Annotated in this window: 217 protein-coding genes and 2 riboswitches (2 of these 219 running past the window's edge); of the genes, 124 read left to right on the top strand and 93 right to left on the bottom strand. The window is 62.4% G+C overall.

The genetic code is table 11. The features are described 5' to 3' along the window. The 5 genes from CQ012_RS11365 to CQ012_RS11385 form a co-directional block, all read left to right on the top strand. On the top strand, positions 1 to 562 hold the 3' portion of the coding sequence (locus CQ012_RS11365; protein WP_105656598.1) for a YdcF family protein. The gene continues 464 nt to the left of window position 1, outside the view; the window shows 562 of its 1,026 coding nt (coding positions 465–1,026); its start codon lies off the left edge, out of view; it ends in the stop codon at positions 560 to 562. Positions 563 to 700: 138 nt separating this feature from the next. Further along, positions 701 to 1,627: an ABC transporter ATP-binding protein gene (locus CQ012_RS11370; protein ID WP_105656597.1), complete on the top strand. Its 927-nt coding sequence runs from the start codon at positions 701 to 703 to the stop codon at positions 1,625 to 1,627. A 4-nt stretch (positions 1,628 to 1,631) separates the two neighbouring features. Next, a complete protein-coding gene (locus CQ012_RS11375; RefSeq protein ID WP_105662211.1) occupies positions 1,632 to 2,474 on the top strand; it encodes an ABC transporter in 843 nt (280 codons plus the stop codon). Positions 2,475 to 2,508: 34 nt separating this feature from the next. Beyond that, positions 2,509 to 3,804 carry a sensor histidine kinase gene (locus CQ012_RS11380; protein ID WP_105656595.1) on the top strand — a complete coding sequence of 432 codons (1,296 nt, stop codon included), beginning with the start codon at positions 2,509 to 2,511 and terminating at the stop codon, positions 3,802 to 3,804. After that, positions 3,762 to 4,505 carry a response regulator gene (locus CQ012_RS11385; protein WP_105656594.1) on the top strand — a complete coding sequence of 248 codons (744 nt, stop codon included), beginning with the start codon at positions 3,762 to 3,764 and terminating at the stop codon, positions 4,503 to 4,505. The genes CQ012_RS11380 and CQ012_RS11385 overlap by 43 nt, the downstream gene beginning before the upstream one ends. Positions 4,506 to 4,576: 71 nt before the next feature. Here CQ012_RS11385 and CQ012_RS11390 read toward each other — a convergent pair whose 3' ends face one another. Continuing rightward, positions 4,577 to 4,963, bottom strand: a complete 387-nt coding sequence (locus CQ012_RS11390) for a LapA family protein (protein WP_133833776.1) — start codon at positions 4,961 to 4,963, stop codon at positions 4,577 to 4,579. A gap of 240 nt (positions 4,964 to 5,203) precedes the next feature. Between CQ012_RS11390 and CQ012_RS11395 the strand changes: the two genes are divergently transcribed. The 8 genes from CQ012_RS11395 (at position 5,204) to rplI (ending at position 11,838) form a co-directional block, all read left to right on the top strand. Further along, a complete protein-coding gene (locus CQ012_RS11395; protein ID WP_105656592.1) occupies positions 5,204 to 6,484 on the top strand; it encodes a M18 family aminopeptidase in 1,281 nt (426 codons plus the stop codon). 94 nt (positions 6,485 to 6,578) lie between these two features. Beyond that, a complete protein-coding gene (locus CQ012_RS11400; protein WP_181149064.1) occupies positions 6,579 to 7,130 on the top strand; it encodes an LURP-one-related/scramblase family protein in 552 nt (183 codons plus the stop codon). A gap of 140 nt (positions 7,131 to 7,270) precedes the next feature. Continuing rightward, a complete protein-coding gene (locus CQ012_RS11405; RefSeq protein ID WP_105662213.1) occupies positions 7,271 to 7,762 on the top strand; it encodes a helix-turn-helix domain-containing protein in 492 nt (163 codons plus the stop codon). A 116-nt stretch (positions 7,763 to 7,878) separates the two neighbouring features. After that, complete coding sequence (locus CQ012_RS11410; RefSeq protein ID WP_105662214.1) at positions 7,879 to 9,969, top strand: acyltransferase family protein; 2,091 nt, start codon at positions 7,879 to 7,881, stop codon at positions 9,967 to 9,969. Positions 9,970 to 10,139: 170 nt separating this feature from the next. Then, positions 10,140 to 10,436, top strand: a complete 297-nt coding sequence (gene rpsF, locus CQ012_RS11415; RefSeq protein WP_060703203.1) for a 30S ribosomal protein S6 — start codon at positions 10,140 to 10,142, stop codon at positions 10,434 to 10,436. A 55-nt stretch (positions 10,437 to 10,491) separates the two neighbouring features. Continuing rightward, positions 10,492 to 11,061 (top strand): single-stranded DNA-binding protein, encoded by a 570-nt coding sequence (locus CQ012_RS11420; RefSeq protein ID WP_013350684.1) that lies wholly within the window; start codon positions 10,492 to 10,494, stop codon positions 11,059 to 11,061. A gap of 61 nt (positions 11,062 to 11,122) precedes the next feature. After that, positions 11,123 to 11,362: a 30S ribosomal protein S18 gene (gene rpsR / locus CQ012_RS11425; RefSeq protein WP_013350683.1), complete on the top strand. Its 240-nt coding sequence runs from the start codon at positions 11,123 to 11,125 to the stop codon at positions 11,360 to 11,362. Positions 11,363 to 11,379: 17 nt separating this feature from the next. Beyond that, entirely contained in the window at positions 11,380 to 11,838 is a 459-nt protein-coding gene (gene rplI, locus CQ012_RS11430; RefSeq protein ID WP_105656588.1) for a 50S ribosomal protein L9, read from the top strand. 175 nt (positions 11,839 to 12,013) lie between these two features. On the opposite strand, the gene CQ012_RS11435 is transcribed toward rplI, so the two are convergent. Continuing rightward, positions 12,014 to 12,400, bottom strand: coding sequence for a hypothetical protein (locus tag CQ012_RS11435; RefSeq protein ID WP_105662215.1), 387 nt, complete (start codon positions 12,398 to 12,400; stop codon positions 12,014 to 12,016). Positions 12,401 to 12,409: 9 nt separating this feature from the next. After that, positions 12,410 to 12,712 carry a PadR family transcriptional regulator gene (locus CQ012_RS11440; RefSeq protein WP_105656586.1) on the bottom strand — a complete coding sequence of 101 codons (303 nt, stop codon included), beginning with the start codon at positions 12,710 to 12,712 and terminating at the stop codon, positions 12,410 to 12,412. A 241-nt stretch (positions 12,713 to 12,953) separates the two neighbouring features. Here CQ012_RS11440 and CQ012_RS11445 point away from each other — a divergent pair, with 241 nt between their 5' ends. Then, positions 12,954 to 13,259 carry a helix-turn-helix domain-containing protein gene (locus CQ012_RS11445; protein WP_105662216.1) on the top strand — a complete coding sequence of 102 codons (306 nt, stop codon included), beginning with the start codon at positions 12,954 to 12,956 and terminating at the stop codon, positions 13,257 to 13,259. A 203-nt stretch (positions 13,260 to 13,462) separates the two neighbouring features. After that, positions 13,463 to 14,980 carry a succinyl-CoA:acetate CoA-transferase ScpC gene (gene scpC / locus CQ012_RS11450; protein WP_181149065.1) on the top strand — a complete coding sequence of 506 codons (1,518 nt, stop codon included), beginning with the start codon at positions 13,463 to 13,465 and terminating at the stop codon, positions 14,978 to 14,980. On the opposite strand, the gene CQ012_RS11455 is transcribed toward scpC, so the two are convergent. From CQ012_RS11455 to CQ012_RS11470, 4 genes are all read right to left on the bottom strand, one after another. Beyond that, positions 14,977 to 16,041: a PQQ-dependent sugar dehydrogenase gene (locus CQ012_RS11455; protein WP_105662217.1), complete on the bottom strand. Its 1,065-nt coding sequence runs from the start codon at positions 16,039 to 16,041 to the stop codon at positions 14,977 to 14,979. The genes scpC and CQ012_RS11455 overlap by 4 nt on opposite strands. After that, positions 16,038 to 16,640 (bottom strand): dihydrofolate reductase family protein, encoded by a 603-nt coding sequence (locus tag CQ012_RS11460; protein WP_105662218.1) that lies wholly within the window; start codon positions 16,638 to 16,640, stop codon positions 16,038 to 16,040. Before CQ012_RS11460 ends, CQ012_RS11455 begins: the two co-directional genes overlap by 4 nt. Positions 16,641 to 16,710: 70 nt before the next feature. Beyond that, entirely contained in the window at positions 16,711 to 17,133 is a 423-nt protein-coding gene (locus CQ012_RS11465) for a PaaI family thioesterase (protein ID WP_105656583.1), read from the bottom strand. 15 nt (positions 17,134 to 17,148) lie between these two features. After that, positions 17,149 to 18,756: an AMP-binding protein gene (locus CQ012_RS11470; RefSeq protein WP_105662219.1), complete on the bottom strand. Its 1,608-nt coding sequence runs from the start codon at positions 18,754 to 18,756 to the stop codon at positions 17,149 to 17,151. Positions 18,757 to 19,133: 377 nt separating this feature from the next. Beyond that, a riboswitch (SAM riboswitch) is annotated at positions 19,134 to 19,250 on the top strand. Positions 19,251 to 19,344: 94 nt separating this feature from the next. Between CQ012_RS11470 and CQ012_RS11475 the strand changes: the two genes are divergently transcribed. The 5 genes from CQ012_RS11475 to CQ012_RS11495 all read left to right on the top strand — a co-directional run bounded on the left by CQ012_RS11475 (position 19,345) and on the right by CQ012_RS11495 (position 24,676). Beyond that, complete coding sequence (locus tag CQ012_RS11475; RefSeq protein ID WP_105656581.1) at positions 19,345 to 19,845, top strand: flavin reductase family protein; 501 nt, start codon at positions 19,345 to 19,347, stop codon at positions 19,843 to 19,845. 1,068 nt (positions 19,846 to 20,913) lie between these two features. Continuing rightward, positions 20,914 to 22,269: a replicative DNA helicase gene (gene dnaB / locus CQ012_RS11480; protein ID WP_105656572.1), complete on the top strand. Its 1,356-nt coding sequence runs from the start codon at positions 20,914 to 20,916 to the stop codon at positions 22,267 to 22,269. A 61-nt stretch (positions 22,270 to 22,330) separates the two neighbouring features. Further along, complete coding sequence (locus tag CQ012_RS11485) at positions 22,331 to 23,068, top strand: ZIP family metal transporter (RefSeq protein WP_105662220.1); 738 nt, start codon at positions 22,331 to 22,333, stop codon at positions 23,066 to 23,068. Between the two features lie 23 nt (positions 23,069 to 23,091). Beyond that, on the top strand, positions 23,092 to 24,474 hold the full coding sequence (locus tag CQ012_RS11490) for an MFS transporter (protein WP_105662221.1): 1,383 nt from the start codon (positions 23,092 to 23,094) through the stop codon (positions 24,472 to 24,474). 13 nt (positions 24,475 to 24,487) lie between these two features. Then, the gene (locus tag CQ012_RS11495) at positions 24,488 to 24,676 is read left to right on the top strand and encodes a helix-hairpin-helix domain-containing protein (RefSeq protein WP_105656632.1); all 189 of its coding nucleotides are present in this window, start codon (positions 24,488 to 24,490) and stop codon (positions 24,674 to 24,676) included. A gap of 10 nt (positions 24,677 to 24,686) precedes the next feature. Here the strand turns inward: CQ012_RS11495 and CQ012_RS11500 are convergent, their stop codons facing one another. After that, positions 24,687 to 25,019: a GNAT family N-acetyltransferase gene (locus CQ012_RS11500; protein ID WP_105662222.1), complete on the bottom strand. Its 333-nt coding sequence runs from the start codon at positions 25,017 to 25,019 to the stop codon at positions 24,687 to 24,689. Between the two features lie 17 nt (positions 25,020 to 25,036). After that, the gene (locus CQ012_RS11505; RefSeq protein WP_105662223.1) at positions 25,037 to 26,038 is read right to left on the bottom strand and encodes a pirin family protein; all 1,002 of its coding nucleotides are present in this window, start codon (positions 26,036 to 26,038) and stop codon (positions 25,037 to 25,039) included. 181 nt (positions 26,039 to 26,219) lie between these two features. On the opposite strand from CQ012_RS11505, the gene CQ012_RS11510 reads away from it, so the two are divergent. From CQ012_RS11510 to CQ012_RS11520, 3 genes are all read left to right on the top strand, one after another. Continuing rightward, positions 26,220 to 26,681: a MarR family winged helix-turn-helix transcriptional regulator gene (locus CQ012_RS11510; RefSeq protein ID WP_105656568.1), complete on the top strand. Its 462-nt coding sequence runs from the start codon at positions 26,220 to 26,222 to the stop codon at positions 26,679 to 26,681. 86 nt (positions 26,682 to 26,767) lie between these two features. Further along, entirely contained in the window at positions 26,768 to 27,025 is a 258-nt protein-coding gene (locus CQ012_RS11515; protein ID WP_286134083.1) for a hypothetical protein, read from the top strand. A 57-nt stretch (positions 27,026 to 27,082) separates the two neighbouring features. Continuing rightward, entirely contained in the window at positions 27,083 to 27,523 is a 441-nt protein-coding gene (locus CQ012_RS11520) for an SRPBCC family protein (protein WP_166650752.1), read from the top strand. A 46-nt stretch (positions 27,524 to 27,569) separates the two neighbouring features. On the opposite strand, the gene CQ012_RS18010 is transcribed toward CQ012_RS11520, so the two are convergent. Then, on the bottom strand, positions 27,570 to 27,788 hold the full coding sequence (locus tag CQ012_RS18010; protein ID WP_353616150.1) for a hypothetical protein: 219 nt from the start codon (positions 27,786 to 27,788) through the stop codon (positions 27,570 to 27,572). On the opposite strand from CQ012_RS18010, the gene CQ012_RS17905 reads away from it, so the two are divergent. After that, complete coding sequence (locus CQ012_RS17905; protein ID WP_286134654.1) at positions 27,723 to 27,941, top strand: hypothetical protein; 219 nt, start codon at positions 27,723 to 27,725, stop codon at positions 27,939 to 27,941. The genes CQ012_RS18010 and CQ012_RS17905 overlap by 66 nt on opposite strands. On the opposite strand, the gene CQ012_RS11530 is transcribed toward CQ012_RS17905, so the two are convergent. After that, positions 27,938 to 28,702: an SDR family oxidoreductase gene (locus CQ012_RS11530; RefSeq protein WP_105662226.1), complete on the bottom strand. Its 765-nt coding sequence runs from the start codon at positions 28,700 to 28,702 to the stop codon at positions 27,938 to 27,940. The genes CQ012_RS17905 and CQ012_RS11530 overlap by 4 nt on opposite strands. Positions 28,703 to 28,901: 199 nt before the next feature. On the opposite strand from CQ012_RS11530, the gene CQ012_RS11535 reads away from it, so the two are divergent. Both CQ012_RS11535 and CQ012_RS11540 read left to right on the top strand, forming a co-directional pair. Continuing rightward, entirely contained in the window at positions 28,902 to 29,918 is a 1,017-nt protein-coding gene (locus CQ012_RS11535; RefSeq protein WP_105662227.1) for an AEC family transporter, read from the top strand. Between the two features lie 106 nt (positions 29,919 to 30,024). Further along, positions 30,025 to 30,360 carry a cupin domain-containing protein gene (locus tag CQ012_RS11540; RefSeq protein ID WP_105662228.1) on the top strand — a complete coding sequence of 112 codons (336 nt, stop codon included), beginning with the start codon at positions 30,025 to 30,027 and terminating at the stop codon, positions 30,358 to 30,360. A 67-nt stretch (positions 30,361 to 30,427) separates the two neighbouring features. On the opposite strand, the gene CQ012_RS11545 is transcribed toward CQ012_RS11540, so the two are convergent. Further along, positions 30,428 to 32,701 (bottom strand): ABC transporter permease, encoded by a 2,274-nt coding sequence (locus tag CQ012_RS11545; RefSeq protein WP_105662229.1) that lies wholly within the window; start codon positions 32,699 to 32,701, stop codon positions 30,428 to 30,430. 170 nt (positions 32,702 to 32,871) lie between these two features. On the opposite strand from CQ012_RS11545, the gene CQ012_RS11550 reads away from it, so the two are divergent. Beyond that, entirely contained in the window at positions 32,872 to 33,528 is a 657-nt protein-coding gene (locus CQ012_RS11550; RefSeq protein ID WP_181149066.1) for a TetR/AcrR family transcriptional regulator, read from the top strand. A gap of 98 nt (positions 33,529 to 33,626) precedes the next feature. Here the strand turns inward: CQ012_RS11550 and CQ012_RS11555 are convergent, their stop codons facing one another. Further along, complete coding sequence (locus CQ012_RS11555) at positions 33,627 to 33,821, bottom strand: hypothetical protein (protein WP_105656560.1); 195 nt, start codon at positions 33,819 to 33,821, stop codon at positions 33,627 to 33,629. A gap of 322 nt (positions 33,822 to 34,143) precedes the next feature. Here CQ012_RS11555 and uraD point away from each other — a divergent pair, with 322 nt between their 5' ends. The 7 genes from uraD (at position 34,144) to CQ012_RS11590 (ending at position 40,930) form a co-directional block, all read left to right on the top strand. Continuing rightward, complete coding sequence (uraD, locus tag CQ012_RS11560) at positions 34,144 to 34,638, top strand: 2-oxo-4-hydroxy-4-carboxy-5-ureidoimidazoline decarboxylase (RefSeq protein WP_105662231.1); 495 nt, start codon at positions 34,144 to 34,146, stop codon at positions 34,636 to 34,638. 67 nt (positions 34,639 to 34,705) lie between these two features. Next, a complete protein-coding gene (gene uraH, locus CQ012_RS11565) occupies positions 34,706 to 35,062 on the top strand; it encodes a hydroxyisourate hydrolase (protein ID WP_105656558.1) in 357 nt (118 codons plus the stop codon). Between the two features lie 4 nt (positions 35,063 to 35,066). Further along, on the top strand, positions 35,067 to 35,990 hold the full coding sequence (gene pucL / locus CQ012_RS11570) for a factor-independent urate hydroxylase (RefSeq protein WP_105656557.1): 924 nt from the start codon (positions 35,067 to 35,069) through the stop codon (positions 35,988 to 35,990). Between the two features lie 75 nt (positions 35,991 to 36,065). Continuing rightward, on the top strand, positions 36,066 to 37,601 hold the full coding sequence (locus CQ012_RS11575; protein WP_105656556.1) for a nucleobase:cation symporter-2 family protein: 1,536 nt from the start codon (positions 36,066 to 36,068) through the stop codon (positions 37,599 to 37,601). A gap of 295 nt (positions 37,602 to 37,896) precedes the next feature. After that, positions 37,897 to 38,859, top strand: coding sequence for an ROK family protein (locus CQ012_RS11580; protein WP_286134656.1), 963 nt, complete (start codon positions 37,897 to 37,899; stop codon positions 38,857 to 38,859). A 67-nt stretch (positions 38,860 to 38,926) separates the two neighbouring features. Further along, on the top strand, positions 38,927 to 40,138 hold the full coding sequence (locus CQ012_RS11585; protein WP_105662233.1) for an MFS transporter: 1,212 nt from the start codon (positions 38,927 to 38,929) through the stop codon (positions 40,136 to 40,138). 186 nt (positions 40,139 to 40,324) lie between these two features. Continuing rightward, on the top strand, positions 40,325 to 40,930 hold the full coding sequence (locus CQ012_RS11590) for a malonic semialdehyde reductase (RefSeq protein ID WP_105662234.1): 606 nt from the start codon (positions 40,325 to 40,327) through the stop codon (positions 40,928 to 40,930). An 88-nt stretch (positions 40,931 to 41,018) separates the two neighbouring features. Here CQ012_RS11590 and CQ012_RS11595 read toward each other — a convergent pair whose 3' ends face one another. The 3 genes from CQ012_RS11595 to CQ012_RS11605 all read right to left on the bottom strand — a co-directional run bounded on the left by CQ012_RS11595 (position 41,019) and on the right by CQ012_RS11605 (position 44,330). Beyond that, positions 41,019 to 42,035, bottom strand: a complete 1,017-nt coding sequence (locus tag CQ012_RS11595; RefSeq protein ID WP_105662235.1) for a sugar phosphate isomerase/epimerase family protein — start codon at positions 42,033 to 42,035, stop codon at positions 41,019 to 41,021. Then, positions 42,032 to 43,204, bottom strand: coding sequence for a Gfo/Idh/MocA family protein (locus CQ012_RS11600; protein ID WP_105662236.1), 1,173 nt, complete (start codon positions 43,202 to 43,204; stop codon positions 42,032 to 42,034). The genes CQ012_RS11595 and CQ012_RS11600 overlap by 4 nt, the downstream gene beginning before the upstream one ends. A gap of 118 nt (positions 43,205 to 43,322) precedes the next feature. Beyond that, entirely contained in the window at positions 43,323 to 44,330 is a 1,008-nt protein-coding gene (locus tag CQ012_RS11605) for a LacI family DNA-binding transcriptional regulator (RefSeq protein WP_105662237.1), read from the bottom strand. Between the two features lie 338 nt (positions 44,331 to 44,668). Here CQ012_RS11605 and iolC point away from each other — a divergent pair, with 338 nt between their 5' ends. From iolC to CQ012_RS11645, 8 genes are all read left to right on the top strand, one after another. Further along, complete coding sequence (iolC, locus tag CQ012_RS11610) at positions 44,669 to 45,661, top strand: 5-dehydro-2-deoxygluconokinase (RefSeq protein WP_105656549.1); 993 nt, start codon at positions 44,669 to 44,671, stop codon at positions 45,659 to 45,661. Between the two features lie 2 nt (positions 45,662 to 45,663). Further along, positions 45,664 to 46,593: a Cgl0159 family (beta/alpha)8-fold protein gene (locus CQ012_RS11615; RefSeq protein ID WP_105656548.1), complete on the top strand. Its 930-nt coding sequence runs from the start codon at positions 45,664 to 45,666 to the stop codon at positions 46,591 to 46,593. Positions 46,594 to 46,623: 30 nt separating this feature from the next. Then, a complete protein-coding gene (gene iolD / locus CQ012_RS11620; protein WP_105662238.1) occupies positions 46,624 to 48,555 on the top strand; it encodes a 3D-(3,5/4)-trihydroxycyclohexane-1,2-dione acylhydrolase (decyclizing) in 1,932 nt (643 codons plus the stop codon). Between the two features lie 44 nt (positions 48,556 to 48,599). Continuing rightward, entirely contained in the window at positions 48,600 to 50,114 is a 1,515-nt protein-coding gene (locus CQ012_RS11625) for a CoA-acylating methylmalonate-semialdehyde dehydrogenase (protein WP_105662239.1), read from the top strand. 30 nt (positions 50,115 to 50,144) lie between these two features. Beyond that, positions 50,145 to 51,065: a sugar phosphate isomerase/epimerase family protein gene (locus CQ012_RS11630; protein ID WP_105662240.1), complete on the top strand. Its 921-nt coding sequence runs from the start codon at positions 50,145 to 50,147 to the stop codon at positions 51,063 to 51,065. A gap of 40 nt (positions 51,066 to 51,105) precedes the next feature. After that, positions 51,106 to 52,119, top strand: coding sequence for a Gfo/Idh/MocA family protein (locus CQ012_RS11635; protein ID WP_105656544.1), 1,014 nt, complete (start codon positions 51,106 to 51,108; stop codon positions 52,117 to 52,119). A 7-nt stretch (positions 52,120 to 52,126) separates the two neighbouring features. After that, positions 52,127 to 53,011, top strand: coding sequence for a sugar phosphate isomerase/epimerase family protein (locus CQ012_RS11640; protein ID WP_105656543.1), 885 nt, complete (start codon positions 52,127 to 52,129; stop codon positions 53,009 to 53,011). A gap of 415 nt (positions 53,012 to 53,426) precedes the next feature. Further along, positions 53,427 to 54,917, top strand: coding sequence for a sugar porter family MFS transporter (locus CQ012_RS11645; RefSeq protein WP_105656542.1), 1,491 nt, complete (start codon positions 53,427 to 53,429; stop codon positions 54,915 to 54,917). Positions 54,918 to 54,982: 65 nt separating this feature from the next. On the opposite strand, the gene CQ012_RS11650 is transcribed toward CQ012_RS11645, so the two are convergent. After that, positions 54,983 to 55,972, bottom strand: a complete 990-nt coding sequence (locus CQ012_RS11650; RefSeq protein ID WP_105662241.1) for a LacI family DNA-binding transcriptional regulator — start codon at positions 55,970 to 55,972, stop codon at positions 54,983 to 54,985. Between the two features lie 96 nt (positions 55,973 to 56,068). Here CQ012_RS11650 and CQ012_RS11655 point away from each other — a divergent pair, with 96 nt between their 5' ends. Together CQ012_RS11655 and CQ012_RS11660 are read left to right on the top strand one after the other, a co-directional pair. Beyond that, complete coding sequence (locus CQ012_RS11655) at positions 56,069 to 57,160, top strand: Gfo/Idh/MocA family oxidoreductase (protein WP_105662242.1); 1,092 nt, start codon at positions 56,069 to 56,071, stop codon at positions 57,158 to 57,160. Then, on the top strand, positions 57,157 to 57,951 hold the full coding sequence (locus CQ012_RS11660; RefSeq protein ID WP_105656539.1) for a TIM barrel protein: 795 nt from the start codon (positions 57,157 to 57,159) through the stop codon (positions 57,949 to 57,951). Before CQ012_RS11655 ends, CQ012_RS11660 begins: the two co-directional genes overlap by 4 nt. 91 nt (positions 57,952 to 58,042) lie before the next feature. Here the strand turns inward: CQ012_RS11660 and iolB are convergent, their stop codons facing one another. Beyond that, positions 58,043 to 58,945 carry a 5-deoxy-glucuronate isomerase gene (gene iolB / locus CQ012_RS11665; RefSeq protein ID WP_105656538.1) on the bottom strand — a complete coding sequence of 301 codons (903 nt, stop codon included), beginning with the start codon at positions 58,943 to 58,945 and terminating at the stop codon, positions 58,043 to 58,045. Positions 58,946 to 58,978: 33 nt separating this feature from the next. Further along, positions 58,979 to 59,719 (bottom strand): GntR family transcriptional regulator, encoded by a 741-nt coding sequence (locus CQ012_RS11670; RefSeq protein ID WP_105662243.1) that lies wholly within the window; start codon positions 59,717 to 59,719, stop codon positions 58,979 to 58,981. A 360-nt stretch (positions 59,720 to 60,079) separates the two neighbouring features. Between CQ012_RS11670 and CQ012_RS11675 the strand changes: the two genes are divergently transcribed. The 5 genes from CQ012_RS11675 (at position 60,080) to CQ012_RS11695 (ending at position 65,565) form a co-directional block, all read left to right on the top strand. Next, positions 60,080 to 61,288, top strand: a complete 1,209-nt coding sequence (locus CQ012_RS11675) for a Gfo/Idh/MocA family protein (RefSeq protein ID WP_105662244.1) — start codon at positions 60,080 to 60,082, stop codon at positions 61,286 to 61,288. Positions 61,289 to 61,293: 5 nt separating this feature from the next. Beyond that, on the top strand, positions 61,294 to 62,307 hold the full coding sequence (locus CQ012_RS11680) for a LacI family DNA-binding transcriptional regulator (protein WP_105662245.1): 1,014 nt from the start codon (positions 61,294 to 61,296) through the stop codon (positions 62,305 to 62,307). 209 nt (positions 62,308 to 62,516) lie between these two features. Then, a complete protein-coding gene (locus CQ012_RS11685) occupies positions 62,517 to 63,512 on the top strand; it encodes a substrate-binding domain-containing protein (protein WP_105662246.1) in 996 nt (331 codons plus the stop codon). 75 nt (positions 63,513 to 63,587) lie between these two features. Beyond that, positions 63,588 to 64,652 carry an ABC transporter permease gene (locus CQ012_RS11690; protein WP_105656533.1) on the top strand — a complete coding sequence of 355 codons (1,065 nt, stop codon included), beginning with the start codon at positions 63,588 to 63,590 and terminating at the stop codon, positions 64,650 to 64,652. 19 nt (positions 64,653 to 64,671) lie between these two features. Continuing rightward, positions 64,672 to 65,565, top strand: coding sequence for an ATP-binding cassette domain-containing protein (locus tag CQ012_RS11695; protein ID WP_105662247.1), 894 nt, complete (start codon positions 64,672 to 64,674; stop codon positions 65,563 to 65,565). Between the two features lie 69 nt (positions 65,566 to 65,634). Here the strand turns inward: CQ012_RS11695 and CQ012_RS11700 are convergent, their stop codons facing one another. Further along, positions 65,635 to 66,636, bottom strand: a complete 1,002-nt coding sequence (locus CQ012_RS11700) for a Gfo/Idh/MocA family protein (RefSeq protein WP_105662248.1) — start codon at positions 66,634 to 66,636, stop codon at positions 65,635 to 65,637. A 28-nt stretch (positions 66,637 to 66,664) separates the two neighbouring features. Further along, entirely contained in the window at positions 66,665 to 67,549 is an 885-nt protein-coding gene (locus CQ012_RS11705) for a sugar phosphate isomerase/epimerase family protein (protein ID WP_105662249.1), read from the bottom strand. A gap of 307 nt (positions 67,550 to 67,856) precedes the next feature. On the opposite strand from CQ012_RS11705, the gene CQ012_RS11710 reads away from it, so the two are divergent. From CQ012_RS11710 to galE, 11 genes are all read left to right on the top strand, one after another. Beyond that, on the top strand, positions 67,857 to 68,918 hold the full coding sequence (locus CQ012_RS11710) for a LacI family DNA-binding transcriptional regulator (RefSeq protein WP_105656529.1): 1,062 nt from the start codon (positions 67,857 to 67,859) through the stop codon (positions 68,916 to 68,918). Positions 68,919 to 69,079: 161 nt separating this feature from the next. Beyond that, positions 69,080 to 70,693 (top strand): xylulokinase, encoded by a 1,614-nt coding sequence (locus tag CQ012_RS11715; RefSeq protein ID WP_105662250.1) that lies wholly within the window; start codon positions 69,080 to 69,082, stop codon positions 70,691 to 70,693. 35 nt (positions 70,694 to 70,728) lie between these two features. Then, a complete protein-coding gene (locus tag CQ012_RS11720) occupies positions 70,729 to 71,445 on the top strand; it encodes an L-ribulose-5-phosphate 4-epimerase (RefSeq protein ID WP_105662251.1) in 717 nt (238 codons plus the stop codon). A gap of 7 nt (positions 71,446 to 71,452) precedes the next feature. Continuing rightward, positions 71,453 to 72,964, top strand: a complete 1,512-nt coding sequence (gene araA / locus CQ012_RS11725) for an L-arabinose isomerase (RefSeq protein ID WP_105662252.1) — start codon at positions 71,453 to 71,455, stop codon at positions 72,962 to 72,964. A 175-nt stretch (positions 72,965 to 73,139) separates the two neighbouring features. Continuing rightward, a complete protein-coding gene (gene chvE / locus CQ012_RS11730; protein ID WP_105656525.1) occupies positions 73,140 to 74,309 on the top strand; it encodes a multiple monosaccharide ABC transporter substrate-binding protein in 1,170 nt (389 codons plus the stop codon). 93 nt (positions 74,310 to 74,402) lie between these two features. Continuing rightward, entirely contained in the window at positions 74,403 to 75,941 is a 1,539-nt protein-coding gene (gene mmsA / locus CQ012_RS11735; RefSeq protein WP_105656524.1) for a multiple monosaccharide ABC transporter ATP-binding protein, read from the top strand. Next, positions 75,938 to 77,119: a multiple monosaccharide ABC transporter permease gene (gene mmsB, locus CQ012_RS11740; protein ID WP_105656523.1), complete on the top strand. Its 1,182-nt coding sequence runs from the start codon at positions 75,938 to 75,940 to the stop codon at positions 77,117 to 77,119. Before mmsA ends, mmsB begins: the two co-directional genes overlap by 4 nt. A 94-nt stretch (positions 77,120 to 77,213) precedes the next feature. Continuing rightward, positions 77,214 to 78,158 (top strand): aldose 1-epimerase family protein, encoded by a 945-nt coding sequence (locus CQ012_RS11745; protein ID WP_105662253.1) that lies wholly within the window; start codon positions 77,214 to 77,216, stop codon positions 78,156 to 78,158. Positions 78,159 to 78,213: 55 nt separating this feature from the next. Further along, entirely contained in the window at positions 78,214 to 79,323 is a 1,110-nt protein-coding gene (gene galT, locus CQ012_RS11750) for a galactose-1-phosphate uridylyltransferase (RefSeq protein WP_105662254.1), read from the top strand. Continuing rightward, the gene (gene galK / locus CQ012_RS11755; protein WP_105656520.1) at positions 79,320 to 80,516 is read left to right on the top strand and encodes a galactokinase; all 1,197 of its coding nucleotides are present in this window, start codon (positions 79,320 to 79,322) and stop codon (positions 80,514 to 80,516) included. The genes galT and galK overlap by 4 nt, the downstream gene beginning before the upstream one ends. Next, positions 80,513 to 81,475 carry a UDP-glucose 4-epimerase GalE gene (gene galE / locus CQ012_RS11760; protein ID WP_105656519.1) on the top strand — a complete coding sequence of 321 codons (963 nt, stop codon included), beginning with the start codon at positions 80,513 to 80,515 and terminating at the stop codon, positions 81,473 to 81,475. The genes galK and galE overlap by 4 nt, the downstream gene beginning before the upstream one ends. 33 nt (positions 81,476 to 81,508) lie before the next feature. Here the strand turns inward: galE and CQ012_RS11765 are convergent, their stop codons facing one another. The 3 genes from CQ012_RS11765 to CQ012_RS11775 all read right to left on the bottom strand — a co-directional run bounded on the left by CQ012_RS11765 (position 81,509) and on the right by CQ012_RS11775 (position 84,968). Continuing rightward, complete coding sequence (locus CQ012_RS11765) at positions 81,509 to 82,537, bottom strand: Gfo/Idh/MocA family protein (protein WP_181148785.1); 1,029 nt, start codon at positions 82,535 to 82,537, stop codon at positions 81,509 to 81,511. 532 nt (positions 82,538 to 83,069) lie between these two features. Continuing rightward, positions 83,070 to 83,864 (bottom strand): carbon-nitrogen hydrolase family protein, encoded by a 795-nt coding sequence (locus CQ012_RS11770; RefSeq protein ID WP_105656517.1) that lies wholly within the window; start codon positions 83,862 to 83,864, stop codon positions 83,070 to 83,072. A gap of 75 nt (positions 83,865 to 83,939) precedes the next feature. Beyond that, entirely contained in the window at positions 83,940 to 84,968 is a 1,029-nt protein-coding gene (locus tag CQ012_RS11775) for an aldo/keto reductase (protein ID WP_105656516.1), read from the bottom strand. A 193-nt stretch (positions 84,969 to 85,161) separates the two neighbouring features. Here CQ012_RS11775 and CQ012_RS11780 point away from each other — a divergent pair, with 193 nt between their 5' ends. Next, positions 85,162 to 85,758, top strand: coding sequence for a TetR family transcriptional regulator (locus CQ012_RS11780; RefSeq protein ID WP_181149067.1), 597 nt, complete (start codon positions 85,162 to 85,164; stop codon positions 85,756 to 85,758). Positions 85,759 to 85,771: 13 nt separating this feature from the next. Here the strand turns inward: CQ012_RS11780 and CQ012_RS11785 are convergent, their stop codons facing one another. Further along, the gene (locus CQ012_RS11785; RefSeq protein WP_105656514.1) at positions 85,772 to 86,359 is read right to left on the bottom strand and encodes a TetR family transcriptional regulator; all 588 of its coding nucleotides are present in this window, start codon (positions 86,357 to 86,359) and stop codon (positions 85,772 to 85,774) included. Positions 86,360 to 86,448: 89 nt separating this feature from the next. Here CQ012_RS11785 and CQ012_RS11790 point away from each other — a divergent pair, with 89 nt between their 5' ends. Further along, positions 86,449 to 87,219 carry an SDR family NAD(P)-dependent oxidoreductase gene (locus CQ012_RS11790; protein ID WP_353616148.1) on the top strand — a complete coding sequence of 257 codons (771 nt, stop codon included), beginning with the start codon at positions 86,449 to 86,451 and terminating at the stop codon, positions 87,217 to 87,219. 136 nt (positions 87,220 to 87,355) lie between these two features. Here CQ012_RS11790 and CQ012_RS11795 read toward each other — a convergent pair whose 3' ends face one another. Then, on the bottom strand, positions 87,356 to 88,873 hold the full coding sequence (locus tag CQ012_RS11795) for a cation:dicarboxylate symporter family transporter (protein ID WP_105656512.1): 1,518 nt from the start codon (positions 88,871 to 88,873) through the stop codon (positions 87,356 to 87,358). Between the two features lie 444 nt (positions 88,874 to 89,317). Here CQ012_RS11795 and CQ012_RS11800 point away from each other — a divergent pair, with 444 nt between their 5' ends. Further along, positions 89,318 to 91,171, top strand: coding sequence for an ABC transporter ATP-binding protein (locus CQ012_RS11800; protein WP_105662257.1), 1,854 nt, complete (start codon positions 89,318 to 89,320; stop codon positions 91,169 to 91,171). A gap of 127 nt (positions 91,172 to 91,298) precedes the next feature. Here the strand turns inward: CQ012_RS11800 and CQ012_RS11805 are convergent, their stop codons facing one another. After that, on the bottom strand, positions 91,299 to 92,072 hold the full coding sequence (locus tag CQ012_RS11805; protein ID WP_105656510.1) for an IclR family transcriptional regulator: 774 nt from the start codon (positions 92,070 to 92,072) through the stop codon (positions 91,299 to 91,301). Positions 92,073 to 92,287: 215 nt separating this feature from the next. On the opposite strand from CQ012_RS11805, the gene CQ012_RS11810 reads away from it, so the two are divergent. From CQ012_RS11810 to CQ012_RS11825, 4 genes are all read left to right on the top strand, one after another. Further along, positions 92,288 to 93,673, top strand: a complete 1,386-nt coding sequence (locus tag CQ012_RS11810) for an NAD-dependent malic enzyme (protein ID WP_105656509.1) — start codon at positions 92,288 to 92,290, stop codon at positions 93,671 to 93,673. A 79-nt stretch (positions 93,674 to 93,752) separates the two neighbouring features. Beyond that, a complete protein-coding gene (gene aceB / locus CQ012_RS11815) occupies positions 93,753 to 95,384 on the top strand; it encodes a malate synthase A (RefSeq protein WP_105656508.1) in 1,632 nt (543 codons plus the stop codon). Beyond that, on the top strand, positions 95,381 to 96,634 hold the full coding sequence (locus CQ012_RS11820) for a DUF6986 family protein (protein WP_105656507.1): 1,254 nt from the start codon (positions 95,381 to 95,383) through the stop codon (positions 96,632 to 96,634). Before aceB ends, CQ012_RS11820 begins: the two co-directional genes overlap by 4 nt. A 10-nt stretch (positions 96,635 to 96,644) precedes the next feature. Beyond that, positions 96,645 to 97,481, top strand: a complete 837-nt coding sequence (locus tag CQ012_RS11825) for a bifunctional allantoicase/(S)-ureidoglycine aminohydrolase (RefSeq protein ID WP_105656506.1) — start codon at positions 96,645 to 96,647, stop codon at positions 97,479 to 97,481. 459 nt (positions 97,482 to 97,940) lie between these two features. Here the strand turns inward: CQ012_RS11825 and CQ012_RS11830 are convergent, their stop codons facing one another. Further along, positions 97,941 to 98,996 carry a CobW family GTP-binding protein gene (locus CQ012_RS11830; protein WP_105656505.1) on the bottom strand — a complete coding sequence of 352 codons (1,056 nt, stop codon included), beginning with the start codon at positions 98,994 to 98,996 and terminating at the stop codon, positions 97,941 to 97,943. 93 nt (positions 98,997 to 99,089) lie between these two features. After that, positions 99,090 to 99,788: a maleylpyruvate isomerase family mycothiol-dependent enzyme gene (locus CQ012_RS11835; protein WP_105656504.1), complete on the bottom strand. Its 699-nt coding sequence runs from the start codon at positions 99,786 to 99,788 to the stop codon at positions 99,090 to 99,092. 214 nt (positions 99,789 to 100,002) lie between these two features. Here CQ012_RS11835 and CQ012_RS11840 point away from each other — a divergent pair, with 214 nt between their 5' ends. Continuing rightward, positions 100,003 to 101,787 (top strand): plasmid pRiA4b ORF-3 family protein, encoded by a 1,785-nt coding sequence (locus tag CQ012_RS11840; protein ID WP_105662258.1) that lies wholly within the window; start codon positions 100,003 to 100,005, stop codon positions 101,785 to 101,787. Between the two features lie 99 nt (positions 101,788 to 101,886). Here CQ012_RS11840 and CQ012_RS17625 read toward each other — a convergent pair whose 3' ends face one another. Together CQ012_RS17625 and CQ012_RS11845 are read right to left on the bottom strand one after the other, a co-directional pair. After that, a complete protein-coding gene (locus tag CQ012_RS17625; protein WP_166650735.1) occupies positions 101,887 to 102,039 on the bottom strand; it encodes a hypothetical protein in 153 nt (50 codons plus the stop codon). A 98-nt stretch (positions 102,040 to 102,137) separates the two neighbouring features. Continuing rightward, the gene (locus CQ012_RS11845) at positions 102,138 to 103,160 is read right to left on the bottom strand and encodes a LacI family DNA-binding transcriptional regulator (RefSeq protein ID WP_208294242.1); all 1,023 of its coding nucleotides are present in this window, start codon (positions 103,158 to 103,160) and stop codon (positions 102,138 to 102,140) included. Between the two features lie 252 nt (positions 103,161 to 103,412). Between CQ012_RS11845 and CQ012_RS11850 the strand changes: the two genes are divergently transcribed. The 5 genes from CQ012_RS11850 to CQ012_RS11870 are packed head-to-tail and all read left to right on the top strand — an operon-like array spanning position 103,413 to position 109,856. Continuing rightward, the gene (locus CQ012_RS11850; RefSeq protein WP_105656501.1) at positions 103,413 to 103,760 is read left to right on the top strand and encodes an L-rhamnose mutarotase; all 348 of its coding nucleotides are present in this window, start codon (positions 103,413 to 103,415) and stop codon (positions 103,758 to 103,760) included. A 33-nt stretch (positions 103,761 to 103,793) separates the two neighbouring features. Beyond that, positions 103,794 to 104,966: an L-rhamnose isomerase gene (gene rhaI, locus CQ012_RS11855; RefSeq protein WP_105662259.1), complete on the top strand. Its 1,173-nt coding sequence runs from the start codon at positions 103,794 to 103,796 to the stop codon at positions 104,964 to 104,966. Between the two features lie 2 nt (positions 104,967 to 104,968). After that, positions 104,969 to 106,276: an MFS transporter gene (locus CQ012_RS11860; RefSeq protein WP_208294243.1), complete on the top strand. Its 1,308-nt coding sequence runs from the start codon at positions 104,969 to 104,971 to the stop codon at positions 106,274 to 106,276. 47 nt (positions 106,277 to 106,323) lie between these two features. Beyond that, positions 106,324 to 108,375, top strand: coding sequence for a bifunctional aldolase/short-chain dehydrogenase (locus tag CQ012_RS11865; protein ID WP_105662370.1), 2,052 nt, complete (start codon positions 106,324 to 106,326; stop codon positions 108,373 to 108,375). Continuing rightward, on the top strand, positions 108,372 to 109,856 hold the full coding sequence (locus CQ012_RS11870) for a rhamnulokinase (protein ID WP_105662260.1): 1,485 nt from the start codon (positions 108,372 to 108,374) through the stop codon (positions 109,854 to 109,856). The genes CQ012_RS11865 and CQ012_RS11870 overlap by 4 nt, the downstream gene beginning before the upstream one ends. A 65-nt stretch (positions 109,857 to 109,921) precedes the next feature. Here the strand turns inward: CQ012_RS11870 and CQ012_RS11875 are convergent, their stop codons facing one another. From CQ012_RS11875 to CQ012_RS11890, 4 genes are all read right to left on the bottom strand, one after another. Continuing rightward, complete coding sequence (locus CQ012_RS11875; protein ID WP_105656498.1) at positions 109,922 to 110,578, bottom strand: class I SAM-dependent methyltransferase; 657 nt, start codon at positions 110,576 to 110,578, stop codon at positions 109,922 to 109,924. A gap of 102 nt (positions 110,579 to 110,680) precedes the next feature. After that, a complete protein-coding gene (locus tag CQ012_RS11880; RefSeq protein WP_105662261.1) occupies positions 110,681 to 112,498 on the bottom strand; it encodes a cytochrome b/b6 domain-containing protein in 1,818 nt (605 codons plus the stop codon). A gap of 5 nt (positions 112,499 to 112,503) precedes the next feature. Further along, positions 112,504 to 113,484: an electron transfer flavoprotein subunit alpha/FixB family protein gene (locus CQ012_RS11885; protein WP_105662262.1), complete on the bottom strand. Its 981-nt coding sequence runs from the start codon at positions 113,482 to 113,484 to the stop codon at positions 112,504 to 112,506. 14 nt (positions 113,485 to 113,498) lie between these two features. After that, complete coding sequence (locus tag CQ012_RS11890) at positions 113,499 to 114,275, bottom strand: electron transfer flavoprotein subunit beta/FixA family protein (protein WP_105656495.1); 777 nt, start codon at positions 114,273 to 114,275, stop codon at positions 113,499 to 113,501. 402 nt (positions 114,276 to 114,677) lie between these two features. Between CQ012_RS11890 and CQ012_RS11895 the strand changes: the two genes are divergently transcribed. Together CQ012_RS11895 and CQ012_RS11900 are read left to right on the top strand one after the other, a co-directional pair. Beyond that, positions 114,678 to 115,787 (top strand): hypothetical protein, encoded by a 1,110-nt coding sequence (locus CQ012_RS11895; protein WP_105662263.1) that lies wholly within the window; start codon positions 114,678 to 114,680, stop codon positions 115,785 to 115,787. Between the two features lie 88 nt (positions 115,788 to 115,875). After that, entirely contained in the window at positions 115,876 to 116,313 is a 438-nt protein-coding gene (locus CQ012_RS11900) for a hypothetical protein (RefSeq protein WP_105662264.1), read from the top strand. Positions 116,314 to 116,337: 24 nt separating this feature from the next. On the opposite strand, the gene CQ012_RS11905 is transcribed toward CQ012_RS11900, so the two are convergent. Beyond that, the gene (locus CQ012_RS11905; protein WP_105656492.1) at positions 116,338 to 116,763 is read right to left on the bottom strand and encodes a DUF1801 domain-containing protein; all 426 of its coding nucleotides are present in this window, start codon (positions 116,761 to 116,763) and stop codon (positions 116,338 to 116,340) included. Further along, positions 116,732 to 118,150, bottom strand: a complete 1,419-nt coding sequence (locus CQ012_RS11910; protein ID WP_105662265.1) for an MFS transporter — start codon at positions 118,148 to 118,150, stop codon at positions 116,732 to 116,734. The genes CQ012_RS11905 and CQ012_RS11910 overlap by 32 nt, the downstream gene beginning before the upstream one ends. A 237-nt stretch (positions 118,151 to 118,387) precedes the next feature. Between CQ012_RS11910 and benA the strand changes: the two genes are divergently transcribed. The 6 genes from benA to CQ012_RS11940 all read left to right on the top strand — a co-directional run bounded on the left by benA (position 118,388) and on the right by CQ012_RS11940 (position 126,959). Next, positions 118,388 to 119,746 carry a benzoate 1,2-dioxygenase large subunit gene (gene benA, locus CQ012_RS11915; RefSeq protein WP_105662266.1) on the top strand — a complete coding sequence of 453 codons (1,359 nt, stop codon included), beginning with the start codon at positions 118,388 to 118,390 and terminating at the stop codon, positions 119,744 to 119,746. Positions 119,747 to 119,765: 19 nt separating this feature from the next. After that, positions 119,766 to 120,296, top strand: a complete 531-nt coding sequence (benB, locus tag CQ012_RS11920; RefSeq protein ID WP_105656489.1) for a benzoate 1,2-dioxygenase small subunit — start codon at positions 119,766 to 119,768, stop codon at positions 120,294 to 120,296. A 78-nt stretch (positions 120,297 to 120,374) separates the two neighbouring features. Further along, entirely contained in the window at positions 120,375 to 121,910 is a 1,536-nt protein-coding gene (gene benC, locus CQ012_RS11925) for a benzoate 1,2-dioxygenase electron transfer component BenC (RefSeq protein ID WP_105662267.1), read from the top strand. Beyond that, entirely contained in the window at positions 121,907 to 122,713 is an 807-nt protein-coding gene (locus CQ012_RS11930; protein WP_286134658.1) for a 1,6-dihydroxycyclohexa-2,4-diene-1-carboxylate dehydrogenase, read from the top strand. The genes benC and CQ012_RS11930 overlap by 4 nt, the downstream gene beginning before the upstream one ends. A gap of 178 nt (positions 122,714 to 122,891) precedes the next feature. Continuing rightward, positions 122,892 to 124,226, top strand: a complete 1,335-nt coding sequence (locus CQ012_RS11935) for an MFS transporter (RefSeq protein WP_105662268.1) — start codon at positions 122,892 to 122,894, stop codon at positions 124,224 to 124,226. A gap of 48 nt (positions 124,227 to 124,274) precedes the next feature. Beyond that, positions 124,275 to 126,959 carry a LuxR C-terminal-related transcriptional regulator gene (locus CQ012_RS11940; RefSeq protein WP_286134676.1) on the top strand — a complete coding sequence of 895 codons (2,685 nt, stop codon included), beginning with the start codon at positions 124,275 to 124,277 and terminating at the stop codon, positions 126,957 to 126,959. A gap of 258 nt (positions 126,960 to 127,217) precedes the next feature. Here the strand turns inward: CQ012_RS11940 and CQ012_RS11945 are convergent, their stop codons facing one another. Both CQ012_RS11945 and CQ012_RS11950 read right to left on the bottom strand, forming a co-directional pair. Next, positions 127,218 to 128,777 (bottom strand): HNH endonuclease signature motif containing protein, encoded by a 1,560-nt coding sequence (locus tag CQ012_RS11945; protein ID WP_105662270.1) that lies wholly within the window; start codon positions 128,775 to 128,777, stop codon positions 127,218 to 127,220. 144 nt (positions 128,778 to 128,921) lie between these two features. Next, a complete protein-coding gene (locus tag CQ012_RS11950) occupies positions 128,922 to 129,422 on the bottom strand; it encodes a hypothetical protein (RefSeq protein ID WP_105662271.1) in 501 nt (166 codons plus the stop codon). Positions 129,423 to 129,676: 254 nt separating this feature from the next. Here CQ012_RS11950 and CQ012_RS11955 point away from each other — a divergent pair, with 254 nt between their 5' ends. Beyond that, the gene (locus CQ012_RS11955) at positions 129,677 to 130,018 is read left to right on the top strand and encodes a DUF1801 domain-containing protein (protein ID WP_286134659.1); all 342 of its coding nucleotides are present in this window, start codon (positions 129,677 to 129,679) and stop codon (positions 130,016 to 130,018) included. Between the two features lie 153 nt (positions 130,019 to 130,171). Here the strand turns inward: CQ012_RS11955 and CQ012_RS17630 are convergent, their stop codons facing one another. The 5 genes from CQ012_RS17630 to CQ012_RS11975 all read right to left on the bottom strand — a co-directional run bounded on the left by CQ012_RS17630 (position 130,172) and on the right by CQ012_RS11975 (position 133,796). Further along, complete coding sequence (locus CQ012_RS17630; protein WP_166650756.1) at positions 130,172 to 130,324, bottom strand: hypothetical protein; 153 nt, start codon at positions 130,322 to 130,324, stop codon at positions 130,172 to 130,174. Between the two features lie 117 nt (positions 130,325 to 130,441). After that, positions 130,442 to 131,299, bottom strand: a complete 858-nt coding sequence (gene catA, locus CQ012_RS11960) for a catechol 1,2-dioxygenase (RefSeq protein WP_105656483.1) — start codon at positions 131,297 to 131,299, stop codon at positions 130,442 to 130,444. 193 nt (positions 131,300 to 131,492) lie between these two features. Then, the gene (gene catC / locus CQ012_RS11965; protein ID WP_105662272.1) at positions 131,493 to 131,771 is read right to left on the bottom strand and encodes a muconolactone Delta-isomerase; all 279 of its coding nucleotides are present in this window, start codon (positions 131,769 to 131,771) and stop codon (positions 131,493 to 131,495) included. 11 nt (positions 131,772 to 131,782) lie between these two features. Continuing rightward, complete coding sequence (locus CQ012_RS11970) at positions 131,783 to 132,904, bottom strand: mandelate racemase/muconate lactonizing enzyme family protein (protein ID WP_105662273.1); 1,122 nt, start codon at positions 132,902 to 132,904, stop codon at positions 131,783 to 131,785. Beyond that, positions 132,885 to 133,796 carry a LysR substrate-binding domain-containing protein gene (locus tag CQ012_RS11975; protein WP_105662373.1) on the bottom strand — a complete coding sequence of 304 codons (912 nt, stop codon included), beginning with the start codon at positions 133,794 to 133,796 and terminating at the stop codon, positions 132,885 to 132,887. Before CQ012_RS11975 ends, CQ012_RS11970 begins: the two co-directional genes overlap by 20 nt. Positions 133,797 to 134,147: 351 nt before the next feature. On the opposite strand from CQ012_RS11975, the gene CQ012_RS11980 reads away from it, so the two are divergent. From CQ012_RS11980 to CQ012_RS11990, 3 genes are all read left to right on the top strand, one after another. Continuing rightward, positions 134,148 to 135,761, top strand: coding sequence for an AMP-binding protein (locus CQ012_RS11980; RefSeq protein WP_105662274.1), 1,614 nt, complete (start codon positions 134,148 to 134,150; stop codon positions 135,759 to 135,761). 287 nt (positions 135,762 to 136,048) lie between these two features. Beyond that, a complete protein-coding gene (locus CQ012_RS11985) occupies positions 136,049 to 137,401 on the top strand; it encodes a glycosyltransferase family 2 protein (RefSeq protein ID WP_105662374.1) in 1,353 nt (450 codons plus the stop codon). Next, positions 137,398 to 137,619, top strand: a complete 222-nt coding sequence (locus CQ012_RS11990; protein WP_286134077.1) for a hypothetical protein — start codon at positions 137,398 to 137,400, stop codon at positions 137,617 to 137,619. Before CQ012_RS11985 ends, CQ012_RS11990 begins: the two co-directional genes overlap by 4 nt. On the opposite strand, the gene CQ012_RS11995 is transcribed toward CQ012_RS11990, so the two are convergent. Continuing rightward, positions 137,581 to 138,276 carry an EAL domain-containing protein gene (locus CQ012_RS11995; RefSeq protein ID WP_105662275.1) on the bottom strand — a complete coding sequence of 232 codons (696 nt, stop codon included), beginning with the start codon at positions 138,274 to 138,276 and terminating at the stop codon, positions 137,581 to 137,583. The genes CQ012_RS11990 and CQ012_RS11995 overlap by 39 nt on opposite strands. 224 nt (positions 138,277 to 138,500) lie before the next feature. Here CQ012_RS11995 and CQ012_RS12000 point away from each other — a divergent pair, with 224 nt between their 5' ends. Next, positions 138,501 to 139,448: a GGDEF domain-containing protein gene (locus CQ012_RS12000; RefSeq protein WP_166650757.1), complete on the top strand. Its 948-nt coding sequence runs from the start codon at positions 138,501 to 138,503 to the stop codon at positions 139,446 to 139,448. Between the two features lie 10 nt (positions 139,449 to 139,458). Here the strand turns inward: CQ012_RS12000 and CQ012_RS12005 are convergent, their stop codons facing one another. The 4 genes from CQ012_RS12005 to CQ012_RS12030 all read right to left on the bottom strand — a co-directional run bounded on the left by CQ012_RS12005 (position 139,459) and on the right by CQ012_RS12030 (position 145,508). After that, a complete protein-coding gene (locus CQ012_RS12005) occupies positions 139,459 to 140,949 on the bottom strand; it encodes a SulP family inorganic anion transporter (RefSeq protein WP_105656477.1) in 1,491 nt (496 codons plus the stop codon). A 798-nt stretch (positions 140,950 to 141,747) separates the two neighbouring features. Then, the gene (locus CQ012_RS12010; RefSeq protein ID WP_286134660.1) at positions 141,748 to 142,137 is read right to left on the bottom strand and encodes a hypothetical protein; all 390 of its coding nucleotides are present in this window, start codon (positions 142,135 to 142,137) and stop codon (positions 141,748 to 141,750) included. A 22-nt stretch (positions 142,138 to 142,159) separates the two neighbouring features. After that, positions 142,160 to 142,855, bottom strand: a complete 696-nt coding sequence (locus CQ012_RS17465; RefSeq protein WP_181149068.1) for a hypothetical protein — start codon at positions 142,853 to 142,855, stop codon at positions 142,160 to 142,162. 1,234 nt (positions 142,856 to 144,089) lie between these two features. After that, positions 144,090 to 145,508, bottom strand: a complete 1,419-nt coding sequence (locus CQ012_RS12030) for an MFS transporter (protein WP_286134661.1) — start codon at positions 145,506 to 145,508, stop codon at positions 144,090 to 144,092. Positions 145,509 to 145,575: 67 nt separating this feature from the next. Here CQ012_RS12030 and CQ012_RS12035 point away from each other — a divergent pair, with 67 nt between their 5' ends. Together CQ012_RS12035 and CQ012_RS12040 are read left to right on the top strand one after the other, a co-directional pair. Beyond that, positions 145,576 to 146,013: a MarR family winged helix-turn-helix transcriptional regulator gene (locus CQ012_RS12035; RefSeq protein ID WP_105656474.1), complete on the top strand. Its 438-nt coding sequence runs from the start codon at positions 145,576 to 145,578 to the stop codon at positions 146,011 to 146,013. A 259-nt stretch (positions 146,014 to 146,272) separates the two neighbouring features. After that, entirely contained in the window at positions 146,273 to 147,436 is a 1,164-nt protein-coding gene (locus CQ012_RS12040) for a glycerate kinase (protein WP_181148782.1), read from the top strand. Between the two features lie 3 nt (positions 147,437 to 147,439). Here the strand turns inward: CQ012_RS12040 and CQ012_RS12045 are convergent, their stop codons facing one another. The 6 genes from CQ012_RS12045 to CQ012_RS12070 all read right to left on the bottom strand — a co-directional run bounded on the left by CQ012_RS12045 (position 147,440) and on the right by CQ012_RS12070 (position 155,081). After that, positions 147,440 to 148,111, bottom strand: coding sequence for a GntR family transcriptional regulator (locus tag CQ012_RS12045; RefSeq protein ID WP_105662279.1), 672 nt, complete (start codon positions 148,109 to 148,111; stop codon positions 147,440 to 147,442). After that, on the bottom strand, positions 148,104 to 149,732 hold the full coding sequence (locus CQ012_RS12050) for an FAD-dependent monooxygenase (protein ID WP_105662280.1): 1,629 nt from the start codon (positions 149,730 to 149,732) through the stop codon (positions 148,104 to 148,106). Before CQ012_RS12050 ends, CQ012_RS12045 begins: the two co-directional genes overlap by 8 nt. A gap of 50 nt (positions 149,733 to 149,782) precedes the next feature. Further along, positions 149,783 to 150,673 (bottom strand): fumarylacetoacetate hydrolase family protein, encoded by an 891-nt coding sequence (locus CQ012_RS12055; RefSeq protein WP_105656470.1) that lies wholly within the window; start codon positions 150,671 to 150,673, stop codon positions 149,783 to 149,785. A 20-nt stretch (positions 150,674 to 150,693) separates the two neighbouring features. After that, positions 150,694 to 151,578, bottom strand: a complete 885-nt coding sequence (locus CQ012_RS12060; protein ID WP_105656469.1) for a VOC family protein — start codon at positions 151,576 to 151,578, stop codon at positions 150,694 to 150,696. Positions 151,579 to 151,725: 147 nt separating this feature from the next. Further along, positions 151,726 to 153,096 carry a carboxylesterase family protein gene (locus CQ012_RS12065; protein ID WP_105662281.1) on the bottom strand — a complete coding sequence of 457 codons (1,371 nt, stop codon included), beginning with the start codon at positions 153,094 to 153,096 and terminating at the stop codon, positions 151,726 to 151,728. Between the two features lie 2 nt (positions 153,097 to 153,098). After that, complete coding sequence (locus CQ012_RS12070) at positions 153,099 to 155,081, bottom strand: flavin-containing monooxygenase (RefSeq protein ID WP_105662282.1); 1,983 nt, start codon at positions 155,079 to 155,081, stop codon at positions 153,099 to 153,101. A gap of 136 nt (positions 155,082 to 155,217) precedes the next feature. On the opposite strand from CQ012_RS12070, the gene CQ012_RS12075 reads away from it, so the two are divergent. Both CQ012_RS12075 and CQ012_RS12080 read left to right on the top strand, forming a co-directional pair. Next, a complete protein-coding gene (locus tag CQ012_RS12075; RefSeq protein WP_166650759.1) occupies positions 155,218 to 155,928 on the top strand; it encodes a GntR family transcriptional regulator in 711 nt (236 codons plus the stop codon). A gap of 280 nt (positions 155,929 to 156,208) precedes the next feature. After that, positions 156,209 to 156,484 carry an SDR family oxidoreductase gene (locus CQ012_RS12080; protein WP_208294246.1) on the top strand — a complete coding sequence of 92 codons (276 nt, stop codon included), beginning with the start codon at positions 156,209 to 156,211 and terminating at the stop codon, positions 156,482 to 156,484. A 52-nt stretch (positions 156,485 to 156,536) separates the two neighbouring features. On the opposite strand, the gene CQ012_RS12085 is transcribed toward CQ012_RS12080, so the two are convergent. Further along, a complete protein-coding gene (locus CQ012_RS12085) occupies positions 156,537 to 156,800 on the bottom strand; it encodes a hypothetical protein (RefSeq protein ID WP_105662284.1) in 264 nt (87 codons plus the stop codon). A 292-nt stretch (positions 156,801 to 157,092) separates the two neighbouring features. Then, complete coding sequence (locus tag CQ012_RS12090; RefSeq protein WP_105662285.1) at positions 157,093 to 158,652, bottom strand: FAD-binding oxidoreductase; 1,560 nt, start codon at positions 158,650 to 158,652, stop codon at positions 157,093 to 157,095. 99 nt (positions 158,653 to 158,751) lie between these two features. Between CQ012_RS12090 and CQ012_RS12095 the strand changes: the two genes are divergently transcribed. Then, on the top strand, positions 158,752 to 159,690 hold the full coding sequence (locus CQ012_RS12095) for a LysR substrate-binding domain-containing protein (protein ID WP_181149069.1): 939 nt from the start codon (positions 158,752 to 158,754) through the stop codon (positions 159,688 to 159,690). A gap of 3 nt (positions 159,691 to 159,693) precedes the next feature. On the opposite strand, the gene CQ012_RS12100 is transcribed toward CQ012_RS12095, so the two are convergent. Then, positions 159,694 to 161,022, bottom strand: a complete 1,329-nt coding sequence (locus CQ012_RS12100) for an NtaA/DmoA family FMN-dependent monooxygenase (protein ID WP_105662287.1) — start codon at positions 161,020 to 161,022, stop codon at positions 159,694 to 159,696. A 168-nt stretch (positions 161,023 to 161,190) separates the two neighbouring features. Then, positions 161,191 to 162,561 (bottom strand): MFS transporter, encoded by a 1,371-nt coding sequence (locus tag CQ012_RS12105; RefSeq protein ID WP_286134662.1) that lies wholly within the window; start codon positions 162,559 to 162,561, stop codon positions 161,191 to 161,193. 247 nt (positions 162,562 to 162,808) lie between these two features. On the opposite strand from CQ012_RS12105, the gene CQ012_RS12110 reads away from it, so the two are divergent. Genes CQ012_RS12110 through CQ012_RS17635 form a run of 3 tightly spaced genes read left to right on the top strand, consistent with a single transcriptional unit; the run spans position 162,809 to position 166,893 of the window. Continuing rightward, complete coding sequence (locus CQ012_RS12110; protein WP_105662288.1) at positions 162,809 to 164,305, top strand: 4-hydroxyphenylacetate 3-hydroxylase family protein; 1,497 nt, start codon at positions 162,809 to 162,811, stop codon at positions 164,303 to 164,305. Positions 164,306 to 164,320: 15 nt separating this feature from the next. Next, positions 164,321 to 165,751 carry an MmgE/PrpD family protein gene (locus tag CQ012_RS12115; RefSeq protein ID WP_105662289.1) on the top strand — a complete coding sequence of 477 codons (1,431 nt, stop codon included), beginning with the start codon at positions 164,321 to 164,323 and terminating at the stop codon, positions 165,749 to 165,751. After that, positions 165,748 to 166,893: a flavin reductase gene (locus tag CQ012_RS17635; RefSeq protein WP_105656459.1), complete on the top strand. Its 1,146-nt coding sequence runs from the start codon at positions 165,748 to 165,750 to the stop codon at positions 166,891 to 166,893. Before CQ012_RS12115 ends, CQ012_RS17635 begins: the two co-directional genes overlap by 4 nt. Positions 166,894 to 166,979: 86 nt before the next feature. On the opposite strand, the gene CQ012_RS12125 is transcribed toward CQ012_RS17635, so the two are convergent. Next, positions 166,980 to 167,366: a nuclear transport factor 2 family protein gene (locus CQ012_RS12125; protein ID WP_105662290.1), complete on the bottom strand. Its 387-nt coding sequence runs from the start codon at positions 167,364 to 167,366 to the stop codon at positions 166,980 to 166,982. Between the two features lie 213 nt (positions 167,367 to 167,579). Here CQ012_RS12125 and CQ012_RS12130 point away from each other — a divergent pair, with 213 nt between their 5' ends. Next, positions 167,580 to 168,125: a hypothetical protein gene (locus tag CQ012_RS12130; protein WP_105656457.1), complete on the top strand. Its 546-nt coding sequence runs from the start codon at positions 167,580 to 167,582 to the stop codon at positions 168,123 to 168,125. A gap of 79 nt (positions 168,126 to 168,204) precedes the next feature. On the opposite strand, the gene CQ012_RS12135 is transcribed toward CQ012_RS12130, so the two are convergent. Next, positions 168,205 to 169,287: a zinc-binding dehydrogenase gene (locus tag CQ012_RS12135; protein WP_105662291.1), complete on the bottom strand. Its 1,083-nt coding sequence runs from the start codon at positions 169,285 to 169,287 to the stop codon at positions 168,205 to 168,207. Positions 169,288 to 169,395: 108 nt separating this feature from the next. Between CQ012_RS12135 and CQ012_RS12140 the strand changes: the two genes are divergently transcribed. Further along, entirely contained in the window at positions 169,396 to 170,484 is a 1,089-nt protein-coding gene (locus tag CQ012_RS12140) for an alcohol dehydrogenase catalytic domain-containing protein (RefSeq protein WP_105656455.1), read from the top strand. An 83-nt stretch (positions 170,485 to 170,567) separates the two neighbouring features. Here the strand turns inward: CQ012_RS12140 and CQ012_RS17640 are convergent, their stop codons facing one another. The 7 genes from CQ012_RS17640 to CQ012_RS12175 all read right to left on the bottom strand — a co-directional run bounded on the left by CQ012_RS17640 (position 170,568) and on the right by CQ012_RS12175 (position 176,535). Next, the gene (locus CQ012_RS17640; RefSeq protein WP_166650762.1) at positions 170,568 to 170,717 is read right to left on the bottom strand and encodes a hypothetical protein; all 150 of its coding nucleotides are present in this window, start codon (positions 170,715 to 170,717) and stop codon (positions 170,568 to 170,570) included. Between the two features lie 119 nt (positions 170,718 to 170,836). Then, a complete protein-coding gene (locus CQ012_RS12150) occupies positions 170,837 to 171,826 on the bottom strand; it encodes an ABC transporter substrate-binding protein (protein ID WP_105662292.1) in 990 nt (329 codons plus the stop codon). Between the two features lie 43 nt (positions 171,827 to 171,869). Next, entirely contained in the window at positions 171,870 to 172,979 is a 1,110-nt protein-coding gene (locus tag CQ012_RS12155; RefSeq protein ID WP_105656452.1) for a zinc-binding dehydrogenase, read from the bottom strand. A gap of 5 nt (positions 172,980 to 172,984) precedes the next feature. Continuing rightward, positions 172,985 to 173,791, bottom strand: coding sequence for an ABC transporter ATP-binding protein (locus CQ012_RS12160; protein WP_105656451.1), 807 nt, complete (start codon positions 173,789 to 173,791; stop codon positions 172,985 to 172,987). A gap of 46 nt (positions 173,792 to 173,837) precedes the next feature. Beyond that, entirely contained in the window at positions 173,838 to 174,671 is an 834-nt protein-coding gene (locus CQ012_RS12165; protein ID WP_105656450.1) for an ABC transporter permease, read from the bottom strand. Next, on the bottom strand, positions 174,664 to 175,440 hold the full coding sequence (locus CQ012_RS12170; protein ID WP_105662293.1) for an ABC transporter permease: 777 nt from the start codon (positions 175,438 to 175,440) through the stop codon (positions 174,664 to 174,666). Before CQ012_RS12170 ends, CQ012_RS12165 begins: the two co-directional genes overlap by 8 nt. A gap of 90 nt (positions 175,441 to 175,530) precedes the next feature. Next, positions 175,531 to 176,535, bottom strand: a complete 1,005-nt coding sequence (locus CQ012_RS12175; RefSeq protein ID WP_181149070.1) for an ABC transporter substrate-binding protein — start codon at positions 176,533 to 176,535, stop codon at positions 175,531 to 175,533. Between the two features lie 200 nt (positions 176,536 to 176,735). Here CQ012_RS12175 and CQ012_RS12180 point away from each other — a divergent pair, with 200 nt between their 5' ends. The 3 genes from CQ012_RS12180 (at position 176,736) to CQ012_RS12190 (ending at position 181,017) form a co-directional block, all read left to right on the top strand. Further along, positions 176,736 to 178,244, top strand: coding sequence for an aldehyde dehydrogenase family protein (locus CQ012_RS12180; protein WP_105656447.1), 1,509 nt, complete (start codon positions 176,736 to 176,738; stop codon positions 178,242 to 178,244). Between the two features lie 57 nt (positions 178,245 to 178,301). Continuing rightward, positions 178,302 to 179,363 carry a CdaR family transcriptional regulator gene (locus tag CQ012_RS12185; protein ID WP_105656446.1) on the top strand — a complete coding sequence of 354 codons (1,062 nt, stop codon included), beginning with the start codon at positions 178,302 to 178,304 and terminating at the stop codon, positions 179,361 to 179,363. A gap of 292 nt (positions 179,364 to 179,655) precedes the next feature. Continuing rightward, on the top strand, positions 179,656 to 181,017 hold the full coding sequence (locus tag CQ012_RS12190; protein ID WP_105662295.1) for a GntP family permease: 1,362 nt from the start codon (positions 179,656 to 179,658) through the stop codon (positions 181,015 to 181,017). 75 nt (positions 181,018 to 181,092) lie between these two features. Here the strand turns inward: CQ012_RS12190 and CQ012_RS12195 are convergent, their stop codons facing one another. Next, the gene (locus tag CQ012_RS12195; RefSeq protein ID WP_181148779.1) at positions 181,093 to 181,467 is read right to left on the bottom strand and encodes an SdpI family protein; all 375 of its coding nucleotides are present in this window, start codon (positions 181,465 to 181,467) and stop codon (positions 181,093 to 181,095) included. Between the two features lie 274 nt (positions 181,468 to 181,741). After that, a riboswitch (SAM riboswitch) is annotated at positions 181,742 to 181,831 on the top strand. Between the two features lie 67 nt (positions 181,832 to 181,898). Between CQ012_RS12195 and CQ012_RS12200 the strand changes: the two genes are divergently transcribed. From CQ012_RS12200 to CQ012_RS12230, 7 genes are all read left to right on the top strand, one after another. Next, complete coding sequence (locus CQ012_RS12200) at positions 181,899 to 182,939, top strand: substrate-binding domain-containing protein (RefSeq protein ID WP_105656443.1); 1,041 nt, start codon at positions 181,899 to 181,901, stop codon at positions 182,937 to 182,939. Then, the gene (locus tag CQ012_RS12205) at positions 182,923 to 184,461 is read left to right on the top strand and encodes a sugar ABC transporter ATP-binding protein (RefSeq protein WP_105662296.1); all 1,539 of its coding nucleotides are present in this window, start codon (positions 182,923 to 182,925) and stop codon (positions 184,459 to 184,461) included. The genes CQ012_RS12200 and CQ012_RS12205 overlap by 17 nt, the downstream gene beginning before the upstream one ends. Further along, positions 184,458 to 185,459, top strand: a complete 1,002-nt coding sequence (locus tag CQ012_RS12210) for an ABC transporter permease (protein WP_105656441.1) — start codon at positions 184,458 to 184,460, stop codon at positions 185,457 to 185,459. The genes CQ012_RS12205 and CQ012_RS12210 overlap by 4 nt, the downstream gene beginning before the upstream one ends. After that, positions 185,456 to 186,559 carry an ABC transporter permease gene (locus tag CQ012_RS12215; RefSeq protein ID WP_105662297.1) on the top strand — a complete coding sequence of 368 codons (1,104 nt, stop codon included), beginning with the start codon at positions 185,456 to 185,458 and terminating at the stop codon, positions 186,557 to 186,559. Before CQ012_RS12210 ends, CQ012_RS12215 begins: the two co-directional genes overlap by 4 nt. Then, positions 186,559 to 187,995, top strand: a complete 1,437-nt coding sequence (locus CQ012_RS12220; protein ID WP_105662298.1) for an LLM class flavin-dependent oxidoreductase — start codon at positions 186,559 to 186,561, stop codon at positions 187,993 to 187,995. Before CQ012_RS12215 ends, CQ012_RS12220 begins: the two co-directional genes overlap by 1 nt. Positions 187,996 to 188,265: 270 nt before the next feature. After that, positions 188,266 to 189,492, top strand: a complete 1,227-nt coding sequence (locus tag CQ012_RS12225) for an acyl-CoA dehydrogenase family protein (protein WP_181149071.1) — start codon at positions 188,266 to 188,268, stop codon at positions 189,490 to 189,492. 28 nt (positions 189,493 to 189,520) lie between these two features. After that, positions 189,521 to 190,759 carry an acyl-CoA dehydrogenase family protein gene (locus tag CQ012_RS12230; RefSeq protein WP_105662299.1) on the top strand — a complete coding sequence of 413 codons (1,239 nt, stop codon included), beginning with the start codon at positions 189,521 to 189,523 and terminating at the stop codon, positions 190,757 to 190,759. Between the two features lie 109 nt (positions 190,760 to 190,868). On the opposite strand, the gene CQ012_RS12235 is transcribed toward CQ012_RS12230, so the two are convergent. Further along, positions 190,869 to 191,909 (bottom strand): MBL fold metallo-hydrolase, encoded by a 1,041-nt coding sequence (locus CQ012_RS12235; RefSeq protein WP_105662300.1) that lies wholly within the window; start codon positions 191,907 to 191,909, stop codon positions 190,869 to 190,871. Between the two features lie 145 nt (positions 191,910 to 192,054). Between CQ012_RS12235 and CQ012_RS12240 the strand changes: the two genes are divergently transcribed. Further along, positions 192,055 to 192,972: a LysR substrate-binding domain-containing protein gene (locus tag CQ012_RS12240; protein ID WP_105656436.1), complete on the top strand. Its 918-nt coding sequence runs from the start codon at positions 192,055 to 192,057 to the stop codon at positions 192,970 to 192,972. Between the two features lie 44 nt (positions 192,973 to 193,016). Here the strand turns inward: CQ012_RS12240 and CQ012_RS12245 are convergent, their stop codons facing one another. Continuing rightward, positions 193,017 to 194,366, bottom strand: coding sequence for an MFS transporter (locus CQ012_RS12245; protein WP_105662301.1), 1,350 nt, complete (start codon positions 194,364 to 194,366; stop codon positions 193,017 to 193,019). Beyond that, on the bottom strand, positions 194,363 to 195,409 hold the full coding sequence (locus tag CQ012_RS12250; protein ID WP_105662302.1) for an MBL fold metallo-hydrolase: 1,047 nt from the start codon (positions 195,407 to 195,409) through the stop codon (positions 194,363 to 194,365). The genes CQ012_RS12245 and CQ012_RS12250 overlap by 4 nt, the downstream gene beginning before the upstream one ends. 149 nt (positions 195,410 to 195,558) lie before the next feature. Between CQ012_RS12250 and CQ012_RS12255 the strand changes: the two genes are divergently transcribed. Both CQ012_RS12255 and CQ012_RS12260 read left to right on the top strand, forming a co-directional pair. Beyond that, positions 195,559 to 195,942 (top strand): YidH family protein, encoded by a 384-nt coding sequence (locus tag CQ012_RS12255; protein ID WP_105656433.1) that lies wholly within the window; start codon positions 195,559 to 195,561, stop codon positions 195,940 to 195,942. Next, positions 195,942 to 196,268, top strand: coding sequence for a DUF202 domain-containing protein (locus tag CQ012_RS12260; protein ID WP_105656432.1), 327 nt, complete (start codon positions 195,942 to 195,944; stop codon positions 196,266 to 196,268). The genes CQ012_RS12255 and CQ012_RS12260 overlap by 1 nt, the downstream gene beginning before the upstream one ends. A 169-nt stretch (positions 196,269 to 196,437) precedes the next feature. Here CQ012_RS12260 and CQ012_RS12265 read toward each other — a convergent pair whose 3' ends face one another. Both CQ012_RS12265 and CQ012_RS12270 read right to left on the bottom strand, forming a co-directional pair. Continuing rightward, on the bottom strand, positions 196,438 to 196,908 hold the full coding sequence (locus CQ012_RS12265; protein ID WP_105662303.1) for a hypothetical protein: 471 nt from the start codon (positions 196,906 to 196,908) through the stop codon (positions 196,438 to 196,440). Positions 196,909 to 196,987: 79 nt separating this feature from the next. Further along, a complete protein-coding gene (locus CQ012_RS12270; RefSeq protein WP_105656430.1) occupies positions 196,988 to 197,233 on the bottom strand; it encodes a hypothetical protein in 246 nt (81 codons plus the stop codon). A 786-nt stretch (positions 197,234 to 198,019) separates the two neighbouring features. Here CQ012_RS12270 and CQ012_RS12275 point away from each other — a divergent pair. Together CQ012_RS12275 and CQ012_RS12280 are read left to right on the top strand one after the other, a co-directional pair. Beyond that, positions 198,020 to 198,430: a DUF6069 family protein gene (locus tag CQ012_RS12275; protein WP_286134073.1), complete on the top strand. Its 411-nt coding sequence runs from the start codon at positions 198,020 to 198,022 to the stop codon at positions 198,428 to 198,430. A 98-nt stretch (positions 198,431 to 198,528) separates the two neighbouring features. After that, positions 198,529 to 198,966: a DUF6069 family protein gene (locus CQ012_RS12280; protein WP_105656428.1), complete on the top strand. Its 438-nt coding sequence runs from the start codon at positions 198,529 to 198,531 to the stop codon at positions 198,964 to 198,966. 92 nt (positions 198,967 to 199,058) lie between these two features. On the opposite strand, the gene CQ012_RS12285 is transcribed toward CQ012_RS12280, so the two are convergent. The 7 genes from CQ012_RS12285 to CQ012_RS12315 form a co-directional block, all read right to left on the bottom strand. Then, positions 199,059 to 200,360, bottom strand: a complete 1,302-nt coding sequence (locus CQ012_RS12285; protein WP_105662304.1) for an MFS transporter — start codon at positions 200,358 to 200,360, stop codon at positions 199,059 to 199,061. Between the two features lie 180 nt (positions 200,361 to 200,540). Then, the gene (locus tag CQ012_RS12290) at positions 200,541 to 201,044 is read right to left on the bottom strand and encodes a hypothetical protein (protein WP_105662305.1); all 504 of its coding nucleotides are present in this window, start codon (positions 201,042 to 201,044) and stop codon (positions 200,541 to 200,543) included. 66 nt (positions 201,045 to 201,110) lie between these two features. Further along, positions 201,111 to 201,911 carry an HpcH/HpaI aldolase/citrate lyase family protein gene (locus tag CQ012_RS12295; protein WP_181149072.1) on the bottom strand — a complete coding sequence of 267 codons (801 nt, stop codon included), beginning with the start codon at positions 201,909 to 201,911 and terminating at the stop codon, positions 201,111 to 201,113. Continuing rightward, positions 201,904 to 202,428, bottom strand: coding sequence for a MaoC family dehydratase (locus tag CQ012_RS12300; RefSeq protein ID WP_105662306.1), 525 nt, complete (start codon positions 202,426 to 202,428; stop codon positions 201,904 to 201,906). Before CQ012_RS12300 ends, CQ012_RS12295 begins: the two co-directional genes overlap by 8 nt. Continuing rightward, positions 202,425 to 204,473, bottom strand: a complete 2,049-nt coding sequence (locus CQ012_RS12305; RefSeq protein WP_105662307.1) for an ATP-binding protein — start codon at positions 204,471 to 204,473, stop codon at positions 202,425 to 202,427. The genes CQ012_RS12300 and CQ012_RS12305 overlap by 4 nt, the downstream gene beginning before the upstream one ends. Positions 204,474 to 204,488: 15 nt before the next feature. Then, a complete protein-coding gene (locus tag CQ012_RS12310) occupies positions 204,489 to 206,093 on the bottom strand; it encodes a carboxyl transferase domain-containing protein (protein ID WP_105662308.1) in 1,605 nt (534 codons plus the stop codon). Between the two features lie 4 nt (positions 206,094 to 206,097). Then, positions 206,098 to 206,733, bottom strand: a complete 636-nt coding sequence (locus tag CQ012_RS12315; RefSeq protein WP_105662381.1) for a TetR/AcrR family transcriptional regulator — start codon at positions 206,731 to 206,733, stop codon at positions 206,098 to 206,100. Positions 206,734 to 207,003: 270 nt separating this feature from the next. Here CQ012_RS12315 and CQ012_RS12320 point away from each other — a divergent pair, with 270 nt between their 5' ends. Together CQ012_RS12320 and CQ012_RS12330 are read left to right on the top strand one after the other, a co-directional pair. Then, on the top strand, positions 207,004 to 207,786 hold the full coding sequence (locus CQ012_RS12320) for a carbonic anhydrase (RefSeq protein WP_105662309.1): 783 nt from the start codon (positions 207,004 to 207,006) through the stop codon (positions 207,784 to 207,786). Positions 207,787 to 208,150: 364 nt separating this feature from the next. Next, positions 208,151 to 209,422, top strand: a complete 1,272-nt coding sequence (locus tag CQ012_RS12330) for an MFS transporter (protein WP_105662311.1) — start codon at positions 208,151 to 208,153, stop codon at positions 209,420 to 209,422. On the opposite strand, the gene CQ012_RS12335 is transcribed toward CQ012_RS12330, so the two are convergent. Together CQ012_RS12335 and CQ012_RS12340 are read right to left on the bottom strand one after the other, a co-directional pair. Further along, positions 209,419 to 209,994: a hypothetical protein gene (locus CQ012_RS12335; protein ID WP_105662312.1), complete on the bottom strand. Its 576-nt coding sequence runs from the start codon at positions 209,992 to 209,994 to the stop codon at positions 209,419 to 209,421. The two genes, CQ012_RS12330 and CQ012_RS12335, sit on opposite strands and share 4 nt — an antisense overlap. After that, on the bottom strand, positions 209,991 to 210,533 hold the full coding sequence (locus CQ012_RS12340; protein ID WP_133833920.1) for an RNA polymerase sigma factor: 543 nt from the start codon (positions 210,531 to 210,533) through the stop codon (positions 209,991 to 209,993). The genes CQ012_RS12335 and CQ012_RS12340 overlap by 4 nt, the downstream gene beginning before the upstream one ends. A gap of 98 nt (positions 210,534 to 210,631) precedes the next feature. Here CQ012_RS12340 and CQ012_RS12345 point away from each other — a divergent pair, with 98 nt between their 5' ends. From CQ012_RS12345 to CQ012_RS12365, 6 genes are all read left to right on the top strand, one after another. Next, positions 210,632 to 211,162, top strand: a complete 531-nt coding sequence (locus CQ012_RS12345; RefSeq protein ID WP_286134072.1) for an Asp23/Gls24 family envelope stress response protein — start codon at positions 210,632 to 210,634, stop codon at positions 211,160 to 211,162. A 24-nt stretch (positions 211,163 to 211,186) separates the two neighbouring features. Continuing rightward, the gene (locus tag CQ012_RS17645) at positions 211,187 to 211,363 is read left to right on the top strand and encodes a hypothetical protein (RefSeq protein WP_166650766.1); all 177 of its coding nucleotides are present in this window, start codon (positions 211,187 to 211,189) and stop codon (positions 211,361 to 211,363) included. 5 nt (positions 211,364 to 211,368) lie between these two features. Beyond that, entirely contained in the window at positions 211,369 to 211,740 is a 372-nt protein-coding gene (locus tag CQ012_RS12350; RefSeq protein ID WP_146112224.1) for an Asp23/Gls24 family envelope stress response protein, read from the top strand. Next, on the top strand, positions 211,737 to 212,288 hold the full coding sequence (locus tag CQ012_RS12355; RefSeq protein WP_105662313.1) for a DUF6286 domain-containing protein: 552 nt from the start codon (positions 211,737 to 211,739) through the stop codon (positions 212,286 to 212,288). Before CQ012_RS12350 ends, CQ012_RS12355 begins: the two co-directional genes overlap by 4 nt. 2 nt (positions 212,289 to 212,290) lie before the next feature. Further along, positions 212,291 to 212,875, top strand: a complete 585-nt coding sequence (locus tag CQ012_RS12360) for an Asp23/Gls24 family envelope stress response protein (protein WP_105656415.1) — start codon at positions 212,291 to 212,293, stop codon at positions 212,873 to 212,875. A 75-nt stretch (positions 212,876 to 212,950) separates the two neighbouring features. Further along, positions 212,951 to 213,211, top strand: a complete 261-nt coding sequence (locus CQ012_RS12365; protein WP_105656414.1) for a GlsB/YeaQ/YmgE family stress response membrane protein — start codon at positions 212,951 to 212,953, stop codon at positions 213,209 to 213,211. 38 nt (positions 213,212 to 213,249) lie between these two features. Here CQ012_RS12365 and CQ012_RS17910 read toward each other — a convergent pair whose 3' ends face one another. Next, positions 213,250 to 213,384 carry a hypothetical protein gene (locus tag CQ012_RS17910; RefSeq protein WP_286134664.1) on the bottom strand — a complete coding sequence of 45 codons (135 nt, stop codon included), beginning with the start codon at positions 213,382 to 213,384 and terminating at the stop codon, positions 213,250 to 213,252. A gap of 134 nt (positions 213,385 to 213,518) precedes the next feature. Between CQ012_RS17910 and CQ012_RS12370 the strand changes: the two genes are divergently transcribed. Together CQ012_RS12370 and CQ012_RS12375 are read left to right on the top strand one after the other, a co-directional pair. Beyond that, the gene (locus CQ012_RS12370) at positions 213,519 to 214,112 is read left to right on the top strand and encodes a GNAT family N-acetyltransferase (RefSeq protein ID WP_105662314.1); all 594 of its coding nucleotides are present in this window, start codon (positions 213,519 to 213,521) and stop codon (positions 214,110 to 214,112) included. A gap of 86 nt (positions 214,113 to 214,198) precedes the next feature. Continuing rightward, on the top strand, positions 214,199 to 214,465 hold the full coding sequence (locus CQ012_RS12375) for a hypothetical protein (protein ID WP_105656412.1): 267 nt from the start codon (positions 214,199 to 214,201) through the stop codon (positions 214,463 to 214,465). A gap of 97 nt (positions 214,466 to 214,562) precedes the next feature. Here CQ012_RS12375 and CQ012_RS12380 read toward each other — a convergent pair whose 3' ends face one another. The 6 genes from CQ012_RS12380 to CQ012_RS12405 form a co-directional block, all read right to left on the bottom strand. After that, positions 214,563 to 215,318, bottom strand: coding sequence for an iron ABC transporter ATP-binding protein (locus tag CQ012_RS12380; protein WP_105662315.1), 756 nt, complete (start codon positions 215,316 to 215,318; stop codon positions 214,563 to 214,565). Continuing rightward, entirely contained in the window at positions 215,315 to 216,349 is a 1,035-nt protein-coding gene (locus CQ012_RS12385) for an iron chelate uptake ABC transporter family permease subunit (protein WP_105656410.1), read from the bottom strand. The genes CQ012_RS12380 and CQ012_RS12385 overlap by 4 nt, the downstream gene beginning before the upstream one ends. A gap of 4 nt (positions 216,350 to 216,353) precedes the next feature. Then, positions 216,354 to 217,334: an ABC transporter permease gene (locus CQ012_RS12390; protein ID WP_181148775.1), complete on the bottom strand. Its 981-nt coding sequence runs from the start codon at positions 217,332 to 217,334 to the stop codon at positions 216,354 to 216,356. A gap of 92 nt (positions 217,335 to 217,426) precedes the next feature. Further along, positions 217,427 to 218,413 carry a siderophore ABC transporter substrate-binding protein gene (locus CQ012_RS12395; protein ID WP_105656408.1) on the bottom strand — a complete coding sequence of 329 codons (987 nt, stop codon included), beginning with the start codon at positions 218,411 to 218,413 and terminating at the stop codon, positions 217,427 to 217,429. 348 nt (positions 218,414 to 218,761) lie between these two features. Further along, positions 218,762 to 219,295, bottom strand: a complete 534-nt coding sequence (locus CQ012_RS12400) for a DUF488 domain-containing protein (RefSeq protein ID WP_105656407.1) — start codon at positions 219,293 to 219,295, stop codon at positions 218,762 to 218,764. Positions 219,296 to 219,328: 33 nt separating this feature from the next. Continuing rightward, positions 219,329 to 219,541: a hypothetical protein gene (locus tag CQ012_RS12405; RefSeq protein ID WP_105656406.1), complete on the bottom strand. Its 213-nt coding sequence runs from the start codon at positions 219,539 to 219,541 to the stop codon at positions 219,329 to 219,331. A 174-nt stretch (positions 219,542 to 219,715) separates the two neighbouring features. Between CQ012_RS12405 and CQ012_RS12410 the strand changes: the two genes are divergently transcribed. Together CQ012_RS12410 and CQ012_RS17780 are read left to right on the top strand one after the other, a co-directional pair. After that, positions 219,716 to 220,402 carry an SDR family oxidoreductase gene (locus CQ012_RS12410; RefSeq protein ID WP_105656618.1) on the top strand — a complete coding sequence of 229 codons (687 nt, stop codon included), beginning with the start codon at positions 219,716 to 219,718 and terminating at the stop codon, positions 220,400 to 220,402. A 132-nt stretch (positions 220,403 to 220,534) separates the two neighbouring features. Continuing rightward, positions 220,535 to 221,068 carry a hypothetical protein gene (locus CQ012_RS17780; RefSeq protein WP_219844111.1) on the top strand — a complete coding sequence of 178 codons (534 nt, stop codon included), beginning with the start codon at positions 220,535 to 220,537 and terminating at the stop codon, positions 221,066 to 221,068. Between the two features lie 160 nt (positions 221,069 to 221,228). Here the strand turns inward: CQ012_RS17780 and CQ012_RS12420 are convergent, their stop codons facing one another. From CQ012_RS12420 to CQ012_RS17915, 3 genes are all read right to left on the bottom strand, one after another. After that, positions 221,229 to 221,975 (bottom strand): aspartate/glutamate racemase family protein, encoded by a 747-nt coding sequence (locus CQ012_RS12420; RefSeq protein WP_105656405.1) that lies wholly within the window; start codon positions 221,973 to 221,975, stop codon positions 221,229 to 221,231. 8 nt (positions 221,976 to 221,983) lie between these two features. Then, positions 221,984 to 223,507: an NCS1 family nucleobase:cation symporter-1 gene (locus tag CQ012_RS12425; protein WP_286134071.1), complete on the bottom strand. Its 1,524-nt coding sequence runs from the start codon at positions 223,505 to 223,507 to the stop codon at positions 221,984 to 221,986. 150 nt (positions 223,508 to 223,657) lie between these two features. Then, positions 223,658 to 223,783, bottom strand: a complete 126-nt coding sequence (locus tag CQ012_RS17915; RefSeq protein ID WP_286134665.1) for a hypothetical protein — start codon at positions 223,781 to 223,783, stop codon at positions 223,658 to 223,660. A 365-nt stretch (positions 223,784 to 224,148) separates the two neighbouring features. On the opposite strand from CQ012_RS17915, the gene CQ012_RS12430 reads away from it, so the two are divergent. After that, a protein-coding gene (locus tag CQ012_RS12430; RefSeq protein WP_105656616.1) for a hydroxypyruvate isomerase family protein crosses the window boundary here: on the top strand, positions 224,149 to 224,278 show its beginning. Its footprint extends 674 nt past the window's final position; only the first 130 of its 804 coding nucleotides appear in the window; the start codon lies at positions 224,149 to 224,151; its stop codon lies beyond the right edge, outside the window.

Consider the following 224,278-nt stretch of genomic DNA (forward strand, 5'->3'; position numbering starts at 1 on the left):
CGCCAGATACCCATCCAAGGGCGAAGCCGCCGCCGTGGTGGTCCTTGGTGCCCGCACAATCAACGGCAAGGTCACCCCGTTGCTGCGTGGCCGCTTGGACAAGGGCATAGACCTGCATCAACTGCAGGCATCTGCTCGCCCCTTCATGGTTCCGACCGGGGGACAGGGCCATGATGAGGAAGAACCAGAGGGCGTAAGCATGGCCCGCTACCTGCGTGAGCAGGGCATTGCCGATGAACAGATTCTGGTTGAAGACCGGGCCAGGGACACCCTTGAGAACCTGGAGTTCTCCGACGCCTTGGTCCGTGCCCAGCGTCCGGATGGCCAGCTGTGGTTGGTCACCAGCGACTATCATGCGCTGCGTGCAGCAATGGCGTCACGCAAGCTCGGCTTGGATGCCCGTGCCTTCGGCGGGAAAACGGCGGCCTACTACCGTCCGAGTGCCTTCCTCAGGGAATGCGTTGCGATCGTGCGGGATCAAAAGAAGCTGATGGTTTTGCTGGCCCTGCCCTTCGCATTAGCCGTCGCAGGGATGATGTTCGTGCTCACGACGACCTTCTAACTTCCTTGGCACCCTGGGACCATGCACCATCTGGTGCATGGGCCCAGTTTTCGCTTCCCTGCCATCACCCTTTTGGTTGAGCCATAAATCAGCACTGGGGGCGGTGAGAGCTGGGCTCGAATTCCCTAGGCTGGAAATATGATCCAGGCAGAGCAGTTGACGAAGAAATACGGTGGAAAAACCGTGGTCGATAATGCGTCGTTCACGGTCCAAGAAGGCATGGTGACTGGGTTCCTCGGCCCGAATGGTGCCGGCAAGTCCACCACCATGCGCATGATCGTGGGATTGGCCAAACCTACCAGCGGTGAAGTGCTGGTCAACGGGCACGATTTCAAAAAATCACGTCACCCGCTGACCGAAGTCGGCACCCTGCTGGAAGCTAAGTCGGTGCACAAATCCCTGACTCCGCTGGCGCATTTGCGTGCCATGGCGGCTACCGCGGGGATCCCGAAGTCCCGAGTGCACGAAGTGCTCGATCTGACTGGCTTGTCTAGCGTGCAGCGCAAGAAGGTCGGCGGCTTTTCGCTGGGCATGGGGCAGCGGCTGGGCATTGCCACGGCCCTGCTTGGAGATCCGCAGGTGCTGATCCTCGATGAGCCGGTCAACGGCCTGGATCCCGAAGGCGTGGCTTGGGTCCGCAATCTGGCCCGCCAGCAGGCGGCCGATGGCAAAACCGTTTTCATCTCCTCCCACCTGATGAGTGAAATGGCCCAGACGGCGGATCACCTGATCGTGATTGGCCGTGGCCGCATCATGGCCGATGCGCCGATCACTGAATTCATCGACAACGGTCTTGACCAGACCATTGTGCGTTCAGCCGACATTGAGATCTTGATGAATGCGTTGAACGGCGAAGGTATTCAGCTACGCCGGATTGATGAGCATGGCCTGGAAGTTACCGGCCCCGATTCAGAAACCATTGGCCGCCGTGCCTTGGAATACGGGGTGGTGCTCAGCGAATTGCGTCCGCTGCAACGCACCTTGGAAGACGCCTACATGGAATTGACCCGCGATGCCGTCGAATACCACTCGAACACAGTTGCCGAGACTGGCGGCGGGAAGTAAGGACATGTCTAACCATCTAGCAACCGCACCGCATGGCAAGGTCACCCTCTTCGGCGTGCTGCGCAGTGAGTCCATCCGTTTCTTCTCCCTGAACTCCACCCGCATCCTGGTTCTCTTGGCCATCGTGTTCTATGTGGGCATTGCAGCCGTGGCCACGTGGGGCATTGGTTCGCTCAGTGCCAGCATGGGCGACACGGATCAGATGCCGGGCATGGAAGGCCTATCGGCCCCGGGATTCGCCGCTGAGCTCATCGGCTCGGGTCTGGTCTTCAGCCAGCTGATTCTTGGCGTGCTTGGTGTCCTGCTCTTCAGCGGTGAATTCACCACCGGCTCAGCGGTAAGCACGTTCCTGGCCAGCCCGCGGCGACTGCGTGTCCTGGCCGCCAAGGGCATCTTGATCATCCTGCTCACTGCCGTCGTCCAGATCATCAGCTCGCTCTTGGCCTTCGCGATCAGCAAGCCGATTGCCGAGAACTACCAGATGAATCTGGAATTCAGCAGCGATGCCTTCCAACGGGTGCTCTGGTACGGGACGCTGGCGGTGACCATGGCGGCGTTGATCGGTTTGGCGTTGGGGATGCTGCTGCGCAACTCGGCCGGAGGCATCACCAGCCTCGCTGCCCTGTTCTTCGTGCTGCCGATCATCCTTTCCATCCTGACCACCTTGACCGACTGGGCGCAGGATATCGCGAAGTTCACCCCTGACCAGCTGGGCATGGGGTTGGCGACGCCCGCAAGTGTTGTCACCGACTTGGAGACCTGGCAGCAACTGCTGGGCGTGGCGGGTTGGATCGTGCTTCCACTGGTGTTGGGTGCAATCCTGCTGACCAAGCGGGACATCAAGTAGCACAGGGATTGATCGAGAAAACTAGACTGGAAACATGAGCCAACCGACGCTGCAGGAAACTGTGGTTTCCTTCGATGAACTGGCCGCCAAGCGCATGGGCCGGATACGCCGTTATTTGCGTACCCACCCGCGTTTGGTGGTCATCGGTGCGGTAGTCATCTATCTGCTGCTCACACTGCCCGGTGTCCTAGTCATGGCAGCGATGCCAGAAGCCAACGCCACCGGCCTGCTGGTCGTCACCCTCGCCGTCAGCGCTGCCTTGTTGTACCGGCGCCGGGCGCCGATGACGGTGATCATCCTGGTGTTCATTTTCGAATGCCTGGCCCTGGTGATTGCTGGTCCGCAAGGTGGACTGGGCGGGGTAGGCATGATTATCGCCCTGTACACGGTCGCCACCAGCTATTCGGCCAAACGCACCATCCCGCTGGCCATCTTGGCCGGCAGCTTCCAGACGGTCCTGATGGTGCTGATGGGCTTCCCCGACATGGCCGGAATGGAATTCGACCCGCAAGATGGAATCGACGAAACCATCTTCACGCGCGTCATCATCGCCGTCTCGGGCAGCTTCGTCATCGGTTTCTACATTGCCGCAGCCGCGGTGGGCATGAATGTGCGCAACGCGCGCATCCACGAAGCTGAACTGAATCACTGGGCCTCGCAGGTCTCCGGACTGGCCCAGGTGCAAGAGCGCAACCGCATCGCCCGCGAAATGCACGACGTTGTCGCCCATTCGCTTTCGGTGATGATTGCCTTGTCAGAGGGGGCACGAGTGGTGGCCAAGCGCGATCAGGTCCGTGCCGACGAAGTGCTCAATGAGCTCTCTGGAACCGGTCGCGCCGCCCTGGCGGATATGCGCCGCATGCTGGGTGTGCTTCGCCAAGAAGAATCCGGAGAGCTGGCCCCGCAGCCTACCGGCGGGAACGTGGAGCAATTGCTCGAAGGATTCCGTACCGCAGGTCTGCCGGTCTCATTTACCCATACGGGCGATCCGTTGCCGGAGGACACCACCTTCCAGCTGACCGTCTTCCGTATCATTCAAGAGTCCCTGACTAATTCCTTGCGCTATGCCCGTAACGTAAGTGATGTGCAGGTTCGCCTGGAACGGCGCCGCGAAGAACTGCGCATGGAAATCATGGACAACGGAGATGCAACGAGAGTTCCGAGTATCGGCAGCGGACGCGGGCTGCGCGGCATGCGCGAACGAGCCGCGCTTTTTGGCGGAACGGTTGATGCCGGGCCGGTAGCCAGTGGCGGATGGATTGTGAAAGCAGTCCTCAAGCTGCCCGAATGCAGCTTGCAGAACGAAAACCAGAAGGCAGTGAAGGAATAAGCGTGGAAGACAAAATCAAGGTACTGCTGGTCGATGACCAGCCCCTCTTACGCATGGGATTCCGCCTCATCCTCGAAGGTGAAGACGACATCGTCATCGCCGGCGAAGCTGTCGATGGACTCGATGCCCTTGCCCAGACGGCCGCACTGAAACCCGATGTGGTCCTGATGGATGTGCGCATGCCCAAGATGGACGGCTTGGAAGCGACCGAACGCATCGCCAAGGACCATCCGGAAACCAAGATCATCATCCTGACGACCTTTGACCTGGACGAGTACGCCTTCTCAGGGCTGCAGGCAGGAGCCAGCGCGTTCCTGCTCAAGGACGTGGCCCCGGAAGAACTGGTCCAAGCGGTGCGCCTGGTAGCTTCCGGCGACGCTGTGGTGGCACCCCGGGTGACTGCCCGCCTGCTGGAAACCTATGTGCGCAACGCTGGCGCCGGGAACCGGAACCAGCCGGCCGAAACTCCGCATGACCCGCTGCTCGATGATCTTACCCCGCGTGAGCAGGAAGTGCTGCGTGCGCTTTCCGAGGGACTATCCAACGCCGAGATTGCACACCGTTTCTTCCTTTCCGAAGCAACGGTGAAAACCCACGTGCGGCGCATCCTGACCAAATTGCATCTGCGCGACCGTGTTCAAGCGGTGGTGTACGCCTACGAGACTGGGCTGGTCATTCCATCCCAAGGCCTGGACTACTAGGCATCGCTGAGGCAGCAAAATGGCCGCCGGGTGAAACCCCATGGGGTTCCGCCCGGCGGCCATGGAGCTTTCTAGCGCTTATTGGCCTTGCGCTGCTTCTTCGCCGTAGAGCGCAGCTGTATCACGCGGGCCACCCCGGCGATCGCGACCACTAGGGCGCCACCAATAGCGGCAAAGAACAATGCCAGCCCGAGGTTGACCTGTCCCTGATACGCGAAGTAGTTCAGGGTCACCTGCTCCTGGTTCTGGGCAATGAAGATGATCAGCAGGATCAGCACGAGCAAGCCGAAGATCGTAGCGGTCCAGATACGACCCAACTTGGTCGCTGGGAGCTTATCTGCACCGGCAGGTTTGGCCCGTTGGACCTTGGAATCCATCGGTACGGTGGTCTCCACTTCGACCTCGCGTGATTCTGCTGGAATGTTCTCTTGCTCTGGTGTTCGATCAGCCGTAGCCATGATGAACTCGCTTTCCTTGTCTCCGGGACTGCTTTCAGCTTCGTCGAGAGCGAGGTGCCAAGTCAAGACCCGGATAGGGGTGTCTGCCAGGTTGCCAGGGCGGAGGCAGGCCCAGCAGGACATCAGCAAATGTGGTTCAGGCTACTAAGCTGGGAGGCAACTCGACTTTTCAGGCGGGAACCAAAACCTGAAGAACCGTCTGACAAACATCTCTTGACAGAAAGAAGTGAGTAACCAGCCATGGCACAAGCCGCAGCAATGGCCCACATTGCAGATCTGGCCGAATACGTCGCAACCTCGCCATCGAGCTACCACGCCGCGGCCTCGGCCGCGCAGCGCTTGGACGCAGTTGGATTCACCGGTCTGGACGAAAAGCAGGCTTGGAACCTGGTCCCGGGTTCCTACTACGTGGTCCGCGACGGTGCGATCATCGCTTGGGTGCAGCCAGAAGCTGCCACTGCGACCAGCGGATTCCATATCCTCGGCGCCCACACCGACTCGCCGGGCTTCAAGCTCAAGCCGAAGCCAACCACCGGTTCCAACGGCTGGTGGCAGGCAGGGGTCGAAGTCTACGGCGGACCGCTGCTGAACTCCTGGCTGGACCGCGAACTGGTGCTCGCCGGCCGATTGGTACTCAAGGACGGTTCCGAGCACCTGGCGAAGACCGAACCAATCCTGCGCATCCCGCAACTAGCGATCCATCTGGACCGCCAGGTCAATGAGGGCCTGACCCTGGACAAGCAGACCCACACCAATCCAATCTTTGGCGCCGGCGATCTGGCGGATGCCGACATCCTGGCGATCCTGGCGAAGTCTGCAGGTGTCGACCCGGCCCAGGTAGCCGGCTACGACATCCTGACCGCGCCCGCGCAGCGCGGCGAGGTCTTTGGCGAGGGCAAGAACTTCTTCGCCAGCGCCCGGCTGGATAACCTCACTTCGGTGCACGCAGGCCTGATTGCGCTGACGGGCCATTCCCGCAAGCCAGCAGGCAACCGCATTGCCATGCTTGCTGCCTTCGACCACGAAGAACTGGGTTCCTCCTCGCGCTCGGGCGCTTGCGGCCCATTCCTGGAAGAGCTGATCAACCGCATCCAGGCATCCATGGATGCCTCAGTTGAAGACACCGCTCGCGCCCTGTCGAATTCTGTATGCCTGTCTGCCGATGCTGGCCACGCGGTTCACCCGAACTACCCAGAGCGCCACGACCCAGCCAACCGTCCGCAGCTGAATGCCGGCCCGCTGCTGAAGATCAATGCGAACCAGCGTTATGCCACCGATGCGGTGGGTGCTGCCGCATTCGCCAACTGGTGCGAGTCGGCGGGAGTTCCCTACCAGGAGTTCGTGTCCAATAACCGCGTACCGTGCGGATCCACCATTGGACCATTGACCGCGACCCGACTGGGGATTCGCACCCTGGATGTGGGAGTCGCGCTGCTGTCCATGCACTCGGCCCGCGAGATGTGCGGCGTTGACGACCCTTGGTATCTGTCCAAGGTCTCTCGCGAGTTCTTCGGAGCCTAGCAAGTCCAACCTGAAAAGCCGGCCTGCGGGCTGGCTTTTCGCCTCCCCGGGGGATCTTCGCCCGATACGGTTTACTGGTGGCATAATCGGCACCATGACGATCCTCAACCAGAACACGTTGATCTTCCAGCAGACGAAGAGCATCTCGAAGAACGACTTCGCGATCCTTGATTCGTCCGGGATGCAGATTGCCCACGTGGATACCGGCGGAAGCGCGCTGGGCCGCATGTTCGTCGGGGCTCGCGAACTGACCGTCTTTGACGGACCAGGCAATCCGGTTGTCATGGTCAAGGACACGATGACCATGGGCCGCGATCGTTTTGAAATCCTTGATGGCAACGCTGCCCCGCTGGCCAGCCTGGTCAAGAGGATCACTTTCTTCAAAACCAGGGTCTCCATCTCGATGCTGGGCGAAGAGCTCGAGTTACTGGGTAGCATCTGGGACTTCGACTTCCGGATCACCGGTCCCGGCGGAGTTCTGGGAACCGTGACCCGGGAATGGTCCGGGATGGGCAACGCATTGCTGGGCAAGTCGACCTACGCCCTGCGCTTGGCGGAAAACCTCAACGCACAGCAACGCCAGGCAGTGATCGGCTCGGTGCTGGCACTGGATTTGATCCGTGAGAAGCAACAGCGCAAATCATAATGGAGCTGAGATAGTCGCGGCCAGGAATACTTCTTCATGGCAGGCCAGCGTAGGTTCAGGAATGCTGTCGCGTTGCAGTCGGGTAACTGTCACGTCGATGTCGTGGTGCTTTCGGGGCGCCATTGGCTAGCGTAAGTGGCATGAATGAATCACGGATTGCAGAGCTTCGCCGCGCCAGGGGCTGGACGCAAGAACGTCTAGCCGCAGAAAGCGGCATCACTGTCAGAACGGTCCAACGGCTCGAAGCCGGAAATGATGCGAGCTTGGAGACTATCTCACTGGTCGCCAAGGCCTTGGAGGTGCCGGTTGGAGACCTGTTCAAAAGCGTCCAGACTCCGAAGTTCTCCGAGGCCGTGGATGGGCTTGAAGCGCGGGCCCAAGCAGATCAAGATCGTCGGGATTCGGCAACCAAGGGGATCCTGGCCGTGTTCCGCGGGCTGGGCATCCTGGTCACTTTCGGCACGGTCATCTTGGCTACCACCGGCAACTTTGGGTGGTACATCTGGTTGCTGATCCCGGTGTACTGGGGCGTCGGGCAGCTGCTGCTTGAGGCTGCTTTCCGTCTGAGCCTGGATGCCAAACTCGACGCCAAATACCCGCTGTCCACGGCAAATCGGAAACTGCTGGGCTAGGTCCATGCTGCGAAGCGCAAACCCAGGCACCGCCCATGAGGTTCCCACGGGTCGTTAGACCGACTGTTGCCCATTGATAACCTGCTGTTTACCCCCTGCTGGTCTGATCAAAGACTATGAGTTCGAATTCCCTGCAGGTCAAGAATTTCCGCCCGGAGATCCAAGCGCTCCGCGCCTTGGCGGTTCTGCTGGTCGTCGCCTATCATCTTGAGCCATCCGCAGTTCCAGGCGGTTATATCGGGGTTGACATCTTCTTCGTCATCTCGGGCTTCCTGATTACCTCGCACCTGCTGCGTGAAGCCGAACGCACCGGCCGGGTCAGCCTCGCAGCCTTCTTTGCCGGCCGAGCGCGAAGAATCCTCCCGGCTGCCATGCTGGTGATCCTGGTAGTTGTCGTGGCAAGCCTGCTGATCTTTCCCAAAACCCAGTGGGGTGCCTTGGGCACCCAGGCCATCGCCTCTGCCTTCTCGGTGCAGAACTGGGTTCTCGCCGCCGACTCCGTCGACTACCTCGCTTCGGATCAAGCACCCGGGCCGTTGCAGCACTTCTGGTCCTTGGGCGTGGAGGAGCAGTTCTACCTTTTCTGGCCGTTGCTGGTTTTGGCCGTGTGCCTGTTGGCCAAACCGAATGCGGACGCTAGCAGTGGCGATGGATTTGCCCCGCGGCGCCGCATGCTCTGGATCATTTTCTCAGCCACCGCACTTTTGTCGCTGGGATACTCGGCCTATGCCGGTTACTCAGGTAATAGCGCCGGATACTTCATCACCACCACCCGCATTTGGGAACTGGCCGTCGGCGGACTGCTGGCCTTGGCAGTCCAGGCGCACGCCAACGGCGCCTTGAAGCTTCCACCGTGGGCAACCAGCTGGCAGTTCAGAAACCTTGCCGTACTCGTGGCTTTGGCGGCGATCTGCTTCGCGGCATTCAGCTACAACGCCACAACAGTCTTCCCGGGGATTGCGGCGGCCCTCCCGGTTCTTGGCTGCGCCGTGGTGATTGCCGCGGGCAGTACGCGAGGACCTGGTTCCCTGCACCCGCTGGTGAACTGGGCTCCCGTTCAATGGGTCGGCCTCGCCTCGTATTCGCTGTATCTGTGGCACTGGCCACTGATCGTATTCTTCATCGAACTGGCCGGGGGCAACCCGGACCCATTGCAGTCGCTGGCCTTGCTGGCCGGGTCCCTGCTCTTGGCTTGGGCCAGCTTGAAGTGGGTCGAAACTCCCATGCGCCACTTCCGCCCCATAGCCGGTTCTCCTGCCCGCTCCTTGATTGCAGGGGCGGCGATGGTCGGGCTGGCCGCGTCCATCGCGCTATTGCCAGGTGCCATGCAGCAGCATCTTGTGGGCCAGGAGCAGCGTGAGCTGGGCGCGATGATGCAAAACCCGCCAGCTGGTTTTGGCGCGGCCTCCGTGGGCCAGGGCGCACCTGCGTACCTTTCCGGCCATCGCCAGGTCGTCCCGCTTCCTGCGACGGCCGCCGAGGACCAGCCCGAACTGGGAGATTGTGTCCAAGAACCGAAATCCACCCAGATCAAGGAATGCGAATTTGGCAGCGAGGACGCCAGCTACACCGTGGCCCTGGTGGGTGATTCCCATGCAGCCCACTGGTTCGAGGCCGTCAGCCGATACGCCCAAAGCAAGGGCTGGAAAGTGGTGACCTATCTCAAGAATTCCTGCCCGTTCTCCGAGGCCCAGCGCAAGGCGGATCGGGATGGCAGCATCAACTGCGAAGAAGCCATCGATCAGACCATGGAAGCTCTGGCTGCGCGCGATGACATCAACGCGGTGATCACCTCGAATTGGGGAGGGGCCACCTTTACCACTGACGCGGCACAGGGGCTGGCTTCGACGTGGTCCGCCCTTGAAGACGCGGGCCTGCCGGTCTACGCCATTGTGGACACCCCGCGGCCGCCACAGGATTCCTATGCGCGCGACTGCGTGGAAGAAAACGTGCAGGACCCGGATAAGTGCGCCTTCCCGGAAAAGGGAGCCTATGAAGTGGGCGATGCCACCAAGCAGGCCGCCGAACTGGAGCCGCGCGTCGAAGTGCTCGACTTCAGCGATTACTTCTGCATGGATGGAACCTGCCCGGCAGTGGTGGGGAATGTCTTGGTCTACCGGGACAAGCACCACATCAGCGATACCTACATGCGCACCTTGGCCCCGATCTTTGGCGAAAGGATCGAGGCTGCCTTGGATTCCGAGTAGCCCAGCATGATTTAGGACACCAAGGCTTATGCAAGTTCGGGTCTCTCGGGTAGGATTGGAAGGTCTGTGCCACTGCATGCCCGAAAGTTGGGCGTCTGGTGCACAGATAACGCAAGAACCTCCTGTTGCGGAAATACCGCGACCGTTTAGCCCAAAGGAGGTGGGTTCACATGCGTGCTTATGAACTTATGGTCCTCATTGATCCAGAGGTCGATGACCGCACCGTAGAGCCAACCATCGAGAAGTACCTCGAGGTTGTCCGCTCCAACGGTGGCACTATCGAAAAGGTTGATGTCTGGGGTCGTCGCAAGATGTCCTACGAGATCAAGAAGAAGGCAGAAGCCACTTACGTAGTGGTGAACTACACCGCAGAGCCAGCAGCTTCCGCTGAGCTTGAGCGCCAGCTCAAGATCAACGAACTGATCCTGCGCCACAAGGTCACCCGTCCGGAAGAGGCACGCGTTTAATTACGCGCAACCTTCCGTCGTAGGAATTAACGTTCAATCTTTTTAAGGAGAGTCAATGGCAGGCGAGACTGTTATTACCGTTATCGGAAACCTGACTGCCGATCCGGAGCTGCGTTTTACGCCGTCCGGTTCAGCCGTAGCGAACTTTACGATCGCTTCGACTCCTCGCACCTTTGACCGCCAGTCCAATGAGTGGAAGGACGGGGAAGCCCTGTTCTTGCGCGCATCGGTGTGGCGCGAAGCTGCAGAGAACGTTGCTGAAACGCTGACCAAGGGCATGCGTGTCATCGCCCAGGGTCGCCTGCGTTCACGTTCTTACGACACCAAGGAAGGCGAACGTCGCACCGTCATGGAGCTTGAAGTCGATGAAATCGGCCCATCGCTCCGTTTCGCGTCCGCCAAGGTCACCCGTACCCAGCGCTCCGGCGGTGGCAACGGTGGCTTCGGCAACGGTGGTGGAGGTTTCTCCAACGCACCGCAGCAAAGTGCACCAGCTCAGGCGCCGCGTCAGCAGCAGCCTCAGCAGGGTGGCGGATGGAATGCTCCAGCCGCAGACCCATGGAGCACCGGCGGAAACAACGGTGGCGGCTGGGGCAACCCGGGCGCAGACGAACCGCCTTTCTAAACAATATTTATTCACCATCCCGCAGATCACTCTGCGGGCTCCAAAGCTAAGGAGCTCCACGATGGCTAAGGCTGAAATCCGTAAGCCCAAACCAAAGTCCAACCCATTGAAGGCCGCTGACATCACTGTCATCGACTACAAGGACACCGCACTGCTGCGCAAGTTCATCTCCGACCGCGGTAAGATCCGCGCTCGTCGTGTAACTGGCGTTTCCGTTCAGGAACAGCGCAAGATCGCACAGGCAATCAAGAACGCACGTGAAGTAGCCCTGTTGCCTTACTCCGGCGCTGGCCGCGGCTAAGGAAGAGGGATAGCAAAATGGCAAAGATCATTCTGACTCACGAAGTATCCGGTCTCGGTGCTGCTGGCGATATTGTCGAGGTAAAGAACGGCTACGCCCGTAACTACCTGCTGCCACGCGGCTTCGCAATCGTCTGGACCCAGGGCGGTGAGAAGCAGGTGGAGTCGATCAAGGCTGCACGTGCTGCTCGCGCCGTTGCAAACCTTGAGGATGCTCAGGCACTTGCAGCTAAGCTGAAGTCCCAGCCGGTGAAGATCACCATGAAGGCTGGCTCGAACGGTCGCCTGTTCGGCACCGTTAAGACCACCGAAATTGCTGCTGCCGTAGAGGCTGCCGGTCTGGGTAAGATCGACAAGCGCAACATCGAGGTCAACGACCAGATCAAGTCGACTGGCAACTACACCGCAACCGTTCGCGTTCACGCTGACGTTCTTGCAAACCTGCGCCTGCAGGTTGTAGCTGCTGCCAAGAAGTAAGTCTTCTAGACTCAGCTTCTGTCCAAGAGGTGGCGTGCACTCCGCAAGGAGAGCACGCCACCTCTTGGCGTTAACCCGGATTTCTTTGGGCCTCCGAGTCAACGAATAGCAAGTTCCACCTTCGAATAGGCTCAAAGCCAATTCAGAATCTTGAGTTTATTCAGGCTTTCGCCGCTTACCGGCTGGCGCGAGACCGCATCAGCGAACGAGAGAAATCTGTGATGATTCCTGCCACGACAAATCCGAATGCAGGTAACCAGGTGATCGCCCATCCGGAGAAAACCATTGTTTCGCGATCCCGTAGGAATATCGCCAGCAAAGCCCAAAGAAAACCTAAGGCCACGCCTACGAGAATGAAGGCAGAGTGGCTCTTTGGAGATGCTGTTGCGGGAAAGGACTCCGCATATTCTGCAGGAGATCCAAAGTTGGCTGTCGCGTCTTCGTAGCTGGTGGCTTCGGACTCGACCTCTCTGGCTATATCGCGGATGGTGGCCGTATCCACGTTTCGTAGTGAAAGGCTGTAGCGCAGTTCGTCGATGTAGGTTTTGAGGTTACTTTCCATGGAAGGCTCCTAGTTGAACTGTTCTAACCAGTTTTTGACTGATTTCAAGGTCTGATGACCCTGCTTGGTGATTTCGAAGATTTTGCGTGCGGGTCCGCGAGCGGTGATTTGCCAGTCGGAGACGATGTCCCCGGACTCTTCCATGGTTCGAAGCAGTGGGTATAAAGTCCCGCTCTTGATGCCGGGTACTCCGAGCTCTTCGAGCTTAGCCAGCATGGAGTATCCGTGTTCGGGTTTTTCTGCCAGGAAGCTTAGAAGAACGACCGGAAGCATGGAACGCTTCACCTGTGGAAGTACTCTGCTCTGTGACATGACTTAAGTATGAATCCTACATAGGTGCATTTCTATCCTTCGTTCGGATGATCTTGGCTTAGCAGCATCCGGCGATTCAATTCCGAGCCGGAACTGGTCATGGTCACTTAGAAGTGGCTAACATTTCACCAGATCGTCTTGCGTCCAATGCGTCATAATCATTGGCTTGGCCAATTTGCAGCAATAGCCTCGAAGATGAGTACGTCCAAAGCCAGCACGATCGAGAGAAGCGGTGGAACAAATGGGTTTTGCGTATGCGGATCCTGAAGTATTGACCGAGGCGCAACGCGAAGCTGTGGCAGAGCATCAGCTCCGTGTGCAAAGCGAGTCCCGGCGCCTGTCGTTGCGTGCCCTGCGCGAAGAGGCAGAACTGAGCCAAGTAGAACTTGCCACCGTGCTGAAGCTGAGCGTGGACCGCATCGCCCGCATGGAGACCGGGGACCTTGATCGAGTCCAGCTGGCCACCCTGCGCCGCTACGCAGAAGCCATGGGCGCCCGCCTGCAAGTGAAAGCGATCCGCGAGGGCACGCACGCCGAACTTGGCTAGCGATCGAGCTCCCGGCGGTCGCTGCCAAGCTGCCATTCCTGACCGACCGGTCAGCGCAAATAGAGCGCACCTCATCGATAAATATGCCACCCATCGCTCAGGAGCGCACAGCGAGGCCTGAATCACTGTGCCGACCAGCTAAAGTATTCCGGTGAGACGCGGGTTATAGACCTGTGTCACAAGGAAGTTCTGAAGGGGTTATTTTGCACGAACGTATTCACCACCGGGCCTTTGCTGATCGCTTGATGAGCGCCGAGCAAGCTGCAGAGTTCATTAAGCCAGGCATGACTGTCGCCATGAGCGGCTTTACCGGTGCAGGATACCCGAAGGCCGTGCCCGGGGCACTGGCAGCGCAGATGGAGCGCCAGCACGCTGCGGGCAAGGACTTCAAGATCAACGTGCTTACCGGCGCTTCCACCGCCCCTGAGCTTGATGGCGTGCTGGCCAAGGCCGAAGGCATGAACCTGCGCCTGCCGTACATGTCCGACCCCGAGCTGCGCCGCCGCATCAACGAGGGCAACATGGAATACATGGACATCCACCTGTCCCATGTCGCCCAGCACGCCTGGTTCGGCTTCTACGGCAAGATCGACTTGGCCATCGTCGAAGTTGTCGGCGTCACCGCCGAGGGCGACTTGATCCCTTCCAGCTCGGTGGGCAACAACAAGACCTGGCTGGAGATGGCCGACAAGATCATCATCGAGGTCAATTCCCAGCAATCTGCGGCCATGGAGGGCATGCACGATGTCTACTACGGCACCGCACTGCCTCCGCACCGCAAGCCGATCGACCTGAGAACCGTGCGTGACCGCATCGGCCAGCAGTACATGGACGTCGACGTCAACAAGATCGTCGCCGTCGTGGAAACCGACGCGCCAGACCGCCTGAGCCCCTTCGCCCCGGTGGACGAGACCAGCGAGAAGATCGCCGATCACCTGCTGACCTTCCTGGATTCCGAGATCCGTGCCGGACGCCTGTCCGAGAAGCTGCTCCCGCTGCAGTCGGGCGTGGGCAATATCGCCAACGCAGTGCTCGCTGGCCTAGCCCGTGGCGGCTACAAGGGCCTGACCGCCTATACCGAGGTCATCCAGGACGGAATGCTGGAGCTGATCAAGGACGGGACCATCGAGTTCGCCTCTGCCACCAGCTTCTCGCTGTCTTCGGAGGGCATCGAGGAATTCAACCGCAACGTCGACCACTACCGCGAGCGCATCCTGCTGCGCGCCCAGGAAATCTCGAACCATCCGGAGATCATCCGCCGGCTGGGCTGCATTGCGCTGAACGGCATGATCGAAGCCGACATCTACGGCAACGTGAATTCCACCAACGTGCTGGGATCGCACGTGATGAACGGCATCGGCGGCTCGGGCGACTTCGCCCGCAACGGCTACCTGTCGGTGTTCATGTCCCCATCGACCGCCAAGGGCGGCAAGATCTCGGGCATCGTTCCTTTTGCTTCGCATGTGGACCACACCGAGCACGACACCATGATCCTGATTACCGAACAGGGCCTGGCCGACCTGCGCGGCCACTCGCCAAAGCAGCGTGCGCAGCTGGTCATCGATAACTGCGCCCACCCGGAGTACCGCCCGATGCTGCAGGACTACTTCGACCGTGCGTGCAAGGAAAGCTATGGCAAGCACACCCCGCATCTGCTGGGCGAGGCCCTGTCCTGGCACCAGCGCTTCCAGGAGACCGGAGACATGCGCCCGGCCAGCTAGTCGCCGGCCAGACGGGGCGCGATGCGCAGGATGCGGTCATCGCCCGCCCCTGGCTGGCCGCGCCCGTCGGTATTGTTGGTCAGCACCATCAGTGCGCCGTCAGGATCCACTAGCACGTCGCGTAGCCGGCCGAGCCGGCCATCGAGCAGTTCATGCTCGGTGGCCGGCTCGTCCAGTTCCACCGCGCGCAGCACTTCTCCGCGCAGATTCGCCAGGTAGAGGGTGCCATCGAGGATCGCGATGCCGCTGGGGCTGGCTTCGGACGGGGACCACTGCGCAATCGGATCGGTGTACGACGGATTTCCGCCGCTTTTTCCCTCGGCTTCGGGCCAGCCGTAGTTTCCCCCGGCTTCGATGATGTTCAGCTCGTCGAAGGTGTTCTGCCCGAACTCGCTGGCGAACATGGTGCCATCAGCACCCCACGCCAAGCCCTGCACATTGCGGTGCCCGTAGCTGTAGACGAGGGAATTCTCGAACGGGTTGTCGTCCGGGACGCTGCCGTCAGGTGCCATGCGCAGGATCTTTCCGCCCAGCTGCTGCAGGTCCTGGGCTTGCTGGGGATTGCCCGCATCGCCCACGGTGGCATAGAGCATCCCGTCCTGACCGATGGCCAACCGCCCGCCGTTGTGGATGCTGGCCGAGGGCAACCCGTCAATCAAGGTGCGCGGGGCCGACAGTGAAAGATTCCTGGCGCTGCCTTGCACCGTGAACCGCTGGATGCGGTTGCCGGATTCAGCGGTGGAATACGCAAAAAGCTGGTCTGGGGAGAGGAAGGCCAAGCCCAGCAGTCCGCCTTCTCCGGTCGCCACCAGATCATCGAGCCGAGCCACTTCGCGGCCTGGTCCGGATCCTGAGATCTCCACGATCCGCCCAGAATCGCGTTCGCTGACCAGCAGGCTGTCTTGGGCGTAAACCATGGACCATGGGGCGTCCAAGCCGGTGGCCAGTGGTGCTGGAACAGCTTGCGATTCGGTAGCTGGAGCTGAAGGCGGGGTTGGCGCGGAGCATCCGGCGAGGAACACTGCGCCGAGCACTAGGCAGGTACCCAGAATGCGCTTCATCGAGCTGCTATGCCATGGGCTGGTTGATGGCGCGTCGGGCGATAAGTCAGTTCCTGGATCCGTCCGTCCAGCAGCTTGGACTCGACAAGTTCCAGATCGTAGTCATCGACCCCGCCAAGTACCGGGGCAGAACCGCTATGCCCGGTCAGTACCGGGAAGATGGTCACCTGGATGAAGTCCACAAGACCTGCCGCCAGCAGGGAATGGTTCATCGCTAAGCAGCCGTGGGAGCGCAGCGGCACATCTGAAGCTTCCTTGAGCTGTGCGACGACTTCCAGTGCATCAGCGCGCTCCAGCGTGGGGTTTGGCCAGGACAGCGGCTCTTCCAGGGTGGTGGAGATGACGGTGGCGGGCTTGTCGTGCAGGGCCACACCCCACGCGTCTTCAACCTCGGGATTCGCCTCGATTTCTGCCCAGAAGCGGCTGAAGAGACGGAAGGTGTTGGCCCCGAAAACCATGCGGCAAGCCGGAGTGTAGAGCGCGAGGCGGTGGGCTAACAGCTCTGGCCCCTGTTTTCCCCAGTAGCCGCCCCAATCGCCGGCGGCGCTGCCGAAGCCATCGAGGCTGCTGAACACATCGAAGGTATAGGTCGCACTCATGGCGAATCTCCTGGAGCTTGAGCGTTAGATGCCACCTACCGTACGCCCGTGTTCGCGGTGTGAAAACCAGCTAGGCCGGATTCTCAGGCAAATCCACATTCTGGGTGCGCAACTGGCCGCGGGATAGCTGCTTGCCGGTGGATTCATCGGTGATGATGACCTCCCAGAGCTGCTGGGTGCGCCCTTGGAATAGCGCGGTGGCGATTACCTGAACCCGTGCTCCGGTGGAAGGGCGCAGGAAGTCGGTGGCGTTGTGCACGCCCACGGCGAATTGCCCGCGTTCGGCCACCGCGTAGCTGGCGCCCACTGATCCTGCGCTCTCGATGATCGAGGTGTAAACGCCGCCATGCACCACGCCCCAAGGGGTGTGGTGGTTCTCGTCCAGCTGCGCGTGGCCGCGTACTTCCGTGGCCGTGATTTCGTCGAATTCCAGTCCGATGCTTTCGGTGAAGCGGCTGGTCTTGTTGGGAATCCGCGGTGCAGTGTTTTCCAATTGGTGATCCTCAGGCTAGTTCGGTGTGCTGGCTTCGAGCGCCTGGGCGCGCAGGACATTCTTCTGCACCTTACCAGTGGAGGTGCGCGGCAGATCCTGCGGGAAGACGATGGTGCGCGGCACCTTGAAACCGGCAAGCTTTTCGCGGGCGAATTCAATCAGCGTTTGCGCGTCCAGGGAGGATCCGCTGGCGCGGATGACATATGCCACCGGACGCTCGCCCCATTTCTCGTCCGCGATGCCGATGACGGCCAGGTCCAGCACCTCTGGGTGCGAGGCGAGGGCTTGCTCCACCTCGATGGTGGAGATGTTCTCGCCGCCGGAAATGATGATGTCCTTGGCCCGGTCGCGCACCTGGATGTAGCCATCCGGGTGCATGACACCCAGATCGCCGGTGTGGAACCAGCCGCCATGGAAAGCTTGGGTAGTGGCCGCTTCATCGCGGTAGTAGCCGATCATGACGTTATTGCCGCGCAGCACGATTTCGCCCATGGTCTGTCCATCCGCCGGGACATCGTTCATGTTCTCGTCAACAATGCGTGCGGACTCGGCGGTAATCATGCCAACGCCTTGGCGGGCGAGCTTCGCGGCCCGGTCCGGGCCATCGAGGGCATCCCACTCATCCTGGTACTCGCACACCGTGTACGGTCCGTATACCTCGGTGAGGCCATATACATGGACTACCTCGATGCCCAGCTTCTGCAGCTTGGAGATGATTGCCGGGGACGGGGGAGCACCTGCGGTGGTGATGCGCAGTGGAGCATCGAGCTGGTGGGCGCGGGTGGAGTCGGCGATGATTGAGCAGACGGTCGGAGCGCCGCACAAGTGGGTGGTTCCAAGATCCTCGATGGCATCCCAAACGGAATCTTCGCGCACGCCGCGCAGGCACAGGTGCGTTCCTCCCGCTGCGGTGACGGCCCATGGAGTGCACCAGCCGTTGCAGTGGAACATCGGCAGGGTCCACAAATAGCGGGTCTTGGCGGTAAAGCCCTGGTGGTGCGCTTCGCCCAACGAGTTCAGGTAGCTGCCGCGGTGCGAGTAGAGCACGCCCTTCGGCTTGCCGGTGGTGCCCGAAGTGTAGTTCAGGGTGATCGGAGCCCGCTCGTCAGCGATGGCGTAGGGAAGCTTTTCATCCGCGGCTTCTGCGATCAGTTCGTCCAGGGTGGCGTCGACTATTACCTCGGGACGCTCTCCGGCGAACTGGTCATCGGTGATCTCGATGAGCGCCTCCAGTGTTGGGTTCTCTTGGCGCAGAGTCTTGGTGTTCTCCAGCAGCTCTGTGTCGGCAAGCATCAGCTTGGCGGCAGAATGATCAACGATGTACTGCAGCTCGTGGGCCGAGAGGCGGGTGTTCAGGGCAATGAGTACTCCGCCCGCCAGCGGTACGGCGTAATGCGCCATGAGCATCTCGGGAGTATTCGGTGCCAGCACGGCCACGCGGTCGCCTGGCTCAATGCGTGCTTTCAGCGCCTGGGCAAAGCGGTGCACCCGTGCTTCGAATTCTTCATAGGAGAAGCTGCGAGTTCCATGGATTACGGCGGTCTTCTTCGGATAGGCCTCGGCTGTGCGTTCCAAGAAACGCAGTGGGGTCAATTCTGAATGGTTGGCCTGAATCTCTACCATGGTGTGGCTATTCCTCAATCGTCATCGGTGGTTACGGAGAACAATAAGCGGGAGTGTGACTCAACGCACTCCACGACCAATAGTGGCATGAACCTCAGCGTCATGCCGAGAAACCAAGTTTCATTACGGTGGGCGGTAGGGAATTCGCGGCAGGGCCCCGAGCCCAGGGGAGGCGTTGGTGTTCTGCCGAATCAAGATCGGCGAAAGCCTGCTGCGATCGTGGGGCCGAGGTGTTCAAAGAAGCGCGGCATCTGGCGAATAAAAGACTGCCCAAGGGCTTGCTGCGGGGCCTCGGATCGAATATTGCGTCGAATATTGCGATTTGCGAAGTGAAATGTTTGACGACTGTTCGTCATGAGCCATATCGTTTTAAACAGAATCAAGAGCATCAGTTATAAGCCCTGGCTTGCTGATCGGCAACCCTCTCAACGGTAGTGGGGTGCTCCAGGTGAGGATTCGGTTCCACGCAAAATGTGCTGGAACAAGTACCGCACACGGCGCGGAACTTCAGCCCAAGCGGCTTCGAGTAACGAGAAGCCAATGCTTGCAGGCTACTGCGCGGTGGGCAAGACCCAAAGGAATCGAGCCATGTCATTGAATCTTGAACTTGACCCGTTGACCCTGCGCAAGGTTTTCGCTCAGCATCCATCAGGGGTAGCCGCCCTCTGTGCAGAACTGGATGGCGTGAAGACGGGAATTGTCGCTTCATCGTTTACCGTGGGAGTTTCCCTCGAACCTGCACTGGTGATGTTCGCCGTGCAGAAGTCCTCGAACACTTGGCCAAAGCTGCGCGAAGCTGGCCGCATTGGCGTCTCAGTGCTGAGCGAACGCAATGATGGTGTCTGCGCTCAGATTGCCTCGAAAAATGGCGACCGGTTCCGCGGAATCGATACCTATTCCTCGGATCAGGGCGCGCTCTTCGTCAACGACTCAACGTTGTGGCTGGAGACTTCGATCTACAACGAGGTCGAAGCGGGGGATCACTGGGTAGTCCTGATGGAAGTCCACGGGCACCGCACCTCCGAGCACTCGCCACAGATCTTCCATGATTCGCGGTTCCATTCGCTGCCGATTCCTGAGCTCGTATAAGCGCTTCGCATCTTCCAAAGCTCCGGCCAGATCAAAACATCGATCTGGCCGGAGCTTTTTGAATTCCGGTTAGGCGGGTTGAGCCGTTCCCCGCAGCCCTCGACACCGGCAATGCCCGTTCTCTCACGCCACCCTGAAGACGTGGCAAGATGGCTGGCAATCTCATGGCCTGCCTTCTTGGGCCAGCTGCCCCAGGCATTTGGCGATAACCTCGTCATCAAAGTATCTGTCGCGAGAAACCTTGAACTCGCCATATCCGCCACCCGCCTGGGCTGTCGAACAGAACCGCGCAGATAGCTCATGGATCCTCGCTGCACGCTGGACCAGAGCGGCAGCGAATTGCCGGCAACCCTCGGATGGGGCTTCCGAGCCATGCAAAGGCTGCGCATCACAAATGAAACCGGCGCTTTATGGCGTCTTCACTGCCGCGCGTCGCGGACGCGAAGTGGCGAGAGTGCGCCGGCAGCCCAGTCGCTGATCCAGGTTCGCCCGCCGAGTCGTTGCACACATTAAGTTATCCACCGCCCCCGAACGCAGAAACCCTAGCCGATTGTGGACTACTGGAAGATCCGGCCTTGCTGGCGAATTTAATCCACGGTGACTTAGGGTTTTGTAAATTCACCAGTATCCACAAGGTTATCCACAAAACTGTGGACAAGACGTGGGCAAATGTGTACAAAGGGTGAAAAACCCCGGGAACTGGGCGATTAAGGGTGTTGATAATCTTGGGTCGGTTGGCGTGAGCTTCAATGAATTAATTTTCTGTCCACAGGTGTGCGAATACAAACAACCAAGTCAACAGATATTAATGATACGTAGAGTGGGGTAATCCACAGAGTTCTCCCCAGACTGTGAACAGGGAACTCCACAGGTAGAGGAGTGTTATCCACATATTCTGTGGATAATGAGGTTTACGCCTGTTAATAACAGCCCTAGTGTTGGGTTCGGGAGAGAAATATCCACAGGCGCCTGACATCCAAATGTCCGTATCGACTGACACGATGAAGCGTTGCCATGAGGCAAGGATAATTTTTCCCAGCGGGTCAATAGGGGATGGAAGTGTCTGCAATGAGTGCTGAGCCGGTTTACGAAGGACGAGATTCCGACGCAGGGCGCAAGCCGCCACAGGATATCGAGGCCGAGATGTCGGTCCTCGGTGGCATGATGCTCTCCAAGGACGCCATTGCTGACGTCGTTGAATCCATTCGCGGCACCGACTTCTACCGTCCCTCCCACGAATCAATTTACGAGGCGATTGTCGACCTCTACGGTCGTGGCGAACCAGCCGATGCGGTCACCGTAGCCGACTTGCTGACCAAGCGCGGCGAGATCTCGCGCATTGGTGGCGCCGCCTACCTTCACAATCTCATCCAGCAGGTTCCAACTGCAGCCAACGCCGGGTACTACGCAGAAATCGTGCGCGAACGCGCCGTGCTGCGCCGATTGGTTGACGCCGGAACGCGTATTGTCCAGATGGGCTACTCTCCAGATGGTGAAGTTGATGCGATCGTCAACGAAGCCCAGGCAGAGGTCTACAAGGTGGCCGAGAACCGCAGCAGTGAAGACTACGTGCGCCTTTCGGACATCATCGAAGACACCGTTGATGAAATCGAGAACGCGGCCAACGCGGGCGATGGCATTACCGGTGTGCCCACCGGATTCTATGAATTCGACGAGCTGACCCAGGGCCTGAAGGGCGGCCAGATGATCATCATCGCCGCCCGTCCTGCGGTGGGCAAGTCAACCTTCGCGCTGGACTTCGCCCGTTCTGCTGCCATCAAGCACAATATGGCCACCGTGTTCTTCTCCTTGGAAATGGGCCGCAATGAAATTGCGATGCGCCTGCTCTCGGCCGAAGCATCCATCCAGCTCCAGGATCTGCGCAAGGGCTCGGTGGAAGACGCGCAGTGGACCAAGATCGCCACGACCATGGGCCGGCTGAACGAAGCCCCGTTGTTCATTGATGATTCGCCGAACATGTCCATGATGGAAATCCGTGCCAAGTGCCGTCGCCTCAAGCAGCGCAACGAGCTGCGCATGATCATCCTGGACTACCTGCAGCTGATGAGCTCGGGCAAGCGTGTGGAATCGCGCCAGCAGGAAGTTTCCGAGTTTTCGCGTAACCTCAAGCTGCTCGCCAAGGAACTCGACGTTCCGTTGATTGCGCTGTCGCAGCTGAACCGTGGTTCCGAGCAGCGTACCGACAAGAAGCCAATGGTTTCGGACCTGCGCGAATCGGGCTCGATTGAGCAGGACGCCGACATGGTGATTTTGCTGCACCGTGATGACGTCTACGACAAGGAAAACCGTCCGGGCGAAGCTGACGTGATTATCGCGAAGCACCGTGCCGGTCCGACCAAGACCATCACCGTGGCCTTCCAGGGCCACTACTCGCGCTTCAACAACATGTCCACCGAGGGTTAGTCCCAGTCAGAACTCATATGGCACCTACTAAGCCAGCGAATTGCTGGCTATAGTGGGTGCCATGTTCGCTTCGATGCAGGCTTTGCTGTGGGGCACTGTGGCCGGCTCGGCCCTGCTGCTGGGATCTGGCGCGGCCTGGTGGCTGAAGATCCCCAAGGTCTGGGTCAGCGCCATCATGGCCTTCGGTGCCGGGGTCCTGGTCAGCGCACTGGCCTTCGAGCTGGTGCTCGAAGCCTATGAAACTGGCGGCCTCGTTGCGACGCTGGGCGGCGTGATCGTGGGCGCTGCCTTGTATTTCGGCGCGAACCGGCTGCTGGCCTGGAGAACCTCAAAGCGGCAGGCGCAGCGCGCAGGAGAGCAGGAGCCATCGGGAACCGCGCTCGCGGTCGGTGCACTCATCGACGGCATTCCCGAGTCCGTGGCCCTTGGACTTTCCGTGGTCGCCACCGCGAGCATTAATCCGGCGATGCTCATCGCCATATTCATCTCCAATGTCCCCGAGGGACTGGCGAGTACCGCACAGATGAAAGCGTCCGGGCGCAAGGGGTCCTCGATCGTTTTGCTCTGGGGATCGATAGCCATTTCCTGCGGCATCGCTGCCTTCCTCGGAGCGCTGCTGCTGGAATCCATGCCCGGTGAAGTGCTGGCCTTCGCCACCGCGGTCGCTGCCGGAGGCATCTTGACGATGATCGCCGACACCATGATCCCGGAAGCCTACAAGGTGGAGCACGACTACACCGGGTTGCTGGTGACCTCGGGCTTCCTGGCGGCCTTCAGCCTGCACGTGATCGGCGGCTAGGGGAAACCTGAGATCATGGATGCATGCCCCTGAACCGCAGCAGCCAATCAGCCGAGCGCGCCGAGTCCACGATCTATGCTCCGCAGTATCTTGCCACCACCCTTGGCATGTTCGTGCTCGTCTTCCTGGTCGCTTTCGAATCCATGGCCGTGACCACGGTAATGCCACTGGTCAGCGAGCTGCTGGAGGGCGAACGCTACTTCGCGCTGGCCTTTGCCGCGCCAATCGCCAGCGGGATGCTGGGGATGGTTGCCGCCGGAGAAGTCACCGACCGGTGGGGGCCCAAGCACCCGCTGTCCATCGCCGTGGCCGTTTTCTGCATTGGGCTGCTGATCTGCGGTTCAGCCGAGAACATGCAGGTCCTGATTGCCGGGCGCATCTTGCAGGGAATTGGCGGTGGCGCGATCACCGTCGCCATCTACGTGCTCATTGCCCGCGCGTATCCTGCGCATCTGCATTCCAAGATCTTCGCCCTGTTCGCTACCGCCTGGGTGGTCCCGGCGCTGATCGGCCCCTGGCTGGCCGGCTTGATGGCCGTGCACCTCGGTTGGCGCTGGGTGTTCTCCGGCGTGGCGGTGCTGGTGGTTCTCGCGTTCTGCGGGATCGTGCCGGCGTTGAAGTCGCTGAGCTCCCAGCGCAATCCGGACCTGGGGCCGATTTCCAAGAAGCGGCTGATGCTGGCCGGCCTGGCTGGACTGGCTGTCATCTGCATGAACTTGCTCGGCAATGCGCAGGGCAGCTGGTCCCTTCTGGGACTGGTCTTGGCATTGGCGGTAGCCCTTGCAGCAATTCGCCCGTTGCTGCCTAAGGGCACGTTCAGCTTGGCCAAGGGGCTGCCGTCCACCATCATGACCCGCATCTTCGTGGCCGGGGCCTTCTTCGGCGTGGAAGTCTATCTGCCGTACCTGCTGCGCGAGGATTACCAGCTGGGTCCCGACCGGGCGGGCCTGATCCTGACGGCCTCGGCATTGTGCTGGTCGGTGGGTTCATGGCTGCAAGGAAAGCTGGGGGATAAGGTGGAATCCTCCACCTGCATCACCGTGGGTGCGATCGCCGGCAGCGTAGCGATTTCAACCGCATTGGCCACCGCGATCTTCCATCCGCCGGTCCTCGTGCTGGTCTGCGGATGGGCCGTGGGCGGCTTCGGCATGGGGATGATCTTCCCGCGGCAAAACGTGAACATGCTGGCCCTGTCTGCCAAGGATGAACAGGGATTCAACTCATCGGCAATGACCGTGGCCGACTCCCTGGGCAACGCCGGAACCACCGCCATCGGTGGCGTCATCTTCGCGATGGCCGCCACCGGGATGGAGTTCATCTCGGTCTTCAGCTTCAGCCTCTTGCTGATTCTGGTCCTGATCGCGATCTCGCCGCGCACCAAACCTGTTGCGCAGCCAGCAGCCTGACTACGCTGGGATCATGGACACAGAGCTTCCCAAGACGAGCAACCCCGCCGCCAGGGCTTTCGAGCAGGCCGGCATCACCAGTCTCGAGCAGGCGGGGCAAGCCGGCACCGCGGCGCTGCTCGCGCTGCACGGCGTCGGCCCGAAAGCCATCCGCATCCTCCGCGACGAGCTGGCCGCACGCGGCCTCAAGATGAACCCCTGAGATCTCCGGTTTAGCCGCGCGGCAGGATGCCCAGGTGGTCCTTGTCCGGTTCCACGATATGCTGCGCATACTCGGTGTGCTTGGCAACGTAGGCCTTCACGTACGGGCAGACCGGAACGATCCTGGCACCGCTGGCGATGGTGTTCTCCAGCGCGAATTTCACCATGACGCTGGCTAGGCCCTGTCCGCCGTATTCCTCATCCACGGTGGTGTGGAAGAAGATCCGCTCGACGCCTTGGGCCCCATCAAAATCGCGGTAGTGCGCCGCTCCGATGATCTTGCCGTCATCGTCGAGGGCGAAGCGCTGGCGCTCGGGCAGGAATACTGGTTTGATGTCGCTCATTGGGAGTTCCTTATTGGTTAGGCGGGGTTCACGCGCGGGCGCAGGCGAACGGTGGGAAGTGCTGGAGCCGGCAAGGCTGCCGGAGTATTAGGCGAGAAAGGCCCGAAGCGATCCTCGAAGGCATCCCCGGGCTCGGCCCCGATCTCGGCCTGCCATTGCGCGCGGAACGCGAGGACTTCCTCATGGGTGCGGCCTACGAAGTTCCACCACATCAGGATGTCTTCCTTCAGCGGCTCTCCGCCGATGAGCAGCGCTAGAACCGGCTGGTCCCCGGACTTCAGGCGCAGGGTCGTGCATCCCGCACGCACGAACCCGAGATCGCGTGGAGCGAGTTCATGGCCGTTGACTTCAAGATTGCCGGAGTCCAGGAGGATCCCGTGCTCATGGTGCCCGGGGACAACCACTTCGATCTCGGTGTTCGGTTCAAGGCGCAGTTCGGCGCCACCGAGCTCGGTGTGCGTCTTCACCGGGGAGGTGGACGACTTGCCCGACACCCCGTAGGTGCCAAGGAAGACCGACAGCGACCAGCCGGGAGCGGTGAGCGCTTCCGGGCGGTAGTTCTCAAAAGTATGTTCCATATCCCGTGCATGATCCGGCAGCGCGGTCCATAGCTGGGCGCCGTGAAGGATGGTGGTGTCTTCGGTGAGGATCTCCGAATGGCTGATTCCGTGCCCGGCGGTCATCAGATTGACCTCGCCGGGTCGCACGGTCGCCGTGAACCCGGCCGAATCCATATGGTTGATCTCTCCGGTGAAGAGCCAAGAGACAGTCTGCAGTCCGGTGTGCGGGTGACGAGGCACGTTCATCCCGCCGGTGACTGCGACATCGTCAGGACCGTAATGGTCCAGGAAGCACCAAGCGCCGATCAGGCTGCGCTGCTTTTGCGGCAGTGTCCGGAAGACCGTCATTGCCCGCGGACCGCCCAAGGGCACTTCGCGTGGTTCCAGGATTTCAACCTCTGCCTGGGAACGCACTGCACTGCAGCCGATCTCCTCAGGCCGGTGCTCAAGATTGCTCATATGCCAAGGCTATTCACTGTGGCCCGCTTTGACTACTTGCGCCACCGATTCGAACGCAACTGGAATTGGCGCTGCGACCCGGGGCAGCTTTCGGCCCGGGCACGGTATTCTCGACCGCGGTACGATCAATGCAGTGGTATATGCAGTGGTATTAGGCATCTTTCAAGGAGCTTGCGACAACGTGGACAGTGCTATTCTTCGCGACGAAGATCTTCTCAAGCTGGAAAAGCAGGTGTGCTTCGGCCTGGCCGTAGCCTCGCGCTCGGTGATCTCGGCATACAAGCCCGTGCTGGATCCGCTGGGGCTGACGCATCCCCAGTACCTGGTGATGCTGGCCCTTTGGGACTTGGGGCCGATCAGCGCCCGTGCCCTCAGCGGGCATCTGCACCTGGATCCGGGAACGCTTTCCCCGTTGGTCAAGCGCCTCGAAACTGCCGGTTTGGTGGCAAAGACGAAGAACCCGGACGATGAGCGGGCCGTCATCATTCAGCCCACCGAGAAGGGTGCCGCGCTGCGTGCTGAAGCGGTGGAGGTGCCGCGCGAAATGATGGCCCGGCTTGCCCTGACCGACAAGGATGTGCTGGAGCTGCGCGGCATCCTGGACCGCATTATTGCTGCAGGTTCGAACGCTCCGAAAAGCTAGAACCCCATTTAGTTGGTGCACCAACTAATGACGTATGATTGAAGTGCCAGTACTCGCAAACCCAATGACCGAAGAGGACGACAATCATGGATGAATCACCCCTGCCGATCATTTCCGATACCACCGGACTAAGCGTCGGCTACCGCATATTCTGGCGTCTGAAGTACTTGGGATTGTCCATCTTCGGTCCGGCCGAGCGCCGTGTCCTCGCTAGCCCTCGCGAACGCATCAAATGGGACCGTGCAATGAAGGTCATGCGCGCCCATGAAGCTGCCGGAACCTCGCCGGATGAGCAAACGCTGTACACTGCGAGCCGCATGGAGCCTCGCCGTCCGCAGGGGTAGCGGCGCCCGCAGCTGAACCTGATGGCGGGCCGCGATAATATTGACCTTATGGAATCGATGACTGAACTCGTAGTCGCCCGGCAATTTTCCGCACCGAAGAACGCCGTTTGGGCTGCCTTCGTCGAGCCGGAAATCATCGCCCAGTGGTGGGGCCCAGATGGCTGGCTTGTCGAGGAAGATTCCGTCGTATTCGAAGCCAAGGTCGGCGGCCGGCATGAGCTGAACATGGTGCAGGCTGATAACCCGGATGCCAAGGTGCCGCTCAAGGCGGTCCTGACGTCTTTCGACGAATACGAATGCCTGGTCAGTGCCGACGGCCCGCACGAAATGACCTTGGACCTCGTGATTGAAACCCGTATCGAATTCAAGGAATTCGCCGGGCAGACGATGCTGACGCTGACCCAAACCCCATTGCCTTATGAGGTTATCGAATCCAGCACCAAGGCATGGAATTCCGCTTTTGCGAAGCTCGAAGCGCTGCTGGCGGAATTCTTCTAGGCCTTTTGCCCGGCAGGGGAAGAACCAGCAAAGTAGCTGCGAGCGGCTACCAGCTTCGCGGTCTTGCCGGCCGAGGCAAAACGCAGCACGTGGCTGAAAGGCGTTTCCTTGCCGCCACTGGCCAAGACCCATCGGCGCTTCCTTCCTTGCCATGGGTGAGGATGCTCAGGAATTGCAATCTGGTGGCCTCGGGGAGAGCTTGGGCCCACTGCTCCACCGCATCGCGCCCACGGAGAATCTGCTCACCCGGGAACTCCCACACCACATCATCGGCGAGCCACTGGCGCAGTTCTGGCAGGTTCTTGCCGTGCAGTGCAACCAGAAGCCCCATGAGGATCTGATGGCGCGGAGCATTGCCGCACGTAGCCGGAGAATCTACTTGCAAGCCAATGCCTCCCTCCCGTTGCCCGCGGACTAGCCTCGCCCGATGTATGGCATGCCGCCAGCGGTGATGGTGAATTGGTTGATGGACGTACCGATCGGAACCCCGGCGATGTACGCAACGGCTTCAGCGGCTTGGGCCAGCGGGAATGTCGGCTCGACGAGCCGCTGGCCGCCCGGTTGCAAGGCACCCTGGGTGGCACCGAAATCATCGAGCAGGTCACTGGCGGTGTTGCCGATATCGAGCTGCGTGGCCCTGATCCGGTGCTCCCGTCCATCAAGTTCTAGGCATTTGGTCAGGCCGGCGATGCCGTGCTTGGTGACGGTATAGGCAACGGAGTTCACGCGCGGAACCTGCGCTGAAATCGATCCATTGTTGATAATGCGTCCCCCGCCGTTGGCCTTGAAATGGGCAAAGGCCGCGCGGGCCGCGTTGATGGCCCCGGTGAGGTTGACCCGGCAAACCTCATCCCACTGGGCCGGACTCAGCTCATCGATGGCTGCCGAGGGACCGAAAATTCCGGCATTATTAAACAGTGCATTGACCTTGCCGAAACGTTGCGCCGCTTCGGCAAACAGGTGTTCCACAGCCTGCGGATCACTAACATCCGTGGGGACCACCAAGGCGGAACCGTGGCCTTGCGCCGTCTCATGCAGGTTAGCCGCGGTGCGCCCGGCGAGCACCACATTCCATCCCTGCCCCAGCAGCAGGCGGGCGGTGGCGCGGCCTATGCCTGATCCTGCGCCAGTGATGGCAATCGTGCGCGGGGCATGCGGGATTCCAAGTGAGTGGGACATCAATTCTCCTTGCGGAAAGCTCAACAGTATTGGGACGAGGCGCGTGGTCTCATCCTAGGAATTTGCGCCGCCAAACCCCAGTTTTCGGCTGCATGTTGCGAAGCGCCCCCGAGCGCATTTCCCGGATCAGCCTGGAAAGCAACTAACCTTGAAGTGCTCGGTCCCCGCAACCCCGGCCGAACATCTCCTAAGGAGGCTTGTGTTCCTCGACGTGCTCTATGGTGTGCTGCCGCTGTTCTTCGTCATGCTCATCGGCTACGGCGCCAGCCATGCACCCAAATTCCCGGCCAGCGTGGAACCGGCACTGAATGTGTTCGTCTTCTATGTCGCCTTGCCGGCGCTGCTCTACAAGGTGGTAGCCCGGGCGGATATCAGCGAAGGCGTGCCGCTCGCATTCCTGTGGATCAGTATCGTCTCCGCGCTGCTTTTCGCCCTGCTCAGCTGGCTGGCTTTCCGCTATCTGCTGTGCGCAAACCGGGCGCGGGCGCTCGCCGGCATGCTGACCACCAGCTTCGGCAACGTGTCGTACTTGGGAATCCCGATTATCCTCGGCGTCATGGGCACAGAAGCCGGGTTCGCCGCGGGCATGGGGCAACTGGTCCACAACATCATCTTCATGGTCGGATTCCCCATCCTCGCCCAAATTCTCTTGCCCAACGGCAAAGGAGGTCAGCATCCGGCAAGCGCCGCGCGCATCGCCCGGACCATCCGCAATGCCCTGGTTTACAGCCCGGTCACCTGGGCCATGGTCCTTGGCGGCACGGTAGCAATCCTCGGTGTGCCCGTACCACGGCCGGTGGACGACACCGTTGACCTGATATCCGCCGCGGCCGCCCCGGGGGCGCTCTTCGTCATCGGCATGTCGCTGAAGCGGACCATTGACCGTTCGCGTGCCAGGAAGCATGCACCGGTTGCTCCGGATGGCTCTGGGGCTGGCGGCAGCTGGGCGAGAACCTCCATCGCGGCCATGGTGCTGGGCAAACTCGTGGCGATGCCATTGCTGACGGTGGCCATGCTGCTTGTTTTCGCCCCGGATCTGGATCGCATCTGGTTCAATGCCGCGGTGCTCATGGCGGCCATGCCGGTCAGCGCAACCGCCTACATCATGGCCCAGAACGACACCGGGGATGGCGAGCCGACCGCGGTGGCCATCGTGATCACCTGCGTCCTGTCGGTCATTGCCTTGCCGGTGCTGGCTCAATTGGTACTGAAGTAGTCCCCGCGCTTTCCTTGACCTTTGCCCCGGTGCGGGGACAGTCTTGTAGCAGCACAGGCTAATCAGCCCGGAGTATCCAGCCCGAGAGATGAGATGCAGGGATTTGATGAAGAAGTTTTCGCTGGCCGCCATCGCCCGAACCCAGCTGAGGGAAGCCGCGGATGCAACCAATGGCCGAGCTGCCAGCACGGTTTTCGGCGGACATGATCACACCCTGCGCCAAACCGTCATTGGGCTCACGGCCGGCACCGAGCTGCAAGAACATGTGAATCCCGGCGAAGCGACACTGCTGGTCCTCCAGGGCAGGGTCACCGTTTCATCCATGGGCAACCAGTGGGAGGGGCGCAGCCAGGATCTCATTGTGCTTCCCGAGGGGAGGCTGAAAATCAGCGCCACGCAGGATTCCAGCGTGCTGCTCACCGTAGCCAAGATCGATCGCTAGGGGACACCAAAATGCGGGCCAGTTCACATCCATGAACCGGCCCGCATCTGCAGGGGAGAAGGACTGATTAGACGCTGACCGCGTCCTTCTCCCGGTCTCCAGTGCCGCTTTCGCCGGCCGCGGCTTCGGCGTCTGCCAAGTCCCCGGCTTCAGCGTCGATGGCGTCGGCGGATGCCGCGGCTTCGCTCGCCTTGGCTTCAAGCGCCCGGCCTTGCAGCGCGGCGAGCTCCTCGGCGGAAACCGGGTGGCTGGAGGTCTGCACCGGCTTGAGCTGGTCGATGACCATGGTCACGGCCAGGCAGGCCAAGGCCCAAATGGCCAGGACCACCAGGTGGGAGCCGAGCCCGACCCCGTCGAAGTAGACGATCGCGCGGATGGCTTCGACGGCAGCCGGCATCGGCAGGATGTCGTGCAGGATGGTGAAGATGCGCGGTTCCATGTAGATGGACAGCCCGCCATTGGAGGCGGGGACGCCCAGGAACATCACGATCAGCATGGTCGGGACCAGGCAGACCATGCCCAGCAGGCGGTTGAATACCGTGGTGAGCATGGCCACCGCGAAAATCGCGAGCATGCCGACGCTGAACAGCTGCCCGAAGTGGCCCTCCACTGCCCCGGTGAACGGGCCGGCGATCAGGCAGAGCACGGCGGACATGAAGGCCGAGTACACGGTCACCAGCGGGACCAGTTTCTGCAGCGGGGCCATGTGCGGTGCCGCGGTGGCGCCGACCATGATGACCATGAAGCCTGCCATCACCCAGCCCATGCCCAGGTACATGGCCACGGTGCCCATATTGTCGTGCTCCGGAAGCGGGGCCAGCTCCTGGTGGTCCACGTCCATCTGCTGCGCTTGGCCGATCTGCGTGAACACCTGGACCACCAGCTGCGATGCGGCGTTGCCGGAAGCCTGGGCGGTATAGACGGCAGCTTCCGGGCTCTGCTCCGAAGGCAGCACGAAGGCCCCTGTCAGCTCCTGGGACTCGACCAGGTACCGGGCGTCAGCGGCATTGTCCATGGCGGTTAACTCGAACATGCCCTCCATGGATTCGTTCAGCGAATCCACGGTCTGCTGGGCCTGCTCCACGGAGGAGCCCACGACGGCTACCGGCATGTCGCGTGGCACCGGGGTCTGCATGGCGCCGAGCATCGAGCTGAGCATGATGGCGATCATGCCGAAGGGCAGCGCGGCCAAGGTGATGTAGCGCCACGCCTTGTTCTTGGGGCGCGGGCCGCCATGCAGGGAAGCGACATTGATCTGGGTGGGGATATCGCTCTTGCCCTTGGCGATGCGCAGGGCATCGAGCAGGGCGACCAGCAGCAGCGCCGCGACGGCACCGCCGGCGAGAATCAGGATATGCCGGGCCGCTCCGTCGCCGTTGAAGTACAGCACCGAGCGCATGGCTTCGCCCAGGGCCGGCATCGGCAGGAACTGGTGCAGGAACGGGAAGATCTTCGGCAGGGTGTAGACCGACATGCCCATATTGGAGGCCGGCTGGCCCAGCACCATGAACAGGAACATTCCGGGGATGACGGCCATGGCGCCGAATATGCGGGTCAGCAGCAGCTGCCCGGCGCCCACGGCGAAGACGCCCAAGGCCAGGGTCGACCACGCGGGCAGGATGCTCGCGGCAGGAATGACGCCCAGGATCGGGCCGCCGACGAGGATACCCAGCCCGGAGAGCAGGATCGACCATCCGCCCAGCAGCGGCAGCGCGCGGCGGCGCTTGAGCAGTTCCGGGGAGTTCGAGAAGGCCATCGACCAGGGCATGTAGCCGGCAGTGATCATCGCGGTGGCCAGCAGCATGGCGCCCATGCCCATGGAGTCGTTCTCCGGAAGCGGCACCAGATCCTGGGAAGCCAGTTTCAGCGACTGCTCCATGATGACCGGCGTGAGCACGGCCGTGATGGCCGAGGTGGCTGACATGCCGGCGCCGCTGGCGGTGTACAGCGTGGCCGTATCGCCATCGAGGTCCACCGCAGCGGTGACTTCGCGGTCGTAGACCAGCTCGCGGGCTTCGCGGGCCGAGTCCACGAAGCGCAGGTCCACGGCCTCAGCATTGCTGTCCTCCAGCGCCCGGGCAAAGTCACTGGCCGCTGCGCTGCTGGTGGACGAAATGGCCACCGGCATGTTCGCGGCCGACTGGTGGTGCATGGCCCCCAGGTAGCCCCAGATCATCATGCCCACGATCATCAATGGCATGATGAACACTGCGACAGTCCTGCCGATCTTTTCGGCCTTGGCGCGTTTGGCGGCCGCTTCCTGCTCGGAAAGAGGCTGCTTCTCGTGCTTGGCCCTGCGGGAGGGCGGCGGGTTTTCAGTGACTGCGGCGTCGTTGCTCAACTGCGCCTGCTCCTTGGATTCTCGGTCTGCAGCGGGGTGCGAGGCAACCCGCCAAGGTCTTTAGTTGAATACTAACAACTAATTTACGCCACATGGCGTAAAATTGTCAGCAACTGTGCCGAGGTTCACTTCCTGGACGCCGGGACGAGATGATGCGAGGAAAGGCGGGAATGGTGAGCCGACACGGCGATAAGGCGCGGGAGGTCTTGCTCGATGCGGCAGAAGAGCTCTTCGCGAGCCACGGCATAGACGCCGTATCGAATCGGAAAATTACCGAGCATGCCGGTACTGCCAACCATTCGGCGATCAAATACCATTTCGGGAGCCGCGAGGACCTGTTGCAGGCCATGCTCCAGCGGGCGCTGGACGACATGCGCAGCTGCCGCAACCGCCTGCCATCCCTTGCTGGCGGACCGGAGGCGAGCCTGCGCGAGGTGGTCACCGTGCGGACCCTTCCCTGGATCTATTCCTTTGACGCGCTGCCGCGGCCCTCCTGGCGGGCGCAATTCCTCTACCAGGCACGGCTGCATCCAGGACTGCCGGCGATTGTGGGCGACAGCCTGCGCAACGAGGTGCTGAGCGTGGCGGGCCCAGGACGTGCTCGCAAGGAATTCGAGGGCATTCCGGAGGTCGTGGTCAGGTCGCGTGCGCTGATTCTCGGTCCGATGTTCCTGGGGCTGTGCGCGCAGTACGAGCGCACGGTCAATGAAGGCAAGCAGCAGGGCAACTGGGAATCGCTGGGCTACTTCCTGGTCGATTCCATGGTCGGCATGCTGGCGGCGCCAAGCACCGCTGCGGCCGACTTCATGGGATTCGGCGAGGACTAGCCGGGCTGGCGCGAGGCGCTGCAGCTGGAATTAAAAAAACGCAGAGGCCAGGTCCCGACGCCTCAGGGGTTGGCCTCTGCGTGGTCTTCAGGGGACGCCTAGCGTCCCGGGTGCTGGCCGAACAGGCGGCTCCACAGCGAGGGAGCCTCGCGGGTGATCCGCGGCTGGCGGGCAATATCCGGATCCAGGTTCTCGATGGGCTGGAACAGTCCGGTGCGCAAGGCGTCGGTGGTGGCAATGAGGCGCTGGCCCTCCGGTGTGCAGTTGATCTTGCTTGGGTTGATAGCGGTCATTGCGACCCTCCTTCACGATTTCGCATTTCCACAATATGGAAATTATCTTCTGTGTTGTGAAACCATTATGTGGGCTAGGTCGGAGCGTTTGCAATAGCTGGGCGCAAAATTATCTATCCACAATATGGAAACCGGCAAAAAGTCACACTTGTTAAAGTTTTTCCAGCTTTCGCTTGACTGCGACGCTGTGAGGTGGATTACAGTGGTCACACAAGGTTCCACGAAACCAGCATCGAGTCGAAGCCGAAGTCTCCTTCGGTGGTAAGGGTGTTCAGCCAAGGTCCGTGGAAAGAACGACCGTTTGAAAAGAGCTGATCACCCGATGCGTTTAGACGTATTCAACCAATTGCCCGCAGCCGAGGCCGCTGATTTCCTGCGCCCCTGCGTCGATGTCGACCGCTGGATCGATGCCCTTGTTTCCGCCCGTCCTTTCAGCAGCTTCGATGCGCTTTCCAGCTTTGCGCTCCAGGACGTCGCTCCCTTCAGCCGCGAGGAAATTGCCGCCGCCCTGGCCCACCATCCGCGCATCGGCGAACAGGCGCAGGGAAGCAGCAAGGAAGCGGACCTCTCCCGCGGCGAACAGGCAGGCCTGGACCTTGATGACGATGTCGCCTGCCGCCTGGCAGCAGCCAACCGGGCCTATGAGCAGCGCTTCAACAGGGTCTTCCTCATCCGCGCCGCCGGCCGCAGCACCGAAGAAATCCTTGCCGAATGCGAACGCCGGCTGGCCAACGCAGAACAGGCCGAACTGCTTGAAGTAGCCGAGCAGCTGCGCCAGATTGCGCTGCTGCGGCTGGAGAACTCGGTGGACAACTAAGCCCATGCCCGGGGTGAACCCCTGCGCATTTATCGATACCAATCCCTCCGACAGCCAGGAGATGAACATGGCAGATGGAAATGGCGAACGCAGCCACATCACCACCCACATACTCGACACCGGGACCGGGAGGCCTGCCTCCGGTGTCAAGGCCACGCTGGAAGCCAAGACGGCATCCGGCTGGCAAGAAATCGGCTCGGGTTCCACGGATGCCGATGGCCGCATCAAGAACCTCGGACCGATACAGGTTGAAGCCGGCCGCTACCGGATTTCCTTTGAAACCGGCGGCTACTTCGGGAAGCAGGGAACGGAAAGCTTCTTCCCCGCGGTAAGCATCGATTTCTTCGTCAACGACGTCGACGAGCACTACCACGTACCTCTTCTTATCAGCCCGTTTGCATATTCCACGTACCGAGGGAGTTAGAACAATGACTACCGAAATCACCGCCCCAGCAGATACCAAGATCGTGCTGGGCTCCAACCAGTACGGCAAGGCCGAAGTCCGCCTGGTCAAGATCACCCGCGACACCGTGCGCCACCAGATCCAGGACCTGAACGTCACCAGCCAGCTGCACGGCGACTTCACCGCCGCGCACCAGGACGGCGACAACGGCCGCGTCGTCGCCACTGACACCCAGAAGAACACCGTCTATGGCCTGGCCCGCAACGGCGTGGGCGCCATCGAGGAGTTCCTGGTGCAGCTGGGAAACCACTTCACTGGCGAATTCGAGTGGATCACCGGCGGCCGCTGGGCAGCCCAGCAGTTCTTCTGGGACCGCATCAACGACCATGACCACGCCTTCTCGCAGAACAAGTCCGAAGTGCGCACCGCCGTGCTGGAAATCGACGCCGAAGGCAAGAAGTCCATCGTTGCCGGCCTGGAGGACCTCACCGTCCTGAAGTCCACGGGCAGCGAGTTCCACGGTTTCCCGGTGGACAAGTACACGACCCTGAAGGAAACCACCGACCGCATCCTGGCCACCGACGTGACTGCGCGCTGGCGCTACACCGGCCAGGCCATCGCCCAGGGCATCGACTTCGACGCGGTCTACACCTCGGTGCGCCACCTGCTGCTGACCCGCTTCGCCGACACCCACTCGTACGCGTTGCAGCAGACCATGTTCCAGATGGGGCAGGCAGTGCTCGAAGCGCATCCGGAAATCGCCGAAATCAAGATGTCCCTGCCTAACAAGCACCACTTCCTGGTTGACCTGGAAGTCTTCGGCCAAGACAACCCCAATGAGGTCTTCTTCGCCGCGGATCGCCCATACGGCCTGATCGAAGCGACGATCACCCGCGAAGGCACCGAGGCGAATCACCCCATCTGGGCCAATATTCCGGCATTTATCTAACTGAACGGCGTTGAAGGTGGGCCGGCGCTGGCACGCCGGCACACCTTTGGCAGCGACTGACGTAGGAGGTCAGCCTTGAGCGCTACACAAGATGAATCTATCAAAGGCAATCGTCCCGAGGACGCGAAGCTCCCTCTGGGGAAGTCCTTTGCCTATGGCCTGCAGCATGTCCTGACGATGTACGGCGGCATTATCGCCCCGCCGCTGATCATCGGAAACGCTGCCGGCTTGGCCCCGGACGAGGTGGGCCTGCTGGTCGCCTGCTGCCTGTTTGTCGGCGGGCTGGCCACCATCCTGCAAACCGTGGGCATCCCGTTCTTCGGGGCGCAGCTGCCGCTGGTCCAGGGCACGTCCTTCGCATCCGTGGCTACCATGGTGGCCATCGTCAACGGGGGAGGCGGAATCCAGGCGGTCTTCGGGGCCGTGCTCGTCGCAGCGCTGATCGGCTTCCTCATAGCGCCGTTCTTCGCCCGCATTGTCAGGTACTTCCCGCCGGTGGTCACCGGCGTGGTCATTACGATGATCGGCATCTCGCTGACCCCGGTCGCGGCCAACTGGGCCATGGGCGGGGACGCCAAGGCCGATGACTACGGGTCGCTGGCCAACATCGGCCTGGCCGCCGGAACACTGCTGGTGGTCCTGCTGCTGTCCAAGGTCGGCAATGCGGCGATTTCCCGCATGTCGATCCTGCTGGCCATCGTGCTGGGCACCGTCGCCGCAGCGCTGCTGGGCATGGCCGATTTCTCGCAGGTCGGGCACGGCGCGATCTTCGCCTTCCCGCAGCCACTGGCCTTCGGCATGCCGGTCTTCGAAATCGGCGGCATCATCTCGATGACCATCGTGGTGCTGGTGATCCTCACCGAAACCACCGCAGACATCCTCGCTGTGGGCGAGATCGCCGGATCGAAGGTGGATTCCAAGCGCATTGCCGACGGCCTGCGTGCCGACATGGCCTCTTCCGCAGTGGCGCCGATTTTCAATACCTTCACCCAGTCGGCCTTTGCGCAGAATGTCGGCCTGGTGGCCATCACGGGCATCACCAGCCGCTTCGTTGTCGCGGCCGGTGGCGGCATCCTCGTCGTGCTCGGCTTGCTGCCGATCCTCGGACGAGTGGTCGCTGCCATCCCGACTCCGGTGCTCGGCGGCGCAGGCATCGTGCTCTTCGGCACCGTCGCCGCTTCCGGGATCCGGACCCTGTCCAAGGTGAAGTACGACGGCATGAACCTGGTGATCGTCGCGGCATCGATTGCCTTTGGCTGCATCCCGATTGTGAAGCCGGACTTCTACGCTGGATTCCCCACGTGGTTCGAGACGATCTTCCACTCCGGGATTTCCTCGGCGGCCGTGATGGCCGTGCTGCTGAACCTGCTGTTCAACGAACTCAAGTTCGGGAATACAAAGGATGCATCGGTCTTCTCGGCGGCTCCGCCGCGCATGGTCAAGACCGAGGAGATCTGCGGATTGCTCGATGGCGACCACTACGTGGGCGGCAAGCTCATCGACAAGGAAGGCTACGAAATTCCGGTGGTCACACCCGATGAATTCGAGCAGATCCAGACCGGAGCCATCCAGATGCCTGTACCCAGGCCTGCCGAGACATCAGGGCACTGAGGAATCGGCCCCATCCGAACCCGACGTCTACGACGAGCTCGATGACGAGAAGTAGCAGCTAGCGCGAAATGCTCGCAAACTCCGGTTTGCGGGCATTTTGCGCGAGCTCGAGCAGTTGCACTTCACAGCGCGAACAGCCAGGGAGCACCGCCGGACGAGTTTTCCGGGCACCTTGCTCAGGGCTGGCCCAAGTGCTGGACTGCGTTGGATGTTCCGTGCAGGCACCGGACCAGTCCCGGGCTCCTGTGCGGCAGCGGGAGCATCGGCGTTTTGCGAGGGTCTAAGCTAGATGACTGTGAGTTCAGCAAATCTTTCCATCGGCGTTGACATCGGTGGCACCAAAATCCTTGCAGCCCTTGTGGATCAAGAGGGGAACGCCTTCGGGCAAATCCGCCGCGAGACACCTGACCATGACGTGGCGGGGACCGAACGTGCCCTGGCTGAGATGATCCGCGAGCTCTCGAAGGGCAACGAAGGTCTTCCGGTGGGCATTGGAGCCGCGGGATGGATGGACCGCAAGGGGCAGAACGTGCTGTTCAGCCCCCACCTGTCTTGGCGCAATGAACCGGTGCGCGACCGTCTGATGCAGCTGGTAGGACATGAAGTGACTCTGGTCAACGACGCTGATGCGGCCGGCTGGGCCGAGCATCGTTTTGGCGCGGGCCGGGGCGAAAGCGACATGGTGTGCCTGACCCTCGGAACGGGGATCGGCGGGGCGGTCATCCTCGGAGGGCAAATCCACCGTGGCAAGTCCGGGATTGCTGGCGAATTCGGGCACCAGGTGATCGTTCCCGGCGGCCACCGGTGCGCCTGCGGAAACCGCGGTTGCTGGGAGCAGTACGCCTCTGGCAATGCCCTGGGCCGGGAAGGAGCCGAACTTGTGCGCAGCAAATCACCGGTGGCCTTCCGCCTGCGCGAGGCCGTGGGCGATGATCCGGACGCCGTTACCGGGGCGGAGGTAACTCGACTTGCCGCAGAGGGCGACCCGGCGTGCGCCGACCTCATTGCGGATATGGGCGAATGGCTCGGGTTGGGCATTTCGAATCTGGTCTCGGTTCTGGATCCGGGGACCATCGTTATCGGCGGCGGCTTGGGCGCGGCGTCGAAGCAACTGGTGGCCACCGCGGAGGAGACTTACCGCCGCACCCTCTCCGGCAGGGGCTACCGTCCCTTTGCGAAGATCAGCCAAGCCGAATTGGGTCCGTTGGCAGGCCTGATCGGGGCTGCTGATTTGGCGAGGTTCAATCAACAGCAATAATCATTGACAGGACATTAGGTCTTATCTAGGCTCAGGTTGTTATTCAACACGAGAGCGAGGTTCCGGCATGGCCCTGCCAGAGAAGCCGCCGCAAACCCGTGGCTGGCCGCTAGCAGTCGTTTTGGGAACCTACGCGGCCGCCATGTGCGGTACCACCATGCCGACCGCGCTGTATCCAATGCTCCAGGATGAATACGGCCTGAGCACCGCCGCCTCGACCCAGCTTTTTGCGATATACGCCCTGGTGGTGCTCACGGTGCTGTGCATCTTCGGTTCCCTCTCCGACGCCATTGGCCGCAAGCCCGTCATGATTCTCGGGCTGCTCTCCTCGGCCGCCAGCGGGATGCTCTATGCCGTGGCCACCGACGCGCCCATGCTGTTCATTGCCCGGGCCCTGTCCGGGGTGTGCGCCGGGCTGGTCACCGGTACGGCCACAGCCTATTTGGCGGATCTGGTCTCCAGCTCCGGACGCGGTGCCGCCATTTCCAGCCTGGCGAATATGGCGGGACTCGGCAGCGGGCCGGCCTTGGCGGCATTTCTGACTTTCTTCTTCCCGGCTACCCCCATGATCGCCTTCAGCGTGCACGCGGTGCTTTCGGGCCTGTGCATCGTGCTGCTGGCCATGATCCCCGACAGTGTTGCGCACCGCCGGGGCGGATGGAAACTCAGCCTTCCGCTGGTGCCGCGTTTGGCACGACGTGACTTCTGCGTGGGCGGACTGATGACCCTGGGCTTTGCGGTCATGGGCGGCTGTACAGCCATGACGTCCATCCTGGTGGTCCGCGCCTTTGGGATTACCGACCTGCGCCTGCTGGGGCTCATCGGTTCGCTGATTTTCGCCGCCACTGCCGTGGGCCAGAAAGCGGGCGGGAAGCTGGTCAGCGAAAAAGTGCAGCTGGGCTATGCCGGGCTGGCGGTGGGCGCAGTGCTGATAGCTATTGCCCCGAGGTTGGGCGGGAGCCTGGCGGTCACGGTGTACCTGGTTGGCCTGGTGGTTGCTGGACTGAGCCATGGTGCGCTGTTCCCGGTGGGACTGGGCATCGTACTGCGGCGCATCGAGCTGCGGCATCGAGGCAGCGCCAGCTCCGCCTTCTGGGTGCTGGGCTACGCCCTGACCGCACTTGGGGCGCTGGGGCTGGGCTGGGTAGGGCAGATCAGCGGCGAATCGATGGCAGTGACCTGCTTCGGCGCAATCATCGCACTGTGCGCAATCGGGTGCGCCAGGCTTCATCGCAGCTGGGAGGATTCCGCAAACTCGCGGATCCCTGCCGGACCCTAGGCCCGTGTGCGGCGGGCATTGCTGGCAAGACAGCCGAGCTCCAGGCGAGCCCCGGCCTGCGTGTGGCAGAGAACACGTGGCTTGCCGGAATGAGGTGCAGCCGATCCTCGTTGGGCATTGATAGAAGAAAACCGTATCCGGCAATGGCCCGAACCAGTGGCCTCGGGCAGATCTGAAAGGCAATCAATGACAGTTGCATCCCAGGAAATCCAGGCCGACACAGCAACGCTCAACGCCATTTTTGGCGAGGCGCGCACCGCTAACGCGTTCACCGGAGAGGTTACCGAGGAGCAGGCCCAGGAAATCTACGAACTGGCCAAGTTCGGTCCAACCGCGTTCAATTCCCAGCCGCTGCGCGTCACCTACGTGCGGTCGGACGAAGCCCGCGCCACCCTGGTCGACGCGCTCTCCAACGGCAACAAAGCCAAGACCGCCGCAGCTCCGCTGGTAGCGATCCTCAGCTATGACACCGCATGGCACGAACAGTGGGACAACTTCCTGCCCGGCTACAACGCGCCCAAGGCCATGTACGATGCTGATGCGGACTTCACCGCATCCACCGGCAACAACAACGCACACCTGCAGGCGGGCTACTTCATGCTGGCCGCGCGCAGCTTGGGCTTCGCGGTAGGTCCAATGACCGGCGCAGACTTCTCCGCCATCGACGCATCGTTCTTCCCGGAAGGCGATCAGAAGAGTTTCCTGGTCGTGAATATCGGCCAGCCAGCCGAAAGCGAGATCGGCTCGCCAAAAGCACGCTTCGACTACGAAGCAGTTGTCCGCACCGTCTAGGTGCATCGAGTACTTCGAAAACGGCATGCGCCAGAAGCCCGGAATTCACACGGTGAATTCCGGGCTTCTGCACGCCAGCGGGAGGATCCTAGGAGGTTGCGGCCAATGAAGCTTGCAGGGCCGCGTCGGCCTCAATGAGTACCTTGGCGGCGACTTCCAGGCCCTCAACGGCACCTAGCTCGGTGTCCTCGTGTTCGATGTTCACCATCATTTCCGGATCCACCTCGTGCAATGCGCGCAAGAATTCGGTCCAGAATGCGGTGTCATGTCCCTTGCCCAAAGCCACGAAGTCCCAGGCTGAATTCTTCGGCCACTCGTTCGCCCATTCATCCCCGCCGAGGTTGGTGCGTGGTTCGTCTTCGCCCAGCTTGCGGAAGCTGTTATCCAATACGCCCTGGATGGCCGCATTCGGATTGACGCGCACATCCTTGGCTGCTGCGTGGAAGACCCATGGGCCCAGGTCGCGGACAACGGCTACTGGATCCATCTGCTGCCAGAAGAGGTGCGAGGCATCCAGTTCAACTCCGATGTTGCTGGTACCCGCCCGCTTCAACAGCTCGCGAAAGCTTGCAGGGTTGAAGACCAGGTTCTGCGGGTGCAGCTCCAGAGCAACCTTGACTCCGTGTTCGACAGCCAGCTCATCGATTTCTTTCCAGAATTCCGCGGCGATCCCGAATTGATAGTCCAGCTGGTCCAGGGCTGCCGAATTCCAGGCATTGACTACCCAGTTCGGGGTCGAAGCATTGGGGTCTCCAGCGGGCAGGCCGGACATGGTGACCACGCGGGTCTGGCCTAGGCGCGCGGCCAGCTTGATGGAGCGGCGAATGTCCTCGGCGTGCTTCTGGCCGATTTCGCGATTGGGGTGCAATGGGTTGCCGTTGCAGTTCAGCCCATAGATTTCCACGCCGGTGCCTTCGAATTGGGCGAGGAAAGCATCGCGAGCGATGTCGGATTCCAGGATCTCGTCGATGTTCGGCACGTGCACTGGGGGCAAGAAGCCGCCGGTGTTCAATTCGATGCCGGTCAGTCCCTGGGCGGCAATGACCTCCAGGGCTTCGGCCAGCGGGCGGTTGTGGAGGATTGCGTTGTAGACTCCGAGTTTCACAGTGAAACCTTCTTTCCGTCATTGGCAGCGGACTGCACGACCGCCTGGAGGACCTGCATATTGTGCACGCCCTCGTCGAATGTTGCGTTGCTGGGAAGTGCATTGCCCAGGCCGCAGACCTCGTCGAGGAAGGCGCGCGCCTGGTAGCCGAAGGCATCATTCTGGCCGAAGCCGACACCTGGCGCATCCATGGGCAGTCCGCCACTGAGGTAGGCGTGTTCCGAGCCGAGATTTACCGTGCGGTAGCCGTTGGTTGCCGAAGGGCCCTCGGTGAGCATGATTTCGATTTCCGCTGGACGCAGCTGGCTGAAGCGTGCGGCGCCCTTCTCGCAAAAGACCTCGAAGGTCAGCGTATTGGGGTGGCCGGCTGTCACGCGGGAAACTTCCAGGCTGCCTGCGGCCCCGGCGAACTGTACGTTGAACGCCGCGTAGTCGTCGTTTTCTACCGGCTCGGACGTGTCGCTCAGTTCCACGAGATCGTGGCCGGTGACGGCGCCGGCTGGCAGGAAGCGTTCGGTGATGCTGGTGCTCAGCTGGCCGCCGCTGACCGAAAGAATCTCGCCGGCCAGGAATTCGGCAACGTAGGCCAGGTGGCTTCCCACATCGGCCAGTGCGCCCGAGCCTGGCTGGCCCTTGAAGCGCCAGCTCATCGGGGCCTGCGGGTTGTGGCCGTAGTCGGTCCAGTAGCGTCCGGAGAAATGCAGCACCTTGCCCAGGGTGCCATCGGCGATCAGGTTCTGGATCGTGGCGATGCCCGGGGTGCGGCGGAAGGTGAAGCCAACGCGGGCCACGGAGTCGGCGTTGCGGGCCGCGGTGGCCATCGCTTCAGCTTCTTGAAGGGTGTCAGCCAGCGGCTTTTCGCACAAAACGTGCTTGCCGGCAGCCAGCAGGCCCTCGACGGCTTCACGGTGGAAACGGTTGGCAATAACTACCGAGACCACGTCGATATCTGGATCTGCGGCCACCTCTTGCCAGGAGCCGAGCGCCTTTTCGTAGCCGTAGCGCTTGGCGACCTTGGCCGCGAGCTCGGTGTTCACATCAGCCACGGCAACGTAGCGAAGCGGCGGCAAGTCGGAGCTGTAGAGGGTGGGTGCTGTGCGGTACCCAGCGATGTGGGACAGCTCGGCCATGCCGGCGCCAATGACGGCAATGCCGATGGTTTTTGTCATGGAATTCTCCTGGATGAAAGCTGTTCATGGAATATTTTGGAGCGCTCCAAAAGAGTCTAGAACCTATTTCAGATCGCGGTCAAGGGGTCTGCAGGAGAAGGTTTGGAACCGGAGGGAATCAGGGCCGGCGTGGTGCCGCGCAGGTGCCGCGCTCGATGAGCGACGGCTCCATCAGCACGCGCTGGGCTTCGCGTTCGGGATTGGCGAGCCGGGAGAGCACCTGCTGGGCCACGTGCAATCCAAGCTCGTGGTTGCGGCTATCCACGGTTGTCAGGCGCAGCAGGTGGGTGCCGGAGAGCGGCGAGTTGTCGTAGCCGATGATTGACAAATCCCCAGGTGTCGACAGGCCGGCTTCCCGGGCGGCTGCCATGGCTCCCATGGCCATTGAGTCGTTGCCGGCCAAGATGGCCGTTGTTTCCGGGGCTTCGCCCAAAAGCTGCCGTGCGCACTGGTAGCCGGTGTCTTCGGTGGTCAGTTCGCTGACCGAAACGATGCGCTCTTCGAGTCCCGCGGCCTTCATTGCCTCCTGGTACCCGGCCAGGCGCAGCATCGAGGCTCCGCCGCCACCGGCGATGTGGCCAATATTCCGGTGGCCCAGCGAAACCAGGTACTCGATGGCTTGGCGTGCCCCGAGCCTGTCGTCACTGGAAGAAATGTCCGCGCCGCGAACCTGGGTGGCGCGATTGCCGGCCACAATGACCGGAACCTGCGCTGAAAAGCGCATGGCAGGAGTCGGTTCGGTGGCCAGTACCAAAGCCTCTACCCGGGTGCTGAGGAATCCATCGAGCGGGTCCGACTCGACGTGGGTGTTGAGTGCCCGGTCGGAAACTGCGATGCGCAATCCTGCGCTTGCCAGTCCTTCTTGGAGCCCGCGAAGAAGTTCCACGAACCAGACGTTGGTGTAGTCGTCGATGACTACGCCGACTGTCTGGCTCGTGCCGCCGGCAAGTGCCGTGGCGGCCTGGCTGGGGCGGTAATCCAGTTCCTTGATGGCGGCCAGTACTGCCGCGCGACGTGCTTCCGAGACGCTGGGGGAGCCGCGCAGCACCAGGGACACCAGCGACTTGGAAACACCTGCGGCCTGGGCAACGTCGTAGATGGTCGCTCGACGGCGTGCTGCGGCCACAGTTCCTCCTGGGGGTGTCGGTTGTTCTCGTTAAGAGCCTAGCGTTTTGCTCGAGCGCACGGCCGTGCGGGACGGTTTCGACGCGTCGAACTTCGCGGGCCACGCCATGAAGCCAAGACATGGCATGTGGAAATTTTTTTATTTTCAACGTCCGAAACAGATGGAATACCCCGGAATTCCGCGGATTTGTCCACACCATGTTACTCATGTTGTAAATATGTCAGTACAAACCTTTGACAGTGCCGAATTCATGGTGCAAAGTATTTCTTGTGGCACCGTTCACATCTTCGGCTGTTGGCCGATCCCTGAACTTCTGACTCGAAAGGACGTCGATCTGCGTGACTTACGACGTACTCACCCTCGGACGCATCAGCGTCGACGTGTATCCGAATGACATCGGCGTTTCCCTCGCGGATGTGAACACATTCAGCAAGTACCTCGGCGGCTCCGCCACCAACGTCGCCGTGGCGGCCGCCCGGCACGGCCGAGCAGCCGGTGTGATCACCAAAATCGGCGACGACGACTTCGGCACATTCCTGGAACGCGAATTGGACCGCTTCGGCGTGGACCGCACCCAGGTAGCCCGCGACGCCACGTTGCAGACGCCGGTCACCTTCTGCGCCATCATGCCGCCGGACGACTTCCCGCTGTACTTCTACGGACGCTTCCCGATGGCGCCGGACTGGAACATCGACAGCAGCGACATCGACCTCCAAGCCGTCAAGGACTCCAGGATCTTCTGGAGCACCGTCACCGGCTTGAGCCGCGAACCTTCGCGCACCGCGCAATTGGCGGCCTATGCCGCCCGCCCAGCAGATTCCCTGGCCCAGGGTCAGTTCACCATTCTGGATTTGGACTACCGCCCGATGTTCTGGGACTCCGTGGAACAGGCCCGCGAACAGGTAGCGCGTGCCCTGCCATCGGCCACCGTGGCCATCGGCAACGACACCGAATGCTCGGTAGCCGTCGGCGAAGGCACCCCGGATGAGCAGGCCGACCGCCTGCTGGAGGCCGGAGTGCAGATTGCCGTGGTCAAGCTCGGCCCCGAAGGGGTCATGGCCAAAACCCGCACCGAGCGCGTGGTTTCCGCGCCGGTCCCGGTGCAGACCGCTAACGGACTGGGTGCCGGAGATTCCTTCGGCGGCGCCTTCTGCCACGGACTGCTCTCCGGCTGGCCGCTGGAACAGGTGCTTGACTACGCCAATGCCGCCGGAGCCATTGTGGCCTCGAAGGTTGCCTGCTCCGACGCCATGCCGGACCCGGAAGAAGTCAATGCCCTGCTGGCCGAGCGCGGCCGCACCGTCCCCGACTCCCAGAAAGACCTGGTCTAGAAATGAAACAGGCATCAGAGCTGCCAGTGGACCGGGAAGACCCGCGCCGCTACGAATCCATCACCCGCCAGCGGCTGGAAGACCCGGCCTCGGTGCAGCGCGCCGCTTCGCTGCGCCGGAAGCACGCCGGCCCGGTGCTGGGACGGCAGAACTTCATCATCGCCGCCGACCACCCGGCCCGCGGCGCCCTGTCCGTGGGCAAGCGCGCCACGGCCATGGCCGATCGCCGCCAGCTGCTGGACCGGCTGCAGATCGCCTTGCAGAACCCCGCCTGCGACGGGGTGCTGGCCTCACCCGATATCCTCGATGACCTGCTGCTGCTGGGCGCGCTGGAAGGCAAGCTGGTCTTCGGATCGATGAACCGCGGCGGGCTCACCGGCTTGGTCAACGAGATCGACGACCGCTTTACCGGGCACAGCGCGGCCGCCCTGGCTGCCCTGGGCGCCGACGGCGGCAAGATGCTCACCCGGATCAGCTACGAGGATCCGGACACCGTGAAAACCCTGGCCGCTACCGCCGACGCCGTGTCGGATCTGGCCCGGCACCAGCTGGTGGCCATGGTCGAGCCGTTCATCTCCAAGCGGGCCGAGGGCAAGGTAGTCAACGACCTGCGCCCGGAGGCAGTGATCAAGTCCATGGGCATCGCCTCGGGACTGGGCGAAACCAGCGCCTACACCTGGCTGAAGATTCCCGTGGTCCAGGAGATGGAACGGGTCATGGCCGCGACCACCCTGCCCACGGTCCTGCTCGGCGGGGATCCATCGGGCAGTCCCGACGAGGTCTTCGCCTCGTGGCAGGCGGCGCTGGCCCTGCCTTCGGTGCAGGGGCTGACCGTAGGCCGGACCCTGCTGTATCCCGAGGACGGGGATGTGGCCGCCGCCGTGGCAACCGCCGCATCGCTACTGGACACCACCGCAACCGTACGCAGCTGAGAAGGACGAAGCTCGATGACTACACGCACAATGACCGTTGCCCAGGCGGTCGTGGAATTCCTGGGCCGCCAGTACACGGTGGATTCCATCGGCGGCACGCACTACCGCGAACGGCTGATTCCGGGCATGTTCGGGATTTTCGGCCACGGGAATGTTGCCGGGGTGGGCCAGGCGCTGAAGCAGTGGCAGGCCAAGGACCCGAGCCTCATGCCGTACTACCAGGGCCGCAATGAGCAGGCGCAGTCGCACCAGGCCGTTGCCTACGCGCGGCACACCCGCCGGCGCGCCACCTACGCGGTCTCCACCTCCATCGGCCCCGGGTCCTCCAACTTGCTCACCGGTGCGGCGCTGGCCACCGCCAACCGCCTGCCGGTGCTGCTGCTGCCTTCGGACACCTTCGCCACCCGCGCCGCGGACCCGGTGCTCCAGCAGCTGGAAATGCCGCACGGCTACGACATCACCGTCAACGACGCCTTCCGCCCGCTGTCCAAGTACTTCGACCGGGTCACGCGACCCGAGCAGCTGGCCAGTGCCTTGCACCACGGGTTGCGGGTGCTCACCGACCCCGCCGAAACCGGAGCGGTGACCATCTCCTTGCCGCAGGACGTGCAGGCCGAGGCCTTCGACTTCCCGGAAGAGCTCTTTGCCGAGCGCGAGTGGAAGATCCGCCGCCCGGCACCGGAATCCGAGGACATCGCGGCGGCCGCGGCCATGATCCGCGAAGCCAAGCGCCCATTGATCGTCGCAGGCGGCGGCGTGCTGTACGCCTACGCCACCGAGGAGCTGGCCGCCTTCTGCGAAGCCACCGGCATCCCCGTGGGCAATACCCAGGCCGGGGTGGGCGTGCTGCCGTGGGATTCCAAGTACTCCCTGGGCGCCATCGGCTCCACCGGCACCACCGCGGCCAATGCGCTGGCCGAGCAGGCGGATCTGGTCATCGGCATCGGCACCCGCTATGAGGACTTCACCACCGCCAGCCGCACCGCATTCCAGAACCCGGACGTGAAGTTCGTGAACATCAACGTCGCCGCGCTGGACGCCTACAAGCACGGCACCGTGCTGCCGGTGGTCGCCGATGCCCGCAAGGCGCTGATCGCGCTGCGCGAGGCGCTGACCGGATACCGGGTCGAGGGAGCCCTGGAAGTCCAGGCCGCCACCGAGAAGCAGCGCTGGGACGCGACCGTTGATGCGGCCTTCGCCGAGCGGCTGAGCCCGCTGGTCAGCCAGAACGCCATCATCGGAGCGGTGAACCAGGCCATGGATCCGCGCGATGTGGTGGTCTGCGCCGCCGGCTCGCTGCCCGGGGACCTGCACAAGATGTGGCGGGTCTCCGACCCGTTCGGCTACCACGTGGAATACGGCTTCTCCTGCATGGGATACGAGATCGCCGGCGGGCTGGGCATCAAGCGCGCCGCCCTTGCTGAAACCGCGCGAGGCTCCGAAGAGCCCCGCGACGTCGTGGTGATGGTGGGTGACGGCTCCTACCTGATGATGCACACCGAGCTGGTCACCGCCGTGGCCGAAGGCCTGAAGCTGATCACCGTGCTGATACAGAACCATGGCTACGCCTCCATCGGAGCCCTGTCCGAATCACTGGGCTCCCAGCGTTTCGGCACCAAGTACCGCACGCTCGATGCCCAGCGCCACAGCTTCGATGATGGTGCGACCTTGCCAGTGGACCTGGCTGCCAACGCCGAGTCGCTGGGCGTGAAGGTCATCCGGATCGAGCCCGGGCCCCAAGCCATCGATGAGCTCTCGGCGGCCATCGCCCAGGCCAAGGCCGCGCCCGAGGGTTCGGGGCCGATCCTGATCCACATCGAATCCGACCTCTACGCCGATGCTCCCTCCAGCGAGTCCTGGTGGGATGTGCCGGTCAGCGAGGTCGCCGAGCTGGACTCCACCACCCAGGCCCGCAAGACCTACGCCGAGCACAAATCCCGCCAGAAGCCCCTGCTGGGCTAGGCGCACCGCACCAGACCAACTCGAATACCGAAAGACGTGAACCCATGACTGCTACCGCTACCGAAGTCACCGAAATCCTGCACTACATCAACGGCAAGCCCAGCGCCGGCACCGGCACCGCCACCCAGCCGGTCTACAACCCTGCGACCGGCGAAATCACCGGCCAGCTGCACCTGGCCAGCGACGAGGACCTGCAGCAGGCCGTGGCCGTGGCCAAGGCCGCCTCCGAAACCTGGGGCGAAGTATCGATCGCCAAGCGCAGCAAGATCCTCTTCCGCTTCCAGCAGCTGCTCACCGAGCACACCGGCGAGCTGGCCCGCATCGTCACCTCCGAGCACGGCAAGGTCCTCTCCGACGCCGCCGGCGAGATCAGCCGCGGCATCGAAGTGGTGGAGTATGCCTGCGGCATCTCCCAGTCGCTGAAGGGCGAATACTCCGACCAGGTCTCCACCGGCATCGACGTGTTCTCCTTCCGCCAGCCGCTGGGCGTGGTCGCCGGCATCACCCCGTTCAACTTCCCGGTGATGGTGCCGCTGTGGATGGCACCGGTGGCCATTGCCACCGGCAACGCCTTCATCCTCAAGCCTTCCGAGCGCGACCCTTCGGCCGCCTTGCTGATCGCCGAGCTGTTCAAGGAAGCCGGCCTGCCCGACGGCGTTTTCCAGGTGCTGCACGGCGGCAAGGAAACCGTGGACGGGCTGCTCACCCACCCGGATGTGGATGGCATCTCCTTTGTCGGTTCCACTCCGATCGCCAAGTACGTGCACGAAACCGCCACCAAGCACGGCAAGCGCGTGCAGGCCCTGGGCGGAGCGAAGAACCACGCGGTGATCATGCCCGATGCCGATATGGACTTGGCCGCCGACCACATCAACGCCGCCGCTTTCGGCTCCGCGGGCCAGCGCTGCATGGCCATCTCCGTGGCCGTCGCCGTGGGCGATGCCGCCGACGGCCTGGTGGACAAGCTCGCCGAGCATGCCCGCAACGTCAACGTCTCGAACGGCTTCGATGAGACGGCGGATATGGGACCGGTGATCACCCCGGCCTCGAAGTCCCGCCTGCAGAAGATCGTTGGCGAGGCGCAGGAAGCTGGCGCCGCGCTGGTCATCGACGGACGCGACCTGGTGGTCAAGGACCACGAGAACGGGTTCTTTGTCGGCCCGACCATCATCGACAAAGTCAGCCGCGAGATGAGCGCCTACACCGAGGAGATCTTCGGCCCGGTACTGGTGGTGCTGCGCGTAGACAGCCTGGAAGAAGCCATCGAAGTGGTCAACGCGAACCCCTACGGCAACGGCACGGCCATCTTCACCTCCTCCGGCGCCCACGCCCGCACCTACACCCGCCGCATCCAGGTAGGCATGGTCGGGGTCAACGTGCCGCTGCCGGTGCCGGTTGCCTGGCACTCCTTCGGAGGCTGGAAGGACTCGCTGTTCGGCGAGCACCACATCTACGGCCCGGACGGCGTGCGCTTCTACACCCGGGGCAAGGCCATCACGCAGCGCTGGCCGGAGCCGGCCCAGGGCACGGCCGCCACCTTCAACTTCCCCTCCAACTAGGCACCTTGAACAGAAGATAAGGTATGCACCATGGCACAGAACATCACCATTGGGACTGCCCCCGATTCCTGGGGAGTCTGGTTTCCCGATGATCCCCAGCAGACACCCTGGCAGCGCTTCCTCGACGAAGTGGCTGAAGCCGGCTACAAGACCATTGAACTGGGTCCCTACGGGTACCTGCCCACCGACCCCGCGCAGCTGGCCGACGAGCTGGCCGCCCGCGACCTGAAGGTCTGCGCCGGCACCGTCTTCACCGCCTTCCACCGCGGCATCGACGGCAGCGCCAGCGCCTGGGAAGAAGCCTGGGAGCCAGCCCGCAAGGTGGCCGAGCTGACCGCCGCCATGGGAGGCGAGCATATTGTGGTGATCCCTGCCATGTGGCGCGACGACGTCACCGGCCAGGCCATCGAATCGGGCACCCTGGACGGTTCGGCCTGGGATTCGCTGGCCAAGGGCCATGACCGGCTGGGAAGGATCCTGCAGGAGGAATTCGGCCTCAAGCAGCAGTTCCATTCCCACGCCGACTCCCACGTCTGCGGCCAGGGCGACATCGAGAAGTTCCTTGAGCTCACCGACCCGCAATTCACCACCCTGTGCCTGGACACCGGACATGCCGAATACGGTGGAGCTTCCAGCGTGGACTTGATCCGCCGCTTCCCGGAGCGCATCGGGTACCTGCACCTGAAGCAGATCAACCCGGACATCCTGGCCACGGTCCGCGCACAGGACATGACCTGGGCCGCGGCCAACTTGGCCGGGGTGATGTGCGAACCGCCTTCCGGGTTGCCTGACCTCAACGAGGTCTTGAAGGAAGTGGAGAAGCTGGGCCGTCCGATTTTCGGAATTGTCGAACAGGACATGTACCCGGTGGCCGACTTCTCGGTGCCGCTGCCCATCGCCACCCGCACCCGCGACTACCTGCTCAGCTGCGGCTCGCGCAGCCGCGTCTAAGCAATCCCCACCTAGCCAAGAATTCTTGAAAGGACATATCGTGCCAGATAACCTGCGCGTCGCCGTCGTTGGAGCCGGGCGCATGGGCGCCGACCACATACAGCGGATCCACCACCGTATTTCCGGAGCCGAAGTCGCGGCCGTTGTCGATATCGACACCGACCGGGTCGCTGCGGCCATCGACGGGATCCCGGGTGCCAAGGGCTACGCCGACCTGTCCGCGGCGCTCGCCGGCGGAGAGGTCAACGCGGTACTGCTGGCGACCCCCGGCTTCCTTCACCACGATGCATTGCTGGCGGTGCTCGAGGCAGATATTCCGGTGCTGTGCGAAAAGCCGCTGACCCCCGATGCCGCTTCCTCCTGGGAGATCGTCGAGGCCGAGGCCAAGCTGGGCCGCAAGCGCATCCAAGTGGGCTTCATGCGGCGTTTCGACGCCGAGTACCGGCAGCTGCGCCAGCTGATCGAGGACGAGAGCCTGGGTGAATTGCTGGTGCTGCACCACCAGCACCGCAATCCCTCCACCCCGGAGGGCTTCACCAATGAGATGCTGATCAACGACTCGGTGGTCCACGAATTCGACGCCATCCGCTACTTCACCGGTGACGAGATCACCTCGGTGCAGGTGCGCTTGGGCAAGGCCACCCGCAATGCTCCCAACGGCCAGCACGACCCCCAGCACGTGCTGCTGGAAACCTCGACCGGAGTGCTCGCCGACGTGGAGATCTACGTCAACGCGAAGTTCGGCTACGAGGTGGCGACCCAGGCTTCCTTCGAGGAGGGCATCGTGTCCATCGGCAATGACGCTGGACCGTATGTGCGTACCGCCGGGCAGTGGGGCGGCAAGGTCACCCCGGGCTTCGAGGAGCGTTTCGGCGCCGCCTACGATACCGAAATCCAGTCATGGGTGGACGCCGCGCTGCGAGGCGAATTGGGCGGGCCCAGCGCCTGGGACGGCTACGCCACCGCGGCCTGCTGCGAGGCGGGAGTCGAAGCCCAGCGCACCGGCGAAAAGGTGGCAGTCAAGCTGAACAGCAAGCCGGATCTCTACAGCTAAGGGCATCATGAAATACGCACTGGACCCGACCCCGTTCCATTCCACCCATTCGCTGCTCCAGTTCCCGGAACTGGCAGCGGAGCTGGGCTATGACAGCATCCAGCTGACACCGCATGCGGACATGATTCCGTTCTTCACCCACCCCAAGGCCGACGATGACCTGGTCGCGCAGCTCGCGGCCCGTTGCCGGGCTTCCGGGGTGGAGATCGCTTCGGTGCTGCCGGTACTGCGCTGGGCCTCGCCCGATGAGAATTTGCGCCAGGCCGCGGTGCGCTACTGGAAGCGCGCCATCCAGATTGCCGTGGATCTCGGCGTGAACCAGATGAACACTGAATTCTCCGGGCGGCCGGAACGCGCCGAGGAGTCCGAGGCGGCATTCTACCGCTCCATGGAAGAGCTCGTGCCAATCATTGAGCGCGAGGGCATCAATGTGGCCATTGACCCGCATCCGGATGATTTTGTCGAAGAAGGCCTGGCCGCTTGGCGGGTGATCCGCGGGGTGAACTCGCCGAATCTGTCCTTCGTCTACGTTGCTTCGCATTCCTTCCACATGAAGGACAAGCCGCTGGATATCATGCAGGCAGTGGGAGAGCGGCTGCGCGTGGTGCACGTGGCGGACACCATGAACCATCATGCCTCGCACGGGTTGCGCTACATCACCAACCCGCCGGGCAATGCGGTGCGCGTGCACCAGCATCTGAAGCTTGGCGATGGCGACGTGAACTGGGACGAATTCTTCTCCGGCCTCGTGGCCAACGGATTTGCCGACCGCCAGGACAGCGTGATGGTCTCCTGCGTTTTTGCCGAGAACGAGAACGCCGTAGCAGTCGCCAAATACCAGTTGGAGCAGATGCGCAGCCGCGTTGACGCTGCCCGTGCCGTGCGCGCCTAGCCAAACCGGCTTCCCGAGCCGAATTGCAACATGACGAAAGCCGAATCCGCAAGGGTTCGGCTTTCGTCGTCCTGCCCGGGGGCCATCCTGCGCAGAAGGCGGATCCAGCAAGAGCCGCAAAATGCCGTGATGATCTGTGGGCATGGTCCCGGGAAGTGGCGGACCGGGAGGCTGCGGCAGTCCAAAAAGCAGTATCCGCCAGGACAAAATGTCCAAGAATGCTTGCCCAGAAAACACTGATGACGTATTGTCCTTACATAAGGGCTGTGAAGCCCATCACTTTCAATTATCGACGGGGCCGGAATAATGCTCAATGGCCCCCGCCGCACCGAGTGGAGGAAGCCGGATCGCAGTTGATCCGATGGATGGCCGCAGGCCAGCCATGCTTCCACCCGGGCAATCCAAAGGAGTCCCCATGTCCAGTGCGCAGAGTGCTTCTGCAGAGTCGAGTCTGCCGCCCCTTAGTCCGGGCCCCCATGCAAAACGTCTCGGTTTAATCTCCATCGTTGCCTGTTTCGGCGGTCTGCTTTTCGGCTATGACACAGGTGTTGCCAACGGTGCTGAAGGCCCGATGGCCGCCGAGCTGGGCCTGAATCTCCTGCAGATTGGCGTGGTGATCAGCTCGCTGGTCTTCGCCGCCGCAATTGGCGCACTGGTCGGTGGGCAGATCGCTGACGTGTGGGGCCGGCGGAAAACCATCATCATGCTGGCAGTCCTCTTCTTCGCGGGAAGCCTGCTGGTTGTCTTTTCGCCTGCTGGACCGGAACTGGGAACGTTCTCGCCCTTTGGCTACAGCGTGCTGATTGCCGGACGCATCATGCTCGGATTGGCCGTCGGCGGCGCATCTACGGTCGTGCCGGTATACCTGGCTGAACTGGCACCGTATGAAATTCGCGGCTCGATCACCGGCCGCAATGAGTTGGCCATCGTCTCGGGCCAGCTGGCCGCCTTCGTCATGAACGCGATCATTGGAACCGTTCTGGGCGGGACCGTGGATGGCATCTGGCGTATCATGTTCGCGATTTGCGCCTTGCCGGCATTGGCGTTGTTCTTCGGCATGCTGCGCATGCCTGAATCCCCTCGCTGGCTCGTGGAAAAGCGCCGCTATGCCGAGGCGTTGCGGGTGCTCAAGACCGTGCGCTCGCCTGAACGCGCACTGGCCGAAGTCCACGAGATCGAGATTGTCGCCGACGAGGAAAAGCTGGCTAACAAGCCGGTGGGCATCAAAGCGGTGCTGAAGAACAAATGGCTGATGCGCATCATCGCCATCGGCATCGGCGTTTCCATGACTCAGCAGCTCACGGGCATCAACTCGATCATGTACTACGGCACGCGCGTGCTGGAAGAATCCGGGATGTCAGAGCAGCAGGCAGTACTGGCGAATATCGCCTTTGGCGTGGTTGCTGTCATTGGCGGAATTATCGCCCTGCGCAACATGGACCGCATGGACCGCCGCAAGACGTTCCTGATTGGCCTGTCGCTGACCACCACCTGCCACTTGCTGGTGGCTATCGCGGGCATGCTGCTGCCAGTTGGCAGCCCGATCCGGCCAGTGGTGATCCTGATCCTGGTGGTTGCCTTCGTGATGTCCATGCAGACATTCCTGAACGTGGCCGTCTGGGTATGGCTGGCTGAAATCTTCCCGCTGCATATGCGCGGACTGGGCATTGGCATCTCGGTATTCTTCGGCTGGACGACCAACGGCGTGCTGGCACTGTTCTTCCCGTCGCTGGTCTCCGGGATCGGGATTACCGGATCCTTCTTCATCTTCGCTGGCATCGGTGTGCTGGCACTGTTCTTCGTAGCCACTCAGGTGCCTGAAACCCGTGGACGCTCGCTGGAAGCGCTGGAAGAGGATGTTTCCACCGGAGCGATCTACCACGTCAAGCCTGTGGTCAACGCCTGAATCCCGGCGCATCGCTGAGCTGGCAAGCCCAGCCCCCGCCGCATGGCAAGGGGCTGGGCTCGCCGCTATGCCCGGGGCCTTGCCGTGCTGCCTCGCACTACCAGCTGCGGGGCATGGGTGCTGGAAGCGCCCGGGGCGTTCAGGGCCGCGTGCATGGCGGCTTGGGCCAGTGCCGCGACATCTTGCCGAACGCTGGTCAGATCGGCGTGCGCCAGCCTGGCGAATTCACTGTCGTCATAGCCGACCAGGCAGATCTGCTCGGGAACATGCAGGCCGGCAAGGTCGATTGCTTGGCGGGCGCCGAGCGCCGCACGGTCATTGAAGGCCAGTACCGCTGTGGCGCGTTCGGCTGGGGTAGTCGCTTCCAGGTATTCGCGCAGGACCGTGAAAGCGGTGGCGTCATCGGGGCCAGCTGGGAGCACTTGGCCGTGCGCGTTGGCGCGGGCGGCGGATTCGGCAAAGGCATCGCGCCGCTGTTGCGCCGCGATGGCAGATCCGCCATCCAGATGCAGCAGCCGTGTGTGGCCGAGCTGGGCCACGTGGCTGACGGCTTGTTCAACGCCGGCAGCCTCGTTGGTAATGACTGATGGGATGCCGTCAATCGTGCGCAGCAGGCTGATTATGGGAAGCTGCTTGGAGGCGTGGACCAGTTGAGCCGGCGGAAGTTCCGGGAACAGGCCAATCACCGCTTCGACTCCCGCATCGATCAGCGTATTGAGCACTCGGCGTTCATCGCGGTGCCTGCCGGTAGCGCCCAGGATGATCTCGAAGCCGTTCTGGTCTGCCTGCTCGTACAGGGCATCGGCCAATTCCGCATGCAACGGTTCTCCCAGCGCCAGGGCCAGACCGATGGTCCGGCTGCGGCTGCTGCGCAGCGACCGCGCGCGCGAATCCGGGCGGTAACCCAACTCCGCGGCCGCCTGCTTGACTCGGGACCGGGATTCTTCGCTGGCACCCTCGGCACCGCGCATGACAATCGAGGCCAGCGCTACCGAGACCCCAGAGGCGCGGGCGACGTCGGCCAGTGTGGGGCGTTTTGCAGGGGGTGTCGGCATGGGCGGAACTTTCTTCTAGAACGTTATAGACAGTTGCTATCCAGTGTGCCATGATTTTCCTGAACACTAAATCTAGAACGTTCTAGGAGAGACTTCATGGCTTACCAGAGCCTGCCAGAAACTTCAGTAAAGCCGCTGCGCCTGGCCGTTATCGGTACCGGGTGGATCGGAGCATTCCACGCCCGCACCGTGGCGCAGCATCTGCCGGATGCGCTATTGCATGTCATAGCGGACCCGGCGCCGGGCCGGGCCGCTGAACTGGCCGCTGAGCTTGGTTGCCCGAACTACACCGAAGTCATCGCCGACGTGCTTGCCGACGACAGCGTGGACGCCGTGGTTATCGGGGCGCCTTCGAGCTTCCATGCCGGCTTGATCGCCCAAGCCGCCGCAGCCGGAAAGCACATCTTCTGCGAAAAGCCGGCAGCGCACGCGTTGTCGGACTTGGACGCCGCGCTTGACGCCGTAGAGGCTTCCGGGGTGCTGCTGCAGATCGGTTTCAACCGGCGCTTCTCCCGGGACTTCGCCGTTGTGGCGGAACAGGTGCATTCCGGAGTTATTGGCACCCCGCAACTGCTGCGCTCGCTGACCCGGGATCCAGAAGTGGCCGGCGGGCTGCCCAACGCGGCAAAGATCCGTTCCCACGTCATTTTCACTGAAACCCTGATCCACGATTTTGACACCCTGAACTGGTTGAACCCGGGAGCCGAAGCAGTGGAAGTCCACGTCATGTCCGATGCGCTGGTGGCCCCTGAGCACCGGGGCTCCGGTTTGCTGGATACCGCCGTGGTGAGCCTGCGCTACTCCAATGGGGCAATCGCCGTGGCCGAGGCGAACTTCTCGGCCAGCTACGGCTATGACGTGCGCGGAGAAGTCTTCGGTTCAAAGGGCATGGTGCAGGCAGGCAATCCGGTGCAGCTGGCCGCGGCCAGCTTCGACAGCCAGGGAGCGCATGCGCCAACCGAACGGTTGAACATCGAGCTATTCGCCCAGGCCTACCGCGAGCAGCTCTCGGTCTTCGCCCGCAAGATCCGGGGCTTGCGCGAGGATACGGCTGATGCGGCCCTGGCGGTCCCCACCGGCGCCGACGCCCGCGCAGCCCTGCGCATCGCACTGGCGGCCTTGGAATCCGCAGAATCCGGGCTGCCGGTCAAGTTGGAATCCGCCACCCGCCTTGCGGTGAACCCATGAACGGGCAACTGGCGGTCTGTGCCGAAATGGTCTTCCTGGACCTTCCGCTGATCGACCGGGTGAAGCGCCTGGACGAGGCCGGCTTTGAAATAGAACTCTGGGATATCCGGGGCAAGGACCTGCCGGCATTGGCGGCCACCGGCGCCCGTTTCGGCTCCATGACAGGCTACAGCGCAGGCAGCCTCTGCGATCCGGACAGCGCGGGCGAAGTTGTTCGCACCGCCAAGGAATTGATCCCGGCAGCCCAGCAGCTGGGCATCCACCGGCTAGTTGTGCATCCGGCCCAGCTCGTTGACGGGCAGGCGGCCAGCCCGCAATTCCGGGCTACCGGAGAGATGTGGCTCACCGCAGCGCGAACGCTGGAAGCACTGGGCCGCATCGGCGAAGAGCACCAGGTCACCTTCATGCTGGAGAACCTGAACACGATCCTGGATCACCCTGGAATCCCGCTGGGACGCGCCAAGGACACGATGTCCCTGGTCAAGGCCGTCGGGCACCCGAACGTGAAGATGATGCTGGACCTGTACCACGCCCAAATTGGCGAGGGGAACCTCATCGAACTGGTGCGCTCGGCGCTTCCGCACATTGGGGAAATCCAGGTCGCAGACGTACCCGGACGGTGCGAGCCGGGCACCGGGGAGATCAACTATCTGGCCGTCGCCCGTGTGCTGGCCGAGCTGGGTTATTCTGGCCCGATCGGCATGGAGGCCTACGCCAGCGCAGATTCCGAAGGAGCCATCGCGGCCTTTGCCCAGGCGTTTTCACCGCTGTCCAAGCCCGTGGCGCGCTAGCATCATGCACCGAGCATCGGAATGAGAGTCTAAAGCCCAGTGGCGGCAGCAGGAAAACCTGCTGCCGCCACTTGGCGTGCGTTCCGAGAAGCTACGCGCCAGCGCCGAAAGGCAAGCGCGAATCCATGCTCTGCGAATCCCAAGTCTGGCGGATCCAGCCGTGGTGGGGATCATCGCTGATCAGCCAATCGCGCACCCGCCCCGGGCCGGCCATGACGTTCAGGTAGTAGAGGTCGTATCCCGGCCCGGCCATGGCCGGACCATGCCAGCCGTAGGGGACCAGGACAACGTCCCCGGTGCGGACCTCGGCATTTACATCGATGGGGCGTTCATCCGAAGCATAAACGCGCGCGTAGCCGATGGGATCGCTTGCCGCCTCGGCGGGCATGCCCTGGGCTAGCTGCGTCTCGAAGTAGTAGATTTCCTCGAGGCTGGTTTCGCCTTCCTTCTCCTGATCATGCTTATGCGGAGGGTAGGAAGACCAGTTGCCCGCCGGAGTGATGACTTCGCAGACGATGAATCGGTCCGCTTCCAGGGCGGCCGGGGTGCCGAAGTTGTGGACCTGGCGGGAGCAGTTTCCTGCGCCGCGCAGCTCCACAGGGGTCTCTTCTGCCCTGATCAGCCGGGTCGGGTAGGACTGCTTGGCCGGGGCCAGTGCGACGGCGACCCGGCCCCCTTTGGCGGAGCTGATGGACAGCGCCGTGTTGATGCCGGTGTAGAGGACATCAGCAGGTCCAGCAAAGACTGATTCGCGACCCTTGAGAACATGTTCGGTTCCTGCCATGGCGACAGTGAATGATTCGCCGCTGAGCGGGACCACGATCCGTTCTTCGCTGCAGGCCTCCAGTTCAACTGTTTGGCCAGGGGCCAGTTCAGCTACCTTGAGTCCGGTGTGTGCCCAGCCGTCTATGGAAACGGCTGAGTCATGGGCACCGAGCGAGATGCTCCATTCTCCGTTAGCGGCCGAACCTGCAGGGTAAATCCAATCGGTCATCAGTCGATCCTTTCGACGGCGGGGGACAGGTGCCTAGCGTTGCACCAAGGTCATTTCAAAACTGTAGGCGTCTGCTCGATAAACATGGGAGCCGGTTTCCACGTTGCGCCCAGTGTCATCCACCGCGGTGCGCTGCATGGTCACCAGGGCCGAACCGGCCGCTGCGTCCAAGGTCTTGGCCTGGGCTTCATCTGCGGTCGTGGCCCCGATGCGCTGCTGGGCCAGGCGGAAGTTCACCCCTGCTTCGCGCAGGAGCTCGTAGAGGCCATGGGCCTGCAAGGACGTTTCGTCCAGCTCGACAATGTCGTCGCGAACCCAGTTCTCCATGAGGGCCAGCGGGCTGCCTCCGGCAGAACGCAGCCGGGTGAAGTGGTAGACAGAGACGTCCTTGGGCAGCGAAAGAAGATCCTGGATCTCCGGCGGAGCGGGAATGTGCTCGAAGCTGAGCAGGGTGGTAGAAGGCTTCTTCCCGGCGCGCTCAAGGTCGTCATTCAGGCTGGACAGCTCAAGATGCCGGCGGATCTGGCTGGAAACAACCTGCGTTCCCACACCGCGCTTGCGCACCAGCAGGCCGGACTGGACTAGGTCATCCATGGCCTTGCGAATGGTGGGCCGTGAAAGCCGCAGCCGCTGGGCCAGCTCGATTTCATTTTCCAGTCGAGTGCCCGAGGCCAGCGAACCGTCGCGGATCGCGCCTTCGATGCCTTGCGCTACCTGGTGGTAGAGGGGAATGGGCGAAGATCGGTCGATCTTGATGCTCAGTGGTGTGCTCACAGTTGCTCCTTGCCGGCGACTTTGTCATGATATGTCGCTTTGACAGGACAAACTATATATGAAAGTTCACGATTTGGGCATCCTTTGGCTGGAACTCCATTCATTCCAAAGCATTCTCCACGCTAGTTGGTGATCCCCAGCGGCGTTGCCAACTGCGGGGTTTGAGTCAGACATGCGGTCCGACAAGGGGGATTGGACAACAGGTTTGATTGTCCAATTGTCCTGATAAAAAATTCGGCAGATTCCATTGCCCGAGGATTCCAGTGGCACATATGGTTTTTTGGAACGGTCCAAGACCTGAGGCGAGCCACGGCGGCCACAGGGAATCACGGCGTTAAACGCCGCAGGCAGGAGAACATCATGAATGAACAGCGCAGCATCGGCGTGGGGCTGATCTCGGTGGGTTGGATGGGCAAGCTGCACGCTCGCGCCTACAGTTCGGTGCCCTATGCTTATCCAGAGCTGGGCATCAAGCCAAGACTGGTCATAGCCGCGGACACCGAACAGTCGCGAGTCGACTTCGCGATCTCGACACTGGGCTTCGAGCGCGGAACACTGGACTACCACCAGGTGCTAGCCGATCCCGAGGTGGATGTCGTCTCGATTTGCGCTCCGAATTTCCTGCACGCCGACATGGCGATCGCCGCAGCAGAGGCCGGCAAGCACTTCTGGATCGAAAAGCCCGCCGGCCGAAGCCTGGCCGAAACGCAGGCTATCGAGCAAGCCGCCATCCGCAATGGCGTGGTCACCTCGGTCGGGTTCAACTACCGGCATGCGCCAGCTATCGCACGCGCCCGCCAGCTGGTGCAAGAAGGCCGGCTGGGATCCATCACGAATGTCCGCGCCAGCTTCCTTGCCGGATATGCGGCAGACCCCCGGGCCGCTCTGTCGTGGCGCTTCAACCGGGAGCTGGCCGGCAGCGGGGTGCTTGCTGACCTGTTCAGCCATGCAGCTGATCTATGCAGCCATGTTGTCGGCCCCATCCAGGGCATTTCCGCATCTACCAATGTCATGATCCCGTCCCGGCCGAAACTATCCATGGGCCAGGGCACGCACTTCGACCTGATCCAAGGCGGTGAGCAAGGTGAAGTCGAGAATGAGGATTACGCCGCAGCGTTGGTGCGTTTCAGCCCAGAAGGCGTGGCGGACCGCGCGATCGGAACTATCGAGGCATCCCGGGTGGCTGTGGGACCGCAGTGCGGTTACCGGCTGGAAATCTACGGCACGGAAGGTTCGGTCAAGTGGGATTTTGAACGCATGAATGAACTGGAAGTCGTGCTCGGTCGAGACAATGAAGAACAGGGATTCACGACGGTGATCGGCTCGCCAAAGCATGGCGAATACTCCCGGTTCCAGCCAGGCCCAGGGAACGCGATGGGCTTTGACGACCTCAAGACCATCGAGGCCAAGAAGTTCCTGCTGGCTGTCGCCGGTGGCGAGAAAACGAACTCCACCATCGCCGATGCGGTGGCGGCAGCCGCAGTGGTCGAAGCGGCCGAAGCATCTGCCGCAAGCGGCACGTGGCAGGCGCTGGATGAGCCGGTGCGCGCTGCGAGTGTGCAATACTGACCGCCATGCCTGACTCGTCGCGCCGCCGCCCCACGATCCGGGACGTCGCCAAGCATGCCGGGGTCTCAAAATCCTTGGTCTCTCTGGTGCTCTCGGATCCTAGCAAGGTCAGTTCGATGCGGCGTTCGCTGGTCGAGGACTCCATCCGCGAGTTGGGCTATCAGCCCAACCTGGCAGCGCGCTCGCTTTCGGCCGAGAACCGGCATGCCATTGGCGTCGTCCTGGGGGAACTGCATAATCCCTGGGTTCTGAGCGTCGCGGAAGTGGTGCGCGAACAGTTGCAAGCAGCAGGGCTTGACGTGCTGTTCAGTGCGGCCGCGATCCACGACGGGCAGGGCGTTGGGCCCGCGGAACTGCAGACCTTGCGCGATTTGCGGGTCAGCGGAATCCTCGTCGTCGGATCAGCCGATGACGCAGTCAGCTTCGAAGCCGCCTTGGGTGAGACTCCCGCTGTATTTGTTGGCGGCGGGCGCCAGGCCCAATCAGGCACTGGCGCGGTTTCGGTTAATGATGAGCAGGGCTTCGGTTTGGTGATTGACCACTTGGTCGATTGCGGAAATGCGCGGATTACCCATATAGCCGGTGGCGCTGGTCCGGTTTCTGCGACGCGCGAAGCTGCCTATCATCGGGCGATGCTGCGCCATGGCTTGCGCCAGCATGTACAGGTGGTGGAAGCCGGGCCAACGATTCAGGCCGGGCATGAAGCCGTAGCGCGGTTGCTGGCCTCGGGGGCACGGCCTGAATCGCTGGCTTGTTTCAATGATCTTTCCGCCATTGGGGCGCTGCAGGCTCTGGATGAGGCTGGCGTGTCTGCGGCGGTGACTGGCTACGACAATATTTCCCTATCGTCGCTGGGAAGAATTTCGCTGACCAGCATCGGCTCGGATTCGGAAGATCTCGGTCGCAGCAGCGTGCGGCTGCTGCTCCAATTGATGCGGAATCCGGAAGGAAAATTTGCACGTCAGTTGATGATTCCACCGCGGCTTATCGTGCGCTCCTCGTCGCAGCTGCACCGTTGAACCCTGTGAAAGCGGCGTTTCGCCGTGCTTGTCAAGGTCGGCAAATTACTCGTCTTCACATCCTTATGTCTTAACAAAGTCTTGACGGATCGCTTTTCGTCACGCACACTTTAGGCATCTTGTGATTCAAGTCACGGAACATCTTGTTAAGGCGGCCCGCCCCAGGGGACAATCGGGGTGCGCCGGGGATTCCTGAAGGGGAAACGAATATGGGAAAGCCAATTTGGCGCAAACTCGCGATCACGCTCGCCATCATTCCAGCATTGGGGCTGGCGGCTTGCTCGTCCACTGGCGGGCGTGCACCGGAACCGGAAAGCAATGCCGGTGGCGGTGCGGTGGCGGCTACTGACCGCATCAAAATCGCGGTCATCACCCACGCGGCTCCAGGAGATACCTTCTGGGACATTCTTAGAAAGGGCGCTGAAGAAGCTTCGGCCAAGGACAACGTAGAACTCCAGTATCTGAGTGATCCTGATGGCGGACGCCAGTCCCAGCTGATCGAGCAGGCTATCGACCAGGGCGTCGACGGCATCGCCGTGACCCTGGCCAAGCCCGACGCCATGGCTGGAGCGCTAGGCAAGGCTGCCGATGCCGGGATCCCCATTGTCAGCTTGAATGCCGGTGAAGCCCGATTCAAGGATCTCGGAGCATTTGCCCACTTCGGTTCCAATGAGCAGCTTGCAGGCCAGGCCGCTGGCGAAAAGCTGAAGGAGGCTGGAATCAAGAAGCCGATATGCGTCATCCAGGAACAGGGGCACGTTGGGCTTGAAGCACGTTGCGCCGGCGTGAAGAAAATCGTCCCAGACACCGAAATACTCTACGTGCAGGGCACTGACATGACCCAGGTTGAATCAACGGCAACCGCAAAGCTCCAAGCCGATAAGCAAGCCGACGCGATCATCGGCCTGGGCGCACCCATCACGATGACACTGCTCAAGGCTAAAGCCACGGCGAAGTCCGAGGTCGAGGTAGCTTCCTTCGACATGAACTCGCAGTTGGTTGAAGAAATCACCAAGGGCAATGTGATGTTCACCGTTGACCAGCAGCCTTGGTTGCAGGGCTACATGGCAGTTGATGCGCTGTGGCAGAACAACCGTGGCGGCTTCACCATCGGCGGTGGACAGGCGACGTTGACCGGCCCGGCTGTTGTAGACAAAGCCGTCGCTGAGCAAATTACCAGTTTCGCCCAAGAAGGCGTCCGCTAGCCACATCCCCTCGGCGCGCGCCTGATCTGCCGGTAGCGGCGATCCGGCGCGCAGCCTGGACACGGAGGAAATCCCATGTCATCTATAACAGCTTCACCCTCTCAAAAGAGAAAATCTCCGGCTCTGGACGAGCGCGTCGGCAAGAAAAGCGCATTGTCTATCCTTCTGGGCCGTCCGGAGATCGGTGCTCTCGTGGGCGCCATCGCCCTCTTCGTATTCTTCGCCGTCGTCGCTCCGGTCTTCCTGGCTCCCGCATCCTTGGCCACCGTCCTCTATGGGGCTTCGACCATCGGCATCATGGCCGTTGGCGTGTCACTGCTGATGATCGGTGGCGAGTTCGACCTATCCACCGGTGTGGCCGTCATTTCTTCGGCGCTCAGTGCATCGATGATCTCCTGGTACTTCGGTCTCAACGTCTGGGTCGGCATTGCCTTGGCCCTGGTCGTCTCGCTGCTGATCGGTTTCATCAACGGAATCATCCTGATCAAGACCAAGCTGCCATCCTTCATCGTGACGCTGGCCAGTTTCTTGATGCTCACCGGCCTGAATCTGGGCCTGACGCGAGCCATTGGCGGCTCGGTGTCCTCTCCATCTATTGCGGATATCGAAGGATTCCAGAGCGCAAAGGCGGTCTTTGCCTCTTCAGTCAATATCGCCGGGATCGACGTCAAGATCACCGTGTTCATCTGGATCGCCATGGTGATCATCGCTTCCTGGATCTTGCTCCGAACCAAGATCGGGAACTGGATCTTCGCCGTAGGCGGGGATGAGAAGGCCGCTCGCGCCGTCGGCGTTCCAGTGGTCCGCACCAAGATCGGACTCTTCATGGCCGTTGGATTCTGCGGCTGGGTGCTGGGCATGCACAACCTCTTCGCCTTTGACTCGGTGCAGTCCGGCGAAGGCATCGGCAATGAATTCCTCTACATCATTGCCGCGGTCATCGGCGGCTGCCTGCTCACCGGCGGTTACGGTTCAGCCATTGGCGGCGCTATCGGGGCGTTCATTTTCGGCATGGCGAACAAGGGCATCGTGTACGCGGAATGGAATCCGGACTGGTTCAAGTTCTTCCTTGGCCTGATGCTGCTCTTGGCTACGGTGGTCAACATCGTGGTGAAAAAGCGTGCGGAATCCAGCAAGTAGGAAGCCAAGGACAAAAATCATGAAGACTCGCAAGAATAAGAAGACCGAAGACCTGCTCGAGAAGCTCGAGCCCAAGATCAGCGACAACCTGCTGACCCTCAAGGGAGTTGGCAAGCACTACGGAAGCATCATCGCCCTGCGCGGTGTCGACATGGTGGTGGATCCGGGCAAGGTCACCTGCGTTCTCGGGGATAACGGCGCCGGCAAGTCCACGCTGATCAAGATCATCGCCGGCTTGCACCAGCACGATGAAGGAGAGTTCAGTTTGCATGGCTCGGCCATCAAGCTCAAGAGTCCCCGCGTCGCACTGGATGCCGGCATCGCCGCGGTGTACCAGGACCTGGCGGTCGTTCCTTTGATGCCGATCTGGCGCAACTTCTTCCTCGGCTCGGAACTGACCACCGGGGTTGGGCTGTTCAAGAAGCTTGATGTGCAGAAAATGAAGGACATCACCAAGCAGGAGCTCTCCGACATGGGCATTGATCTGCGTGACGTCGAGCAGCCGATCGGCCAGCTGTCCGGCGGTGAACGCCAGTGCGTAGCCATCGCTCGCGCGGTATATTTCGGAGCCAAGGTCCTGATCCTCGATGAGCCCACCGCCGCCTTGGGCGTCAAACAGTCCGGCGTGGTGCTGCGCTACATCCTCCAGGCGCGCGACCGCGGGTTGGGTGTCATCTTCATTACGCACAACCCGCATCACGCGTATCCGGTAGGGGACTCGTTCCTGTTGCTGAAACGCGGCCGCTCCATCGGGTACTACTCGAAGTCGGAAATCACCGTCGAAGAGCTGACCGCCCAGATGGCCGGTGGCGCTGAACTCGCTGAACTGGCTCATGAGCTTGAACAGCTTGGTGGACATGATGAAGAGCTGGCAGAGGCAGAGGCGGGCGCGAACTCTCAAGCAACAGCCTGACCCAACCGCAACTAAAGCCTGGGCTTCTTCGCGATGGTGAAGAAGCCCAGGCCTTAGCTGTCCCAGTGCTTAGAGCGAGTAGTCAATCATTTCACTATGGCCAGTAGCGATGGAACGCACCGCGGCCTGGGCGATGGCCTGGGATTTGAGCCCCTCACGCAACGTGACAGGTACTTCCCGGTCTTCGTCCAGTGCCTGAACGAAGGCTCCCAAGCTGGCGGCATAGGTTGGCTGGACCCTGTCGAACCAGTTGCCGTGCAGCCCGTGGGATTGCGCGTGCTGCCCTTGGAACAGGCTGACGTGCCCCGAGGGTTGCCGTTCAGATGCGGCCATGGCTTCAGACCCCAGCGCTTCGATGCGTTCGTCATAGCCGTAATTCGTATGGCGCACACAATCTATTTGGGCCATCGCTCCACTAGGGAACTGCAGCGAACTGATCGAAGTGTCCACATCGCCAAATTCCGCAATCTCCGGGACGGCCAGGGCCGAGCCGAAGGCGTGCACCTGCAGGGGATCCTGGCCTGATATCCAGCGTGCCAAATCATAGAAGTGCACGGCCTGATCGCGGAACTGGCCGCCAGAATTTTTCAGGTAAGCCAGTGGTGGCAATGCCGGGCCACGCGAAGTCAACTGGAGCAAAGCCAGATCGCCGATTCGCCCGGAGTGCACGAGCTCCTTGAGCTCTGCGTGAGCGCGATCGAAGCGCCGGTTGAAATTGACCATGGCCTTGATTCCTGAACGTTCAACGTAGGCTACCGTCGCCTTTGCCGTTTCCAAGTCGAGGTCGATTGGCTTTTCGACGAGAGCCGCCAGGCGCGCATCGGCTGCAAGGCGGAGGTTCTGGGCGTGGGAATCCGTTGATGACGCGATGAACACTGCGTCCAGGCCGTCGTTGCCGAAAATCTGGTCGAGCGTTGCTGCTGCCTTGGCGCCATGTCGCGAGGCCAGAGCAGCAGCTCGCTGAGGGTCAATGTCGTAGACCAGTTTAAAGTCGATCTCCGGGTGTGCGGCCAAGTTGTGTGCATGCACCGAGCCGATGAAGCCGGCGCCGATCAGGGCGAATCTTTGCATTGAAGGCACCTCGTGAAGTTGGTTGAAGTCAGGAGACCATGATGTCCAGAAGATTGCGCATGGTGCTGGCAACCTTGTGGAAGTCGTGCTCATTGGCGCGGTCAGAGAACATCTCGGAAACCCACCAGCCGTCATAGCCGGTGGACTTGATCGCGTCCACCCACTGCTGCAATGGGATGGCGCCACCGCCGATGACGACATTGCGGTGCACGTCCTGGGCCGGAACCTCATGGCGCCGATCCAGATCCAACCCGTCGGAAATATGGGCCGCCTTGATCAGTTCCTTGGGCAACGCGGCCACTTCTTCCAAGGTGTCCCCGACGGTCCAGAAATGCCAGGTGTCCAAGGCGATGCCGACGTTCTCGCGACCGCAACGCTCAATAATTTCCAGGGCTTGCCGACACCGATTGATATTCGACCAAGCCAGCGGTTCCAAGTAGATCTCCAGCCCGTGCTCTGCGGCGATCCCGGCGGCAGCAGATACATTATCGGCGGCAATGGCCATGGCCTCCGGTTCCGAGAGGCCGAGTGTCCCGCGGTAGCGATCATCAGATGCTGCGAGTTTTCCGGACTTGAAATCCTTGACCACATTCCAGTCCACTGGCCCGGTGCACATTTGCAGGATCGGTGCGCCGACCACTGTGGCGATTTCGGCCATCCGCCTGACTTCCCGGAGCATGTCATCCCGTGCGGTGCCTTGGCGTTCAAGATCAAGGACTGCGCCGATTCCTGTCACTTCAAGGCCCGTGAGCATTTCTGGAAGCGTGTGCACAGAAAAGCCGGCATCAAGATAGCGATAGAGTTTCGGGCTTTGCAGCTCGATGCCGCCGAATCCGGCCGACCGTGCCGTTGCAATGTCGGTGGCAACATTCCCGTAGAAACTTGTTGTGACATTCATGGACAGTTTTGCCATTGGTCCTCCTTGGCGTGTGGAATGCATGCGTGGAAACGAAATGTACAGTTGTCAGTACAAAGGTGCTTCCAAGATCATATGCCCACTGCTCCCCGGAAAGTAATACGCCCGGGCATATTCTCCATGAGTTTTTTCCGAGCCGCCGCTAGGCTGGTCTGCGAGTGCAGGATACGTCTGTTCATCACCGGTTTTTCAATGGTTCAAGGCGAAAGTGCGTTATATACCTTCAAGGGAATGCAGTAATCCGGCTCGCTGATTGACTGGATATTCGCCCGCGACAGTGGCTGTTTCGAAGGTGTTTGCAATAATGACCGTTGTGAACATTGCTCAGCCCGGTGAAGGGCGCCCAGGAAACCGGCCCCCGTCGATGGCGGATGTGGCGGCCTTGGCTGGGGTGTCCCATCAGACGGTTTCCCGCGTGCTCAACGACCATCCAAACGTCAGGGCGGGAACCCGCGACCAGGTGCTGGATGCCATCCGGCAGCTGGGTTATCGCCGCAACCGAGCCGCGCGGGCACTGGCCACATCGCACTCGAGCACTATCGGCATTCTGACCATCGGCAGCGAATTCTTCGGACCGCAATCCACCGTGCTGGCCATCGAGGCCGCTGCCCGTGCGCAGGGATATTTCGTGACCGTTACCGCACTGGATCGCTATGACGCGCACAGCGCGAGCGAAGCCCTCAGCCACCTGGTGGACCAGGGCGTTGATGGCGTGGTGATGGTTGCGCCCTTCGAAAAGGTGATCGATGCCCTGGATGATGCTGCCCTGACGATTCCAGTGGTGGTCGTGGCCGCTCGCACGGAGGTTCCCGACGCGGATCCGGCGCATTACGTGTACATCGACCAGCGTGAAGGCGCGCGCTTGGCCACTGGTCATCTTCTGGCCCTGGGGCACCGCAAGATCGTCCACGTGTCCGGGCCGACCGGCTGGTTCGACGCCACCGAACGGCAGATCGGCTGGCGGGAAAAAATGCTGGAAGCCAAGGCCCCGATTGTTGAGGTGCCAGCTGAATCCTGGCAGGCCCAGAGCGGCTATGAGGCAGGCCAGCGTCTGGTTGACCCGATACGCGCCGGCGAAGTTACGGCAGTATTCGCAGCGAATGATTACCTTGCCACCGGTGTTCTGCGTGCTTTCTGGGAAGCCGGGCTGGAAGTGCCCAATGACGTTTCGGTTATCGGTTTCGACGACCTGCAAATCTCCAATTTCCTGATCCCTTCGCTGACCACGGTTCGCCAGCCTTTCCGCGATGTCGGCCATGCTGCGCTGATGGAATTGCTGGAAGGCGCCACGGCTGACAGGGTCCCGAAAGTGATTGCGCCAACGCTGGTAATCCGGGCGAGTACCGCACCGCCCAACGCCCGCTAGGCAAGCGCTTCATTCCCCGAGTCCGGGATCCGGTATTGCGGATCACAAATTGTTAGCGCTAACATTGGATCGAGGTTTTGTTCTGCCAGCGCATTTTTCGCGAGTGGAGCAGGAAACGATGGCTATGGCGCTGCTCACCGAGCTGTGCGAACGGAGATTTCATGGCAACACAGCTCAACGGGCCAACCGCCCGCGAGATCATCAGCAACGGCGAAGCCGTGCTGGGCATCGAGTTCGGTTCAACGAATATCAAAGCCAGCCTGATCGGCCCCGGCCACCAGCAGCTTGCCAGCGGCAGCCACGCCTGGGAGAACCAGTACGAAAACAGGAATTGGACCTACTCCCGCGAAGCCATCGTCGCCGGCCTGCAGGACTCTATGGCCCAGGTGCTGGAAGATGCCCAAGAGCGCCACGGAGTACGCCCAACGCAGCTAGGAGCCGTTGGAATCTCCGCGATGATGCATGGCTACCTCGCCTTCGACGCCGACCGGGAACTGCTGGTTCCCTTCCGCACCTGGCGCAACACCTCCACGGCAAAAGCGGCGGCGATGCTCAGCGAGGAACTGGACTTCAATATCCCGCAGCGCTGGTCCGTAGCGCACTACTTCCAAGCGCTGCTCAACGGCGAAGAGCACGTGTCGAAAGTTTCCCGCCTGAACACGCTGGCCGGATTCGTGCATGAGCTTCTCACCGGAAATTTTGTGCTTGGCGTGGGCGATGCCGCGGGAATGTTCCCCATCGATTCAGCCACCGGCAGCTACGATGCACGGATGCTTTCCGCCTTTGACGCGGTGGCTGCCCGGCATGGCGCGACCGCAGGGCTTTCCTCAATGCTGCCCGCGGCACTGCCCGCCGGTGCAGATGCTGGCACGCTTAGCGAAGCCGGGGTCTTGCTCCTGGACCCCACCGGCCAGCTCCAGCCTGGCAGCCCGCTGTGCCCACCGGAAGGAGACGCCGGAACCGGCATGGTGGCTACCAATTCGGTAGCCCAGCGCACCGGCAACATCTCCGCCGGAACCTCCATTTTCGCGATGGTGGTCCTCGACGCGCCGCTCAAGGAAGTGCACCACGAAATCGACGTGGTCACCACGCCCGATGGGCATCCGGTAGCCATGGTCCACTGCAATAACGGCGCCAGCGAATTTGCCGCCTGGGCCCAGGTCTTCGGGCAGTTCGCCCGGGCGCTGGGCAGCGACGCCGACGACAACGCGGTCTTCGAAACCCTGCTGCGTTCGGCCCTTCAGGGTGCTGCCGATGGTGCGGGGCTCCTGGCCTACAACAATCTTTCCGGCGAACCGGTAGCGGGTCTTGCCGAAGGCCGTCCGGCCATCCTGCGCACCCCGGACTCCACGCTGAACCTGCCCAACTTCGTGCGTGTTCAGGTGTACGCCATGTTCGCCACGCTGAGCCTCGGACTGCGCGTGCTGGCCGCCGAAGGCGTCGAGGTCAAGCAGATGTTTGCCCATGGCGGCATCTTCCGCACCGCCGGGGTGGCCCAACGGCTGCTGGCCGCTGCGATCAACACTCCCGTCCTTGTCGGGGACAGCGCCGGACACGGAGGTGCATGGGGCATCGCCGTCCTGGCAGCGTACCGGCGCCGAGTCCTCGATGGCCTGCAGCAGTCCCTGCCTGAATTCCTGGATTCCGAAGTCTTCGCCGGTGCCGCTTTGAGCCTCGCGGAGCCGCAGGCCGATGACCGTGCCGGCTTCGAGGCCTACCTGGAAACCTATGAAGCCGGCCTGGCCATTCAGCGCACCGCCATTACCGCCATCTAGGCATCGCACACAGTTTCGGACGAAAAGAGAAACCGATGAATCAACCACGAATCCTGGCGGATTACCCGCAGTCAATGCAGGACGAGGTGGCCACGGTCCGCCAGATTGTTGCCGACCTGCACGCCGAATTGCCGCGCTATGAGCTGGTGGTCTGGACTGCCGGCAACGTGTCGCAGCGCGTGCGCCACCCGGAAATCGCCGACGGCTCCGCGGACCTGTTCGTGATCAAGCCATCGGGCGTCGCCTACGACGAGCTGACCGCGCAGTCCATGGTGGTCTGCACCTTGGACGGCAAGCTGCTCGATGGCACCCGCGCCCCGTCCTCGGACACCGCGGCCCATGCCTACACCTACGAGCACATGCCGCAGGTGGGCGGCGTGGTGCATACCCACTCCACCTACGCCACCGCATGGGCGGCGCGCGGCGAGGAAATTCCCTGCGTGCTGACCATGATGGCCGACGAATTCGGCGGCCCGATCCCGGTAGGCCCCTTCGCCATCATTGGCGATGATTCGATTGGCCGCGGCATCGTGTCCACGCTGAGCGAGTCCCGCAGCCCGGCCGTGCTGATGCGCAACCACGGTCCTTTCACGATCGGAAAGGACGCCAAGGCCGCAGTCAAAGCCGCGGTGATGTGCGAGGAAGTGGCACGAACCGTGCACATCTCGCGCCAGCTAGGCAACCCGGTCGCGATCGACCAGAAGCATATCGACTCGCTCTACGAGCGCTACCAGAACGTCTACGGACAGTAAGGACATCATGGCCAAGGCATATAACACCCAAGAAATCTGGTTCTTCACCGGCAGCCAGGACCTGTACGGCGAAGAGACGCTGCGCCAGGTGGCGCAGCAGTCCACCGAGGTCGCGCAGGCGCTGGATGCGTCCGCCGACGTTCCGGCAAGGATCGTGTGGAAGCCGGTCCTGAAGGACTCCGAATCGATCCGCCGCGCAATGCTGGAAGCAAACTCGGATGACAAAGTGCTGGGCGTCATCACCTGGATGCACACCTTCAGCCCGGCCAAGATGTGGATCAACGGCCTGAAGGCCCTGCAGAAGCCGCTGCTGCACCTTCACACCCAGGCCAATGTCGAACTGCCCTGGGATTCGATCGACTTCGACTTCATGAACCTGAACCAGGCCGCCCACGGCGACCGCGAGTACGCCTACCTGGCCACCCGCCTGGGCGCGGCCCGCACCACCGTGGTCGGCCATGTCTCCAACCCGGCCGTATCCCGCCGCGTGGGCACCTGGATCCGCGGCGCTGCCGGCTTCAACGCCGTGCAAAACCTGAACCTGGTCCGCTTCGGCGACAACATGCGCAACGTCGCGGTGACCGAGGGGGACAAGACCGAGGCGGAGATCCGCTTCGGCGTCTCGGTGAACACCTGGGCCGTCAACGACCTGGTCGAAGCGGTCCAGGCCGTGGCCGAGGCCGACATCGATGCGCTGGTCGCCGAGTACGAGCGCGAATACGAAGTCGTGCCCGAACTGCGCGCCGGCGGTGCCCGCCACGAGTCGCTGCGCTATGCCGCATCCCAGGAAATTGCGCTGGAAGCCTTCCTGTCCAAGGCCGGCGCCATGGCGTTCACGACCAACTTCGAGGACCTGGGCGGGCTCAAGCAGCTGCCGGGCCTGGCTGTGCAGCGCCTGATGGGCAAGGGCTACGGCTTCGGCGCCGAAGGCGACTGGAAGACCGCGGTACTGGTGCGTGCCGCCAAGGTCATGGGCGAGGGCCTGCCGGGCGGCGCCTCGCTGATGGAGGACTACACCTACGACCTGACTCCCGGCAAGGAGCTGATCCTCGGCGCCCACATGCTCGAGGTCTGCCCGTCGCTGACCACCTCCAAGCCGCGGGTTGAAATCCACCCGCTGGGCATCGGCGGCCGCGAGGATCCGGTGCGCATGGTCTTCAACGCGGACGTTGCCGAAGGTGCGGTGGTCGTGTCCATGGCCGATATGCGCGAGCGCTTCCGCCTGACTGCCAATGTGGTGGATGTGGTCACCCCGCCGGCGGACCTGCCGAACCTGCCGGTGGCGCGCGCGGTGTGGAGCCCGCGGCCGGACTTCAATATTTCCGCCGAGTCCTGGCTGGCTGCCGGCGGTGCGCACCACACGGTGATGTCCACGGCCGCGGGGATCGAGGCTTTCGAGATCTTCGCTGAAATCGCAGGCACCGAGCTGCTGGTTATCGATGAGGAAACCACCCGCCGGAACTTCGCGCAGCAGATTCGCGTGAACCAGAGCTACTACCGCTTGGCGCAGGGTTTCTAGCGGTTCGAAGGACACCTGCCCAGGTAATGCGCGCCCCGTGGCGGGGCGTGCATTACCAATGAGTAAGGAATCTTAATTTATTTACATAGAGGGTGGCTGAAATCACTGTGTTAGCGCTAACATAGTGTGAGTCCAGTCTCACTCGCAGATATGGCAACCTTTCAAGGAGGAAAAGATGGCATGGAATAATTGGACCCGCAAGGCCGCGGCGACCATGGGATCGCTGGCACTGGTCGGCGCATTGGCAGCGTGCAGCGGCGGTGGCGCTGGCGGCGGAGCAGGAGCCGGCGAAGGCGAGTCGACTGCACCTGAGGACATCCAGGTGGGCGTGGCAATGCCAACCGAGACTTCCGAGCGCTGGATTGCCGACGGCGAAGCCGTCAAGTCCCAGCTGGAAGCCGCTGGCTTCGAAGTCGACCTGCAGTTCGCGAATGACGACATCCCCACCCAGCAGCAGCAGATCGACCAGATGATCACCAAGGGCAGCGACATCCTGGTAGTCGCCTCCATCGACGGCACCGCGCTGTCCACCCAGCTGCAGGCCGCAGCGGACCAGAACATCCCGATCATCTCCTACGACCGCTTGATCAACGGCACCGAGAACGTCGACTTCTACGTCACCTTCGACAACTACAACGTCGGCGTCCAGCAGGCAACCTCGCTGCTGACCGGCATGGGCCTGGCCGATGAGGAAGGCAAGCGCACCAGCAAGGAGGGCAAGTTCAACGTCGAGCTCTTCGCCGGTTCGATCGACGACAACAACGCGCACTTCTTCTGGAAGGGCGCCATGGATACCCTCAAGCCCTACCTGGATGACGGCACCCTGACGGTCAAGTCCGGGCAGACCAAGATCGAGCAGGCAGCTACCCTGCGCTGGAGCCAGGAAGAAGCCCAGTCGCGCATGGAAGACCTGATCACCGCCCACTACCAGGGCGGCAAGACCAAGATCGACGGCATCCTCTCGCCATTCGACGGCATCTCCCGCGGCATCATCACCGCACTGTCCAACGCCGGCTACGGCAAGACCATCGAGGCCGGCCTGCCGATCATCTCGGGCCAGGATGCAGAAATCGCTTCGGTGAAGCTGATCGACGATGGCGTGCAGTACGCAACCATCTTCAAGGACACCCGCAAGCTGGCTACCCAGGCTGTCGAGGCAGTGAAGTCCTACGCAGGCGGCGGCGAGCCGGAAGCCAATGACACCGAAACCTACGACAACGGCAAGAAGGTTGTTCCTTCCTACCTGCTGGATTCGGACATCGTCGTCAAGGACAACATCACCTCCCTGCTGGTCGACTCCGAGTACTACACGGCCGAGGAAGTCAAGGCCGGCCAGACCAAGTAGTCTCCCAGGCCGCAATCCGGTGGGCGGGAGGGCAAGCCGCCCTCCCGCCCACCGGATGCACCGCTCACAGCACACACCAAGGACGTCTGCACTATGGACACCACGATCCTGCACATGCAGGACATCACCAAGACTTTTCCCGGAGTCAAGGCGCTGGACGGCGTCAACCTTTCGGTTAGCAAGGGCGAAATCCACGCTATCTGCGGAGAGAACGGCGCCGGAAAATCCACCCTCATGAAGGTGCTCTCCGGGGTCTACCCGCACGGCAGCTACGAGGGCCAGATCATTTTCGAAGGCGAAGAGCTCAAGGCCTCGAACATCAAGGACTCCGAAGCCCAGGGCATCGTGATCATCCACCAGGAGCTGGCGCTGGTGCCGTACCTGTCGGTGGCCGAGAACATCTTCCTCGGCAACGAAACCGCGCGCGGCGGCTTCATCGACTGGAACGAGACCAACCACCGCGCCGCGGACCTGCTGGCCCGCGTGGGCCTGGACGAACTGCCGGTCACCCCGGTAGGCCAGCTGGGCGTGGGCAAGCAGCAGCTGGTGGAAATCGCCAAGGCGCTGAGCAAGAACGTCAAGCTGCTGATCCTGGACGAACCGACCGCCGCGCTGAATGACGACGACTCCGAGCACCTGCTGAACCTGCTGCGCGGACTGCGCGAACAGGGCATCACCTCGATCATCATTTCGCACAAGCTCGGCGAGATCGAGGACATTGCCAACACCACCACGATCATCCGCGATGGCCAGTCCATCGAGGCGCTGGACATGGCCGATCCCGAGTCCAACCAGAACCGCATCATCCGCGGCATGGTGGGCCGCGAACTGTCCTCCCGCTACCCGGAACGCGTACCGCAGATCGGCGACGTGGTCTTCGAGGTCCAGGACTGGTCGGTCCAGCACCCGGTCCAGCAGGACCGCACCGTGGTGGAAGGCGCCAACCTGGAGGTCCGCGCCGGCGAAATCGTCGGCATTGCAGGACTGATGGGCGCCGGGCGCACCGAATTGGCGATGAGCATCTTCGGCCACAGCTATGGCCGGAACATCACCGGCACGGTCAAGATGGACGGCAAGCCGGTGGACACCTCCACCGTGGGCAAGGCCATCAAGGCCGGCATCGCCTACGTTTCCGAGGACCGCAAGAAGTTCGGGCTGAACCTGATCGAGGACATCCGCGTGAACACCACCGCGGCCGGCCTGGACAAGATCTCCTCCAAGGGCTTCGTGGACGGCAACAAGGAGATCCAGATTGCCGAGCACTACCGCAAGTCCATGCGCATCAAGACCCCGAACGTGATGGCGAAGGTCGGGAACCTATCGGGCGGCAACCAGCAGAAGGTCGTGCTGGGCAAATGGCTGCACACCGCACCCGAGCTGCTGATCCTCGACGAGCCCACCCGCGGCATCGACGTCGGCGCCAAATACGAGATCTACACCATCATCAACGAGCTGGCGGCTGCCGGCAAGGCCGTGCTGGTGATCTCCTCCGAACTGCCAGAGCTCTTGGGCATCTGCGACCGCATCTACACCCTGGCCTACGGCCGAATGACCGGCCAGCTGCCCAGCAGCGAAGCCACCCAGGAACGCCTCATGGAACTCATGACCATCGAGAAGGAAAGCACCCGATGACCATCACAAGCGAGCTGAAGGATATCTTCACCAAGAACCTGCGCACCTCGGGCATTTACATTGCCTTCGTGCTCATCGTGGTGCTGTTCACCATCCTGACCAACGGGCTGCTGCTCAGCCCGATCAACATCACCAACATCATCTTGCAGTACTCCTACGTGCTGATCCTCGCCCTGGGCATGATCCTGGTGATCGTCGCCGGGCACATCGACCTGTCGGTCGGCTCCCTCGTGGCGCTGACCGGTGCGGTCTCCGCGGTCATTGTCATCAAGGGGGATCTGCCCTGGTGGGTCGGCATGCTCGCCGGCATCGCCGTGGGCGCCCTGTGCGGCCTGTGGCAGGGCTTCTGGGTGGCGTACGTGGGCATTCCCGCGTTCATCGTGACCCTGGCCGGCATGCTGCTCTTCCGCGGCCTGACCTACGAAGTGCTGAGCAATGTGTCGCTCTCGCCGTTCCCCGGCGAATACGGCCAGATCGCCGGCGGTTTCCTCAACGGGCTGCTGGGCGGCAACGGATTCGACCTGTTCACCGTGATCATCGGCGTGATCGCCGTGGCCGGACTGTTCGTTTCGCAGTGGCGCAACCGCGCTGGACGCGCCAAGTACGGCCAGAGCGTTGAATCCATGGCCATGTTCCTGGCCAAGAACATCATCTCGGGCATCATCATCCTCTGGTTCTTCTGGCAGATCGCCACCAGCCGCGGCATGCCGATCGTGCTGATCATCCTGGCTGCCCTGATCCTGGGCTACCACGTGCTGACCACCAAGACCGTTTTCGGCCGCCACGTCTACGCCATCGGCGGCAACCTGTCCGCCGCGAAGCTTTCGGGCGTGAACGTGAAGAAGATCAACATGTGGATCTTCATCAACATGGGCCTGCTTTCGGGCGTGGCCGGCGTGGTCTTCTCCTCGCGTTCCAACGGCGCCCAGCCGGGTGCCGGCAACATGTTCGAGCTGGACGCCATTGCGGCCTGCTTCATCGGCGGCGCTTCGACCACCGGCGGCGTGGGCCGGGTGACCGGCGCGATCGTCGGCGGCCTGGTGATGGCGGTGCTCTCCAACGGCATGCAGCTGATGGGCGTGGGCGCCTCCACCCAGCAGATCGTCAAGGGCGTTGTGCTGCTTCTGGCAGTCGCCTTCGACATCTACAACAAGCGCCGCGCGGGCGCCGGCAACTAGCCTGCCACTGGTGCCATGGGCCCTCCCGCACGCGATTGCGGGAGGGCCCATGCGTGCCCGACGTTTTCGATGGCCCAGCAAGAAGGATGAAGACATGGACCGCCTCGCACTGCCCCTGAAGGACACCGCCAATGGAACGGTGCTGACGCTGCAAGCCCATGGCTTCACCGCGCAAGTGGCCACGGTGGGCGCCACCCTGGTTTCCCTCCAGTACGGCTCCCGCCCGCTGGTGCGCGCTTTCGACCCGCACGGGCCGCGCCCGGTTTTCGCCGGCGCCATCCTGGCCCCGTGGCCCAACCGGGTGATCGACGGGGCCTACAGCTGGGAAGGCCAAGAGCTGCAGCTGCCGGTCACCGAGCCGGAGCGCGGCCATGCCCTGCACGGCCTGGTGATCGATACCGGCTTCGAGATCATCGAGCACCGTGCCGACTTCGCCCAGCTGCGCACCGTCATCGCCCCGAGCGCCGGCTATCCGTACGAGGTGCAGCTGGTGATCGGCTACCGGCTGGAGGCCGGCGGGCTGCGCACCGTCGCTGCCGCCACCAACCTCGGGACGGGCACCGCGCCCTTCGGCTGGGGTTCGCACGCCTACCTGGTCGCCCCGGGCAAGAAGGCGGATGAATGGACCTTCACCCTGCCAGCTGGCAAGGTGCAGCTGACCGAAGGCCCGCGCCTGCTGCCGCGCGACACGGTTCAGGCCGCCGGCACCGAGCTGGATTTCCGCACCCCGAAGCCCATCGGGGATCTCTTCATCGACCATGCCTACACTGGCCTGGCTGCCCGCGCGGACGGTTCTTTCCGCGCGGAGATCACCGACGCCGGGGGCGTCGGATCGCACATCACCTGGGACGAAGCCTGCCCGTGGGTCCAGATACACACCGCCGACCGCGATGATCCGGCCCTGGACCGCACCGGCCTGGCCATCGAGCCGATGACCTGCCCGCCGGGCGGCTACAACTCCGGCCAGGACGTCATCGCCCTGGCACCGGGCGCCAGCCACGAAGCCAGCTGGCTGATCGGCCCGGTCCAGCCGCGCTAGCATCCCAGGCGCCACCCACCTTTGGAACCACCACGAGTCAACTGGAGAGATTGCAATGCCGCAGGGCTCCGCAGCACATGAACCGACCCACCGGGTCCATCACCTGGCCGATGGCCGCGAGGCGATCTTCTTCGCCGACGCCAATGCCGCCGTGCCCGAACCGGTGGCCGACACCCGGCCGCTGGATCCGCGCGGGGAGCCTGGCGAACTGCGCTACGACCGGCTGACCGGGGACTGGGTGGCCGTAGCGGCCCACCGCCAGTCGCGCACCTACCTCCCGCCCAAGGAAGAATGCCCGCTGTGCCCCAGCGTCCACGGGCGGCAGAGCGAAATCCCTGCCGAGGACTTCAACGTGGTGGTTTTCGAGAACCGCTTCCCGTCCCTGGGCCCGGCACTGGGCCGGATTCCAGCGGCCGCACCGGTGCAGCAGCCGGCCCCGGCCTACGGGCGCTGCGAGGTCGTGGTGTTCACCCCCGAGCACACCGGTTCCTTCGCATCGCTGGATGATGCCCGGGCGCGCACCGTCATCGAGGCCTGGGCGCAGCGCACCGCCGCCCTGTCCGCCATGGAGGGCATTGCGCAGGTGTTCGTGTTCGAGAACCGCGGCCAGGATATCGGCGTGACCCTGCACCACCCGCATGGGCAGATCTACGCCTACCCGTACCTCGCGCCAACCGCCGCCAAGATGGCCGGCCAGGGCATCGCGCACCTGGAGAAAACCGGGCGCACCCTGATGGGCGACATCCTGGACTTCGAGCGCAAGGAGGGCACGCGCATGGTCGCCGAGGGCGAGCACTTCTCCGTGTTCGTGCCCTACGCGGCCCGCTGGCCGCTGGAAGCGCACCTGGTGCCGCACCGCCACGTGCCGGACTTCGCCGCGCTCAATGCGGACGAAAAAGCCGAGCTGGCCGTGATGTACCGGGACCTGCTGCGCGGATTCGACGCACTGTACCCGACGCCCACCCCGTACATCGCCGCCTGGCACCAGGCTCCGCTGGAGCCCGGGGCCCGCAAGGCCTCACGGCTGCACCTGCAGCTGACCAGCCCGCGCCGGGCCGCTGACAAATTGAAGTTCCTGGCCGGATCGGAAGCTGCCATGGGCGCTTTCATCAACGACGTCCCGGCCGAGCAGACTGCTGCACGGCTGCGCGAGGTCATGCCATGAGCCGCAGCGGAACGAAGGAAACCGCGGCGCGCGTCAACGCCCTGCGCGAGAAGTTCACCAAGGCCTACGGCCACCACCCGGAAGGCATCTGGCGGGCCCCGGGACGGGTGAACCTGATCGGCGAGCACACCGACTACAACATGGGCTATGTGCTGCCCTTCGCCATCGACAAGAACGCGCTGGTGGCCGTGCGCCGCAAGTCGCAGCTGGAGCCGGGCAGCCAGGTGCTGGATTTCGCCTCCACCTACGGGGCGGGCGACGAACCGCCGGTCACCTCCATTACCCTCGATGAGCTGGTGCCCCGCGCGGTGCCCGGCTGGGCCGCCTACCCGGCCGCCGTGCTGTGGGCGCTGAGCCAGCTCGATGGCGTGCACATTGGCGGGCTGGAGCTGATGGTGGACTCCGATGTCCCGGTGGGCTCGGGCTTGTCCTCTTCGCATGCCCTGGAAGTGGCGACCATCGTGGCGCTGGACGATCTCTACGGCCTGGGCCTGTCCAAGGTGCAGATGGCCCAGCTGACCCAGCGTGCCGAGAACGAATTCGTGGGTGCTCCGACCGGGATCATGGACCAGAGCGCCTCGCTGATGTCCCATGCCCAGCATGCGCTGTTCCTGGATTGCCGATCCATGGAATCCCAATCCGTGCCGCTGCCGCTGGCGCAGCATGACGCGGTGGTCCTGGTCATGGACACCCGCGTAGAGCATTCGCACGTGGATGGCGGCTACGCCGCCCGTCGCACCAGCTGCGAGCAGGCCGCCGCGGTGCTGGAGGTAGCATCGCTGCGCGAGGTGCACAGCATCGAAGAGCTGGAGGCCATTGGGGACCCGGTAGCCAAGCGCCGCGCCAAGCACATCGTGACCGAGAACCGCCGCGTCCTGGATACTGTCCTCGCGCTGCGCGAAGGCGACCTGCCCGCGGTGGGCAAGCTGCTTTGCCAGTCGCACGAATCCATGCGCGACGACTACGAGATTTCCAGCGAGGAACTGGACGCCGCCGTGGAAGCGGCCATGGCGGCCGGGGCGATCGGAGCCCGGATGACCGGTGGCGGTTTTGGCGGCAGCGCCATTGCCTTGGTCAAGCGCGAGCAGATCGAACCGGTCTGCCAGGCCGTCCGCGAAGCCTTTGACCAGGCCGGCTATGTCGAGCCGGCCATTTTCACCGTAATTGCAGACGAAGGAGCAGGCCGGGCATGAGTTGGCTAGTGACCGGCGGAGCCGGATATATCGGATCCCACGTGGTGCGTTCGCTGTCCGCGGCAGGCCTTGAGCCGGTCGTCGTGGACTCGATGTCCAGCGGGGTGCACGGCTTCGTTCCCGAACAGGTGCCGTTCTACCAGCTGAACATCCTGCAGACCGAAAAGCTCGTGGAAATCATGAAGCGCCACGAGGTCACCGGGGTCATCCACTTGGCCGGCTACAAGTATGCCGGCGAATCGGTGAAGCACCCGCTGCTGGCCTTCGAGCAGAATGTCACCGGCACCGCGCACCTGCTCGAAGCCATGGCGTCCTCCCGCGTGCACAACATGGTCTTCTCCTCCTCGGCAGCCGTCTACGGCACCCCGGACGAAGATGTGGTGACCGAATCCACCGGCACCTTCCCCGAATCCCCGTACGGACAGAGCAAGCTCGTGGGGGAATGGCTGATCCGCGACCAGGCGGTGGCTACCGGGCTGAAGCACACCTCGCTGCGCTACTTCAACGTGGTCGGCTCGGGCAGCGAAGAACTCTACGATGCCAGCCCGCACAACCTGTTCCCGCTGGTGTTCCAGGCGCTGAATGCCGGAAAGACGCCGAAGATCTTCGGCACCGACTACGACACCGAGGACGGCACCTGCGTGCGCGACTACGTGCACGTCGCCGACCTGGCGCTGGCGCACGTGGAGGCGGCCAGGAAACTGGAAGCCGGCGAGGTATTGGAGCCGGTCTACAATTTGGGCTCCGGCGATGGCGTCTCGGTGCGCCAGATCATGGATGCGGTAGCGAAGGCCACCGGCATCGGTTTCACCGCGGTGGAAGAAGCGCGCCGCCCGGGCGACCCGGCGCGCATTGTCGCCGACGGGAAGCTGGCCGCCCGCGACCTTGATTGGCAGATGCGCCATAGCCTGCAGCAGATGGTCCACAGCGCCTGGAAGGCTTCGGCCCAGCGCGGCTGATTGCGCCAAGCTGAAGCGCAGCGGCCTGGAAAACTAGCTGGTGCGCAGCGTGGCCGCGATCTGGTCCATGGTCTGCGCAATCGCCAGCGATTCAGCCAGCGGCATGACCGGGGATTCGGCCAGGCCCAGGGCAATGCACTGGGCCACGTGGGCCGCTTCCCAGCCCAAACCGGCAGTAGGCGAGGTTTCCGTGAACTCGCGGCTGTCGGCGATCTTGCCGTCGGCACTGCGCAGCACCAGCCCGGAACCGCAGCAAATCGGGCGCTGGAGTTCCAAGGTGCCCTGCGTGCCGGCAATCCATGCGCCCTGCGGCGAATCGGTTTCGATGCTGCTGAAGACCATTGCCGTGGAACCGTCTACATTGGAAAGGACCGCGGTGAAGGTAGCGTCAACCCCGGTTTTGGCCATGCGTCCCGAAGCGTGCAGGAGCTGCTTGGCAGGGGAGACCATGGCGCTGAAGGCAATAGGGTAGACGCCGACATCCAGCAGGGCCCCGCCGCCGAGCGCCGGGTCGTAGATGCGCGAGTCGTAGTCGACCTCGAACTTGGCGCCGAAATCAGCCTGGACGGTGATGATCTGCCCCAGGATTCCGGACTTGACGACCTGTGAAACCACATTGCCGATGGGCAGGAATCGTGACCACATGGCTTCCATGGCGAAAACTCCGGCAGCCTTGGCCGCCTCGATGATCCGGGAAGTTTGCCCGGCGTCCAGGCTCATTGGCTTCTCCACCAGGACATGCTTGCCCGCGGCGATCGCCTCGAGCGCAAGTTCCGCGTGGCCGCTGTGCGGGACGGCGATGTAGACGACATCCACCCCAGGGTCCCCGAGCACCTCGGCATAGGAGCCGAAGGCCCGGGTTCCGGCGTCTCCGTAGGTGCGTGCGAACTGCTCGGAGCGGGCCAAGGTGCGCGAGCCGACTGCTGCGAGCCGGCTGGCGGTCAAGTCGTTCAGCGATGCGGCAAACTGCGAGGCGATCCACCCCGGCCCGAGGATGCCCCAATTCAGCGCAGGAGCCGAGGAGGGATGGGGCAGCGTGGATTCGGGTAAGGCTAGTGGCACTGAAGGCTCCGATGGCAGGCAAAATTCATGGTGGATCCTAATCAGACTAGTGGAAGGCGCAAGGCGGGGGAAGAGCAGTATTCCAACGACTATTCACCGATCAGCAGCATCTGGGGTTAGCGGTATGCGGCCCCAGGGCATCCTCGGTTAATCAGTGTGCATCCTCGTGACCGCCAAGGGCAGCGTCCGGGCCACGGTTGGCAGGCCGGCAGGCGGGCCGCGAGTAGTGCTGGCGATTCATCTGGCGACCGCAACACCGCTACGCTTCTGCCTCGCTTTCGCTGAATTCGCGACTAGATCCAGCGGAATATCCCTGCTATCGCGCAGCGGGCGGGCGGTAGCCTCGCGGGCTTCTCGCACTTAGCGGTGGGCCATGGCATCGAAAAGCGCACGGGCGGAAACTCGGATTGGGCGAGCACATCCCCTCAAGGGTCCTGCTGGAAGCGCGCAGTAATATCCGGGATCCCATCCTCGCCGCCGGCGCCAGCGATGGGCTGGCTGGTAAGCCTCAATTGCTGAGCCAACCGCCTGGCTACAGGTCGACCGCGTTGGCCAGCACCGGCAGCTGCTTGCGAGCGGCCTGGACCTGACTGAGATCCAGATCGACTACCAGCAGCTCGGGTTCTGCACCGGCCCGGGCAATAATGCGTCCTAGCGGATCAACCACCACCGAATGCCCGACGCCCAAAGGCGCGGTACCGGTGATCTTGCGTCCAATGCTTTCAGGATCAGCCTGGTCCACTGCCACCACGAACGTCGTCGCGTCCAAGGCGCGGGCCTGCGCAAGGGTGGTCCACTGCTCGGCCTTGCCCTCGCCCTGGCCCCACGAAGCGCTGACGATATTGACCGCTGCACCAGCCTTCGCATGGCGGGTGAACAAGCGCGGGAACCGCAAGTCGTAGCAGGTGGCCAAACCGATCGTCGTTCCCTCATGCTCGAACTGCACCGGAGAAGTTCCGGGCGTCACCGAATCCGACTCGGCATAGCCGAAGGCATCGTAGAGGTGGATCTTGTCATAGTGGGTATCTACGCCTTCACCGGCGACCAGCAAGGTGTTGCGTACCCGGCCGCCTTCACCGGGGGTGAACATGCCCACGGCAATGGTGATGCCTATATCCCGCGCCTGCTGGCGGATCAGTGTAGCCCAGGGCCCATCCAGGGGTTGCGCGTACTTGGCGAGATCGTGGCCGAAGGAAACCTGCATGGCCTCGGGGAAGACCACCAGCGAGGCGCCTGCTTCCTTTGCCCGGCGCGCATGATCGCGCACTGTTACCAGATTGCGCTGCGGATCAGCGGTGCTCAGAACCTGCGCCAAAGCGATTCTCATGGGATAGTCCTTTCCTGCTGCCAGCTGCTGGCTATGCGCTACCTTCACGACTCTACGCAGTAGCGATCAGCGAAGCTACATCCGGGCCATCTGCACCTCTTCACGGCCCTTGGACACCGACATCACGTCCTTTTGGCGCTCACCGTCCACCTGGGCAGCCAAGGCATCCAGCTGCGACATTGATTCCAGGGATAAGCGGACATCCAGCGCCCCCAGATTATCCTCGAAGTGCGCGCTGAAGCGGGTCCCCGGAATCGGGGAGACGGCCACATTGAATGCGCGTGCTTTTTCATAAACCCACGCCAGTGACACCTGGGCGGTTGAAACACCTTCGCGCTGGGCCACCTCCGCGATGACTTGCCGCAATGGATGGTTGTGCTGCATGCGGGCCGCTTCGAAGCGCGGGAAGTTATGGCGGATGTCGTTGGCTTCAAGCTGCTGCAGGGAATCAACTTCTCCGGTGAAGTACCCGCGACCCAGCGACGCGTAGGTCACCAGGCCCACGCCGAGTTCACTGGCGGCTGGCAAGAGCCATCTTTCGATGTCCCGGCTGAAAATCGAGTACTCCATCTGGATCGCGGAAATTGGATGCACCTTGTGGGCTCGGCGCAGCTCCTCGGAAGTCACTTCGGACAAGCCGATGTGCCGGGCCTTCCCTGCTTCGACTAGCTCCTTGTAGGCTCCGACAGTCTCCTCGATTGGCACCCGGGAATCCACCCGGTGGTAGTAGTACAGGTCAACGTGGTCTACGCCCAGCCGCTGCAGGCTCGCATCCATGCATTTCTTGATGAAGTCCGGGTCGCCATTAGCGCGTGGGTCTCCCGGATTCTTCGGACGCACGATGCCCGCCTTGGTTGCCAGGGTGACTTCGCCGCGACGGGTTTTGAGCACCTGCGAGAGCAGGGTTTCGTTGTGCCCTTCGCCGTAGATGTTGGCGGTATCCAGGAACGTGACGCCGCGATCAAGAACATGGTTCAAGGTGCGCAGGGATTCGGCATCGTCGGCCGATCCGTAGGGCCCGCTCAGGGACATGCAACCAAAACCCTGCGAGGTGGCTTCCAACCCCTGGCCGAGGTCGATGCTGTTTGCGATCTGCTGTGCCATGGTGGTCCTTCGAGTAGTCAGTTTCTCTCTTCTTGAGCCTAGCGAAGCAGGATTCAGCGGTCATCATGTTCCGTGATTTATTGAGTTCCGTGAACTGCGGCCGAAACGACACACCGTAGCTAAAGTGGCAATGACCAGCATAAAGAGACTGTGTCTCACTTCTGCCCTTGAATCTCAGAGTAAAATTCTTGCCATGGGAAGCGTGGTTCGCGATCGAGTGCGCGAAAAGATGAAAGCCGAGTTGGCGGAACAGGTTTATGCCGTGTTCGCCGAACGCGGCATGGAGAACGTCACCGCCCAGCAGGCAGCCCAGGCAATCGGAATATCCCGTGCCACGTTCTTCCGGTACTTCTCGTCAAAAGAGGACGCGGTAGTTACTGCGTTGCGTTCCATGACCGCGCACTTCTCCGACATGGCCAGCTCCATGTCTTCGCATCCGGGCGAGAGCTTGTTGGAGCTTTTGCGCCGCAGCTTTGAATCGGCAGTAGTATTCGCTGAGCAGGATCCGGTGGCGATGCAGGGCCGCATTGAGCTGGTCAGGAGCACCCCTGCGCTCCGGGCCAGCTGGCAGGAATCCCGGCGAGAGCAGCAGGTAGCGCTGGCCCAGGCGCTGTCGCCGTTCTGCGCGAACCAGCGGCTGGCTGAAACCGCCGCGTTGCTGGGTCTGGCCCTTTACGACCATGCACTGACCCGTTGGGTTGGGACGGCGGGCAGTACACTTCGCGAGATCCTCGATGAAGCCTTCGACTTCGCGGCCATGATCGATGACAACTGGGCGGAGAAGCGCTAGCAACCGCTACAGGCTACGGCAAGCGAAGCACCTTGATCGCCTCGGCCAAGTACGGTTCCGGGCTGGGGTCAGCAGATTGCGCCCAGCTGATCCATGCTGCAAAAGTCACCGTGCCGAAGGCCAGCGCCAGATAGGGCGCCGTCTGCGCGCTGACCCCGCCTTCCGAGAAATGCCGCAGCACCCGCTCGTTGTCCTTGCCCATCCGCATCGAGGCCTGGGCCAGGAGCTCGGGCTGGTCAGCGATAAGCCGCAGGCGTCCTCGCGTGACCTCCGGATCCGGCAGCGAATCGAAAGCTGCCACCGCAGCAGCGTGCATGGCACCCACCAGGTCGTGGCCCTCCTGCTTCGCCGAGGCGAAGGCGCCGTCTGAAATGGCCGAAGCTTCCAGCAGGCCGCCCCACACCAAATCCGCCTTGGAAGCGAAATAGCGGTAGAGGCTCTTGCGTCCGATTCCCGCTTCTTCGGCAATTTGCGCCATCGAGACTTCGCCATAGCCATGCTTGGCGAAGAGCGCCAGGGCGGTGCGGGCCACGGAGTCGGGATCAATGGACTGCGGGCGCCCAGGCAGGTGCGTGGCAACGGAATCTCGGGTGTCAGGCATATCCCAATTATGGCCCATTGAGTTAAGACACAGTGTGTCATAACATGAAACTACCAATTCATCGGCAACCAGAAGGAACGGTTATGGGCATGGAAAACGCATGGCAGGAAAAGGTCACCGCAGAACGTTTTGCCGGCAAGACAGTGGTGGTCACTGGCGCCGGTTCGGGCATCGGCAAGGCCACCGCGCTGCGCGTGGCCAAGGAAGGCGGCAAGGTGATCGCCGCGGACATCAGCCGCGAACGGCGCGATGAGCTTGTTGCCGAGAACCCGGATCTGGACGTTGCCGTTGTGGCCGGCGACATCACCGACCAAGCGGTAGTGGACCAGGTAGTGGCAGCTGGCGAGGGGCGGATCGATGCGCTGGCCAACGTCGCCGGCATTATGGACAAGTTCGAGCCGATCCACGAGATCGAGGACTCGACCTGGGAACGGGTCATGAATGTGAACGTCAATTCCGTTCTGAAGCTGACCCGTTCGGTGGTCCCGCTGATGCTCGAGGCCGGCCAGGGCAACGTGGTCAATGTGGCTTCGGAAGCTGGCCTGCGCGGCTCGGCCGCCGGCGTCGCATACACGGCCTCGAAGCACGCGGTCATCGGCATGACCAAGAACTCGGCTGTCATGTACGGCAAGAAGGGGCTGCGTTTCAACGCAGTGGCTCCGGGTGCGGTGCAGACCAATATCGAGGCTCCAATGGCCTCCGAATTTGCCCAGCAGGTAATCCCTCCGCTGATGGGCATCATTCCGGGCATGGCTACCGCAAGCCAGCTCGCCGCCTCGATCACCTTCCTGCTCAGCGAGGACAGCACCAACATCAACGGCGTGGTCCTGGCTTCAGATACCGGCTGGAGCGCCATCTAGCAAGGCCTGCCTGGAGACGAGTTTCCCTGCCAGCAGGTGGAACGGCCATCGGCCGGGGTGCACTGGAAAGCTCCAGTGCACCCCGGCCGATTAGCTCTCAAGGTCCCCGCAGTTTTCCGTGCGGCAACCGCCTGACTCAGCTGCGCGCTTCTGCGCGTTCCTCATCGGGGTAGCTTTTTTGCGTGGCCGCAGCTGCTTCGGCTTCGGTTGCCGGGCTCATATCGAACTTGAGCAGGGCCTCCGGGGTGGGGCCACCGCCGAACTTCGGTGAAGGCTGGCCGCCGTTGGCTACGCGTTCGGCCTCCATGGCTTCCCATTCCTCATCGCGTCCGAGCATGCGGGCCGAGTCCTCATTGGTGATTTCCCCGGCGAAGGCGCGCTTCATTGCCTCGCGGTCGAACTGCCCTTCCCATTTGGCGACCACGAAGGTGGCCACGCAGTTGCCCAGCAGGTTCACGGCAACGCGCATCGAATCCATGATGCGGTCCGCGCCCAGCAACAGGGCCACGCCGGCCACCGGGAAGATGCCCAGGGCGGCTGCCGTCGCCGATAGGGCCAAGAACGAGGATCCAGGGACGCCGGCCATGCCCTTGGAAGTCAGCAGCAGGATGCCCAGGGCGGCAAGCTGCTGGCCAAAGCTGAGATTGTGGCCGAACGCCTGGGCCAGGAACAGCAGCGAGATGGACAAGTAGATGGCCGCACCGTCGAGGTTGAAGGAATATCCGGTCGGGACCACCAAGCCGGTGGTGGCGCGGGAGCATCCGGCGTTGGTCAGCTTGGTCATGATGCGAGGCATCACCGACTCGGTTGATGCGGTGCCCAGGGCCAGCAGGAATTCCTCGCGGGTGTACTTGATGAATTGCCACAGCGGAACCCGCGCAAATCCCCAGGCGATCAGGAAGAGGATGCCGATGAACAGCAGGGCCGCGGCGTAGCAGGCGAGAATTAATTTCGCATAGGTGCCCAGTGTCTCGATGCCGTATTGGCCGATGATGAAGCCCATGGCGCCGAAGGCACCCAGGGGTGCGACCCGCATGACCCAGCTCATGACCTTGAAGATCAGCTCCAGGACGTTCTCGAACACCGCGAGCAGTGGTGCGCAGCGTTCCTGGCCGACCACCACGATGGCTGCGCCGAAGAAGACCGAGAAGAACAACACCTGCAGCAAGTTATTATCCGCGAAGGCGCCGATGACGCTGACCGGGATGATTCCCAGGATGAAGTCGGCGGCCCCCTTGGCCTCTCCGGATTTCTCTTCGATGGCCCCGGCGTCGAGGGATGACGGGTCGATGTTCAACCCGGCGCCTGGCTGGAAGAGGTTGGCAATGATCAGGCCGAAGACCAGGGCGAAGAGTGTGGCGCAGGTGAAGTAGACCAATGCCTTGACGCCAACGCGTCCCACTGCCTTGACATCGCCCACCGCCGCAATGCCGGTGACAATCACCAGGAAGATCAGCGGGGCGATGATCATCTTGATCAGCATGATGAATCCGTCGCCCAGCGGGCGCAACTCGGATCCGACCTTCGGCAGGAAGTGGCCGATCAAGACGCCGGCGACGATTGCGACGCCAAGCTGGAAGAACAGGGAAGTGTAGAAAGGTTTCTTGGGGGTTGGCTCAGCGACCCGGAAGTCGTCTGCGGATTTGATTTTCATGGCTGCTCCTGAGGATGGACTCGCTCCGAGGTATGTGCCCGTGGCTTGGATGGTGTCAACTGTAAGGCACGTCACAATATTCCGCAATGAAAAAAGATAATTTCGTTATGCGGAATGGATTCCTTCTGGATTATGGAATTAATCCGTGTTTGATAGGCATTTATCTGGCTCCGAGTACCGCTGTGCCGATGGCGGCAGCGTTGGGCGTGTCACGCGCCATCGGGGGCTCGTGCTGTGCCGCGCGGGGCCGGCGAGGAATGAACCCGGGGGTACCGCTGTTCTTGATGCAGGGATCCCGGTTATTGCGCGTCGGGCAATCGGGCTGTGTCGCCCGGGCTGGCCGCCGTAAGCTGACCCTACCTGGAAGTCGCGGATGGCTTACTGGGATCATGGACAAAGGTGGAACCCACCGATTACTTCCAGCAGGATTGAGAGCACTCACTTATGAGCATGGAAAGCGCCGCCTGGCATTCGCTATGGAAGCTGTCAGGAGACAAGGGCAAGGCCTACGCTCCAACCACGCCTAAGCGAGTGCTGAAGTTCGCAGCCAGCTACAAGTCCCGGCTGCTGGTCTTCGTCGTCTTCTCCATCTTCGCCGCAGTCCTGGCCGTGATCACCCCGGTGCTCGCTGGACGGGTGGTCGACGAAGTCGTCGCGCAATCCGGGGTGCGGACGATCATCAACTTGGCTCTGGTCATGGCGGGGATCGCGATCCTGGATGCGGTGGTGTCCGTAGTGGTCCGCTGGTTCTCCTCGCGCTTGGGCGAGGGCATCATCTATGACCTGCGCACCGCAGTCTTCGACCATGTGCAGAAGATGCCGGTGGCATTCTTCTCGCGCACCAGGACCGGTGCGCTGGTCAGCCGCTTGAACAACGATGTCATCGGCGCGCAATCCGCCTTCGCCGGAACCCTTTCCGGGCTGGTCTCCAATACCGTGGCGCTGGTGCTCACCGCTGCGGTCATGTTCACCACCTCGTGGCAGGTCACGCTGATCGCTCTGGTGCTGCTGCCGATTTTCCTCTTGCCCGCCCGCCATTTCGGCAGGTCCGTGGCCCTGCTGCGCCGTGAATCCGCGGACCTGAACGCGACCATGGGCAACCAGATGACCGAGCGCTTCTCCGCCCCCGGCGCCACCTTGATCAAGCTTTTCGGCCGTCCCAAGGACGAGTCCGAGCAGTTCGCGCTGCGTGCCGGCAAGGTGCGGGATATCGGCGTCAAGATGGCCATGCGCCAGTTCTACTTCGTCGCCGCACTGACCCTGGTTGCGGCCCTGGCACTCGCCCTGGTCTACGGTCTGGGCGGCATGTACGCGGTACGTGGCGATCTGGCCGCCGGCGACGTGGTGGTCCTGGGCATGCTGCTCACCCGCCTCTACACGCCGCTGACCGCACTGGCCAACGCGCGCGTGGAAATCACCAGCGCGCTGGTCAGCTTCGACCGGGTCTTCGAGGTGCTGGACTTGGAGCCGCTGATTGCCGATGCCCCGAACGCCCGCCGCCTCGAGGCCGGGGCGGTGCCGGTGAGATTCAACCACGTGAGCTTCTCCTACCCGAGCGCCGACAAGGTCTCGCTGGCTTCGCTGGAAGAAGTCGCCATCCTGGACACCCGCGGCGGCGAAGAGGTCCTGCACGATATCGACTTCGAGATCCCCGCGGGCCAAACCTACGCGCTGGTCGGCTCCTCGGGTGCGGGCAAGTCCACCATCGCCTCGCTGCTGGCGCGCCTGTACGACGTGGATTCGGGCAGTGTTGAACTGGCCGGCGAGGATATCCGCCAGCTTGAGCTCGATTCGCTGCGTTCGACGGTGTCCATGGTGACCCAGGACGGGCACCTCTTCCACGAGAGCATCCGCTCCAACCTGACGCTGGCCCGGCCCGAAGCGACCGAAGAGCAGATCTGGGAGGCGCTGGAGCGTGCCCGGCTGAAGCCGGTGATCGCTTCCTTGCCCGATGGCCTGGATACCGTGGTGGGCGAGCGGGGCTACCGGCTTTCCGGTGGCGAACGCCAGCGCATGACCATTGCCCGTCTGCTGCTGGCAGCACCCCAGGTAGTCATCCTGGATGAGGCGACGGCGGCCCTGGACTCGTCGAATGAAGCGACGGTGCAAGCGGCGCTGGGCGAGGCGCTGGCAGACCGCACGGCGCTGATCATTGCCCACCGCCTGTCGACCATCCGCTCGGCGGACCAGATCCTGGTCGTGGAGGGCGGGCGCATCGTCGAGCGCGGAACCCACAGCGAGCTGCTGGCCTTTGGCGGACGCTATAGCGAGCTGCACGAAACCCAGTTCGCGCAGTAGCACGCCTGTTCGCCGGCTCCATAGGTGTTCCGGCACCAGCGCGAACTGAGATGCCCGCCTGGGCGGTCGATGCCATCGACTGCCCAGGCGGGCATCTTTGCTTGCGTGCCGGAATCGCCAAGCGCGGCTAGTCCGCCGCGGCCACCAGCTGGCGTCCCAGCTCGCGGGCCGCCTCCTGCAATACCGGCACCGCGCTGTCGATGAAGGCCTCGTCAACGCGGGTCACCGGCCCGGAAACCGAGATGGCCATCGGCGTTGGCGCGCCCGGTACTGGCACGGCGATGCAGCGAACCCCTAGTTCCTGCTCTTCCTCGTCGATGGCGTAGCCGCGTTCGCGGGTGGCCTCGACATCGGTGAACAGCTTGCCCAGGGTGGTGATGGTGTTCGCGGTCTTCGGGGGCATGCCCGCCTGCGAGACCAAACGCTGCACGCGCTCGTCATCCAGCACCGAGAGCACGGCCTTGCCGACCCCGGAATTGTGCAGCATGGCGCGGCGTCCGACTTCGGTGATCATGCGCATCGAGTGGGCTGACTGCACCTGGGCGATGTAGGTGACCATGTCTCCGTCGAGCACCGCGATATTCGCCGATTCGCCCAGCTTCGCGACCAGATCCTTCAGCGCAGGGGAGGCCAAGGCGCCCAGCTGGCGGTTGGCTACCTCGCCCAGCCGGATCAGCCGCGGGCCCAGTGAATAGCGGCGGTTGGGCAGCTGGCGCACGTAGCCCACTCCGACCAGGGTGCGCAGCAGGCGGTGGATGGTCGGCAATGGCAGGGGAGTATCGGCGGCAAGCTCGCTGAGCGCGGCTTCTCCGCCGGCACGGGCGATGACTTCCAGGAGCTCGAAAGCACGTTCGACGGACTGGACGCCGCCGGTGGTGGACTTGCTGGAAGTCTGCGTCATCTTTGCTCCTAATAAAGGCACTGGTTTCGGAAGAGGGCTACGCATTACTTCTACGATGCGAAATCCTAGTCCCAAGAATAGCGCAGAATCAGGCTTTTCTTCCACGATCCGATATTAACTCGGCAAAAATCGTGCCGGGCGCCACAAAACACTCTTGCATTTTCATTTTGAGGATAATAGTATCCACTATACGGAAACTTTTACAGGAGGATCAGATGGCAGCACCAAGCCCGGGATATTCACTCACGCTTCGCGTCCAGACACCTGCGTCGATTACCGCTACCAGCGAGCTGGCCGGCGCGGTCGGTTCGGCCGGCGCGCACATCACCGCCCTGGATGTCACCGAGTCCAACCACACCCACATGGTGGTGGACGTTTCCTGCAACACCACCGACGTGGCCCACGGCGAGACCGTGCGCGCGGCGCTGGATAACCTCGATGGCGTAAGCGTGCGCAACGTCTCGGACCGCACCTTCCTGATGCACCTTGGCGGCAAGCTCTCGGTGACCCCCAAGGTCGCCCTGCGCAACCGCGATGACCTCTCCCGCGCCTACACCCCGGGTGTCGCCCGCGTCTGCATGGCCATCGCCGAGAACCCTGCCGATGCGCGCAACCTGACGGTCAAGCGCAACACCATCGCCGTGGTCACCGACGGCTCGGCCGTGCTGGGGCTGGGCAATATCGGCCCGGCCGCAGCCCTGCCGGTCATGGAAGGCAAGGCGGCGCTGTTCAAGCAGTTCGCCGATGTCGATGCCTGGCCGGTCTGCCTGGACACCCAGGACACCGAGGAGATCATCATGATCGTCAAGGCGCTGGCACCGGTCTACGGCGGGGTGAACCTCGAAGACATCGCCGCCCCGCGCTGCTTCGAAATCGAGGCCCGGCTGCGCGAAGAACTGGACATCCCGGTCTTCCACGACGACCAGCACGGCACCGCAATTGTCACCCTGGCCGCGCTGCTCAACGCGGTGAAGGTCGTGGACAAGAAGATCGAGGACCTGCGCATCGTGGTCTCCGGGGTCGGCGCGGCCGGCAACGCGATCATCCAGCTGCTCATGGCCCGCGGCGCGCAGAACATCATCGCCTGCGGACGCAGTGGCGCGATCACCCGCAACGAAGCCTACGCCGATGCGCACCGCACCTGGCTGGCGGAAAACACCAATCCGCAGAACTTCACCGGCACCCTGAAGGAAGCCATCGCCGGCGCGGATGTCTTCATCGGCGTCTCGGCCCCGAACGTGCTGGACGAAGCCGATATCGCAGCCATGAACGAGCGCGCCATCGTCTTCGCCATGGCCAACCCGGATCCCGAGGTGGACCCGGAACTGGCCGGCCGCCACGCGGCGGTGGTCGCCACCGGGCGCAGCGACTTCCCCAACCAGATCAACAACGTCCTGGCATTCCCAGGTTTCTTCCGCGGGCTGCTGGATGCAGGCGTCACCGAGATCACCGACGCCATGCTCCTGGCCGCCGCGGACGCCATTGCCGCGCGGGTCAGCGAATCAGAGCTGAACCCCGGATTCATCATCCCGTCGGTATTCGACCCACAGGTCGCCTCCGATGTGGCCATGGCAGTGCAGGACGCAGCCGCCGCCAAGTAGGCGCTGCGCAGCAAGACCTTAGGGTGCATGTCAACGCACCCTTCATTGGAACAGAGCACAAGAAGTTAAGGAACAACCCATGAGTATTGAAATCACCAGCATCCCCGACGTCGCCGATGCCCAGCAGATCCTCTCGGGCGAAGCGCTGGCCTTCATCGAGAAGCTGCACCAGAAGTTCGCTGGCACCCGCGATCAGCTGCTGGCCGCACGCGGCGTGCGCCGCCAGCAGTTCTCCGATGCCAAGTCCATCGACTTCGATCCGCAGACCGAATCCGTGCGCACCGGCGACTGGAAGGTCGCCGAAGCCCCAGAGGCGCTGCGCGACCGCCGCGTGGAGATCACCGGCCCGGCCTCCCCGGCCAAGATGGCCATCAACGCGCTGAACTCCGGCGCCAAGGTCTGGCTGGCCGACCTGGAAGATGCTTCCACTCCGAGCTGGTTCAATGTCATCGATGCGATCTCCAATCTCTCGGCCGCCGCCCGGGGCACCTTGGCCTTCACCGATGCGAAAACCGGCAAGTCCTACGCACTGCGCACCGACGCCCCGCGCGCGGTCGTGGTGGTCCGCCCCCGCGGCTGGCACCTGCCGGAGAACAATGTGCTCATCGACGGCAAGCCGGCGGTCGGTGCACTGGTCGACTTCGGCCTGCACTTCTTCCACAATGCCAAGGTGCTCGCCGAATCGGGACAGGGCCCGTTCTACTACCTGCCGAAGATGGAGCACTACCTGGAATCGCGCCTGTGGAACGAGGTCTTCACCTTCGCCCAGGCCGAGCTGGGCATCGCCCACGGAACCGTGCGCGCCACCATGCTCATCGAGACCATCCCGGCCGCCTTTCAGATGGAGGAATTCCTCTACGAGCTGCGCGAGCACGCCTCTGGCCTGAACGCGGGCCGCTGGGACTACCTGTTCTCCATCATCAAGACCTTCCGCGAAGCCGGCGAAGCGTTCATCATGCCCGACCGCTCGGCCGTGTCGATGACCGCGCCGATGATGCGCGCCTACACCGAGCTGCTGGTCAAGACCTGCCACAAGCGCGGGGCTTTCGCCATGGGCGGCATGGCGGCGTTCATCCCGAACCGCCGCGAACCAGAAGTTACCGCCGCCGCCTTCGACAAGGTCCGCGAGGACAAGTCCCGTGAGGCCAACGACGGATTCGACGGCTCCTGGGTCGCCCACCCTGACCTGGTTGAGCTGTGCAAGGAGATTTTCGACGCGAAGCTCGGTGAGAAGCCGAACCAGATCGACCGCCAGCGCCCGGAGGTCGAGGTCACCGCGGCCCAGCTGCTGGACGTGGCCAGCGCTCCTGGCGATGTCACCGAGGCCGGCGTGCGCGCCAACCTCTACGTGGCCGTGAACTACGTGGCCGTGTGGCTCTCGGGCAACGGCGCGGTCGCCATCCACAACCTGATGGAAGACGCCGCCACCGCGGAGATCTCGCGCTCGCAGATCTGGCAGCAGATCCGCAACCAGGTGGTCGCCGCCGACACCGGCAACACCATCACCGCCGAACTGGTTGCTGGCATTCTCGCCGAAGAGGTTGAACGCCTGCGCGCGGAGGTCGACAATGAAGAGCACTTCAACGCCTACTACCAGCCGGCAGCGGAACTGATCGCGAAACTGACCAGCGGCAAGGACGAGGATTTCGCGGACTTCCTCACCACCCCAGCCTACGAACTCTTGGAAAAGGAATACGTGACCAAGCCATGAGCAACACCTTCGATGAGTCCACGCTTGCCAGCGTAGAAGCAAAGCTGGCCGCCACCGACCGGCTGCTGGAAACCTCCTACCCGGGGGATACCGGAGCCCGCCAGCCGATCCATACCGTGTACGTCCCCGGGGACAAGTACACCGTGGACCTCCCAGAACGTTGGGGCCACAACGCAGTAGCCACTGCCGGAGGACTGATTGGCCTATCCGCCTTGGCGGCCAAGCTCAAGCTGGCCGAACCAGAGCGCTTGGCGGAACTGGTTGGCGCGAAGCTGGCAAGCGAACCCATCGAAGATCTGCGCCTCGATTTCGAGGACGGCTACGGCAACCGCACGGATGCCGAGGAGGACGCCGCAGTGCTTGCCGCGGCCGACTCGGTATCCGCCGCGGTGGCCGCCGGCAAAGCCCCGGCCTGCATCGGCATCCGCTTCAAATGCTTCGAAGCACCCACCCGGGCCCGCGGGATCCGCACCCTGGACCTGTTCATCACCCGGCTTCTGGCCAACGGTCCGCTGCCCGAGGGCCTGCGCCTGACCCTGCCCAAGGTGACCACCGTGGCCCAGGTCGAGTCCATGGTCTACCTGGCCGAGAAGCTGGAAGAAGCCCACGGGCTGGAAGCCGGACGCATCCGCTTCGAAGTGCAGGTGGAAACCCCGCAGGTCATCCTGGCCGCCAACGGAACCCATCCGGTGGCCCAGCTGATCGCCTCGGGCAAGGGCCGGGTATCCTCGCTGCACTACGGAACCTACGACTACTCCGCGTCGCTGGGCGTGGCCGCCGGATACCAGTCCATGGAGCACCCGGTAGCGGACTTCGCCAAGGACGTCATGCAGGTGGCCGTAGCCGGCACCGGGGTGGAACTGTCCGACGGCTCCACCAACATCATCCCGGCCGGCGACCCGGAGAACATTGCGGCCGCCTGGGAACTGCACGCCCGCCTGGTCTCCCGCCACCTGTCCCGCGGCATCTACCAGGGCTGGGACATGCACGAGAATCAGCTGGTCACCCGTTACCTGGCCACCTTCGCCTTCTTCCGCGAAGGCCTGCAGGCAGCCGGAACCCGGTTGCGCAACTACGTCCACCAGATCAACTCGGCCATCATGGACGAGCCGGCCACCGCACGGGCCCTGGCCCGCTACATCCACCGCGGGGTGGCCTGCGGTGCGGTCAGCGCCGACGAGGTCACCGAACTAGCCCAGATCACCCTGCCCGAACTCGAGGCGATCGCCTTGAACCGCTCCCACGCCTAAGGACAACACCATGACTGTTCCAGCCATCCAGAACTCCTCGTCGTACTACTCGGACTTCGGCGGCCACCCGCCGCAGAGCGATCTGCTCACCGACCGGGCCATCGTCACCGAGGCCTATACCGTGATCCCCAAGGGCGTGCTGCGCGACATCGTCACCAGCGTCTTCCCCGAGTGGACCAACACCCGTGCCTGGGTGCTCAACCGCCCGGTCGCCGGCGGGGCCACCACCTTCTCCCAAGCCATCGTGGAAGTTGCCCCGGGCGGCGGCGCCACCAAGCCGGAGCCGCAGGCCCAGGTGCAGGGATTCATCTTCGTGCTCACCGGGCAGCTGACCCTTCTCATCGAGGGCACCGAACATGTGCTGGTGGACGGCGGCTTCGCCTACCTGCCAGCCGGCGCTACGTGGTCCGCCCGCAATGACGGCACCGAGACCACCAGCTTCCACTGGCTGCGCAAGCGCTACGAAGTGCTTGAAGGCGTCGCCGCACCGGCTCCCGTGGTGGGCAATGAGCGCGACATCGAACCTGGCCCGATGCCGGGCACCGATGGCAAGTGGCGCACCACCCGCATGCTCGATCCCAACGACGTGGCCTTCGACTTCGGCGTGAATATCGTGACCTTCGAACCGGGCGCATCCATCCCGTTCGCCGAAACCCACGTCATGGAGCATGGCCTGTACGTGCTTGAAGGCAAGGGCGTGTACCGGATGAATGGCGACTGGGTCGAGGTCGAAGCCGGGGACTACATGTCACTGCGCGCCTTCTGCCCGCAGGCTTGCTACGCCGGCGGCCCGGAGAACTTCCGGTACCTGCTCTACAAGGACCAGAACCGCCAGATCGCGTTGTAAGCGTTCATTTCCAGAGACTGCCGGGGCCGCACCCCGCGCTGACCCGCCGGCCATCGGCGCACCGTGTCCATTTCATGTTCCAGTGATGTTTCTTTTGCTCGGACATGGTGGGCTGACGGCAGGGTCGCGCGGGATGCGGCCTTCGGTTTTGGCGACCCGGGGCTGTTTCGTGAAGATCCAAGGATCACTTGGAACCGCTCATCGAAACCATCGGCAATACCGGGCGTCATCCCGGCAATCGCGGGGAGCACGGAATCGTCCAACGTTGGACGGGTTGGAATTGGGACTCATCACTGGAGTCGCGGGCAGCACTTGAGTTATTTCCGAAGGCTTGGCCTGTTTGGGACGTGCCCCTATGCACCGGGCGCGAACTGGATGCGAACGCGGCTCGATGTTGCAGGTCGAGACGGGGCAGCGGATGCCCTCGTTGCCAACTCGCAGGCATCAGTGCCGCAGCAGCTAGAACTCTTCAGCGTCAACCTTGGCCGGAGCATCTGCTGCATCGCTGCTCAAAATCAACCGCCGTTCCAAACGGGTGAGATTTCCCGGCGAAGGATCAAGTCGTGCTGGTTCCAAGGCGGCCGCTAATGCCGCGCCAACCGCTTCCTCGTCCAAGTTCATTCCCACGGCGACCAGCGCGTCATTGGCCGGATCGCTGTGGGCCGCTGCTTTCGCGAAATGGATCTGCCGGCCCACCATATTGACCAGGAAACGCTGCGTGCCGCGATCGGTGCGCAGTTTTACATGCCCCTTGAGCCGGTAGGCCGCAACCGGCGGGTGCTCCAGCAGGTCCAAGAGGGCACCCGGATCCGCCGCTTCGGGGCAGCGCACCGTCACCGCGTTGGCGTGCGGAGCATGCTCGTGGTCGTGGTGCGGGCGGGAGGCAGCCGCCAACGGCAACTCGTCGATCGGGTCTTCGTTCAGGGCGATGTCGAAGACCAGCTCGGGGTCTATGGCGGCGTGCGACGCCGGGATGATGGCAACGTGCGGGTTGATTTCGCGGATCCGTCCGCTGATCCTGGCCAGGACCGCGTCGCGGTGTTCCGGGGCAATGCGGTCCAGCTTGTTGACCACCGCCATGCTGGTGGCGCTGAAGCGGGCCGGGGCCATCGCCGCGGTATCCACGGTGTGCTCATGCTCCACCGCGTCGATCACGTCGATGATGCCGCCGAAGCGTACCCCGTGGGCCTTGCCGAAACGCAGCAGCCGATCCACGTTCAGCGGGTCGGCCGCGCCGCTGGCCTCCACGATGATGGCATCCAGGCGCAGCTTCGGCTGGCCCAGCTTCTCCAGCAGCTCGTCCAGGCCGCTGCTATCGGACAGGCAGCAAACGCAGCCGCCGGCAATGGATTCGGCCGCATCGATCTGGCCGGTGATCAGCCCGGTATCCACGTTGACCTTGCCGATGTCGTTGATGATGACCCCGACGCGGGTACCCGGGCGGGTCAGCAAGCGGTTGAGCAGGCTGGTCTTGCCTGCACCCAGATATCCGGTGAGCACGATGACAGGGATCAATGCCGGCTCCTTTTCACTTCGACAAGCGGGCCGAATCCATTCTCCTTGCAGGGCCAACCGTTGCCGCGTGCTGACACGCCTGCCAGAAGATGGTTACCAGGAAGGCAAAACCGGAATCGGGCCATCGGCCTCGATATGCCGGGCCTGGCCGCGGGCCAGCCATTCGATCAAGCCTTCGCGGTCCGAGCGCACCTTCAGCGCGCCATCGCCGATGACCCATTCGTCGCCCTCTTCGGTCACCAGCGTCATGCCCGGAGCGTTCTTCACGCGCATAGTCCGCACGGCGGCCTCGACGGCGTTCTCCTGGGAATCCGGATCGGCTTCCTCGATGGTCCACGCGGTATCCAGATCATGGTGGTGGATGACCACCTCTGAGATGCGCAGGGCCACGATGGAGGTCGCCGGAATGATCTTGCCGTGAAGGTCCACCTCTTCCACGGCCAGTTCGCCGCTGAGCCGTTCGCACTGCTCGGCGAAGTATGCGGCGGCGTCCTGGAACTTCTTGACCAGTTCCTCGCGCGGCAGGGCCGCCAGCTCGTCGATCTCCGCGTCGCGGGCCTCGCGCGAGGCGTAGAGCTCCTGCGGTTCTCCGCTGGTGGCCCAGTCGATGAGCTTGACCAGGCTCCGGCCGTTGGAGGCCAAGTGCGCAATGACCTGCGCCCGGCTCCAGCCTTCGCACAGCGAGGCGGCGGCCATTTCTTCGGTGGACAGGGTTTCGATCGTGGCCGACATCATCGCGGTTTCGCGGTTGAGTCGTGACAGGTCCGAGTGCAAACGAGCAGTATTGATCATGAAGTCACCCTACCAACGCGGGCGCTCCAGCAGTACGGGTTACGCCATAGATATCGAAAGCGACTCGATTCATATCCGCGCCGTGCGGGCCCTGGCGGTGCCTGGCTGCGACGGCAGGAAGCTGTCCAGCAGAACACGTGCCAGGCATGCTTCTTCAGGAACCAGCAGCCACGTAGCCTAGGGGGGAGAAGCAAACGACCAGGAAAGCAGTCCGATGGCGAAGAAAAAGAAGAAGCAGAAGCCCAAGCAGGGGCATCCGGCACGCCTGCAAGAGGGCGTCGTCTCCCTGGACCGGGTGAAGGTGGGGCGCGGCCTGGACGCGCTCACGCCGCAGTTCGTACGCTGGTTCTCCGAGAACCGCGATGACCCAGAACTGGCCCTGATGGTCCTTGCCGCAGTGCGCGAAACCCTGGGCATCTACGCCGAAGTCGTCGGCCTGGACAAGGTTACCGATTTTGATCCGCCCAAACTGCTGGCAGTGCTCAGCTCGATGATTGAATTCGAAGAGGCCGAGAATCCCGATGCCGCCGATAATGGGCTGGGAACCATGATCTATATGGCCTGGGCGGATTACGTCGAGTTCTTGCGCGATGCCGGTCTGTGGGAGCGCGAGGCCGAAAGCCTGGAGTGGTTCCGGAAGTCGCTGGAAGCCCAGGATCCATTCGCCGGTGATGACGGCATCGATGAAAACGATGAAATTGACGAGATCATGGCATCTGACGAGGCCTCTCAAGCGGCCCTGGCTGAAATCGCCGCCATGCCGATCAGCAAGCTGGGCCGTGCCTTCTTGGCTTGGACCCTCACCGAGGGCAAGAATCTGTGGGCCAGCTTGCCGGCGTCTGAATTCTTGGAAACGGCCGCAATAGCGCTCGCCGACCAGCTGCCTCCGGAAGTCCACGAATCGCGCAGGGGCCTGATGGTTGCGGTCGTGCTCTCGGCACTGGAATCGGTCAGCGCCATCAAGCTGCCCGAACAGGGCAAGCCGGAGCGCGGCGTGACGTACGAAGACATCATGCAGCATGAAGACGCCGACTCCTTCGAGCCGAACTTCTACTTCATCCAGGCCTGCCTGGACTCGTTGCTGGAAAAGCCGGAAGGCGGCGATGACGCCAGCCTTGAAGCCTGGGGGCTGGCAGCGTTCTGGATCGTCGAGGGGATCGAAGGCAACCCGCATCGCGTGGCTGACCCGCGAGATGATCAATGGTCGCCAAAGGTATGGGAAACCGCGCATGTGCGCATGCATGAACTGCGCGTACTTGGCCTTATCGAAGATGGCGAAGCGTACTCGGTGCCCACTATCGTCCGCCTGGCGATTACCGACGTTGAACAGGACCTGCTCGATGAGGATGAATTCGACGACACCGATCTCGATGCGATGTTCGGGCCGGACGATGACGAGCCGAAACGCCTGAAGCGCGAAACACCGTATACCGGCAAGGTGCTGCAGCTGAAGCTGACCCTCAAGGACGCCAAGCCGCCGATCTGGCGTCGCGTGCTGGTGCCCATGGACCTGAACCTTGGCGACCTGCACGACATCATCCAAGCGAGCTTCGACTGGTACGACGGGCACCTGCACAGCTTCTACGAGGGTGGCTTCGGCGGCACTTCATATGGTCCAGAGATTGACGACATGGACTACCAGAAGAACGAAGCGGAAACCCTGGTTTCCTCGTTGCTGCAGCAGGAAAAAGACCGCCTGGATTACCTGTACGACTTCGGGGACAACTGGGAAGTGCGCATCGACGTCGAGAAGATCCTGGATGCCGATGGCGGCCAGCTGCCGCGATGCACCGGCGGCCGGCGCATGGCTCCGATGGAGGACAGCGGCGGGATCGGTGGCTGGGAAGCCAAGCTGGATATTCTCGATGATCCGACGGACCCGGAGTACGAGGAAGTGCAAGACTGGCTTTCGAACTTCGGTTACGAAGAGGAATACGAGATCGATCCGGCGTATTTCAACAAGGACGAAGTCAATGCCCACCTGGAGTTCGAGTTCTAGGCGGCTGATTCAAGCCAGTGAAAATGCCCGTGGGTTGCCAAACTTTCAAACTTGGCAACCCACGGGCATTTTTGGTTTTCGGCTGGTTGGCCCTCTGGCCTAGTCGTCGTCTAGCGCGGCTCCATGCGGCGTCGCTCCGCCTTCATCGGTCCAGTCCTGGCCAACTTCATCATTCAAAGCAGGGTCGGAAATGGTATCGGGCTCTTCGGCCTCTGCCTTGTGCAGTCGGGCTTCAGGGTTGTTCTCGCTCATAAATCCATCCCTCTCGTTGCTTGGAATGCCAACCTAGCAAGAACCGCTGGGCATCAGAAGCTGCAGAACCCGCTTTTCAGGAACCCCTAAGGTAAACGTCAGCGCGCTTGGCTCGGGGCCACAGTCGATGCACGGATAACGAGCTTGGGAGTGAAAACGAATTGCTCGCGGACCGCTTGATCGCCCGCTTCTGCTTCGCGCAGCAAGACGTCGACAGCGGTTCGCCCGATTTCTTCTGCTGGCTGGCGCACGGTGGTAATCGGGATGACGGCCGACTCGGCGAAGTCGATATTGTCGTATCCCACCAGAGCAATATCCTCGGGAACACTGAGTTCGCCGGACATCACCAGGGCCTGCAGTATGCCCAACGCGAGCAGGTCGTTGGCCGCAAAGATCCCGTCGGGGCGCTGTGCAGGATCCATGGCAAGAATACGCTCTCCGGCTGCCCGTCCTTCCAGCACAGTCAGGTTCTTGGTAGGCATGTGCTCCAGCACGGCATCCGGGGCTTGGGCCAATACCGATTGGGCTCCCGTTAATCGGTGCTGGACCTGTTCGATGCTCTGCGGTCCGCCGACGAAGGTGATCCGCTTTCTGCCAATGTCCAGCAGGTGCCGTACGGCAATTCTTCCGCCTTCCACATCGTCCACGGAGACCGATGAAAAGCTGCGGTCGCCACTTCCGCGGTCCACCAGCACCACTGGCGTGCCCGCTTCGCGGATCCGCCAGAGCCGGCTCAAGTCGCTGTGCAAGGGGGAGATGAGTACTCCGGCGACGCGTTGCTCTTCGAAGAGATCCAGCAGTTGCTGTTCGGTGCTCAGGGAATTGTCGCTGGCTCCCATCAGCACGGTGTAGCCGTTGTCCAGGGCACGATGCTGGGCGCCCTGGGTGACGTCCATGAAGAACGGGTTGCGTGCATCGAGGACGACGAGCCCGAAGCTCCGGCTGCGGCCGGCACGCAGTTGCCTGGCCGCATCGTTGCGGACAAAGCCGAGCTTCTCGATGGCTGCGGTGACCTTGGAAACGGTGTGTTCGGAAACAACCTGGGGCCGGTTGAGCACGTTGGAGACGGTGCCTACGGAAACGCCCGCCTCGGCGGCAACTTCCTTGACGCTGACGGCCACAGAGCTTTCCTGTTCTTCGGTGAGTTGTTCTTCTGCGAGTATAACTGGCGCACGGATGGGAACTGGAATCCCGACAGCTTTTTGAAAGGATTCAAAAGAATGCGGCATTCGATCGACCGACCGCTTGCAATTCAAGTGTGACCTGCTCTACACTCGAATTTCGAAGCGATTGAAACGATTCATTTTTGTGCAAAGCGAATCGGATCGCACAGTTTTGCCCACCCAGTTCCAGCGCTCCGGAAGAGTAGTACGATGCGAGTTTGCTTTCAATTGCAGGTCAATCCCGACCTGATCGACGAGTATGTGTCGCGCCACCGGGAAGTGTGGCCGCAGATGCTCCAAGCCATCGAAGAAGCCGGGCGTCGCAACTACTCACTCTTTCTGCGCGAGGACGGGTTGCTGATCGGCTATTACGAAACCGATGACGACAGCGCTGCCCAGGCCGCCTTGGACTCCGACCCGCGCACCGCAGCGTGGGAAGCGGAAATGAGCCGATTCTTCCTCAGCCTGGGCGGCCGGCCAGATCAGCAAGCGCCGCGTCTGCGCGAGGTCTTCAATCTCGAAAACCAGCTGGCCGCACTTGCCGCATCCCAGCAGTAGTAGCCCGCAGAATTACTAGAAATGGAGAGTTCCATGAGCTCGAAGCTGAGCCCTGAGCACCTGCAAATCCTTGACCGCCTTGCCATCGAAGTCCCTTCCTGGGCCTATGGAAATTCGGGCACTCGCTTCAAGGTCTATTCGACCCCCGGGACCCCGCGCGATCCCTTCGAAAAAATCGCCGATGCGGCTGAAGTCAACCGATTGACCGGACTGGCTCCCTCGGTGGCCCTGCACATTCCGTGGGACAAGGTCGAGGACTTCACCGTGCTGCGCGAGCATGCAGAAGGCCTGGGCGTCAGCCTCGGAACCATCAATTCGAATACCTTCCAAGATGACGATTACAAGTTCGGCGCCTTGACCCATGAGGATCCGAAGATCCGCCGCAAGGCAATCGACCACCACCTCGAATGCATCGACGTAATGGATGCCACCGGAAGCCAGGATCTGAAAATCTGGCTGGCAGAGGGCTCGAACTATCCAGGCCAAGCGGATATGCGCGGGCGCCAGGACCGGCTAGGCGATTCGCTGGCCGAAATATATGCGCGGCTTTCCGGAGAGCAGCGCCTGGTGCTGGAGTACAAGTTCTTCGAACCGTCCTTCTACCACACCGACGTGCCCGACTGGGGAACGTCCTATGCCCAGGTTGCGGCCTTGGGGGATCGGGCCATGGTTTGCCTGGACACCGGGCACCATGCGCCAGGCACCAATATCGAGTTCATCGTGATGCAGCTGCTGCGGCTTGGCAAGCTCGGATCCTTCGACTTCAATTCCCGCTTCTACGCGGATGACGACTTGATCGTTGGCTCGGCAGACCCGTATCAGCTGTTCCGCATCATGGCCGAGGTGATCCGCGGTGGCGGACTGGACCAGGACACGCCTGTGGCCTTCATGCTCGATCAGTGCCACAACGTGGAGAACAAGATCCTGGGCCAGATCAGAAGCGTCCAGAACGTGCAGGAAATGACGGCCCGGGCGTTGCTGATCGACCGCGTAGCGCTGACTGAAGCACAGATTTCCGGTGATGTCCTGGCCGCCAACGAGATCTTCATGGATGCCTTCTACACCGACGTGCGGGCCGACCTGGAAGCATGGCGCGCAACGCGCGGCCTGCCAGCCGATCCGATGCAGGCCTTCCGCACCTCCGATTACCAGAGCCGAATCGAAGCATCGCGCGCTGGTGGCGTGCAAGCAGGATGGGGAGCCTGATCATGAACACCGCAGCAAAGAAGCGCGGCATCTCCGGGTGGAAAGCCACCATTGCCGTAGCCATGAGCAATTACATAGAAGCCGGAGCCATCATTGCGCTGGCCACCAGCCTCAGCCTGTGGCAGGGCGCGTTCGGATTCGACGACGCGCTGGTCGGTGTCATCGCTGCCGTGTCGGCCAACGCGTTCGGCGCGGCCCTGGGTGCACTGATCGGCGGACCGCTCTGCGACCGTCTGGGCCGCAAGTTCATCTATACCTACGACCTGATCGTGTTCATGGTCGGCGCCCTGATGATCACCTTCTCCTCCGGTACGAGCCTGCTGATCATCGGCGTGGTCCTCATGGGCATTGCCGTGGGCGCAGGCGTTCCAGCCTCCTGGACCTACATTGCCGAGGAGGCTCCGCAGGAATCGCGTGCTGCGCACGTGGGCACCGCTCAGCTGGCGTGGTCGATTGGCCCAGCCATCGGTTTCGCGCTGGCGATCCTGGTTGAGCCTTGGGGCGTGAACGGCTCCCGGGCAATCTTCTTCCATCTTTTCCTGATCGCCGCTGTCACTTGGTGGGTCCGCCGCGGATTGCCCGAGTCCAGGAGGTGGAAGGAGCAACGTGCCGCGGAAACGGCTGCTGGCGTGAAAGCCTCGTTCTTCTCCGGCATGCGCGGGCTGCTGGCCGACCGCCGCAACTGGAGCGCGCTCTTCTTCCTGCTCGGCGTCTATGGGCTATGGAATACCGTGGCAGGGCAGGCTGGCATTTTCCAGCCTCGCGTCTATGCTGCCGCTGGCGTTGAATCCGCTACCCAGCAGAACCTGCTCCAGGTGCTGGTCTGGGTGCTGACCGCCGCCGCAACCTATTTCGGATTCATGAAATACGGAGACCAGGTCTCGCGGCGTTGGCTCTACTTCGGTGGCGCCCTGCTGGGTGTTGCGGCCTGGACCGTGCTGATCTTCGCTCCTCCAGGTGCCTTCTCCCTGCTGTTCTACGCAGTGGCCTGGGGCATCTCGGCGGGTATCGGCGCGCAGGCTTTCTACGGGCTATGGACCGCGGAGCTCTTCGCCACGCGCTACCGCGCCAGTGCACAGGGCGTGCTGTTCATGCTTGCCCGGGTGCTTGTCGGCCTGCTCTCGTTGGTGTTCCCGGTACTGCTCACCAACCTGGGCTTGGAAAAGCTTGGCCTCCTGATCATCGGCCTGCTGGTCGTCGCGTTGCTGATCGGCACCATTTGGGCGCCGGAAACGCGAGGCAAGTCGCTGGAAGAGATCGAACTGGAGCGCTATGGATATGAAACCAGGGCCACCAAAGTCGACGCCTGAGAACCACTGCCCCCATGCACATTAACGAGTCGGAAGACAAGAACACCATGAGCAACACCATCGCGACACGCACCACCGCACAGGAACTGATTCAACGATCCAACCGGTTGGGTGCAGACAAGAAGAACACCAACTACGCCGGTGGAAACACCTCGGCCAAGGGCACCGCGAAAGACCCGGTCACCGGTGAGCAAATTGAGCTGCTCTGGGTCAAGGGATCGGGCGGGGACCTCGGCACGTTGACCGAAAAGGGGCTGTCGACCCTGCGCCTGGACCGCATGCGCTCGCTGGTGGACGCCTACCCGGGCGTGGAGCGCGAAGACGAGATGGTCGCGGCCTTCGATTACTGCCTGCACGGCAAGGGAGGCGCCGCGCCATCCATTGATACCGCAATGCATGGGCTGGTCAACGCAAACCACGTCGACCACTTGCACCCGGACTCCGGCATTGCCATTGCCACTGCCAAGGACGGCCGGGAGCTGACCGCAAGGATCTTCGGCGACAAGGTGGCTTGGGTTGACTGGCGCCGCCCCGGATTCCAGCTGGGACTGGATATTGCCGCGATCAAGGACGCCAATCCGCAGGCCGTGGGCTGCATCCTCGGCGGCCATGGCATCACCGCCTGGGGAGATACCTCCCAGGAATCCGAGTCCAACTCGCTGTGGATCATCGACACCGCCGCTGCCTACCTTGACGAGCACGGCGCACCGGAGCCCTTCGGTCCTGTGGTTCCAGGATTCGAGCCGCTGGACGAGGAGGAACGCCGGACCCGCGCCGCCGCATTGGCCCCGAGCATCCGCGGCCTGGCCAGCACCGACAAGCCCATGGTGGGGCACTTCAGCGATGACCAGCGAGTCCTGGATTTCCTCTCGCGCCAGAAGCTGGCGCAGCTGGCGGCCCTGGGCACCAGCTGCCCGGACCACTTCCTGCGCACCAAGATCAAGCCGATGGTGCTGGATCTTCCCGCTACCGCAGGCGTATCGGAGCAGATCGCTCGCCTGGAAGAACTGCATGCGCAGTACCGTGCTGACTACCAGGCCTACTACGAGGCCCACAAGGACCTGGACTCTCCGGCGATGCGCGGGGCCGACCCGCTGATCGTGCTGGTCCCGGGCGTCGGGATGTTCTCCTATGGGGCGAATAAGCAGACCGCACTGGTTGCTGGCGAGTTCTACCTTAATGCCATCAACGTCATGCGCGGCGCCGAAGCGGTCTCCAGCTATACGCCGATTTCCGATGTCGAGAAGTTCCGCATCGAATACTGGGCGCTGGAGGAAGCCAAGCTGCAGCGCATGCCCAAGCCCAAGTCCCATGCCGGGCGCATCGCCCTGGTCACCGGTGCCGCGTCGGGCATCGGCAAGGCCGTGGCGCAGCGGCTGGCAGCCGAGGGAGCCTGCGTGGTCATCGCAGACCTGGATCTGGACAAGGCGCAGGCCGCCGCGGCGGAGCTGGGCACCGCAGATGTGGCCGTTGGCGTCGCCGCCAACGTGGCCGATGCGCACGCCGTGCAACGTGCCATCGATGAGGCGGTGCTGGCATTTGGCGGATTGGACCTGGTGGTGAACAACGCGGGCCTCTCGCTTTCGAAGCCCTTGCTGGAAACCACCGAGGCCGACTGGGACCTGCAGCATGATGTGATGGCCAAGGGATCGTTCCTGGTTTCCAAGGCCGCGGCCAAGGTGCTGATCGAGCAGAAGCTCGGCGGCGATATCATCTATATTTCCTCCAAGAACTCGGTCTTCGCAGGTCCGAACAATATTGCCTACTCGGCCACGAAGGCCGACCAGGCGCATCAGGTGCGCTTGCTGGCCGTAGAATTGGGCGAGCATGGCGTGCGCGTGAACGGCATCAATCCCGATGGCGTAGTGCGCGGCTCCGGGATCTTCGCCTCCGGCTGGGGTGCCCAGCGTGCGGCGACCTATGGCGTGGCAGAGGAGGATCTGGGGCAGTTCTACGCAAACCGCACGATCCTGAAGCGCGAGGTCATCCCGGAGAACATTGCCGATGCCGTGTTCGTGCTGACCGGGCCGGAACTGACCCGGACCACCGGATTGCACATTCCGGTGGATTCCGGAGTGGCGGCAGCCTTCCTGCGATGAGCAAGCAAGCAGAGAGCGCGCCGGTCGCAGCTATCGACCTCGGCGCCACCAGCGGACGTGTCATGATCGGCCAGATGGTGGACGGGAAGCTCCAGCTCACTGCCGTCCACCGTTTCGCCAACGGACCGGTTCCGCTGTCGAGCCTGGAACCAGGGGCGCGGCAAGAAGCGCTGGCCTGGGATATCGATGAGCTCTGGGCGCAAATTCGCCACGGCCTCTCGCTGGCTTTCGCGCAGCGCGGGGATATCGCCAGCATCGGGGTGGACTCCTGGGCGGTGGACTATGCGTTGCTCAAGGACGGCAAGCGCCTGGGAGAAGTGCGGCATTACCGGGATCCGCGCAATGAGCGCGCGGTTGCTGCGCTGGAACAGAAATTCAGCCGGCGCGAGTTGTTTGCACGCAATGGGCTGCAATTCCTTCCGTTCAACACCGTGTACCAGCTGCAAGCCGAGAAGTTGGAAAACCGGTTGGCGGACGCCGAGGCGCTGCTGCTGGTTCCCGACTATTTCAACTGGATGCTCACAGGGCAGCGGCGCAGCGAGTGGACGAACGCTTCCACCACCGGGTTGCTGAACCACAGCACCGGTACATGGGACGAGGATCTGGTTGCTGAACTGGGGCTTTCGGGAAAGCTCGCGCAGCTTGTGCACCCTGGCCAGCCGGTGGGCGCCCTGCTGCCCGAGCTGGCTGCGGAATTCGGTGCCAGCCACGAAGTCCAGGTAGTGGCGGTCGCTTCCCACGACACGGCCAGCGCAGTGGTTGCGACCCCGCTCTCCAGCGGGAAATCCGCCTATATCTCTTGCGGAACGTGGGGATTGGTTGGTGTGGAGCTGGACCGCCCGGTACTCACCGAGCAAGCGCATCAAGCGGGATTCACCAACGAGCTGGGGCTGGATTCCAGTGTCCGGTTCCTGAAGAACGTCGCCGGAACCTTTCTGCTCAGCGAGTCGATCCGCCAATGGAACGACGACGCGGAAGCCGCCGGAAGGGAAGAAACCAGCTTGGAGCAGCTCCTTGCCGAGGCCGCGGAATTGCCTGTTCCCCAGATGCTGATCGATCCTCAAAGCGAGCGGTTCCTGGCTCCTGGCCAGATGGCCCAGCGCATCTGCGATGCGGTGGAAGCCGCCGGCGGGCAGCGCCCGTGCTCACCTGCCGAAGTGATCAGGGTGGTCGTCGAGTCGCTGGCTCAGAGTTTCGCCCGCCAAGCTGCAGAAGCCGCGCGGTTGGGAGGATTCGAGCTGGAGAACATCCATATTGTCGGAGGCGGCTCGCAAGGCCAGCTGCTGTGCCAGCGCACTGCAGACCATGCGCGCGTGCCGGTCATTTCCGGACCCGTGGAATGCACCGCCCTGGGCAACGTGCTCGTGCAGTTGCAAGCGGCTATGCCTGCGGGTGGTGATGCATTGAACCTGCGCGACGTGGTGCGCGACTCGGTGCCGCTAGGCGCCTACACCCCGTCGCAGGCCCTGAAGCTGGTCTAGATCCGTGTGGGATATCTAGGCCGTCGTCGACCCTTCAGCCCGATGGGGCTGGAGGGTCGAACTTTTTACACCTTGCGCTGCACGAATACCACGGCATCCTCCAGGGTCGCCGGATTGCCATCGGGACCGATGATGGTGCGTTCGCGGACCTCGGCGCACAGCACCTCCCACTGCGCCGGATCCAGAGCCAAAGCTTCCAGTTCTTCTTCGGGGCTGGGGAACACTGGCATCTGGTGATCGGGCTTGCTGGCGAAGGACGGCATCGATGCATGGGACAGGGCCAGCAGGTGGCCGCCGGGTGCGACCAGGGTCGCTGCCTTGCGCAGGAAGCTGGCGCGAGGGAATTCAAAGGGTGCCTGGAAGAAGCTCAAGGTCACCAGGTCGAAGGTTTCCCCGGTATTCCACGCAGCCAGATCCGAGGCGATGAAGCGAGTCTGCCCCGCGTCCAGGCCGTGCTTGGCCGCTTCTTCCTGCGCGCGCTTCACCGCGGTGGGCGAGATGTCGACTCCGGTAGCCTTCCAGCCGTGGGTGGCCAGCCACAGCGCATCGCCTCCCTCCCCGCAGCCGATATCCAGCGACGTGCCGGGGGCCAGCGGGGCGACAAGGTTCTCGATGACCTGGTTGACCTTGCCTGACCAGACCCGCTCGGACTGGCCGTAGTGGTTCTCCCAGAAGGCGACATCATCATGTTCTTTGGTGTGGTGTTCGTGGTGGTGGCTCATTTTCGTTGTTCCCCATTCGTCAGTAAGGCCGTTGTTATCGACCCTACTGACGATCGACCCCATGCGCGATCAGTTTTGCGCCAGAGGCAAGAATCGCTGCTCCTACCTTGCACTGACCTTGCCGAAGAGCCGGGCTATGGATGCGAGGATCATTGGCCGGCAGGCCAGCCAGGCGCCGGCGATTACGAGCAGCGAGAGCGCGAAGAAGAGCAGTCCGGTCCAGTTATCCGCGTACGCGGCTGGATCCGTGGAACCCTGGGCCGCGTACATGTGGTTCAGGTTGCGCAGCGCCCCGGTGGAGAACACCAGGATCACGTGCACGAGGATGAACACAGCGAAGTACAGCATGGTTGGGAAGTGCAGCGCGCGGGCAACCTCGATCGGGTACTTCGCGGTCAATGCTGGCATGTTCTTCGGCCAGAAGGCGCTGAGCCGGAAGCCGGTGATCGCCGCGACCGGGGCCGCGATGAACACGGTGGTGAAGTAGGCCAGCTGCTGCAGCGAGTTGTAATTCACCCAGCCGTTTTCGGTGGGCCAATCCAGCGTCAGGTACTGCAAGGCCGCCGAAATCGCGTTGGGGAAGACCTCCCACGACGTCGGGACGATGCGCATCCAGTGGCCTGTGGCGAACAGCAGCACGAGGAACACCAGGCCATTGATGATCCACAGCAGGTCAAGACCCTGATGCAGCCAGAGGTTGATGCTCACCTTCGGGCTGCGCTTCGACGACCAATAGGCAGGCGGCTTCTTCTGGTGCCTGACCAGCATGCCAGAACGGATGATCAGGACCATCAGGAAGAAGTTGAAGAAGTGGTTCCATGCCAGCCAGCCAGGGAACCCGAGAGGTGCCGAGTCCGGCAGGTGGTACTCACCCGGGTAGCGTTCCATGAATGACTCCACGGCATCGATGCCGGCAATGCCGCGGGCAACGAGCACCACGGCGGTGGCGATGCCCAAGGCGCAGAATGCGCCAAGGATTCCAGCCAGCACCCACTGCTTGGTCGTCATCGGGCCATGCTTGGCCGCTTCTTTCTTGCTCTTCGCCGCTGCCTGGGGTGCCGGCTTGCTCGCGCGCCCGGCGGTCGACGCGTTACTTGCCGCGGCTGCTGGCGCGGCAGGTTCCTGCGCACCCATGCGGGTACGGGCAGGAGCAGCCTGCACCTCGGCGGCCGCAGGCTCCGAGACCAGCGCGGCGCCGGATGCCTGGCCCACCGGATCCGCGGGTGCTGCCTCTGCCCTCGGCGGGATGGCCGGTGCGGCCTGGGCCTGGGCAGCTTCCGCAACCGGTGCCGGCGGGAGCGCAGGCGCTGGAGCCGCTGGAGCTGCGGCAACAACGGGAGCTGCCACGAATGAACTTGGCGGCCACGGTTCTGCACCGGCGGTGCGCGGCAGGCCACGGCGAACTGCTGGTGCCCCGGCACTGGAAACCGCTGTGGCCGGGGCGGTACCCGCGGTGGCAACTGGTTCGGGGGCCGCCGGCGCTGATTCAGCTACCGGTTCGGCAACCGGTTCGCCAACTAGCTCGGCAACCGGCTCAGGTGCTGGTGCAGCGGAAGCGTTCTGCGATGCGGCTGGAGCGTTCGCGGCGACCGGCGTTCCCGCAGGCGGCCACGGCCCGCCGCCGGCAACCCGTGGCAGGCCCTGGCGAAGAAGCCCGGCAACCGCGCCCTGATCTGCAACAGGTTCCGCGGCCGGTGCGCTGGCTGCGGAACTAGCAGATGCTTGGCCAGGCGTTGGTTCCGCAGGCACCGACGGGCCAACGGGCTGGTCGAGAACTGGTTCTGCAGCATCCTCGACCGCGCTAGGCCCTGCCGGGACCGCGGCGCCTGCAGCGGGAGCGAACAGCTCGGCTGGCGGCCAGGGATCGCCGCCGGCCACGCGCGGCAGCCCCTGGCGGATGGATTGGTTTGGTGCGTTCATGGCGATCAGGCCTTGCGTGCTTCCAAGGCGGAAATCAGTTGGGGCACGACCTTGAAGACATCCCCCACCACGCCGAAGTCGGCGATCTCGAAGATCGGTGCATCGGCATCCTTGTTGATGGCGATGATGGTCTTGGCGGTCTGCATGCCCGCCTTGTGCTGGATGGCTCCGGAAATGCCCAGTGCCACGTACAGCTGGGGAGAAACTGCCACGCCGGTCTGGCCCACCTGGGCGGCATGCTCGACGTATCCGGCATCCACCGCCGCACGCGACGCGCCCACGGCAGCACCCAAGGCATCGGCCAGCTGGTGCACCAGGTCGAACTGCTCCGCGCTGCCCAACCCGCGGCCACCGGAGACCACGCGTGCCGCGGAACGCAGCTCGGGACGGGTGGATGCCGTTTCGGCCGTTCTCAGTTCCTTGACCTCGACCTCCGGCTTGCCGCTGGCGGCTACCTCCAGCGGGATCGCGCTCGCCGGTTGGGCCTGGGCACGCTCTTCGATGCTGCCCACGCGCACGGTGATCACCGGCGCGCCGAAGGTCGGGGCGCTGTGGGTCGAATACGCGCCGCCGTAGATCGAGTGGGCTGCGATGATTCCCTGGTCATCACGCGAAACACCGAGCGCATCGACGCTCAGCGCCAAGCGGTGGCGCACCGCGAAGCGTGCGGCCACTTCGCGCGAAGCCAGGGTATGCCCCAGCAGTACGGCTTGTGGCTGGATTTGCGCGAAGGCCTGCTGCAGCGCGTCAGCCATCGGCGCGGTCAGCACCGGAGAATCGACGGCGGCGGTGAGTACCTGCGCGGCGCCAGACTCGCTGGCTTGCGCCGCCAGGGTATCAAGGGATCCGGCCGGAGCGGCGACAAGCGCTACCGGGGTGCCCACGGCAGAGGCGGCGCCGAGCAGTTCCTCGTGGTTCTTGGCCAGCGTTCCAGTGGCCGTGGTCTCGAGGAAAACAAGAATTGAATCAGAAGCAAAGGAAGTCATGGTTTTCTTTCCGCTCACACCAGGTTGTTCTTGACGAGGAATTCGGCCACTGCGTTACCGGCATCGCCGTCATCGGCAATGACAGTTCCAGCGGTGCGGGGCGGGCGCTGGGCCACCGAAACCATGATGGAACGCGCAGTATCCGCAGGCAGGGACTCGACGCCCAAATCGGCCAGGGACAGGGACTCGACCGGTTTCTTCTTCGCGGCCATGATGCCCTTGAAATTCGGGAAGCGGGCATCCGGCAATGCCTCGGTGATCGAAGCGACCGCTGGCAATGGAGCGCTGATCTGGGCGGCAGCGCCATCCAGCTCGCGCAATCCGCTGATCGCGCCGTCGGCAATTTCTACCGAGGACAACGAAGTCGCCGCCGGAAGATCAAGCAGCTCGGCCAGCATGACCGGGAGCATGCCCGCGGAGCCGTCGGTGGACATGTTGCCGGTGAGGACCAGATCGTAGCTGCCTCGGCGCAAAGCCGCCGCCAGGACCTGCGCGGTGAGGACCAGATCGGCGCCGAGAAGCTCCTCGTCGCTGATATGCACGGCGCTGGCAGCGCCCATGGCCAAGCCCTTGCGCAGGGTGGCCTGAGCTGAATCCGGGCCCATGGTCAGCACGGTGATTTCAGTTCCAGGGTTCGCATCAGCATGCTTCAGCGCAACTTCCAAGGTCCGCTCGCCGATTTCATCGAGCACCACTTCTGAAGCGGCACGGTCAGCCAGGCCGGTCTCCAGATCCAGCAGGCGGTCCTCTCCGGTATCTGGGACTTCTTTGATCAAAACCGCGATCTTCATTATTTTCTCCCTCTTATCGCAGTAGCATCTGCCAGGACAGCCGATGGCCGGAAATCACCAATGATCCGGGGCTTCGCGGACCACTGAAGCGGCCCCCGCCGAAACTACTAGGAAATCCAAGTTCATTAATAGGCCACGGCGCAGATTTTCTGCAGAGCTGAAAGCATTGTGTCGCAGGCTACGTCTGTCTTTGCTGTTCATCTTGTCGGATTCAGCGCCATTGGTCAATGAAAGTGGACAAGAAAACAGCAAGTGAGCACCTTGAACACCAAAGGTCCACGATCCGGCGGGGTCATCCGGGCATGCTTCCACGCAGGTGAGCCGCATCGCGCTATTCGCCCGGCTTCGGGCGGGCACCGTAGGCTTTAACCAGAGACCAATTTCGGAACCAAAGGACGGCTCATGGCCAGCAAAAAGCGTCAAGGCAAGAAGAACTCGGGCGCAGGAAATCCTGCCAAGGCGGCAGCGCGCGGCCGCAGCGTGTTCCTGATCCAGGCTGAACAGCAGATCAATGCGCTTCGCCAGGACTACACAACTTGGGTAGCGCAGCAGGTTCCTGCCTTTTCGTCTGAACAGGCGGCGCAGGCAGCGGGCATGCAGCTGGACGTCATCGGGCAGATCGCCGGCCAGTACGCCGAGAACGCCCGCAGCTCGAACCTGTTCGACCTGGACATCGATGTCTTCGGCGAGACTCTGGCCGAGCACCTGGGCAACCTGCCGGAATCCTTGGCTCCGGAGCCGATCTTCACCACATGGCTGGAATACTTCAGCTTCATCGAGCAGCGCATGCTCTGGCAGGGCCCTGCGGAGAACCTCGAAGCCCTGCGCGAGATGCTGGAAGATACGCTCAATGGTTTTGCCGAGGGCGACGCGGAGCTATGCGGATTGCTGCGCGAAACCAGGTTGTTCAGCCAGGTCAAGGCCTATGCCCAGGCAGTGGCCGAAGGCGTGGACATGGAGGACTTCAGTGCAGCAGCCGAAGCGCCGCGCGCCAAGGTATTGACTGCCGTTGGCCTGGATGCCGAAACCTTCGACCCGGAAGGCCCGGCGCCACTAGCCTTCAACTACATCTGGAGCGCCGGCCGGATGTCCGTCGTGGAGTCGGAAGGATCGGTGTTGCGCACGGATCCGGACGCCTACGAATTGCTGGTTGCCGGCGAGGAAGCGGGCAGCGCGCAGCTGCTCTTCGAGATGGCTGTCGGCTGCGTCCAGGCGCACCTGAACCCGACCTTCGATGTCACCTTGCGGGATGAAGCCCATTACCTGGTGCTGCGCAACCTGCTGGTCACCGCATCCACCGGCCGCGAAGGGGACTTGGAGGGCCTGCGCCGCAACTGCGGTCCGAAGATCTACGATGCCGTGCTTCCAGAAGCCCGCATCGCCATGGATTCCTTGGTCGGCTACGGTCTGATTTCCAAGGACGGCGAGCACTACAGCATCGACGAGCGCCTGGTTCCGGTCATCTCCGCCGGCATCTCAGAGGTCGAGGCCTTCTTCGAAGAAGCCGAATAAGGCAGGGGATGATACCCGCAGAGGCACCAGTCTGCGGGTATCATCCAACCTAGGAAGATATTCGCTAGTAGCAAGCAGGCAATCGCTAATGGGCAAGAAAATCAGTTGGCCAATGAGCTGGCTGGCTGCAGCCAGCGGGATCCTCTTTGCGGTGCTGCTGCTGATCGTGGATCCGCTGATCGCGGATGCCCCATGGTGGTCCGAACCCGACCTGTGGGTGCCCTTGGCGTTCCCGCTGCTTCCATGGCTGGCAGTTGCCGGCGTGATGGCATGGCTGGGAAGCGCAACCGAGCGCTGGCTGCACGCTCTGGTGTTCAGCTTCAGCGCCCTGGCCGCCGGGGTGATTCCCGGCCTTTTCTGGACGCTACTGCTCTTTGACGCTTTCCCGGATTCCGCCAGCCCGCAGCTTCCCATGGCCGTCTCGCTATTCTCGGGTGCGGTGGCAATTGTGCTGGGTGCAGTTGCAGGCGGGCGGGCAATTTTCAGGCGTTTCAGGAAGGCCCGGCTGGCCGCAGTGGCGAACTAGGCGGCGGAGCGAAGCCCCTGGAGGCTATCGAGCCTGGTCGTCCTGCCGCGAGGCAGCGATGGAGATCAGTTTCCGCAGCACCTCCAGGTCGATGTCCTCCAGCTTTTTCACGTACACGCAACCGGCTCCCTCGGTGTATTTGCCCAGCTGCGGCAAGAGCTGGGCGCCCTCGGGAAGGTCCTTCAGCCCGTAGAGCGAGAGCTGGGCCTTGCGCGGCGAGAAACCGGTCTTAGGCCAGATGCCCGTGGTGCGCGCATTGGCAGGGGAGATGTAGGTGTAGCTTCCGTAGCCCACCATGCTCGGTCCCCACATCACCGGCTGCTCGCCGGTGGCTTCGCGGAAGATGCGGTCCAGTTCGTGGCCGTCAACCCGGCGCTTGGCCGGGGTTGCCGCCTCAATGAATTCCTCCACGCTGGCCTCAGTTGGAAGGGTCTTCTGACTTGTTGGCAAGTGATGCCTCCTCGGGTGCTCCAGGTGATTCGGCCTGGAAAATTGTCGACAGCTTGCGGTACTGGCTGGTGCCCATGGCCAGCAGCGCCACCACAATCATGATCAGCCCGCCGGCCAGGAATATCAAGGCGATGCCGCGCGCCTGGCCTTGCCCCACCAGCCAGCCGAATCGGTCGTCGCCCGCTGGCGAGCGCATGAAGGGGATGACCAGGTACTGGGCAATCGGCGCGATCAGGAAAGCGGTAATCGGCGCCGCGGCGGCTTCCATCATCTGGGCGAAGCCGAACACCCGGCCCTGGCGGCGGAAGGTGACCACCTTCTGGATCACCGTTTGCTCCGAGGCTTCCACCGCCGGGATCAGCATCATGTAGAGCCAGATGCCCAGCACATAGAGCCACGTCCATTCGCGGATGGTGAAGATCGCGCCGAGGAATCCCATGACGGCAACCAGCAGGAGCATGGTGCGGATCGGGTTGGGCCCCAGACCGAACTTGGCGATGGCCAAGCCGCCGATGATGAAGCCGGTGGATGCCAGCCCGAAGGTGATGCCCCAGGCTTCGACCGGCATGATGGTCAGCCCGTAGGGATCCATCAGCGCCATGTAGGTGCCGCCGATGAAGTTGTTGAACATCGAGAAGATGATCAGCGCGAATAGGCCAGGGATGGCCATCACTGTAGTGAAGCCCAGGCGCAGGTCGCTGGTCTTGGTCCGCCCCTCCTCCTTTTCCGGTTCCTCCTCCGGGATGGAGATGCCCAAAAGGTGCAGCATCGTGACCACGACCATCACGATGGCAATGGCCAGCGTCCATCCCATCCCCAGCAGTCCGATGGACAGCCCGGAGAACACGCTGGTGATGATGAAGGCGATGCCCTGCACCGTGCCCACCAGCCCGTTGGCGTTGGCATGGCGCTCGACCGGGATCAGCAAGGTGACCGTCGTGGACAGCGCGATGCCTCGCATCTGCTCCACGATCGCGCCGAACAGGATGACCAGGCAGAAGATCCAGAACTGCCATCCGCCGATATCCAGGATGTCCTTCGTGGGCAGCCAGAGGTAGATCAGCCCAGCCAGGGAAAAGGCCACAGCGGTGATCATCGCGGAGAAGACGAAGACCGATTTCTTACGGTGGTTGTCCACGATCGTCCCGAAAACCATGGAGAACACGGAGATCAGCAGCATGAATGCGCCGCCGATGATGCCGGTGGCCATGACGTTCTCGGTCTCCAGGTACACCCAGAAGGTCAGCGCGAACCACAGGTAGCTGGTGGTGAGGTTCGCGACGGCGGTGTTGACCAGGATGTGCATGAAAGAGCGCTGGCCCTGCGGCGGAACTTCGGGGTTCTGGCCGTGGGCCGGCGGGAGATCAGGGGGTCCTTCATCGCGCATGGGCAAGCCTGCTTCGAAAAAGTGGCTGGTGGTCGTAGCAAAAGAATACGCCGATGCATTGATAGGCAACAGGTGTGAATTCAGACGATCGAAAACATAGTAGTCAGATGCCTAGCCCAAGCCTAGGCATAACCCTAGTGTGACCGCCCGCACTTTCTGCCAAGGTTGAATCCATGCAAACCGGCTGCAGCGGTTTCCCCTTTAAACGAGCATTGAATGGACGGAGCACACCACGCCATGACCGAGACCCTGAACGAGGTATCCAGCCTGCTGGATAACGCGCTGGTTGACAGCCCGGAAACCGGAGAGTTCCGCGCCAACCGAAATATCTTCACCGACGAAGAGATTTTCGAGATGGAAATGAAGCACATCTGGGAAGGCAACTGGGTGTACCTGGCCCACGAGTCCCAGATCCCGAACATCGGCGACTACTACACCACCAACATCGGCCGCCAGCCCATCATCATCTCGCGCAACAAGCAGGGCGAACTCAATGCGCTGATCAACGCCTGCAGCCACCGCGGAGCCATGCTCTGCCGGCGCAAGACCGATAACCGCACCACCTTCACCTGCCCGTTCCATGGCTGGACCTTCAACAACTCCGGCAAGCTGCTCAAGGTCAAGGATTCGCGGGGAGCTGGCTACCCGGAGCAGTTCAACAAGGACGGCTCCCACGATTTGACCAAGGTTGCCCGTTTCGAGAACTACCGCGGTTTCCTCTTCGGCTCGCTGAACGCCGATGCCCTGCCGCTGGAAGAGCACCTGGGCGAGGCCACGAAGATCATCGACATGATGGTTGACCAGTCCGAAGAAGGCCTGGAAGTGCTGCGCGGCGCCTCGACCTACACCTATGACGGCAACTGGAAGCTGCAGGCGGAGAACGGCGCCGACGGCTACCACGTCTCGGCCACCCACTGGAACTACGCCGCCACCCAGGCCCGCCGCGCCAACGGCGAATCCTCCAACGACACCAAGACCATGGACGCCGGCGGCTGGGACAAGCAGAAGGGCGGCTACTACTCCTTCGAGCACGGCCACCTGCTGCTGTGGACCGAATGGCTGGACCCGGCCAACCGCCCGCTGGCCGAGAAGCGCGACGAGCTGGTTGCCAAGTTCGGCGAAGCCAAGGCCGACTGGATGATCGGCATTTCGCGCAACCTGTGCCTGTACCCGAACGTGTACCTGATGGACCAGTTCGGCTCGCAGATCCGCGTCTTCCGGCCGGTGGCAGTGGACAAGACCGAGGTGACCATCTACTGCTTCGCCCCGGTGGGCGAGTCGGACACCGCGCGCGCGGCCCGCATCCGCCAGTACGAGGACTTCTTCAACGCCTCGGGCATGGCCACCCCGGATGACCTGGAAGAATTCCGCTCCTGCCAGAAGACCTACCTGGCCACCTCGGCGCAGTGGAATGACCTCTCGCGCGGCCAGGCCCACCAGATCACCGGACCGGATGAGAACGCGGACAAGGTGGGCCTGAAGCCCATCTCCTCCGGGGCGCGCACCGAGGACGAGGGCCTGTACCCGATCCAGCACGGCTACTGGCTGCAGACCATGCGCCAAGCCGTGGACAACGAACGCGAAGCACAGAACTAAGGCCGAAGGGACAAGACAGATGAGCACCATCGCACTGACCGAGGCGCCGACTTCCAACGGCGCAGTCACCACCGCGGATATCGCGCAGTTCCTCTACCAGGAAGCCCGCTTCCTCGATGACCGCGACTTCGACCGTTGGCTGGACTGCTACCACCCGGAAGCCACCTTCTGGATGCCGGCCTGGGCCGACGACGAGCAGCTGACCGAAGATCCGCAGCGCGAAATCTCGCTGATCTACTACGCTAACCGCGGCGGCCTGGAAGACCGCGTCTTCCGCATCAAGACCGACCGCTCCTCGGCCACCTCGCTGCCCGAGCCGCGCACCGGGCACAACATCACCAACGTGGAGATCGTTGCAGTGGACGGCGACAAGGTGGACATCCGCTTCAACTGGTTCACCCTGTACTACCGCTACCAGAACGTGGACACCTACTTCGGCACCTCGTTCTACACGATCGACTACTCCGGCACCGCGCCGGTGATCACCGCGAAGAAGGTCGTCCTGAAGAACGACTACATCCACCACGTCGTGGACATCTACCACATTTAAGCGACACCCATTGGGCGGCGGGGCCAGTGCAGGCCCCGCCGAATCGCCCATCCCCGAATCCTGTGAAATGAGCATGCCATGTCCCACCAGGTAGCCCTCGCCTTTGAAGACGGAATCACCCGCTTCATCAAGGTCGGCGCGAACGAAACCGTCGCCGATGCCTCCTACAAAGCCCGCATCAACATCCCGCTGGACTGCCGCGACGGCGCCTGCGGCACCTGCAAGGCCTTCTGCGAGTCGGGCAAGTACGACGGCGGCGACTACATCGAAGAAGCCTTGACCGACGACGAGGCAGAGGCCGGATACTGCTTGCCCTGCCAGATGGTCCCCGAATCCGACCTCGTGCTGCAGATCCCGACCACGTCGGATGTCGCCAAGACCTCGGCCGCCTCCTTCGAATCCACGCTGAGCGAGATCCGCCGCATCTCCGAAACCACCTACGCCTTCAGCCTCGAGGTGGACAAGCGCGAAGACCTCTCCTTCCTGCCGGGCCAGTACGTGAACATCGAGGTCCCCGGCTCCGGTGGGCAAACCCGTTCCTACTCCTTCAGCTCGGGCCCGGAAGTGGACATCGTCTCCTTCCTGATCCGCATCACCGACGGCGGTCTGATGTCCACCTACATGCGCGATACCGCGCAGGTGGGCGACCGCATCACCTTCACCGGCCCGATGGGCAGCTTCTTCCTGCGCGAACCCAAGCGCCAATCGCTGCTGCTCGCCGGCGGCACCGGCCTGGCCCCGCTGCTGGCCATCCTGGAGAAGCTGGCCGGCATGGACAACCCGCACCCGGTGCACCTGATCTACGGCGTGAACACTGACATCGACCTGGTCGAACTCGATGTGCTGCAGGACTACACCCAGCGCATCGCGGGCTTCAGCTTCGACACCGTGGTGGGTGACCCGGACAGCGCTTCACAGAAGAAGGGCTACGTCACCAACCACTTCGAGCCGCAGCACCTGGCCGAGGGCGACGTGGATATCTACCTTTGCGGCCCGCCTCCGATGGTGGAGGGCGTGCGCCGCCACCTGGAAGCCGAAGGCCTCAAGCCGCAGAATTTCTACTACGAGAAGTTCGCGCTGGCCGTCGTTCCGGACGCCGAGCCTGCCGCCCCGGCTGCCGAGGCGCCCGCCGCGCAAGCCGCCGCCGACCAGGGCTACGAAATCGGCGAGGAGCACGCCAGCTTCGAGGCCCAGTTCGATGCGCGCATGGCCTTGGAACTGGCCGTCGTCGAGCTGACCATGGGCAAGCTGGCCGAGGGCCAGCTGGGCGAATTCAAGGTCCTGGCCGAACTGGCCGGCAAGACCCTGGACGGCGAGAAGTTCATCAACGCCGAGGAATTCACCGTCACCAATGACGCCTTCCACGAATTCCTGTTCAAGGCCGTGGGCAACGAGCACCTGCTGCAGGCCTACCGCCGCCTGGACGTGCCGGCGCTGATGGCCGCCGTGCTGCGCCAGGAGCACTGGATCGACGGGGCCGTGGACGCCGACCACCTGGGCATCGTCGCCGCTTTCGAGAAGCAGGACATCGCCGCTGCCCGCGCAGCGATCACCGCGCACAACCAGCACGCCAAGGCCACCATGGCCGCCGCTTCCAAGGCAGCGGCCCAGTGAGCGCCGGGCTGCCCGAGTCCTTCCATCCGGGACGCTTTGCCGGCAAGGTCGTCATGGTCACCGGCGCCGCCCAGGGCATCGGCTGGTCCGTGGCCCGGCGCATCGCCGCCGAGGGCGGGGAAATGGTGCTCGTGGACCGCGCGGCGCTGATCCACGAGGTGGCCGGGGCCCTGCGCGCCGACGGCGCCACCGCGCTGAGCGTGACCGCCGACCTGGAAACCTACGAGGGCGCGCTGGCTGCGGTCACCGCCGCGAAGGACCAGTTCGGACGCATCGATGTGCTGGTCAACAACGTGGGCGGAACCATTTGGGCCAAGCCCTACGAGCACTACGCGCCCGAGGAGATCGAAAAGGAAATCCGGCGATCGCTGTTCCCGACCTTGTGGATGTGCCGTGCGGTCTTCGAGGAAATGGTCCAGGCCCGATCCGGAACCATCGTGAACGTCTCCTCGGTCGCCACCCGCGGCATGAACCGCGTCCCGTACGCGGCGGCCAAGGGCGGGGTCAAGGCCATCACCTCGGCGCTGGCCATGGAGGGCGCCGAGTTGGGCATCCGCGTGGTCGCCACCGCGCCGGGCGGCACCGAAGCCCCTGAACGGGTAGTCAAGCGCGGGCCGGCGCCCACCGGCGAGCAGGAAAAAGCCTGGTACAAGGCCATCGTGGACCAGACCGTGGACTCAACCTTGCTCAAGCGCTACGGCACCTTGGACGAGCAGTCGGCGCCCATCGTGTTCCTGGCCTCGGATGAGGCCTCCTACATCACCGGTTCCACCCTCGCGGTGGCCGGAGGAGACCTCGGCTAGCGGCAGTCCCGGCACCGCAAACGCACCACCATGGAACAAACGGCTCGTGATCACGGGCCGTTTGTTCCATCCAGCACCAACCCGGCCGTGCTTCCAGCGCCGGGCACGTATTTTCCGGGGAACAACGAGGTTCCCCGGTCACCGCAAACGAACGGAAAAACACGTGAATACCAGCCCAATGACATCCAGCAATGCCGCCAATGGCGCCGTGCGCTGGGTGGTGGTGATCGCCGCCATCGCCCTGATCTTCGACGGCTACGACCTGGTGGTTTTCGGAACCATCGTCTCCACGCTGCTGGCGGACCCCAGCCAGCTCGGCCAGCTCGATGAAGCCGCCGCCGGATTGCTGGGCAGCTACGCGCTGCTCGGCGTGATGGTCGGTGCGCTGTCCACCGGCGCGATCGGCGACTACATCGGCCGGCGCAAGGCGATGATCACCGGCATCATCTGGTTCTCCGTCGGCATGGGCCTGACCGCGCTGGCCTCCGACACCCTGTGGTTCGGCATCCTGCGCTTCCTCACCGGCATGGGCGTGGGCGCGATCGTGGCCACCGCTGGCGCGGTGGTGGCCGAGTTCGCCCCGAAGAACAGTCGCAACTACTACAACGCGATCGTCTACTCGGGCGTGCCGGCCGGAGGCGTGCTCGCCTCGCTGCTGGCCATGGTGCTCAGCGACGTGATCGGCTGGCGCGGGCTGTTCCTCATCGGCGCGCTGCCGCTGCTGTTCCTGCTGCCGATGGCCTGGTTCAAGCTGCCCGAATCCCCGCAGTGGCTGCTCTCCCGCGGCCGCGTGGCCGAAGCCCGCGAGGTGGCTGCGCGCACCGGAATGCTGCTGGAACTTCCCAGCGACGCCGATGCCGGGCAGCTGAAGGCCGAACGTGTCGGCTTCGCCGCGCTGGCCACCAGGCGCTACGCGCTGCCTACCGCACTGCTGGGCATGATGAGCTTCGCCGGACTGCTGCTGACCTATGGGCTGAACACCTGGATGCCGGAAATCATGCAGCAGGCAGGCTACGGCAAGTCCCATTCGCTGCTCTTCTTGCTGGTGCTGAACCTCGCCGCGGTCTTCGGCGGGCTGCTGGCTTCGGTGGCCGCCGACCGCGTCGGCCCCAAGCAGGTCGTGGCGCTGACCTTCTTCCTGGCCGCGCTGGCAATGGTGCTGCTGACCCTCAAGCTCCCGCTGGGCTTGCTGCTGTCCCTGGTGGCAGTGGCAGGTGTGGGAACCATCGGCACGCAGGTGCTGATCTACGGCTTTGTGTCGAACTACTACCACAGTGCCGCCCGCGGGGCCGGGGTGGCCTGGTGCGCCGGATTCGGCAGGCTGGGCGGGATCTTCGGCCCGCTGCTGGGCGGAGTGCTGCTTTCGGCGGGAGTTTCCCCGGGAACCGCATTCTATGTCTTCGCCGCAGTTGCTATCGTTGGAACGCTGGTCACCACCTGCGTCCCGATGACCCGTTCGGCCGCGCAGCGCAGCGCGCAAGAAGAGCTGGCTGCCGCGGGAGCAGGGAAGTAGCAGCACATCGAAACGCAACGCGGCGACGCAGGAAGGCTGGTGAACGCCATGCTCAGTGCCCAGCAGGGCCAGGATGCGCTCATCGGCCTTTCCCGCGAAGTCCAGCAAACTGGCAGTACCCTGGCCGTGCTGAAGGGTCCGCGCGGCAGCGGCAAGAGCACGATCATCAAGGCGCTGCTAACCCGGTTGGCCAGCCAATCGGTGCAGCTGGTGACCGCTTCGCGCTGGGAAACCGCGCAGCCCGGAGCCGCCTTGGGCCCGTTGCTGCAACGCAGCCACGCAGGCTCGGCCGGGGCGCTGGGCGAGGCCTTGCTGGAATACCTGCGCAGGGAGGCGCCGCAACCCCGTGTGCTGGTGCTGGAAAATGCGCAATGGGTCGATGACCTGAGCTTCCAGGCGCTGCACTACGCCTGGCGCCGCTTGCGCAATGAACCGGTACTCATCGTGCTGGTGATGCGCGACCAGAACCTGGCCAGGCTTTCACCGGAAACCCGGGAATTCCTGGCCGACAGCCAATTGAAGATCCTGCAGCTTCAAGTGCCCGATCCAACGCATGCGCGCGAGATTATCTGCGCCAGGACGGGGATCGACCTGCCGCCCATGGCCGTCGAGCAGCTGGTGGACTACACCGAGGGCAACCTGCAGGTGGTCATCGAGCTGGCCCAGGAGAATCCGGAGCACAGCTGGGAGCAGTTCGACCGCTGGCCGCCTGCCCCTCACGCCCTGTCCTTGCACGTCATCGAGCTATTGGAGGGGTTGGAACCGCGGGCGCGGGCGCTGCTGGAAGCGGCCGCGGTGCTCGGCGCGCAGGCCCGGATCGACAATATCGCCAAGCTGGTGGGCGAGGATAATCCGCTGCTGCCGATCCAGCAGATTCTCGACTCCTCGCTGGCGCAAACCCACGGCCATAGCGGGAAGGTGCGGCTCGGGTTCGAGAACGCATTGACCCAAATGGCTGTCTACCATCAGATCCCGCTGAGCACCCGCATCCGGTTGCATGCTTGCGCCGCGGACATCGTCGAGGACCAGGGGGCCAAGCTGGGCCATCGGGCCGATGCGAGCATCCTGCCCGATGGCAGCTTGTCGATGGAACTGCAAGACTACGCGCGGTCCCAAGGCAAGCGGGGCGAGTGGTCTTCGGCCGCTACCGCGTACTTCAGGGCCATGCACTTGTCCCCGGAACCGATGCGCCGCGACTCCCTGCTGCTCAACGCAGTGGATGCGATTGTCGCCGCCGGCGAGCTGCCGCGGGCGCAAACCTTCGCGCATCAGCTTTCGAGCTTGGAAAGCAGTCCGGAACGGGACGTGCTTTCCGGATACATCTCGATCCTGCAAGGCCGCGCCAACACCGCGCAGCGCTGGCTGTCCAGTGCCTGGCAGAACGCGGTCCAGCATCAGGACAACGATGTGATGGCCGCGATCGCCCAACGCCAAGTCCTCGATTCGCTGTGCCGTTTGAAGGGGCAGAAGATCATTGACTGGGCTGAGCAATCGCTGCGCCTTGCCCAGGTGGGCAGCCCGCTGGCCATTGAGAACGCAGCCATCCAAGGGCTCGGCCTGGCAATGATGGGCCGGGCTGATGAGGGGGAACAGGTCTTGATGGACCTGCTGGCCACCCTTCCGGCGGGAGCACAGCGCCAGCGCGCGGAAATGTCACTGGGCTGGGTCTACCTCGCGACCGATCGCGTGGAGCTAGCCCGGCACGAGCTCTCCGCAGCCAGCTCCACGGACTTCAGCGATGGTTCCCTGCGCATCTCGCTGTGGGCCAAAGCCTGGTCGGCGCGCGCTGAATTCCTCATGGGCGACTGGGACCAAGCGCTGGAGACGGTTCGATCCGCGCAGTCCCTGCAAGAGCGTTCTGAAATCCAGATCCTGCGTCCGCTGATCCAGCTGACCGCGGTGCAGATTCACGCATTGCGCGGCAATTGGGAGCAGGCGGATCTGCACCTACGCAAGTCGTGGGCACGCACCGGCAGCTATGCCATTATGGAGATGCCTTACCGGATGGCGCGGGCCGAGATTGCCCGGGCGCAGGCAAACCATGAAGAGGTTGTGCGGACGCTGGAACCATTGCTTCGGCTGGACCGTACGCAGGGCATCGACCAAGCAGGTTTCTGGACCTGGCAGGATACATACGCCATGGCGCTAATCCGTTGCGAACGCCTGGATGAAGCAGAAAAATTCGTACAGCCGTTGCTGGAGAGTGCTCTCGCTTCAGGCCACCAGAGCGGAGGCGCTCGATTCCTGAGCGTGCAAGGCACCTTGCTGGCAGCCCGCGGTGATATCGACGCAGCCCGTTTGGCCTTTGAAGATGCCATCCGCCGTTTGGAAGGCATCGGGTCGGTCTACCACCGGGCAAAAATTGATTTCTACTACGGGCAATGCCTGCGCCGAGCCGGCAAGCGAGCCGAATGCGTTGCGCCGTTGACCCGCGCGCTGGCGATTTTCGCGCACTTCGATGCATCCGTGTACATCGACCGCTGCACTCGTGAGCTCCAGGCAAGCGGAACCGGGATGCTGCGCAGGGAGAGTGCTGACTGGTCGACGCTGACGGCGCAGGAACAAGCCGTGGCCAAGCTGGTTTGCGAAGGTGCAAGCAATCGACGTGTCGCTGAAGAGCTGTATATAGGCACCAAGACAGTGCAGTACCACCTGACCAAGATCTACACGAAGCTGGCGGTCTCAAACCGTACTGAGCTTGCTGCGCTGGCGCGTTTCGACCTTGAGGGATAGTGCCTTCGGACTGAGAAAAATTTTCATTCCCGAGGGCAGCAAAACCATGCGGAGTTCGAGTTGACCTGCGCGCTGTGACTGTAGATTTTTTTCATTCAGCACGAATCGCTTGAATCGAACGCGGCCGGGATTCTTGATTCAGGCCGCGGCCAGCATTGCAACCAGACTCAAAGCCGTTGCTCCTGCGAAGTATGGGTGGTGTGGTGGTGCTAGTGACTGAAAAAATTTGTCACTCGAAATCCAAATCAGGTACTGGCTCTAGCTGGTTCCGGTTCCGGGCAGGCCCTCATCTTGGCCGAGCCCCAGTACTCGCCGCACTTCGGGGGTCAATTGCACCTCGCAGGCCGCAGCCTCCTGGGGACGTTGAGGACAATGATCGTTGACATGATCAAATTTCTCCACGTTGTCCACGCTCTCGGGAACCGTGATTGACCGCAGCCCGTGCGGAGATACCCACGTCTTGGAGCCATCCGGGCAAGCGAAGACCTTCCAGCCAAGCGCGTGCTTGTACATCTGATGCTGCTTGCACAAGAGATGAGTGTTCTGCCGGGTAGTGTGGCCGCCCTGTCCATATGCTTCGATGTGATCAATTTCCGAACGATCGGGCAGGCGGCGGCAACCAGGGAAACCGCAATGCTGGTCGCGGTATCGCAGCAAATCGCGCAACCCCTGGGAAGGCCGATATTTCTTGGGCTCCACATCAATTGCGGCTCCCGTCCACGGGTCGGTCAGAACGCGCTGGAACGACGGAGCATCCGCGGCGATTTCCAACGCTACGCCGATTGGGATCGGCCCGTAACCTTCCAAATCAGCGAGGGCGCGAGCGGGATTCGCGAGCATTTCAATGGCTGGGATCGTGATGGCAACCCGTGGCTTCAGCGGCATGCCTTCCATTCCGGGCCAGCCATGCAGATACACGTCCGCAAGCAAATCGGCTTCAACCTGCGTTTGCGTGCGCAGATCCTTGGAATCAGTGATCTGGGCGGCTGCCTGCTTTATCGAGTTGCGAATCGAATGGATGACATCAGCGCGGTGATGCAGCTGCAAGGTTGCCATGCCATTCTCCTCATTCCACACCTTGAGATTACGGGCTGCGAATGCGTTCTTCTGCCGGTTCTCTGCCGAATTGGGATTCATCCGGTCGTGAAAGCGACGGGCCCGCTGGTAGACGGTCTCGTCGCAGGCTGTTCTTGCCAGAGGCAGCAAATTTTCCTCCATGCGGCCGACCTGCTCCGGGGAAAGGTCTTGCGAGTATTTGACGATGTCGTGGGCGGCCTTAACGGTAATCTCACCTGCAGCGAGCGCGGCAAGGGTGGCTTTGCAGGCGTGGCGCAAGCCCTTGGCATGGAACATCCGCTTGCTGGCTTTACGGACGGATTCGCGCAATGCGACAGCTGACTCAGCTACGAAATTGGAGTTGATGACCTGCTCGCTGCCACGGTCTATGCCATAGTATTCGGCACTCTTGCTGGCTTCGGCTTCCTCGTCTGGGGTGTGGGCATGCTCGGTGGCAATCAGGTCATTGAAGGACGCGCTGACCTGCTCGACTCCGTCTGCCAGTAAAACGCAGATAGCGGCTTCAGCGCTGCTCATCAGGCGTTGGAGTTTCTTCAGGCGTTCCAATGCGTCTCCGGGCCCATCCACGGGGCCCGCATTGAATAGTTCGTCGGCAACCTGCTTGATGGGTCCGAAGAACAACTGGTGCTCGCGATGGGCGTCGAGCGCTGACGCTCTGTGCGACTCCATGCGGGTGCCCGGCGGGCGCAGTGGAAGGCGATGTTCATCGTCGTGATCGTCTAGATATGCGGGAATAGTCATAGTTAACGTTCGCGCAGATTATCGACAGTATCTTCTGGTTCGAAACCAATTGTGGATAAGTTCTAGAAAGTTTATACGAATGCGCTTAAGCGTGGTTCTGGCGCGAAAATCGCTGGACCAGGGGAGGCAGTGATGGGTGCCGTGCTAGTTGCTAGTTGGATGCAGGGGGCGCGGCGGGCGGGTGAAGGCAGTTCGGATGCCAAGGGCTGCCATGGCTGCGAGTATGGCAAAGGCGAGGACGCTGGCCATGTACAGGGGTGCGGCTAGATCCGCGGCGGCATCGGCGTTCCAATCGGCAAAGGTGTCGCCCACCGAGTTCATATTGGCGAAGGAAGCGAAGAAATAAGCCGGTGCGCCTAAGGCAATGATCAGGCTCCAAGCTCCGATAGCCGCCCAGGCGGGCAGCTTGCGTCCGGCAGAAACTACCGGAACGAGCCAAGAAATGGCGAGGGCGGTTCCAGTGGCTGCGAAGACCCACCCTCCAAGCGAGTCGTAATTCTGGTCCATTGAGGCCATCTCGGAAATGGTTTCATCGAGGGAGAGTCCACTTGCTGCGGTCACGGCCCAATTGTTCATGAGCAGTGAGCCGTAAGCCGCGTAAGCCACGATCATGGCGAACCCGGAGATGGCTAGAAGTTTACGCATGTCAGTAGCCTAACAGTGCACTAGTCAACTCGGTGGGATAACCAATACGCGTATGAGTTGGGCGTCCATGCTACTTCCTTGCACGATCAAGCTGTCCTGAGGCCAGCTGCCTGTATTCCAGCTGCAAGAATCCGTGAATCAGATGCCCTTAGTCGGTAAGGTGGATTATGGGCCGATCGGGCGCCAAAAGCGATCGCGCGAGCGACATCACCCAGCGCCGCAATGCAGCGCCAACCGTTAGAAGGAGACTAGGGATGATCTTCACCAAAAAAGGCGACGCCGCAGTTCTGGCCAAGCTCAGCACAGCTCCAGCACCCTATCGCGAGATTGCCGAACGGCTTCACGCCATAATCATGCAGAGCGCACCATCACTGGAGCCGATCGTCCGCTGGGGACTTCCGTTCTACGTCCGGGATGGCAAAGACGTCTGCTACATCAAGCCTGACAAGGACTTCGTAGCTTTCGGTTTTGGAGAAGTCGTGAATCCTGCCTACGAGGAAGGCTCCCACATGCATCCAGTTGCATGGACTATCACCTCGCTGGATTCTGCAACGGAAGACAGGATCCGGGACCTGGTGAAGAAGGCCGCGGGCTGATCCCGAGCAAGCTAGCTGGCCGCAAGATGAACAGTGCGCCCGCTGCAGGCAGCCGCATTGCCTGGAGTCCGTCCTCAAGTGCGCCGAAGGCCCCGGCAGCGTCATTGCTGTCGGGACCTTCCGCTTCGCGTCGGTAGTACTGAGGGCAAAAGCCTAGGCGGCAAGCATCGAGATGCCGTGCTCCTCTTCTGGTATCCATCCGGTCCAGGCCCAGTGGTTCTGGGGTTCGCTGGTATCGGCAGCTCGGTGCGCGATGGATTGGGGTTGGAACTTCCCGGCTGGATCGTTCAGTGTTGAAGCATTCATGCTGCGCTCCCATTGGATTGGCGGGTGTTCGCCCGTTCGTCGAGGTTCCGGGTACGGCAACGGCGGGGGTCCGGCCAATGCTGCCGGGACCCCCGCCGTGTTGAGGCGCGCTGGGGCTTACTTCACAGGGTCGAGCACGAAGTCGTAGGTGACCTGCTTGCCGTTGCCCGATGCTGCTGGGTGCACGTCGAGCATCAGTTCCGGCTTCACCGCGGTGGCGATGTCGTCGTCGTTGTGCGCATCGCCCGGGAAGTACAGCTGGGCGGTGAGCAACTCGTGGCCCTCGGCGGAGACCTTCAGGTGCAGGTGCGCTGGGCGCCACGCGTGCCAGCCGGCGGCGGCGATCAGCTGGCCGCAGGCGCCGTCGGTCGGGATCTGGTACGGGGCTGGCTGCATGGTGTTGATCTGGAAGTTGCCTTCCTCGTCAGCAATGAAGGTGCCGCGCAGGTTCCACTCGGGGATGCCAGGGGCGAACTGCGAGTAGAAGCCCTCTTCGTCTGCGTGCCACAGCTCGATCTTGGCGTTCTTCAGCGCCGAGCCGTCGGTGGAGCGGACCTGGCCCTGGAAGAGCAGGTTGGTGCCCTTCTCGTCCTCGCGCATCGAGATGGTGGCAGGGGTGTTCTGCGAAGGCGCTTCGGGCACGTAGTAAGGGCCTTCGATCGAGCCCTTGTTACCTTCGCGGTGGTCGGTGGCGACCTCTTCCACCGAGTGCTCCAGCCACACGTCCAGGAACAATGGCCATTCGCCGTCGTCGCCAACCTTGATCAACCATGCCTTCAGGGCATTGAACTCGTCGTAGCTCACGCGCTCTTCGAGGATGATGTCGTTGGCGGCCTTGACGAGCTTGGAAGCAAGCATGTTCACGCGCTCGGTGGAGGTCGCGATGCTGCCGAGCTTGCCGGAGTTGCGGAAGCTGTCGGTGGCGGCGTTGCCGGACTTGGCTGCAGTTGCGTCTGCTGGAGTTTCAGTGGTCATGGTGACTCCCCTAAATTATGTGGTGTGGCGGATGCGGATCCATACTGTGACCCCCATCATCCCGGGTGATTGATATTCAATGTAGTGCAGCGTCTATGCCAAGTGAAATACTCATTTGTCGGCCATTGGAACGTTTTGAATATCAATGCTTGTGGGCTGGGACACGGAGGGAATCCGCCGGTCCGGAAAAGTCCTAGGCCAGCGAATTCGGATGCCTGGCCAGCGCGGTGACCTTGATCTTCATGTACGGGTACATCGGGAAGCCGCTGAGGATTTCGTGCAGTTCGTCGTTGGATTCGACGTTGTACAGCGAGTGGTTCGCGTACTCGCCGACCACGCGCCAGATGCCCTGCATCTTGCCGCTGCGCTGCAGGCTTGCGGAGTACTCCTTTTCCCGGGCCTGGAAGTCAGCGACTTGCTCATTGGTCAGGTGGTCCGGGAAAACAACGTCCATACGGGCGAGGAACAACATGGGGATCTCCTTTAGTTCGAGGTGGAAAGCACGTGGTCCTGGCGGTAGCGCGCCAGCTTGGATTCGTCGATGGCGGCGCCCACGCCGGGCACGGTGCGCACCGGAATGCGGCCGTTGACGATCTGCAGCGGCTCGGCGAGCAGGTCATCGGCCATGTCCAGGAAATTGGACAGTTCACCGGCGCGGCGGCTGGTGGCTTCGAAGGCCGCGCCGAAGGTCACCGTGGCCAGCGAGCCGACCTGGGTGTCGATCTGGTTGCCCATGGTGACATCCACGCCCAGTCCGGTGCACAGGCCCAGGATTTCGGTGGCTTCGGTGAAGCCCGAGCGGGCGGTCTTGATGCAGATTGCGTTCGCGCCGCCGGAGAGCAGTTCGCGCGAGGCATCGCCCGCGGTGGGCGCGGACTCGTCGGCGACGATCGGGATCGGGGAGCGTTCGACCAGGCGGCGTCGGCTCATCGCTTCCTTGGCATCGCACGGCTCTTCGAGCATGGTCAGGCCAAGGCCCTCGGTCTGGCGCAGCACCTCCATGGACTCGTTCGCGCTCCAGCCGCGGTTGGCGTCCAGGTAGAGCTCCACGTCCTCGCCCAGCCCTTCGCGCAGCACGCGGCAGGCCTCGATGTCCAGGGCGAGCGGGCGGCGGCCGACCTTGAGCTTGAAGGTGGTGATGCCGTACTGCTCGACGAAGCGCAGGGCCTCGTCGAGCAGCGCCTGGGCGGGCTTGAAGCCGAGCATGTGGCTCACGCGCATCGAGTCGGTGAAGCCGCCGAGCAGCTTGTGCACCGGCGTGCCCAGCGCCTGGCCGATGGCGTCCCAGACGGCGATGTCGATCGCGCCCTTGGCCACCTGGTTGTGGATGGTCCTATCCAGCACCTGGCGGATCTTGGCGCGGTCCATGATCTCCAGGCCGATCAGCTGCGGGGCGAAGACATCCTGCACGATCGCGACGATGGACTTCTGCGTCTCGCCGTAGGTGTACGGGCGCGGCGGGGCGTCGGCGGTGCCGATCACGCCTTCGTCGGTGTGCACGCGGATGAGCACGTGCTCGGCGGTGTGCACCTCGCCGCTGGCAAAGCGCAGCGGGTGGTTGTAGGGGATGGCGTAGGGGATTGTTTCAATCCGCTGGATTCGCATCGGGGTCCAGCCTTTCTAGGGGGTTGAGCAATGTGCAAAGTTCCAGGAAGTTGCGCACCAGCGCAGACTCGTTGCCGGCCTTCCAGGCGATCGCCAGGTCGACGGCCGGTGCGTTGCGCAGCGGCCGGAAGGTGATCCGGGTGCTGTGCGGCAGGTAGTGTGTGGTGGGCAGCAACCCGATGCCCAGGCCCGCGGCGACGAAGGTGAGCAGGGTGGAAGTCTCGCTGGCCACCTGCGCGATCTGCGGGGCGAAGCCCACTCGGCGGCAGGAGTCCATGATGATGTTGTTCACCGCGGAGGATGGCGGGTAGCAGATGAACTTCTCGCCAGCCAGCTGTTCCAGGTCCAGCTCATCGTGGGCGGCGAGCGGGTGGCCCAGCGGCAGCGCCACGGCCAGGTGGTCGCGGTCCAGCAGCATGTAGTCCACCTCGGTGCCGCGCACCGGCGGGCGCAGGATGGCCAGGTCCAGGCGTCCCTCGACCAGTCCCTCGACCATCTGCGGGGTGAGCATTTCGCCCTGCACATTCAGCTGCAGGCCCGGCATCTGCTGGGAGCTGGCTTCGATGAGCTTGGGCATGATGCGCGAGGTGGCGCTGCCGGTGGAACCCAGTCGCAGCACGCCCAGCGCGCCTTGGCCCACGGTGCGCACATCGCGGGAGAGCTGGTCGAGCTCTGCAAGCAGGATGCGCCCGCGGCGCAGCAGCAGCTCACCGGCGTTGGTCAGTTCCACCTTGCGCGTGGTGCGGATCAGCAGCTGGGTATCCAGGGTCTCTTCGAGCTGCTTGATCTGCTGGGAGAGCGGGGGCTGCGCGATATGCAGGCGCGCCGCTGCGCGGCCGAAATGGCGTTCTTCGGCGACGGCGACAAAGTAGCGAAGTAGTCTCGTGTCCATGGTGCTCCGATCGTCGGACCGCGCGTCGAATGCGCAGAAGACGCTTGCTGGCAACTCTAACGCGGCGGTCCAAGAGGGTGAAATACTTATTCTGGGTCGATTGAGAGTCTACAAGTATGAATGACTGGGCCGCACTGTATTCAACGATTGATTTCCAGGGTTGAATTATGCCGGGAGGCACTGGACTGCCACGGGCCCCATGTTGCCCCATGCCGCCACTTGGCCACCGGCGCGGCTCCTTCCTGGCGCTTGGCAGCGGGACAGCTCGCGGCTAGGGTGTGAATGTGACGCTGGGCACATGTTTCGTGTCCCCGCCAATTCCGACGAGGCGATCCATGAAGGGGTACGCAGATGAAGGCTTATGCCCAGGGCGAGAGCGGACCGCAGCTGATCGAAGAGACGATCGGAGCGAACTTCGAACGCACCACTGCCCGCTTCGGGCCGGCAGAAGCACTGGTCGAAGCGGCCAGCGGACGGCGTTGGTCATGGAGTGAACTGGATGCGCAGATCAACTCCCTGGCCAAGGGCCTGCTGGCCGCCGGCCTGGAGGCGGGAGACCGGGTGGGCATCTGGGCACCTAACTGCGCGGAATGGGTATTCGCGCAGTACGCCACCGCGAAGATCGGCGTCATCCTGGTCAATGTCAATCCTGCCTACCGCACCCACGAATACGCCTACGCGGTCAACCACTCCGGGGTGCGCCTGCTGCTGGCGGTCTCCGAATTCAAGACCAGCAACTACCGTTCGATGGTGGAGGCGACCCGCGCCGACACCCCGAGCCTCGAACGCGTGGTCTACGTGGACACCGGGGACTTCGCCCAATTGCTGGGCGAGGGCGAGCAGGTCAGCGACGAGGAGCTGGCCCGGCATCTGGCGGCCACCAAGCCCGGGGACCCGATCAACATCCAGTACACCTCGGGCACCACCGGCTACCCCAAGGGCGCGGTGCTCAGCCACCGCAACATCCTGAATAACGGCTACCAGGTCACCGGCATGATCGATCTGGACGAGCATGACCGGCTGTGCATCCCGGTACCGTTCTACCACTGCTTCGGCATGGTGATGGGCAACCTGGGCTGCACCTCCCGGGGCGCGACCATCGTCATCCCGGCCCCGGGCTTCGACGCCGAAACCACGCTGCGGGTGGTGGCGGAGGAGAAATGCACGGGCCTGTACGGGGTGCCCACGATGTTCATCGCCATGCAGAACCTCTCCAATTTCAAGGACTACGACCTTTCGTCGCTGCGCACCGGCATCATGGCCGGATCCATCTGCCCGGTCGAGGTGATGCGCCGCTGCATCGACGAGATGGGCATGGACGGGGTGTCCATCGCCTACGGCATGACCGAGACCTCGCCGGTCTCCTGCCAGACCCGCAGCGACGACGATATCGAGCGCCGCACCTCCACCATCGGCCGGGTGCACCCGCATGTGGAAATCAAGGTGGTGGACCCGGTGAGCGGCGAAACCCTGCAGCGCGGGGAAACCGGCGAATACTGCACCCGCGGCTACTCGGTGATGCTCGGCTACTGGAACGACGAAGACAAGACCCGGGCGGCCATCGACGACGAAGGCTGGATGCACACCGGCGACTTGGCGGTGATGCGCGAGGACGGGTGCTGCACCATCGTGGGCCGCATCAAGGACATGGTGATCCGTGGCGGGGAGAACATCTACCCGGCGGAAATCGAGGAATTCCTCTACAAGCATCCGGATATCGAGGACGTGCAGGTGGTCGGGGTGCCCGATGAGAAGTACGGCGAGGCGATCTGCGCCTGCATCCGCATGAGGGACGGCCGCGAACCCCTGGACGTTGCGGCCATCGGCGAATATTGCACCGGGCATCTGGCGCATTACAAGATCCCCGCCTACGTGCAGATCCTGCAGGATTTCCCGACCACCGTCACCGGGAAGATCCGCAAGAACCAGCTGCGCGAGGATGCGGCGAAAGTGCTCGAACTGTAGCCAAATGCCACCAGGCAGGGCGCAAGGCACAGCGTTGCTTTGGGTGGAGGTGACCTTGGACATAAATACTGCGTCGATGATTTTTCCGACTGCTAGTTTTCCAAGTAGCTTGCCTTGGGCAAGCCTGGCATGATTTGCTGATCCAGATCAGGTCCAGGCCAGGGGTTGCCAAGGAATCCGAACGTGAATGGGGCGCGTACTTGCAGAAACATTTCAGCCGCTTAGTGGGCATCGCTGTCATTTTGATCGTCGTTCTCGCGGCCTCGCTCTTGGCCTGGGCGTTAAGCATGAGCGGGAAGCCTGCGCTGATGTGGAACCCGATCGAGGTCCATATCGGAAAACTCTGGACTACTTTCTACAGCACCGAGCTGCCGGATCTGTCCATCCTCGCTTTCGCCGTCGCCGCAGCGGTCATCCTGGTGCTGCTGGTGGTCCTGGGCGAACGCTTTGTCACCTGGCGCTATCGCCGGACGCCGATCCAGAAATCGAGCCGGCCGCTGGCGCCCAAGGCGGTGATGGCCCGGACGCGGGGCATCTACGCCGGGCCGGTGACCGTGACCGTGCTGATCCCGGCGCACAATGAAGAAGCCTCCCTGCCGTACACCCTGAAAGCACTGGAAGAGCAGAGCTTTGCTCCCTCGCGCATCATCGTGGTTGCCGACAACTGCACCGACCGGACCGTGCAAGTTGCCCGCGAGCACGGGGTCGAGGTGTTCGAATCGGTGGAGAACAAGCACAAGAAGGGCGGCGCGCTGAACCAGGCGCTGCACTCGATCCTGCCCGGGATGGGCGATAACGACTGCGTCATGGTGATGGATGCCGACAGCCAGATCGGCGCGGACTTCCTGGCAACCGCCCGGGACCGCTTCACCTGGGACCGCGCGCTGATGTCCGTGGGCGGGCTGTTCCACGGAGAAGAGGGCCATGGGCTGATCGGCCAGTTCCAGCGCAATGAGTACACCCGCTACCAACGCGAAATCGGCCGTCGCGACGGCCGGGTCTTCGTGCTGACCGGAACGGCCTCGGTGTTCCGCGCGACGGCCCTGCGCGAAGTGGCTGCGGCACGCGGGAGCATGCTGCCGGGCACCTTCGGCGAGGTCTACGACACGGCGGCTTTGACCGAAGACAACGAACTGACCATTGCGCTGAAAACCCTCGGCGCGCTGACCACATCGCCGCAGGACTGCACGGTGGTCACCGAGCTGATGCCCAACTGGAAGATGCTGTGGGCGCAGCGGCTGCGCTGGCAGCGCGGCGCCTTGGAGAATCTGGGCGCGTACGGAGTCACCCCGCAGACCACGCGGTACTGGGCCCAGCAGATCGGCATCGGCTACGGCGTGATCGCGCTGTTCAGCTATTTCGCGCTGATGATCATCATGCTGGTCTCCATGGACAACTGGGTGTGGTTCCCCTTCTGGATGCTGCTTGGAGCGCTCTTCGCTGTCGAGCGCGTGGTCACGGTCTGGCACGGCGGCTGGAAAGCCAGGATCATCGCCGCGCTGGTGATTCCGGAATTGGTCTATGACGCCTTCCTGGACCTTGCGTTCCTCAAGGGCGTAGGGGATATCGCGTTTGCCCGGAGCGCGGATTGGAAGCACGTCGACCACGCGGGCGCCGCACGTAAGGAAAGCACCTCATGATGAATCACCTCGTCCAGATTCCACATGGAATCATTCTTCCCGAGAGCGTTCTGCTCAGTGATTGGTTCGCGGTGCTCGCTTCGTTCGTCGCGATCAACACCGTGCTCTATCTGGTCCTGGGACTGGCCAAGCTGCTGCCGGTGATCCGGATCCGCAGCTCGCGGGGACGGGAACGGCGCTCAGAAACCCGGAATATCGATCCCGAGGCGTCCGTGTAGCTCATGCATCGCAGCTGGCAACCCCGCAAGCTCTATGCCCGGGCTGAAATAGAAGCCCTGCGCATAGTCGAAGTCCAGCTTCCGGGCCAGATCCAGATGTTCACCGGTTTCGATCCCCTCGACCAGAGTTCTGGCACCGATCTCGCGGGCAGCGGCCAGCAGGATGTCAACGTGTTCGCGAGCCTGCGTCGATGCCAGGTAGCGGATGAAAAGCGAACGGTCCAGCTTCACAATGTGCGGCTTCAGCCGGAGGATGCGCCCCCGCGTTGCATAGCCGATGCCGGCATCGTCAACCAGCAGCAGGCAGCCGAGCTCATCTGCATGGATGCGGGCGGCATCGCAAACTTCCGGCGCGGACTGCTCGTGCAGTTCCAGGCCCCAGAGCAGCCGGGGATCGAGTGCCGGCTCTGAGTGCGCGAACGCCCTGATCGCTGGACCCGAAGCATTCATGGTGAGCAGCAGCCCGTCGGGCAGGCCTTGGCTGGATTCGACAATGCGCTCCAGAGCGCGAAGCTCAAGTTCTACCAGGTTGCCTTCGGTCCGGGCCGCGGAGAAATGCTCGTCAGGGCTGCGCCCGTCGCTGAAGCGCGCCAGTGCCTCGAAACCCAGCAGCGTTGTGGAACGCAGGTTGATCAATGGCTGGAATACGAACTTCATGGACTACCTAACCTGGCGGTATGGGCTGGCAACTTGATTGCTGATTAGGCTGTTGCTACGAATGAGATCTTACCGCGCCACTGGCCGGGATCACGCGGTTAAGATGAATTAAAGAGAAAGCGGGTGATGGCATGCCGAGGACAATGGATCGGCGGTCAAACGACGACGGAATTTGGTGGAGCCGGTTCCTGCCAGCCAGGCTCCGCCGCATCAAGCGATTGGAAGTGGCTGTCACAGGGATGGTGGCAGTTTTCCTGCTGCTTTTCTATGTGGTCAACCTGGGCAATGATTTCAGCTCTCCGCTCTTCCAGAAGCTGGCGGTAGCCAGGGTTGCCGGGGCGCTGGGGCTGGTGATCGCCGTGTGGTGGATGCTGGATCGTTTTCCGTTGTGGATCGCCTATCTCGGGGCCCTGGCCGAACTGTCGGCCTTCGTGGTCTTCGTGGGTTTTTCGCTAAACCATGAGCAGATCGTCTTCAGGCTCCAGGAATTTCCGCTCATCGCACTGTACATGTCGTGGCTCTTTCCCCCGGCCGTCACCCGGTGGACCATCTACCCGATCATGGCTTTCACGATTCCCTACTCGGTGTTCTTCGGCCCTGCTGTGGGCACCGAGCACCAAAGCGGGCTGTTGAACGTGCTGAGCTTGGTCTTCTTCACCGTCGCCGGGATGTTCGTCGGCCTCTACGTCAAGCGCCGGTTCCGCCAGCAAACCCAGATCGACGCATTGACCGGGGCCTTGAACCGCGTCGGGCTGGCCGTGCGCGGCGATGCCGCCTTGCTCTCCTCCCGGAAATACCGCAGGCCCCTGGCTGTGGCGCTGCTGGACCTGGACGGATTCAAGGAGATCAACGACCAAGGCGGCCACGAAGCCGGGGATCTTGCCTTGAAGCAACTGGTGCGGCATCTGCGCAGTGCCACGCGGGCCGGGGACCTGGTCAGCCGCTTGGGCGGCGATGAATTCGTGCTGGTTTTCCCTAATACGACCCGTGGCCAGGCTCAGGTGCTGATGGAGCGCATCGAGCTTACATCGCCGCTGGCGTGGAGCTTCGGAACGGCAGAAGCCCGCACGGATGACAACTTGAGCACGATGATTCTCCGTGCCGACCGGGACATGTACTCCTCCAAGCGCCTGCGGACGGCCGAACGCGGAAAGAGCGCGGAGGGAAGCTGAGCTCCGTGCCCTAGTTCAGCTTCCCGCCCAGGCGGTCCTGCATCTTCTGGCTGGCCTCGTTCAGGCCGCGGATTTCCACGGTTTTCCCGTAGTTCTGGTACTTGGTGCGGATCGAGTCCAGGGCGGCGATGGTCGAGGCGTCCCACAGGTGCGAATCGGACATGTCGATGATGACCTTCTCGGGGTCCTGCGCGTAGTCGAACTGGGTGTACAGGTCGTTCGAGGAGGCGAAGAACAGTTCGCCGTTAACCTTGTACACGGCGGCATCCGGGGTTGCGCTGCGATCCACGGTGACCATATGCGCCACGCGATTGGCGAAAAGCACCATCGCCGAGAGGATGCCCGCCCCCACGCCGATGGCCAGGTTGCTGGTGATCACGGTGAGCGCCACGGTGATGGCCATGACGAAGGTTTCGCTCTTGGGCATCATCTTCAGCGTGCTCGGTCGGATGGAATGCCAGTCGAAGGTGGTCGCCGAAACCACGATCATCACCGCCACCAGGGCCGCCATCGGAATCTGCGCGACAATGTCGCCGAGCAGCACCGCGAGCAGCAGCATGAAGATGCCGGCGAAGGCGGTGGAGATGCGGGTGCGCCCGCCGGAGACCTTCACGCCCACCATGGTCTGGCCGATCATCGCGCAGCCGCAGATGCCGCCGAAGAAGCCGGTGACGATATTCGCGGTGCCCTGTGCCCAGGACTCGCGGGTCTTGCTTGACGGGGTATCGGTGATGTCATCGACCAGCTTGGCGGTCAGCAGCGATTCGAGCAGCCCCACGAAGGCCACCGCGATCGCGTAGGGCGCGATGATCTGCAGGGTCTCCAGGTCCAGCGGCACCCCGGGCAGGTGGAAGATCGGCAGCGAATCAGGCAGTTCGCCCTTGCCGCCCACGGTCGGAACGGCGACCTTGGCAAAGATGGTGATCGCGGTGAGCACCACGATGGCGATCAGCGGAGCCGGAACCGCCTTGGTGATCTTCGGGAAGAAGCACACGATGGCCACGCCCAGGATCACCAGCGGGTAGACCATCCACGGGACATTGCGCAGCTCGGGCATCTGCGCCCAGAAAATCGAGATGGCCAGGCCGTTGACGAAGCCGATCATCACCTGGCGCGGGATGAAGCGCAGCAGCTTGGCCACGCCCAGCAGCGCCAGTGATACCTGGATGATGCCGGCCAGGACCACCGTGGCGAAGAGATACTCCACCCCGTGGGTGCGCACCAGCGGTGCGACCACCAGAGCCACCGCGCCGGCAGCTGCCGAAATCATCGCCGGGCGCCCGCCGGTGATCGCGATGACCACCGACATCGTGAAGGACGCGAAGATGCCCACGCGCGGGTCGACTCCGGCGATCACGGTGAAGGCGATGACCTCGGGGATCAGTGCCAGGGAGACTACCAGGCCGGCGAGCAGCTCTGTCTTGAGCAATCGCGGGGACTTCAGGGTGCGCAGCACCGACTGTCGTTGCAGGGGCGTCAGTTCAGCGGTCGCGGTACTCACCGGGGCTCCGTTTCGTCAGATGTCCCAGGGAAGGGAAATTGGGAACCCGTCTACGTTATCGCACCTATGCCCGATTGGGCTCAGGGCTGCAGATCGGACGCAGGCGCTGACCGTCATTCGGGAGGTACGCGCTCGCCGGTTGGGAGAATGAACAGATTGCTCAACAGTCAGAGCCCAGGCCTGGTACTCTCCACGAGGTCTTTACTGAGAAAGCACCGTTTCCTGCCAAATTACGCTGCGGAGCCAATCAATCCACGGTGGGTTGTGGTTACGACTACTGAATGTTCCTATCGACGAGATTTCCATTCCGCTGTCGAAGTTTCGTGGTGACGAGCGGTGCATGCTCGAATCCACATGGAGGAAGGTCGGTACTTTGTTCGCACGGATTTCATCAGTGCTGCGCGGTCCTGCGAATCGTTACTTTGGTGCCGGTGAGGGGTGAATATCAAAATTGCCGTCACAACCCTGCTGTGGGTCTAAGTCGGAGAAATTGAAGCGCACGGTAGGCACAGCCGACTTTTTTAACTGCTGAACCAGATCGTATGGCCTCCATCGGCATGCCACATGACCGGAGGCCAAATGCAGTGTCTGAATCACAATATTGAATTGTAGGCTCGATGGCTCGTCTGCTGGTCTGACAGTCGGTTGCATGAGCAATGCTGAAAATTTCAGCGATGTTCGGTACGGGTCAACCTGTCTCCTTTGGTGCGGCCATCATCACGCTGAGAAGCCACGCCTGGTTTGCCCCCTTTTCACGTTCGGCAACTTCACATACTGGCGTAAGGAACTGGATGCTTATCACAAAAGCTCGCCGACACCGCGAAGGTTTGTTTCACCGAGGCTGACTCTGTGCAGATATTGACCCGGTGCTTCTTGCTCAGCGGTGTCCCGACTGCAATATAGGCCTGTAGGCTGTGGGGACTCCATGATTCCGAAGATTGGATTCCCATCGCCATCCTCGTCGTACGGCAATAAAGTAGTATGCGTGAGATACAGAATGCCGCCCCCTGTCAGTTCCATGCCTTCAGTATTCTGGACCTTCCGAGCTTCCCAGCTGACTTGAGTTTCTGGGTACTTTTCCTGAATCTCATAGCATTCACGCTCACTGGCCACGATCGCAATTATTGGCTCTATGTGTTCTAGATCTGGAAACGGGCTGGGTTGTTTACCGTAGACAACGAAAACCATCAGTTCCTCTGAATATTTCGATCTAAGACGATTCTTGATTTTTGTCAGGATATTGCTTAGAGGCGCATCGAACCCCCTTCTGCACAGGAGCATAAGCATCAGCATAGTAAGTCTTGCCATTGTAGACAATTGTTCCGAGGGTGCGACCTGACCAAGTGGTCGTTTTTGCAGATTTACATGTCAGCGCGTGATTTGTCTGCTGGAAGACAGTCGGGTAGTAGGTGCCATTATGTTTACCAGCTTTTATCTTTTGGGCTGGCTGGCCAATCGCGCGACCACCCTTGACCCACCACGCAAGCCGCTTAAAACGTGCCTGGGAAGAATGGTGGATCGCAGTGACTTTCTTGGTGCAATAGGTAGTGGATTTGAAGCCACCCGTCTCGTACTTCCCGGATTTTCTGGTGTGAAAACCTTCGGCCACGATCTTGCAAGGCCCATAGTTAACCTTTGCCATGGTCCCCACGTTGAATCCCGCTTGACGCAGTTCATCCATCATGTTCATTTTGGCTACTGCTTCGGCAGGTGATGCCGCTTCAATGTAGTTGGATTCTGCAGAGGTCTTTTCGGAGAAAAAATCTTTCGTTGAAAGGGCGTATTCCGAGGACTGCTGCAACGTGTAGGTTTCGCCAACCGGAGTTTCAACAGCTTGCGCCGTCCCTGGCGATACAGTCACCAAATACAATGCAAGGGGTAATGCGACAAAGGAAAATTTCATCATTATGGTCTAAGTTGAATATTAAACATTTAGATATGAATGGGACGTTTTTATTATCGATAGTAGTGTAACCGATTTTCGAGAATCTACCATTGGTCCAAGTCCGCACATGGAATTTAGGTTCCACGGCCGCGGGGTGCGGTTATTAGGAACTTTGGCCATTCTGATACCCCTGGTAGCCCTGATCGCAGCTCTCCTTCCATGCCGTAATCATGATGCCCAAATTCTCCTTCGCACGGTCGATGCCGTTGGTTACGAGATCTTGGGCCGCGCCTTCGTATTTCTCGATGGTTAGACATAAGGTTCTGCTTACAAGGAGCCCATAACCGTCAGCCGGAGCTGCGATATAGGAGTCAAGCGAAATTAATAGTCACAATTCAGTCACTCCGGATGTTTTAAGCCCGACGTTAATGCATATAGGACAGGCTCGACTTAGCCCCTCAGCCGACCGATTCACATCGGGGTCACTAAATCAGGTCGCAGATGGCACCTAGATCGTAAGACTTGTGGACGGACCAGGCTGTTGCCGAGGACCGCGGATAAAAGTATTGAGAAATTCAGGACATGATAGCCCCGGGGGGCGAATCGGGGTTAGATTCACGAACGACTTTCAATGCCAAAATGTATACCCTTTTCGATATGTCCATCCATGAAAGCGTGTGTGAGCGGAGCCAAAAGTTGCAGGTGAGCGAGCTGCGATCGACCGGAACAAGTGTTTGCCGAACGTGGGGTATCGTCATGGTAAGTAGTGCCTCCGAGGTGGAACAAGGGCAAGGCGCTATTGAGGCCAGAGGGCGGGTCGTTGATCCAATCTGTTCAATAAAGGGCGAGTAGCTCTGTAGGGCAGCTCACTTAAAGTGGGCACCCAACTACCCGACTATCCGCCGGCCGGTTAAAATCGTAACCCCGGCGAATTGCTTTGCCGGGGTTACTCGATCATCACTCGCACCTTCATGAGGTATTTACCACTGTAGGGTGCAAAGCTATGCCGGCGCTGAGCGCCAACTGCAGGTTTGGGGAATTGCTTCAACTCCATGAGGGCGGGCCGCAGGGCCGGCGGACTGCTGGACACGAGCAAAAAGGTTTTGGATACAGAAACTGGCACTGTCGCAAGACCGACAGTGCCAGTTTCTACGTCATCACTCGCACCTTCATGAGGTACTTAATACTCTAAGTTGGCATTCTGTGGATGCGGTAAGCATGCACTGCGCGTAGGCCATGGATCCCTGGAGGTGAACTAGATCTTCTCCGGGGCGGGCTTGGCCAGTGCCGGGATGCACAGGGCGATCAACCCCGCCAGCAAGGAGAGTCCCGCACCGAGCCACAGGGTCATGTGGAACCCGGCTTCGGAGGGCAGCACCGTGCCGTGGAAGTCGGTGGTCATCTGGGCCAAAACCAGGCCAATCACTGCCGCACCCGAGGTGGTACCCAGCGAACGCATCAGGGTGTTGAAGCCGTTGGCGGCACCGGTTTCGCTGCGTGGCACTGCGCCCATGATGATGGCTGGCATTGCGCCGTAGGCCAGGGCCACGCCAGAGTTGATGACCAGGCTGGTGATCAGCAGGCCCCAGAGGCTGCCCATGCCAATCTGGCCCACCGCGTAGCCAGCGGACATGATGAAAATACCCAGCACCAGGGTGAACTTTGGGCCCTTGGCGCTGGTCAGTCGACCGCCCACAGGGGAGAGGAAGAGCATCATCAGGCCGGCTGGAGCCATCCAGAGGCCGGCGGCCAGTACGCCCTGCCCCAGTCCGTAGCCTGCCTCGGTAGGCATCTGCAGGATCTGCGGCATCACCAGCGAGCTGGAATACATGCCGAAGCCCACGAAGATCGAGGCGATATTGGTCAACAGCACCCGGGGTATTGCGGCGGTGCGCAGGTCCACCAGCGGTGCACTGGTGCGTAGTTCCCATACTCCCCACAGCAGGAAGACGATGACCGCGCCGATCAGCAGGCTCAGTACCAGCGGGGAAGCCCAGCCCCAGGTGGAGCCCTTGGAAACGCCGAGCATCAGGGCGATCAAGCCGATGGCCAGGCCGATGGCACCAAGCCAATCGAAGCGGGTTTTCGCGCCGATGGTTGGAATTGCCGGAATGAACTTCAAGATCAGTGCGGCCACCACAACGGTAATCGCCGAACCGAAGAAGAACAGCACGCGCCAGGAAGAGAACTCGATCAGCGCTGCGGAGAGCGGCAGGCCGATCGCACCGCCCACACCAAGGGTGGCTGAAACCGTGGCGATGGCTGCCGGCAGATGCGCCTTATCCACGAGGTCGCGCAACATTGCGATACCCAGAGGGATCATGCCTGAACCAAAGCCTTGCAAGGCCCGGCCGATGATCATGACGGTGACATTTGGTGCCAGGGCACAGATGATTCCACCGAGGATCAGCGGGATGGCCAGGATCAGGATCATTCGGCGTTTGCCGAACATATCACCGAGACGACCGGAAATCGGCATCACTACGGCAGCTGCCAGCAGGGTCGCGGTGATGATCCATGCGGTGTTATCCGGTGAGGTGCTGAAGATTCCAGGCAGCTGGGGGATCAGTGGGGCAACCATCGTCTGGGTGAGCGATGAGGCGATGCCTGCCGTGGCGAGGATGCCGACGGCGAGTCCGGATTTCGGATGTCCGGTGGGGGTGGGGTTGGGCACAAGAGCCTTCCGGGATAAATGTGTAAGCTACATACTGTATGTATTTTACACATTGGAGAAGTTCGGAATGAAGCGCCATCTGGAACAGATCGAATACGAGCAGCTCATGCTCAGCCGCTACACCATCGCGCAGCAGCGCCAGTTCGGTGGTGTCGATCGCAGCGTGTACCTGCTGATGAGTCGCATTCAGGCCCAGGGTCCGCTGAGTATCGCGGAACTAAGCCACGGGCTGAGGTTGGACAACTCCACCCTGCAACGCCAGGTAACCCATGGAATCGACGATGGCTACCTAGAACGCATCGCAGATCCCGATGGCCATATTGCGCGTAAGATCACGCTGACCGACCTGGGGTTGGCGAAGCTGGAGCATGCCCGCGAAGTAACCCTCCATGCCCTGGATCGAATCCTGAATGAGTGGGAGGCTGAGGATGTTGAGCAGTTCGCCGGCTACCTGCAGCGCTTCAACGCTTCCATCGAGGAGTACCGCGACTCCCAGCGGGACTAATCACGAACTCGGTTAAAGAAAGATTCCCGCCGGGCAATATCCGACGGGAATCCTTACGATCATCACTCGCACCTTCAAGAGGTGTTCTAAACTCTAATGCCGCTTTCTGTGCCATTCCTTTGGCAGAGCTAGCTATTAGCGATGCACGTGAAAAGCATCTGCGAGCCAGACAAATGCACATAAGCAGGCCCCGAACTTCGCTCGAACTACAGTCAAAAGACCATAGGTGCAGGTCTCAAGAGTGCCTAGGCTGATGGGTATGACTTCAACCCAGCATTCGATGCCCTGCAAGGTGGCCATTGTGCCCGACTCCTTCAAGGGAAGTGCCCGCGCCAGCGGGGTAGCCGCGGCCTTGGCACGAGGCTTCAGCAAGGGTGCGGCTAGCCGGTCGCGGGCGGTCGAGATTACCGCGGTGCCCTTCGCCGACGGCGGCGAGGGAACCCTTGAAGCGCTGATCGACACCTGGGGGACCGAGGCGATCGCACTGGAGACCACCGACGCCTTGGGGCGCCCGGTCACCTCCCGGCTGGGGCTTTCGGCCGACGGGAAAATCGCGGTGGTGGAAGCGGCCGAAGCAGCCGGGTTGCCGCAGGTGAGCGACGTGCCACGGCAACCACTGGATGCCACTACCTATGGGTTGGGCACACTGGTATCTCACGCGCTGGACCTAGGGGTCGCCCGGATCATCCTGTGCCTAGGCGGTTCAGCAACCACCGATGGCGGAACGGGTTTGCTCAGCGCACTGGGCGCAAAATTCTTGGACGCCAACGGGGAGCAGCTTCCCGCAGGGGGCGGGGCACTGAACCAGCTGTCGCGGATCGACGTTTCGCAGCTGGATGCCCGGGCCGGGCAGGTTAACTGGCAAATCGCCTGCGATGTCACCAACCCGCTACTGGGCGCCAAGGGTGCGGCTGCGATCTTCGGTCCGCAAAAGGGCGCCAGTGAAAATGATGTCCAGATTCTGGATCAGGGGTTGGCGCAACTGGCCGATGTTTTGGAAGCCAATACCGGCCGGGCACTGCGTGAGCAGCCGGGCATGGGGGCTGCCGGCGGGATTGCGGTGAGCCTAGGGTCCTACTTCGAGGTGGAGCTGGTGCCGGGCTGGGATTTGGTGGCCAAGGTACTTGGTGCCCATGAAATTCTGGCCGACGCTGACCTGGTGATCACCGGTGAAGGCCGGCTGGATGCGCAATCCTTGGACGGCAAGGTAGTTTCCGGGGTGCTGCAGGCTGCCGGTGAACAGGCCGAGGTGATCGTGGTGGCCGGTTCGGTGCAGCTGTCCGATGAGCAGCTGGAGGCCTCGGGAATCCTGGCCGCGTACTCGATTGCGCCAGGTCCGGCCACGCTGGCAGAACTTTCAGCAAACACCATGGAGCTAGCCGAGCGCACAGCTTTCAGCGTGGCCCGAACCTTCCTGCGCTAGGCGCTAGAAAATATCCAGCTTGAGCAGGCCGGCATCCAGAATAATCTTGGCCGAAGCCTCATAGTGGGTTCGCAAGCGCGCAGCCAAGGCAGGTGCATCCCGATCAAGTGCCGCCTGCAGCATGGCCTCATGCTCGGCCTCAACATTTCGGTGCGTGGCACCCTGCGAAGCGGCCGCCCAACGCCGGTAGAGCAAGGTGGAATTGGCCAGGTTGGCCGACAGCTCAAGGATCGGCGGGCAGGCGCATGGAGCCAGCAGCAGCTGATGGAAATCGCGGTGCGCCTTACCCCATTCAGGGGTGAACTGCTCCGGGTTATCTTGTTGCCGGCGCGGTGCCTTGGACAGCCTGTAATGCGTGGCAATCAGCGCGGACTCCCACTCCAGATCCCCGCGGGTGATGGCCAGATTGACCGCCAATTCCTCGGTGACACAGCGCAGCTCGGTCTGATCCTGCAACTGCTGCAGGTTCAGCTCCGGTACGAAAAATCCACGGTTGGGGATCGCCGCCACCAAACCCTCACCGGAAAGCCGGGTGAGGGATTCGCGGATAACGGTGGTGCTGGTGGAAAAACGCTGGGCCAGATGCGGGGGAGCAAGGCGCTCGCCGGGCATCCACGCGCCATCAAGGATGGCTTCGCGGATGCCGGACAGGGCAGCTTCTGCTGGCCTAGCCACGAGTTCCTTGCTTGGCGGCACCGAAGGTGCGCAGCACGGTGGCCTTGGCGCTGAGCGCTTCCAGAAGTTGGTCGACCTCGCGTGCTGGTGCAATGCCTGCTACATAGTAGTCTGGACGCACCAGCAGTACGGTACCGGTGGCGGTATCGAAGACCCGGTTGATGTCCTTGGCCCTCACGCTATCGCCGTCCTGATTGGTGAAGACCAGCTGGGATCCGGCAGCCACCTCAATGGTGTTCCAGCCGGCCGACAGCAGCTCGTCGAGCATCACAGTGGCGCCATTGACCTCAAGGTTTGGCTGCGGAAGCATGCGACCGGCAAAGTTCTGGGCCAGGTGCGGAACCCCGGAAACCGGTGCGGCGACGGTGCCGGTGGTGTAGTGAGGCTGCTTGAGGAAGCGCATGCCGGTTAGCCAGCGGTTCAGCGGTGGGATGATGCGGGTGCTGGTGACCACGGCATCGCGCACGCGGGTGATCACGGGGTTGGTGTTCATCACTACCCAGCCGATGCGCTTGGAAAGCTTGACCATTTCCTCGGCATGCGGGCGACGCTCGGTTTCGTAGTCATTGATGAGCACTTCGCTTGCTTCACCCTTGATGACCGCGGCCAGGCGCCAGGCAGCACCCACGGCGTCGCGGATGCCGGCGTTCAGCCCCTGCCCGGCGAAGGGCGGCATCAGGTGCGCGGCGTCGCCGGCCAACAGGATGCGTCCCTTGCGGTAGGTGTCGGCGATGCGCTGGTGTGCGGTGTAGACCGCGGCGCGGCGTACGGAGACCACGTTGGTGTCCTGGAATGATGCGACCAGGGCGGTGATGGATTCGGGGGTGATCATCGCGTCGCCATCTTCGTGATCGAAGAGCATGAATTCATAGCGGCGGCGGCCACCGACCCCGGGGACCACTACGGCCGGGCGCTGCCCGTTGCAGTGGAAGGACGCGAAAGGTTCGGGGTTGCCGGGCACATCGAGCAGATCCACCACGATCCAGCGTTCGGTTTGGGTGGAACCCTGCAGGCCGATGCCCAGTTCGCGGCGGGTGAAGGAGCGACCGCCGTCGCAGGCAAGTACCCATTTGGCTTTGAACTCGAGGGCGGTTTCTTCGCCTTCTGCTACTGCGTAGGGGTTCTGCCCGGTGTCTGCTGCCTTGGAGCCGTTGAATCCGGTGGTGGCTTCGCCGGTGCGGGTGGCGTGCACGATCACGTGGTCGGCATGCTGTTCGATCCTGGTGGCCGCGGTGGCGTAGTGCAGGCCCAGGTTCTGGCGCAGTGTGGCGGCCTCGTAGAGCAGGCCTTCCATGATTGGCTGGTCGAACTGGCTCTTGCCGGGCTGGCCTAGGCGGGGTGTGCCGGGGCGAACGTCGGCAATGACCTTGCCGCCCAGGCCGAAGTAGCGGGCACCGGTGTCCATGAGCATCTGCGGTCCCAGCTCATCCATGATTCCCAGGTGCGCCATGACGCGCAGGGTTTCATCGGTGGCGCTGATGGCACGTGGCTCATCGCCACTGCCCGGGTTCTTCTCGATCAATGCAACCTGCAGGCCGGTATCTGCCAGCAGGTTGGCGGCGGTCAGGCCGGTGGGACCCGAGCCGATGACCAGGACGTCGATTTCATGAGACTGTGCCACTGCCCGCTACTTCCTTTGTGCTTCGTGTATTAACAGTGCGCGGCTGCGCGTCAGGCGGTGGCGCCGGCGGTGGCCTGTGCGCCGGCCAGCAGCGTAGCCTCGTCGGCCACGGTGTTGCGCAGGATGCCCAGGCCGGTGATCTCGACCTCGACGACGTCGCCGTGGTTGATTAGGCCCTCTGGACCGTAGAACAGGCCCACTCCGCCCGGGGTGCCGGTGACGATCACGTCGCCCGGGTTCAGCTGGGTGAAGCCGGTGACGTAGTTGATCAGGGTGGGGATGTCGAAGACCAGGTTGGATACCGGGGCGTTCTGGCGCACTTCGCCGTTTACGCGGGTTTCCAGTACGGCGGTGGTGATGTCGCCCAGATCGGCTGCGGGAACCAGGTACGGTCCGAAGCCGCCGGTGCCCGGGAAGTTCTTGCCCGGGATCCACTGGCTGGCGGCCTTCTGCCAGTCGCGCACCGAGAAGTCGTTGTAGCAGGCGTAGCCGGCGATGTGGTCCCAGGCGTCTTCCTTCTCCACGTGGAAGGCTTCCTTGGAGATGACCAGGGCCATTTCGCCCTCGTAGTCGAACTTGGTGGTGGAAGTCGGCTTGACCGCAGGAGCCAGGTGGCCCATCTGCGAGTCGGCGAAGCGGGTGAAGACGGTCGGTGCGGTCTGCCCGGTCTTGCCCGACTCTTCCTGGTGGGCCAGGTAGTTCACGCCGATGCAGATGATCTTGCCCGGGTTGGTCACCGAGGGCAGGAAGTCGATCTCGGCCTCGGCAATGGTTGGGGCGCCGGACAGGTCCAGCTGGGTGCCGAAGATGCCCTTTTCGATCGCGTCGCGGGTGTTGGCGGCCAGGTTCTTGCCGGTGGGGCCCAGGTCGTAGACGGTGCCGTCGATGGACACGCCCCAGGTTTCGGTGCCGTCAGCTGCCTTGAAGGATACGTACTGCATGGTGGTGCCTTTCGGGTGTTCTAGATGAAGGTTTTCAGTTCGGTGACAGTGGGAATGCCGAAGGTGCGGAAGTCCTCGGTGCGGCGGTTGGACCACATGTTCCACCAGTTCTCGTCTTCGCCCCAGACAATGGGATCGCGCTCATCGTCGTAGATCTGCTCCAAATCGGTGTAGAGCTCCACGACCGCGCCGGAGGTTTCCACGTAGTAGGCGGCGATATTGTGGCCGGCGCCGTGGCGGACCGGGCCCCAGATCAGTTCGCGGCCGGCCGCGCCCAGGCGGTCGCCGAGCTTGGCGAGGTCGCCGATCGACTGGACCTGCCAGGCATGGTGGTGGAAGGTGCCCTGGCCCTTGATCAGCGCGATGCCGTGGTGATCCGGGTTGCAGCGCATGAAGTAGGCGAAGTCATCCCCGATGACATCCGAGAGGCGGAAGTCGAAGATCCGGCGCAAAAATTCCATCATGCCGCGCACGTCGCGCGGGTGGAAGTTGATGTGGCCGTAGCGGTCCGGGCCGAAGGAAAGCAGGCCGCGGTCGTTGTGCTGCATGCCGGTGTAGACCTCGAAGATCCAGCCTTCGGGGCCGATGAACGAGAAGCCGTCCTGAACGCCGGCGGAGACCGGGGTTTCGGAGACGATTCTGAAGTTCTCGTTGGCTACGCGCTTGCGGATCTCGCGCAGCGCGTCGCCGTTCTGCGCGATCAGGCCCAGGGAGTGGATGCCGTTGACTTCGGACTCGACGTAGGTCAGCTCGTGGTGCACTGAGTTCGCTGCGAGGTAGGCCTCGTTGCCGGTGCGTTCGGTGACGCGCAGGCCGAGCAGCTGCGTGGCGTCGAAGATGGATCCTTCGATGTCATTGGTCTGGATGGACACGTGGCCCATTTCCCTGATTAATCCCCAAGCCATGGTGGATCCCTTCTGTAGCCGATAAAAATATTGTGATCTAAATAATTAGATTATTTGCATTAAGTTAGATTGTCTAGTGTTTTCGGAAAAAGACTCGCGCGCCTGCCCGAGCAGACCTGCTGGTCCGCAAGAATAGGCGCGCAAAGACTAGGCCAAAACCGGTCGCCTGGTGCTGAACGGACGCTGAATTTCTCGCTTGATCAGGCCTGTTTCATCCAGTGCTGTCAGCGATTGAGCACCCGTCTGGTGCACCGCAAGAGCGTTATTATCGCTGGTAGCTGCGGTTCCCAGGCGGATAAATGACCCTAGGGCATCACCCAGAACCTTCGCCGTTTGCTCGAAGAGCTCATCGGCCACGCCATCGAGCATCGGGGCATCCTGCCAGCGCTCACGGTTGCCAAAGAGGAACGGCAGCTCTAAGCAGTGGGCCGAACCAGCGTGAGGCAACGGGGAGCGAACCTCGAAGCCCAGGAGCTGCACCTGGATGCCGGCAGCGGCTGCCGCATCGGCCAATTCCACGGCATAGAGTTGAATCTGGTTCAGGCTCATCGCCCTAACCATGAGTGACTTGGCCGTTGCTTGCGGTTCTGCGGCAATCAGTGCGTCGAAGACTTCTTGCGGTTCATTGAAGTTCCCTGCAATAAACCCGCGCACACTATCGAGGGTGAATGCCTGCTCGGGGGCCATGCCAATGAAGGCACTTGCCTCATCGGCGGTGTAGGACAGCAATAGCTGCTTCACATGCAGGCGTTCGACTGCCCGCGCGGTATCAAAAAGATCCGCCGGAACGGACTCATCGGCACTCGGGTAGAGGCCCAAGCCGCGCCCGGCCCAAGCCTGGGCCAGTGCTGTGCCGGCAGCCAATAGCTGCTCGGAGCTGGCCTCGGCCAAGGCGGTGCCATTAAGCGCTTGGGCCATCACCGCATTGCGTTCCTGCGCCTGGGTTTCACCCATCGGGGGCTGGAAGGACAGCGAACCAACGTAGAGCCTGTCGAGCAGTCCACGGGCTGCCTCAAGCTGGGCCAATGCGAAGGCCCAGAAGGCACCTGCGGACTGGCCTGCCAGGGTGACTTCCTGCGGGTTGCCACCGAGCTCAGCAATATTGCGCTGTACCCATTCGAGCGCCAAGAGCAGTTCTTCGGGCGGCGTATTCCCGCCGCCCACCTGCTGGTTGTGGGCCAGCAATCCGATGCGGTAGTTGACCACGGCAACAACGCAGTTCTGCTTCTCGGCAAAGTCCTGCGCGTCGTACCAGCGCACGGTGCCGGCGCCGGAAACGAATCCGCCGCCGGGAAGGAAAACCATCACCGGAAGCCCTTCGGCATCAGCGGGTGCGAACACCGCAACCTGGAAAGCATCCTCGGACTGGGGCAGTTCCTGCAGTGCAGGACCTAGCAACCAATCCAGGGAACCTGGGGCCTGCGGGAAAATTGCCGGCTGCGCTGCGGTGAGTCCGGTTGCTTCACTGAGCTTGCCGAAGCGCCCGGCGCTGCGCTGCGCGTAGCTGTAAACCCCCATGCCTAGCGGATTTCCGTGTACTGCGACCGGTCGACCGCGCGGGTGATGTTCCAGTACTCGACGATCGGGTAAGGCCAGATCTGCGAGACGCGGCCGAACTTGTTCTTGTACCAGGTGTGCACCTCGGGGTGGCCCCAGGCCTTCTGCGCGTTGGCGGCATCGAGATCCGCCACGAACGCATCGAGCACCTCCTGCTTCAGGTCCAGTGCCTTGATGTCCTTGTCGAGCACGATGTTCAGTGCGTCCAGGATGTAGGTCAGGCCGTACTCGATCATCGAGAACAGCGAGCCGTTGACCACATGCCCGGTATTCGGCCCGGAAACGATGAACAGGTTCGGGAAGCCGGGCACTGTGGCCCCGGCATAGGCGGTGGCGTTGCCGCCCCAGTATTCGTGGATGTCCTTGCCCTCGCGGCCGGTGATGCGCAGCGGCTCGAGGAACTCGGAAGCCTGGAAGCCGGTGGCGTAGATGATGACGTCCAGCTCGTGCAGGGTGCCGTCGCCATCGATGATCCCGGCCTCGGTCATTTCGCTCATGCCCGAGGTGACCAGGGTGGTCTGCGGCTTCTTCAGGCTCTTGGCCCACACGCCGTTATCGCGCAGCATGCGCTTGCCGCCCACGATGTAGTCCGGGGTGACCTTGGCCAGCAAGTCCGGGCGATCGGCGTACTGCTCCTTGAGCATCTCGGTCAGCTGTTGGCGCACGCGCTCGTTGACCGCGGACACTGAACCGTCCTTGGTCCAGTTAGGATCCGCGGCGGTGGTGTGCTGGCGGCCCTCGACGCCCAGCCAGTGCTGCCAGAAGCGCAGCCACTGGCCGTACTGCGGCAGGTGCTCGACAAGCCAGGTCACCGATTCGGGCATGTCCTCGTAGTAGAACGGGGTAGGCAGCATCCAAGGGGAGGAGCGCTGGAAGATCTTGAGCTCTTCGACCTCATCCACGATGGCTGGGACGATCTGGTAGGCGCTGGCGCCGGTGCCGATGACGGCAACCTTCTTGCCCTTCAAATCGATGCCCGGCTTCCATTCGGCCGAATGCACGTGGACGCCGGCGAACGTGTCGTGGCCCGGGGTATCGGGGAACTTCGGGCGGTCCAGCTGGCCGACGGCGGTCAGGACGGCATTGAAGCGGCGTTCCTGGACTTCGCCGCCGTCCACGATCATGGACAGCACCCAGCGTCCGTCTTCTTCATCCCAGGTAGCCGAAAGCACCTCGGTGCCCATCTGGATGTTCTGCGTGATGCCGCCGCGTTCCGCGACGTCGCGGGTGTATTTGTGGATCTCGGGGCCTTCGGAGAACTGCTGGGGCCAGTCATCGCGCTGCGCGAAGGAAAATGAATAGGCGTAGTTGGGGGTATCGAGGCGCACGCCCGGGTAGGTGTTCTTCCACCAGGTACCGCCGACTTCGTGGCCCTTCTCGAAGACGGTGTAGTCCAGGCCGGCCTGCTTCAGCCGGTAAGCGGCGGCCATGCCGGCCACGCCCGAGCCGATGACTGCCACGGTGAAGTCGCGGGTGGGAGCAACCTGTTCCTTGGTGAAGGCCGGTGCGCCGCTCACTTCGGGAACCAATGCCATGTCGTGCTTGAGCATCTGGTGGTAATCGGTGGTGGCCTGGTTGGTGATCCAGTCCAGGATCGTGGTGGCCTGCTCGTCGTCCAGGGTCTCCACCGAGGTGATTTTTTCATCGCGGATCCGGCGCAGTGCTTGGAAGGCCAATTCGCGGGCCGCTTCCTGAGCTGCGGCGTCCATGCCACCGTGCGGCTGGCCCACGGTGTCAACCGGCGGCTGCGGTGGACGCAGCTCATCACGAAGGATCGAGTAATCGCCGGTTGCCGCGGCCAGGGCCACCATCAGTGGCGGCAGGTCGGTGCTTGCAACGATCTTGCGCAGCTGCTCGTCGCTTTCGGTGATAGCAGAGTAGTTTGCGCGCCAGTACAGGTCATCTACCTGTTTGGTGGCGGCGGTCTCGATCAGTGATTCGCTCATTGGTTACTCCTAGCAAGTCTTTTCGGGCCGTGCGCGACAGGGTCTGGCAGGCGCGTGATGTAACCAGTGTCACCTCTTGGTTATGCATAAGTCAACTAAAAATGTATTCTTTGCCGACTTTGGTATGATTTGTGTCATGGCGAAACGCACCGATTCAGAGACGATGTCAAAGCACATCCGCGACACCCTGCGCACCGATATCCTGGATGGGCGCTGGGAACCAGGTGCCCGGCTGCAGCTCACGCATCTTTCTGAGCATTACGAAACCTCCAGTACGGTCATTCGCGAAGCGTTGACCCGGCTGGTGGGGGACAAGCTCGTCACCCTTCGCCCCAACAAGGGCTTCTTTGTCCCGGAACTGTCGTTGGCCGACTTGAGCGACATCGTGGAGATGCGCTGCGTCAACGAGCAGCTGGCAATTTCGCTGGGCTTCGAACGTGCGCCATTGGAGTGGGAGAGCGAGCTGATGGCAGCGCACCACACCCTGGAGCGCACGCCGCGCCGTTCGGACGAAGACCCGGATAACCACACCCCGGCATGGAATCACGCGCATCAGAACTTCCATGACAAGCTCGTTGAGGCCTGTGGTGTTCCGCTGCTGACCGAGGTGACTCGCACCCTGTCTGACCTGATCCAGCTCTATGGACGCTGGGCCGGCCCGGCCACCCGTGACGCCAAGCGGGACCTGGACAAGGAGCATCGCGATATCCTCAACGCCGCCCTGGACCGCAATGCGGAACTGGCTGGCCAGCTATTGCGCGCGCACTACGAAACCACGCTCAGTGCGGTGAAAAACGGTGGCGAGGTCGGGCTAGCCTGCTTGCCGCACGTGAAGCTGCTCAAGTAGCCAGAACCTTCGTGGGCATTCCCACGCCCAGGCCCTGACCCGGATTGCTGCAGCGGGAACATCCCCGACTGGTTCCGGAGCCGGCGCAAGCGCAGTTTCCATCATGATGCTGCACGCATCCGGCCTCTCTCCCGGCAGTGTTTGGGCAACGCGGATGGCCGGCAAGCCTGTTTTGCGGCGCTATCAAGGCAAGAGCTGGGTCGCCGCTTTTCGCAGTGACCCAGCTTAAGAAGCCAGAATGGGAGTTCAGTAGCGTGAATGCTTTCGTTCAAGGAACTGATTGCGCAAGGAATTGATAGCCTGGAGTGCCTGGCCCTCGCCGGTGTACACCGATGAATACGGGCCCAAGGGCATACGCATGAATAACGTGCTTCCCGGCTTCACCAAGGAAGACCCGAGCGCGGTCCCTGAAGCATGGGTCCAGAAGATTCCATTGCGCCGTGCTGCCAGCGCCACCGAGATTGCCAAGGCCGTGCGCTTCTTGGCCAGCGACGAGTCAAGCTACATGACCGGACAGAACGTTCGCGTTGACGGTGGTTTTGCGCGCGGTCTCTAGCAGCGGCGTGGATGCGGATGCTGGCGGGAACGAAACTAGTGCCAGCAGGAGATTATTTCTTTTTGCCCGATGCCAGAGCCCGCTTTTTCAGTTGGCGGCGTTCGCGTGCATCTTCGATGAATAGCTCGCATACAAGGAGAACTGCGCCAGCGCCGACCATGATGAAAAATACTCGGATGCCTTCTGCCGGTGAATCAAAGATACTGCTCAGAAGTCCTGACATCAGAGCTGTTGGCACTGCGATCAGAATCAGAACCACGATAGCGATGAGGATCGCAAATGCACGCTTGGACAGGGACTGGAAGAAGTCTTTCACTTAACTGCTCCTCTGGCGCTCATGCGGGATTCGTCGGTTTGCATATGCTCAATACCAGTGTGATCACGATTGCGCGTTGTGCCCGATCTTCTCCACTTTATATCAATGGTTCATTAAATCAACGCATGTAAAAAATGTAATGTGCTGTACTTTCCTAGCATCTTCCGAGCTGGCGGGGGCGTATGCCCAATTCTCTGCCGATGCTAATTCCGGGGAAGAGCCATATGAAAATCCCCCCCCACTGCCTATTGCGGTGAGGGGATCATGCGTGGCTCAAGGAGCGGGCTTGGGGCTAGACGCTGGAGCGCTGATCGCGGAAGCGCGCAGGCCAGACGCCCTGTTTGCCAGGGGCCAGGATCCCCGCCGGATCCAGTGCATCCTTGATCTTCTCCTGCAGGCGGCGTGCTGCGTTGTCGTTGAAGTCGAAGCCGTCGGCAATGCGGTCCATGTAGTCCACGTGGCTGCGGTACGGTGCGTAGCCGCGGGCGCGGGCCGCATCGAGCAGCTCGGAGTACAGGGCGCGCGCACGGGCGAGCATCTCCTGGTTGCCGCGCTCGAAGAAGATCATGGTCACGTGAACCATATGCCGGGGGTACAGGTGGTACCCGATGTACAGGTCGAAGCCGTGCTTCGCGTAGAGCTTCTTGGCTTCCTGGTAGAACTCGGCCACGAGTTCGCCGCGGGCCGGGATGATCGGCGCCGCGTCGATGTGTCCGCCGTTTTCAGCGGCCCAGCCCACGGTGGACAGCGGCTTCAAGGTCGGGACGCCGGCCATCTGGGTGCGGTCCTGGGCGGCGATGTCCTCATGCTGCAAGGCCAAGCCTTCTTCTCCCGAGTAGAACCGGGCGTCAACGCGGGCACCGGGGATCACGCTGATCCTGTCCTTGACGATTTGCAGGCGGCGTTCGCACAGTTCGCGGTCGCCGTAGAAGGCGAACTTGCAGTTCCACTGGCCAATGCCGAATTCCTGGCGCATTTCTTCCAGGCGCCAGTCGGGAATGGAACCTTCGCCATCCCAGAAGTCGGCGCGCGATCCGCGCATGGTTGCCGCGCGCACCACATTGCCGCAGAGGGCATTGTTCTGGATGATTTCCTCGCGGCGCAAGGTGGTGAGGATGTCGATCAGTTGCGGCAGGTGCGCCTCGTCGTCGACGAAAATATCGCCATTGACGTAGGTGTGCGGTGCCGGCATCAGCCACAGTCCGACCTGGGTAACCACGCCGTAGTTGGACTGGGTGAACAGTCCGTCCAAGGTCGGGCCGAAGCCGCCCTGGAAGATCGGGCCCAGCTCGGTGCCGTCCATCGCGCCCATGCCGGTGCGGACCAGATCGCCGTCGGGCATGACCACTTCCATGCCGCACAAGGACTTCACGTGGTCGCCCAGCGGGGTCATGCCGTAGCCGCGGTCGAGCATATTGCCCATGACCGAGCCCCAGCCCAAGGCCGGAACCGACATCCAGACCTTCAGGCCGCGTTCCTTGATGTATTCGAAGAGATCGAAGAAGGTGACGCCGGGCTCCACCACGGCGTAGCACAGCCGGTCATCGACCGCGATGATGCGGTTCATGCGGCTCAAATCCAGCGCCACCATCCCGGTATCGCGTGGTTCGGGGCCGCCATAGCCCAGGTTCTTGCCGCAGGAGAAGGTCCACAACGGTACCTCGTGCTCGGTGGCCAGCTTGACGATGGCCTGCACTTCCTCGGTGCTGGCCGGGCGGATGCCGGGCCAAGGGGTACGGCCCGGGTTCAGCGGGTAGGGATCCAAGTAGCCCTCGGAATCTCCCAAGGAAACAACGTTTTCTGCGCCAACGATTTCCTTGGCTGCCTCAAGAAATTCTTCACGACGATCCATGATTCACCCTTCCACTGGCCATCGGCGAACGCCGCGGCCCCACTGTCTTAATCTAAAAAACTTGCTTTGTTTCGTGCCGTCATCAATATGCTTGATGACATGAATCTTGTGTCCCACCCGCAACTGACCTTGCGCCAGCTTTGGCACTTCGTTGTCGCGGCCGAGGCTGGAACCATGGCCGAAGCTGCCCGCCGGCTGCATCTGGCGCCTTCGGCAATTTCCATGTCCATCGCGGAACTCGAACGCATCGTCGGTGCCGAGCTGGCGATCAAGCGCCGGGCCAAGGGGCTGACGTTGACCGCGACCGGCAAGACCGTGCTGCTCCAGGCCCGGGAACTGCTGGAGCGGGCCCATGATCTGGAAACCATGGGCCAGGGAACCCGCGAAGAGCTTGCCGGCCCGTTAACCGTTGGCTGCTTCATGCCCCTGGGCCCGATCATCATTCCGCCTATGCTCAGTGCCTTTGCCCAGCAATGCCCGAAGGTGGAGGTCGATTTCCTGGAGGGGTTCCACCAGGAAATGCAGCATGCGCTGCTCGATGGTTCCATCGATGTCGCCTTCCTCTACGGATCGGAGATCTCACCAGCCTTGCGTTCGGCCACCGTGGCGATGGCCGAGGCCCAGATACTGCTGCCTTCCGGGCATCCGCTGGCCGCCAGCCCCTCGGTGTCATTGCGTGAAATCGCGAAGGAGCCGTTGGTCCTCTTCGAATCCGAGCCGATCACCCAGCGCATCCTCGGCCTGTACCAGGGCAGCGGGCTGGAACCGATGATCCGGCACCGCTCGCGTTCCTATGCGACCGTGCGCTCGCTGGTCAGTACCGGCCGCGGGGTGGCTGTGCTGTTCCAGCAGCCGGCCCTGGAAGCACCCTACGAAGAGCTGAACGTGGTGCTCAAGCCGCTGAAACTCGATGACGAAAATATCGCAGTGGTTCCGGTTTCGGTGGCTTGGCCCCGCAGTTCGCGGCTGAACTCCCGTGCCCAAGCCTGGGTGGAAGTCGCCGCGGAACTCTTCGAGAATGCGGGCCGGCGCAGCTAGCGGCTAGACGCGCGTGCGGATCGAGGAGGGGTAGGACAATCCGAAGTTATCCCGCAGGGTGGTGCCCTCGTATTCGGTGCGGAAGTAGCCGCGATTCTGCAATTCAGGGATCAGCTTGTCGCAGATGAGCTTGAAGCCGCCTGGGTTGAACGGGGCGTTCAGGTTGAAGCCGTCGCAGGCCTTGGAATCGAACCAGTCGATCATGCGGTCTGCCACTGCCGAGGCGGTGCCGGCCATCCACTGGTGTCCGGTGGAGCGGGCCAGGTCAACGATCAGCTCGCGCAGGGTCATGCCCTGGTCCACCGACTTGCGGCGGTAGATCTGGTAGCGCGAACCCAGGGCCGGGTCATCGGAGAACCACTCGGCGGGAATCTTCTCGTTGAAGTCCAGCGAGGACAGATCCATCTTCAGATCGGCACCCACCTGCACGCGGCCGTTTTCCAGGTGGATGTGGTTGGCCAGTTCCTCGGCCAGCTCATCTGCTTCGGCCTGGGTGTCGCCGAGGATCGGCAGGATGCCCGGGATGATCTTGATGTCGTTGGGGTTGCGGCCCTTGGCAGCCGCCATCGCCTTGAACTTGGCGTAAAACTCCACCGATGGTTCCTTCAGCGGCTGCGCGGTGTAGATGCCATCGGCCACCGAGGAGCCCAGTTCCATGCCTGGTCCCGAGGAGCCGGCCTGCACCAGCACCGGGCGGCCTTGCGGGCTGCGCGGCATGTTGATCGGGCCCTGCACCTTGAAGAATTCGCCCTCATGGTTGATCGGGTGGATCTTGTCGGTGTCCACGTACCATGCCGACTCCTTGTCGTTGGTGACGGCGTCGTCTTCCCACGAATCCCACAACTGGTTGGCTACCTCGACGAACTCGGTAGCGCGGCGGTAGCGGGTGGCCGGATCCGGCGCGCAGTCCATGCCGAAGTTCTGGAAACCATCGGAGCTGGTCACGATGTTCCACCCGGCGCGGCCACCTGACATGTGGTCCAGGCCGGCCATCTGGCGGGCCAGGTTGTAAGGCTCCGAGAAGGAAGTGGAAACGGTTCCGATCAGGCCAATGTTCTTGGTGCGTGCTGCCAGTGCGGAAAGTACCGAGATCGGCTCGTAGAAGCCGTTCATCTTGATATCGCCGCGCATCACGGTGTTGGCATGGACGATGTCGCCGAAGAAGATGGCGTCCAGCTTGGCGTCTTCAGCCATCTTGGTCAGGTCGTAGACGAATTCCAGGTTGGCCAGCTCCTCGGAGCGCGAGCCGTCCATGCGCCACGAGTCCTTGTGGTAACCAGCGGGGAGCATGAAGGTCGTGAGCACCATGTGCTGGGGGTTCTTGGGAGTCATTGAAACTCATCCTTTCCTGCGGATGTGACGGGAAGCACTGAGTCCATGGTTTCAAGAGTCTCTAAAGTCGTAAATGGAGAACTTTTGCGCCATAGGGTTCAGAAAAATTGATGTTAGGTGTTAAAAGCTGGTCCGCGTATCAACTGATACGCGGACCAGTGCCGGGGTTCAGGCGTTCAGCTTTGCGTTGGACGGCGCTGACGCGGCTGCCTTGGGAGGCAGGGCGGCGCCTTCCGGGCTGATGCGGATGGCGACCAGCCCGACGATAAGGATTGCCACCCAGAAGATGCCTACGGCGGTGATGCCGAAGCTGACGGCCAGCGCGGTGCAGATCATCGGGGTGAAGCCGGCCCCAAGGGTCGAGGAGCCCTGGTAGGCCAGCGAAGCGCCGGTGTAGCGGACATCAGCTGGGAACAGCTCGGAGATGTAGGCGCCGATCGGTCCGGCCAGGATGCCCTGGATGACGCCGTTGCCGACGATGACTGCAACTGCGAAGCCCCAGCCGGTGCCGTTGCTCATCAGGAAGACTGCCGGGAAGGCCCAGAGGATGCCGGCGGTGCCGCCGATGGTCAGGATCATCTTCCGGCCGTACTTGTCCGAGAGCTTGGCGGCCAGCAGGCAGACCACGATGGTGACCATGGCCGCGTAGCCCTTGGTGTTCAGCACAAAGGAGCGGTCCACGCCCTGGGCCGCGGCTTCGGAAACGCCCCACGAAGTCAGCACGCCCTGGCAGGTGTAGAAGCCAAGGGAAGCGATCAGGGTGATGATGACGGTGCGCGAATGGTTCTTGAGCACCAGCGAGATAGGAGTCTTGCGCTCCTGCTTGCGCTCGGCGGCCTTGGCATCCAGCTCCTGGAAGACCGGAGTTTCTGCGACCTTCAGGCGGATCACCATGCCGATGATGATCAGGACTGCCGAGAAGATGAACGGAATGCGCCAGCCCCATTCCAGGAACGCATCACCGGTGGAGAAGGAGATGAAGGAAACCAGGAAGGTGGCCAGCAAGCCACCGGCCGGTGCGCCGGCGTTAGCGAAGGATGCTGCGAAACCGCGCTTGGAAGCGGGTGCATGTTCCAGGGCCATCAGGGTGGCGCCGCCCCATTCGCCGCCAACTGCGACTCCCTGGACCACGCGGAGCAAGACCAGGATGACCGGGGCAGCTGCGCCAATGGTTGCGGTAGTCGGCAATAGGCCAATGGCAACGGTGGCTACGCCCATCATCATCATGGAAAGCACCAGCATCTTCTTGCGGCCAAGGCGGTCGCCGAAGTGGCCGAAGACGATGCCGCCCAGCGGGCGGGCAATGTACCCGACGGCCAAGGTGCCGAAGGAGGCGAAGAGTGCCAAGCCCGGGCTCAGGTTGCCGAAGAAGACCTTGTCGAAAATCAGCGACGCCGCAGTGGCGTACAAGATGAAGTCGTAATACTCGATGACGCTGCCCAAGAAGCTGGATCCGAGAATGCGGCGCAAATCCTTGGTGTTGAGGGAGTCGCTTGGCTCCATTGCCGGCACTGGCTGGTTCTGTTGCGAGTCGGACACGACGAGAACCCTTCCTGATCGCTGATGTGACTTAAGCCATAGTGGCCCATTTCACTAAACTTGTCCACTTTTTACGCATTTTAAGACAGATAATATTTTCTTCAGCCCTTGAAAACCGCGTGATCCTGCGGGTTTGAAAAAATTCTTCGACTCAGAGCTTGATCTGGGTCACATCAGTTATATAAACTGATGCACAGAATATATTTTTCAACCCGCTCAGCGGGACGCCCGATAAGGAGCAGCGAAGATGAGTGCACGCACTGGAGAGCAGTACCTGGCAGGGCTCAAGGATTCCCGCGAGGTCTGGCTGGGCGATCAGCGCATTGACGTCACCGAGCACCCGGCATTTGCCGGCTCGATCAACGGCATGGCCGCCTACTTCGACTACCAGCACAAGTACGCCGATGACTGCCTGATGAACGACGAGCAGACCGGCGAACAGCACAACGTCTCCCTGCTGCGTCCCAAGAACGCAGAAGACATCGCCCGCCGCCACCGCGCGTTCGACCGCCTGGCCCGCTACTCCAATGGCATGCTCGGCCGCACCCCCGACTACGTCAACGTGGTGCTCGCCGGCCACGCCTCGCGCCCGGACATCTTCGCCAAATCCGGCGACCCGGTCTACTACGAGCGCCTGGAGAACTACTGGCGCCATGTGCAGGAAAACGACCTGGCGCTGACCCACACCATCGTGCACGCGGCCATCGACAAGTCGGTCGGCGAACTGCAGGGCATCAATGAAGAGCTGACCTTGCGCGTGGTGGACCGCACCGCTGAAGGCCTGATCGTGCGCGGCGCGAAGATGCTCGCCACCCTGGGCCCGATCGCCGACGAGCTCTATGTCTACCCGGCGGTGCCCATCCAGAAGGGCTACGAGGAATACGCGCTGTCCTTCGCGATCCCGGTCGCCACCAGCGGCGTGGTCTCGGTCTGCCGCGACCACTACGGCGTGGACCAGCCGGTAGTGGACAAGCCGTTCTCCTCGCGCTTCGACGAGCAGGATGCGGTCATCATCTTCGACGACGTGCTGGTCCCTTGGGATCGCGTGTTCATCGACGGCCAGCTCGATGTCTACAATTCCCTGAACGCCGGCACCGCCACCGGCAACACCCAGCAGCAGACCGCCATCCGCGCCTCGGTGAAGTTGGAGTTCGCCTACGACCTGTGCGTGCAGATGGCCAAGGTCACCGCCACCGACAACAAGCCGGACACCGCATCGATGCTCGGCGAGATCTATTCCTACCTGCGCATCGCCCGCGCCGTGATCCACTCGGCCGAGGTCAACGCGTCGGAATGGGGCGGCGGGGCGTTCTTCTGCCACGACGACATCTCCGCGCTGCGCACCATGATGCCCATCTGGATGGCCCGCGTGAACGACATCATCAAGTCCATGGGCAGCCACAACCTGCTGGCCACCCCGACCGCGGCCTCCTTCGAGGACCCGCGCCTGGGCCCACTGCTCAAGAAGTACCTGCCGGGAGCCAACAGCATCGCGCCAGAGGAACGCGCCAAGATCTTCCGCACCGCTTGGGACTTCGCCGGATCCGCCCTGGGCAGCCGCATCGAACTGTACGAGCGCTTCTACCTGGGGTCGGTCAGCCGTGCCCGCGGGCTGGATCACCGCAAGGCGCAGATGAAGGGCGAGACCGGTGCCTTCGAGGCGATGTTCGCCGAGGTGGGGATCAGTCCGGTCATCGCCGAGCAGGCCGCGCTGGACCTGGACGCCGCGGCAACGCGCGCCTAGGGAAGCAGGAAAATCATGGCTAACCCGACGCCCGATGTGCTCGATGCGCTGCTCGAGCACCTGCTGGAAACCCAGTACGGCCAGCTGCCGACGGCCACGATCCAGCGCGTGAACCAGCGCCTGCTGGATTCGGTTGGCGTTGGGCTGGCAGGGCACCGCGCCGACGACATTGCCGGACTCATCGAAGCGGCGCAGGCCTGGGGCCACGGCGATGAAGCAACCGTGCTGGGTACCGGAATCAAGCTTCCGGCCACCTCCGCGGCCTTCGTCAACGCGGCCCTGATCCGCTCCTTCGACTTCGAGCCGGTGGAAGCCGAAGGCCCGGCCGGCAAGCAGGTCGCCGCCCACATCTCCGGAACCACCGTGGCCGTCGTGCTGGCCCTGGCCGAAGCCACCGGCGCCACCGGAGAAGAAGCACTGGCCGCGCTGGCGCTGGGCGATGACCTGGCAGCCCGCCTGGCCATCGCCGGCGGCTTCGACGTGTACTCGGGGCAGGATAATACCGGCACCTTGAATGCCCTGGCCGCCGCTGGAATCGCCAGCCGGATGCTGGGCCTGGACAAGGCGCAGGCACGCCATGCCATCGGCATTGCGGTCAACCAGGCTTCGGGCAATGTGGCGGCGATCTTCGATGGGGCCAACGGCTTCAAGCTGCCCATGGCCTTCGCCGCCCGCTCCGGAATTTCCGCCGCGCAGCTGGCCAAAGCCGGCATGAAGGCGGCGGATGATCCGCTGACCGGCAAGCACGGCTACTTCCAGCTGTTCGGCATCGACGCGCAGCCGGAACTGGCGGTGGCGGATCTTGGCGTGAGCTTCCATGGGGACTGCACGATCAAGCCCTTTGCCAGTTGCCGGGCCGCGCAGCCTTCGCTGCAGGCCTGCGCTGAACTGGTGGCCGACGGCACGGTGGGCTACAAGGACATCGAATGCCTCACCGTCCACCTGAGCGAGCGGACCCTGAACGGATTCGTCGGGGCGCGCTTCGAAGCGGGGGACACCCGCACCGTGGCAGCCCTGTTCTCGGTGCACGCCACCGCGGCGATCGCCTTGATCCACGGAACGGTTCGCCCCGAGCACCTGACCGCCAGCGCGCTGGCGGACCCGGAGCTGGCGCAGATGCTCGGGCGCATCGAGCTAGCCGGCACCCTGCCCAACAGCCAGCGGCTGACGGCGGAGATCACTGCACGGCTGCGCAGCGGCGAGGTGCGCCACGTGCGCGTGGAGCACCCGGACGGAAACATCTTGCGCACACCCCTGGAGCATGACCAGGTAGTTGAGAAGTTCTCGAAGAATCTCGAGTTCTCGCATCCAGAACTGGCAGCACGCAAGGACGCGTTGCAGCACCAGCTCGAACACCTCGCCAGCGCACCGGATCTGACTGATCTGATGGCGGCGCTGGACCCCGCTAGAAACTTCACCCCGAATTACCAGGAGCAACTCCCATGAGCATCACCAACCTTGAATCGGTCACCCCAGTAGACATGAACACCTTCCGCAACGTCGTCGGCCACTTCGCCTCCGGCGTCACGGTGATCACCACGGCCGTGGACGGCCAGCTCTACGGCACCACCGCTTCGGCAGTGTCCTCCCTGTCGATGGAACCGCCAATGATGCTCGCTTGCCTGAACCGCTCCAGCTCCACCCATGACCGGGTAGTTGAAGCAGGCGTCTTCGGCATCAACATCCTGGCCGAGGACCAGGGCGCGCTGGCCTTCCACTTCGGCCGCAAGGGCGAGGACAAGTTCGCCACCGTGCCGCATACCCTCTCCGCGGAGGGCATCCCGCTGATTGACGGCGCATTGGCCACGATCGTATGCCATGTGGCCGAAACCCCGACCGGCGGTACCCACACCGTCTTCCTGGGACTGGTCAGCCACGCTGAAGCCCATGACCGCGAACCGCTGGCCTACTACCGCGGAACCATGGGCCGCCTCGAGCCCACCAAGGAGTTGGCTGCCTACCAGGCCACCCGCACCTGGGTGCTGCTGCGCACCAGTCCACTGGGCGAAGACCTCGACGTGGATGCCATCGCCGCGGCTTCCCGGGCCGACGCTGATCATGTAGCCAACGCGCTGGTGAAGCTGGAAAGCGAGCACCTGGTCTTCCGCACCGAAACCGGAAAATACCAGCCAAAGCCGATTACCGCAGAATTGACCGATTCGGCCTACGACTCGCGCGCCACCATCGAGTCCGGGGTGATCGCCTCGCACCTGGGCAAGATTTCCGAAGAGACCATTTCCAGCCTGCGCGAGATCACCGCGAAGCTGGCTGACCTGCGTGAGACTTCGGAATCCGACCTGGAAGAGTTCTTGGCCCTGAATGTCGCCTACCACGATGCTCTGGTTGGCGTTGCCGGCTCCAGCCAGCTGGTGGATTCCTTCCGCCGTTTGGGAATTGGCACCGTCTGGCGCCAAGCGCTGACCGCAGAGCAGTGGTCGCGCCAGCTGGACCACCGCCACGTTGCCGAATTGACTGAAGCGCTGGCTGCCGGTGACGCGCCAGCGGCCCAGGCGGCGCTTGCCGCGCACACCGAGTTCGGCAAGGCGCTGGCTCGTGAAGCAGTGGCCCGCCATGGCGGCCAGGTCTAGGCGTTGAGGCGATAGCCACTGTGGAAAGGCGGCAGGTTGGAAGATCCAGCCTGCCGCCGTGGCTTTTAAAGCGTCGAAGTGCGGGCCTATTGCGCTGTGGCCCCGACAAAGAGGCGCAGCTTCCACTGGCCGCCGGTATTGGCCCACACCGTGCGGTTGGCAGTTGCCAGATGCTTTTCGACGCCTCCGGAAATCAGATGCATCTTCATGCTGCCTTCGACGACCACCACGTTGCCCTCCTGGGTAACGGACTCGAAGTCGTGGCTGAGCGCCAAATATTCGACGGCCCCGGAACCGAGCAGTTCCAGCAATGAGTCGCGGTCATCGACACGACCGGTGGAGTGGGTGTACTGCAAATCCGGCTCAAGCAGGTTCCCCAAGGTTTCGAGGTCACGGGCGAGCATGGCCGAAAGGCGCCGTTCTTCTGCGATGCGCAGTTCCGATTCAAGTGCCGCAGGGTCAATAGTCGTCAACGGTGATGGCTCCTAAGTAGCGTTTGGTTCGTAGGCAATCTACCAATAAGCAGTGGCGATGTGCGGATATTAGCGAGTGCTTTTACTGGGTGAGATGGAGTTTCAGGGTTGATCCCAGAAGTGGAAACTATCAGCCGAGGGTATGAGCCGGGCACGGGATAGTTACCTCGCATCGCTGATTCCCCGGGCCGCGGAAATTTCTACGATGGAATCATGCTCAAGAAAAAGTACCTCGCCACTGGCGCGCTCGCCCTTCCCTTCGCTCTCCTGCTCACCGGCTGCAGCGGTTCTGATCTCTTCGTCGACAAGTACGATGAATCCACCACTCGAACTGCCAAAACTTCAGAGAAGGCCGTGGCCGATGGTGTGCTGCCCGACTGGGTTCCGTCCGGCGGCACCGACGTTCAGCTGGTCCAGCGCAATACCGGCGCTGAACGCATCTTCATGCTGAACTACGACGGCAAGCTGGACAGCGAACAGTGCAAGGCTCTGGAAACCGTTGGGAATCCGACCGAAGCAGAACTGGCCAAGGCCTACGCTTCTGACCCGCGCACCAAGAACCTCGAGCCTGACGAGATCTCAGCTACCCGCACCTTGGATGCCGACTGGTGGCCAGCCGATGGCCAAAGCGAGACGACTGATCTGTGCGGGCGCTTCTGGGTCCATCAGTCAGAGGGCAAGCTCTATGCCTTTGCTCCGGACATGGTTGCCCAGGTCCAAGCCATCGAGAAGGAGCGGGCCGCCAAGGAAGGCAAATAGAGGCTGGCCGCCACTAGCTGGGCTGCAGGCCGCGAACCAGGAAACTGGTTCGCGGCCTGCAGCTTGTTGCTCATGCGGATCAGAAGCGGATCACGCTGCGGGCGATGGACCCGGTTTCCTGCTTTGCATAGGCTTCGTTGATCTCGTCGAGCTGGATCTCCTGCGCCACCAGGTCATCGAGATTCAACCGGCCCTGCAGATAGAGCTCGGCGTAGTAGGGAATGTCATTGCGGACCGTGGAGGAGCCCATGTAGATGCCGTGGAGATTGCGCTGCGGGATCAGCAGGTCCAGCATGATATTCATTTCCAGCGGCTTGCCCTGGGGAATGCCGATGAAATACACGTGTCCGCCGGTTTTGGCGACTTCCAGGGCCTGGCGCTGCGTGGGGGCAATGCCGATGGCTTCGAAGGAATGGTGGACTCCGCGGCCGGTGATGGCGCGGATGGCGCTGACCACGTCTTCGGTGCCGCCGTTGATGACATGGGTGGCTCCGAATTTCTTGGCCAGCTCCAGCTTCTCTGGCTGCAGGTCAATGCCGATGATGGTCTTGGCGCCGGCCAGCTTGGCTCCCTGGATGACATTCAGGCCGATGCCGCCCAAGCCGATGACCGCGACGGTTTCCCCGGGAGAAACCTTGGCGGCGTTGAGCACCGCGCCCACGCCGGTGGCTGTCGCGCAGCCAAGCACAGCAGCCTGCGCGAATGGGATTTCCTTGGGCACCCTGACCAGCTTGTTCTGGTGCAGGACCGTGTACTCGGCGAAACCGGCCACGCCGAAGCCTTCTACGCGCTCGCCGTTGCGCGTCAAGCGTGCCGGGGTATCCGGTCCGCGCAGCGCATGCTGGGGATTCAAGCAGCGGTAGGTCGCTCCGTTGACGCATTCTTCGCAGCTCCCGCAGAAGCTGATTTCCGTGGCGATGACATGGTCTCCCACTTCGAAGTCGGTGGCTTCGGGGCCTAGCGCGACGACGGTGCCAGCCATTTCGTGGCCGACCACCATCGGCAAGGGGCGCCCGCGGTCTACGGTGGCAACTATGTGGTCCGAGTGGCACAGGCCTGCGGCTTCGACCTTCACCAGAACTTCTTGCCCCCGCGGCTCGTCGACTTCGAGTTCCTCGATGCTGAAACCTTCGCCGATGGAGTTGATGACCGCTGCGCGCATTGCAGATCCTTCGTTAGATTCTTCTTCTAAAAATGCATTATTTCTAATAGTATATTTTCATTAGTGTTCTGCGTCACCCCCTTTGCGCGACTATTTTCCGGAGGAAGCATGAAAGCAGCAGTCGTTTCTGAAGTTGCCGGCTCTTTTGATGTCCTGGACATCAGCATTGACAACCCCGAAGCCCATGAAGTCCTCATTGACGTGAAGGCCAGCGGCCTGTGCCACTCGGATTTGCACGTGGCGACGTCGGACATCGGCTTCCCCATGCCAGCGGTGCTCGGCCACGAAGTCTCGGGTCTGGTCGTGGGCGTCGGTTCGGCTGTCACCTCGCTCTCGGTGGGGGACCGCGTGGTGACTTCTCCAGTGCACAGCTGCGGGGTCTGCAAGGGATGCCGCACCGGCAAACCCTACCAGTGCCGCGTGCCCTCGCACACCGACCGCACCGCGCAGCAGAATCCGCGATTGTCCCTGGGTGGGCAGCGGCTCACCCAGTTCATCGGTGTTGGCGGCTTCGCGGAACAGGTGCTGGTGCATGAGAACACCGTCGTAAGGGTTCCGGACGCTATCCCGTTCGACCGCGCGGCGCTGCTTGGCTGTGGAGTGGTCACGGGTGCTGGCGCGGCTATTAATACCGCGCGCATCCGTCCAGGCGATACCGTTGCCGTGATCGGCGCCGGTGGTGTCGGGCTGAACGTCATCCAGGGCGCGAAACTGGCTGGCGCGACCCGCATCATCGCTATCGACCTGCAGCCGGCCAAGCTGGAGCTGGCCAAGGTCTTCGGTGCCACCGACGTCATCAACGGCGGGGAGGGCGATGCGGTGGAAACCGTCAAGCGGATTGCTGGCGGGGGAGTGACGCATGCCTTCGAGGTCATCGGCCTGCAAGCCACCAGCGAGCAGGCGGTGGCCATGCTGGAAATCGGCGGCACCGCGTACCTGATTGGCGTTCACAAGCCCGGCGCGCAGATCAGCATCACCCCATTTGGAGACCTGATGGGACGCCAGAAGGGCATCCGTGGCGTGGCCATGGGGTCGAGCAACATCCAGGTGGACATCCCCATGTACGCCGAGTTGTATCTGCAGGGCCGTTTCAAGCTCGACGAACTGGTGTCAGCGCATATCAGCTTGGATGAAATCGACAAGGGATACGAGCAGCTGCGTGGCGGTGCGGTGGCCCGAAGCGTGATTACCTTCTAGATTTATCGACGCCGGTCGCTGAACGAAGCAAGGCCAGCAGTTCACTGATCTGCTGGCCTTGTTTCATGTTCTGGGGGGTGCTGCTACTCTCCGGTCTGCGCGCGGCGCTGTATGCGCGTGGCGTACAAGACGCAGCCCAGCAACCCGATGAAGCTGAGCGCAACCGCCACGGACCCGGTGATGCCGGGCAGGTGCTGGTTCCAGGTCATGTTCAGGGTGACAAGCAGAGACACCAGAAATCCTCCGGTGAGGTAACTGATTGCCGAACTCATGGTGAACCTTCCGTGGGCAGAACGTGCTCCCGTGAGCCTAGCATCGCGCCAGTCCCTGTCCAAGGATTTGCCGGTGCTGGTTATTTGCGAGACGCGTGCTCCCAGAGCACTTCATCCACTGTTACGGGCTTGTCAATGAGCTCGAAGCGTGCCATTGTATCCAGGCCTGACTGGAAAGCCTCTGCATCGAACGCCGTGCCTGCCAAGGCGAACCGCGTTGGAGCTTTTTCCACCGGAATCTGGTTGACCTCGGCGTGTATCTTCTGCACTTCCTCGAGGTTTGCTGCATCGGAGTAGAACTCCACTGCCTCTTTCATGGCCGATACGAAGGCCTTGGCAGTATCTGGATTCGCACCGGCCCACTGGGAAGTGCTTAGCCACAAAGTGCCCGGCTGATTCCCCTGGTACTCGCGGACCGGGTTGCCCAAGGAGGGGAAGCCGGCCGCAATCATCTGGTGGTAGAAGACGTCGCTGGGGACGACCGCGTCAACGGTCCCGGTCTCCACCGCGGCCTGCATCCCGGCGTAGGGCATGCCCACTTCGCTGAACTCCTCGGCGCCCACCCCTGCGTCTTCCAGGGCTTGGAAGACCGGCAGATCGCTGCCGGTCTTCACGCCGATGACACCGATGGTCTTGCCCTTGAGATCGGCAAGCCTCGCAATCCCAGAGTCCTTGGCGACGAGCACTCCGGAGTTATCGACGTTCGGGTCGACCACGCCATTCGAAGCCAGCGCTTCGATCGGCAGGCCCTTTGACACGGAGGTGGCGACGTTGACCCAGGAACCGGTGGCGATGTCCACCTCGCCGGAGATAGCAGAAGCAATCTGGGCGGCGGGGTCTGCGCCATTGATGATTTCAACCTCCAAGCCATGGTCTTCGAAGAAGCCTTGGGATTCGGCGAGGTAAGCCGGCTCGAACTGGATGCCGGCCACCGAGACCTTCAGCGGGATCAAGCCGCCCGGTGTTTCGGCGCCTTGCCCAGCGTTGCCGCAAGAGGCCAAGGCCATGGTGGAAACGAGCAGGACCGCGGACAGGGGCAGGGCCCGGCGCGCGGAAGATGGAGTTCTCAAGATGGCCTCGTCGAGCTTGAAGGGGATATGAAGTGGCAGGCAATCAGCTGAAATCTGTGATGACCGAACGGGCAACGCCCTGCCCGGCCTTCATCGCTGCGAAGCCCTCGTTGATCTGCGAGATATGAAGTTCCCGGGCAACGAGCGCGTCGAGCTTGAGGCGCCCGGCAAGATAGTGCTCGGTGTATTTGGGGACATCACGTTGCGGGCTGGAAGAGCCCATATAGATCCCGTGCAGGCTGCGCTGCGGCCCAATGATGTCGGACATGGCATCCAGCGGCAGTTGCGCGCCGGGCTTATGCAACCCGACCAGATAGGCATCCCCGCCTACACGGGTCATGCGCACCGCCTGCAAGCTGGTGGCCTGCAGGCCGATCATCTCGAAGGAATGATCCACCCCGCCGCCGGTGATTTCCTGGACCTTGGCGACAGCGTCTCCACTGCCGCCATTGATCGTGTGCGTTGCCCCGAATTCGCGGGCCAGTTCCAGCTTCTCATCGCTCAGATCCACTGCGATGATCTTCGAAGCGCCGGCGATCTGGGCGGCATTGATCGCGTTCAACCCGATGCCTCCAGCGCCAATGACTGCGACGGATTGCCCCTGGGCCACCTGGGCGGAGTTGAACACTGCCCCGGCACCGGTCAGCGTGGAGCAGGCCATCACCGCGGCTTGGGCGAAGGGCAACTCCTCGGGAATCCTTACTGCCTGGTTGGCATGCACCAAGGTGTACTGGGAAAATCCGCCGGTGCCGAACATCTGCATCACCGGCTGATCCTTGCAGCTGGCGCGCGGTGCTTGGCCGGCCGTGCGCAGCGTGCTGGGGCGGTTGGCGCAACGGTATTCCTGGCCCGAAAGGCACAGGGCGCACTGCGCGCAGTATTGGATCAAGCTGGCCAGCACGTGGTCTCCCGCAGTGAAACCGCAGGCTTGGTTGCCGGTGCTGAGCACCACCCCGGCAACTTCATGGCCCAGCAGCAGCGGGGCAGGAAGGCCCAGATCCATGCCCGCCAGGTGGGCATCGGACTGGCACAGTCCAACTGCTTTGACTTCGATCAGCAATTCCGCGCCCAGCGGAGCATCAACGTGGATGTCCTCAATGCTGAAGCTGCCATCGCCGTGCCTTGCCAGTGCTGCCCGTGCGCTGAGTGCCATGGGGATCAGTCCTGGCGCAGGCGCACGAGGATCCGTGCGCGGGCCTCGGTGAAGCGCGGGTCAGCCTTGGTGGCCAGCTGGTCGCGGGTCTCGCCGAAACCGGTGACGATCTCGTCGACTACGGTGGCCGGCTTCTCCGCGATCACGACCACCTTGTCGGCCAGGTACAGCGCTTCGTCGATGTCGTGGGTGACCAGCAGGATCGTCACACCCAGCTTGTGCTGCAAGTCCAGCACGAGGTCTTCGAGGTCGAAGCGGGTCTGCGCATCAACCGAGGCGAAGGGCTCATCCATGAGCAGCACCTTCGCGTTGTAGGCCAAGGCGCGGGCAATGGCCACGCGTTGCTGCATGCCTCCTGACATTTCCCAGGGGAACTTGCCGCCTTGGCCTTCAAGGCCCACGGCAGCCAGATGCTCATCGGCCAGCTTGTTGCGCTCGGCCTTGCCGATGCCCTTGCCCTGCAGCGGGAAGGCCACGTTTTCGCGGGTGGTCATCCACGGCATCAGCGAACGCGAGTAGTCCTGGAAGACCACGGCGAGATCGGGGTGCGGGCCGTTGATCTTCGTGCCGGAAACCTCGATGGTTCCGGCTTTTGGCTTCAGCAAGCCGGAAAGGCATCGCAGCAAGGTGGTCTTGCCGACGCCCGACGGGCCGACTATCGAGATGAACTGGCCATACTCCACGTCCAGATCCAAATTCTCCAGGATCTTGTTTTCGGCCGGGCCGGCGCCATAGCTCATGGACATGCCGCGAACCTTCATGAGCAATGGTTTGGTTTCCATGGTCGTTTCAACGGGTGCTTGGGTGGTCATGGGATTCTCCTTGGTCAGAAGATGGAAGGTCGGACGGAAACGGAGGCTACTGGGCGCCGGAGGCGTGGTACCAGCGCAGGATCCGTTTTTCGACGAGCACGAAGAGGATCGAGATGATGTAGCCGATGACACCGACCAGCAGTGCGCCGGCCCATGTCTCCGGAACCTTGAAGGTGGCCGAGGAATTCAGGATGTAGAAGCCCAGGCCTTCAATGGAGGCGAACATTTCCGAAACCACCATCACGGTGATGCCGATCGGCAATGCGACGCGGATACCGGCCACGATCTGCGGGGTGGCACCGGGCAGGATCACGCGGCGGAAGTGCAGGCCCCGGGGAATGCGGTAGACCTTGGAGAACTTGCGCACCGTTGGCTCGATGCCCAAGATGCCGTCGATGGTGTTCAGCAGGATCGGCCACATGCAGGCGAAGGCGATGGTGCCCATCTTCGGGCCCTGCCCCATGCCGAAGACGCCGATGATCATCGGAACCAGTGCTGCCTGCGGGACAGCGCGGAAGAAGTGGATGATCGGGTCAACGATCTTCAGCAGCAACGGGACTTCGCCCAGCAGCAGTCCGCCGCAGATGCCGAAGAAGGCAGCCAGGGCCAAGCCGACAAAGAGATTGGACAGCGAGTACCAGGCGCCGGAAATAATCACGCCGTTGCCCAGGTCGCGGACCAAGGCTTCGAGGATGGACTCCAGCGAGGGGATGAAGAAGTTCGTGGAGTTTGCCGAGCCGAACCACCAAGCCGCAACCACGGCAACGATGAGCCATGAAGAAACCAGTATCTTGCGTCCGGCGGCCGCCGAGGAACTCGGAGCCTTGGCTTTCGAAGCGCGTGATGGCACTGCGGGGGCGTTCAAAGTTGCGTTAGTCATCGTTCTGCCTCTTCCACTTCAGCAAACGGTTTTCGGCCTGTTGCAAGAGCAGGGCGATGGCCCATCCGGTCAGGCCGGCGAAGAACAGGTAGGCGAAGGCCAGATCCCAACGCTGCGCCTGCTGCATCAGCGTGATCTGGCGTCCAATGCCTGGTGCCTGGGAGATCACTTCAACGCCCACCGCCACCAGGATGGCGATGGCCGAGGAAATGCGCACACCGGTCGCGATCAGCGGCAGGGCAGAAGGCAGCAGGACCTTGGTGAAGCGCAGCATCGGCGGGATGCGGAAGACGGCGACGGTGTCGGCAACCGCGGCTTCCTGGCGGCGTGCACCGTAGATGGTCTGGATCAGCACTGGCCACAGGCAGGACAGCGCGACGACGACGATTTCCATCATGGTGTTCGAGCCGAGCAGCATGATCACTACCGGCATCAGGGCCAGTACCGGGAACGAACGGCCGAAATCGATCAGAATCGAGGTGGAGTTGTCGAGGAAGCGAACTGATCCAATGACCAGGCCCAGGACGACACCCACGACCGAAGCAATGAGCCAGCCGGTGAGGGCTGCGAGCAGGGTCTTGCCTAGCCCGCCCCAGAAGGCCGCTTGGCCCAGGGCTTCGGAGATGGCAGAGAAGATCTTTTCCACGCCGGGGAGCATGGAGGGCATGGTTCCTGAGGCGATCACCAGTTGCCAGATGCCCAGCGGGGCGGCGATGGCCACGATGCGCAGGGTCCAGAGCAGACCCGGTGAAATCGTTGACTCTTTCATGGGAATCCTTGAGTAAGCAGTTGCAAGCTAGGGGTGCTGGTGGCGCCAGCGCAGGGGATGGCGCCACCGGTGGGGCGAAGAGGACGTGGGCTACTTGGCGTCTGCCGAAGCCCGGGTAGGGGCTTCGTCCCAGAGCACATCTTCGACGATGACCTTGTTCTCGACCAGGCCGAAGTGGACCATGGCATCGATGCCGGATTGGGCTTCAGCCACGTTGAAGGTGACGTCCGCCGGGACGAAGGTCTTGGGCGCATCGGCTACATCGATCTGGTTGGCTTCGGCGTGGACCTTGCGGACTTCCTCCAGATTGGCCGGGTCCGAGTAGAACTTCACGGCATCCTGCATAGCTGCGTCGAACTTCTTGGCGGTCTCGCCATTCTGCTCCAGCCACTGCTTCTGCACGGTCCAAACGGTTACCGGCATGCTGGACTGGAATTCCTGTACCGGGTTGGAGATGGTCTGGTAGCCCTTCTCCAGCATCTGGTGGTAGAAGGAGTCGGCAGGCACTACTGCATCCACGGTGCCTTGTTCCAAGGCCGCTTCCATGCCCGCGTAGGGAACAGCAACTTCAGTGACTTCCTTTTCCTTCACGCCGGCCGCTTCCAATGCCTGGAGCACGGGGATGTCGCCACCGGACTTCACGCCAACTACGCCAATGGTCTTGCCCTTCAGGTCTGCCAGTTCCTTGACCCCGGACTCCTTGGCCACCATGACGCCGGAGTTGTCGGCTTCCGGGTCGACCATGCCGTTGCCGCCAATGACCTGGATCGGAACACCTTGGGAGAAAGAGGTGGCGACGTTGATCCACGAGCCGATGGCAACGTTCACGTCACCGGAGACCACCTGGGCCAGCAGGGCGGCGGGGTCGGCGCCATTGACCAATTCAACGTCCAGGCCCTGGTCCTCGAAGTAGCCCTTCTCTTCAGCGATGCGGGCGGTTTCGAACTGGATCGGAGCAATGGCGACGCGCAGCTTCACCGGGCCGTCGGCGCTGGCCTCCTCGCTGGATCCGCACGCGGCCAGGGTGCCGATTGCGAGGGCAGAGACTGCGAGGCCGGAGAAGGCCTTCCGTGCAAAACGTCGTTTCGTGACCATGGGGATCTCCTTGAAAGCTTGGTGCCTAGGCGAAGGCTGCGAGTTGTCGACCGGGGTCGGCTCCCGGAAGAAGAAGTACATTGAGCATCAAAATGTATTCCTTGAATCACAATATATCTTTAGTATGATTGTGTGGCAAGACTCACATTCAAAATGATGCCAACGACGAAGCGCGCCGGGCAGACCAGGAGATACATTCCATGACAGCAACAGATCTTTCCGCCGTTCCGCTGGCTCAGCAGCTTCGCGCCGCTTTGGCGGCCACGCCCCTTCCGCTGGTGATCAATGGCCAGGAGGTCGCTGGCTCGGGGGAAAAGCTGCCGGTAACCGATCCCTCCACTGGCCAGCTGCTGACCGAGACGACGGCTGCCACCGCAGCGGACATCGACCGCGCAGTAGCTGCCGCCCGTGCAGCGTTCGAGTCCGGGCCCTGGGCAGAAATGACCCCGGCAGCACGCCAGCGGGCGCTGCACCGCTTCGCTGACGCATTGGAAGCGAACCTCGATGAATTGGCTACCCTGGAGTCCCTGAACTGCGGGAAGCCCTTCAACGTCGCCCGCTTTGGCGAGCTGCCCGCGGGCATCGAAACCTTGCGCTACTTCGCCGGCTGGGCCACCAAGCTCAACGGCGAAACCCGCGAGATTTCCCTGCCAGGAACCTGGCACGCCTATACCCAGCGCCAAGCCTTGGGCGTGGCCGCACTGATCGTGCCATGGAATGTCCCCTTCACCATTGCGCTGTCCAAGGTGGCTCCGGCGCTGGCGTCCGGTTGCACCGTCGTGCTCAAGCCCGCGGAGCTGACCCCGCTGACCGCCGTGCGCATGGCGCAGATTGCGCTTGAAGCAGGCATCCCGGCCGGTGTGCTGAACGTTGTCCAGGGTTTGGGGCCGGTGGCCGGCCAAGCGCTCGCCGACCATCCGGATGTCGACAAGCTCTCCTTCACCGGATCCACCGCGGTAGGCAAGAAGCTGCTGGCGTCGGCAGCGGGCAATCTCAAGCGGCTGAGCCTTGAGCTGGGCGGCAAATCCCCGGTGGTGATCTATCCCGACGCGGATCTGGACAAGGCCATTCCGGCCGCGGCCATGAGCATCTTCGGCAACTCCGGCCAGGTCTGCGCGGCAGGGTCGCGACTGTATGTCCACGAAGACATCGCAGACCAGGTCATCGAAGGCATCGCCGGATTCGCGAAGAGCCTCAAGCTGGGCGCTGGCCTGGCAGACGGAACCCAGCTGGGCCCGCTGATCTCCCAGGTGCAGCGCGAGCGCGTGCTGGGGTACATCGAGGCGGGCATCGCTGATGGCGCGGAACTCGTTGCCGGTGGCTTGGCCGAAGGCGGAGAAGGATTCTTCGTGCAGCCGACCGTGCTGAAAAATGTCAGTCCGGACATGTCCATCGCCAAGGATGAGATCTTCGGGCCGGTGCTCTCGGTCAGCACCTTCGGCGACGAGGATTCGCTGGCTGAGGTGCTGCGCCGGGCCAACGACACCGACTACGGCCTCAATTCGGTGATCTTCACGCAGGACATTTCCCGCGCGTTGACCTTCGCCAAGAAAATCCAGGCCGGCAACGTCAGGGTGAATACCGGTGCCGGCATGGATGCGAACATGCCGTTCGGCGGATTCAAGCAGTCGGGGTGGGGCGCCGAAAATGGCCGTGAAGGCATCGAGGCCTACACCTCGCTGAAGTCGGTCACCGTCAAGCTCGACTAGCGGCAATGTTCTATTCCGGGACTGCTTTGCGCAGTCCCGGGCCGTTAGGATGAGCTCATGAGCGAAAAGGAGCAACCCCGGCTGGCTAGCGCGTTGGCGCAGAAAGTCGTCGACACGATTGCGCCGACCATCAACCGCAATGTGAACATCATGAATGCTCACGGAGTCATCATTGCTTCTACGGATGCTGCGCGTATCGGTACCCACCACGACGGCAGCGCAGAGGCGATCCGACGCAACGGCATCATCCGTGTCAGCCAGGCCGACGGCTCGGCCGGAACCCAGCCAGGGGTCAATGTGCCGCTGGTGCTGAACGACCAGCTCTGCGGCGTTGTGGGCGTGACCGGAGCTCCCCACGAGGTGGAACCGCTGGCCGGCCTGATTGCATTGACCGTTCAATTGCTCTTTGCCCAAGAACGCGAGCACTCTCGCAGCGCGCGGCGCGAGACCGAAGCCCGCGACATTATTTCTGCGTTGATCGCCGGTCGCGTTGCACCTGAAGTGATCGACCGCTCGCTCGCAGCGCATGGTTTGCGCGGGCCGAAATGCATTGAAGCTTGGCTGCCCCGAAGCGTGGGGGATCCGTCGCTCGAAGAGCCGGCGAAGGATCATCACCGCACGTCATGGATTAGCCTTTCCGGCGCGTACTGGAGGCTTTGCGCTGCCAGTGAGACAGCTTTCGCTCCCGAGCGCATGGACCAGGAACGTTTCCTGGTCTCCGCGCCTGTCGAAAAGGCCGAGGATCTCATGGCCGAAACCGAAGTGCTGCGCGTATTGGTGGGCTATCCGGCACTCGTGCCATCCCACGCGCGGCGCCGCATGTGGAGCCGGGAAATTGCTGTGGCTATCGCCCGCACCCCAGCCCGCAGCCTGGACCATGCAGCTGCTCCAGCGATGCAGCTCAATGAGGAACAAGCCAGAACCCTGCTGGTCGTTGCGACAGCTGCTTCGATGAGCCAAGCAGCCACGGATCTGCATATTCACCGCAATACCTTGGTTCAAAGACTTGAGCGGATAAGCCAGGTCAGCGGCATCGATATTCGGCGGTCCAGCGAGTCCCTGAAACTCCAGCATGCCATCTACGCGAGAGTGGCCTTGGGCCAGCTGCATGTTTTCTAGGCCCTGGAAACTAGGGGAGCTGGCGCCGGGGCTGGGAAGGGTGGGATGTTTGCACACATTGGCTCTTTCGAACCCAGGCAAATGTGGTCGTGTGCCCATAGGTATTCGGGGTCACTTTTCCTAGTATTGGCAGGATGATCGATCTTTGCGCCCGAAACCCGGGGTGGCACGGTGGCATCTAGCCCAACGGGCAAAGCCTTGAGCGGCTTTGCCGATAGGGCTGGTCCACCCGTTGAGCCATTGCGGGCTGGGCGCATTGAACTACCGATATTGGCAAAGGAGCCAACCCGCCGTGTACGAACTGCTAGTTCTGCTGATCCTTGTTGTGGCCATCGTGATGGTCACAGCACGCTTGAAGATCAGCCCATTTCTCGCCCTCGTTGGCGCCGCTATCCTGGCGGCCTTCGCCTACCGGATTCCGCTGGCCGACGTGGCTTCGACGGTCACCACGGCTTTCGGCAGCACCATGGGAAATATCGGACTGGTGATCCTGTTCGGAACAATGATCGGTGTCATCCTGGAGAAATCCGGCGCCGCGATCTCCATGGCAGATGCGCTGATCAAGGTCCTGGGTACCCGGTTCCCCAACCTGACGCTATCGATTATCGGCTACATCGTTTCCATTCCGGTCTTCTGCGACTCGGGATACGTGGTGCTCAACTCGCTGCGCAAAGCGATCACCCTGCGTACCGGGATCTCTGGGCTGGCAACTTCCATCGCCCTGATGACCGGCCTGTACGCGACCCACACCATGGTGCCTCCAACTCCGGGCCCGCTGGCCGCAGCCGAAAGCATCGGCATTGCCGATAACTTGGGCTTGATCATCGCTGTCGGATTGCCCGTTGCGGCCATCTCGGCCCTTGCCGGCTTGGCCTACGCCAGCCGCTTCAACAAGTCCAAATGGACCCCGTTGCCAAGCGACGACCACAATGACATCTCCGAACTCGACTATGAGCAGCTGCGTGCAAGCTTCGGAAAATTGCCCAGCCCGGCGCTGGCCTTCATGCCGATCCTGGTTCCGCTGGTGCTGATCTGTGCCGCATCCATTGCGAAGCTGCCCTCGCACCCGATGGGCGAAGGCGCTGCCCTGGAAATCCTTTCCTTCCTGGGGACGCCAGTTATTGCGCTGATCTTCGGCTTGATCTCATCGACTTTTCTTTTGAGCGGTGGCAACAAGCTGGCGGTCTTCAATGAGCAGATGAACGAAGCTGTACGCACCGCTGCTCCGATCTTGCTGATCACCGGTGCCGGCGCCGGCTTCGGGGCGGTCCTGGCCGCGTCGGATCTGACCACGATTCTTTCGGATTCACTCAGCGGACTGGGCTTGGGCCTGGCTGTGCCATTCCTGATCGCCGCTGCACTGAAGTCCGCCCAGGGCTCGTCCACCGTCTCAATGGTGACCACTTCCGCGCTGGTCGCACCGATGCTCGGCTCCCTGGGCTTGGGTTCGGAGCTGGGCATGGTGCTATCCGTATTGGCAGTAGGCGCCGGTGCGATGGTTGTCTCGCACGCCAACGACTCCTACTTCTGGGTCGTCTCGCAGCTCAGCCGCATTCCGGTGATCACCGCCTACAAGACCCTGAGCGTGGCTACCGCCATCCAGGGCACCGCGGGGTTCCTGACTGTACTGGTCCTGGGAGCCGTACTGCGTTAGCAGCACGCCTTCCAAGAAAGCAACGGATCGCGCCATCGGCAGATGGCGCGATCCGTTGCTTTAAGCAGTGCTGGATTAGCCCAGGCCTGCCGCCGGGAAGCTCCGCGCGGCCTTATTCGCTGTGGCAGTCGAGATCACCAGCAACGCGATGGCGGCCAGGTAGCCGGTTCCGGTCGCGGCGAAGGCGAAACCGAATTGGCCCAGCAGGCAGAGAACTGCTGCGCTGGCCAATGCCGCCCAACCGGCCCAGGAAGCCGCGGCAAGCAGGGGCGCAGCCTGCTGATGCCCGGCGAACCAGGCGTCATCGCTGGCCAAGGTGTGGCGCGTCTTGATGCCGATCGCCGCATTGCGAGCGAGCTTCCGGTCCCGTGCCATCGGGGCGAGGAACGCTGCGACCAGCGTTATGCTCAGCAACCCGAACATGAAGGCAATCACGCCTGCTGGATCCACTTGCCGCCTCTTCTGCCGATTGATCTTGAATGGCCATTCTATGCGGTCGCATGGAAGTGCCCTGATCCACGCTGTGTTCCCAATCGATGCCTGCGGGAACGTTCTTGAGATCCAGTTCCGGCATGCCAATTGCGTCATGCGAAGGTCATATGACGTCTTATCTGCCCGTTTTCCGGCAGGGCGAAGGCGCGAAGATGACGTATTTTGTCCTGCTGTTCCTCCGCATGACAGCGCCCTTCCCGAGGGCCTGCCAGTAATGCTTGACTCGGAGCACAACCCATCCAGAGCGGCTGAGAGACCTGGCTCCGAGACGCCGCAGCAAGCCTGCACCAGCAGGTAGTGCTAACGCCAGGTTCGATGGAACTCCCGGGTCTAGAAGCATGAACTTCTGTTCGGGATCCCTCGTTCAATTTGTCTAAGAGAGGGACGACATGACTCGTACTCGTCCGAACGCCTTGAAAGTTCTGGCTTCAGCGATGGCGGCAGCAACACTGCTGACTGGCTGCTCGCTGAAAGAACCACGGCCGGAAATAGCGCCGGTTGTGGCGCAAAGCAGTAATCCGCAAGCCGAGCATAAGCTCGACAACGTTCCTTCACTCAAAGGCAAAAAGGTCGGCATCGCGGCCAAGGATATCCTGCACGACTACTCGCGCGTGGTCTACCAGCAGATCCAAGAGCGCATCAAAGAGCTCGGCGGCGAGGTCATCGCTACCCAAGCCGAAGCCAAAGACGAGAAGCACGTCTCTGACGTAGAAAACCTGATCACCCAGTCGCCCGATGCCATCGTGGTGATCCTGGGCGATGCCCAAACGCTCACTCCTGCCTTGGCCAAGGTGGACGCCGCCGGGATCCCGCTGTTCACCATCGATTTCCAAAGCGAATACTCGAAGAACAACGTCACCAGCGACAACTGGAACGTCGGCACCACGCTGGCTCGCACCATGGCTGAAGACCTCCACGGCAAGGGGAAGATTCTGGTCTTCAACGGCTTCCCCGGTGTGACTCCCTGCCGGATCCGCTACAACAGCCTGAACCTGGTGCTGGAAGACTACCCAAATATCGAGAAGATCACCCCGGAACTCCAGGACAAATACGAAGGCACCATCGAGGATGCCAAAAACCAGATCCAGGACCAACTGCGCAGGCTGCCCGAGGGCGAAGTTGACGCGATTTGGTCCTGCTGGGACATGCCGCTGATCGGTGCCGCGCAGGCCATCGATCCCACTGGTGGCGACATCAAGCTGTATGGAGTGGACGCAGAGCCCGGGGCCCTGGATTTGATAGCGAACCCGGACAGTTCATACCAGTTCACCGTCGCTCAGCCCACCAAGCAGATTGCCGCTGCCTCGGCCACTAATATCGCCCTATTCCTCGATGGGCAAACCGATCTGGTTCCGAGCACCAGCTATGCCGAGCCGATTTTTGTCGACAAGGACAACGTGAATCAGGTGCGCCATGACAACGGAATCTAAGGAACTGCTGAGCATGGCCGCCATCAACAAGTCCTTTGGCACGGTCGCCGTGCTCGACCATGTGCACCTGCAGCTTCGGGCCGGAGAGGTTCTGGGCCTAGTGGGCGAAAACGGAGCTGGAAAATCCACCCTGATCAAGATACTCACCGGGCTGTACACCCTGGACTCGGGGCAGATCGAACTTGCCGGCCAGCCGGTGCAAATTCGCCGGCCTGCCGATGCCGAAGCGCTAGGCATTGAAGTGATTCACCAGGACCGCCATCTGGCCGGCCGCTTGACCGTCGCCGAACAGCTGTATCTGGGCACCGCGAAGAGTCGTGGGCTCTGGCGCCACGAGCGCACCGCGCAGGCAGCAGCCCGGGCGGATATTTTGCGAACCACCGGCCAGGAGCTGGACACCGGTGCCTTCGTTGATGAGCTCAGCGTTGCCCAGCAGCAGCTGATCCAGATTGCCCGTGCCGTACTGGCCGAACCCAAGGTGCTGATTCTCGATGAGCCGACCGCACCGTTGGCCAATGATGAAGTTGAACAGCTCTTCGGCACGATCCGGCATCTGCGGGACCGCGGGGTAGGGATCATTTTCATCTCGCATTATCTCCAGGAACTGCGGCAGATCACCGACCGGATTACGGTGCTGCGCAACGGCAGAAATGCCGGTGACGCCAGTTTCGCGGACGGTGACAGTATCGAAGATGTCATCGGCTTGATGCTGGGCAACCAGGTTAACGAGTTCTCGCACCAGAGGCGCGAGCCGCCCGCCGTTCAGGGCGAGCCTGCCCTTGAACTGGTGGACCTCTCGGTGGCCGGAACATTGAGCGGCATCAATATCTCGGTGGCGCCCGGAGAAATCGTGGCCGTCACCGGATTGGTGGGATCGGGGATTGAGGTGCTCGCCGACGCGGCCACCGGCAATCGTGCGCATACCGGCTCGGCGCTGCTGCACGGCCGGCCGGTGGCATCTGCGGCGGACTTTGCCGCCCGGGCAGGCGCCTACGTCCCGTCGAACCGGCATTCAGATGGCATCTTCCTGCGCAACACCGTGCGCGAAAATATTGCAGCGGCCAGCCTGCGAAAGCTTGGCCGCCGCCTGGGCTTGTTGAATGCGCGCAAAGAGCGGGACACAGCCAGCGAACTGGTGCAGCGCCTGGATATCCGTCCTGCGAATCCAGAAGCCGTGGCTTCGGGTTTGTCCGGCGGCAACCAGCAGAAAGCGGTATTGGCCCGCTGGTTGGCCAAGGGATCGGACGCGCTCGTCTTGGACCAACCCACCTCGGGCGTCGACGTGGGAAGCCGTGCGCATATCTACGCGCAGATTTCCCAGTTGGTCCAGCAGGGAGCCGCCGCGCTGTTGGTCAGCGTTGACCTGGAAGAAGTAGTGGGACTGGCCGATCGAGTGCTGGTGCTCTATCGCGGTCGGATCATCGCCGAACTGCCGTCGAGCGAGGCGAGTACGGAAAGAATTCTGCACTTGGCATCCAGCGGCCAAACCGCCGGAACATCACGCGAAGAGGTCAAAGCATGAGCGCCACCCTTGTTCCGGTCGACGAAGCACCTGCGCCTGGCGCGTCCCGCACGAAGCCGAGATTGGCGGCCTGGATCGGCTACGCCGGCATCACCGCGGTGCTGCTGCTCTTTGCCTTCGGTTCCCCATTTTTCTTGACGGCTTCGAATATCGCCACCATCCTGACCCAAGCGTCGGTCTTCGGCATTGCCGGGGTGGGGCTGGCCATTGTGATCATCGCTGGCGGCGACGACGTGCTCAACGGAGGCATCGACCTGTCCACCGGCGCGGTGGCAGGACTAGCCGGAACGGTGACCGCGCTGGCCGCGGCTGCCGGAACCCCGGGCATGGTCGCGGTGCTCTACGGGGTCCTCGTTGCCACCGCGATCGGCGTCGTCAATGGCCTCTCGGTCACCTTGGGCCTGCGTCCGCTGCTGGCCACCTTGGCCACCATGGGGGTGGCCGCTTCGCTGGAACTGGTCTTCAGCCAGAACTTGAAGATCGCCGTTACCGGTGGCTTCTTCGAAGCGGCGCGGGGCAGCGTGCTCTTCGGCATCCCATTGGTGGCCTGGCTTATGGCGCTCATCGGGGCAGCGGTGTGGTGGGTATATGGCAAAACCAGCTGGGGAGTGAATTCCTATGCGGTTGGCCAGAATCCGACCGCCGCGCAGGTGGCGGGACTTGACCCGCGCCGATACCGGCTAGCTAGCTATGTGCTCAGCTCGGCGTTGGCTGGCCTGGCCGGAACGCTGCTGGTGGCAAGGCTTTCGGCCGCCGTTCCAGGCATCGGAACCCAAATTCTCCTGGACATCATCCTGGTGGCCTACATGTCCATGATCTTTTCGCGCAGGCGGCTGGTCAGTGTGGTCGGCACCGTTCTGGCCGCGGTATTTGTGGCCGCCCTGGATAACGGATTGACGCTGCTGGGCGTGGCCAGCCAGTGGGTGGGTGCTGCCAAGGGCCTGCTGATCCTGCTGGTCTTGGCCAGCGTGACCCTGCGCGGAAGGAAGAACCGATGAGCACCATTGAAACCCTGGCCGCACCCGTGGAGCCGAGCCCCGGACCGGTCGCAGCCTACAGCGGAAAGAAACGCGGCACGCTTCAAGCATCGAGGCTGGTGGCTCCGGGTACGTTGGCCCTGATCCTCATCGTGTTCTCGGTGCTCAGCCCGGTGATTTTCACCGTGGGAAACCTCTTCGGAATCCTGGGGCAGGTGGCTTTGCTCGCCTTGGCCGCCATCGGGTTGACCCTGGTGGTGCGCGCCGGAGGCATCGACCTGTCGATTGGCGTGGCCCTGGACCTGGGAGCCTTGGCCAGCGCTTGGCTGATCCATGACGGCTACCGTGCGTGGGTGGCCGTGGCCGGCGGGCTGCTTTGCGCCTTGGCGGTGGGAGCGGTGAATGCGCTGCTGATCGTGATCCTGCGAATCCCGGCTTTCCTGGCTACGCTGAGCGTGTGGTTTGCCGGCACCAGCGTGCAGCAGCTGCTCACCGGCGGCGGCGCACCGATCTACCTGTCGGCGCCCCTGGTGCCGGACGGTTTTGCCGTGATCGGGCGCGGATACTTCCTGGGCATTGACGCCGCCATCGTCAACGCGGTCTCCATCTCCCTGGTGGTGGCCCTGCTGCTTGGCATCACCCGCTACGGGCGGAAGCTGACCATGGCAGGCGAACAGCCGAGCGCCGCAAGAATATCTGGCCTGCGGACCAATGCGCTGATCGCCAGCGCCTACCTGTTGTGCGCGGTGATCGCCGGATTCGCCGGAGTGGTGCTGGCAGCACGCTCCAACGGATATGTCCCGGGCAGCGGACAGGCCTATCTGATGGATGCCATTGGCGCGGTCTTCATCGGGGCAACCATCAGCCGCTACGGGCGAGTGTCCGTGGGCGGAACGCTGATCGGCGTGGTGATTTTTGGCCTGCTGGATAACGGGCTGAACCTGATTGGCCTGTCCTTCTTCTGGCAAGACCTGGCCCGAGGGCTGGTTCTCCTGTCCATCCTGCTCGCCGCCGTGGTGCTCGGGAGGGCCAAGAGTCGGCCGGCCACCGGCATCTTCGCGCTATTGCGCACGACCAAGCATCAGGCACTGACGAACACCGCGAAGGGAAACAGAAAATAATGGGCAAGCGCATCCACCTTAACGCCTTTGACATGACCTGCGTCAGCCACCAGAGCCCTGGGCTGTGGCGGCACCCGCAGAATCGAGCCGACGAATACAACACCCTTGAATACTGGGTGGATCTGGCCAAGACCCTGGAGCGCGGTGGCTTTGATGCCCTGTTCCTCGCCGATGTACTTGGCATCTATGACGTGTACCAGAATTCCAGCGGTCCAGCCTTGCTCGATGCCGACCAGGTGCCACTGAACGATCCCTTCATGCAGGTTTCCGCCATGGCCGTGGCCACGAAGAATCTCGGTTTCGCGGTGACCAGCGCGCTGACCTATGAGCAACCCTACGCGCTGGCCCGGAAGTTCTCCTCGCTGGACCACCTCACCCGCGGGCGCATCGGTTGGAACGTGGTGACTAGCTACTTGGAGTCGGCGGCCCGCAATCTGGGCATGGCCAGGCAGCTGGATCACGACGCCCGCTACGACATTGCCGATGAATTCATGGACGTGGTCTACAAGCTCTGGGAGGGATCATGGGAGGAAGACGCGGTTCTCAAGGACCGCGAACGTGGCGTCTACACCGACCCTTCCAAGGTGCATCCGATTAACCATCACGGCCAGTACTTCAACGTGCCGGGCATCCATCTTTCCGAGCCTTCCATCCAGCGCACCCCGGCGATCTTCCAAGCGGGCGCTTCTTCGCGCGGCCGGCGCTTTGGCGCGCAGCATGCCGAGGGCATCTTCCTGAATTCGATCAATACCGCGGTCACCCGCCGCCAGACCGATGCGATCCGCGATGAGTTCGAACTGGTGGGTCGGCCCCGGGACGCCGCCAAAATCTATGCGCTGATGACCACTGTGGTGGCTGATTCAGACGCGCAGGCGCAGAAGCTCTACCGCGAATACCAGTCCTATGCCTCGCGCGAAGGTGCCATGGCATTCTATGGCGGGTGGTCGGGCTTGGACCTGAGCCAGTACGCGCCGGATGAGGAGCTGCAATATCTGGAAACCAACGCGGCGCGATCGGCGGTATCGATTTTCACTACAGCGAATCCGCAGCAGAAGTGGACCCCGAATGCCATCGCCGACTACCTCGGAGTTGGCGGCATCGGACCGGTGCTCGTCGGTTCGCCGGAAACCGTGGCGGACGAAATCGAGCGTTGGGTGGATGAATCAGGATTGGACGGGATCAACTTGGCCTATGCCATCACCCCAGGTTCCTTCGAGCAGTTCACCGATCTGGTGGTTCCCGAGTTGCGGAAGCGCGGAAGAACTTGGGCAGGATACGAAGGCAACACCCTGCGCGAATATCTGGCGGGTCCCGGCACGACGCGAGTGGCTGACGATCACCCTGCAGCCGCCTATCGCGGGGCTTATGCGGGAAAGGCCTCGGCAGCGGAATCCGAAGCGAGCCAAACACCTGAAGCTGTACTAGGCGCCCGGTGACACATGAGGAAATATGACGGCCACTGAGGCCCCTGTGAAGGCCTCGAAAATGTCGATTCATGACGATGTTCCGTCCTATGACATCTTCCCTGCCAAGCGGAGGCCGTCGGTGCTTCACTGATGGAGAACAACCCATCCAGAGCGGCTAAGAGACCTGGCTCCGAGTCGCCGCAGCAAGCCTGCACTCCGCAGGTAGTGCTAACGCCAGGTTCGATGGATCCGCAGATTTTCTGCATCCTTCGGAATCCATAGCCCAAGAGGAGAACGAAGATGACTGTACTGGATACCCAATTGCCGCGCGTGCCCTACACCGGCACTGCTGATGAAGCTGAACTGGCTGATTGGCGCGACGTCGCCCAGCAAGTAGCTGACAAGCTGGCGGCTGACGCGCTCGAACGCGACCGAAAGAACGCCCAGCCTTTCGCCGAAGTGCAGCTGCTGCGCGAAGCCGGGTTGCTCAATCTCTTGGTGCCTGCAGAATTCGGCGGAGCCGGAGCCCATTGGGAAACGGCCTTCGAAGTGGTCCGCATACTGGCCGCAGCTGATGGATCCATCTCGCAGTTGCTGGCTTACCACTACATCAACCAGTCCGGCATTCCGTTCTACGCCCCAGCAGAAGCGCAAGGGGCATGGTGGCAGCGCACCGTGGAAGGTGGCTGGCTCTGGGGCGATTCGGTGAATCCAGTTGATCCGGATTTGACGCTGAGCGCCGAAGGGGACGGCTACCGACTGAATGGAGCCAAGCGATTCTCCACGGGTTCCGGTGTTGGCGAGGTCATCGTCATCAACGCGCTGGTCCAGGGCGGAGAATACGACGGGCAGATTCTCGCGTTGGTTCTGCCACGCGATATCGATGGCTTGGAAATCGTTGACGACTGGGACTACCTGGGACAGCGGCTGAGCGCGTCGAATTCCTTGAAGTTCCACAACGTGCGGCTCGAAGCAGGGGACTTGCTGGGATTCGTCACCGATGAACCGGTCTCCACCCTGCTTACCCCCGGTATCCAGCTGGCCTTCGCCAACTTCTATCTGGGCATCGCCCAGGGAGCACTGGAGCGCGGCAAGCAGATCTTGCTGGGCCGCAAGAACGCCTGGCTGTTCTCGCAGGCAGAGACCTACTCGCAGGACCCGATCTTCCAGCGCACCGTCGGAGAGCTCAAAGCCCGCACCGCAGCAGTGGCGGCGCTGACCGAGAAGCTGGGCCGGAAATTCGACGCCCTGCTCTCAAAGGCCGGGGAAGTCACCCAGCCCGAACGAGCGGCGTTGGCCGTGGAAATTGCTGAAGCCAAGGTGGTCTCCACTGAGGTGGGAGTGGATGTGGCGAACCGGATCTTCGAGGTGACCGGTTCATCTTCGACTGCGAACTCGGTGGGCCTGGACCTGTACTGGCGCAATGTGCGCACCCATTCGCTGCACGACCCAGTGGACTACAAGAAGATCGAGGTCGGCGCCTACTTCCTGCGCGGAGAGTCCCAGCCGCTCTCGCTGTACACCTAAGAAAACTTCTCCCGGATTGGACTGAACGATGACTGTACTTGCAACTGGCAATCGACTCGCAGGCCTCAAAAACCGCTTCGCACCGCTCTTCGCGCGCATTGCGCAGGGTGCAGCTGAACGCGACCGCACCGGCGAATTGCCCTACCAGCAGGTCGCGGACCTGGCCGCTGCCGGCTTTGGCGCGGTTCGGGTCCCGGAATCGCACGGGGGTGCCGGTGCTACGCTGCCCGAACTCTTCGAGCTCTTCGTGGATCTCGCGGCGGCGGATTCCAATATTGCCCAAGCGCTGCGCGCGCACTTCGCCTTCGTCGAGGACCGTCTGGTTGCGGCCCCCGGTCCGGGGCGCGACAAGTGGCTGGCCCGCTTCGTGGCGGGAGAATTGGTGGGCAACTCCTGGACCGAGGTCGGCACCGTCAAGGTCGGGGACGTGATCACCAAGGTCACCCCGGACGGCGAGGGAAGATTCAAGCTCAACGGCACCAAGTACTACTCCACCGGCTCGATCTTCGCCGACTGGCTCGATACCTACGCAGAGCGCACCGACACCGGAAAGCGCGTGATCGCCGCAGTCAACCGCCACCAGCCCGGCGTCGAGCTGGCCGATGACTGGGATGGCTTCGGCCAGCGCACCACGGGTACCGGCACCTCCACCTTCACCGATGCGATTGTCGCTGAAGAAGACCTCATCGACTTCGATACGCGTTTCAAGTACCAGACAGCTTTCTACCAGCAGGTGCTGCTCGCTGTTCTGGCCGGCTCCGCCAAAGCAGCCGAGCGCGACTTCGCCGCCGAGCTGAAGGCGCGCAAGCGGACCTTCAGCCATGCCGCGGCCAATCTGGCGGCCGAAGACCCGCAGCTGCTGCAGGTGATCGGCGAGGTCTCCGCGGCGGCCTTCGCTGCCGCGGCAACGGTGGAACGAGTGTCGACGGCATTGCAGGGAGCCTATGAAACTGCGCAGGCGCTGCACACCGGCGAGGTGACCGGGGAAGAGGACGAAGCAGCCAACGATGCGGCAGAGCTGGCCAGCGCCCAGGCGCAGGTGGTGCTCACGCCATTGGTCCTCAACGCGATCACCCACGCTTTTGATGCGCTGGCCGCCAGCGCCACGAGCGTTACCAAGAACCTGGACCGGCACTGGCGCAATGCCCGTACCGCCGGCAACCACAACCCCTGGGTGTTCAAGGCGCGGTTGATTGGCGACCTGGCGGTTAATGGCACCGAGCTTCCGCGCGTGTGGGCGATTGGTGCATCAAAGACGATTCCTTGATTTTGCGGGTCCAGCATTCTTTGCCGATGCTGGGCCCGTGGTCGTCGGCCCGGGGGCAATTGATCGACCATGGTTCCAGCCGCCTGACGGATAGCTGCCGGCCTTGGCCTTAGCGCACCTGGGTAACCGTGCCACTTGCGATATGGAAGATATCCAAGTCGCGGGGCACGAAGAGGCTGCCAGAGAACTGTTTCGAAGCCCGCTGCCAAACTTCCATTCCAGATCCAGCGGGAACCAAATGATGCAGCGCCAAGTTCCGTGCTCCAGCCCGCTGGGCGATTCGTCCTGCATCTTCTGCGGTGGTGTGCGCGCGCCGATGATGTCCCATGCTCGCTTCCAGCTCGGAGGATGAAGCATGCGGGTAGCTACGAGCGATGGCCTCCAGATCAATAGCTTCATGGAACAGCAAGTCGCAGCCTTGGGACAGGCGCGCAAGATTTGCGCTTGGCGCTGTATCGCCGGAAATCACGACCGATCCATATCTCGAATCAAAGCGGAATGCGAATGCCGGAGCGATAGGTTGGTGCTGGACCAGGATAGCGCTAATTTTTACATGTCGATCAGCGTATATTTCAAAAGGCTCCATGTCCGGGTGATTATTGTGGTTGGGGTGGAAGCCTGTGCCGGCAGGAATCTCGATATCTACGCCATGGAAAATATCCGAAATATCAGGTGTCGCCGAATCCCGTCGGCGATCGTTGAGATCTGTCGCATGGGCGCGCAGCAGCAAGTTGACCATGGCGTTGGTCCCGGGTGTGGGCGACTGCGGAAATATGGCTTCCGGCTCCTCGGCCGCTGTCTGCATCGAGGGCAGCACTCCTCGATCACCCGGTCCGAAAACAGGAACCTGCCGACCCTCGGTGCCGCGGAACGCAAGGCCGCCCAGGACCATGACAGAATTCAGGTCAATGACGTGGTCTGAATGCTGATGGGTAATGAAAATTCCGCGCAGGGCAGTGGGGTGAATCCCGATCTCAGCCAGGCCCAAACCGACGCCTTGGCCGCAATCCACCAAGTAAGCGTGGCCGTCCACAACGATTGCGGTAGAAATTCCGCGACGGTGACCGGTTCCTGGATCCGGCCTCAATAGCGGGCCGCCAGCAGTTCCAAGCGCCACTGCATGCATTCCGGTCTTCATCACTGGCTTCATCTGTCTCCTGTAGACGGGTTACTTCATCGGCAAGCTGATGCCATCATCCGCGGAGGCAATGAAGTAGTCAAGAAATAATAGATTATTCGCCTCATAACATTTTCTAGTTGGCAGCGGTCCGCTGCCCGCTGGCTAGACTGGGCGGGTGATCAACTACACCCTGCGCCAGCTGCAGTACTTCGTCGCCGTCGCTGAACTCGGCTCCATCTCCGCCGCAGCGAAGCAGTGCCATATTTCCCAGGCAGCCATGTCCCAGTCCATGGACGAGCTGGAACGCGCCGTCGGCTCGCAGCTGCTGGTGCGCAGACGTGCCCGCGGCGTGGTGCTCACGGCTGTCGGCACCGACTTCCTGCTGGACTCGCGGGCCCTGGTGCGCCATGCCGAAGAAGTGCAGGACCAGATTGTCGAACGCCAGACCAAGCTCTCCGGCCCTTTGGTGATCGGCTGCTATTCCTCGCTGGCCGCTTTCTGGATCCCGGTGATCTGCGAACGCTTCACCAATGTGCACCCGGACTTGCAGGTCACCCTCGTGGAGGGGGACGGGGCCGACCTGCAGGAGCGCATGCTCAAGGGCCACCTGGATGCGGTGCTCACCCATACCCGCCACCTGCTGCCGCAGGTCTCTTCGCGTACGGTGATGTCGGGCCGGCCCTATGTGCTGGTGGGAGGCAATCACCGGCTGGCCGATCGCACCTCCGTCGCCTTGAGCGAACTGGCCGACGACGACTTCGTCTCCCTGGACATCCCCACGGTGCGCGATAACCAGCTGGTGAATCTTCGCATGTCGGGCTTGGACCCCAAGGTGCGGTGGAGTTCGCAGAGCTTCGAGGCGGTGCGCGGGATGGTGGCTCGGGGTTTGGGCTATACCGTTCTGGTGCAGCGCCCGCCGGTCAACCTGAGCTACGACGGCTTGCCGCTGTCGGTATTGGAGATCGAGGGCGAGGTTGGCGTGAGCGATATCTGCGTGGCCTACACCGCTTCGGACCGCCCTAGCTTGCGGCTGCGCGCGTTCTTGGATTTCTGCGAGGAAGCCGGAGCCGAGAAAGAGCGCAAGGCCGGTTAGAACCCGTAGGTTCCAACCGGCCTGCGCTCCAGCCAGTCGGGAGGCTAGTGGCTCATTTCCTCGGCCTCGAGGTCGGCGTCGCGGCCTTCCTTGATGCCGCGCATGGCCAGGGCGGCGACGATGAATGCGGCGGCCCAAACGGCTCCGGCGATCCACAGCGATCCGCCGCCCAGCAGCACCAGGCCTGCAACGATCATCGGGGTGAAACCCGCGCCCACGGTGGAGGAGAGCTGGTAGACCAGCGAAGCGCCGGTGTAGCGGATGCGGGTTGGGAACAGCTCCGCGGTGAACGCGCCGAACGGCCCGAAGATGAAGGCCTGGATGATGCCGTTGGCCACGAACAGCGCGATGGCGAACAGCCACAGCTGGCCCAGTTCCAGCATCCACATGATCGGCAGGGCGGCCACGGCGCCGGCGAGGATGCCGACCATCATGACCGGGCGGCGGCCCAGCTTGTCTGAATAGCGCGATGAAACCCAGATGCCCACCACGGTCAACGCGGCGCCAATGGCCTTGATGTTCAGCACCGCAGTGCGGTCCATGCCGACTTCCTCGACCACGTAGGAGATGGCCCAGACGGTCATCAGGCCCTGCACCGTGTAGGAGCTCATGCCCACCAAGGTTCCGCGGATGACGGACTTCGGGTACTTGGTGATGACCTCCATGAAGGGGGTCTTGCGCTCTTCTGCCTTGTTTTCCAACGCGAGGAACAGCGGGGACTCGGTGACCTTCAGCCGGATGACCAGCCCGATGCCCACCAGCGCGATGCTGATCAGGAACGGAATGCGCCAGCCCCAGGCCAGGAACTGCTCATTGGGCATGAGCGAGACGGCCGAGACTGCCAACGTGGCCATCACGGCGCCGGCCGGGCCGCCCATGTTCGCGAAGCTCGCCGCGAAGCCGCGGCGCTCCTTCGGCGCGTGCTCCAGTGCCATCAGCATGGCCCCGCCCCATTCGCCGCCCACGGCCAGGCCCTGGACGATGCGCAAGATGATCAGCGCGATCGGGGCCAGCATGCCGATCTGCGCGGTGGGAGGAAGCAGGCCGATCAGTGTCGAGGCACCGCCCATCATCGCCATCGAGGTGATCAGCACGCCCTTGCGGCCGATCTTGTCGCCGAAGTGGCCGAACACGATGCCGCCCAGCGGTCGGGCCAGATATCCCACGGCCAAGGTGGCAAAGGAAGCGAAGATGGCTACGCCCGGGGTCAGGCCAACGAAGAAGACCTTGTTGAAGACCAGCGAGGCCGCGGTGGCGTAGAGGATGAAATCGTAGAATTCGATTGCGCTGCCGATGAAGCTGGAAGCCAGGATCCGGCGCATCTGCGGGGATTTCAGCGAGGGAACCAACGCTTGTGCCTCCACGCCGTTGCCATTATTCAGGGTGCTGCTCATCGTACTGCCGCCATTTCACTGTTGACGCGGGAAAAGGATATCGTGTCCAGATCGTTGGGCACTAGGTAGTTGCCGGAGAATTTCGCGGCGTGGGCTTCCCAGACCTGCAAAGGCGTAGTTCCGGGGACCAGATGGTGCAGGGCCAGAGTGCGCGCCCCGGCCTCGTGCGCGATCTCGATCGCCTGCTCCGGCGAGGTGTGCGAGGCGCGGTGGTGGTCCATCGAAGCCTGGGCTTCCAAGGTGCCAACCGAACCGTAGGCGCGTTGCACCCAGTCGAAGTCGATGGCCTCATGAAGCAGCAGGTCGGTATCCTTCGCCAGGGCCACCAGGTTCTGGCAGGGCGCGGTGTCTCCGGAAATGGCCACCGAGCCTTCTGCGGTATCGAAGCGGAAGGCGAAGGCCGGAGCAATCGGCGGGTGCTTGACCAGTGTTGCGGTCACCGTGACCAGCTCGTCGCGGTAGATCTCGAACGGCGCGAAGCCCTTCGGTGTCGGGTTCTCGTTGGGGTGGTACCCGCTGCCGGCCGGAATCTCGATATCCGAGGCGATGAAGTGGTCCAGCGGGGAGGGGCGCAGGGCGTCGATCACGCGGTCATTCAGGTCCGTGGCGTAGGCCTGCATCAGATGCTCGAACATCGAGGCAGTGCCCGGGGTCGGGTTCTGCGCGAAGACCGGCTGCGGGGCGGTCACTGCGCGCGGGGAGGCAGGTGGCAGGGCGCCGCGGTCGCCGGGGCCGATGATGGAAATCGGAGCCTTGCCCGCTGGCAGGGTGAACATTCCGAAGATGGCCAGCGAAGCCAGGTCGATGGTGTGATCGGAGTGCAAGTGCGTGAGGAAGATGCCGCGAAGGTTCGCAGGGGTGAAGCCGGCTTTCATCAGCTGGTTGCCCACGCCGGTTCCGGCATCCACCAGGTAGACGCTTTCGCCCACGACTACGGCGGTGGAAATTCCCGCCCGCTTGCCGGCGTTCTCGCCAGTCCACCAGCGGGGTCCGCCGGCGGTGCCCAGCGTAACGACGTGGGGATTGAGATTGGTGGAGGCCATGGAATGCGCCCTTTCTTTGGTTCAAGTGCTGCATTCAATTCTTATGCGCTGGATCACATTCGTAAAACTGTTTTTATCAACCAACTAAATAGGTTTAGCCGATAATAGGTTGGGTATGCTCATAGCATCGACGCAAACCAAGGAGGGTCATGTCCGAGCAAGATCGCAGCCGGCTTTCACGCTGGATATTGCCACGGGGCAGTGAGCCTGACCCGCGCTTCACGCTGGCCAACGAGCGCACCTTCTTGGCCTGGATTCGAACTTCGCTAGCCTTCCTCGCGGGCGGCACAGCGCTGGAGGCCTTCGCCGCAGAGGCCTTCCCGTCGCCAGTTCGCACCTGGCTGGCGGTGCTGGTGATCGGCGTCGGCATCCTGATTGCTGCCGGTGCAGCCGTGCGCTGGGTCCGCGTGGAACGCAGCATGCGCACCGGCAGGCCGTTGCCGATTCCCGCCATTGTCCCGCTGCTGGCATTCGGTGCCGTGGTGGCCTCACTGGCGGCGATCGCCATGATTTTCTGGTCCCTCAGCTCGTGATGAAAGAGCCCATCGAGATCAGCGACCCGGGGTTGCAGCCAGAGCGCACCGTCTTCGCGTGGAACCGGACAATGGTTTCATTTCTCGTGGTTTCCGCGGTCTTCCTGCGCTGGCTTCCGCACTATGGCCTGGCCGTGATCCTGCTGATTGCGATATCTTCCTCGATGGCATTCGGGATTCTGCTCTCGCAGCGTGCCCGGTACCGGAAAATGGCGCAAGGCGTGAAGGCTGAACGCGTCAGCGCGGATGTTCTCGCCGTGCTGCTGACAACAGCGGTGCTGCTGGCTCTAGGCGCTTGCGCGATCATCCTTGTGCTCGGCGCCTAGTTCCGGGTGCTCGCCAGGCGCAGGTTTATCGAGGCTGCGGCAGTAGCGGCCAGAGGAGTTGCAGGCGCGGCGCGAGTGCTGTTCCGGCCCTATTGCGAATGCCCGGGCCGGTGCAGCCAGTCCAGGCGCTCTAGCTGTACCGGTGCTGGGACCCGGATTTACCGAAGGGTCAGGGCCCATGGAGCTCGAGAATCTCCGCGGAGCTGAATGCTACCGATTCCGCGAGCTTTTGCACCGCTGCATAACGCTGTGACTCCGCATCGATATCCTTGTGGAACCGGGAATTTCTTTCGTCCCTATCAGCCTCGAACTTCTTTCCGGCGAGAGCCAGCTCCCGGGCAATTAATGCTGCCAATCCGTCACGCAGTTGTTCCAGGGAGGTGTTGGAAATTTCCAATCTTCGGTTAGCTGCGCTCAGAACGGCATCAGGGTAGCCGGCGGCATCGAGTTGGCCGCGCATGAAATCGCTGGTCAAGAACTCTGTTTCCTCGGCTGCGGGCTGGCGGTTGAAAACGGCGGCAACCCGGTACGCGCCGGGCGCCTTGTCGCTGAGCAAAGTTCCCGGCAGAGAGTTCATGAGCACCGGGCCTATCTTCAGCGGCTGGTGCTTCTTGCCAAGAGTGCGGGAGAAGTCCATCATGGCTTTTCCTTTCCATGTCCGTTCCATGCCGGCGACCAGGGTGCTCTGCCGTGGGCAGCAGCGCCTGGCGCCAGCTCAGCTAGGCTTGCCGTAGGGTTGCTTGGCCCGTAGCAGGCAAGATGTCCACGCGGCGCTCTGGTCCCTGTAGTGGTTCTTGCGAACTGTAGGCAACCTTGCGCCATCCGCATGAGGTGCAGGTCCAGAGCACTTCACGCATCGTTACCAGCATGTCCTGGCGCTGGCCAGCTTCGTGGCCGCCTTCGTTGTCCCATCTCTTGAGCTGGTTTTGATCATCGACGAATCGACGGGTTTCTGTTTCAACCAAGGTATTTCTGTAGCACCTCGGACAGCTGTTCGGCTTGTCCATGACATTCCCTCCGTTGCTGCATAGTCGTTTTTATTGCCGTGCTCTGCCCTCGGTGCTGCAGTTCAAGGCCGGTTCCACGGAAAACGCCGTACCATTTCTTGAGTTGGGCATCGCGGGGACCGCGGCAGTTGTGCGCGTACTGCCGTTTTGCACTGTCGGCTTCAAAGGTATTGTCCGGCTGTGCTGGTTGCATGATTCGCCACTAGCGGACCGAACCGGTCTGTGGGCTGCTGGAGCAAAACTGTGATTCGTTCCTGGCGGGCAACCCTTATCGGGCAAATGGGAGAAACGCAAGGAAGCGGGCAGTTAATTCGAGCCGCCTCGATAAAGATCCCGGTTCAACACTGCTGCGTTAATCTGAACGCCGTCCTCGGCAATGAGGAGGGCACAAAAGCTCTACGCCGGTAGGAAGTGCTTCCGATGACGGCATTTCTACGGAAGTTAGATCCAATTCCAGTCTACTCCGGTTTCCCGGTTGTGGACCGGAAAATGGCCAAGTGAAGCGACGAAGGGTGCCCGCGGCTGCAACGGCTTGTGTTGCCGAGGGGCGTCACCCTGTCGCGGTCCGGGCCATGGCGCGGGAGGCCAGCGGAAACCGCCATCGGCTAATGCGGGGCCCGATCTTGAATGTTCCGGAGTTCGGGGTCCAACGGGCGGGAATGCGCGTACAGTGAAAATACCGGTCCAGCTCGAATTCGCTGTAAAAGGGGATGATTCGCGATGCAGGCTGACGCTAGATTCAAGATGCCGTTCAATTTCGCCCAGGTGGTTATTGCGGCTTTCGGAGCCATGGGGCTTAGCACCTTGGCCTATTTTGTTGCCAGGGTTATCGGCGCATCCATGGAGTACTCCGGCGGCTTATTCCGGAACCTGGATTTCATCCACATCGTGCGATTCACTGCCCTGCCCATTCTCATTCTCGGCTTCCTGACCTTCTTGATCGGCCGGGCCAAGCCGGGCTTCTGCCGCATCGCCCAGTGGGTCGGGGTTGCCGCCGTCTTGACCTCAGCGGTGGTGCAGTGGTTCTTCGCCGAGGACTGGGGGACCGCGCTGACCCTGGCGATTATGCACCTGGTTGTTGCAGCGTCTTGGTATATCGCGGTGAACTACTCGAATAGGAAGTTCAACGAGATCGCGGCCCTGGAAAACCTATAGCCCTGCTAAGTGTCGCGGTTCTCACGGGCTTCTGAGAGCCGTGGCACAGGCACTCGGGAATAGAATAGTTGCGAACTATCAACAATTCTAGGAGTGCCATGACGTCTCAGGGACAACCCAATAGCCCATTCAATTTCATTCAGGTGATTATCGGTGCGCTGGGTACCAGCTACCTGAATGTCATCATTTTCTTCCTGTCTGGCGCCGCTGGGGCATCCCGCCGGATTGGTCCTAATTCAACTGATGTTGTCGCCTTTGACCACCTGTTGCAGTTCACGTTGATCCCGATTCTGTTCTTCGGCCTGGTGGTCTTCCTGATCGGACGGGCAAACAAGGGCATTTGCAAGATCGCGCAGTGGGCTGGCTTGCTCATCGCGGTAGTCTCGATCGTTTTCCCGATCATGAACGCAGCAGATGCCGCTACCGCTGTGGGCCTGTCCCTGATCCATATCGTGACCGGTATCGGCTGGTTCTTCTCGGTGCACTACGGCAACAAGGAGCTCCACGTTCCTTCCAAGGACGTAGCGCTCGTCTAAGCACGAAAAGCAAAACCTCGCAGAGCGATCAGCAATGATCTGTTCTGCGAGGTTTTCCGTTAAGCCGTGAGAGCTGCTGGTGCTGATTCGGGCTACACCCCAACTTTCTCGAGCTGAGGATGCTCGTAGGCTTTGCGCATGCGCGGCAAGAACAGCAGGCTGACGGCTGCCGCAAGGCACAGCACCGCAGCGGTAATCCACGCGGCCAGGTAGCTGCCGGTGGTTTCCCGCGACAGCCCTGCGGTCAGCGAGCCGGCGCCGGCGCCGATCATGTGGAAGGCGAAGACCCAGCCGAAGACCACGGTGGCTCTAACCGGACCGAAGTACTGGCGGCAGAGCACCACGGTAGGAGGCACGGTGGCCACCCAGTCCAAACCGTAGAAGACAATGAAGATCCACATCAGCGGCTCGACGGTTGGACCCATCAGCGAGTGCAGGAACATCAGGGACAGTCCGCGCAACGCGTAGTACACCGCAAGCAGCAGCCACGGGCGTACACGGTCGGTCAGCCACCCGGAGAGCACCGTGCCGAGGATATCGAAAATGCCAACCAGCGCCAGCAACCCGGAAGCGGTCGTTGCCGGCATGCCATGGTCGTGCGCCGCAGGGATGAAGTGCGTCTGCACCAGCCCGTTGGTAGACCATCCGCAGATCCAGAAGGTCATCGCCAAGACCCAGAATGCCGGGTAGCGTGAGGCCGCGAACAGGGCCTTGAGAGTCGCGGCAGCCATCGAACCCTGCTGCGTTCCGGATGCCGGCGCGGCTGCAGCTCCGGCCCCGCCGTAAGGCAGTACACCGGCTTCGGCAGGGGAATTGGCGAAGGGCCAGCGCAGCAACGGGATGATCAGCACCGCGAAGACCGCAACAACCAGAGCCGCGGCCCTCCATGAGTACTGCTCGATGATCAGCACAATGCTTGGCAGGAACACCAGCTGGCCGGCGGCATTCGCGCCAGAGAAGATGCCCATCACCAGGCCGCGCCGTTCGCAGAACCAGCGGTTGGCAACCACAGAACCGAAAACCAACGCCATCGCCCCGGTGCCCAGTCCAACCAGCACACCCCAGAGCGCCCACAACTGCCAGATCTGGCTGATGAACACGGACAATCCGGCTCCGGAGGCCACCAATGCCAGAGCGATGGCAGCCACCTTGCGCATGGAATACCGTTCCAGCAAAGTCGCGGCGAAAGGAGCTGCCAGGCCGTAGACCACCAGGTTGATGGTCACCGCGGTCGATAACTGGGAGCGGAGCCAGCCGAATTCGGATTCAAGTGGTTCAAAGAACGCGCCGGTGGTCGAGCGGAACGCCGCCGTGGCGACTAGCGCCAGCGTGGTCACGATGGCGACCAGCCAGGCTCGATGGATCCGCAATGGCTTCGGGGAGTTCAATCGCATGCTCCTTCTGGGTGTTGCTTTAAGCATTGCACCAGCGCTAACAGGCGTTGGAGTTCGTGACGTGCGAAGAACAAATATTGATGTCCGAAACAGGTGGAGCGCATTGCCTCGCCGGGATTAGCTGTGCATGGCGAAGCGCGGCAGACTCAGTTTTTGCGCCTGATCGGCTCTGCTTATTCGCTATGCGGGGTCGTTGCCGTTGCTGGGGTTCTGGCGCCGGCTGCGAGGGTGCCGGTCCTGCGGGGCCGGCGCACCCAGCGCCTGCCGCGGAAAGGTTTTTAGTTTGGCCCCGGAAGGCGGTTCGTCCTGGTCCAGCGGATCGGCCATGGCCGATGGGGCAGCGGAGGCTTGGCCTGTTGCGGCTGCCTCGGCGGTTTGGGCCGTCACCGGGGCATCGCGGATGACCGGCATCCTGCGTGGCGGCAGCGGACGACGATGGTGCACGAGATAAATCAGCATGGCCAGGGCCTTGTGCATGACCACGATGGTGAAGATGGCCGATCCGGCATAGCAGCCCCAGGCGACCAGGTGAAGCGTGGTCACTTCAAGGACGTTCAGCTCCAGCGAGCCGTTGAGCATCATGACGGCGCCGATTTGCTGGATGACCATGCCGAGCACGGCCAACCCCACCGCAAACCAGAAATACACCAGGGTATCGGCTCCGGGTTTCTTCACGACAGGCATTTGAACCTCCGTTGGCCAGCTGTCGGCGGTCATTGCTACACACTGTAGCCCATGGCGGGAAACAGCTTATCTGCCCAAGGTGGCCCGGGCCTGGCGCAGCAGCGGCTCATCGACCATCTGCCCTTCGAAAGCGAAAACTCCGGGATTCGCCTCCGCGGCGTCGAGGATCCGCCGGGCACGTTCCCGTTCTGCTTCGGTCGGTGCGAACGCCTCGCGAATGACCGGCATCTGGTTCGGGTGGATCGAGGCTTTCGCGGCGAATCCCGAGGCCTTGGCATCGCGGGACTCCTCGCCCAGGCCTTTGAGATCTGGAATATCGAGGTACACGGAATCAATTGCGGCCTTGCCGTTGGCCACCGCATGCAGCAGCACCTGCGACCGCGCGAACCGTGCCACCTCGCGGTAGCTGCCATCGTGGCCGCGCGAGGATGTGCCGCCGAGCGAGGCGATCAGGTCTTCGGCGCCCCACATCAGCGCGACGACATTCTGCGCCCCGGCAATGTCCGAGGCATTGGTGATGCCCTTGGCGGTTTCGCACAGTGCCAGCACGTCGTAGCCTGCCAGCGCGGCCGGCTGCGCCGCCGATTCGCACTTGGGCAGCATCACGGTGCGGTAGGCCGTTTGCCCCAGCGCTGCCAGGTCCTTGGCGAAGTGCTCGCTATCGACCGGGTTCACGCGCACGATGACCCGCGCGGGATCCAGCGGCGTATCCAGCAAGGCGCGGCGGGCCGCGTCCTTGTTCCCGGCAGCCACAGCGTCTTCCAGATCGATGATGACCGCATCGGCACGCTGTGCCGCCTTGGCGTAGCGCTCGGGCCGGTCGGCCGGGCAGAACAGCAGGGAAGGGCCCATCAGGAACTCAGTCATCAGCTTTTCCTCCCTTGGCCTGCATCGAATCTTGGTGTGCTTGCCTGGTCCACATCAGGCAGGTGCGGTTTGCGGTGGTCACGATGTCGCCGTGCTGGTTGCGGCCGGTGTGCGTCATGGACGCCAGGCCCTGCCCGGGGCGGGACTTGGATTCGCGCAGTGCGGTGATCTCGGTTTCGGTGTAGAGGGTATCGCCGTGGAACATCGGGTGCGGGAAGCGCACGTCATTGATGCCCAGCTGCCCCACGATGGTGCCCTCGGTCAGCTGGCCCACCGACTGCCCAATCATGGTGCTCAGGGTGAGCAGGGAGTTGACCAGCGGCTTGCCGAAGGGCTGGGTGGATGCCCATGCCGCGTCCAGGTGCAGTCCCTGGTTGTTCATGGTCATCGTCGTGAACGCGACGTTATCCGCTTCGGTCAGGGTGCGCCCGGGCTTGTGCACGTAGGTGGCCCCCAGCTGCAGCTCATCGAAGTAGAGGCCGCGCTGCTCGACACGTTTGTGGGTTTGCTCGCTCATGCGTCCTGCTCCTGATGCTGTGCTTCGGTTGGCTGGGTTGCTTCCACGGTGGCCACGACCTGCTTGGCCTTGACCAGATCCCCGGTCTTCAACCCGGTCATGCGCACGATGCCGTCCGCGGGGGAGAAGAGCTGGTGCTCCATCTTCATCGCTTCGATGCTCAGCAGCAGCTGGCCTTCGGCGACCGCATCGCCATCGGCCGCCTGCACGTTGATCACGGTGCCGGGCATGGGCGAGAGGACATGCGGGGAGAAGGTCCCGGATTGCTTGGCGATGGTGGCCAGCTGGCGTTCGAGGACTTCTTCGCGGGGCAGCTTGCGCACCGCCGCGGTCCAGCCTTCCTCGCACAGCCACAGCGTGCCATCGGCGGCGAAGGCATGCTGTAGTGCTGTGCGCTGGCCGTTGACGGACAGGGTTCCATCCGGTTCCTGCCGCACGGTGAATTCTTCGGCGCCCACGCGCACCCGGCTCGAATCGGGGTCCCTGAGCAACGCGGTCCTGCCCTCGGCGGCCTCGACGTCGAAGTGCCCGATGCTGGCCCGGCGATGCTGGGCCCGCCATCCGTCGCGCAGGCCCCACGGGGTATTCGCGGCTGGAATGCGCCGATCCTCCAGATGCGCTGCCAGTGCCAGTTCGCGGGCCCCGACCTGGCGGAAGGCGAACTGGTCCATCTTCCGCTCGATCAGGTTGGTGTCCAGGGCCCCGGCGGCCACATCCTCGTCGGCCAGCAGCAGCCGCAGGTATTCGCTGTTGGTCAGCACGCCCAGCACCACGGTGCCGGCTAGTGCCTTATCCAAGCGGGCCAGCGCCTCGGTGCGATCCGGGCCCCAGGCGATGAGCTTGGAAAGCATCGGATCGTAGTGGGCGCTGATCTCCAGGCCGTCGCGCAGCGAGGAATCCACCCGGACATTCTCCGGCTCGCGCACGTGCAGCACGGTGCCCACCGAGGGCAGGAAGCCGGAGGACGGGTCTTCGGCGTAGAGCCGGGCCTCGATGGCATGGCCTTCCAATGCCACCTGGTCCTGGGTGAAGTCCAGTGGCTGTCCGGCCGCGATGCGCACCTGCCACTGGACCAGATCCAGCTTTGCGCCGTTCACCCGCACGACTTCCTCGGTGACCGGGTGCTCCACCTGCAAGCGGGTATTCATTTCCATGAAGAAGAATTCGTCGGGGTTCTGGTCGCTCACCAGGAACTCGACAGTTCCGGCGCCGACGTAGCCCACCGATTGCGCAGCGGCCACCGCGGCGGCGCCAATGCGCTCGCGGATCGCCGCGCCGTGCTCCAGATTCTCGAACAGCGGAGCCGGGGCTTCCTCGATGACCTTCTGGTGGCGGCGCTGCAAGGAGCATTCGCGTTCGCCCAGGTGCACGGTGTTCCCGTGCGCATCGGCCAGGATCTGCACCTCGATATGGCGTGGATTGCGTACCAGCCGCTCGAGGAACAGGGTGTCATCGCCGAAGGCATTGCGTGCGGTGCGCCGGGCGCTGGCCAGTGCTTCGGTCAGTTCTGCGGCGGATTCCACGGCGAACATGCCCTTGCCGCCGCCGCCGGCCGAAGGCTTGATCAGCAGCGGGAAGCCGACGTCCGCGGCGGCGGCGAGCAGCTGCTGATCGCCCAGGCCGGGTTCGGCGATGCCGGGAACCACCGGCACCTGGTGGGAGAGGACATGGTTCTTGGAACGGATCTTGTCGCCCATGAGATTGATGGAGTTCACCGGCGGGCCGATAAAGGTGATGCCGGCAGCTTCCAGCGCCCGGGCGAAGTCCACGTTCTCGGAGAGGAACCCGTAGCCGGGGTGCACCGCCTGGGCACCGGTGTGCCGGCAGGCGGCGATCACCGCGTCAATATCCAGGTAGCTTTCATTGGCCGCAGCCGCACCGATGCGCACCGCGCGATCGGCTTCGGACACATGCAGCGCCCCGGCATCGGCATCGGAGTAGACGGCGACCGATTCGATGCCCAGCGCCCGCAGGGTACGGATGATGCGCACCGCGATTTCTCCGCGGTTGGCGATCAGGACAGTGTCAAAGAGCTTCGTAGTCATGGTGTTTTCCTCGTACTACATCCGGAAGAGGCCGAAGCTGGTCTCCGGCAGCGGCTGGCGGGCGCAGACATCCAGGGCCAGGCCGAGCACCCGGCGGGTATCTGCCGGGTCGATGACCCCGTCGTCCCATAATCTGGCGGTGGAATAGTAGGGGTTTCCCTGGGTTTCGTACTGCTCGCGGATCGGGGCCTTGAACGATTCCTCCTCCTCGGCGCTCCAGTTGCCGCCGCCCGCCTCGATTCCGTCGCGCTTGACCGTGGAGAGCACCGAGGCGGCCTGGGCCCCGCCCATCACCGAGATGCGCGCGGCCGGCCACATCCACAAGAAGCGCGGGGAGTAGGCCCGGCCGCACATCGAGTAGTTGCCGGCGCCGAAGGAGCCGCCGATGACCACCGTCAGCTTGGGCACCCGGGCGGTGGCCACGGCGGTGACCATCTTGGCCCCGTGCTTGGCGATGCCGTCCGCCTCGTAGTCGCGGCCCACCATGAATCCGGCGAGGTTCTGCAAGAAGAGCAGCGGGATGCCGCGCTGGTCGCACAGCTCGATGAAGTGCGCGCCCTTCATCGCGGACTCGGAGAACAGCACGCCGTTGTTGGCGATGATGCCTACCCGGTGCCCGTGGATCTGCGCGAAGCCGGTGACCAGGGTGGTGCCGTAGTCGGCCTTGAATTCGTGGAACTCGCTGGCATCGACGATGCGGGCAATGATCTCGTGCACGTCGTAGGGCGCGTTGACATCCACCGGCACCACCCCGGCCAGTTCACTGCCCGGGTAGAGCGGCTCGACGACCTGGCTTTCGATACTCCAGGCGGGGGCCGGGTTGGCCGGCAGGGTGGAGACGATATCGCGGATGATCATCAGCGCGTGCTCGTCGTTCTCGGCCAGGTGGTCCACCACGCCCGAGGTCTTGGCGTGCAGGTCGCCGCCGCCCAGCTCCTCGGCGGTGACGATCTCCCCGATGGCGGCCTTCACCAGCGGCGGGCCGCCCAGGAAGATGGTGCCCTGGTTGCGCACGATGACCGTCTCGTCGCTCATTGCCGGAACGTAGGCGCCGCCGGCGGTGCAGGAACCGAGCACCGCAGCCAGCTGCGGGATCTTCTTCGCGGAGAGCTGCGCCTGGTTGTAGAAGATGCGCCCGAAGTGCTCGCGGTCCGGGAAGACCTCGTCCTGCATGGGCAGGAACGCCCCGCCCGAATCCACCAGGTAGATGCAGGGCAGGCTGTTCTCCAGCGCGATTTCCTGGGCGCGCAGGTGCTTCTTGACCGTCATCGGGAAGTAGGTGCCGCCCTTGACGGTGGCGTCGTTGGCGATGACCAGCACGTGGCGGCCGTGCACCAGGCCGATGCCGGCGATCATTCCGGCGCCGGGGCTGGCGCCGTCATACATGTCCTCGGCGGCCAGCGGTGCGATTTCCAAGAAGGGCGAGCCGTCGTCCAGCAGCGCGTCTACGCGTTCGCGGGGCAGCAGCTTGCCGCGATCCACATGGCGCTGCCGGGACTTCTCGGAGCCGCCGCGCGCAGCGCGTTCGAGCCGTTCGTGCAGTTCGGCCAGCAGTGGTGCCTGGTCGGCGGCGTTGCGCTCGAACTGCTCGGGGTTCAAGTGGGAGGAGAGGGTCTTCACGAAGTCAGTCCTTGCTGGTCGGTTCGCTGGCGATCACCCGGGGTACGGGCAGCTGCTGCGCAGGCAACGGGAATTCGTCGGGCACGGCCAGGATGCGCATGGCCAGGGAAATGAAGTTCAACTGCACTTGGGCCAGTGTGAGTCGGCCGTCCTTGCGGTACCAGTGCGAGACACCGGTCCCCATTTCCATCAGTGCCAAGCGGGCGATGCCCAGGTCCACGGTGCTGAAGCTGCCCTGGCGCTCGCCGGCCTGAAGCGCGTCGGCGAAGAGCTGCTCGTAGGCGTCGCGCAGTTCCTGCATCTGCTCGCGGGCCTTGGCCGATAGCGCGCGCATCTCGTATTCGGTGACACGTGCGGTGCTGGGATTGGTGGCGGTGAACCCCACGTGGAAGGCCACGAGCAACGCGAGCTGGCGTACCGGGTCATTGCTGCCGGCCAGCGCCTGCTCGGCACCGGAGATCATGGCGGCCAGGCAGTCGTTCATGATGCCCACCAGCAGGTCTTCCTTGCCGCCGACGTAATGGTAGAGGGTCGCCGAGTTCAGTCCTACGGCACTGCCTAGTTCGCGGATGCCGGTGGCGGCGAAACCGCGCTGGGCAAAGCAGGCTACGGCTGCTTGCTGGACCTTTCCCAGTTCCATGGACACCACCCTGTGACTCAAGAGCCAATCAATCGATTGACTGCTTCCATCCAACCGAAGAAAAAGTGTGGTGTCAATCACCATCTTCCGCGGACGGGGACACCGAGTGGCGCTGCCATCCGCACCTCATACAACGCTCATGTTAAAAGGGGCCGAAATATGACGTTTGCTATTTATGAATCAAATGCAAAACACTAGACTGCTTGATGTTATTTACTGTCAAGCTCTAGTTAATTCTGCTGGGCAGCTGATCAGACGCCACTGGAAGGCATGATGCCGCAACCTGAACCACGTTTCCTCAACCGCCAAAACCCAACCCCAGCCGGACCGTCGCGCCGCGGCCTGCTCGCCGGTGCCTCCGGGCTCATTGCCCTGGCCGGACTGGCAGCCTGCGCATCACCGCAGGCCACGGACGCGGACAGGGCAAACCTCGCCGGACCCCCGCAGACCCCCGATGAAGTGCTGCAGGTACTGCGCGCCGGGAACCAGCGCTACGCCGACGGCATGCCAGAACGCCCCAATCAAGCAACCGAACGGCGCAGCGAGCAGGCCGAGCACCAGAACCCCTTCGCCCTGATCCACGGCTGCGTGGATTCCCGCGTGACCCCCGAGCTCCTGTTCGACCAGGGGATCGGAGACCTGTTCGTCACCCGGACCGCCGGCGGAGTGCTCGATGACACCTTGGTTGGCAGCATGGAATTCGCTGTTTCCAGTCCCTATTCGGTCCCGTTGCTGGTGATCCTCGGCCATACGGCCTGTGGTGCGGTGGCGGGCACCTTGAAGGCAATGGAAGAAGATGCCAAGAATCCGCAATTGCCCGGCGAGATGGTCGACTTCGCTGAACAGATTGCTCCTGTAGCACGCAAGGCAAAAGTTGAAGGTTCGGGCAGCGAAGAGGTGGACCAAGTGGTGCAGGCCAATGCCCGTGCCGTCACCGAGCAGCTACTGGAGCGATCTGCCATCATTCGCGAGGCAGTGCAAGAAAAGCGGACCCGGGTGGTGGCAGCTGTCTACGACCTGGACAGCGGAGAAGTGCGCTGGCTCGATGGCTAGCTCCGATTTTCCGGTTGCGAATTAACCAGAAGTTCCCGCCGGTGGAACCGGCGGGAACTTCTGCGATCATCACTCGCACCCTCGCTGAGGTTGTTTCTACGATATTGACAATGCCTATGGCCACGCTGAGCGCAGGCTCCACGGCGGCAGGGCATCTGGCGAACGGGGCGATCCAGCTGCTGGACCAGCTGGGCTTCCAAGGTTGCAGCCGAAACGCGAATACCGGCGGATGGCCAGCTCGCCGCTATCCTGATGCAGCTGGTCAGACGCAAAACACCCATTCCCGGGCCTTTCGGCACGGTTTCGGGATTTGCCAGCAGGTGCACTGGTACTCTCGACGCTGGATGCTAGTGAAGCATTCCCCGTGAAGAATCCGCATGCACGTGCAGTGAAAGGCCCCATGGCAGCCAGCGAATCCAGCGTCAACTCCCGCGCCCGCGCTGCAGTCGCGGCCCTGTTCCTCACAAACGGAGCACTCTTTGCCAATATGGCGCCGCGCCTTCCCGAGCTGAAGCGGGAACTGGAATTGGACACCGCCGGCTACGGCTTGCTGGTCACCGCATGGCCTGTTGGGGCAATCCTTGCAGGGTTGGCTGCAGGTGCGCTGGTGCGCCGTCTTGGTTCCGCGCAGGTTGCCGTCGTGGGCACGATAGTTACCGGTGCGGCCTTGCTGGCCGCCGGCAGCGCGCCGGGTGTGGTCTTGGTCGTGCTGGCTTTTGCCCTGGGCGGCGCCATGGATTCGATTACGGATGTCGGGCAGAACGCGCACGGGCTGGTGGTGCAACGGCGCTATGGGCGTTCGATACTGAATTCCTTCCACGCGTTGTGGTCTGTCGGAGCGGTGATCGGCGGTTTGATGGCCGCTGGAGCGATCCAGATGAACTTGGCATTGCCAGTGCATTTGGGCATATCGATGGTGCTCTTCGCCGCGGTGGCACTGACTGCCCTGAAATTCTGCCTGCCTCGATCCGCCGAACTGGCGGTCATAGAACCTGTTGCGCCACCTGCACCCGGAACCGCCCGGGCCGCGGCCCCCGCAGGATCCCGCGGACGGCTGCTGCTGATGATGAGCGCCCTGGTCTTGATCTCCGTAGCCGGAGTAATGGTTGAAGACGCCGGGAATTCATGGTCCACGCTGTATCTTGGCCAGCTGGGGGCGCCAGCGGCGCTGGCGGCCAGCGGGTTCATCGCTCTGGTCGGGGCCCAGTTCATTGGCCGAATTCTCGGCGATGGCATGGTCAACCGCTTTGGCCAGCGCGGCATGGCCCAGTTCGGGGGAGCGCTGATAGCAATCGGTATGGGTCTGGCGTTGTTCTTCCCCACGGTTCCGGGCACGCTGCTGGGATTTGCCGCGGCTGGATTCGGCTCGGCAACCCTGGTCCCGGCGGTGATGGACCAGGCCGACAAGCTGCCCGGCCTGCCTCCGGGAACTGGGCTGAGCATCGTCTCCTGGCTCATGCGATTGGGCTTCTTGTTCTCCCCGCCGCTAGTGGGTTTCCTTGCCGAGAACTTCGGGTTGCGCATGGCACTGATGGTGTTCCCGATTGCGGGACTTGTGGTGCTTGCTTGTTCGCCAGTGCTGCGTCGAAAAAGCCCGCGGAGCGATGGAACAGGGGAGCAAGGAAGCCGTAGCTAGTTTTCGCCCCGAAGCGTGATGGACTCGATGGCTTCGCCGTGCAGGTCTTCAATGACCAGATTAACTACCAGTTCCCTCCAGCTGATCAACGGGCTGATGGCACAGCGAACATAGTCAAGGACTTGCTGCTCGATAACCTGAACCGAACTATCCCCAGCCATGCTGACATGGCATTGCACCCTCCAGTTAAGGTGGGGAATCTGCGTGTCAGTCGCCTTGATCTCCGTGTAGTTCAATTGCGATGTCGGCGACTCGGAAAATGCCGCTCGAATCGCCTTGATTAATTCCAGGGACGATACGCGTATGGCCAGTCCCGTGCCCGCATCTTGCACATCCCACATCCGCTGGAATGGCGAGTACTCGGCTATTTTGCCCAATATTCGCTGCGAGAATGCTTCAGGCTGGTGCTCCGGGGTCGAGCTGTGCAGCAGTTGGGTGATGAATCCGTTCTGGTCCTTGAGCCGCTGCCGTTCGGCGTGGCACCACCGGCACTGCAATTCGTGCAGATCTGCAGGTTCATCCAGGTTCAGCAAAACGTCTTCGGTAGTACGTCCGCAGGGAAGGGTTTTCATGACACCGCCTCGCTGATTGCATTGCGTGCCCGTGCGAGTCGCCCTCGCACAGTTGATTCTGAAACGTTGGTCACCAGGGCCGCTTCCTTATAGCTCATGCCTTGGAGCGCGACCAGTACGAACGCCTGGCGAAGCGCCGAAGGCAATCCGTTGATGATCTGCCAGGCATCGGCAATCTCGCCGCGTTGCACGGCGACGTTTTCTGGCAATTCACGGTCAGGGACTGGGGTTTGCTCTAGCACTTCATCATCCACGGTTTGCTGGTCATTGGCACGCTGGCGGATGCGATCAAGACAAATATTTCGTGCCATGCGGTAGAGCCAAGTCTTGAACGCGGCACGTTCGCGCAGCGAGCCCAATGACTGCCACGCGCGGATCCAGGCATCCTGGGTGGCATCCTCCGCATCGTGCCAGCTGCTGAAAAAAGTCTTGCAGTATTGGCGCAGGCCGGGTGTCAGCGCGGTGACGAGTTCGCCGAAGGCCTCGGGGTCCCCCTCCATTGAACGACCAACAAGCACGGTCAACCGGGTCGGTTCCAAGCACCCCTCCTTAAGTGATCTATATCACACTCATAATGTGTGAGGATTAATCTGTAGCTCTCGTCTGTATGAGTGTAAGGCACAAAAATATCCGTTCAATGAATGAGGAGACCATCATGGTGCAACGCGATTCACAAGGGCCAATCATCAAGCCAACCGGCGAAGAGCTGGAACGCCAGGCCAAGGCAAAGGCCGCAAATGACACGCCGGTCCACGAAGAGCTGCGCGGTCCGCTGCACACCGAACTGGGCAAGACGACCATCGAAGACCGTGTGGTCCAGAAGATTGCCAGCATCGCCACCCGCGAAGTTTCCGGCGTCTACGCCATGGGCAACGCCGCCCGCCGGACCTTCAACTCGCTGGCCGAACGCATCCCCGGTGCCCAAGCCAACGCGGCCGGAGGCGTGAGCGTCGAAAAGGGCGAGCAGCAGACCGCCATCGACGTGTCGATCGTTGTTTCCTACGGGTTCTCGATCGTTGAGGTCTCCAACGAGATCCGTTCGAATATCATCGCCCAGGTTGAACGCGCCACCGGTCTGGAAGTCATCGAGGTAAACATTGAAGTCACCGACGTGCACCTGCCGGAAGACGATGACGATGACGCCGAGCCCCGCGATGGCCTGAAATAACTGTCCTCATCTAAGGAGCAGAACATGTTACACGTCAAGTGGGGTTTGGCCATCGGCTGCCTAGCCGGATTGCTGATTGCCTTCGGATCATTCACCCAGTTCGTGGTGGTGGCATTCTTCGCCATCATCGGCGCTGGAGTCGGATGGCTTTTGCAGGACAGGGTTGACCTCAGTCAAGTGTTCAGCAAACGTCGGCGGTGAAGCAGATGGCAGAGCTGTCCTCTAGCCGTGGAAGCACCACGGTGAACACGGCCGTCTATTCAAAAATCGCTGCCCAAGCAGCCTATAAGGTGCCAGTTGTCGGCTCTGCCGCGGGTGGGATCCTGGGGCTGGGCAAGTACAAGGATTTTGACAGCCGGCCCAAGGCCAAGGCCGAGGTGCTTGGAAGTGCAGTGGTGGTCGATTTGGACCTTGGATTGAGCTATCCGAGCAATGTCCAGCAAGCCTGCGAAGACGTGCGGAACATGGTTGCGGCTGATCTGCGCAAGTATCTGGGCGTTGAGCAGGTGCAAACCGATATACGGGTGAGCTGGATGTCAACGCCGGATGAAGGAACTAGCAACAGGAGGCTGCGATGAGCAGGTTCTGGCACGTTCGCAGTGCCCGCACCATGGCCTTGATGATCAGCTTCATCGTCGTGTTGGCCACGAGCATTCTCCTGGCGCTATCCTGCCTGCTGCGTTTGACCAGCGGACAATGGCCCGGTTTTGCCCAGCAGGGCATTAACGCGGTCAGCAACTTGCGCTTCAATGACAACCTGGCAGTGATCGCCATGGTGGTTCTTACGGTGCTCGGTCTGCTGCTGTTGCTCAGCGCGCTCATTCCAGGGCCCCGGCAGAGCATCCTGCTGACTACCGATGATCCTTCAGCGGGGTCGGAACAGGCAATCTCATGCCGTGGAATATCAACCTTGGTGGGGCATGAGGTCGAGCGAACCGATTCGGTGACCCGCGCGAGCGTGAAAACCAGCCCGGCCCTGGTCCAGGTTACCGTGCAGACTCCAGCGCACTCGGTTCAGCGCGTGCGGGAAAACGCGCAGGCGCGGGCGCAGCGCGTGATCGACGGGTTGCCATTGCAACGCGCTCCCAAGGTCAAGGTCTCAGTGCAACGCCGAGGGGGAAACTAGAAATGTTCAGAACGCATGTGGTGCGCCAACGACTTATTCTGGCGATCTTCGGTTTGGTCCTGCTGGCGGCCGGTGCCTCGGGCCTCGCAGCAGTCTGGTGGGGGCTTGGCCAAGGCGCTGGCCTCGGCCAAGCCCGGATTGCCAGCAGCCTGCCGATCGATCAGCAGTACCTGCTGCCACTGGGACTCGCGCTCGGAATTGCCGGCATCGTGCTCTCGCTGGCGGTGCTGATCACTGCCATTCCGCGCCGCCCATCGGCGCATGAATTCAGATACGAATCGAGCAGCGAAGGAGTCAGCGAGATCGAGACTTCGGTAATAGCCAAAGCCGCGGAAACGGCCGCTCGAACGCAACCGGAAATCGTGGATGCGAACGTTCGAATTGGCGGCAATGCAGCTGAACCCGTGCTTTATGCGCGATTCACCCTGCGCGCCGACGCTCCGGCGAATCGAGGGATCGAGCTGGTCAATGGCCGCGTGGTACCTGACCTTGAAATGGTGCTGGGGGTGCCTTTCTCCCGCAAGCACATCTCGTTCAGCTTCCAGAAGCCGGAAAAGCAGGATTCGAATAAGGCCGTGCTCATCTGAGCCGGCCCAGGAAAACAAGAAATAGCCATTAACGGCACGGGCATCGTGCCGCATCTCTTGGGGAAGTAGGAATGCATGGGAATAATCGGTTGGATCATCCTTGGCCTCGTTGCCGGTGCGATCGCGAAGGCAATCAAGCCCGGAAAGCAGGGAGGCGGCTGGCTTGCCACGCTACTGCTCGGCGTGGTCGGGGCGGTGCTGGGAGGCTGGATTGGCTCGGCAGTTTTCGGTGTCGGAGTGAGCGAGTTCTGGTCATTGTCCACCTGGCTGCTGGCCATCGGCGGCTCGCTGCTGGTCCTGGTCATTTGGGGTTTTGTCAGCAGCAAACGCGACTAGGGGCATCCGCTGAACTGCCTGCAGCCTGATGGCGCTGGCTAATGGGAACGGGCGGGATCCTTATGGATCCCGCCCGTTTCCTTCTGCCGCAACGCCTGCATGATGCCGGTGAGAACCTGCAGTGCCCAGGACAGCGCGGGGCCAGGTGCAGCGCGAATCATCCAGCTTGGCATGCAAGGCGCCCTCCGCTACGAAGGCCATCATCGACAAGACCAGGCAGATCCCAGTCGAGCGAACGTGGCGGCTAGGACCGCCTGGAAACCGTAGGGCCAGGACCGCCTGGAAACCGTAGGGCTAGGCTTGGGGAATGGAAGATGCGCTGAAAAAGATCAGCTGGCCGGTACGCACTGAACGCCTGTCCCTGCGTCGCGTGAATTCGGCTGATGTGGAAGACCTCTGGCGCTACCGGCAGCTTGCCGATGTCACCCAGTGGATTACCGCTGGCCCAGCAACCGTGGAAGAATTCCGTTCGCTGTTCTTCGCGAAGGACTATCCGCTGAGGAACCTGGCTGTGGAACTGGACACCGGGCAGGGGACCCAGCTGATTGGCACGGTCATGCTGGATATCGTGGATGGCTGGGGGCAAAGCGAAATTGAGCAGCACGCCAAGGGCGTTGAGGGCAACCTCGGCTGGAGCTTCGATCCCTCCTTCGGTGGCAAGGGCTACGCCACCGAAGCCGTTGCCGCTGCCATGGGCCTGTGCTTCGGCCCGCTTGGCCTGCGCAGGGTTACTGCCGAATGCTTTGCCGCCAATGAGCCATCATGGAGACTGATGGAGCGTTTGGGGATGCGCAGGGAATTCCATGGCCGCAAGGACAGCCTGCATCGCAGCGGTGAATGGATGGATTCCGTGGGCTACGCGCTGTTGGCTGAGGAATGGACGGCCCAGGCCTCCTGCTAAAGGATGAGGGATGGATCCTTGATCACCGGTGTGTTCTTTGAAAGGCTGGAAGGGAACAGCACCACCCCAACGAGCTAGGCGGTCCCATGGGCAAATCAACGCGCACCAGTGTTCTTTTGGCGCTGGCAACCGCCGCTATTCTGCTCATGGCGCTGTCGGAGGAACCTACCTGGGGGTTGCTCGTAGGCAGCTGGACCTTGATGCTTTGGGGTTGGACTGGCAGTCCGAAGCCCCAAGAAATCACCGTCGATGCACAGGGGCTCTCACCCCGGGATGTGAAGGAATACCGCCGTCAGCATCCGGGCGTGACGATGGTTGACGCGATCAATGCGCTGGGGAAGTCCAAGCAATAGCAAAAGCAGGGCCCGCAGTGCGGGTGAATGGATGCAGTTGAGCCCCATGAACTAGTTGTCGTTCATGGGGCTCAACTTTTGGTGTTCATGGCGTTGCCTAGTAGTAAACCGCCAGCGGGCCATTGGGGCCCGGGATGACCTTTACCGGGGTTTCGAAGACCTTGGTCAACACCTCATCGCACATGATTTCATCAGGGGTGCCGAACTCGACGACCTTGCCCTGCTTCATTGCGCAGATGTAGTCGGCGTAGTGGCCGGCGAAATTGATGTCGTGCAGCACGATCACGATGGTGCGGTTCAGCTCGCGGGCAGCGCGCTGCAGATGCTGCATCATCACTACCGAGTGCTTCATGTCCAGGTTGTTCAGCGGCTCATCGAGCAGCACCGTGTCGGTGTCCTGGGCCAGGACCATGGCCACGTAGGCGCGCTGGCGCTGGCCTCCGGAGAGCTCATCGAGGTAGCGGCGTTCCAATTCGCCCAGGTCCAGGAAGTCGATGGAGCGCGAGATGATCTCTTCATCGGCCTGGGTCAACCGGCCCTTGGAGTGCGGGTAGCGGCCGAAGCCCACCAGCTGGCGCACGGTCAGGCGGGTCACGAAGTGGTTTTCCTGGCGCAGGATCGAGACGATCTTGGCCAGATCCTTCGAGTTGGTCTTGGATACGTCGTAGCCGGAGACCTCGATGGAACCCTGGTCGATGCCCAGCAGGCGCCCGACCATGGTGAGCATGGTGGACTTGCCGGCGCCGTTCGGGCCTACCAGGGCGGTGATGCCGCCGGTGGGGATTTCCAAGCTGACCGGGCCGATGGAGACCGTGGAGCTGTACTTCTTGCTGACGGAATTGAGGGTAATCACAGCCGGCCCTTTCGCAGGATGAAGATCAGGAATGTAATGCCGCCGACGGCTTCGATGATGATGCCGACCACGCCTTCTGCGTAGAAGATGTTCTTCATGACGAAGTAGGCGCCGGCCAGGACCACGAAGCCGATGAGGAAGGACATCGGGTAGATGTAGCGGTGGTCGTAGGTGTCCGCCAGCTGGTAGGCCAAGGTGGCCACCAGGAAGCCGAGGAAGGTCAGCGGGCCCACCAGTGCGGTGGTGACCGCCATGAGAATCGATACGAAGAACAAGGTCTTCATGACCTCGCGGCGGTGGTTGATCCCCAGGTTGATGGTGGTTTCCTTGCCCAAGGCCAGGATGTTCATCTTCTTCGAGGACAGCACCAGGTAGCCGCCGGCAATGGCCACCAGCGGGATGGCCACCGGCATGTAGCTCATGTCGGCGTTGGCCATCGAGCCGAACAGGCGTGCGGTGAGGACATCGAATTCGCTCGGGGTCAGCAGGCGCTGCATGAAGGTCGAGATCGAGCCCAGCCCGGTGCCGATGATGATGCCCACCAGCAGCATGATCTGGATGTTGCCCAGCTTGCCCGAAAGCAGCCAGCCGTACAGGGCCACCGAGAGGCCCACCATGATCGCCACTTGCAGGACGAACTGGCTGACACCGGTGAAGAAGGTCACCCCGGCAACGCCCAGCACGAAGATCGCACCGGTCTGCACCACCCGGTACAAGGCTTCGAAGCCCATGATCGACGGGGTGATGATGCGGTTGTTGGTCACCGTTTGGAAAGCCACCGTGGCGATGGACTGGCAGGCGGCCACGATCACCATGGTCAGGATGTTGCTGGCGCGCAGCTTGGCGATGATCCAGAATCCGTCGGAGCCAAAGGGCATGGGGTTATCCCAGGCGAGCAGGCCGATCCCGAAGAACAGGGCCAGCCCGATCATGATGGACAGGGTGATCCAGTATCGCTTGCGGACCTTCTTGGTGGGCAGCGGCCCGGCAGAACGGGCGGAGTGGTGGATGCCCAAAGCGGGATGAGTCATGAGATTAGCCAACTTTACGCTGCCTCAGAAGCAGGAAGATGAAGACGGCCGCGCCGAGTACGCCCAGGATCAGGGAGACCGGGACCTCGAACGGCATGATGATGGTGCGGCCGATCAGGTCGCACACCGTGGTGATCGCGATGCCCAGCAGGCAGACCCAGGGCAGGTTGCTGCGCAGGTCGTCACCGCGGACCATCGAGACGATATTCGGCACGATCAGGCCGAGGAATGGCAGGTTGCCGATGACCACGGTGACCACGCCGGTAGCGACCGCGATCAGCGCGGTGCCCAGCAGCATCACCTGGCGGTAATTCAGCCCGACGTTGGTGGCGATTTCCTCGCCGAGCCCTGCTACGGTGAAGCGGTCGGCCACGATGTAGATGGCAATGGCGACGATGGCCACGATCCACAGCACCTCGTACTGCCCGCGGATCACAGAGGTGAAGGAACCAGCCAGCCAGATGCCCATGGACTGCAGCTTGTCGGTGGACAGCGCGAAGAAGGTGGAGAAGGCGCCGACCACGGAACCGAGCATGATGCCCACGATCGGCACGGTCAGCGAGGCCTTGAGCGAAATGCGCTGCAAGAACAGGAAGAAGATCATGGTGCCGATGAAGGCGAAGACAATCGCGACGCTCATCTTGGCCAGCAGCGACGCGCTGGGGAAGAGTACCAGCATGGTCAGTAGGCCCAGGCCCGCCCATTCGGTGGTGCCGGTGGTGGTCGGCTCCACGAAGCGGTTCTGGGTCAGCAACTGCATCACCAATCCGCTCATGGCCATGGCCGCTCCGGCCAGTACCAGCGCAAGGGTGCGCGGAATGCGGGTGACGGCGAACATCATGGCGCCGTCGTCCATGCCGAAGATGTCGTAGACGCCGGTGAACAGGGAGAACGCCAGCAGCACCAGTACTGCGAGGATGCCCAATGCGAGTTTTCCGGAAAGGGCCTTGCTCTTGGTCCGGGCTGGGGAGGTCGTGCTTGTCATTATGCCGCCGTGGAAATAAGTGGTGGGAAAACAGCTCTAGTGGCGAAGCCGGAATACGGCTTCGCCACTAGCTGGCTGGGGTGTCCGGAATGCTACTTGGCAGCTTCCAGCGCGTCAGCGAAAGTATTCAGGAACTCGGTGTAGGTCTGGATGCTCTCGTTGGTGTAGGTGTCAGCAGGCATGACGACAACCTGGGATTCCTTCGAGGCGGTGACATTCTGCAGCGCCTCGGACTTCTCCAGCAGGTCCTTTGCCGGCTGGTAGTCCGCACCGTCGGCTTCAACCGCTGCGTCGCGGTCCATGACGATGATCCAGTCCGGGTTGGACTTGGCGATGGCTTCGACCGAAACGTCGTCGCCCTCGTGGTCGGTGGAGGATTCGTCGAGCTTCAGCGCCGGGGTCAGGCCCAGGAAGTCGAACATCGGGCCGACGGTGCGGCCGGTGGTAGGAGCCGAGTAGCCCAGCTCGCCGCCCGAGGCGATCAGGCCCATGACGGTCTGGTCCTTGTCGTAGGCATCGGTGACGCGCTTCTCGGCGGCTTCGAAGTCCTCAACGAGCTTTTTGGCCTCGGCCTGCTTGCCGAAGATCTCGCCCAGGGTGGTGACCTGGCGTTCCAGCTCAGCGTCAAATGGCTCGCCTTCGCGTGGGTCCAGCGAAATGATGGCGGCTTCCGGAGCCAGTTCCTTGAACTTCGCGGCGTGCTGGGTGTAGCGCTGGCCGTTGATGATCAGGTCAGGGTCGACGGTGACAACTGATTCCAGGTTCGGTTCCTTGTGGCTGCCCAAGTCCAGGATGTTCTCGTCCTTGGTGTAGGAGATGGTATCCGGCATCAGCGAGACAGCGCCTGCGGTGAGCTTGATGCCCCAGGAATCCAGGGTCTCGAAGGTGCGGTTATCCGTGGCAACGACAGACTTCGCGGGAACCTCGATCTTCTTCTCACCTTCATTGTCGGTGATGGTGACGGTCTTGGTGTCGCCAGCCTTGGCCTCAGCTGCCGTATCGGTAGCGGAACCGCAAGCGGTCAGTGACAGTGCGGCGATGCTCAGCAGTGCGGCAGCGCGAAGCTTCATGGAGGACATGTATTCCTTCTTCGGACAGCAACCGGCGTTGGTTGCGCTATTGAGTGATCTGATAATTAGCTTAGCCTTATCTGAGCGAATTAAGCCAAACGGCTCTTATGTTAGCTAGGTCACCCAAATGCGCGAATTCAAGGCTGGAACCGTCCGCAAATGCGGCTCTTGATGAGGCTTGCCCCAGCTGACTGGGCTATTTCAGGGAGAAATAACGATCATCGGCCTTGTTTAATTAGTGTCCGAAGGCATGGAGGAAGCTGCGTCAGGCAGCGTAATGAATTGCACCTCCAGCTCATTGCATGAGCCGAGCCATGGCGCAGATGCTGCCATTGATGCCCGTTTTGCGCGCCGGTATCAGGCTGCCGGGTAGGTGATCCGCGACTGCTGGTCGATCACCGCGCCAGGGCTCAGCTCGGCAGGTTTGGCCGGATGCCCATCGATGATGTGGAATACCTCGGCACCGCGGGCCAGCAGATGATCAGCAATGATCCTGCGATGGCAACGCCACCATACAGCTTCGGCGCACATGATCGCCGTCTTCTGGCCGGCGGCCCGCGCCTGCAACCGCTGGAGCGCCTGCAGGAAATCGTCCCCGAGGGCATGGTCGGCGTAATTATGGAAGCTGCGGTTCGTCCACCATGCGTTGACTGCGAAATCGACGCTTCGGCTCACAGGACGCCTGCCGGTCAGCGCTTCCGCGTGGTGCAGGCTGATTCCTGCCGTGCTCAAGGAGGCTTCCAAGGCATCCGCATTGAACTGCGGGAATTTGCGGGGGCCGGCGAGTTTGCGGACATCCACAACATTCGTGACTCCGTACTGCGTTAGCAGTGCGAGGAAATCCTCGATGGATCGTGCCGAATGTCCAATGGTGAAAATTCCAGCGGGCAAAATGCTGGCTCCTTGGGTGGGGAAGGGGCGGGGCTAATGCTGATCGTGCTTGGCGGAGCTGAGGACTAGTTGGAGCAGCTCTTCGACTTCGGCAGCACGGGACTGCCAGTAGCCGGTGTCGAGCCCGAAGCCGAGTGTTGCTTCATCGGCGCGTTTCTTGAAATAGTCCCGGTGGTCCTCCAGCGCATTGGCCAGGTCCGCGAATTGGTCATTGCTCAGTTCCAAGTTCAAGGTTCTCTGCTTCATGAGCTTCATCCTGGGTCGAGTGCGAATTCTATGAACCCGAGCGTACGCCCATTGCCAACCGAAATGACCGCTATCAAGCTGGCACTCAGAAAGTCGTCGCCGAAGCTCGCCGGGAATAGGCTCGTGGCAGGCCTTGTTGTGCCGAATACGAGCATCGATCAGAAGGAGCAGTTCATGGCTGAAGAAAATCGAGTAGTTCTCATTGGCGGACATGGGAAGGTTGCCCTGCTGGCAGCGCCCAAGCTGGTTGGGCGCGGCTACGCGGTCAACTCGCTGATCCGCAACCCGGAGCATGCAGCCGACATCAGCGCCACGGGCGCCACCCCAGTAGTCATCGACATCGAAAGCGCTGGCGTGGATCAGTTGGCCCAGGCCTTTTCCGGTGCAAGCGCCATCGTCTTCTCCGCAGGTGCCGGTGGCGGCAACGAGCATCGCACCCGCGCCGTGGACTATGATGCCGCGGTGCGTTCCATGCAGGCTGCCAAGCAGGCCGGCGTGGACCGCTTCGTGATGGTCTCCTACAGCCGCGCCCTGGTGGATGTGGACAGCCTGGATCCGGCCAACTCGTTCTACACCTATGCCAAGGCCAAGCACGACGCCGACGCGTACTTGCGCGGCACGGAGCTGGACTACACGATCCTGGGCCCGGGGGCGCTGACCCTGGAACCGGCCAGCCAGCGCGTGGTGCTGGCTGACAAGGCAGGCAAGGTGAACGGAGCAGACGTTGAAGGCGAGGCATCTCAGACCTCGCGCGAGAACGTCGCCGAAGTGATCACCCATGTGGTGGCCAATAATGCAGCACGCCGCTCCACCGTGAACTTCTACAACGGCAACATGCCGATCGTGGAAGCGATCGTCTAGGAATGCGCAGCCGCAGCCCTGCCTCCGCAACGGGGGCAGGGCTGTTCTGCATCTGCGGATGAAAGTTCCGCGGCTTCCACTGAGTGGATGCGGGGCCTTCTGCCTGCGGGCAAGCGGTGGGATCATGTGCCCATGACCAAACTAGAACCCGCTGCGAATCACTACGGGCGCGATGTCTCGAGCAGGATCGGGAGCGCCGGACCCGGCCTGTTCGAGCAGTACCCGCTGCTGGCCAAGCTGTGGGAGGACGCCAAGGAGCTTCTCGCGGTCCGGAGCAATGATGCGCACGCCCTGTATTCGGTGTCCTTGGCCCAGCAGCTGCTGGGCCATCACCCGCAAGCCGATGCCAATATCGTGCTGCCGGCCATGCTGCTGCACGATATCGGCTGGTCTGCCGTGGATCCGGCCCTCGTGCTGGGCGCTATTGCACCGGGTGCGGGCAATGCCGAGCTGGGCCAGGTCCAGATCACCGACTGGGAGAAGGTCTATGCCGCGATCCCGCATCAGGATATCTTCACGGAACGCAAGATCGACCGGCCCGGAGCCCTGGTTGTCGTCCGCCCGGACATGTATGTCGCCCAGGTCTTGCCGTTGACTGCCCGCGCGGAACTGGCCGAGTTCTTCTCGAAGAACATGGCGTTGCCGAAGGTGCCTGAATTCTCCTAGGCCAATCCGGTCCTCGATGGAGAGCAGGGCAAGAAGAAAACCCCGGTGCCGAAGCACCGGGGTTTCCTTTTGTCATCACTCGCACCTTCATGAGGTACTTATAACTCTAGGACGGCTGACTGTGAGCGCGCTGGGCTGAGCCTGCCATTTGGCTTGGCATTCAGAGACCCGCCGGAACGACGGCCGCCGGAGTCATGGGAAAGCCGGTCACGGTCTTGGGCCGCGGGGGAGCGTAGGTGCGCACCTTGGAGGTGCTCAGCCCCATGCGGACCAGCGACTCCGCGATGGTCACCGCTGCGCGCACGCCATCAACAATTGGCACGCCGGTGGCCAGCCGCACCTGTTCCTCCAGCTCGGCCATGCCGCCGCAGCCCAGGCAGATCACTTCGGCCTTGTCGTGCTCCACTGCCTGGCGGGATTGCTCGACGATGGCCGCTACCGCGCGCTGCGGATCGGATTCCAGTTCCAGCACGCCCAGCCCGCTGGCGCGCACCGAGGCGAGCCGGTCGGTCAGGCCGGCCAGTTTCAGCCGGTCCTCGATCAGCGGCACCGTGCGGTCCAGCGTGGTGACCACCGAATACTTGTGGCCGAGGAATTGCGCCGTGGAGGCGGCGGCTTCGGTAATGTCCACGACCGGGACATCCAGCAGTTCCTGCAGGCCCTCGCGGCCGTGCTCGCCGTAGCCTGCTTGGATGACCGCGTCGAATGGCTCGGTGTAGCGGACCACCTTGTCCATTACGGCGATGGCCGCCAGATAGCTTTCGAAATTGCCTTCGCAGGAGTCCGCCCCGAAATCCGGGGTCAGCTCGACGATCTCGGTGCCGGGCGAGGCGACCTGCCGTGCGGAATCCCCGATGGCGCGGGTCATGGACTGCGTGGTGTTGACGTTCAGGATCAGAATGCGCATGAGTTGTCCTAATGGGTTGGTGCCACGGCGATCGGCTCGCCATCGATGTCTGCCAGATCGTGCTGGCGCTTGGCCAAGGCCAGGTAGGCCAGGGCGCCGGCGCCCGAACCCAGGAACCAGGCGAACGGGCCGACCACGTGCAAGGCGGGGACGAAGGCCAGCACCAGTGCGATCACCGAGCTGATCACCAGTGCCCCGACGGCCCGGTAGTTCACGCCGCGGGTGAAGTAGTAGGTGCCTTCGGCATCCGAGCGGTACAAGTCCATGACGTTGATCCGGGCTTTGCGGATCAGCCAGTAGTCGGCCATGATGATGCCGAACAGCGGGCCGAGCAGCGCGCCCAGGCCGCCCAGGAAGTAGTTGATGATCTCGGGGGAGTTGTACAAGTTCCAGGGCAGGATGACCAGGCCGATGACTCCGGAGATCAGTGCGGCGGTGCGGAAGTTCAGCTTCTTCGGGAGCAGGTTGGTCAATGCGTAGGTCGGTGCCACGAAATTGGCCATCAGGTTCACCGCGATGGTCAGCACCAGCAGGGCGGCGGAGGCCAGCAATAGCAGCAAGGTGTTCGGGATCGCGCCCACAATATCCGACGGCGAGGTGATGACCTGGCCGTTGATGGAGAACTGCGTACCGGTCAGGACCACCACGATGGCGCCGAAGAACATCATGTTCAGCGGGATGCCGAAGAAGTTGCCCTTCACGATCGCCTTCTTGGAGGATGCGCCACGGGTGAAGTCGCAGAAGTTCAGGACGAAGGTGCCGTAGATCGAGACCCACAGGGCGGCTGCGCCGAACATCGCGGTCCACATCTCGATGCCGGTCTTCGATTCGCCGGTGCTCATCGAGACGTTGAAACCCGATTCGAAGAGCATCCAGATGGCCAGGCCCAGGAAGGTGGCCAGGATGACCGGGCCAGCGAAGGCCTCGTACTTGCGGATCATCTCCATGCCGTAGCTGACGATGACCAGCTGCACCGCCCAGAGGGCGACGAAGCAGATCCAGCCCAGGGCGTTCAGTCCCAGGAAGCTGGTCTGCTCCAGGGCTGCGGACCCCGGGGCCACGGCAATCACCATGACGGCGAGGACCTGGGCGGCGAGGTAGGTCTGGATGCCGAACCAGGCAATGGCCACGGCCCCGCGCAGCAGCGCGGGAATCTGGGCGCCGTTGATGCCGAAGGCGATGCGGCTCATCACCGGGAAAGGGACACCGGTTTTCTCGCCCATGAACCCCGAGAAGTTCAGCAGCGCGAAGAGCAGGACCGCTCCAATGCCCAGCGCGCCGAGGATCTGCCAGCCGCTCATGCCCAGCGCGAAGAGCCCGATGGCGAAGGTGTAGTTGCCCAGCGAGTGCACGTCGTTGGCCCACAGGGTGAAGATGCTGTAAGAGCTCCAGGTGCGCCCGGAGCGGGTGGTTGGTGCCAGGTCCTGGTTGTAGAGCGACGCGCTCAACTCGAAGGGATTGGCCCGGTCGATAGCGGGCCGGTTTTCCTGCGGTGCGGCCTCGGGCACCATTTCAGGGGTCTTTTGCGACATGATGGACATCCTTGTCAAAGGGTCATGCATCCGGGCAGGCGCATTCGGGCGCACTGCGGCAAGGGAAGATGACAGATCTGGGGAAGCGGAGCGTTCAGGGGAACGGCCCGTGCCTGCCTGCGGGGACGCAGGACAGGTAGGCGGGCCCGCTTACGGGTAGATCGGCTGTCCGAAATTAACGTAGAACTCGGCCGGCGAGCCGAGAACCGGCATGGCCGGGCGCGGCGCAACGGCAAGCCGCTGTGCGCTGTGCGTGATGCACGGTGGAAAAAGCATGGCTGCTCCTGAGCTAGGAAGTCACTCCGAGATATGTGCCAGGTGAGTAACCACCACTGTATGCACTGGATCACATTCCCGCAATAGAAAATGATAATTTCACCAGATGGTATTTTGGCCGGATTCCGGAGCCTTTTATTCCATTCCCGGAATCCGCTGATGAGCCTGCTTTTATCAGGATCGCACCGGGCGCCATTCCTGTCCTGATGCCACTGCAGCGCACTTCTGTGCGACTCTGCGCGCATCGGCACTTCGTCCCGAAACCTTCTTGACAGTGATTGGCGTCTCGTCCTAGAGTTTTCATAAAGCAAAAGCTAACTTCCATAAAGCGGAATCTTTGGAAGATGTTCTTGAAGGGAAATCCAGTGTCCTACACTCTGAACTGCTCGATCCTCCTCACCGAGTTGCCGCTGCTGCAGCGCGCGGATGCCGCCAAGCAGGCGGGTTTCGACAGCGTCGAATTCTGGTGGCCATTTGGCGAAGCCGCACCCTCCG

Origin of the sequence: Arthrobacter sp. MYb214 (assembly GCF_002979865.1) — a bacterium.
GTDB lineage: Bacteria > Actinomycetota > Actinomycetes > Actinomycetales > Micrococcaceae > Glutamicibacter.

What these genes read in the sequence shown, in the direction of transcription:
- pucL (WP_105656557.1), top strand. Translation starts at nt 35,067, where the DNA reads ATGACTACCGAAATCACCGCCCCAGCAGATACCAAGATCGTGCTGGGC.
- CQ012_RS12130 (WP_105656457.1), top strand. Translation starts at nt 167,580, where the DNA reads ATGCTCAAGAAAAAGTACCTCGCCACTGGCGCGCTCGCCCTTCCCTTC.
- CQ012_RS12300 (WP_105662306.1), bottom strand. Translation starts at nt 202,428, where the DNA reads ATGAGCGAGCAAACCCACAAACGTGTCGAGCAGCGCGGCCTCTACTTC.
- CQ012_RS11520 (WP_166650752.1), top strand. Translation starts at nt 27,083, where the DNA reads ATGACTGAACTCGTAGTCGCCCGGCAATTTTCCGCACCGAAGAACGCC.
- CQ012_RS11495 (WP_105656632.1), top strand. Translation starts at nt 24,488, where the DNA reads ATGGACACAGAGCTTCCCAAGACGAGCAACCCCGCCGCCAGGGCTTTC.
- CQ012_RS11870 (WP_105662260.1), top strand. Translation starts at nt 108,372, where the DNA reads ATGAGCAAGCAAGCAGAGAGCGCGCCGGTCGCAGCTATCGACCTCGGC.
- CQ012_RS11645 (WP_105656542.1), top strand. Translation starts at nt 53,427, where the DNA reads ATGTCCAGTGCGCAGAGTGCTTCTGCAGAGTCGAGTCTGCCGCCCCTT.
- CQ012_RS11650 (WP_105662241.1), bottom strand. Translation starts at nt 55,972, where the DNA reads ATGCCGACACCCCCTGCAAAACGCCCCACACTGGCCGACGTCGCCCGC.
- catC (WP_105662272.1), bottom strand. Translation starts at nt 131,771, where the DNA reads ATGTTGTTCCTCGCCCGTATGGACGTTGTTTTCCCGGACCACCTGACC.
- CQ012_RS12405 (WP_105656406.1), bottom strand. Translation starts at nt 219,541, where the DNA reads ATGAAGCAGAGAACCTTGAACTTGGAACTGAGCAATGACCAATTCGCG.
- CQ012_RS12295 (WP_181149072.1), bottom strand. Translation starts at nt 201,911, where the DNA reads ATGACTGAGTTCCTGATGGGCCCTTCCCTGCTGTTCTGCCCGGCCGAC.
- CQ012_RS12180 (WP_105656447.1), top strand. Translation starts at nt 176,736, where the DNA reads ATGACAGCAACAGATCTTTCCGCCGTTCCGCTGGCTCAGCAGCTTCGC.
- uraD (WP_105662231.1), top strand. Translation starts at nt 34,144, where the DNA reads ATGCGTTTAGACGTATTCAACCAATTGCCCGCAGCCGAGGCCGCTGAT.
- CQ012_RS11400 (WP_181149064.1), top strand. Translation starts at nt 6,579, where the DNA reads ATGACGATCCTCAACCAGAACACGTTGATCTTCCAGCAGACGAAGAGC.
- CQ012_RS11895 (WP_105662263.1), top strand. Translation starts at nt 114,678, where the DNA reads ATGGCCAGCAAAAAGCGTCAAGGCAAGAAGAACTCGGGCGCAGGAAAT.
- CQ012_RS12320 (WP_105662309.1), top strand. Translation starts at nt 207,004, where the DNA reads ATGATGCCGCAACCTGAACCACGTTTCCTCAACCGCCAAAACCCAACC.
- CQ012_RS11600 (WP_105662236.1), bottom strand. Translation starts at nt 43,204, where the DNA reads ATGACAAAAACCATCGGCATTGCCGTCATTGGCGCCGGCATGGCCGAG.
- CQ012_RS17780 (WP_219844111.1), top strand. Translation starts at nt 220,535, where the DNA reads ATGACCAAACTAGAACCCGCTGCGAATCACTACGGGCGCGATGTCTCG.
- CQ012_RS11910 (WP_105662265.1), bottom strand. Translation starts at nt 118,150, where the DNA reads ATGCGCGATGAAGGACCCCCTGATCTCCCGCCGGCCCACGGCCAGAAC.
- benC (WP_105662267.1), top strand. Translation starts at nt 120,375, where the DNA reads ATGTCCCACCAGGTAGCCCTCGCCTTTGAAGACGGAATCACCCGCTTC.
- CQ012_RS11800 (WP_105662257.1), top strand. Translation starts at nt 89,318, where the DNA reads ATGAGCATGGAAAGCGCCGCCTGGCATTCGCTATGGAAGCTGTCAGGA.
- CQ012_RS11820 (WP_105656507.1), top strand. Translation starts at nt 95,381, where the DNA reads ATGAGCAACACCTTCGATGAGTCCACGCTTGCCAGCGTAGAAGCAAAG.
- CQ012_RS12410 (WP_105656618.1), top strand. Translation starts at nt 219,716, where the DNA reads ATGGCTGAAGAAAATCGAGTAGTTCTCATTGGCGGACATGGGAAGGTT.
- CQ012_RS11990 (WP_286134077.1), top strand. Translation starts at nt 137,398, where the DNA reads ATGATGAATCACCTCGTCCAGATTCCACATGGAATCATTCTTCCCGAG.
- CQ012_RS11805 (WP_105656510.1), bottom strand. Translation starts at nt 92,072, where the DNA reads ATGACGCAGACTTCCAGCAAGTCCACCACCGGCGGCGTCCAGTCCGTC.
- CQ012_RS11970 (WP_105662273.1), bottom strand. Translation starts at nt 132,904, where the DNA reads ATGCGAATCCAGCGGATTGAAACAATCCCCTACGCCATCCCCTACAAC.
- CQ012_RS11530 (WP_105662226.1), bottom strand. Translation starts at nt 28,702, where the DNA reads ATGTCCCACTCACTTGGAATCCCGCATGCCCCGCGCACGATTGCCATC.
- CQ012_RS12160 (WP_105656451.1), bottom strand. Translation starts at nt 173,791, where the DNA reads ATGACCACCCAAGCACCCGTTGAAACGACCATGGAAACCAAACCATTG.
- mmsB (WP_105656523.1), top strand. Translation starts at nt 75,938, where the DNA reads ATGACCATCACAAGCGAGCTGAAGGATATCTTCACCAAGAACCTGCGC.
- CQ012_RS11505 (WP_105662223.1), bottom strand. Translation starts at nt 26,038, where the DNA reads ATGAGCAATCTTGAGCACCGGCCTGAGGAGATCGGCTGCAGTGCAGTG.
- CQ012_RS11540 (WP_105662228.1), top strand. Translation starts at nt 30,025, where the DNA reads ATGAAGAAGTTTTCGCTGGCCGCCATCGCCCGAACCCAGCTGAGGGAA.
- CQ012_RS12260 (WP_105656432.1), top strand. Translation starts at nt 195,942, where the DNA reads ATGAAAGAGCCCATCGAGATCAGCGACCCGGGGTTGCAGCCAGAGCGC.
- dnaB (WP_105656572.1), top strand. Translation starts at nt 20,914, where the DNA reads ATGAGTGCTGAGCCGGTTTACGAAGGACGAGATTCCGACGCAGGGCGC.
- CQ012_RS12360 (WP_105656415.1), top strand. Translation starts at nt 212,291, where the DNA reads ATGTTCAGAACGCATGTGGTGCGCCAACGACTTATTCTGGCGATCTTC.
- CQ012_RS12225 (WP_181149071.1), top strand. Translation starts at nt 188,266, where the DNA reads ATGACTGTACTGGATACCCAATTGCCGCGCGTGCCCTACACCGGCACT.
- CQ012_RS12285 (WP_105662304.1), bottom strand. Translation starts at nt 200,360, where the DNA reads ATGCGATTGAACTCCCCGAAGCCATTGCGGATCCATCGAGCCTGGCTG.
- CQ012_RS11700 (WP_105662248.1), bottom strand. Translation starts at nt 66,636, where the DNA reads ATGCAAAGATTCGCCCTGATCGGCGCCGGCTTCATCGGCTCGGTGCAT.
- mmsA (WP_105656524.1), top strand. Translation starts at nt 74,403, where the DNA reads ATGGACACCACGATCCTGCACATGCAGGACATCACCAAGACTTTTCCC.
- CQ012_RS12315 (WP_105662381.1), bottom strand. Translation starts at nt 206,733, where the DNA reads ATGGAACTGGGAAAGGTCCAGCAAGCAGCCGTAGCCTGCTTTGCCCAG.
- CQ012_RS12370 (WP_105662314.1), top strand. Translation starts at nt 213,519, where the DNA reads ATGGAAGATGCGCTGAAAAAGATCAGCTGGCCGGTACGCACTGAACGC.
- iolB (WP_105656538.1), bottom strand. Translation starts at nt 58,945, where the DNA reads ATGACCGATTGGATTTACCCTGCAGGTTCGGCCGCTAACGGAGAATGG.
- CQ012_RS11440 (WP_105656586.1), bottom strand. Translation starts at nt 12,712, where the DNA reads ATGTCACAGAGCAGAGTACTTCCACAGGTGAAGCGTTCCATGCTTCCG.
- CQ012_RS11435 (WP_105662215.1), bottom strand. Translation starts at nt 12,400, where the DNA reads ATGGAAAGTAACCTCAAAACCTACATCGACGAACTGCGCTACAGCCTT.
- CQ012_RS17635 (WP_105656459.1), top strand. Translation starts at nt 165,748, where the DNA reads ATGAGCATCACCAACCTTGAATCGGTCACCCCAGTAGACATGAACACC.
- CQ012_RS12095 (WP_181149069.1), top strand. Translation starts at nt 158,752, where the DNA reads ATGAATCTTGTGTCCCACCCGCAACTGACCTTGCGCCAGCTTTGGCAC.
- CQ012_RS11985 (WP_105662374.1), top strand. Translation starts at nt 136,049, where the DNA reads ATGAGCGGGAAGCCTGCGCTGATGTGGAACCCGATCGAGGTCCATATC.
- galT (WP_105662254.1), top strand. Translation starts at nt 78,214, where the DNA reads ATGCCGCAGGGCTCCGCAGCACATGAACCGACCCACCGGGTCCATCAC.
- CQ012_RS11490 (WP_105662221.1), top strand. Translation starts at nt 23,092, where the DNA reads ATGCCCCTGAACCGCAGCAGCCAATCAGCCGAGCGCGCCGAGTCCACG.
- rpsR (WP_013350683.1), top strand. Translation starts at nt 11,123, where the DNA reads ATGGCTAAGGCTGAAATCCGTAAGCCCAAACCAAAGTCCAACCCATTG.
- CQ012_RS11980 (WP_105662274.1), top strand. Translation starts at nt 134,148, where the DNA reads ATGAAGGCTTATGCCCAGGGCGAGAGCGGACCGCAGCTGATCGAAGAG.
- CQ012_RS12420 (WP_105656405.1), bottom strand. Translation starts at nt 221,975, where the DNA reads ATGCGCATTCTGATCCTGAACGTCAACACCACGCAGTCCATGACCCGC.
- CQ012_RS11710 (WP_105656529.1), top strand. Translation starts at nt 67,857, where the DNA reads ATGACCGTTGTGAACATTGCTCAGCCCGGTGAAGGGCGCCCAGGAAAC.
- CQ012_RS12395 (WP_105656408.1), bottom strand. Translation starts at nt 218,413, where the DNA reads ATGTCCTCCATGAAGCTTCGCGCTGCCGCACTGCTGAGCATCGCCGCA.
- CQ012_RS11900 (WP_105662264.1), top strand. Translation starts at nt 115,876, where the DNA reads ATGGGCAAGAAAATCAGTTGGCCAATGAGCTGGCTGGCTGCAGCCAGC.
- rplI (WP_105656588.1), top strand. Translation starts at nt 11,380, where the DNA reads ATGGCAAAGATCATTCTGACTCACGAAGTATCCGGTCTCGGTGCTGCT.
- CQ012_RS11550 (WP_181149066.1), top strand. Translation starts at nt 32,872, where the DNA reads ATGGTGAGCCGACACGGCGATAAGGCGCGGGAGGTCTTGCTCGATGCG.
- CQ012_RS11975 (WP_105662373.1), bottom strand. Translation starts at nt 133,796, where the DNA reads ATGGACACGAGACTACTTCGCTACTTTGTCGCCGTCGCCGAAGAACGC.
- CQ012_RS12115 (WP_105662289.1), top strand. Translation starts at nt 164,321, where the DNA reads ATGGCTAACCCGACGCCCGATGTGCTCGATGCGCTGCTCGAGCACCTG.
- CQ012_RS12265 (WP_105662303.1), bottom strand. Translation starts at nt 196,908, where the DNA reads ATGATGGACTTCTCCCGCACTCTTGGCAAGAAGCACCAGCCGCTGAAG.
- CQ012_RS12175 (WP_181149070.1), bottom strand. Translation starts at nt 176,535, where the DNA reads ATGGTCACGAAACGACGTTTTGCACGGAAGGCCTTCTCCGGCCTCGCA.
- CQ012_RS11885 (WP_105662262.1), bottom strand. Translation starts at nt 113,484, where the DNA reads ATGACTTCCTTTGCTTCTGATTCAATTCTTGTTTTCCTCGAGACCACG.
- CQ012_RS11655 (WP_105662242.1), top strand. Translation starts at nt 56,069, where the DNA reads ATGGCTTACCAGAGCCTGCCAGAAACTTCAGTAAAGCCGCTGCGCCTG.
- CQ012_RS11705 (WP_105662249.1), bottom strand. Translation starts at nt 67,549, where the DNA reads ATGGCAAAACTGTCCATGAATGTCACAACAAGTTTCTACGGGAATGTT.
- CQ012_RS17630 (WP_166650756.1), bottom strand. Translation starts at nt 130,324, where the DNA reads ATGAATGCTTCAACACTGAACGATCCAGCCGGGAAGTTCCAACCCCAA.
- CQ012_RS12100 (WP_105662287.1), bottom strand. Translation starts at nt 161,022, where the DNA reads ATGACTCCCAAGAACCCCCAGCACATGGTGCTCACGACCTTCATGCTC.
- CQ012_RS11675 (WP_105662244.1), top strand. Translation starts at nt 60,080, where the DNA reads ATGAATGAACAGCGCAGCATCGGCGTGGGGCTGATCTCGGTGGGTTGG.
- CQ012_RS12185 (WP_105656446.1), top strand. Translation starts at nt 178,302, where the DNA reads ATGAGCGAAAAGGAGCAACCCCGGCTGGCTAGCGCGTTGGCGCAGAAA.
- rpsF (WP_060703203.1), top strand. Translation starts at nt 10,140, where the DNA reads ATGCGTGCTTATGAACTTATGGTCCTCATTGATCCAGAGGTCGATGAC.
- CQ012_RS12355 (WP_105662313.1), top strand. Translation starts at nt 211,737, where the DNA reads ATGAGCAGGTTCTGGCACGTTCGCAGTGCCCGCACCATGGCCTTGATG.
- CQ012_RS11460 (WP_105662218.1), bottom strand. Translation starts at nt 16,640, where the DNA reads ATGAGTGCGACCTATACCTTCGATGTGTTCAGCAGCCTCGATGGCTTC.
- CQ012_RS12215 (WP_105662297.1), top strand. Translation starts at nt 185,456, where the DNA reads ATGAGCACCATTGAAACCCTGGCCGCACCCGTGGAGCCGAGCCCCGGA.
- CQ012_RS11825 (WP_105656506.1), top strand. Translation starts at nt 96,645, where the DNA reads ATGACTGTTCCAGCCATCCAGAACTCCTCGTCGTACTACTCGGACTTC.
- rhaI (WP_105662259.1), top strand. Translation starts at nt 103,794, where the DNA reads ATGAGCTCGAAGCTGAGCCCTGAGCACCTGCAAATCCTTGACCGCCTT.
- CQ012_RS11375 (WP_105662211.1), top strand. Translation starts at nt 1,632, where the DNA reads ATGTCTAACCATCTAGCAACCGCACCGCATGGCAAGGTCACCCTCTTC.
- CQ012_RS12230 (WP_105662299.1), top strand. Translation starts at nt 189,521, where the DNA reads ATGACTGTACTTGCAACTGGCAATCGACTCGCAGGCCTCAAAAACCGC.
- CQ012_RS12305 (WP_105662307.1), bottom strand. Translation starts at nt 204,473, where the DNA reads ATGACTACGAAGCTCTTTGACACTGTCCTGATCGCCAACCGCGGAGAA.
- CQ012_RS11405 (WP_105662213.1), top strand. Translation starts at nt 7,271, where the DNA reads ATGAATGAATCACGGATTGCAGAGCTTCGCCGCGCCAGGGGCTGGACG.
- CQ012_RS11770 (WP_105656517.1), bottom strand. Translation starts at nt 83,864, where the DNA reads ATGAGAATCGCTTTGGCGCAGGTTCTGAGCACCGCTGATCCGCAGCGC.
- CQ012_RS12155 (WP_105656452.1), bottom strand. Translation starts at nt 172,979, where the DNA reads ATGGCACTCAGCGCACGGGCAGCACTGGCAAGGCACGGCGATGGCAGC.
- CQ012_RS11485 (WP_105662220.1), top strand. Translation starts at nt 22,331, where the DNA reads ATGTTCGCTTCGATGCAGGCTTTGCTGTGGGGCACTGTGGCCGGCTCG.
- CQ012_RS12070 (WP_105662282.1), bottom strand. Translation starts at nt 155,081, where the DNA reads ATGAGCGAATCACTGATCGAGACCGCCGCCACCAAACAGGTAGATGAC.
- CQ012_RS12425 (WP_286134071.1), bottom strand. Translation starts at nt 223,507, where the DNA reads ATGTCGCAAAAGACCCCTGAAATGGTGCCCGAGGCCGCACCGCAGGAA.
- CQ012_RS12345 (WP_286134072.1), top strand. Translation starts at nt 210,632, where the DNA reads ATGAATGAGGAGACCATCATGGTGCAACGCGATTCACAAGGGCCAATC.
- CQ012_RS12385 (WP_105656410.1), bottom strand. Translation starts at nt 216,349, where the DNA reads ATGACTCATCCCGCTTTGGGCATCCACCACTCCGCCCGTTCTGCCGGG.
- CQ012_RS11625 (WP_105662239.1), top strand. Translation starts at nt 48,600, where the DNA reads ATGACTGCTACCGCTACCGAAGTCACCGAAATCCTGCACTACATCAAC.
- araA (WP_105662252.1), top strand. Translation starts at nt 71,453, where the DNA reads ATGGCCAAGGCATATAACACCCAAGAAATCTGGTTCTTCACCGGCAGC.
- CQ012_RS12170 (WP_105662293.1), bottom strand. Translation starts at nt 175,440, where the DNA reads ATGAAAGAGTCAACGATTTCACCGGGTCTGCTCTGGACCCTGCGCATC.
- CQ012_RS12290 (WP_105662305.1), bottom strand. Translation starts at nt 201,044, where the DNA reads ATGCCTGTCGTGAAGAAACCCGGAGCCGATACCCTGGTGTATTTCTGG.
- catA (WP_105656483.1), bottom strand. Translation starts at nt 131,299, where the DNA reads ATGACCACTGAAACTCCAGCAGACGCAACTGCAGCCAAGTCCGGCAAC.
- CQ012_RS11410 (WP_105662214.1), top strand. Translation starts at nt 7,879, where the DNA reads ATGAGTTCGAATTCCCTGCAGGTCAAGAATTTCCGCCCGGAGATCCAA.
- CQ012_RS12110 (WP_105662288.1), top strand. Translation starts at nt 162,809, where the DNA reads ATGAGTGCACGCACTGGAGAGCAGTACCTGGCAGGGCTCAAGGATTCC.
- benB (WP_105656489.1), top strand. Translation starts at nt 119,766, where the DNA reads ATGAGCACCATCGCACTGACCGAGGCGCCGACTTCCAACGGCGCAGTC.
- CQ012_RS12250 (WP_105662302.1), bottom strand. Translation starts at nt 195,409, where the DNA reads ATGGCCTCCACCAATCTCAATCCCCACGTCGTTACGCTGGGCACCGCC.
- galE (WP_105656519.1), top strand. Translation starts at nt 80,513, where the DNA reads ATGAGTTGGCTAGTGACCGGCGGAGCCGGATATATCGGATCCCACGTG.
- CQ012_RS11395 (WP_105656592.1), top strand. Translation starts at nt 5,204, where the DNA reads ATGGCACAAGCCGCAGCAATGGCCCACATTGCAGATCTGGCCGAATAC.
- CQ012_RS11690 (WP_105656533.1), top strand. Translation starts at nt 63,588, where the DNA reads ATGTCATCTATAACAGCTTCACCCTCTCAAAAGAGAAAATCTCCGGCT.
- CQ012_RS12375 (WP_105656412.1), top strand. Translation starts at nt 214,199, where the DNA reads ATGGGCAAATCAACGCGCACCAGTGTTCTTTTGGCGCTGGCAACCGCC.
- benA (WP_105662266.1), top strand. Translation starts at nt 118,388, where the DNA reads ATGACCGAGACCCTGAACGAGGTATCCAGCCTGCTGGATAACGCGCTG.
- CQ012_RS11475 (WP_105656581.1), top strand. Translation starts at nt 19,345, where the DNA reads ATGTCATTGAATCTTGAACTTGACCCGTTGACCCTGCGCAAGGTTTTC.
- CQ012_RS11860 (WP_208294243.1), top strand. Translation starts at nt 104,969, where the DNA reads ATGAACACCGCAGCAAAGAAGCGCGGCATCTCCGGGTGGAAAGCCACC.
- CQ012_RS11945 (WP_105662270.1), bottom strand. Translation starts at nt 128,777, where the DNA reads ATGACTATTCCCGCATATCTAGACGATCACGACGATGAACATCGCCTT.
- CQ012_RS12280 (WP_105656428.1), top strand. Translation starts at nt 198,529, where the DNA reads ATGACGTCTCAGGGACAACCCAATAGCCCATTCAATTTCATTCAGGTG.
- CQ012_RS12060 (WP_105656469.1), bottom strand. Translation starts at nt 151,578, where the DNA reads ATGGCTTGGGGATTAATCAGGGAAATGGGCCACGTGTCCATCCAGACC.
- CQ012_RS12245 (WP_105662301.1), bottom strand. Translation starts at nt 194,366, where the DNA reads ATGAGCAGCACCCTGAATAATGGCAACGGCGTGGAGGCACAAGCGTTG.
- CQ012_RS11370 (WP_105656597.1), top strand. Translation starts at nt 701, where the DNA reads ATGATCCAGGCAGAGCAGTTGACGAAGAAATACGGTGGAAAAACCGTG.
- CQ012_RS11935 (WP_105662268.1), top strand. Translation starts at nt 122,892, where the DNA reads ATGACATCCAGCAATGCCGCCAATGGCGCCGTGCGCTGGGTGGTGGTG.
- CQ012_RS11715 (WP_105662250.1), top strand. Translation starts at nt 69,080, where the DNA reads ATGGCAACACAGCTCAACGGGCCAACCGCCCGCGAGATCATCAGCAAC.
- CQ012_RS11890 (WP_105656495.1), bottom strand. Translation starts at nt 114,275, where the DNA reads ATGAAGATCGCGGTTTTGATCAAAGAAGTCCCAGATACCGGAGAGGAC.
- CQ012_RS17910 (WP_286134664.1), bottom strand. Translation starts at nt 213,384, where the DNA reads ATGCCAAGCTGGATGATTCGCGCTGCACCTGGCCCCGCGCTGTCCTGG.
- CQ012_RS11775 (WP_105656516.1), bottom strand. Translation starts at nt 84,968, where the DNA reads ATGGCACAGCAGATCGCAAACAGCATCGACCTCGGCCAGGGGTTGGAA.
- CQ012_RS17625 (WP_166650735.1), bottom strand. Translation starts at nt 102,039, where the DNA reads ATGAGCGAGAACAACCCTGAAGCCCGACTGCACAAGGCAGAGGCCGAA.
- CQ012_RS12365 (WP_105656414.1), top strand. Translation starts at nt 212,951, where the DNA reads ATGGGAATAATCGGTTGGATCATCCTTGGCCTCGTTGCCGGTGCGATC.
- CQ012_RS11865 (WP_105662370.1), top strand. Translation starts at nt 106,324, where the DNA reads ATGAGCAACACCATCGCGACACGCACCACCGCACAGGAACTGATTCAA.
- CQ012_RS11390 (WP_133833776.1), bottom strand. Translation starts at nt 4,963, where the DNA reads ATGGCTACGGCTGATCGAACACCAGAGCAAGAGAACATTCCAGCAGAA.
- CQ012_RS11615 (WP_105656548.1), top strand. Translation starts at nt 45,664, where the DNA reads ATGAAACAGGCATCAGAGCTGCCAGTGGACCGGGAAGACCCGCGCCGC.
- CQ012_RS11780 (WP_181149067.1), top strand. Translation starts at nt 85,162, where the DNA reads ATGGGAAGCGTGGTTCGCGATCGAGTGCGCGAAAAGATGAAAGCCGAG.
- CQ012_RS12135 (WP_105662291.1), bottom strand. Translation starts at nt 169,287, where the DNA reads ATGCGCGCAGCGGTCATCAACTCCATCGGCGAAGGTTTCAGCATCGAG.
- CQ012_RS12275 (WP_286134073.1), top strand. Translation starts at nt 198,020, where the DNA reads ATGCCGTTCAATTTCGCCCAGGTGGTTATTGCGGCTTTCGGAGCCATG.
- CQ012_RS17915 (WP_286134665.1), bottom strand. Translation starts at nt 223,783, where the DNA reads ATGCTTTTTCCACCGTGCATCACGCACAGCGCACAGCGGCTTGCCGTT.
- CQ012_RS12090 (WP_105662285.1), bottom strand. Translation starts at nt 158,652, where the DNA reads ATGGATCGTCGTGAAGAATTTCTTGAGGCAGCCAAGGAAATCGTTGGC.
- CQ012_RS12065 (WP_105662281.1), bottom strand. Translation starts at nt 153,096, where the DNA reads ATGGGGGTTTACAGCTACGCGCAGCGCAGCGCCGGGCGCTTCGGCAAG.
- CQ012_RS12390 (WP_181148775.1), bottom strand. Translation starts at nt 217,334, where the DNA reads ATGACAAGCACGACCTCCCCAGCCCGGACCAAGAGCAAGGCCCTTTCC.
- galK (WP_105656520.1), top strand. Translation starts at nt 79,320, where the DNA reads ATGAGCCGCAGCGGAACGAAGGAAACCGCGGCGCGCGTCAACGCCCTG.
- CQ012_RS11555 (WP_105656560.1), bottom strand. Translation starts at nt 33,821, where the DNA reads ATGACCGCTATCAACCCAAGCAAGATCAACTGCACACCGGAGGGCCAG.
- CQ012_RS11380 (WP_105656595.1), top strand. Translation starts at nt 2,509, where the DNA reads ATGAGCCAACCGACGCTGCAGGAAACTGTGGTTTCCTTCGATGAACTG.
- CQ012_RS11695 (WP_105662247.1), top strand. Translation starts at nt 64,672, where the DNA reads ATGAAGACTCGCAAGAATAAGAAGACCGAAGACCTGCTCGAGAAGCTC.
- CQ012_RS11590 (WP_105662234.1), top strand. Translation starts at nt 40,325, where the DNA reads ATGACAGTTGCATCCCAGGAAATCCAGGCCGACACAGCAACGCTCAAC.
- iolD (WP_105662238.1), top strand. Translation starts at nt 46,624, where the DNA reads ATGACCGTTGCCCAGGCGGTCGTGGAATTCCTGGGCCGCCAGTACACG.
- CQ012_RS12040 (WP_181148782.1), top strand. Translation starts at nt 146,273, where the DNA reads ATGACTTCAACCCAGCATTCGATGCCCTGCAAGGTGGCCATTGTGCCC.
- aceB (WP_105656508.1), top strand. Translation starts at nt 93,753, where the DNA reads ATGAGTATTGAAATCACCAGCATCCCCGACGTCGCCGATGCCCAGCAG.
- CQ012_RS11585 (WP_105662233.1), top strand. Translation starts at nt 38,927, where the DNA reads ATGGCCCTGCCAGAGAAGCCGCCGCAAACCCGTGGCTGGCCGCTAGCA.
- CQ012_RS12010 (WP_286134660.1), bottom strand. Translation starts at nt 142,137, where the DNA reads ATGGTTTTCGTTGTCTACGGTAAACAACCCAGCCCGTTTCCAGATCTA.
- CQ012_RS12220 (WP_105662298.1), top strand. Translation starts at nt 186,559, where the DNA reads ATGGGCAAGCGCATCCACCTTAACGCCTTTGACATGACCTGCGTCAGC.
- CQ012_RS11785 (WP_105656514.1), bottom strand. Translation starts at nt 86,359, where the DNA reads ATGCCTGACACCCGAGATTCCGTTGCCACGCACCTGCCTGGGCGCCCG.
- CQ012_RS12205 (WP_105662296.1), top strand. Translation starts at nt 182,923, where the DNA reads ATGACAACGGAATCTAAGGAACTGCTGAGCATGGCCGCCATCAACAAG.
- chvE (WP_105656525.1), top strand. Translation starts at nt 73,140, where the DNA reads ATGGCATGGAATAATTGGACCCGCAAGGCCGCGGCGACCATGGGATCG.
- CQ012_RS11720 (WP_105662251.1), top strand. Translation starts at nt 70,729, where the DNA reads ATGAATCAACCACGAATCCTGGCGGATTACCCGCAGTCAATGCAGGAC.
- CQ012_RS11955 (WP_286134659.1), top strand. Translation starts at nt 129,677, where the DNA reads ATGATCTTCACCAAAAAAGGCGACGCCGCAGTTCTGGCCAAGCTCAGC.
- CQ012_RS12035 (WP_105656474.1), top strand. Translation starts at nt 145,576, where the DNA reads ATGAAGCGCCATCTGGAACAGATCGAATACGAGCAGCTCATGCTCAGC.
- CQ012_RS12235 (WP_105662300.1), bottom strand. Translation starts at nt 191,909, where the DNA reads ATGAAGCCAGTGATGAAGACCGGAATGCATGCAGTGGCGCTTGGAACT.
- CQ012_RS12055 (WP_105656470.1), bottom strand. Translation starts at nt 150,673, where the DNA reads ATGCAGTACGTATCCTTCAAGGCAGCTGACGGCACCGAAACCTGGGGC.
- CQ012_RS12255 (WP_105656433.1), top strand. Translation starts at nt 195,559, where the DNA reads ATGTCCGAGCAAGATCGCAGCCGGCTTTCACGCTGGATATTGCCACGG.
- CQ012_RS11455 (WP_105662217.1), bottom strand. Translation starts at nt 16,041, where the DNA reads ATGAAGCGCATTCTGGGTACCTGCCTAGTGCTCGGCGCAGTGTTCCTC.
- CQ012_RS11850 (WP_105656501.1), top strand. Translation starts at nt 103,413, where the DNA reads ATGCGAGTTTGCTTTCAATTGCAGGTCAATCCCGACCTGATCGACGAG.
- CQ012_RS17465 (WP_181149068.1), bottom strand. Translation starts at nt 142,855, where the DNA reads ATGATGAAATTTTCCTTTGTCGCATTACCCCTTGCATTGTATTTGGTG.
- CQ012_RS12210 (WP_105656441.1), top strand. Translation starts at nt 184,458, where the DNA reads ATGAGCGCCACCCTTGTTCCGGTCGACGAAGCACCTGCGCCTGGCGCG.
- CQ012_RS11745 (WP_105662253.1), top strand. Translation starts at nt 77,214, where the DNA reads ATGGACCGCCTCGCACTGCCCCTGAAGGACACCGCCAATGGAACGGTG.
- CQ012_RS11680 (WP_105662245.1), top strand. Translation starts at nt 61,294, where the DNA reads ATGCCTGACTCGTCGCGCCGCCGCCCCACGATCCGGGACGTCGCCAAG.
- CQ012_RS11840 (WP_105662258.1), top strand. Translation starts at nt 100,003, where the DNA reads ATGGCGAAGAAAAAGAAGAAGCAGAAGCCCAAGCAGGGGCATCCGGCA.
- CQ012_RS12075 (WP_166650759.1), top strand. Translation starts at nt 155,218, where the DNA reads ATGGCGAAACGCACCGATTCAGAGACGATGTCAAAGCACATCCGCGAC.
- CQ012_RS12350 (WP_146112224.1), top strand. Translation starts at nt 211,369, where the DNA reads ATGGCAGAGCTGTCCTCTAGCCGTGGAAGCACCACGGTGAACACGGCC.
- CQ012_RS11660 (WP_105656539.1), top strand. Translation starts at nt 57,157, where the DNA reads ATGAACGGGCAACTGGCGGTCTGTGCCGAAATGGTCTTCCTGGACCTT.
- CQ012_RS12165 (WP_105656450.1), bottom strand. Translation starts at nt 174,671, where the DNA reads ATGACTAACGCAACTTTGAACGCCCCCGCAGTGCCATCACGCGCTTCG.
- CQ012_RS11875 (WP_105656498.1), bottom strand. Translation starts at nt 110,578, where the DNA reads ATGAGCCACCACCACGAACACCACACCAAAGAACATGATGATGTCGCC.
- uraH (WP_105656558.1), top strand. Translation starts at nt 34,706, where the DNA reads ATGGCAGATGGAAATGGCGAACGCAGCCACATCACCACCCACATACTC.
- CQ012_RS11685 (WP_105662246.1), top strand. Translation starts at nt 62,517, where the DNA reads ATGGGAAAGCCAATTTGGCGCAAACTCGCGATCACGCTCGCCATCATT.
- CQ012_RS12335 (WP_105662312.1), bottom strand. Translation starts at nt 209,994, where the DNA reads ATGAAAACCCTTCCCTGCGGACGTACTACCGAAGACGTTTTGCTGAAC.
- CQ012_RS17645 (WP_166650766.1), top strand. Translation starts at nt 211,187, where the DNA reads ATGTTACACGTCAAGTGGGGTTTGGCCATCGGCTGCCTAGCCGGATTG.
- CQ012_RS12140 (WP_105656455.1), top strand. Translation starts at nt 169,396, where the DNA reads ATGAAAGCAGCAGTCGTTTCTGAAGTTGCCGGCTCTTTTGATGTCCTG.
- CQ012_RS11835 (WP_105656504.1), bottom strand. Translation starts at nt 99,788, where the DNA reads ATGATCAATACTGCTCGTTTGCACTCGGACCTGTCACGACTCAACCGC.
- CQ012_RS11630 (WP_105662240.1), top strand. Translation starts at nt 50,145, where the DNA reads ATGGCACAGAACATCACCATTGGGACTGCCCCCGATTCCTGGGGAGTC.
- CQ012_RS11940 (WP_286134676.1), top strand. Translation starts at nt 124,275, where the DNA reads ATGCTCAGTGCCCAGCAGGGCCAGGATGCGCTCATCGGCCTTTCCCGC.
- CQ012_RS11385 (WP_105656594.1), top strand. Translation starts at nt 3,762, where the DNA reads ATGCAGCTTGCAGAACGAAAACCAGAAGGCAGTGAAGGAATAAGCGTG.
- CQ012_RS11470 (WP_105662219.1), bottom strand. Translation starts at nt 18,756, where the DNA reads ATGGTAGAGATTCAGGCCAACCATTCAGAATTGACCCCACTGCGTTTC.
- CQ012_RS11880 (WP_105662261.1), bottom strand. Translation starts at nt 112,498, where the DNA reads ATGAACGCACCAAACCAATCCATCCGCCAGGGGCTGCCGCGCGTGGCC.
- CQ012_RS11515 (WP_286134083.1), top strand. Translation starts at nt 26,768, where the DNA reads ATGGATGAATCACCCCTGCCGATCATTTCCGATACCACCGGACTAAGC.
- CQ012_RS11500 (WP_105662222.1), bottom strand. Translation starts at nt 25,019, where the DNA reads ATGAGCGACATCAAACCAGTATTCCTGCCCGAGCGCCAGCGCTTCGCC.
- CQ012_RS11420 (WP_013350684.1), top strand. Translation starts at nt 10,492, where the DNA reads ATGGCAGGCGAGACTGTTATTACCGTTATCGGAAACCTGACTGCCGAT.
- CQ012_RS11995 (WP_105662275.1), bottom strand. Translation starts at nt 138,276, where the DNA reads ATGAAGTTCGTATTCCAGCCATTGATCAACCTGCGTTCCACAACGCTG.
- CQ012_RS11790 (WP_353616148.1), top strand. Translation starts at nt 86,449, where the DNA reads ATGGAAAACGCATGGCAGGAAAAGGTCACCGCAGAACGTTTTGCCGGC.
- CQ012_RS12200 (WP_105656443.1), top strand. Translation starts at nt 181,899, where the DNA reads ATGACTCGTACTCGTCCGAACGCCTTGAAAGTTCTGGCTTCAGCGATG.
- CQ012_RS11640 (WP_105656543.1), top strand. Translation starts at nt 52,127, where the DNA reads ATGAAATACGCACTGGACCCGACCCCGTTCCATTCCACCCATTCGCTG.
- CQ012_RS11810 (WP_105656509.1), top strand. Translation starts at nt 92,288, where the DNA reads ATGGCAGCACCAAGCCCGGGATATTCACTCACGCTTCGCGTCCAGACA.
- CQ012_RS11795 (WP_105656512.1), bottom strand. Translation starts at nt 88,873, where the DNA reads ATGAAAATCAAATCCGCAGACGACTTCCGGGTCGCTGAGCCAACCCCC.
- CQ012_RS11950 (WP_105662271.1), bottom strand. Translation starts at nt 129,422, where the DNA reads ATGCGTAAACTTCTAGCCATCTCCGGGTTCGCCATGATCGTGGCTTAC.
- CQ012_RS11445 (WP_105662216.1), top strand. Translation starts at nt 12,954, where the DNA reads ATGGGTTTTGCGTATGCGGATCCTGAAGTATTGACCGAGGCGCAACGC.